Below are 230,686 nucleotides of genomic sequence, written 5' to 3'. Positions count from 1 at the left end.
AGGTGCTGAGCTCGAAGGCCATGCCGGCGTCGAACTTCTGCTTGGTGGCGGCCTCGACCGCGTCCACGCACTTCAGCGGCGCCGGGTAGTTCTTCGCCATGCCCTTGACCATGTTGCGGGCGAACTGGAAATAAGCGTCGCCCTGCGGGTGCTTGCATTTGAGGTTGCGCACCAGCGGCAAGGGCCGGGCATCGGCGATGGAGCGGGCAAAAATCAGCGCTTCCTCCAGCAGCGATTCGGCGGATGCCGCCAGCTTGTCGAACAGCTTCTGGCCCGGCAGCGAGGCCAGTAATTCGCTCTTCACCGGCTCACCGCTGACGATCATGTTCAGCGCGGCCTCCACACCCAGCACGCGCGGCAGGCGCTGCGTGCCACCGGCGCCGGGGATCAGGCCCAGTTTGACCTCTGGCAAGGCGACGTTGCAGCCCGGCGCGGCGATGCGGTAATGGCAGCCCAAAGCCGTCTCCAGCCCACCGCCCATGCACACCGAATGGATGGCCGCGACGACCGGCTTGGCCGAATTTTCGATGGCGAGAATCATGCTCAGCAGATTCGGCTCGCGCATGGCTTCAGGGGTGTCGAATTCCTTGATGTCGGCCCCGCCGGAAAACGCCTTGCCGGCGCCGGTCAGCACGATGGCCTTGACGGCTGTATCGGCATTTGCCTGCGCCAGACCGTCCGTCACGGCGCGGCGGGTAGCCAGACCCAGGCCGTTGACCGGTGGGTTGTTCAGAGTGATTACGGCAATGTCGCCGTGAACTTGGTATTGCGCCGTCATAGAGTCACCTCTGGGTTTAAATAGAACGATCGTTCGATTTTTTATTCTAGAGGTTGCAGAGGATGCGGAGTGTGATGGTTTGTCCCAGTCGGGACAAACCATCACACTCAATGACGCGACGCGTCCGTCGGCATGCTATTGGTCAATATCACAGTTGCGCATTTCCGGGGTCATGCGACGTTCGCCAGTGATGAACTCTTCAGTTGGCTAAACTTCATTAGGTTCTCTTGGTATTCACCGGCAGGGGATGGGATGATGGTCTATAGAAACGGCTTCGCTCTAAGGAAACCACCACACCGCTGATGAGTCATATGCGGCTTGTTGGAACATTTTTACGAGTTCGCTAGGTAACATATTCATAAAGCCACACGCCCACATGCTGGAGTCGGGCGCATGGCTCGAAAGCCAAGTCCCCCCCGGATAGTTCAGCACCACATCGCCAAGGCCATTTTCTTGAGTGTAAAAATCACCAAGTATCTGCAAGCCAACGAATCCATTTTTTTTACGTGCCTGCTCTGCAAAACGCCTACGGTTGTCGTGTTTCGACATCGCGAGGTGTGCAACATCTACAAACCCCTTTTCATACTTCAACGCCAACGGGCCCGAGCCCAGAATTTGAATTGCAGCAATTCGATACCCCTCTGATGGCAGTTGCTTGAGCGCCTTGGAAGTTACGTCGCTGATTGCCTCATCAAGCTTCCACTCATGAATTGACCGCACAACCACAAAGCCAGCGTTCGGCACTGGACAAAAGGCATATCCCCTCAGCGCGGGGTGTCCAGATCCATAGGAATTGAATTTATAGTCATCCTGCGTAATACCTTCTGGCAGCGCTGACACCTCAAGCTTCCAATATTTGCAGGAGCTGATTGAAACAAGATCTTCGCAATTCATGAATATGGCCGCCAAGTTCGGAATGGCATCCTTTGGGACCGGCAGGGAACCGACATACTCTACGGTCAACAATTTTTCGAAACGTCCTGTTCCAATGCTGGCTAGATATTTCGTAGCCAAATGAACAACATCTACAGTAGCCTTTGCAGGCAGTCCTTGCCGCGAACCCACGAAAACGCATTTGCATTCGACATACAGTTTTTGATATCTGGAGCGCACCAAAAGGTCCGGTGCAGATACTTCACCGGCCTCAAGAAATTCAACATCATTACCCCACCGCAAATACGTATGAGCTTGAGCAAGTTCAAGAAACAGAGCGGGAAGCCCCATCTCGGAATCGACGCCATCATTTAACCTACCTCGAAGAACACTCCGGGAATAAAGGTCGGACCCAAGGTATGCGCGGACAAAGTAGTGCAGAAAGAAAAATGCCTGCTGCGTTCCAAACTGAAAAATTGGACGTTCATCCTTGTTGACAACGGCATGAAGACCAAATACCAGACTGTCCCGAATCACGCTCAGCAGATCAACCGCCACCCTCGCTTTTATTTCCCCAGCCCTTGCAGCCAATCGAGCCGCAATGCGATCGATGTCATTCCCAACAATTTGGCGAAAATTCTCCAGACTAAGTTCACGATCAGCTGGCGTCATTACGACGTGCTGATATCTCAAGTCAGGCGCATGTGTATTCATCCGTTGTATTCTGCATTGTTGAGCTTAAATGCCCAACGATGTCATAGATCCATCTATAGCCTCCTCACGAAAATTTATTTCGTGTTTTTGGTCGGCAGTAGGCACCACCTGGATATCGGCCGTGATCCTCAAGGTCAAGCCGCCTAAAGACACCGAAAATCCTAATCAGGCAAATGGGATGGGAAAGTGAAACTGCCATGCAACCCGCGTGCATGGGTTCCCGGCAGGGGGATGGGATCAAACCGTCAATTTAAAGAATTGGCCTTGTCGGATAGCCAAACGGCAAGCAGCACGAGCAAAAAGACGCACAAACCTTGCAGTAAAACTCTTTGCGTTGACTTCACGTACTCTTCCTCCTGTTCCGGAGTGGTTGGGCGTACTTTTGGGCCGACGAGAAGGAGAACTTGCGCAGAAATTAGAGGTGTAACCAGCAAACTAATGGCTAGCCAGACTGGCCACCTTCGACCAAGTTGATGCGAACCGTACGCAATCATCAATGACCCGACTATCCAGAGCAGCAAATATGGAGGAACGGACACTGCGCAACTTTCAATCTGTGAGTACTAGATACGTTTCCGATTGTTACACGCCCCAGATGTAGGCACGCCGCATGCACCAGTGTCATCAACTTTCAGCTAAATAGAGGAAATCTGGCCCCGTAATGGTTCCGGTGTGGCTCAGAACCGGCTGAACATCCTGCTGGTCCGAACTACACTCGCGACCACCGTTCAGATGGTGACTGGCACGACGCTTGCGTCAACAGGTCACGCTCGGTGCAATCTAACTCAGGGAAGAATAATGAAAACTTTTGGTAGCGTGCTGGAAGCAAACAAGGGGATAGGTCCGGGATTTGATTTTGCCCGACTGTTTCTCGCTTTTGCGGTATTGGCTTGGCACAGCCTGCTCGTACTGCCCGGCGGCTACACAAGCGCAATATTCGACAGCCCCATGTGGCTTGCGAATTACGCCATCCTCCCGATGTTCTTTGGTTTAAGCGGGTTTCTTGTCGCCGGTAGCGCAGAGCGCCTCAGTCTAAAGAACTTTGCTCTAAATCGCGGCTTACGAATTTTTCCAGCCCTTATAGTAGAAATTCTTCTTTCGGCATTTGTTCTGGGCGTCATATTTACGACGCTTCCACTAAAAGAGTACTTTACGAACTGGCTCTTTTATAAATACTTCTTGAATATCGTTGGTAAAATTAATTATTTATTGCCTGGTGTTTTTGAGGCCAATCCGTACCCCGGTATTGTTAATGGCTCGTTGTGGACGGTTCCGTTCGAGATACTGTGCTATTTGGTTCTTGGCGCCTTGATGTACACCAAGCTTTTCAAGAATGCCTGGGTAGTGCTCGCCGTTGCAATCGTTTCCGTCTTTATCGGTATAACCATTGACCAGTTGCACGAATTGATTCCTAACTCTGTCGTCATGCAGAGCGTTTGGCGTGTTTACAACGGCTCCAGAAAGGGAGCCCTGTTGCTACCGTGCTTCCTGCTCGGCGTGCTTGCATTTAGATGCCGCAACCGCATTCCGTTTAACTGGCCAACTCTGCTCCTAAGCGCCGCCGCTATGTTGGCGCTCGCCTTCCTTGGTTCGGAAAAGATGTCTCCAATAATTCTTGCATTCTGCGCACCCATCATGGTTTACATCGTGTGTTACGTCGGCTTGCTTAAAATACCCAAGATACCTTACTACCATACCGGCGACTATTCATACGGCATTTATTTGTATGCATTCCCCATTCAGCAAGCTTTGGTGCTTTTATTTCCCGGCCTCACTTCGCTAGTTCTGCATCTTTTATTTAGTATCGTACTAGTGACAATATTTGCTAGTTTCTCATGGCACGTAATTGAGAAACCGATTCTCGGACTGCGGAAGAAGTTTTCGTTTACCGCTAAGCTCCATGGAGTGGGAGTCGACAAGGATGAATCAAAACTCAAACCGGCATCTAAAAGCGTCCGAGCTTGATAGGCTGCTGGAGCGGTCGCCAGACCGCCCTCACGCTTTGGCAGCGATTAATTAGTTTTTGGCTGTAGCAACTTTGGCGGTCCTGTGTATGTCCATCCTGATACAGGGGTGACTGTCGCTGTGCCGCCGACTGCAAAGCTACCCGACATGGTGAACGGAACATTCCCACCCCCATCCACCTAGCTTCCCAATCGTCAGTGGGCATCCCAGCGCTATTGACCGCTTCGATCATGACCTTAATAGTGTCGCCATCCACACACCCAGCGTCGGCAGGAGTGATCGGCGTATCGACCATCACAAAGATGCTCGAGCACCGCGGCGAGTGCGACCTCTACATCTTGACTGATTTCTCGCCCGGACATCACTGAGCCGGACTGATAGGCCTCGGAAACCTCACCAAATCAAGCGCGATCTATAGCCTCAAGAATCACTTCGCCATTCCAAATGGCAGCCTTGCACACGGAAGCGTGTCGCCTCAGCGCACCGAAATCCCCGTAGGCCCAGCCCCGTTGCTAGCCGCCGTACCCAGCAGAGTCAACGCACCGCTAGACCCCACGCTGTACGACGACACAGTAGCATCGCTGTAGTTCGTCACGTAGGCGAAGCTGCCGCTGGGCGCCATGGCGATACCGCGCGGGCTGCCGCCGGTGGCGATGGTCGCGGCGGGCAAGGCGGTGAGCTTGCCGCTGCTGATGCTGTACTGCGACACGGTGTTGTCGCCGCCATTCGTCACGTAGGCATAGCGGCCGCCGGGGCTGACGACCACGCTGCGCGGCATGGTGCCGGTGCCGACGCTGGCCGGCGACAAGGCCGTCAGCAGCCCGCCGGAGCCTATGCTGAACTGGGCCAGTTTGGCGCTGCCCGACAGGGTGACGTAGACGTAGTTGCTGGCCGGGTCGATGGCGATGCCGGTGGGCGTGCTGCCCAGCGACGACAGGCTGACGGTGGGCGTCGACAAGGCCGTCAAGGCGCCTGTACTGCCCACGCTGTACTGCGAAATGCTGTTGCCGCTGCTATTGCTTACGTAGACGTACAGGCCGTCCGGGCTGACGGCGACGCCATAGGGGTTCACGCCGGTGGCTACCGATGCAGTGGACATGGCGCTGAGCACGCCGGTGGAGGCCACGCTGAACTGCGACAGCGTGGCGCTGCCGAAGTTGGCCACGTACAGGTATTTGCCGTCGGGGCTGATGGCCATGCCGTAGCCCGCGCTTTCGGCGCTGGTCCAGCCCAGCATGGTCAGCGCGCCGGTGGTGTCGGACACCGTGTAGACGCCGATGGCGCTGTTGTCCTGGAAGTTCACAAACGCAAACTTGCCGTCATTGCTGGTGGTAATACTGGACGGCAGATAGGTGGTGCTGACCGCCGCTGTCGACTGCGCGGCCAGCGCGCCGGTGCTGCCTACGCTGAGCTGGCCGATATTGCCGCCCAGCCAGTTGCTGGTGTAGGCCGCATAGCTGCGGCAGTTGATAACCACGCTGGACACATCGCTGCCGCCACCGCCGCTGGCATTGCTGGCCACGCAGGTCTGCCCGTCGGGCTGGGTAGCCACGCTGACCGCGTAGCTGCCGGTGACCTTGCTGCTGAAACTGAAGCTGGTGGCGCCGGAAGCCACGGCCTGGGTCAGCGTGCCATTGGCCAGCACCAGCCCGCTGCTGCTCAGGCCGTTGACCGTGCCACCCAGGGTGTATTCGCTGTCGTCGCTATCGCTACCACCGCCGCAGGCGGCCAGCAGGGAGGCCAGGGCCAGGGTGATGAAGGTGTGGCAGATGCGCGGCCGTGTGATCAAGATGTTGCTCCGTGGAGTCGGGTAAAAACTTCACAATAGCAGCGGCAGATAAAGTTTTTTAGCGCAAATGCTTCGGCTTTGTAGCAAGTGCGCGGCGGGCTAGATCTCTAGCCATTCGCGGCGCACTGCGGCATTGGCGCGCAGCTGCTGCGGCGTGCCGTCGAACACCACGCTGCCGCGGCCCATCAGCAGCACGCGGTCAGAGATGTCCAGCGCAATCGCCAGTTTCTGCTCGACCAACAGCACCGCGATGCCCTGCTGTTGCAACTGCTGCAGGCAGGCCGCCACCTGGGTGACCACCTGGGGCGCCAGGCCTTCGGTGGGCTCGTCGATGATCAACAGTTGCGGATTTCCCATCAGCGCGCGCCCCAGGGCCAGCATTTGTTGCTCGCCGCCCGACAGCACGCCGCCCAAGGTGTGCTGGCGCGCCAGCAGCTGCGGGAACAGGGCGTAAACCTTGTCAAAGGTCCACTGGCCTGCGCCCTTCTGGCCGAGCAGCAGGTTTTGCTGCACCGTCAGTCGCGGAAAAATGTCGCGGCCCTCGGCCACATAGGCGATGCCTTGCTGGGCGATTTCAAACGGCTGCCGGCCCGTCAAATCCTGGCCGTGCCAGCGCACCGTGCCCTCGCTACGCACCAGGCCCACCAAGGCCTTGGCGGTGGTGGAGCGACCCGCGCCATTGCGCCCCAGCAAGGCCACGATCTCGCCGGGGTGGACCTCGAAGGACACGCCATGCAGCACATGGCTTGGGCCGTAGTAGGCGTGCAGCTGGGCGACTTGCAGCATCAGGCGCCCCCGCCCAGGTAGGCCGCTTGCACCTGCGGATTCGCGCGGATCGCGTCCGGTGTGCCGAAGGCGATCACCTCTCCCGCCACCAATACGGCTATTTTGTCTGCCAGCGCATATACCGCCTGCATGTCGTGCTCTACTATCAATAGCGTTTTACCTACCGTCACCTCGCGGATCAGCTGGACGAAGCGGCTGGTTTCCGAGGCTCCCATGCCGGCCGTAGGCTCGTCCAGCAGCACCACACCCGCACCGCCGGCGATGGCGATGCCCAGCTCCAGCGCGCGCTGCTCGGCGTAGCTGAGGTGGGTGGCCAGCACCTCGCGCTTATCCATCAATTGCACCTGCGCCAGGGTGCGCTCGGCCAGCGCGTTGGCATCCTGCAAGCCGCCCAGCAGGCGCCAGAAGCTGTAGCCATAGCCCAGGCTCCACAGCACGCTGCAGCGCAGGTTTTCGAACACGCTGAGCTGCGGGAAGATATGGCTCACCTGGAAGCTGCGCGACAGGCCTAGCCGGTTGATCTCAAACGGCTTCTTGCCCTGGATGGGCTGGCCGTTGAGCAGAATCTGGCCGCTGCTGGGCCGGGACCGGCCGCTGACCAGGTTGAACAGCGTGGACTTACCCGCGCCGTTTGGGCCGATGATGGCCACGCGCTCGCCCGCGGCCACGCTGAGATTGGCGCCGCGGATGATCTCACTCAGGCCAAAGCTTTTACGCAGCTGGCGGATTTCCAGGGCGGGGGGCAGGCTGCTCATTTGCGTCGTGCCCACGCAAACCCTGCGGCTCCCACTGCCACCAGCAGACCGGCCGCGGCCCAGCTGGGCCAGCCGGCCGCGTCCAATGTGGCGCCGAAGAAGCGCAGCTCCGAACCCAGCGAGGCCTGCAGCTGCAGCTGGTAGACCATCTCCACCATCGCCGCCAGCCCGGTGCAGGCCAGCGCCAACGCCGCATAACGCGGCAGATCGCGCAGCTGCGGCCGAGGCCCACGCAGCAGGCTGGCAACTCCGCCCGGCGCATACACCACCATGGCCACGAACACCAGGCCCAGGTACAGCAGCCAGGCCTTGGTGATGCCGCTCAGCAGCACAAAGGCCAGCACCATCAGCACCGCGCCAACCACAGGGCCGAAAAAGTAGCCCGAGCCTCCCAAAAAGGTGAACAGCAGATAGGCGCCCGAACGCTGGCTGCCCAGCACATCGGCCGTCACGCTCTCGAAATGCAGGGCCGCCAAGCCGCCCGAAATGCCGGCAAAAAAGCCGGCCACCACGATGGCCAGATAGCGGATACGCCGGGTGTCGTAGCCCACAAACTCGACGCGCTCGGGGTTGTCGCGCACCGCATTCAGCATGCGGCCCAGCGGCGTGCGGGTAAAGGCGTACATCAGGCCCGCGCAGACCCAGGTATAGGCGGCCACCAGGTAGTACACCTGCGCTTGCGGCCCGAAGCTGATGCCAAACGGCACGCTGCCGCTGACCCGGTTCCCAGCAATACCGGCTTCACCGCCAAATACCCCGGGGAACAACCAGGCCATGGCCCCGACCAGTTCGCCCAGACCCAGGGTGACCATGGCGAAGGTGGTTGCCGAGCGTTGTGCCGTGATGCCGCCCAGCAGCAGCGCCACCAAAGCCCCGGCCACACCGCCGGCGATGGGCACCAGGCTGACCGGCAGCAGCGCCGCATTCAGCGCATGGATGGCTGCAAACGCGCCCAGGCCCGAATACACCGCATGGCCAAAGCTCAGCATGCCGCCCTGCCCCAGCAGGATGTTGTAGCTCAGGCAGACGATGGCGGCGATGCCCATCTGGGTCAGCAGGCTGTGGCCCAGGCTGCTGGTGAACACCCAGGGCGCGGCCAGCAAGAGCAGCGCGAACAGGCCCCAGGTGCGCATGTTCGATTGGCGCATATCAGTCGGCACGCTGGCCCCACAGGCCTTGCGGGCGCAGCAGCAATACCAGCACCAGTAGCGCATACGGCAGCAGTGGCGCCAGCTGGCTGAGCTTGATGCGGCCCAGCGCGTCCATGCCGGTCCAGCCCAGCACCGGCAGATCGATGCCCACAGCGAGGGTCTGCAGCACGCCGATCAGCAGCGAGGCCCAGAAGGCCCCGGCCAACGAACCCATGCCGCCGACCACCACCACCACAAACACCACCGACCCGACAGTGGCCGCCATGCCGGGCTCGGTGACAAAGGCATTGCCGCCGACCACGCCGGCCAGCCCGGCCAACGCAGCGCCGCCGCCGAACACGCCCATGAACACCCGCGGTACGTTGTGGCCCAGGGCCTGCACCGCGTCCGGGTGGGTCAGCGCGGCCTGCACCACCAGGCCGATACGGGTGCGCTTCAGCAGCAGCCAGAGCCCGGCCAGCATGGCCAGCGCCACCAGCACCATGAAGCCGCGGTAGGTGGGAAACGGCGTGCCCCAGAGCGCGAACAAAGGGCCTTCCAGCCCGGGCGGAATCGGGTAGTCGACCGGACCGCGGCCCCAGACCAGCTGCACCAGCTCGACCAGCACGGTGTTCAGCCCGAAGGTGACCAGCATTTCCGGCACATGGCCGAAGGCATGGACCCGGCGCAAACAGTATTTTTCAAAGCCCGCGCCCAGCAGGCCGACCAGCAATGGCGCCAGCAGCAGCGCAGGCCAGAAGCCCAGCCACAGGGTCAGGCTGTAGGCGAAATAGGCGCCCAGCATGTAGAAGCTGGCGTGCGCCAGGTTCAGCACGCCCATCATGCTGAAAATCAGCGTCAGGCCGGCGCTGAGCATGAACAGCATCAGCCCGTAGCTGAGGCCGTTCAACAAGGAAAGGGTAAGGAACTCCATGCAGGCTGCACTGCCCGGTCAGCCTGCCGCAGCGGCCATCAGGTGCGGTGGATCAGCAGGGTTTCGTAGACGAAGTTCTGCAGGATCGCCTGTTCGCGCGTGCCCAGGTCGTGGAAGTTGATACCGTGCGAATACACGGTCTGGAAGGTGGCGCCGTCGGCCGTGCTGCCCGCCGACTGCTGGACACTGCGGATGGAGGCGGTGGTGGCAATCGTCACCTCCTGGTTCGAGGCCTGGTCGCGCAGCGAGAACTCGATGTCCACCGTGTCGCCCGCTGTGCCCAGCGGCCGGGCCGTGGACACCAGCGCACCGCTCAGGCTGATGTCGGACAACGTGGCCATCTTGAAGTTGGCCGGGTCTTGCGGGTTCTTGATCTTCACCGGCAGATTCGCCTTGACCCGCACCGCCTTGCGCAGCCCGACCTTCTGGATCGCTGCAGGGAAGGCCAGCACCATCATGGCGTGGGGCGACTTCAGCACCGATTCCACCTGGCTGCTGAAGGTATAGACCGACACGCCGGAGAACACCCGGATGATGACCGAATCGCCCTCGTGCAGCACGGCACCTTCCTGCGGAATCTTCAGCAGCAGGTATTCGCCGGACACAAAACCGATCAGGCTGGTGTAGTGCACGCTGGGGTTGGCGGCCTTGCTGGGCATGATCTGCAGCCGCACGCCGACCTGCAAGTTCATGTCTTCAAATTCGATGTTGGCTTTTTTGGTCATGGTGTTGAGGTTGTAGTCCAGAAGCTATCTGAAATCAAAGCGCAGATAGAACTAGTAGAACGACGAATGGGTGGGTGAAAAAGTGAAATGTACGGTGGGTCCGCTGACATCGTTGAACGGCATGCCCAGCGCGATCTCGCCGGTGGCGTGCAGCTGGCAGTCGTCGCGGCGCAGTGGCACATCGGTATCGCTGCCGGCAAACCGCACCCAGGTGCCAAAGCTGCTCAGGTCGGTCAGGAAGAACGCGCCATTGCGCCATTCGATGCGCGCATGCAGGCGCGACACCCGCGGGTCGTCGATAAAAAACTCGGCCTGGTCGCCACGCCCCAGGTGCACCGGCATCTCGGAGGACAAGAAGCTGCGGCTGGTGTTCAGGTAGATCAGATGGATCTTGCCCATCGCATGGGTGTCGGGCCGCTCCATCTCGGCCAGCGAGGCCTGCATGGTGACGAATTCGGTAACCGCGCCCTCCTGCCATTCCAGCTTGTACAGCGGAATCGGCTCGGATCGGCCACGCAGGCTCACCGGCCCCAGGCTCAGAAAGCGCAGGCCCAGCGTTTCATCCACCTCGTCGACCACCGATTCGGTGACCCAGATCTGGTTGCCGCCCGACAGGTCGCTGAGCCGCGAGGCCACGTTGACCGCGTCGCCGTAGCAGTCGCCATCGACCTCGACCACTTCGCCACGGGCAATGCCGGCCTTGACTTCCATGCGGATGCTGCTGGGCCACTTCAACAGACGCAGCTGGTGGCCGCGCTGGATGGCGATGACCGCATTGGTGGCGTTGCTGGCGTCGGCAAACACGGCCAGCACACCGTCGCCCAGCTTCTTGACCACCCGGCCATGGTGGGCCAGGCAGACGTCACTGATCCACTGCGTCAGGCGCGTCACGGCCCTGGTGGCTTTTTCGTTGCCCAGGGCTTCAAAGAACGCGGTGCTTCCGGTGAGATCGGCAAATACGACGGTAGCCTGGACGACCATGCTGGAGACTTTGTTAGTTGAAAGCCAAGTTTAGTGCATACAAAGTATCTTCTTTGCCGGCTGCGCCTCTGATTATCCGTGGTGGTGGTCATGGCCATGGTGCGCATGCCCCGCATGGGCCCCGTGCGACACATGGCCCCAGACCATCAGCGCGTCCCGCCCCTGCAGGGCCAGCTCCACCTTGGCACCCACCGGCAGCAGCACTTTGGTCGGCACATGGCCGAACGGCAGATTGGTCAGCACCGGCACCTTGAGCTGGCTGCGCAGCCAGGCGACCACGGTGGCTAGGCGGAAGTTGCCGTCGTGCGGTACCTTGGTGAACTCGGTGAACTGGCCCAGCACAATCGCCTGCTGCCGCCCCAGCACGCCCGCATACAGCAGCTGGGTCAGCATGCGCTCGATGCGGTAAGGATGCTCGCCCACGTCTTCCAGAAACAGGATGCCGCCGTTGATCTGCGGAAAATACGGCGTGCCCAGCTGCGACACCAGCACCGACAGATTGCCACCCCACAAGACCGCATCTTTCAAGTAAAAATCGGCTTCGTCGCTGGTATTACCTGCGGTAGCAGCTACGGAATCCATAGCAAACTGGGCATCGTCGCGGCCCAGCCGCCAGCCCGTGCCCTCGCCCTGGCCGCAGGCCAGGTCGTCAAAGCAAGCTTCCATGATGTCGTCGGGCTCGCCCTCCACACCAAAGTCGCCTGTGAGCGCGGGGCCGGCCCAGGTGATGGCGCCGGTCGTCGCCAGCAAGGCATTCTGCAGCGCTGTGAAGTCGCTGTAGCCGACAAACTGCAGACCGTTCTCTATGGACTTGGACACGGCGGCGTAGTCGATGCCGCCCAGGATGCGCGTCAGGCCGTAGCCGCCGCGGGTGGTCAGCGCGATGTCGGCGCCACTGGCGGCCGCGCGGTGGATGGCGGCCAAGCGGGTGGCGTCGTCACCGGCAAAGCGCATATGGCTTTTCAGCGCATCGGGGTCGATTTCCACCGTATGGCCCAGGGTCTTGAGCCGGGCCACACCGCGCTTGAAAGCAGCTTTGTCGCGCACCGCGCCGGAGGGAGAGTAGATATAAATATGTTTTGTCACGTTTTAAGTATCCCATCCCCGCGGGTTTCAAGAAAAATGGTAGCTTGCCGCGCAGCCTGGGCACTCGGCGGACCGTTAAAACGCCAGTCGGGCCCGGCCCAGGGCTGCGGCAGGCCGTAAAAGCCCGGCCGGGCGAATGCGCGCAAGGCGGCGCGGTGGCCGTTGTCGGGAAACGGTGTGGCATCGGCGGGCGCGCCATCGGCATCCAGTACCAGACGGGCGCGGCAGCGTCCGGCGGGCAGCCAGGCCGGGCCATCGCCCTGCACCACCAGCACCGGGTGCTGCAAGCCCAGCCGCTCGGTCCATTCGCGCAGGATCTGGCGGTGCCAGTCCAGGCTGTGGGCCGTTTCTTTTTTCGGTTTGTCGCTGCGGCCGAAGCCGACCAGGTCGGGCACCAGCACCCGGTGCCCGGCAGCTACCAGGGCGGCCAGCATCGCGTGGTACTGGGCGCTCCAGCCGGTGGGGCTGTGCACACAGACAAAGCTGGTGGCGGCGTCGCGCGGGCCTTCGTCCAGGTAGTGCAGACGCAGGCCGGCCAGCGACGGCAGGTCGCTGAGGTAGTGCGGTGCAAAGGACGACGTACTGGGGCTGGCGGCGAAGCGGGCATCGGGCGTGCGCAAGGCATCTTCGCGCAGCGGGTGGTGGGCCAGGCGCTGCGCGGCCCGGCGCTGTTGGAAGAAGTCCTGCAGCAAGCCCGCACAGGCCTCGGCCTGCACGCCGGCCAGCACCTGGGTCTGGTGGTTCAGTTGGGGCTGGGCAAATACGTTCAGCACCGAGCCGGCGGCGCCGGTTTTAGGGTCGGCGGCGCCAAACACCACGCGCTGCAGCCGCGCATGCAGCATGGCGCCGCTGCACATGGTGCAAGGCTCCAGCGTGACGAACAGCTCGCAGCCGTCCAGCCGGTAGTTGCCCAGGGCCTGGGCGGCGGCGCGCAAAGCCGTGATCTCGGCATGCGCGGTGGGGTCGTGGCCGTCGATGGGGGCGTTGCGGCCAGTGGCGATGACGACGCCGTCCTTGATGACCACCGCGCCCACCGGCACCTCGCCGGCGGCCGCGGCCAGGCGCGCCTGGTCCAGCGCAAGCTGCATGGCGTCAAAATCGGTGAGGGTTGGCAATTGCTATTACTTATGTAGCTGCTTGCGCAGGCAGTACCTGCACCACAGGCCTAAAAGGCTTAGGGTTTGTCATCGGGCATGGCGCGTGGCTGCTGCAGCGCGGCGTCCAGCGCCTGCTTGTATTGCTGCGGCACCGAGGCGGCTGGCACGGGTGCCGATGCCGACGGGACCGATATGGCCGGCGGAGCCAGCTGCTTTTTGGCCAGCAGGCTGACCACCAGCACCACCGCGAGCAAGCCCAGAACGCTGAAGATGGCGCGCATGCAAAAAACTCCCTTGGCCGGCCGGCTGAAAGCTGCTGATTTTACGGTGGGCGGGCGCTGTCGCTATGGATAGCTACAGACCGTGGGCGGGGCACATCGAATAATCCAAAGCCATATTCCCAAGGAGTCTCCCATGCGCGTTTTCCACCCCACCCTGCCCCGCCCCGCTGTCCTCTTCAGTGCCGCGCTACTGGGCCTGGCCGCCGGCCTGCCTGCAGCCGCCGCCGAGCTGGACGACAACAGCGTCTTCTACTGCCCGCCGTCCATCATGGCGGCAGTAGGCCAGCCCACCAAGGGCATCATGTGCGACGCCCAGCAGTGCTTCAACAGCCAGACGCCCGGGCTGACCAGCGCACAAAAGACATTTCTGCTGACCGCCCAAGGCCAGTGCCGCAATCTGTCGGCCCAGGAGATCATGGACTTCTGGCCCAAAGACCTGGTCAACGACACCCAGCACGCCACCAAGTAAGGCCTGAACTTCAGGCTACGGCTTCCAGCCGCCGCAGCGGCAGCCACAGCCTGAACCGGGTGCCACCCGGTACCGTGTCCCAGGCCACCTGGCCGCCGATCGCATGCGCGCGGCGCGCCATATTCGACAGGCCACGCCCCACCTCACCCGAGGGATGGGCGCGAAAGCCCTGGCCGTTGTCCTCCAGCAGCACATAGACGCCGCCATCGGCTTCGCCGGTAGCCACCCGCAGCTCGGTGGCGCCCGCATGCTGCAGGATGTTGGAAATGCCTTCTTGCAGGATGCGCAGCACATGCAGCGCGCTGCGCGGGTCCAGCCAGTCGAGCGCCGGCACGTCCGCCACCTCCCAGCGCAGGCGCAGGCCCGAGCCCTGCAGGCGCGGCGCCAGCCGGTAGCGCAAGGTGGCCAGCAGCAACAGCAAATCGGCCTCCACCGATTCCAGCGAATCCACGGTCAGCTTCAGGTCGTCTATGCATTCGCGCAGCACCAGCGCCATCTGCGCCTCGCTCAGGCCGCCGGATTCGGCCACCTTCAGCGCGCTCATCAGCTGCGAACCCATGCCGTCGTGGATGTCCTGCATCAGCCGGTGCCGCTCCTGGCTGAGCAGCTCGCGCTGCTGCACGCTGCGCAGCTGTTCGTAGCTCTCGGCCAGCTCGGCCTCGCGGGTGCGCAGGCGCTGGGCCAGCACCGCGTTCGACTGCTCGGCGGTGGCCAGCGCCCCCACGTAGCGGTTCAGGATGACGTAGAGGAACATGCCGATCCGCGCCATGGTGGAGAACGGCCAGGCGTAGATGTGCTCCGGGTCCACCAGATAGCTCTGCATCGCCCAGTCGTGCCAGGCCACCGGCGCATGCATCAGACCAATGCTGGCCGCCACCAGGCCTTCGCGCCCGCCATGGCGCCAGGCGGCCCAGGCCATCAGCAGGGTCGCCGGTATGCCGGCCAGATTGGTCACCAGGTACGGCAGGGGCGCGAGCGCAGCGATCCAGGCCGGGTTGGTGATCAGCGGCAAGGTCACCGCACTGGACAGCAGCAACAAACCCAGCAGCGCCCGCAGCAGCCAGCGCGGTGCGGTGGGCACCAGGGTGGTCATGAACGCATACCAGGTGACCAGCAAGGCGTTGCCAGAGTTGATGCTCATCCAGCCAAACCAGGCGCTGGACATGCCCAGCGGCTCCAGCCCCACCAGGTAGCGCTGGCTGCGCAGCACCCACAGCAGGGTAAACAGCGCAAACAGCAGGTAGGTACGCTCGCGGCGCAACAGCCATACCGCCAGCGCAAACCCGCCCAGGCCCAGAAAGGCCATGCCCATCACCTCGGCCACGCCGGTTTGCAACATGCGCCGCAACCGGTAGCGTGGCTGCAGGTCCGCCGCCTCGCCCACCCACAGGCTGGACACCGTGCCACCGGCATTCGCCAGGCTGTCGATGCGCAGGCGCAGCAGCTGCGGACGCGGGCCCATGCCGTTGCCGTCCAGCGGCACCCACAGCGGGTGGTTGAAGCCGTTCCACACCACATCGCCGACGGAGCGGTACAGCAGCTGGTCGTCGCCATATACCGCGATGCGCCCTATGGTCTGCCAGCGCGGCAGGTACAGTACCAGGCCGCCGCGGGTGGCCGGTAGGCCGTCCAGCCGCACCTGTAGCCAGGTCACGCGCGGCGGCGCGCCGGTCTGCAGCTCCAGGGATTGGGGCCAGGTGTACGGCAGCGCAACCGTCTGCCAATCGGTGGGCAAGGCGGTGTCGAGTTTGGGTGGCAGCGGCGCAAACGAGCCACCCGGGCCGCTGGTCAGCTGCGCGGCCTGCAGATGCAAGGTGGTCGGGGCCGAGCGGCCGATCTCCAGCCACAGGACCAGGCCGCCGGCGAGGCCGGCCAGCACGGCAAACAGCAGGCTAAGAAAGAAGTAGGCCTTGAACCCGGGCTTCATAAATGGCTTCCAGCTGCGAGCGCACCTTGAGCTTGGCGTAGATGCGGCGCACAAAGCTCAGCACCGTGTTGCGCGACACGCCCATCAGGCCGCCTATCTCCTCGTAGCTGAAGCCCTTGGTGATGTAGTCCAGCACCTGGCGCTCGCGCGGCGACAGGCGGGCCTGTTCTTCCTGCGGCGCGCTAGGCAGCGCGAGCAGCGGCACGGGCGCGGATTCGCCGGCCATGGCATGGCGAAAGCGCGTCAGCAGCTGGCGCGCGATCAAGGGGCTGATCGGGCTGCCGCCGGCATGCACATTGCGGATTTCTTCCACCATCAGCACCGGCGTGCTGTCTTTCAGCAGATAGCCGGTGGCGCCGGCCTCCAGGCTCTGGATCACATGGGCCTCGTCGCCAAACACGCTGCTGACCATCACCATGCAGCGCGGCCACTGGCGCTGGGCCGCGCGGATGATGTCCATGCCCGGCCCGTCGGGCAGGCCCAGGTCGACCAGCAGCACATCGGCAGCCGGCTGGGTCAGCATCTGGAAGGCCTGGCGGCAGTTGGCCGCCGAGCCCTGCAAGCGCATGTCCGGCGCGGCCTGGATGGCATCGGCCAGCGCGCGCGCAAAAAACACGTCGTCCTCCACCAGGGCGACCTGGATCTGCGGCAGGATGGAGGGTTTGAACATGGCGGCATTGTCGGCCAGCAAGCCGGTTTCTGTGCGCGTGTCGCTACGAATAGCTACAGACAATCCGCCGCCTACACTGCGGCTTTTGCATTGGAGAACTCCGCCTATGACCCCGATTTGCCGCTGCGCCTGGGCCGACAGCAGCCCCATGATGGCCGCCTACCACGACGAAGAATGGGGCGTGCCCGAGCGCGACAGCCGCGCGCTGTGGGAAAAGCTGATGCTCGACGGCTTCCAGGCCGGCCTGGCCTGGAGCATTATTTTGCGCAAGCGCGAAGCCTTCCGCGCGGCCTTCGCCCAGTTCGACCCCGAGGCCGTGGCCCGCTTTACCAGCGCCGACGTGGACCGGCTGGTGCTGGACCCTGGCATCGTGCGCTCCCGCGCCAAGATCGAGGCCACCATCGGCAACGCCCGCGCCTACCTGGCCATGCAGGCGGCGGGTGAAGATTTTTCCAGCTGGATCTGGGGCCTGGTGGGCGGCGCGCCCATTGTGCTGGGCAGCGGCCCGGTGCCGACCAAGACCGCGCTGTCCGAGCAGATCTCCAAGGCGCTCAAGCAACGCGGCTTCAAGTTTGTCGGCCCGGTGATCGTCTACGCCTGGATGCAGGCCGTAGGCTTGGTGGACGACCATGCGGCCAGCTGCTTCAAACGCGCAAAGGCCAGCGACTGAGTGGTTCGTGCACGCCCAGGCCGACATGGCTGTGCACCAGCACAAACTCCCGGGCCTGCCAACGGATCGGCTCCAGCATTTGCTGCGGCAAGTGCGCACTGCGGTATGCGAGTGTCATATGCGCAGGATGACCAACGAGTCTGCGAAATCCGGCATCGACCAATACCGCATGCAGCTGCCGCTGCAGTGCAGTGACGCGGGGCGCACCGTCGCTGGCGCGCAAGACCAGGGGGCAGCGCGGATTCTGGTCAAAAGTCAGTGCCTGGTCGAGCACCACCTCGAAAGGTGGCATGGCAAGCACCGCGCCCGCCGCCTTGGCGGCTTCGACCATCTCTGGAGGCAGTTCTAGGCATTGACCCAGGTACTGCAGGGTCACATGCAGCCGTGCAGTTTTCAAGGGCGTGCCGCGCAAGCCATGGGCGGCACGCAGCCCGTCGGCCCGCTCGGCGATGCGGGCAGCCGTGCCTGGGTCTGGGAACAGCGCGAAGAACAGCGCATGGGTTTGTTTCGGCCGGGCCAGGCCCGCGCTGGGCCGCCGCGCAGGCGATGCAGCCTCGAAACCTGGCAGGACAAGCTGTTCCGGCATGCGCCTATTTTCGGAGCAGCAGAACGGCCAGGCAAGTAAGCGGCAGTTGCGTGCCCCAGGCCAAGGAGCCTGTCACTATAGGTAGGGACAGACCCGGCCCAGCAAAAGCCCAAGAATGCACTGCCATTCCTGGGATGCCATGTTCACTTTCCAAACCCTCCAGACCCCGCCCCCCCGGCCTGAGGACCACGACCACTGGCGCCTGCGCGACGGCACCCAGCTGACCCTGCGGCCCATGCAGGCGCAAGACGGCCGGCTGCTTGACGACATGCTGGAGCGCCTGTCGCCCCATGCCCGGCGCAACCGCTTCCACGGCGGCGTCAACAGCCGCCCCGCCCTGCTGGACTGCCTGCAGGCGCCCGGCCAGATGGCCTTCATCGTCACCGCCGAGCGGCAGCAGCAGTTGCAGGTGGTCGCCGAGGCCCGTTACGCCGTCGACAGCCTGGGCGATAGCGCCGAATTCGCGCTGGTGGTGGACGAGCGCTGGCAGCGTCGCGGCCTGGGCGAACGCGCGATGCGGGCCCTGGCCAACACTGCGGCGCACACCGGCCTGCGGTGGCTGCACGGCGACGTGCTGGCCGACAACCGGGCTATGCTGGCGCTGATGCGGCGCTGCCGCTTCTGCTGCACACCCGATGCCGAAGACCCGCGCCTGGTGCATGCCGAATCCGCGTTACACGTAGCCCGCCATGCATAGCCCCGCGTACCATCCGCCCGCCCCGCATCTGGCCCTGGTGCTGGGCAGTGGCGGTGTGCGCAGTATTGCAGCCCTGGGCATGGCCGAGGTGCTGGCCCGCGAAGGCATCGCCCCGGACTTGGTAGTGGGCTGCAGCGCAGGCGCCATGTTCGGCGCGTTGATTGCCCAGCAAATACCGGCCGCCGAGGCGGTGCGCATCGCCACCACGCTGTGGACCGCCGAGCTGACCCAGACCCACCGCTGGCTGGCGATTCCGCAAATGGTCTGGCCAAGCTGGGGCCGGTTTGGTGCCGACTTTGCGCTACGCGATGACCGGCTGATCCGCGCCCGCCTGCACAAAGCCTTGGGCGAGCTGCGGCTGGAGCAGCTGCCGATTCCGCTGCGGGTCAGCGCCACCGACGCGGCTACCGGCGCAGCCGTGGTGCTGCGCCAGGGCCGGGTGTCCGATGCGCTGCGCGCCAGCATCGCCATGCCCTTCATGTTTGCGCCCCAGCATGTGGACGGCCAGCGGCTGGTGGACGGCTTTGTGTCCGACCCGCTGCCGGTCAGCGCTGCCGACGATGCCTATGCGGTGATCGCCCTGGGTTTCGAGGCCCTGATGCCACAGCGGGTCAACAAGCCTTCGCGCCTGCTGGCCCAGACCACCTCGGCCATGACCAACAACCTGATGCACGCCCGGCTGGCGGCCGCCGAGGCCGATGGCATGCGGCTGCTGCGCATCTTTCCGCGGCTGGAGCGCCGGGTTGGCCTGTTCGATACCGCCGCCATGCCCTACCTGGTGGAGCAAGGCCGGCTGGCCACCGAAGCGTTGCTGCCCAACATCATCGCGCTGCTGGAACGGCGGCCACAGCTGGTGGCGGCTTAGGCTTAGCCGCCCAGCGCAAACAAAAAAGCCTCCCCATGCATTAGGCACGGGGAGGCATTTTTTAGATATTAAATCAGCCCTTTACGCATACTGGACAAGCGCAAACAGCTATCAATTCAATAGTATCTACGCAACATCATTCCCACTCGATGGTGGCCGGTGGCTTGCTCGACACGTCGTAAGTCACGCGGTTGATGCCGCGCACTTCGTTGATGATGCGGCCAGACACCTTCTTCAGCAGCGCGTAGGGCAGCTCGGCCCAGTCGGCGGTCATGAAGTCGCTGGTCTGGACCGCGCGCAAGGCGACCACGTAGTCGTAGGTACGGCCGTCGCCCATCACGCCCACGCTCTTCACCGGCAGGAACACGGTAAAGGCCTGGCTGGTCAACTGGTACCAGGTCTTGCCCGTGGCTTCGTCCTTGAAGTTGTGCAGCTCTTCGATGAAGATTGCGTCGGCCCGGCGCAGCAGGTCGGCGTATTCCTTCTTGACTTCGCCCAGAATCCGCACACCCAGGCCGGGGCCGGGGAACGGGTGGCGGTACACCATGTTGTACGGCAGGCCCAGGGCCACGCCGAGTTCGCGCACTTCGTCCTTGAACAGCTCGCGCAATGGCTCCAGCAGCTTGAGACCCAGCTCGGCCGGCAGGCCACCAACGTTGTGGTGGCTCTTGATGGTGACGGCCTTCTTGCTCTTGGCGCCGCCGGACTCGATCACGTCGGGGTAAATCGTGCCCTGGGCCAGCCATTTCGCACCCTTGGCACCCTCGCCCTTGAGCTTGGCGGCCTCTTGCTTGAACACAGTGACGAACTCGCCGCCGATGATCTTGCGCTTGGCTTCGGGGTCGCTGACGCCGGCCAGTTTGCCCAGGAACAGATCGGAAGCATCGGCACGGATCACCTTGGCGTGCAGCTTGCCGACGAACATGTCCATCACCATATCGCCTTCGTTCAGGCGCAGCAGGCCGTGGTCGACGAACACGCAGGTCAGTTGGTCGCCGATGGCGCGGTGGATCAGTGCTGCAGCAACGGAAGAATCGACACCGCCGGACAGGCCCAGGATCACTTCTTCGTCACCCACCTGTTCGCGGATGTGCGCGACGGCTTCGCTGATGTAGTCGCCCATCACCCAGTCGGGCTTGGTGGCGCAAATGCCCAGCACAAAGCGGTTCAGCAGCGCCTGGCCTTGCACCGTGTGGGTGACTTCGGGGTGGAACTGAACGGCGTAGAACTTGCGCGCCTCGTCGGCCATGCCCGCGATAGGGCAGCCGTCGGTGCTGGCCATCAGCTTGAAGCCGGGAGGCAGCTCGGTGACCTTGTCGCCATGGCTCATCCATACGTTGAGCATGCCCTCGCCTTCCGGCGTGGTGAAGTCGGCAATGTCTTTCAGCAGAGCGGTATGACCGCGAGCGCGCACCGCCGCAAAGCCGAATTCGCGGGTATGGCCGGTTTCCACCTTGCCACCCAGCTGCTGCGCCATGGTCTGCATGCCGTAGCAAATGCCCAGCACCGGCAGGCCCAGATCGAACACCGCCTGGGGTGCACGGTCGGTCGTTTCTTCGGTTACGCTGGCATGGCTACCGGACAGGATGATGCCCTTCAGATTGCCGTCGGCCGCATAGGCGCGGACCCATTCGTCACTCACATCGCAGGGATGGACTTCGCAAAACACATGGGCTTCGCGCACGCGGCGGGCGATGAGTTGGGTAACCTGGGAGCCGAAATCGAGGATGAGGATTTTTTGATGGGTAGACATGGACGTGGGGGTCAAAATCAAAAACGGGCAGCGCCTGGCTGCCCGGATGGAGACTACTTACCGGCTGCGCTCACTCCGAGCGGTAGTTCGGGGCTTCTTTGGTGATCTGCACATCGTGGACATGGCTTTCTCGGATGCCGGCCGAGGTGATTTCTACAAACTCGGCCTTGTCCTTCATCTCGTCGATGGTGGCGCAACCACAGTAGCCCATGCTGGCACGGATACCGTCGGCCATCTGGAAAATGATCGAAACCATGGAACCCTTGTACGGCACCCGGCCCTCGATGCCTTCGGGCACCAGCTTGTCGGCGTTCGGATTGCCGGTGCTGACTTCCTGGAAGTAGCGGTCGGCACTGCCCTGCTGCATCGCGCCAATGCTGCCCATGCCGCGGTAACTCTTGTAGCTACGGCCCTGGAACAGCACGACTTCACCCGGTGCTTCCTCCGTACCAGCGAACATGCCTCCCATCATCACGGTGCTGGCACCGGCGGCGATGGCCTTGGCGATGTCACCGCTGTAGCGGATGCCGCCGTCGGCAATCAGGGGCACACCCGAGCCACGCAAGGCGGTAGCCACATTGTCGATGGCCATGATTTGCGGCACACCCACACCGGCCACGATGCGGGTGGTGCAGATGCTGCCAGGGCCGATGCCGACCTTGACCGCATCAGCGCCGGCTTCCGCCAGGGCCAAAGCTGCGGCACCGGTGGCGATATTGCCGCCGATGACGTCGATATTTGGGTAGTTTTGCTTGATCCAGCGCACGCGGTCGATCACGCCTTTGCTATGGCCATGGGCGGTATCCACCACGATGGCGTCCACACCGGCACGCACCAGGGCTTCGACACGTTCTTCAGTGCCCTCACCTACGCCAACTGCTGCACCTACGCGCAACTGGCCTTGTGCGTCACGGGCTGCATTCGGGAAACTGGTTTGCTTGGTGATGTCCTTGACGGTGATCAGGCCCTTGAGCTCGAATGCGTCGTTGATAACCAGCAGGCGTTCCAGCTTGGACTTGTTCAGCAGCGCCTTGGCCTCGGCCAAGGAAGCGCCTTCCTTGACGGTGACCAGCTTCTCGCGCGGCGTCATGATTTCGCTGACGAGCACGTCGTAGCGGGTTTCAAAGCGCAAATCGCGGCTGGTGACGATACCGACCACCTTGCCACCGTCGCAGACAGGGAATCCGGAAATGCCCAATTGGGCCGACATATCGATCACCTGGCGCACGGTGTGGGTCGGGGTGATGATCACCGGATCGCGCAGCACACCGGACTCGTAGCGCTTGACCTTCAGCACTTCAGCGGCTTGCTGCTTGGGCGTAAAGTTCTTGTGCACGATGCCCATGCCACCTTCTTGCGCCATGGCGATGGCCAGACGGGCTTCAGTCACAGTGTCCATGGCGGCGGACACGAGCGGAAGGTTCAGGGTGATATTGCGCGACAGACGGGTCGCAAGAGACGTGTCCTTGGGAAGGACTTGGGAGAACGCTGGCACCAACAACACATCGTCGAAAGTGAGCGCTTTTCCTAGCAGGCGCATATACAAAGCTCCAAAAAGCAGATTGTACTAGCCTGCGCTCACCCACTTCTTTACCAGGTTATGACAATCCCGGCCTCACTCCGCTTGGAAAAGTACGGCTGCCCCAGCTAAACTTGCGGAATGCAAATTCACAAAGCCCTCGTCGTCGCCTTTGGATGTGTCCTGTCGTTGGCCGCATCTGCGCAATGGCAGTGGCTGGACAACAGTGGCAACAAGGTCTTTAGCGACCGCGCGCCGCCCCCTGACATCCCCAGCAAGAACATCCTGCGCCAGCCCGGCGGATCGCCCAAAGCCAAACCGGTGGCGGCGGCCGAAGCCCCTGCATCTGCAGCCTCGGCGCCCAAAATCAGCGGTACCGACAAAGCTCTGGAAGAAAAAAAGAAACAGGCTGAAGACGCAGAAGCCGCTAAACGCAAAGCCGAAACCGACAAAATTGCGGCTATCAAGGCAGAAAACTGCCAGCGTGCCAAGCAATCCAAGGCCAACTACGACTCCGGCATGCGGATCGCCCGGGTCAATGAAAAAGGCGAGCGGGAAATTCTGGACGATGCCGCCCGGGCCGCCGAGACCAAGCGTCTGCAGGACGTGATGGCCTCCGACTGCCAATAACAAACGGCTAATAACCTGCCTTCGCCCCAGCGCGCTTCTTGGCAAACAAGCCGGTGCCCCGCGTACCCTGGCTGGCAAAGCGCTCCCGGCGAGCCACCTTGGGGTCTACGGTCAACGGGCGGTACAGCTCGACCCGGTCGTAGGCTTGCAGCAGCTGGCTTGGTACAGCCGACCTGCCCCATACGCCCAACGTATAGCCAGTCGCATCCAGGCCGGCAAACGGTTCCAAGCCCTGGCAGGCCGCCAAGGCATCGCCGACACAGGCACCCTGCGGTAGCTCAAACACCAGCTCACAGGCCTCGCGCGGTTCGGGAGACCAGACCACGGTGATCTGCAACAGCTTAGCCATACACCTGTTCGGCGCGCTTCACAAAGGCATCCACCAAGCTACCGGCAATCCGGTCGAACACCGGGCCGACCAAGGCCGACAGGGCGATGTTGTCGAAGCCATAGTGCAGCTGCAGATCGACCCGGCAGGCACGCTGGGTGCCGTCACCTACCGGGGTGAAGCTCCAGGTGCCGTCCAGGTTGGAAAACGGCCCCTTGATCAACTTCATCACCACCTGGCGCCCCTCTACATGGGTGTTCTGGGTGATGAACTTCTGGTGCAGGCCGCTGAAAGCGATGCCGACTTCGGCCGTCATGCCGCTGCCGTCTTCCGACAGCACAGCGGCATGGTCGCACCAGGGCAGAAACTGCGGATACTGCGCAACCTGGGTGACCAGCGCGAACATTTCTTCGGCGCTGTACCAGATGAGGACGGACTTATGGACGTTTTTCATAGAATGGAGGGCTGCGCGGGATTGTAGAACCAGCTTTGCGCTCCCCTCACCTCGTACCCCATGGCCAAAAAACCCGATACCAATACCCGCATTGCCGACAACAAAAAGGCCGCCTTCAATTACTTCTTCGAGGAGCGCATCGAGTGCGGCTTGGTACTGGAAGGCTGGGAGGTCAAGTCCCTGCGCGAAGGCAAGGTACAGCTGACCGACGGCTATGTGGTGGTGCGCAATGGCGAGCTGTTCATCATCGGTTGCCAGATCCACCCGCTGAATTCGGCCTCGACCCATATCAGCCCCGACAAGGTGCGCACCAAGAAGCTGCTGCTGCACAAGGAGCAGATCAAGAAACTGATCGTCAAGGTCGAGCAAAAAGGCTACACCCTGGTGCCGCTGAACCTGCACTGGAAGGCCGGCAAGATCAAATGCGAGATTGCTTTGGCCAAGGGCAAGGCCGAGCACGACAAGCGCGACACCATCAAGGACCGCGAAGGCAAGCGCGAGGTCGAGCGCGCCATGAAATCCCGCCAACGCTAGGCACGCTGGGCGCTGGCCAAGGCCGACAACCTTGGTAAAACTGCCCCTGGCTTCGGCTCATAATGTTCGTTAGCATATGTAACGCACCCTGCTATCGCAGGGCGCGGCGGATCCGCATTCCTTACTGCGACGAAAGGCCACTATGAAACTGCGCAACCAGATTCTTTCCCTGGGTTTGGTGGGTATCCTGATGGCCGGCCTGGTAGGCGGCATCGGCCTGCTGAACGCTAAGCGGCTGACAGGGGCGATCGGTGACTCCATCGGCATGGGCGTGGCGTTGCAGAGCAGCCAGGAGGCCGACATGATGCACGACGCGGTGCGCGGCGATGTACTGCTGGCCCTGCTGGGCGCCATCAGCAAAGACCAGAGCCAGGTCGACGAAGCCAAGAAAGGACTGACTGAGCACGCCAAGACCTTCAACGATGCGCTGCAGACTTTGCAAGGTTTGCCGATCTCGCCCGAAGTCAAGACGATCATCGAAAAAACGCTGCCCATGGTGAAGAGCTACACCGACTCGGCCGCGGTGGTCTTGGGTATGGCCGCCAACGATGCAGCGGCGGCCCAAGCCGCAGTGCCAAATTTCCAGAAAGCTTTCTCCGAGCTGGAAAAGCAGATGGCCGAGCAATCCGATGCCATCGAAAAAAGCGGCCATGACATGAACCAGGCGGCGCAAGACCATGCCACACAGGCCGTGGTGCAGATCGCCATATCCCTGGCCCTGGCCAGCGCGGTGCTGGTGGTGGCTGCTCTGTGGCTGGCCAAATACCTGGCCCGACCCATGGACTACGCGATGCAGATCGCCGACCAGCTGTCCCAGGGGGATTTATCGATGTCGGTGCAGCCCACGGGTAACGAAGAAACCGTGCGCCTGCTGAAGTCGATGGCCCACATGCAAACCAATTTTGCCGGCATCGTCCATACCGTCAAAAGCAATGCCGATAGCGTGGCCACCGCCAGCGCAGAAATTTCGCAGGGCAACCAGGACCTGAGCGCACGCACCGAAAGCCAGGCCAGCGCGCTAGAACAAACCGCCGCATCGATGGAGGAGCTGGGCTCCACCGTCAAACAGAATGCCGACAACGCGCGGCAGGCGAACCAGTTGGCCATGAGCGCCTCGGCGGTAGCGGTCCAGGGCGGCCAGGTCGTGGGCCAGGTGGTCGAAACCATGAAGGGCATACACGACAGCTCCACCAAGATCGCCGACATCATCAGTGTGATCGACGGCATCGCCTTCCAGACCAATATCCTGGCCTTGAATGCCGCCGTTGAAGCCGCCCGCGCCGGCGAACAAGGCCGCGGCTTTGCGGTGGTGGCCAGTGAGGTGCGCAGCCTGGCCGGCCGCAGTGCCGAAGCCGCCAAAGAGATCAAGAACCTCATCAGCGTCAGCGTGGAACGCGTGGCCCAGGGCTCGACCCAGGTGGACCAGGCCGGCAGCACCATGACCGAGGTGGTCGGCGCTATCCGCCGAGTGACCGACATCATGGGCGAGATCAGCGCCGCCAGCAGCGAGCAGGCCGCAGGTGTGGCCCAGGTCGGCGAAGCGGTCACGCAGATGGACCAGGCGACCCAGCAGAACGCGGCCCTGGTCGAGCAAATGGCTGCCGCCGCCAATAGCCTGAACAACCAGGCGAATGAACTGGTGCAAGGCGTGGCGGTCTTCAAGCTAGCCCACCGCGCCTGACCGCGCCACGGCCGCGCCGGCCAGAACCCGCATTGCAATTTTTACAACAACAGGAAGACAACATGCCCTCATCCATTGCCGACCTCTCGGTGGCCAAACGGCTTGGCCTGGGCTTTGCCCTGGTACTGGTGCTGTCCGTGATCACCATCATCTTTGGCATATCGCGCCTGAACGCGGTGGCCGAGGCCGCGCAGTACATGGTGGCCAGCCCCATCAAGACCGAGCGTATCGTGAGCGACTGGTACCGCAACATCCATACCGGTGTGCGCCGTACCGGCGCCATCGCCAAGAGCAACGACCCGGCCGTAGCGACCTACTTCGCAGAAGACCAGGCTGCATCGACCAAAAGCTCGTCCGAGTTTCAAAAGCAAGTAGAGCTGTTGATGGACACCGACCAAGAGAAAACCCTGTTCAAACAGATCTCGGAAGAACGCAAGAACTACATCACCGTGCGCGACGCCATCCTGGACCTGAAGAAGGAAGGCAAGGCCGACGAAGCCAGCCAGATGCTGGACCAGAAGTTCGCCCCGGCGTCCAAGACCTATATGTCCAAGATGGAAGAGCTGCTAAACACCCAGCGCAAGGACATCGACGACCAATCACGCACCATCCAGGACAGCTATGCCACCAGCCGCAACCTGATGATCGCCCTGGGCGTGGTCAGTGTGCTGCTGAGCATCGTGATCGCCTGGCTGCTGTCGGGCACCATCACCGGCCCCCTGGCACAAGCCAGCATGATCGCCCGCCAGGTAGCCTCGGGCGACCTGACGGCACGCATCGACAACCAGCGCAGCGATGAACTCGGGCAGCTGCTGACCAGCCTGAAAACCATGCAGGCCGGCCTGGTGCAGGTGGTGGCGAATGTGCGCTCGGGTTCCGAGAGCGTGGCCACCGCCAGTGCCCAGATAGCCGAAGGCAATAACGACCTCAGCGCCCGCACCGAAAGCCAGGCCAGCGCGCTGGAGCAAACTGCGGCCTCGATGGAAGAGCTCAGCTCCACCGTCAAACAAAACGCCGACAACGCCCGCCAGGCGAACCAGCTGGCCATGAGTGCATCCACCGTAGCCATCCGCGGCGGTGAAGTGGTAGGCCAGGTGGTCGAGACCATGAAGGGCATCAACGAATCCTCGCGCAAGATATCCGACATCATCCAGGTGATCGACGGTATCGCCTTCCAGACCAATATCCTGGCGCTGAATGCCGCCGTCGAAGCTGCCCGCGCCGGCGAGCAAGGCCGCGGCTTTGCGGTGGTCGCCTCTGAGGTGCGCAGCCTGGCCGGCCGCTCGGCCGAAGCCGCCAAGGAAATCAAAAACCTGATCGGCGCCAGCGTGGACCGCGTGGCCCAGGGCACGTCCCTGGTGGACCAGGCGGGCTCCACCATGACAGAGGTGGTGAATTCGATCCGCCGTGTCACCGACATCATGGGCGAGATCAGCGCCGCCAGCAACGAGCAGTCGTTAGGCGTGGCCCAGGTCGGCGAAGCCGTCACGCAGATGGACCAGGCGACCCAGCAGAACGCCGCCTTGGTGGAGGAAATGGCCGCGGCCGCCAGCAGCCTGCGCACCCAGGCGCAAGACCTGGTGCAGGTGGTGGCCGTCTTCAAGCTGGGCCAGCACGACGGCGGCCAGGGCTTGTCGCTGGGATTCAGCCGCTAAACAAAGACCAACCAGGGAACCTTTCGCCGTCCCCGCTATCATTCCTGCATGCGCCGCTTTTTCCTCATCCTCATGATCGCCCTGCTGCCCTTGCGCGGCTGGGTCGGTGATGCGATGGCCATGGAAATGCTGGTGCAGCACCCGATTGCTATGCAAAACATAGCTGCTAGCGCAGATAAATCAAGCGCCAGCGGCCTTTTCGATGCAGAAATGCAAGCCGAGTGCCCGGGCCATGCCGAGCCCGCAACGCCGGTAAGCGATACCGGTCCATCCCATTGCGGCAGCTGCCCGCTATGCCAGATCTGCCATACCGTGGCAGCGCCGGCCCCCTGGTCCATCCAGCCCAGCGGCTGGCTGAGCCATGCGCTGCCCGAAGTGGCGCACACCCGCTTCGCCAGCGCGCCCGCCGCGTTCGCGCTCAAGCCACCCATTTCCTGACCGTCCCAGCCTTAGTCCGTCTGTAATCCGCCCCAACAGGCCGGTTGCAGCGGGTCCGCTTGTGTCGTTCAGGAGATTTTTGTGAAAACCCCATTCTTTTTGGTCGGGGCACTGCTGTGCCTACCGGCCCTGGCCCAGCTGCCGGCCGCCGCCGACCCGGCGGCCGCCGTGCCTGCTGTGCAGTACCGCTCGGTGTTTGATACCACCGCCCGCGGCGTTGAAACCCAGTCGCTCGACTGGAAAAAGGCCAACGCCGATGTCGGCCAGTTCCGCCGCGGCCATGCCGATGTGCTGAAGTGGGAGCAAGCCCAGCCGCCCGCACCGCGCCCCGATGCGCAGAAACGGTAGGCCGCAGCATGTCCACCATTTCTTTCCCACGCAGTGCCGCGGCCCTGCTGGTACTGGCGCTCACCGGCTGCGCCACGCTCTCGCCCGATGGCGATCTGGCCGCGGTGCAGCAGCTGGCCCAGCCCCGCATTGGCACAGCCCAGCTGCGCCCCGACCCGCAGGCTGTGGCCGGGCTGCTGGCCCAACCGCTGGACGCCGAAGCCGCGGTGCGCATTGCACTGCTGAACAACCCTCAAATGCAGGAGTCCCTGGCCACGCTGGGCGTGAGCGATGCCGAGCGGGTGCAAATGGGCCGGCTGCCGAATCCGCACTTCGCCATCGGCCGCTTTACCGAAGGCAGCACACGGGAGATCGAGCGCACGCTCAGCTTCAATGTGCTGGGCTTGCTGGCCTTGCCCTGGCGCGCCGAATGGCAGGGCCAGCAGCATGAGCTAGCCAAGCTGCAGGCCGCCCAGGACGTGGTGCAACTAGCGGCCGACACCCGCAAGGCCTGGATCAGCGCAGTGGCGGCCCAACAAAGCGCGCTCTACCTGCGCGATGTAAAAGATGCTGCCGAGGCCGGTGCCGAACTGGCCCGGCGCATGGCCCGCGTCGGCAACTGGAGCCGGTTGGAGCAGGCGCGCGAGCAGGTATTCCTGGCCGACGCCACGGCCCAGCTGGCCCGGGCCCAGCAGACCGCCTTCAGCACCCGCGAAAAGCTGACCCGACTGATGGGCCTGTGGGGTACGCAAACCGGTTTCAGCCTGGCCGACCGCCTGCCCGACATCCCCAAGACGGTCACGGAAATGCATGACATCGAAGCGCGCGCCCTGCGCGATCGCTTGGATGTGCGCGCTGCCGTGGCGGCATCGGGCTACGTCGCCAAACAGCAAGGCTTCACCACGGTTGAAGGTTACTTCGACGGCTTGACCCTGGGCTATACCCGCAACACCACGTTCGACAACGCGGCGGGCAGCAAGGAAACCAAGCGCGGCTGGGAGCTGGAGCTGCCCTTGCCGCTGTTCGACTGGGGCGGCGCCCGCCATGCGCGTTCGCAGGCGCTGTATCTGCAGTCGGCGGCCCGGGTGCGCGGTGTGGCGGTGCAGGCAAGGTCCGAAGCGCGCGAAGCCTACTTCGGCTACCGCACGGCGTACGACCTGGCAGTGCACTACCGCGATGAGATCGTGCCGCTGCGCAAGTTCATCAACGACGAGCTGGTGCTGCGCTACAGCGGCATGCTGGCCAGCGTCTGGGAGCTGCTGGCCGATACGCGCCAACAAGTGCTCAGCGTGAACAGCGCCATCGAATCCCAGCGCGACTTCTGGCTGGCCGACACCGATCTGCAAACCGCGTTGACCGGCACCTCGCCCGGCGCCCTCGCCTCCTTGGCTTCCGGCGCTGCCGCAGAAGCCTCTTCCACACAAGGACATTGACATGGACCGCAGAACATTTTTCGGCAGCGCCGCCTTCTCGGCGGTGGCGGCCGCCAGCGTCAGCAAGGTGGCGCTGGCCGCCCTGCCCGAGCCGGTGATCGCCAGCACGCCCGCAACCGCCGCGCCGCTCATCCCACCGAATGGCCGCCCGTACAACCCGGTGCTCACCCTGAACGGCTGGACCTGCCCCTGGCGCATGAACGCCGGCGTCAAGGAATTCCACCTGGTAGCCGAACCGGTGGTGCGCGAAATCGCCCCGGGCATGCAGGCCACGCTCTGGGGCTACAACGGCCAGTCGCCCGGCCCCACCATCGAGGTGGTGGAAGGCGACAAGCTGCGCATCTTCGTCACCAACCGCCTGCCCGAGCACACCACCATCCACTGGCATGGCCAACGCCTGCCCAACGGCATGGACGGCGTGGGTGGGCTGACGCAAAAGCAGATCCCGGTGGGCAAGACCTTTGTCTACGAATTCGAAGCGCGGCGCCCCGGCACCTTCATGTACCACCCGCATGCCGATGAAATGGTGCAGATGGCCATGGGCATGATGGGCTTCTGGGTCACGCACCCCAAGGCCAAACACCCACTGATCGACACCGTGCAGCGCGACTTCTGCTTCTTGCTGAACGCCTACGACATCGATCCCGGCAGCACCACGCCTCGGCCCAACACCATGCTGGACCAGAACCTGTGGACCTGGAATAGCCGGGCCTTCCCCGGCATCGACACGCTGAACGTGCGCCAGGGCGACAAGGTGCGCATCCGCGTCGGCAATCTGACGATGACGAACCACCCCATCCATCTGCACGGCCACGAGTTCACGGTCACGGGTACCGACGGCGGCCCGGTGCCGCACGGCGCGCGCTGGCCCGAGGTCACCACCGACATCGCGGTAGGCCAGATGCGGCAGCTGGAGTTCCTGGCCGATGAGCCCGGCGACTGGGCCCTGCACTGCCACAAGAGCCACCACACCATGAACCCCATGGGCCACACCGTGCCCAACATGATTGGCGTGGACCACCGCGGCCTGGTGCAAAAGATCCAGAAGCTGGTGCCCGACTACATGCTGATGGGCGAACGCGGCATGGCCGACATGGGCGAGATGCAGATGCCCATTCCCGACCAGACCCTGCCGATGATGACGGGCACTGGCCCCTACGGCCCTATAGAGATGGGCGGCATGTTCACCACCCTCAAGGTGCGCAAGGAGCAAAAGCCCGGCGACTACAGCGACCCCGGCGCCTACCGGCAGCCGCCGGGCACGCAGGCATTTGAATGGACCGGCGCTTTGGCCGACCCCACCCGGCCCGCCGCCGCGGCGCCCGCCTCGGCACTGCAGGTACGCAAACCCAGCGGAGGCGCGCACACCGGCCATTGAAAATAACGCTATCAACTTAGTAGCTGCTCGCGCATATTGAATAAGCGCCAGAGCCCGATTTCATTCATAAATTCTTCTTAAAGGCAAACATGACAAACCGCAGACACGCACTCCAAACCCTGGCCTCCACCGCACTCCTGGCTGCAATCGGCCCGGCAGCAGCCGGCCCTGGCCACGACAAACCCCATGGCCCGGTGAAAAAGGAGCAAACCGACTGGGGCATTGCCGGCGACGCCAAAGCAGTCAAGCGCACGGTGCAGATCACCATGCTGGACGCCATGCGCTTCAGCCCCGACAGCATCGCCGTGCGCTTGGGCGAAACCATCCGCTTCAGCATGCAGAACGCCGGCACGCTGAGCCACGAGCTGGTGATCGGCACCAAGGCCAAGCTGGACGAGCACGCGGCCATGATGGCCAAGTTCCCCGGCATGGAGCACGACGAACCCTACATGGCGCATGTAGGCCCCAAGGCAGCGGGCGACATCGTCTGGACCTTCAACCGCGCCGGCAACTTCGGCTTTGCCTGCCTGATCCCCGGCCACTACCAGGCCGGCATGGTCGGCAACATCAGCGTCACCGCCTAATAACCCTCAAGGAAACAGCATGCAATTCACCCGCTCTTTGCTCCAAGCCCTGGCCATCGCCTCCATCAGCGCCGCGGCCCTGGCCCAGGCCACCCTGCCCTATACCGATGGCGAAGTCCGCAAGGTCGACCTGTCGGCCCAGAAAATCACACTCAAGCACGGCGAAATCAAGAACCTGGATATGCCGCCCATGAGCATGGTGTTCCAGGTCAAAGACCCGGCCTTGCTGGAGAAAGTCAAGACCGGCGACAAGGTGAAGTTCACCGCCGAGCAGATCGGCAGCGCGCTGGTAGTGACTGACATCCAGCCTGCGCCGTAATCAGCGGCTGTCCGCTGCCAGCGTGTCGATGATCGGGCAAGGCTGCTCCTTGCCCGTGTGTTCGCAGGCATCGATCAGATGCGCTAGCGCCTGCTGCATGCGCTGCAGGTCGGCCATGCGGCTGCGGATTTCGTCCAGCCGCTGGCCGGCGATCTGGCGTATCGACTGGCGGTCCAGCCCGTCTTCCAGCGACAGCAGCTCGGCCACCTCGTCCAGCGAAAAGCCCAGCTCCTGCGCGCGCTTGATGAAGCGGATGCGCTGGCCCAGCGCCACCGGGTAGTAGCGGTAGGCGCCCGAAGACGCTGGCACCGGCAGCAGATTGCGCTGCTGGTAGTAGCGTATGGTTTCCACCCCCACGCCGGCGGCCTTGGCCAGCTTGCCGATGGTCAGATGGGTGGTCGCGGCTGCATCCATAAAAAACCTTTGTAAAACCCCTTGACTCTGGGGTTGACTACGGAGTTTATGCTCGGCGCATGGAGTTTGCAAAGGAGCCCACCATGAAAGACCCGGTCTGCGGTATGACAGTGACTGCACAGTCTGCCCACACCCACACCCATGCGGGCCACAGCTATTACTTTTGCAGCGCAGGCTGCAAAACCAAGTTCGCGGCCGACCCGCAGAAATACCTGGCGCCTCCGGCGAGCAGCCAGCCACCGCCAGCGGCCGGCACGGTCTACACCTGCCCCATGCACCCCGAGGTGCGGCAAGACCACCCCGGCAGTTGCCCGCACTGCGGCATGGCGCTGGAGCCCGAAATGCCCAGCCTGGACGAGGCAGAGAACCCCGAGCTGACGGACTTTCGCCGGCGCTTCTGGTGGACCCTGCCGCTGAGTGCGGCGGTGATGCTGCTGGCCATGCTCGGGCATCGCCTGCAGTGGTTCGACATGCAAGTGCAAAGCTGGATCGAGCTGCTGCTGAGCCTGCCCGTGGTGCTGTGGGCGGGCTGGCCGTTCTTTGTGCGCGGCTGGCAGTCGCTGCGCACGCGCAGCCCGAATATGTGGACCCTGATCAGCCTGGGCACGGGCGCGGCCTTTGTCTACAGCCTGGTGGCCACGCTGGCGCCGCAGGTCTTCCCTGCCTCCTTCGTGTCCATGGGGCGGGTGGCGGTGTACTTCGAGGCGGCGGCGGTAATCATTTCGCTGACCCTGCTGGGCCAGCTGCTGGAGCTGAAAGCCCGCTCGCAGACCTCGGCGGCCATCAAATCCCTGCTCGGCCTGGCGCCCAAAACCGCCCGCCGCATCGCCGACGACGGCAGCGAAGCCGACATCCCCCTCAGCCATGTGCACATAGGCGACCGCCTGCGTGTGCGCCCCGGCGAAAAGCTGCCGGTAGACGGTTTGGTCCTGGACGGCAGCAGCGCGGTAGACGAATCCATGCTGACCGGTGAACCCATGCCCGTGACCAAGCGCAGCGGCGACAAGCTGATCGGCGCCACCCTGAACACCACCGGCGCGCTCACCATGCGGGCCGAGCGCGTGGGCTCCAGCACCATGCTTGCGCAGATCGTGCAGATGGTGGTGCAAGCCCAGCGCTCCAAAGCGCCCATGCAGCGCATGGCCGACGCGGTGGCGGGCTACTTTGTGCTGGGCGTGGTCTCGGTGGCCGTGCTGACCCTGCTGGCCTGGGGCATCTTTGGCCCCGCGCCCAGCTGGGTTTACGGCCTGATCAATGCGGTGGCCGTGCTCATCATTGCCTGCCCGTGCGCGCTGGGCCTGGCCACGCCCATGTCCATCATGGTGGCCACCGGGCGCGGGGCCAGCCATGGCGTGCTGTTCCGCGATGCCGCGGCGATAGAGAACTTCCGCCAGATCGACACCTTGATCGTCGACAAGACCGGCACGCTGACCGAAGGCAAGCCGGTGTTCGACCGCGCCATCCCTGTCAACGGCTTCCAGGCCGACGAGCTGCTGCGCCTGGCCGCCAGCCTGGACCAGGGCAGCGAGCACCCTTTGGCCGACGCCATCGTGCGCGCCGCCCGGGACCGCGGCCTGGTCTTGTCGGCGGTTGCAGACTTTGAATCCGCCAGCGGCATAGGTGTGCGCGGCCAGGTCGATGGCCGTGCCCTGGCCCTGGGCAATACCACGCTGATGCAGCAGGCCGGGGTGCAGGTCACCGAGCTGGCGGCGCAGGCCGAAGCCTTGCGCAGCGCAGGCGCGAGCGTCATCTACCTGGCGGTCGATGGCCAACTGGCCGGGCTGCTGGCCGTTGCCGACCCCATCAAACCCAGCAGCGCCGAAGCCCTGGCTGCGCTGACAGCGGCGGGCATCCGCATCGTGATGGCCAGCGGCGACGGCTTGGGCACGGCCCGGGCAGTGGCCAAACAGCTCAGCATCACCGAGGTGTATGGCGAAGTCAAGCCGGCCGACAAGCTGGCCCTGGTCAAGAAGCTGCAGCAACAGGGCCGCAAGGTGGCGATGGCCGGTGACGGCATCAACGATGCGCCGGCTCTGGCCCAGGCCGATGTGGGCATCGCCATGGGCACCGGCACCGATGTGGCGATGAACAGTGCGCAGGTCACCCTGGTCAAAGGCGATTTGCGCGGCATTGCCACGGCGCGGGCGCTGTCGCAGGCCACGATTGCCAATATGCGGCAGAACCTGGGCTTCGCCTTTGTCTACAACGCGCTGGGCGTGCCGCTGGCGGCCGGCGTGCTGTACCCATTCACCGGCTGGCTGCTGTCGCCCATGGTGGCGGCGCTGGCCATGAGCCTGAGCTCGGCCTCCGTCATCACCAATGCCTTGCGCCTGCGCCATGCAAAGCTGAAAACCGATACACACTAAACACTTGGAGTGAATACACCATGAGCACCTTTGAAATCACCGGCATGACCTGCGGCGGCTGCGTCAAGCGCGTGCAGGCCAAACTGGAAGCCGTCGCCCCCGGCGTGCAAGTCCAGTTGAAACCACCGCAGGCCACGGTGCCAGGCCCCACGGATGTCAAAACCCTGCAAGCCGAGCTGGCGGGCAGCCACTACGGCGTCATAGCGCCAGCCGTGGTCGAGCCACCACCTGCGCCACCCGCCATCGCCCCCAGCTGGTTCGCCACCTACCGCCCATTGCTGCTGATCCTGGCCTACATCCTGGGTGCCAGCCTGCTGGTGCAAGGCGCGCAGGTCCACGGCATGGAAACCATGCGCTACTTCATGGCCGGCTTCTTTCTGGTGTTCTCGTTCTTCAAGCTGCTGGATGTGCGGGCGTTTGCCGATGCCTATGCGGGCTACGACCTGCTGGCGCGGCGCTGGCGGCCCTGGGGCAGCCTCTACCCCTATGTCGAGCTGGCACTGGGCGTGGCCTATCTGGCCAACTTTGCGCCACTGTGGACCAATACCGTAACGCTGGTGGTGATGGGCTTTTCAGCCATCGGTGTGATCGGCGCGGTGCTGGGCAAACGCGCGATCCGCTGCGCCTGCCTGGGCACGGTGTTCCAGCTACCCATGTCCACCGTTACCATCATCGAAGACGTGGGCATGGTGCTGATGGCCGCGGCGGCGCTGTGGCTGTAGCCTAGTGGCTGTGCCCATGGTGGGCATCGGGAAAGTGCGGGTGGGTATGCACCAGCGGCAGGTGCTGGTGCAGATGCCGGTGCGATGTGCCAGCCGCCACCGGGAACGGATGGTCGTGGCGGTGGTGCTCGTCGGCGCCATGGGTGTGCATGTGGTCATGCTCCTGCGCCCCGTGCGCATGGGCATGCACATGGCGTTCGGCCAGGTGCAGCAGCACACCCAGCGCCATCAGCGCCCCGCCCAGCAGCAATTGCCAGGTCACGGGCTCGTCCAGCAGCCAGACCGACAGCAGCGCGCCGGCAAACGGTGCCACCGCAAAATACGCGCCGGTGCGGGCCGTGCCCAGGTGCCGCAACGCCAGCACAAACAGCACCAGGCTCACGCCATAGCTGGCAAAGCCCAGCAGCGCCGCCTGCGCCACCACGCTGGCCGGGGGCAATACTGCGCCACTGGCCCAGGCCAGCAGCAGACTCACGCTGCCCGCCGCCAGGCCCTTGGCCATGGCGATAAAGCCGGCATCGGCCAGGGAGACTTTGCGCGTGAGGTTGTTGTCTATGGCCCAGGCCAGGCAGGCGGCGACGATCAGCCCGGCACTCGCCAGGCTACCGCCCTGCAGGCCCGCGGGGCCGGGCCAGCCCAGCACCAAGGCGCCGACCACAATCGCCAGCATGCCCAGGGCGATGCGGCGGTCGAAGTTCTCCTTGAACACGCACCAGGCCAACAAGGCCGTCAACACGCCTTCGCTGTTCAGCAGCAAAGACGCACCTGAGGCGCTGAAGCCGCCCAGACCCCGCATCAGCAGCACCGGGCCGGCCACCCCACCGGCCAGTACCGCGCCTGCCAGCCACAGCCATTCCGGCCCCTGGGGCAGCACCGTGGACTGGCGCCGCAGCAGGCGCACGCAGGCCAGGCCCAGACCGGAGCCCAGGTACAGCAGGGCCGCCAGCATCAGCGGGCTGACACTGGCCAGCAGCAGCTTGGCCAGCGGCGTGGCCATGCCGAACAACAGCGCGGCGCTCAGCGCATACAGGGCGTGGACAGGCATCGAGTGGCTCCTTGGACGGATAGCCTATTTTAGGTAGGGGCCAGAGCTGCAGGCGCTTTGCTATTCAAATAATAGCTACTGGCGCTTATTTGATATGCGCCAACGGCCCATTTGGTATTAAAACTTCAGCAAGGATTGCACACGAAGGCACTGCCGCTATATAAAGAAGACCTGTCCCCGGCCCGCCGCACCCGGGGATAGCCCAGCGCCACGTGTCGCAGGAAAGGCCATGGGGCACAGGCCTTATAGTCGGCGTCCAATGCAACAAGTTGAAACACACTGAAGCCGCCACTGGCCCCCAGAGAGCCGCACCCCGATGAGTACCAGGTCCCCTCGCCGCATCCTGCGTGCCGTCCACATCCGGCTGATCGGCTGCGCCGTTTTTGTGGCCACGGCGGTGGCCGCAGCGCTGCTGATCTGGAACATGGAACAGCGGCGCGAACAAGGCGAACGCGCGCGGATCGATCGCATGGTGTCCGACCGCGCCTATGCTATCCAGGCGACGATGGAGCGGGCTCTGTCCAGCACCTACGCGCTATCGGCCATGGTGCACCAGGCCGGTGGCGAGTTCTCCAACTTTGAAGGCGTGGCCAGCGAGATGCTGCGCTCTTACCCCGGCGTGTCTATCCTGGGCCTGTCGCCCGGCGGCATCATCCGCCAGGTCGTGCCCCTGGCCGGCAACGAGCGCTCGATTGGCTTCAACCAACTAAAAGATCCGGTGCAGGGCAAGGAAGCCCGGCTGGCCATGCAGACCGGCAAGCTGACCCTGGCCGGACCTTTGAACCTGGTGCAAGGCGGCCTGGGGGTGGTGGGCCGGCTACCTGTGTATTTGTCCGACGTGCCGGGCGTGACCTCGCCCGAAAATGACCGACAGTTCTGGGGTTTTGTCTACGTGGTGATCAAGTTTCCCGGAGCCCTCGCGGGCAGCGGCCTGGAGCAACTCACGGACCAGGGCATTGCCTACCAGCTGTGGCGCACCGTGCCCGATACCCAGCAGCGGCAGACGATTGCCACCTCGGGCTCGGCGCCGTTGATCAGCCCGGTGAACCGCGATGTGCTGGTGCCCAATGGGCGCTGGACCTTCAGCGCCGCCCCCGTCCGGGGCTGGGGCGACCCCGCCGGGCTGGGCCTGAAAATCGCCCTGGGCCTGTTGTTCAGCGCCCTGCTGGCCTGGGCGGCCCAGTTGCTGCTGCAACTGAAGCGCCAGGAGCACGATCTGGAAGCCCAGGTCGCCGAGCGCACGCGCGAGATTTTCGCCACCCAGAACAAGCTGGAGGCCACGCTGGACGCGATTCCCGACCTGCTGTTCGAGCTGGGTCTCGACAGCACGGTATACGACTGTCGCCTGCCACCGTCGATGCAGGCAGACATCCAGCTGAAGGAGCTGCTGGGCAACAAGGCGACCGACATCCTGCCCGCCACCGCCGCCAACGTGGTCACCGCCGCACTCGAAGAAGCCCGGCAGACCGGGCACTCGGAGGGCGCGCAATTTGAATTGCCTTTTGCGCAAAAGCAGCAATGGTTTGAAATCTCGGTGGCGCGCAAGGACATCCCTGGGGATGCCGAGCCGCGCTTCATCATGCTGGCGCGCAACATCACCCAGCGCATGGAAGCCGAGCTCGATTTGCGGATTGCCGCCACCGCCTTCAATGCCCAGGACGGCATGGCCATCACCAATGCGCAGCGGCTGATCCTGCGCTGCAACCCTGCCTTCACCCAGATCACCGGCTACAGCCAGGCCGAGGCCGTGGGCCAGAGCCTGAATATGCTGAACTCGGGCCGCCATGCGCGCACCTTCTACCAGGCCATGTGGGACAGCGTGGAAGCCACCGGCACCTGGCGTGGCGAGGTCTGGAACCGGCGCAAGAACGGCGAGATCTACCCCGACGCGCGCACCACCACCGCGGTGCGCAATGCCCACGGCGAGGTCACACACTACGTCAACACCTTCAACGACATCACCCAGCGCAAAGCCGCCGAGGAAGAGATCAACCAGCTGGCCTTCTACGACCCGCTGACCCACCTGCCCAACCGCCGACTGCTGCTGGACCGGCTGCGCCACGCCCTGACCCAGCACGGGCGCAACGGCCATTTCGGTGCGCTGCAGTTCATCGACCTGGACAACTTCAAAGCACTGAACGACACCCTGGGCCACGACATGGGCGATCTGCTGCTGCAGCAGGTGGCCGCCCGCCTGACCGAATGCGTGCGCGCCGCCGACACCGTGGCCCGCCTGGGTGGCGACGAGTTCGTGGTCTTGCTGGCCCAGTTGGGCAGCAGCCGCGAGGCTGCCGCCGCCCATGCCGAGGCGGTGGGCGAAAAGGTGCGCGATGCCATCACCCGCCCCTACAACCTGGCCGCGCACCAACATGAGCTGTCGGCCAGCATCGGCATCACCCTGTACCAAGGCCCACAAGACAGCATTGACGACTTGCTGAAACAGGCCGATCTGGCAATGTACCAGGCCAAGTCCGCCGGCCGCAATACCCTGCGCTTCTACGACCCGCAGATGCAGGCCGTGGTGAACGCCCGCGTGGCGCTGGAGGGCGATATCCGCCGTGGCCTGGCGCAGCAGCAGTTCCAGCTGTACTACCAGGTGCAGGTCGACGGCCGTGGCCACACGGTCGGGGCCGAGGCCTTGCTGCGCTGGCCGCACCCCCAGCGCGGCATGGTGCCGCCGAATGAATTCATCCACCTGGCAGAAGATACCGGCTTGATCATCCCGCTAGGCCATTGGGTGCTGCAAACCGCCTGCACCCAGCTGCGCCTGTGGAGCCTGCAAACCCACACCCGGCACCTGACGCTGGCAGTGAACGTCAGCGCCCGCCAGTTCCGCCAGCCGGAGTTTGCCGAATCGGTGCTGCAGGTGCTGCAGGACACCGGAGCGCCCGCCCATTTGCTAAAGCTGGAACTGACCGAAAGCCTGCTGGTCAACGACGTGGAAGACACTATCGCCAAAATGCATGCGCTCAAGATGCACGGCGTGGGTTTCTCGCTGGACGACTTCGGCACCGGCTATTCGTCGCTGTCCTACCTGAAGCGGCTACCGCTAGAGCAACTGAAGATCGACCAGTCGTTTGTGCAGGATTTGCTGAGCGACCCGAACGATGCGGCAATTGCCCGCACGGTGATTGCCCTGGGCCACAGCCTGGGCCTGGCGGTCATCGCCGAAGGGGTGGAGACAGCCTTGCACCAGGAGTTTTTGGCACTGGCCGGCTGCGATGCCTACCAGGGCTACCTGTTTGGCCGCCCTATGCCGGTACAGGCCTTCGAAGACGGACTGCTGTCATCTCCACGGGCTGGCACCATGGGTGCGGCCACCAGTCTTTTCTGATATCTGCTTTCCATGCCCAAGACACTCAAGCTGATTCTGCTGTCGCTGCGCGACCTGATCGTTTCCGCCGGACCGGTGGTGTTCATCGTGATCGGCGCGCTGGCCGCCGCCTACTGGTACCTCGACCCGCAACCGCCAAAAACCGTCACCCTGGCCACCGGCCCCGCCGGCAGCGCCTATGCCGAGTTCGGCAAGCGCTACGCCAGTGCGCTCAAAACGAATGGCATCGAGGTGGTGCTCAAAGCCACGGACGGTGCGGCCGACAACCTGCAGATGTTGCGCAGCGGTGAGGCCGACATCGGCTTTGTGCGCGGCGGCAGCGCCGACCCGGTGGCCGACGAAGAAGCCGGTCTGATGTCGCTGGGCAGCCTTTTTTATGAACCACTGTGGCTGTTCTACCGCAGCGATGCGGCGCGCAAGATCGATCCCAACAGCGCCGCGCTGACGGCATTGCCGCAGCTCAGAAGCCTGCGCATCAACATCGACAAGCAAGGCAGCGGTGTGCCCGACATCGTGGAAAAGATGTTCAAGGCCAACCACATCGAGGCCCGTACGCTGCGGCTGTCCAACCTGGAGCCCGCGCCGGCAGTGGATGCACTACTGGCGGGCAAGGTCGACGTGGTCGTGCTGGCCTCGGCGCCACAGTCCCCGCTGGTGCAGCGCCTGCTGCGCGCCCGCGGCATCCAGCTGATGGACTTCGGCCAAAGCGATGCCTACGCCCGACGCTTTGCCTTTTTGTCGGCCGTAACCTTGCCGCGCGGCGTGGTCGATCTGGCCGCCGACATGCCACCGCATGACGTGGCGCTGCTGGCCGCGACTACCTCGCTGGTGGCCAGCGACCAGACCCATCCCGCCCTGCGCCAGTTGTTTGCCCAGAGTGCACAGACCCTGCACAGCGGCGCGGGCTGGTTCAACCGCGCACGCGACTTCCCCAACACCCGTACCAGCGAGCTACCCGTCAGCCCCGAAGGCGACCGTGCCATCAACGGTACGCCGCCATTTTGGCAACGCTACCTGCCGTTCTGGGCCAGCAACCTGATCGAACGCATGTGGCTGGTGCTCGGTGGCTTGGTGGTGTTGATGCTGCCCCTGAGCAAGATCGTGCCGCCGCTGTACCAGTTCCGGGTGCGTAGCCGGGTGTTCCGCTGGTATGCGCGCCTGCGCGAAATCGAAACCAAGGTCGACACCCGCGCTGGCGACCGCGACGCGCTGCTCGACGAACTCGATGAACTCGACCGCGTAACCCACGGCATCGCCGTGCCCTTGTCGTACACCGACGAGCTGTACGCCCTGCGGAACAACATCTACGCGGTGCGCAAACGCCTGCTGGCGAATTGGCCTAAAGAACCAGGGCCCGCAGCCGCAAGCTGAGCTACCTCCGACAACGTGCCAAGCCTCTTCTGCCGCTTGGCTAGATCAGAATATTGTCGGTATTGGTTTTCAGAATCGCATCGATGCTGTTGCGCATGGCCGTTTGGGCCACCGCGTCCAGGGCGTCGTCAACCACCGTCTGGGTCTGTACTACGCGCATGCTGCCATCCAGCAAACGTTTATCGCGCGAACGCTTCGTCATGGACTGGCAGCCACCGCTGGCGTCGGTAAACAAGAACATACTGCCATGTGGCGTGGCCCAGGTCAGCTGTGTTCTCACCCATTGGCCATTGAGCAAAAGTTCTGCCCAGGCGCCGATGGGCATGGCTTGTTCAGGCGGATGCGGGGTCTCTTGCGAAACCTGCGCTGCATCGACCTTTGCCGAAGCATTCGGCAGATCCTGCATGAAACCGGTAGCAGCCGCCTCCATGGGCGCCACCCAGGACTCGGCGACAGGCTCGCTGTCTGCAGCCTGCTGCGCAGGAGCGACCAGCAGCCTGGCTGCCAAAGGTTTCAAGGCTTGCTGGTGTAGGCCAAACAGGGATTCAAAAAAAGCCTCTGTCTGCTCCTGCGGGTACTGGATCAAGGCCAGCCCTTCACGCAGCTTGGTCAGCAGCTTGGGCACCAGGCGGGTCAGCTTGCCCACGTTCTTGCGCGTCAGCTCCGGCTGCGCACTCCACAGCAACGCATCCACGGTGGTCTGAACCTTTCCCGGGTCACTTGCACCGGATTTATCGGTCAGTTGCACATGGGCCGCAACCTGCGCCCAGGGCCCGCATAAAAACTCCGCCACAACCGGTACCGCCTTTTGTACCTCGGGGTGGGCCGCTAGCTCCTGGGCAATCTTCTGGGCCAGCAAATTGCGCTGTTCGGCCGTTTGCAAAGCCTCCATGGCGCGCTGCCGCTGCTGGACCTCTTCTTTGCTTGGCGTCTGCAGAACATCCAAGGCACGGTCAAAAGGAGCCGCGGCCGAGTCGATGTCCACACCGGGCTCGACCAAGGGCGCGACCGATTTATGCAAAGCCGTGTTGAAGCTGTTGAAGCCGGGAGCCGTCACACTTTGGTAGCCTTGGCTGAGCTGGGTGATTTTCTCCAGCAACAGTCGGGCCGGATGTTGCCGGTCGCTTAAAAAGCGGGGGTCCACCGCTGCCAGCCGCAGCAGCGTGGGCTCCAGGGTCCGTACTATCTGCTGCACAGGTCCCAGCAGGCGGTCATCGTTGACGATGTTGTCCACCATGAGACGGACAACTTCTTGTCCGATATCATGGCCGTGGCGAGAATGTTGCAAGGCCAACTGCGGCACGCCCAGCGGCTGCGTATCCCCCAGACTATCGCCAAAGCTATTGCGCAGCAGATCTTGCACCTGGGGCACAGAGGTTTCTTCGAAGTCTCCGGCCAGAAGCTGGTTGAGCTTGTCCAGCGTCAGCACCACCTGGCTTTGCAATGCTCCGCGCTTGCGCGGTGTAGGGGCACCCTGCACAGCGGCCTCCGGCAACGCCGCAGAGACGGGGGATTGCTCGCCGGGACTGCGCGCCACCGCAAAACCCACGGCCAGAACGCCGTCCGCACGCAGCTGCTGTATCAGAGATTTGTACAGCACAGAGAGCTCATGCCCCAACAACTCGGCCGAGTGTTGCAGCCAGTCCAGCCGGATGGCACTGGGCACGCCGCAGGCTGCAATGACGTCCTGCATGGCTTGGAGAAAAATCTCGGGCCGCAATGGATTGCATTCCGGCCGCACCGATGCCAGGCCGAGCGCTGCACAAATATAAGTACTGAGCTCCACCAAGGAGGCATCCACCGCCAGCACGATCACCTGCTGGGTACGCGCCAGCACGATGCTTTCCTGCACCTGGTCCAGCGCCATCAACTCCAACTGGTCGAAATGGACCTTGGCCGACACCAGCGTGCCCGCCGACGCCGTCTGGAAGGATTTCGCAAAAGCAGACAGCAACGCGCCAGGAAACTGCTCACACAGAACCTGCCGGTGCTGCCGCAAGAGTTTCACCGACGCATCGACATGCTCTCGCGCCTGCAGGTCACTCAGCTTCAATTGCTGGGCTTCCGAGAACGCCAGCAGCCGGTGCACCACCTTGCCCATGATGGGCTTACCGCTGGCCGCCGCCTGCGCAAGCGCATCCCGGTAAGGGACCGAATAGACCGCTTTGTCCGCGGCAGATACCTGCGCTTCAGTCGCCATTGCGGAGCAACAATCTGAGGTTGAGGATTACTTCAAGGCTTTGTAGCGCATCCGCTTGGGCTTGGCACCCTCTTCGCCCAGGCGTTTCTTCTTGTCGGCTTCGTACTCTTGGTAGTTGCCGTCGAAGAAGGTCCACTGGCTGTCGCCTTCGGCCGCCAGGATGTGGGTGGCGATACGGTCCAGGAACCAGCGGTCATGGGAGATCACCAGCATGGTGCCGGCGAATTCCAGCAGCGCGTCTTCCAACGCGCGCAGGGTTTCCACGTCCAGGTCGTTCGACGGTTCATCCAGCATCAGCACATTGCCGCCGGCGATCAGGGTCTTGGCCAGGTGCAAACGGCCGCGCTCACCACCGGACAACATGCCGACCTTCTTCTGCTGGTCTGCACCGTTGAAGTTGAAGCGGCCGCAGTAGGCGCGGCTGGCCATCTGGAACTTGCCGACGTTCAGGATGTCGAGTCCGCCGGACACGTCTTCCCAGACGGTTTTTTCGTTCGACAAATCATCACGATGCTGGTCGACGAACGCCATCTTCACGGTGGAGCCGATCACGACTTCACCCGAATCCGGCTTCTCCTTGCCTGCGATCAGCTTGAACAGCGTGGATTTACCGGCGCCGTTGGGGCCGATGATGCCGACGATGGCGCCCGCAGGGATGTTGAAGCTCAGGTTGTCGATCAGCACGCGGTCACCAAAGGACTTGGTGACGTTCTTGAACTCGATCACCTGGCTACCCAGGCGGTCGGCCACCGGGATGAAGATTTCGTTGGTTTCGTTGCGCTTCTGGTATTCGAAGTCGCTCAGTTCTTCGAAGCGGGCCAGACGGGCCTTGCTCTTGGCCTGGCGGGCCTTGGGGTTCTGGCGCGACCATTCCAATTCCTTCTTCAAGGCCTTGGCGCGGGCTTCTTCGCCCTTTTGCTCAGCTTCCAGGCGGGCGCCCTTTTGCGTCAGCCAGTCGGAGTAGTTGCCCTTGTACGGAATGCCGGAGCCACGGTCCAGCTCCAGAATCCATTCGGCGGCGTTGTCCAAAAAGTAGCGGTCATGGGTAATGGCCACCACGGTGCCGGAATAGCGCTGCAGGAACTGCTCCAGCCAGTCCACCGATTCGGCGTCCAAGTGGTTGGTCGGCTCATCGAGCAGCAGCATGTCGGGCTTGCTTAGGAGCAAACGGCACAGCGCCACGCGGCGCTTTTCACCACCGGACAGCACGCCGATGTTGGCGTCCCATGGCGGCAGGCGCAGCGCGTCGGCGGCGATTTCCAGCTGGTGCTCGGAGTCGGTGCCGGCCGTGGCGATGATGGCTTCCAGCTCGGCCTGTTCGGCGGCCAGCGCGTCAAAGTCGGCGTCTTCTTCGCCATAGGCGGTGTAAACCTCTTCCAGGCGCGCCTTGGCGGCAAACACCTTGCCCATGCCGGCTTCCACGCTTTCACGCACCGTCTGGGTCGGGTCCAGCTTGGGTTCCTGCGGCAGGTAGCCGATGTTCAGGCCAGCCATGGGAATGGCCTCGCCTTCGATTTCCTTGTCCAGGCCGGCCATGATCTTCAGCAAGGTGGACTTGCCGGAGCCGTTGGTACCCAGCACGCCGATCTTGGCGCCGGGGAAGAAACTGAGCGAAATGTCTTTGAGAATGTGGCGCTTGGGCGGCACGATCTTGCCGACGCGGTTCATGGTAAATACGTACTGGGCCATCTTTTTTGAGGGTGAAGTTGCTGACAAAAAATCTGCCGAAACTAGTCGGGCGAACGCCGATTATCCCAGCATGCGACAATCCACAGGTTGCGGCATTCCAATTGGCTGCAACGCCAGCACTTCGCTGGGGGCCAAAACCAAGATAAACCCTCTTGTTTTGCGTCCATTTTTAAAAATGTCTGCCTTTGATTGGTGCCCGTTTCACAACATGGGCGATAGGCCAGGCTTCCAAGCGCCCAGGACGGGCGCAACAAAATGAACTTTGAAGAACTGAATCTGGCCCCGGCCATTCTGAAGGCCGTGCAAGAGCAAGGCTATACCGAGCCCACACCCATCCAAGCACAGGCCATTCCGGTCGTCTTGGCTGGGCACGATCTGCTGGGCGGCGCGCAAACCGGCACCGGCAAAACCGCAGCGTTCACCCTGCCCCTGCTGCAGCGCCTGACCGAAAGCGCTCCCGCGCAAAACAAATTCGGCGGCAAGGGCATCCGCGCCCTGGTGCTGACCCCCACCCGTGAACTCGCAGCCCAAGTCGAGGAATCGGTACAAACCTATGGCAAATACCTGGAACTGACCTCCACCGTGGTGTTTGGCGGCGTGGGCATGAACCCGCAAATTACCAAGGTCAAAAAGGGCGTGGACATTCTGGTTGCCACCCCCGGCCGCCTGCTGGACCTGATGCAACAAGGCATGCTGGACCTGGGCCAGGTACAGATCCTGGTGCTGGACGAAGCCGACCGCATGCTCGACATGGGCTTCATCCACGACGTGAAGAAGGTGCTGGCCGCCGTGCCCAAGGATAAGCAAAGCCTGCTGTTCTCCGCCACCTTCAGCGATGAAATCCGCGACCTGGCAGCCACCCTGCTGAAGAACCCGCAAAGCGTGCAGGTCACGCCGCGCAACACCACCGTGCAGCGCATCACCCAGGTGATCCACCCGGTCGGTCGCGGCAAGAAAAAGGCCTTGCTGGCCCACATCATCCAGGAACACAACTGGAGCCAGGTGCTGGTGTTCACCCGCACCAAGTTCGGCGCCAACAACGTGGCCGAATTCCTGGAAAAGAATGGCATCACCGCCATGGCGTTGCACGGCAACAAGAGCCAGTCGGCCCGTACCCAGGCCCTGCAAGGCTTCAAGAGCGGCGATGTGCGCGCCCTGGTAGCCACCGACATCGCGGCCCGCGGCATCGACATCGATGACCTGCCGCACGTCGTCAACTACGAAATCCCGAACGTCTGCGAAGACTATGTGCACCGCATTGGCCGTACCGGCCGCGCGGGTGCCGAAGGCGCTGCCGTCAATCTGGTGTGCCTGGACGAAGAAGGCTTCATGCAGGACATCGAGCGCTTCACCAAGCAAGAGATTGCGGTGCAAGTCATTGAAGGCTTCATGCCCGAACCCGGCGAACGTGCCGAACCCATCGCCATGGGCCGGCAGACCATCTGGGGCGGTGCTGGCAAACCCCCAAGCCGCGACGTGATGCAAGCCGCAGCCAAGGCTGCACGTACCGAAATGCTGCAACGCGTGCGTGAGAACAAGGGCGCGAATGGAAATGGCGACGGCGCTGGCCGTGGCCACGGCGGCGGCAATGGCGGTGCCCGCAATGCACCCCGCAGCGGCCCCCGCCCACCCCAGGGTGACGGCATGGCGCCGCGTCCTCAAGGCGCACGTCCACCCCAGGGTGGCCGTGGCGGCCGTCCGGGCGGCGGCGGTGCCCGCACCGGTGGCGGCGGCTACGGTGGTGGGTATGGCGGAGGCCAGGGCGGCGGTCAAGGCGGTTATGGCGGCGTTCAGCCCGACCACACCCGCTCGGCTTCCATGGGCGGCCAGGCGCCTGCCCCCCGCGCAACCCAGGGCGGCCAGCCTGACCCGATGCGTACCAGCGTAGACAGCATGGTCGACCGCGGTCGCCGTGGTGGCTTCGGCGGCGGCAACCGCAACGGCGGTGGCGGCGGCTACGGTGGTGGCAATGGCGGCGGTTTCGGCGGCGGCCGTGGCAATGGTGGCGGCGGTGGCGGCTCCCGTGGCCCCGGCGGTTCACGCGGCTCTTTCGGCCGATAAGCTGCTCGAAATTTGTGGTGTTTTAGGCCTCTAGCGCATGCTGCACCAGCAGTAAGCGCTATCAAATAGAGAGTCTTTAGAACGCCATCCCAAAGGCGCATGTCATTCGGCATGCGCCTTTTTTATTTACTATAATTTTTATAGCTGCTTGCGCAACTAATATAAGCGCCAGAGCCATTTTTGATAGGAAAACCATGACAAGCGAAGTAATTGCCGCCCAATGGAATGCCCAGTGCGACGCGGTATTGACCATCATGCGCGCCGGCGGCGGCCAGGCCGGGCTGGCCCGCCCCGACCAGGTTGCAGGCAAGACCGGGCTGGAGATCCTGCAGGCCATGTTGTCCGGCGCCCTGCCCTACCCGCATATCGCCGACACCCTGGACTTTGCGCTGATCGAAGCCAGCTTCGGCAGCGCCACCTTCCAGAGCACGCCCCAGCTCAAGCACTACAACCCACTGGGTTCGGTACACGGCGGCTGGTATGCGACCCTGCTGGATTCGGCGCTGGGCTGTGCGGTGCAAAGCACCTTGCCCGTGGGCCGCAGCTACACCACGGCAGAACTCGGGGTGAACATCGTGCGCGCGGCTTCGCACCAGACCGGTCCGTTGCGCGCCATCGCCAACGTGCTGCACTCCGGCCGCCAGCTGGCCACGGCCGAGGCGCGCATTGTCGGCCCGGACGGCAAACTGTATGCCCATGCCACCACCACCTGCCTGGTGTTTGAAGTCCCGGCGCGCTAGCTTTCCCGCACAATCAGGTTCTCCGAACACCTCCAAAAACACCCACCATGCGACTCCTTCACACCATGCTGCGCGTCGGTAACCTGCAGCGCTCCATCGACTTCTACACCCAGGTACTGGGCATGCAATTGCTGCGCACCTCGGAAAACCCCGAGTACAAGTACACCCTGGCCTTTGTCGGCTACGGCAGCAACCCCGACCATGCCGAGCTGGAGCTGACCTACAACCACGGCGTCGACAGCTACGAACTGGGCACGGCCTACGGCCACATCGCCCTGGGCGTGCCCGATGCCTACGCGGCCTGCGAAAAGATCAAGGCTGCGGGCGGCCAGGTCACGCGCGAGGCCGGTCCGGTCAAAGGCGGCACGACCGTGATTGCATTCGTGACCGATCCCGACGGCTATAAGATCGAACTGATCCAACGCGCCGAGTTTGCGGCCGGTACCGGGCTCTGAAGCCTTAGCGCTCCTCCCTGCGGGGCCCGGATCGTGGGCCACGCTTGACACAGGCCGTCCGCCGGGCGGAACATGCCCCTCCACCAACTGCTGAGGGGACACCATGGCCAGCCCAAAACCCACACCCGCCGTCGCTGCCAAAGCGCTGTCCCTGCATATCGGCCTGAACGCCGTCAGCAGTGCGGCCTACTCGGGCTGGCCCGGGCCGCTGGCCGCCTGCGAGTTCGACGCCAACGACATGGCGGCACTGGCCAAGTCCAAGGGGATGAAGCCCACGGTCTTGCTGACCAAGCGTGGCACGCGCTCCAGGACCCTGGCGGCACTGCGGGCGGCGGCCAAGGCGCTACGGGCCGGGGATCTGTTCTTTCTGACCTACTCCGGCCACGGCGGCCAGGTCACCGACATCAATGGCGACGAGCCCGACGGCAAGGACGAAACCTGGTGCCTGTATGACGGCCAGTTGATCGACGACGAGCTGTACCTGGAGCTGGGCAAGTTCGCCGCCGGCGTGCGCATTCTGGTGCTGTCCGACAGCTGCCACAGCGGCTCGGTCACCAAAGCCCTGCCCAGCACCCCGCGCGAACGCGCCATGCCCGTACCGGTCGCCATGCGCGTCTACCGCGAGCACCAAGCTTTCTACGACAAGCTGCAAAAAGAGGTCGCCAAGGCCGTGGGCGCGCCACTGGTCGACCCCGATACCGCCCTGGCCCAGGTCGCGGCCAGCGGCCACTTGTCGGCCGTGGTGGCCAAGATCAAGGCCTCGGTGATCCTGATCTCGGGCTGCCAGGACAACCAGACCTCCATGGACGGCGACCACAATGGCGCATTTACCGAACAGGTGCTCAAGGCCTGGAACCTGGGCAAGTTTGTGGGCAACTACGGCCAGTTCCACGCCAAGGTGCGGGCCGGCCTGCCCAGTACCCAGTCACCCAATCTGTTCACGCTGGGACGCACCGGCAAGTTCCTCGCACAAACGCCGTTTTCGGTCTAAAAAAAAGCGCCTCGAAGGCGCTTTTTCAATCCGCAGACAGATTACGCGGGTTTCTTCTTGAGGGCCACGGTATCCAGGCACAGCTGGGTAATACGGCCCCAGTCGCCGGACTTCATCGCATCCGTAGGTACGATCCAGGAGCCACCGACGCAGACCACATTCGGCAGGGCGAGGAATTCGGGCGCGTTCTGCAAGGTCACACCGCCGGTGGGGCAGAACTTCACGTCAAAAAACGGACCGCTCCAGGCCTTCAGCATGGCCGGGCCACCGGCTTGCATGGCCGGGAAGAACTTGAGCTCGGTAAAGCCATCTTCCTGCGCCATCATCACCTCGCTGCCGGTAGCGACACCGGGCAGCAGCGGCAGCCCCAGATCGCGGCAGGCCTGGCCCACATTGCGGGTATAGCCGGGGCTGACGCCAAACAGCGCGCCGGCCTTGACCGATGCCTGGGCATCGGCAGCGCTGCGGATGGTGCCGGCGCCGATCACGGCTTCGGGCACTTCCTTGGCGATGCGCTCTATGCATTCCAGTGCCTGCGGCGTGCGCAGCGTCACTTCCAGCATGCGGATACCGCCAGCGACCAGCGCGCGCGCCAGCGGCACGGCATGGGCCACGTCGTTCAGGACGATGACCGGGATCACCGGCGCGTCTTGCATGACCTGCAAGGCCGTCCAGCGGCCTGTCGTGTTTTTCACATCCATGTGAGAGCTCCTTGTTCTGCAGTAAAGGCATTGCGGCGCATGCCTGAAAATAATTCACGGCCCATGCCGTGGGCGTTGGACAGACGCAATTCTTCGGGCATGGTGGCCAATGGGCGGGCGGCCCATTCGTCATCGGGCACCAGTGCGTGCAAGGTGCCGGCCACGGCATCCAGCCGCACCACGTCGCCATCGAGCAGCTTGGCCAGCGGGCCACCGGCCAAGGCCTCGGGCGACACGTGGATGGCGGCCGGTACTTTGCCGGAGGCGCCGCTCATGCGGCCGTCGGTCACCAGGGCCACGCGGTAGCCCTTGCCTTGCAACACGGCCAATGGCGGTGTCAGCTTGTGCAGTTCGGGCATGCCATTGGCTTGCGGCCCCTGCCAACGCACTACGCAAACCACGTCGCGGTTCAGTTCGCCGGCGTTGAAGGCCACATGCAAGGCTTCTTGCGAATCAAACAAACGGATCGGGGCTTCGATGATGTGGCGGTCGTCGGGCACGGCCGAGGCCTTGATCACGCTGCGGCCCAGGTTGCCTTGCAACAGCTTCAGCCCACCGGTAGGGCTGAACGGGTTGGAGGCCGGGCGCACGATGGTTTCGTCCTTGGACTCCAGCACCGTGTTCCAGTGCAGGGCTTCATTCACCAATGCCGGTTCGGCCGTGTATTCGCGCAGGCCACCCGGGCGCACGGTGAGCACGTCTTCGTGCATGAAACCAGCGTCCAGCAGTTCGCGGATGATGAAGCCCGGGCCGCCAGCGGCCTGGAACTGGTTTACATCGGCACTGCCGTTCGGGTAGACGTGCGACAGCGTGGGCACCACGTCCGACAAGGCACTGAAATCGTCCCAGTCGATCACGATCCCGGCCGAAGCGGCCACCGCCACCCAGTGGATCAAGTGGTTGGTAGAGCCGCCGGTGGCCAGCAAAGCGACCATGGCATTGACGATGCAGCGCTCATCCACCACATGGCCGATGGGCGCGTAGCGCTTGGCTTTGACATCGGCCAGCACCGTGCGCGCCGCTTCGCGGGTGAGTTCGTCGCGCAGCGTGCCGCCAGGGGCCACGAAGGCTGTGCCGGGCACGTGCAGGCCCATGGCTTCGAGCAGCATCTGGTTGCTGTTGGCCGTGCCGTAGAAGGTACAGGTGCCAGGTGCATGGTAGGCGGCCGACTCGGCCTGCAGCAGCTCGGATCGTCCCACCAGACCTTGGGCCGCCTGTTCGCGCACCTTGGATTTGGCGTTGTTCGACAGGCCCGAGGGCATGGGGCCTGCGGGCACGAACACCGTAGGCAAATGCCCAAAATGCAGCGCACCGATCAGCAGGCCGGGCACGATCTTGTCGCACACGCCCAGCATCAGCGCGGCATCGAACATGTCGTGGCTCAGGGCCACGGCCGTGGCCATGGCAATCACGTCGCGGCTGAACAGGCTGAGTTCCATACCCGCTGTTCCCTGGGTCACGCCGTCGCACATCGCAGGTACGCCGCCGGCCACCTGGGCGGTAGCGCCATGGCGGCGGGCTTCGGCCTTGATCAGGTCGGGGTAGGTTTGCATCGGCGTATGGGCCGACAGCATGTCGTTGTAGGCAGTGACGATGCCGATGTTCAACGCCTTCTCAGTCACGACCTTGAGCTTGTCGTTGACCGGCATGCCGGCGAAGGCGTGGGCAACGTTGGCGCAACCCATGCGCTCAGCCCCTGGCTTGCGCTGGGCAGCGGCATCCAGACGTTCCAGATAAGCACTGCGGGTAGGCCCGCTACGCGCACGAATGCGGTCTGTGACCGCCGCTACCGTGGGGTGGAGTTTCATAGTATTTTGGTAACTAAATTACAACCTCCATGGTACTCCCGAACCACGGGGGTGTGCAGGCTAGGAGTTACCAGTAGGGTACGAAAGGGGCTATCTGCCCGCCGAACCGCCCAGTTTGCGATACAGCGTGTTACGACTGACCCCCAGCTGGCGCGCCGCCTCGGACACATTGCCATTGCACTGCTGGAGCACACGTTCCATGGTGCGCACCGATTGCGCCCGCAACGGCCCGTCCAGCCCCGGGTCTGCCAGCACACTCGTCTGGCGCAGGTCCTGTGCCAGATCGTCGGGCAGATGTTGCCAGTCGATCATGGTTTCACCCTCGTCTAGCAAGGCGCAGGCGGTACGCAGCCCATTGGCCAGTTGGCGCAGGTTCCCCGGCCAGTTGAAATGCAGGAACGCGGTTACCAGCTCCGGCGCCAGCTGCAGTGCCTGGCCAGGCGCCAGTGTGCCCAGCAAACGCCCAATCAAGGCACTCTGGTCGCTGCGCTCGCGCAGTGGCGGCAGCAGCAAAGTCAAGCCGTTGATGCGATAGTACAAATCTTCGCGGAAGCGCCCTGCCTGCATTTCCTCGCGCAGCTGGCGGTGGGTGGCGCACACCAGGTTGAAATCCAGCGCCACGGCTTTGCCGCCACCCAAAGGCTGTACCTGCCGCTCTTGCAGCACGCGCAGCAAGCGCGCCTGGAAGGCCATGGGCATATCACCCACCTCGTCCAGCAGCAGTGTGCCGCCCTGGGCCTCGCGCAAGCGGCCTGGGGAGCCTTCGCGCCGGGCCCCGGTAAACGCGCCCGGGCTGTAGCCAAACAGCTCGGCTTCGATCAGCGTCTCTGGCAAGGCGGCGCAGTTCACCGCCACGAACGGCCCATCCCGGCGCGGCCCGGCGGCATGCACGGCGCGGGCAAAAACCTCTTTGCCCACGCCCGACTCCCCCTGCAGCAACAGCGCAATCGGCTTGCCCACCACCCGGCGGGCCTTGTCCAGCGCAGCCCGATACGTCGCATCACCGGTATCCAGCGCCGACAAGGCATCTGCGGGCGCCGGCTCGGCCACCTCCAGCGCACGCGGCAGCGGCGCCGGCCGGCTGCGGCCAAAATCCACCCGCAACCACACCTGCCCGCCGCGCGGCCCCAACAGCGGACGCACGGCCGCCGGCCCGGGCTGCTGCACCAGCGCATGCGCGAGCGGCCAGACGGCTTCCAGCTGCACCCGGCCGATGCTGTCCCGCCCCAGGCCCAGCCACTGCAGCGCCGCCGTGTTCGCGCCCAGCACCCAACCCTCGGGAGACACCGCCAGCTGGCATTCGGTAACCGTGCCAATGCCTTCCATCTGGCTGTGGAAGCGCAGACGCAGCTGGCCTGCATGCCGGGTTTCGAACAGCTTGTGTTCGATCATCCGGGCGGCCGACCGGGCCAGCCCCAGCGTATGCGGGTGGTAGCCGCGGTGGTCGCCGGAGATGTCAAGCGCGCCGAGCAGGCGGCCCGCAGGGTCGTGGATGGGCGCAGCCGCGCAGGTCAGAAAAGAATTGCGCTCCAGATAGTGTTCGCTGGCGTGGACCACCACCGGGGCCTGCTCGGCCATGGCCGTGCCGATGGCATTGGTGCCGCGGTACTGCTCATGCCAGGTGGCGCCGGGCCGCAGCGCCACGCGGCTGGCGCGGTCCAGAAACTCCGCGTCGCCCAGGGTATGCAGCAGCATGCCGCCGCTGTCGGCCAGGACCACCATGCAGTCGCTGTCACGGGTTTGCTCGAACACAAACTCCATTACCGGCCGCGCATGGGCGACCAGCTCGCGCTGCTGCTCCAGCGCCCGGGCCAGTTGCGCGGTGGAGGCGTGCGGAGCGCCGGGCGTGCGGCCGCTGGCTTGCAAGCCGAAGTCCAGGCTGCGGCTCCAGGAGCGGGCCAGGCGCTCGTCCAGCAGGCCGGCGGCTACATCGCCCTGGTCGAGCAATTGGCGGCGTGCCTGGCGCAGCGCCACGCTGGTGGTTCTGGCGGGAGGGGTTCCGGAATGCATGCTGTTGTCTCCTTGCCGCCACCGGTACATGCCGGGGCAGTCATCTGGCTCTGGACTGTAGTGCGCTGGTGCTGCACTGCCAAGCGGTTCAGCACAAGTGCCCCGCCATGTGTTCCATTCTGGGACAACTGTCCCACAGCTTGCTGACAACAGAACACCCGGAGACCTTCGAAACCCCGTCTTTCGACCAGAAAAGACGCTGTTCGGCTTCAGACCGCCTATGGCATGCAGCGTGCAGTAGATACAGCGCACCAACATGCCGTGCAAACCATACCTACAGGAGACTTTCATGCTTTATCCCAACCCCGGCAGCGCCAATGCCCCCGTGCAATTCAAGAGCCGCTATGACAACTTCATCGGTGGCCGCTGGGTGGCACCGGTCAAAGGCGAGTATTTCGATGTGATCACGCCGATCACCGGCAAGGTCTATACCCAGGCCGCCTGTTCGGGCACGGAAGACATTGAGCTGGCACTCGATGCCGCCCACGCTGCCGCCGACGGCTGGGGCGCCACCGCCGCCGCCGACCGCTCGAATGTGCTGTTGAAAATCGCCGATCGCCTGGAAAAGAACCTGGAGCTGCTGGCCTATGCCGAAACGGTGGACAACGGCAAGCCGATCCGAGAAACCCTGAACGCCGACATCCCGCTGGCGGTGGACCATTTCCGCTACTTTGCCGGCTGCCTGCGGGCCCAGGAAGGCGCGCTGAGCCAGTTGGACGAAACCACTGTGGCCTACCATTTCCATGAGCCGCTGGGCGTGGTGGGCCTGATCATTCCCTGGAACTTTCCAATCTTGATGGCGGCTTGGAAGCTGGCCCCGGCCATCGCCGCCGGCAACTGCGTGGTGCTGAAGCCCGCTGAATCCACCCCGATCAGCATTCTGTTGCTGACAGAACTGATCGCCGATCTGCTGCCACCCGGCGTGCTGAACATCGTCAACGGTTATGGCCGCGATGCGGGCAAGGCACTGGCCACCAGCAAGCGGATCGCCAAGATCGCCTTCACCGGCTCCACCGCCACCGGCCGCAGCATTGCCCAGGCGGCTGCCACCAATCTGATTCCCGCCACGCTGGAGCTGGGCGGCAAGTCGCCCAATATCTTCTTTGCCGATATTGCGGATGCCGATGACGCGTTCTTTGACAAGGCCATCGAAGGCCTGGTGCTGTTTGCCTTCAACCAGGGCGAGGTCTGCACCTGCCCGTCGCGCGCGCTGATCCACGAGTCGATTTATGACAAGTTCATGGCCCGGGTGCTGGCCCGCGTGCAACAGATCAAGCAAGGCAGTCCACTGGATACCGACTCCATGATGGGCGCGCAGTCCTCGCAGATCCAGCTGGACAAAATCATGTCCTACATGGACATCGGGGTGAACGAAGGCGCCGAGTTGCTGGCGGGTGGTCAACGCGCCAGCCTGCCGGGTGACCTGGCCGGCGGCTATTACGTGCAGCCCACGCTGTTCAAAGGCCATAACAAGATGCGCATCTTCCAGGAAGAAATCTTTGGCCCGGTGCTGGCGGTAACCACCTTCAAGGACGAAGCCGAAGCCCTGGCACTGGCCAACGACACGCCCTACGGCCTGGGCGCCGGTGTCTGGAGCCGCGACGGCAGCGTGGCCTACCGCATGGGCCGGGGCATCAAGGCCGGACGGGTCTGGACCAACTGCTACCACGCCTACCCGGCCCACGCGACCTTCGGCGGCTACAAGGAATCGGGCATCGGCCGCGAAACCCACAAGATGATGCTCGACCAGTACCAGCAGACCAAGAACCTGCTGGTCAGCTACAGCCCGAACAAGCTGGGCTTCTTCTGATCCCGCAAGGTCTGGCCGCGCCAGACCTTGGGTGGGATACACCCGGCGGCGCAATGCCGTCGGGTTCAGCGGCACAATCTAGGGCATGAGCCTTACCAATACCCAGCTTGCCGATCTGCGCAAAAGCTACGAGCGCGCCGAACTCAACGAGGACGCGTCCCACGCTGGCCCGTTGCAGCAGTTTGACCAATGGCTGAACGAAGCCATCGCCGCCCAGGTACCCGAGCCAAACGCCATGACTCTGGCCACGGTGGGCAGCGATTTGCGTCCGTCCACGCGCATCGTGCTGGTCAAGGGCTATGACGAACACGGCATTGTCTGGTACACCAACTATGAAAGCCGCAAGGGCCTGGAACTGGCGGGCAACCCGTTTGCAGCCCTGCAGTTCCACTGGGTCGAGCTGGAGCGCGTGGTGCGCATCGAAGGCCGGGTCAGCAAGGTCAGCGATGCGGAAAGCGACGCCTACTTCCATAGCCGCCCGCTGGATTCGCGCATCGGCGCCTGGGCCTCGCCGCAGTCGCAGGTGATTTCGGGCCGCTCCGTGCTGGTGGCCAATGCCGCCAAATACGGAGCCAAGTTCATGCTGAACCCGCCTCGGCCGCCACACTGGGGCGGCTACCGCCTGCAGCCCGACAACTGGCAGTTCTGGCAAGGACGCAAAAGCCGACTGCACGACCGGCTTCGCTATACATTAGATAGCGGATCGCGCTGGAACCGTGAGCGCCTAGCACCATAAACACTGATAAACAGTTGCATGTTGCCGCATAAGCCCGCCATGGAAAAGCCGGTGATCTGGCTTGCACCGGGAGAAGACTTTCCTCCGGTCAGCCAGGCCTGGGGTGCGTCGGCGCCGGCCCCCGGCTTGCTGGCTGCAGGCGGTGCACTGGACGTGGACAGCCTGCAGCGGGCCTACCGGAACGGCATTTTCCCGTGGTTCAGCAACGGCCAGCCGATACTTTGGTGGAGCACCGACCCGCGCATGGTGCTGCAGACGGCCCACTTCAAGCTGCACCGCTCGCTGCGTAAAGCCATAGCAAGGTTCCGAGACTCCTCGGGCTGCGAGATCCGTTTTGATTGCGCATTCGCCGAGGTTATTCGGGCGTGTTCCAGCAGCCCGCGCCCCGGCCAGTCGGGCACCTGGATCGTCGAAGACATGGTGCAGGCCTACCAGGCACTGCACCAGGCCGGCGCGGCGCACAGCGTGGAAGCCTGGATCGATGGCGAGCTGGTGGGCGGTCTGTACTGCGTCGCCCTGGGCCAGGCGGTGTTTGGCGAGTCCATGTTCACCCGCGTCCCTGATGCATCCAAGATCGCCTTGGCCGCCCTGGTCAGCTTCTGCCGAGTGCATGGCATTCCACTCATCGATTGCCAGCAGAATACCTCCCATCTGGCCTCGCTCGGAGCGCGTGAAATACCCCGAGCGGCCTTCTGTGCGCAGGTCGCCGTGAACGCCGCAAGGCCCGGTCCGGTCTGGCAGTTTGAGCCCGTATACTGGAATGCATTGACGGCATAACCACCCGACTCCGTGTGACACACCTCAACGATCTGCCCCTGCAAACGCTGCAGTTTTACGCCACAGCGCCCTACCCTTGCAGCTACCTGCCCGACCGGCAAGCACGGTCGCAGGTGGCCACGCCCAGCCATTTGATCCAGAGCGATACCTACTCGGAACTGGTGCGCACCGGCTTCCGGCGCAGCGGACTGTTTACCTACCGCCCCTATTGCGATGGCTGCCAGGCCTGTGTGCCGCTGCGGGTTTTGGCCAACAATTTCAAGCCCAGCCGCAGCCAGCAACGTGCGTTCAACCAGCACAGCGGCTTGCAGGCGCGGGTACTTAACCTTGGTTTTGTGCACGAGCACTACCAGCTGTACCTGCGCTACCAGAACGGCCGCCACGCCGGTGGCGGCATGGACCAGGACAGCATCGACCAGTACACCCAGTTCCTGCTGCAAAGCCGGGTCAATTCGCGCCTGGTGGAGTTCCGCGCACTGCAGGACGATGGCACGCCCGGCGCGCTGAAAATGGTGTCCATCCTGGACGTGCTGGACGATGGCCTGTCGGCGGTCTATACCTTTTACGAACCGGAAGAGCGCGCCAGCTACGGCACCTACAACGTGCTGTGGCAGATAGCGCAAGCGCGGCAGCTGAACCTGCCCTATGTGTACCTGGGCTACTGGATAGACCAAAGCCCGAAGATGCTCTATAAGGCCCGCTTCATGCCCCACGAGGTGCTGCGCAACGGGGTCTGGAGTATGGGCCAACCGTGAAAACACGGTAGCCAGAGCAACTGTGTCGCACGCATGATTTCACATCATGCAATGTTGGATTTCACAAGGTAAGATGCAGCACCTCTTTTCGAGAACTGCCCATGAAAGCGATTGACCCCAATATTCCCGTTACGCCTACCGTCCAGGTCATTGAACGCATGTTCGCCCTGATCGATGTACTGGCCTCGCGCGAAGAAGCCATGTCGCTCAAGGAAATCAGCGAGAAGACCGGCCTGCATCCCTCTACCACCCACCGCATCCTCAACGATCTGGCGACCGGCCGCTTTGTCGACAGGCCAGAACCAGGCAGCTACCGCCTGGGCATGCGTTTGCTGGAATTGGGCAACCTGGTCAAAGGCCGCCTGAGTGTGCGCGATGCGGCTCTGGCGCCTATGCGCGAGCTGCACCGGCTGACGCAGCAACCGGTCAACCTCAGCCTGCGCCAGGGCGATGAAATCGTGTATGTGGAAAGGGCCTTCAGCGAACGCTCGGGCATGCAGGTGGTGCGGGCGATTGGCGGACGCGCCCCGCTGCACCTGACCTCTGTAGGCAAGCTGTTTCTGTCGGTGGATGACCCGCAACGGGTGCGGGCTTATGCCATGCGCACCGGCTTGAGCGGCCAAACCAAGAACAGCCTGACCGACTTGGCGCTGCTTGAACGCGAATTGTCTAAAACCCGCCAATACGGTGTAGCGCGGGACAATGAGGAGCTGGAGTTGGGCGTGCGCTGTATGGCCGTAGGCATTTACGATGACCAAAGCCGGCTAATCGCCGGCCTGTCGATCTCTGCCCCGGCGGACCGGCTGGACGAGAACTGGCTACCGAAACTGCAGAACACCGCCACCGCGATATCGTCCGCTCTGGGCTACAAAGCGGCCAACCACCATTGAGTGCAAAAGTCGTGGCTTAGCCCGCGACCTTGGTGGCATTGGCCACGTGGGGGGTGGATTCCACCCAGCGACGTACGCGCTCCGCATCGCCGATCCGGCTCAGCTTGCCCGCCGAATCCAGGAACACCATGATCAGCTTGCGGCCAGCAATCTTGGCTTGCAACACCAGACATTGGCCGGCCTCATTGATGAAGCCGGTTTTCTGTATGCCGATATCCCAGTCGGGATTCTTGACCAGACGGTTGGTGTTGTTGAACTGCAGGGTGCGGCTGCCCACATCCACCTGGTAACCCGGCGAGGTGGTCAGTTCGCGCAGCGTAGGCTCGTTGTATGCAGCATTCACCAAGGTGGCCAGGTCATGGGCGCTGGACTGGTTATTGCTGGACAAGCCGGTAGGCTCGACATAGCGCGTGTCCTTCATGCCCAGAGCCTTGGCCTTGGCGTTCATCAAGGCAACAAAGGTATTCATGCCACCGGGGTAGGTGCGCCCCAGCGCATGGGCTGCGCGGTTTTCGCTCGACATCAGCGCCAAATGCAGGAGCTCGCCCCGGCTCAGCGATGTCCCGACAGTCAAGCGCGAGCGGCTGCGCTTTTCGGTATCCACGTCGTCCTGGGTGATGGTGATTTCTTCGTCCATCGGCAGATGGGCTTCGTTCACCACCACGCCCGTCATCAATTTGGTCAACGAGGCAATCGGCAAAACAGCCTGTTCATTCTTGCTGAACAGCACTTCACGGGTATCTTGGTCTATCACCAAGGCCACGCTGGATTTGAGGGCCAGCGCATCGGGCGCGCCATGCAATCCAGCCAATTCACCGAACGAAGGTATGGCCGGAATGATGGCTACGGGAGCGCGCACCCGCGATTTTGCAGAAACCGCAGTTTTGGAGGCCCGGGCAACGCGCACGGACTTCTCGCCGCTGCTGCGCTTGGCAACTTTGCTGGCTGCATTGGTTTTCTGAATTTCTACTTTCTTACGCTGCGCAGCGTGTGCTGGCATGGCGCACAGCGTCACGGTGCAGGTAAATATCGCAACAATTTGTAGCAGGCGGTTCAAGGCGGGGCTTTCAGTGGAGGGCATGCGTTCATCTCCGGTTCAGAAACGATTAAACCGGAGTGTATCGAAATCAAAAAGATGGCACAAGATCAAAGACTTAGATCGACTTTTTAAGGTGGCATTGAATGCGTAGTTTCACACACACTGGCCAGCCTATTTAAAGAGCTTGTTCAGCGCCGCAGCGTGAGCCTGAGCGCCTCCATTCAGGCACATGCAACAAATATTGCGCATAGTTTTTGCTTTTAGAACTTTGAAAATGCGTTAACGGACTCAAACCCCAGACCGTAGAATCCGTTAAACAATACAGGGAAATCCATGAGTTCAATCAATTTTATTGGTGGTGAAAAAGGCGGCGTAGGCAAATCGGTGACGGCACGCGTACTAGCGCAGTATTTTCTGGATACCGGCAAAGTCTTTACTGGCTTTGATACCGACCGTTCGCACAACTCCTTCACCCGGTTCTATCCCGACTTTGCTTCACCTGTCGTCGTCGACAGCTTTGAAGGGCTCGATGTGATTGCCGAAGCATTTGAAGTTAACCCCGAACAGAACGTTATCGTTGACCTGGCAGCACAAACTGCTGCTCCGTTGGCACGCTGGATCAAAGACTCCGACCTGTTCGAAGTGCTAGCGGACTTGAAGATCGCGGTGAACTTTTGGCACGTTATTGACGAAGGTAAAGATTCGGTAAACCTGCTGGCCGACCTGATGGAGAGCTTCGGCACGGCGCCCAACTACATTGTGGTACTGAATCTGGGCCGCGGCTCGGATTTCTCGCTGATGAGATCGTCGACGGCCATGCAGAACGCTTTGGCCTGCGGCGCCCGTGTGATTGAGCTGCCACAGCTGCAAGACGCCAGCATGCGCAAGATCGACCGGCAGAACGCCAGCTTTTGGAGCGCAGTGCACGAACGCAGTGAAACCGATGGCCTGGGCATGCTGGAACGCCAGCGCGTCAAGACCTGGCTGCGCAAAGCCTACTCCGCACTCGACACCTTGCCGCTGTAATCGATCCAGAAGCTATCCATAAAAAAAGGGGCAGTACCTTGCGGTACCGCCCCTTTTTTGCGTTGCGCCCCGGTTTTAGCCGGCCGTTGCCTCTTCCGACTCGGGCTTCGCGCGCCCTTCTTTCTTGGGCAGCGGCTGGATGTCCAACTCGACTTCGCCGGTTTCCACACCCTTCTCGTCGGTGGTGACCTTCATGTCCACCGTCAAACGGCCACCGTCGATCAAGCGTCCAAACAGCAACTCGTCGGCCAAGGCACGGCGGATCGTGTCCTGGATCAGGCGCTGCATTGGCCGCGCCCCCATCAAGGGGTCAAAGCCCTTCTTGCCAAGATACTTGCGCAAGTTGTCGGTGAATGTGACATCCACCTTCTTCTCGGCCAGCTGGGTTTCCAGTTGCAGCAAGAATTTGTCGACCACGCGCAGGATGATGGTTTCATCCAGAGCCTTGAAGCTGACTGTCGCATCCAGACGGTTGCGGAACTCCGGCGTGAACAGGCGTTTGATGTCCGCCATTTCGTCGCCCGACTGGCGTGGATTGGTGAAGCCAATCGTCGCCTTGTTCATGGTCTCAGCACCCGCATTCGTCGTCATGATGATGATGACGTTGCGGAAGTCGGCCTTGCGCCCGTTGTTATCGGTCAAGGTGCCGTGGTCCATCACCTGCAACAGCACGTTGAAGATGTCCGGATGGGCTTTTTCGATTTCATCCAGCAGCAGCACGCAGTGTGGCTTTTTGGTGACAGCCTCGGTCAGCAAGCCGCCCTGGTCAAAACCAACATAGCCCGGAGGCGCGCCAATCAAACGGCTCACCGCATGGCGCTCCATGTATTCCGACATGTCGAAGCGGATCAGCTCGATGCCCATGATGTAGGCCAGTTGCTTCGCAGCTTCGGTCTTGCCGACACCGGTAGGACCGCTGAACAGGAACGAGCCAATCGGCTTGTCGCCCTTGCCCAAGCCCGAACGGGCCATCTTCACTGCAGATGCCAGCACGTCCAGGGCCTTATCCTGGCCGAACACCACGTTCTTCAAATCGCGTTCCAGCGTCTTGAGTTTGCCGCGGTCATCGTTGGACACATTGGCGGGCGGAATGCGGGCGATCTTGGCCACGATTTCCTCCACCTCGGTTTTGGTGATGGTTTTCTTGCGCTTGCTGGGCGCCAGAATACGCTGGGCAGCGCCGGCCTCATCGATCACGTCGATCGCCTTGTCGGGCAGATGGCGGTCGTTGATGTACTTGGCGCTCAGCTCGGCGGCGGCCTGCAAGGCGGCTACCGCGTACTTCACGCCATGGTGCTCTTCGAAGCGCGACTTCAAACCCTTGAGGATTTCCACGGTTTCCTGCACGGTCGGCTCCACCACATCGACCTTCTGGAAGCGACGGGACAGCGCAGCATCTTTCTCGAAAATGCCGCGGTATTCGGTGAACGTGGTCGCACCAATGCACTTCAGCTGGCCGCTGGACAGCGCTGGCTTGAGCAGATTGGACGCATCCAGCGTACCGCCCGATGCCGCACCGGCACCGATCAATGTGTGGATTTCGTCAATGAACAAAACCGCATTGGGCTTGTCTTTCAGCGACTTGAGCACGCCCTTGAGGCGTTGCTCGAAATCACCACGGTACTTGGTACCCGCCAGCAATGCGCCCATGTCCAGCGAATAGACCACGGCTTCAGCCAGGATTTCAGGCACTTCTTTTTGCGTGATGCGCCAGGCCAGCCCCTCGGCAATCGCGGTCTTGCCCACGCCAGCCTCACCCACCAACAGCGGGTTGTTCTTGCGGCGGCGGCACAGAATCTGGATCGTGCGCTCGACTTCGTATTCGCGGCCAATCAGCGGATCAATCTTGCCTTCCTTCGCCATCTGGTTCAGGTTTTGGGTGAATTGCTCCAGGGGAGAAGATTTTTCATTCTTCTCGCTGCCGCCTTCTTCACCCTCGGACTGGCTCTCAGCAGCTTTGGCGGGCTCGGGCGGATCGCTCTTCTTGATGCCATGGGCGATAAAGTTCACCACATCCAGGCGTGTAACGCCCTGCTGGTGCAGGTAATACACGGCATGCGAGTCTTTTTCGCCAAAAATTGCTACCAGCACATTGGCACCAGTCACTTCTTTTTTGCCGCTGCCGGTGGACTGCACGTGCATGATGGCGCGCTGGATCACGCGCTGGAAGCCCAGCGTGGGCTGGGTATCCACATCGTCGGTACCCGCAACCTGTGGGGTGTTGTCTTTGATGAAATTACTCAACGACTTGCGCAAATCGTCGATGTTGGCCGAGCAGGCGCGCAAAACTTCAGCCGCGCTGGGGTTGTCCAGCAGGGCCAGCAGCAGGTGCTCGACGGTAATAAATTCGTGGCGTTGCTGGCGCGCTTCCACAAAAGCCATGTGCAAACTGACTTCCAATTCTTGGGCAATCATGTGAATTCCTTTTTTGCCTTGCTGTTAACGACACTCTGATGACGCACTCTACATGGGTTGCGCTTCTACTTATTCAAGCTATCAACCTACAGGTTCGCTTACGCATTGCAATGGATGTCCCGATTGCTTGGCGGCCTCCAGTACCTGATCGACCTTGGTCGCAGCCACATCTTTGGAATAAACGCCGCATACGGCTTTTCCGTCTAGATGAATTTTGAGCATGATTTGGGTGGCTGTTTCGCGGTCTTTACCAAAAAACTCCTGGATCACGACCACGACGAACTCCATAGGGGTGTAGTCGTCGTTGAGCATCAGCACCTGGTGCATCTGGGGCGGCTGGACTTTTTCGGTGCGCCGCTCGAGCACAACCGAACCGCCGTCATCAGGAACTGACGGCTGGGTCGGGGGCTGCGGTGGCTTTTTGGGTGTTTTGGTGGCCATGCGCCCATTTTATAGAGCAGTTTGTGGCCCTGCAGACTGCCATGGATTGCAAATGCAATTGCCGGCTCAAACCGGCAAAATGTCCGCCGCCCCGCGCACGAACAGGCCCGCGCCATGCACTTTGGCATCGTGCTTGGCCAGGGCGGCGGCATTGGCCACCTCCTCGGCATGGCCATACTGGCCCCGCTGGATCCGCACCGCGCCTATCGACAGCGTAGTGAACGGGAAAAACCGCTGCGCGCCCTGGCGGTCTTCGGCCTGGATACCCCCGGCCAGCCGTGCTGCGTCGTCGAACAGGGTCAGGGCCCGCTCGGAAAACTCCTGCACGATGGCTTCGCAGTGCTGGGCCCAGTCGCTGCTCTGGAACAGAAAGATGAAATCGTCGCCACCCACGTGGCCGACAAAATCCCGTTTGGCATCGCAGTGCGCCAGCGCCAGCTTGGCCACCAGGCGGATCATTTCATCGCCGCGCCAGTAGCCGTAATGGTCATTGAACGGCTTGAAATGGTTCAGGTCCGCATAACAGGCCACAAAGTCGGCACCGGCGTCCATCAAGCGCTCGATGTGCTGGCTGATGGGGATATTGCCGGGCAAAAAGGTTAGCGGATTCGCGTGGCGGGCCGCCTCCAGCCGCACCTCGGTCACCGATCGCACCAGCTGGTCGCCGGTACCCAGCCCGATATGGCGCCCGTTTTCCGTGACGATAAAGCCTTCGGTCAGGTAGCGCTGGTCTTGCGAGGTCAGTATGCCGACCAGCTCGTCGACGTTGTGGTCGCGCTCCACCAGCCGCGGTGCATGGTTGGCGTTGGCCAGACAGGGCTTGCGCCCGTGCACTTCGCGGTAATACTGGGTGGCGTAATGCGTCATGAACTCATGCCGGTTGACCAGAGCCAGCGGCCTCCCCTGGTCCACGATGGCAATCGCATGCAATTCCGGATGCTGCAAAAACAGCACCGACAGCTGGTCGTTAGTGGTGTGAATTCCGGCACAAGGCGCCTGCTGCACCGACAAACCACGCAACACCCCCGACCGGGACACCCGACCGGAAGCCGGAAAGATCGACACCAGGGTGTCGTTCAGCACCTCCAGCGCCAGCTCCTTGACCTTCACCCGCGGCAACAGCTCGGGCCGGCCCAGCAAATAACCCTGGCCGTAGGCCAGGTCCAGGTCGCGCAGCACCCGCAGGTCGTCCTTGGTTTCAATCCCTTCGGCCACCAGCTGGGTGCCAAAAATGGTGGCAATCTGTTTCAACGCCTGCAGGGTCTGCAAGTTGTCCGCGTGCTGGGAGATGTCCTTGGTGAAGTACTTGTCAATTTTGACGATCTCGGGCTTCACCTGCGACCACAGGCGCAAGCTGGAGCGCCCATCGCCAAAGTCGTCCAGCGCCAGCGACAGGCCAGCCGCCCGCACTTCGCGCACCACGTCGATCAACTGGTCCATATTGTTGACGCGCTCATGCTCGGTCAGCTCCAGCACCAGCATGCGCGGCAGTACCCGAAAGCTGCGCACCAGATGCACGAGCTTGGTACAGCCCTGGCGCTGCACCACGTCCACCAGCGCATCGGCGCTGATGTTCACAAACAAACGGCCCGGCTCCTGCAAACGGCCCCAGCCCTCCAGCGCCACGCCGATGCAGTACAGCTCGAACTCGAACAGCAGGCCTTCTACACGCGCCGCCTGGAACAAGGCATCGGCGCCAAACAGCGGCGTGCCTTCCACGCCACGGACCAAGGCCTCATGCGCATACACGCTGCCATTGCGCAGGTCCACGATAGGCTGGAACACCGAGTACAGCGCGTTCTTGCGCATCAGCTCGGCCAAGGGTCCGCGCCCCTGGCGCACGCTGGTGGGCAGGTAGTCGCGGGTCAGGCTGGGCATATCCACCGCAAAAGCATCCAAAGTATTACTCCATCGCAACGGGACAACCGTCCACAGTAAGTCACAGCCATGACAGCCGCATGAAAAGGAAGCCAACACCCGCTGACGGCTTCAAAAATTCCTTAAAACCATATAAACTATATAAATCGTTTAAAAAGGAATTTCCGCATGACCGCCGCCCCCAAAGCCACCAGCACACCCGTAGCCGCACCGGTTGCAACGCCCGCCGCACCCGTCGAAAAGACCGTGCCCGCCAAGGCCGCCGCACCCAAAGCTGCTCCTGTGCGCGCCAAAGTGGCCAAGAGCCCCAAAGCCCCTGCGGCAAAAGCCAAGGCTGTCGTGGCCAAACCCAAGCCAGTGACCGCAGCTGCCGCCGAGAAGCCCGTCAAGGCCAAGAAGCCCAAGCTGGTCCGCGACAGCTTCACCATTCCCAAAGCCGAATACACGGTGCTGGACGAACTGAAACTGCGTGCCATCGCCTTGGCCCAGCCCGCCAAGAAGAGCGAGTTGCTGCGCGCCGGTATCAAAGCCCTGGCCGCCATGTCGGATGCGGCGTTGCGGGTGGCCTTGCAAGCCGTGCCCACCATCAAGACCGGCCGCCCGGCAGCCGAAGCCGCCAGCCCTGCACCTGCCAAGCCCGCCGCCAAGAAAGCGGTGAAAAAAGTCGCGAAGAAGGCCTAAAGCAACTCCGGCGCCTGCACCGTGACCACCACGGTCTGGGCCAGGCCATCGCGGTCGCGCCGGCGCAGCCACCAGACCGCCCCCTTGCGCACCGACAGCTCCACGTCGCCCATGCCCAGCAACTGGGCAATCGTCTGGCCCAGTGTCGGCTGGTGCCCGACCACCAGTACGGCAGCCTTGCTGTCCGGCCACTGGGCGGCAGCCAGCAGTTGCTCGGGGCGGCAGCCGGGCGCCAGTTCAGGCCGCAGCTTGTAGCGGCGCCCCAGGGCGCGTACCGTTTGTTCGGTGCGGTGCGCGGGGCTGGCCAGTACCCGCGTGCTTTCGGGCAGATTCCGGTCCAGCCACTGGGCCATGCGGTGGGCTTGCTTGACGCCGCGTGGCGTCAGGCAGCGCACCATGTCATCCACCGTGTCATCCCCCTCCTCTGCTTCGGCGTGGCGCCACAAAATCAGGTCCATGGCATTCACCTGCGGCGTTGGGCATAGCGGCCCATCAAGGCGGCCTGCGCGCCATGGCCGTCGCTGCGGGTACGGGTGTAGCTGCCGTCGGCGCCCAGATCCCAGGCGTCGCGTTCGTCCAGCAGGTACGGCACCAGGCATTCGTCGATCACGCGCTGGCGCAGCTGCGGGTCGGTGACCGGCCAGGCCAGCTCAATGCGGCGCAGCATATTGCGGTTCATCCAGTCGGCGCTCGACAGATAAAGGTCTTCTTTATCGCCGTTACGGAAGTAGAAGATGCGCGAATGCTCGAGAAACCGGCCGACCACCGAGCGCACCCGGATGTTGTCGGTCCAGCCCGGCACCTGGCCGGGCAGCATGCAGGCGCCGCGCACCACCAGGTCGATACGCACGCCCTGCTGGCCTGCGCGCACCAGGGCCGCAATCAGCGCCTCGTCGGTCAGCGCATTCATCTTGGCGACGATGCGGGTCGGCGTGCCCTGGGCCGCTGCCTTGCCCAGCGCATCCATGGTGTCGGTCAGCTTGCGGTGCAGCTGGAACGGCGCCAGCCACAGGCGGCGCAGGCGCGGCAGCTTGCTCTGGCCGGCGATGTGCACAAACACCTGCTCCATGTCGCTGGTCAGCGCCGCGTCGGCGGTCAGTTGGCTGATGTCGGTGTACAGCCGGGCCGTGCGCGGGTTGTAGTTGCCGGTGGACAAATGGCCGTAGCGGCGCAGCTGCTTGCCTTCACGGCGTGTTACCAGCAGCATCTTGGCGTGGGTCTTCAGGCCCACCACGCCGTATACCACCTGGGCGCCGATCGACTCCAGCATCTCGGCCCAGTTGATATTGGCCTCTTCGTCGAAACGGGCTTTCAGCTCCACCACGACCGTGACCTCCTTGCCGCGGCGCACGGCTTCGCGCAGCAAGGCCATCAGCTCGGAATCCGGGCCGGTACGGTAAATGGTTTGCTTGATGGCCAGCACCGCCGGGTCGTGCACCGCCTCGCGCAAGAAGGCCAGCACCGCGTCAAAGCTCTCGAACGGCTGGTGGATCAGCACGTCGCCCTGCTTCAGGCGTTCAAAAAAGGACTGCCCGCGCGTCAGCTGCCGCGGCCAGCTGGCCTGGAACGGCGGGAACAGCAAGGCCGGCCGGTCCACCAGGTCGATCAGCTGGGTCAGCCGCGCCAGGTTCACCGGGCCGTGCACGCGGTACAGCGCCTGTTCGGGCAGGTCGAACTGGCGCAGCAGAAACTGCGACAAATGCTCGGAGCAATCGGCCGACACCTCCAGCCGCACCGCCTGGCCAAAGTGCCGCACCTCCAGCCCCTGGCGCAGCGCAGTGCGCAAGTTGCGCACATCGTCCTCGTCCACCGCCAGGTCGGAATGCCGGGTCACGCGGAACTGCGAGAACTGCCCAACCTCGCGGCCGACGAACATCTCATGCAGATGGGCGCGGATCACGCTCGACAATGACACGAACAGCATGCGCTCGCCCGACACCGCATCCGGCAAGCGGATCAGCCGCGGCAGCACGCGCGGCACCTTGACGATGGTGATCTCGTTCTCGCGGCCAAACGCGTCCTGCCCGCGCAGGCGCACGATGAAGTTCAGCGACTTGTTGGCCACCTGCGGAAACGGGTGCGCCGGGTCCAGCCCCACCGGCATCAGCAAGGGGCGGACTTCGCGGTCAAAGTAGGCCTTGACCCAGCGGCGCTGCACGGGGTTGCGCTCGCCATGCGGAATGATCTGGAAGCCCTGCTCGGCAAACGCTGGCTGCAGTTGGTCGTTGTACAGCGCGTACTGGCGCGCCACCAGCGCATGGGCGTCGGCCGCCAGCTTCTTGAACGAATCGACGGTGTAGACACCGCGGTAGTCGTTGCTATGGGCCGCCACCAGGTGCGGGGCGCCCCGCACTTCAAAAAATTCATCCAGGTTGGACGAGACGATGCACAGATAGCGCAGACGCTCCAGCAGAGGCACATCGGGCCGCAGGGCGCAGTCCAGCCCCCTCTCGTTGAAGGCCAGGATGCTGTGGTCGCGGTCCAGCAGGGCTCCAGGGCTGAACTCGGGTACGGAGGTATTTTTTTGAAGAGCGGACATCAGTAGGGTCAGGCAAACGGGCGCGGGATGGTAGCGGCCAGTGTCTTGAAATTTGATGTCAGAACGATGACAAAGCCGTGACCCATTCGCTCTAGCCATTTCATAAGCTTTTGAGGCCTCTGGCGCATATTCCACCAGCGCAAGAAGCTATTGATTCAATAGCATCTGTGTGACAGGCTAGTGAAAATCCCGGCTACTGGTGGCCAGCTCGCCCAGCAAATGGCTGACATCGCGCAAGTGCCTGGCCACCAGGTGCCGCACCTCGCCCACGCGTTGCCACTGGCCATAGACCGCCAGCAGCTTGGCCTGCAGCAGGGGCGCACGCTGGCTGTCGCGCAAGCTCTTCCAGACGATCACATTCACGCTGCCGGTCTCGTCCTCCAGGGTCACGAACACAATGCCCTTGGCCGTGCCCGGCTGCTGCCGCACGGTAACCAGGCCGCAGGCGCGCACCATGCGGCCGGTGGCGGCTTCCGGCAGATCCCGCAGCTCGGCAGCCGACAGCAGCCAGCGCTTGCGCAAATAGCCACGCAGCAAGGCCACGGGGTGGCGCCGCAAGCTCATGCCCAGGGCTGCATAGTCCCAGACGATTTCTTCGGCTTCGGGGGCTTGCTCCAAAGCCAGCGCCTGCTCATGCACCGGCGCATCGCGCAGCAGCGCGGGTGTGGCATGCAGGGCCGAGGCATCCCATACCTGCTGGCGCCTATGCCCGGACAGGCTGGCCAGCGCATCGGCCCGGGCCAGCGCGTTCAAGCTGCCGGCATCCAGCTGCGCGCGCAAGGCCAGGTCTTCGGTGCTGCTGAAGGGCTGGACGGCGCGGGCCTGTACCAGGCGCTCCATGTTCTTCTGGGAAACGCCCGACACCAGGCGCAGGCCCAGACGTACTGCCGGCTGCACCAGTCGGTCCGGCTGCAGTGGTCCACCGCTTTCCAGAGTGCAGTCCCAGTCGCTGTGCGTTACGTCGGCCGGCCGCACTTCCACCCCGTGGCGTTGCGCGTCCTGTACCAGCTGCGACGGGCCATAGAAGCCCATGGGCAGCGAATTCAGCATGGCCGCCAGAAAGCAGCCTGGCTCATGGCATTTCATGTATGCGCTGTCGTAGACCAGCAGCGCAAAGCTGGCGGCGTGGCTCTCGGGGAAGCCGTATTCGCCAAAGCCCTGCATCTGGCGGAAGATGGCTTCGGCGAACTCGGATTCGTAGCCACGCTCCGCCATGCCGTCCAGGATGCGCTGGTAAAACCTCTCGATGCCGCCCTTGCGCTTCCAGGCGGCCATGGCACGGCGCAACTCGTCGGCCTCGCCGGGGCTGAAGCCCGCGGCGATCATGGCGATCTGCATCACCTGTTCCTGAAAGATGGGCACGCCCATCGTCCGGTCCAGCGCCGGCCCCAAAGCGGGATTGGGGCTCTGCGCCGGCTCCAGCCCCTGGCGACGGCGCAGATACGGGTGCACCATGCCGCCCTGGATAGGCCCGGGCCGCACGATGGCCACCTGCACCACCAGGTCGTAATAGCAGCGCGGCCGCAGCCGGGGCAGCATGCTTTGCTGGGCCCGCGACTCGATCTGGAACACGCCTATGGTGTCGGCGGCGCAGCACATGTCGTAAGTCGCTTTATCGCCCTCCTTGATGTGCTGCCGGGTAAAGGCGTAGCCACGCCACTGGCTGATGAAGTTCAGGCTGCGGTGGATGGCGGTCAGCATGCCGAGCGCCAGCACGTCCACCTTCAGCAGGCCCAGCGCGTCGATATCGTCCTTGTCCCACTCGATGGTGGTGCGGTTTTCCATCGCCGCGTTGCGCACCGGCACGCTGGAAGTCAGCCGGTCGCCGGTCAGCACAAAGCCGCCGGTATGCTGGGACAGATGGCGCGGAAAACCGATCAGCGCGCGCGTCAACTCCAGCAGCAGGACGATGGTGCGCAGCGTGGGGTCCACGCCGATCTCGCGCAGGCGCTCGGGCATGGCCTCGGGGCCGTCCCACCACACATGGTTCTTGGCCAGGGCCTCCAGCATGTCCGGCGGCAGGCCCAGGGCCTTGCCCACGTCGCGGATGGCGCTGCGCGGCCGGTAGGTAACCACGGTAGCGGTCAGCGCGGCGCGGTGCCGGCCAAAACGCTCGTACAGGTACTGGATCACCTCCTCGCGCCGTTCATGCTCGAAGTCGACGTCGATATCCGGCGGCTCGTTGCGCTCGCGGCTGATGAAGCGCTCGAACAGGCCATGGCTTCGGACCGGGTCGACCTCGGTGACCCGCAGGCAGTAGCAGACCACCGAATTGGCCGCCGAGCCGCGGCCCTGGCACAGGATGTTGCGGCTGCGCGCAAAGCGCACGATGTCGTAGACGGTTAAAAAATACTTCTCGTAGCGCAGGTCGCTGATCAGCGCCAGCTCGTAATCCAGCCGCTGCAGCACATCGGCCGGCACGCCCTCGGGGTAGCGCTCGGCGGCGCCGGCCAGCGCGCTCAGGCGCAGAAAGCTGGCCGGGGTGTGGCCCTGCGGCACCACCTCCTGCGGGTACTCGTACTTCAGCTCGTCCAGATTAAAGGTGCACAGCGCGGCCACCAGCAGGCTTTCCTGCAGCAGCTCGGGTGGATACAGGCCAGCCAGGCGCACACGGGTGCGCAAATGGGCTTCGGCATTTGGCTGCAAGGCAAAGCCGCAGTCGGCGACCGGCCGGCCCAGGCGCACGGCGCTGATTACGTCGTGCAAGGGCTTGCGCGAGCGTGCATGCATATGCACGTTACCTGCAGCCAGCAGCCGCAGGCCACTGCGCTGGCCGGCCTGCTGCAGCGTGTGCAGCCAGCGGGCGTCGTCCAGGCGCTGCAGCAGGGTCACGGCGATCCAGCAGCGCTGCGGAAACAGGCGCTGCAGCCACTGGGCACGCGCGCCGATGGCATCCGCATCGGCCTGCCGGGGCGGCGACAGCAAGGCCAGGCAGTCGTTCAGCTGGCTGGCCTGGGCCTCCCAATGCGCGGGATCTTGCCGGTAGTCGGCATCGCGCGGGGCTCGGCACAGGGTGATCCATTCGCACAGCTGGCCGTAGCCGCGGCGGTTGCGGGCCAGCAGCACCAGGCGGCTGCCATCCTGCAGCCTGAACTCGGAACCGATCAGCAAGCGCAGCGGCTGGCCGCGTGCCGCCACATGCGCCCGCACCACGCCGGCTACCGAGCATTCATCGGTGATCGCCAGGGCGGTGTAGCCCAGCTCCAATGCGCGCTCCACCAGTTCCTCGGGATGCGAGGCCCCGCGCTGGAAGCTGAAGTTGCTCAGGCAATGCAGCTCGGCATAACCCGGTAATTCCCTATTAGCCATATCAGCCATACAGGCCATGCAAGAACCAGCCGCTGCTGCCCCGGGCCGGCGCCCGCTCGCGGTAGATCCACAGCAGGCCGGACTGCGCGCTGTGGGCGATGAAGTAGTCGCGCCGGGTCAGGTCTTCTGCGCCCTCCCACCAGCCGGCCTCGATGCGCTCGGGGCCGGCCAGCAGGTGCAGCGGCCCTTGGTATAGCGGGCGGTGGTTCTGCACTGCCAGAGGCTGCGGCTGGCGCAAGATCCACGGTGGATGCGAGGCCTGGGCCGGATCGGGCGTAATCGACTTGCCAGGCAGCGTGGTACTGGCGGGCGCCCAGGTCTGCATGCGCTGCGGCCGGTGGTCGGCTACCGCCTGGGCACGCAGCACCTGCTGCGGCCCGAGCCGGGCCGAAACCCGCTCGATAAACTGCTGCAAGGATTCGCCGCGCAGCCGGTCCTCGGGCAGCAGGCTCTGGCTGCTGGTCTGCAGGCGCTCCACGCCCAGCGCCTCCAGGGTGATGGCCACCACCGGCGCGGCCAGCGGGGTGTGGGCCAGATGCTCGGCCAGCAGCTTGGCCAGGTGCGCGGTATCGCGCGTGGCCTCGGCCGTACAGACCTCCATGCAGCCGGCCGCCGCCTCGCTGCGGGGCTGCATGTCGTGCTCCCAGTGCAGGCGCACGCCGATGACGCCGCTTTGCCGGGCCTGCAACCAGGCCTTGAGCTGCAGCAGCAGGCGCTGCACGCCAAACAGCATGCCCTGGGCCAGCTCTATGCGGCCGCTAAATTCCAGCCGCAGGCGGAACTGCTCGGGCAGTGCCACCCAGGGATAGAGTTCAGGCTTCAATCCATAGGCCCGGTCCAGCGCGTCCAACACCCCAGCGCCAAAGCGGCGCGACACACCGCTGCGCGGCAACGCCCGCACCTGGCCCATGCTGCGGCAGCCCAGACGCTGCAGGGTCGGCAGATGGGCGGCCAGCGCCGCCAGGCAGTGCATGGGCAGGCCGTCCAACCGGGCCTGCAAGGTGTGTGGACTGCAGCCCACCAAGGTATTGCTGCGCTGCTTCAGCAGGGCCAGTGCCGCCAAGGCCGTGGGTGCCAGCGCCAGGCTGCAGGCACACCATTGCGCCGTTTGCTGCTGCACCTGGCGCAGCAGTTGGCGCTGGCCGTGAAACAGGCGCACGCTGGCCTCCACCTCCAGCAGCACGGCCTGCTCCAGCCGGCAGACACGCGGGCTGAACTGCAGCACGGCCCAGGCCAGGGCCTGCAGCAGCGCCTCGGCTTCCGCGGCATCCTCAGGCAGTGCTTGGGGTGCGAGGGCGATCCACAGCATGGAGCGGGGTGCTGACAAGGGGCACCGGAGTACGCGCCGGTTTCACCAGGGCCGGCGGCAGCGCGGGCAGCAACAGCACCGGCCGGTCCAGGCTGGGGCCGCGGCGCTTCAGCACGCCGAGTTCCAGCCGGTGCCCGGGTGCGCTGCCCAGGCGGATGCGCAGCGGCGCGGGCGACGACTCGTACTGCTGCGCCAGCGGCCGGAAGGCAAACACCAACGGCGCCTGCTGCTGGTTGGCGCTTTGGGCCGCCATCTGCAGACGGCGCAATTGCTCGGACCGGGCCTGGCCTAGCCAGACCAGCAGCGCGCCCACATCGCGGCAACGCAGCGCCTGCTCGGCCGCCCACAGCTGGTCGGCCGGTGTATCGGCCTGTATGCACAGCACCGATGGCAGGGCCAGGCCCTGGCAGGCCAGCGCCGGCAGATTCGGCAGATGCGGGCTGGCTACCAGCACCACCGTTCCCGGCACGCTACGCAGCGCTGGCAGCAGCAAGCGCCATTCATGCACGCCGGCCTGGGTTTGCAGCAGCTCGGTCAGGCTGCCGCAAGGCCAGCCACCGCCGGGCAGCACCGCATCCAGCGCCGCATGGCCGCTGGCCACCGTTGCCCCTGCGCCCGCGCTCAGTTCGCTGGCGCGCCAGACGGAATCAAGAAAGGGAACAGCACGGGCAGGCATGGCGGTGGATAGCGGCAGAAAATACTGGACAAATAAACAGTTATCTGCATTCTAGGGCCAAGCCCCAAATATTCAAGCCCTGCGCGCAACACCCCTATCGGTCGGTAAGCGTGGATGCACAAAACGCCGCCAGCTCGTCCAGCACCGCCTGTACCGCACCATGGGCCGCCACTACGCCACCGTAAGGGTCGTCGGTTTTCGCCGCCACACTGGCATCGAACTCGCGCCAGGCCAGCACCCGGCGGGTGCCAGAATCCACCAAGGTGGCGCGCAGCGTGAAGCGGGTGCGGCTGGGCGAGGTGGAAAAGTCTTGCTGCAGGCGCAGGATTTCGGTATCCAGCCGCAAACTACCCGCCACCGCACTCGGTGCCAGCACCACCGCGCGGAAAGCGCCGCCCTGGCCCAACGCGGCCACGATCCGCGGCGCCAGCATGCGGGCCGGCGTATCCACCCACGCGTTGTGGGCAAAGTGCTCCAGGGTGTGCGGGCTGCGTACATAGACGATGTGGGCAGTATCGAAGCCCGGCGCCGCGCGCGGCAGGTCCACCAGCAAGGTTGGCGCCGACGCGGCAGCTTGCACGGGCGCAGCAGTCAACACCGTGCCCAGCGTGTAGACGCTGGGTTGCGCCACCGCCGCCGGGCGCAATGCCGTGCATCCGCCAGCCAACGCCAAGGCGACAAGGGCGCTGCACCAGCCCAGCTGGCGAATAAGGCGCATCAAGGCAAGGTATTTCATGGTGCTGTCGCTTGTGGAGGTTGTGGAGTGGATTCGCCCGGCCCGCTCGGCACCGGACTGCGCCCCCAGAGCAAGGAAGCGGGGTTGCGCTCGGTTTGCTCGCTCAGGCGCCGCAGCGAACCGGACAAGGCATTCATTTCAGCCAGCAAGCGCTGTACTTCAGGCAGGGTTTCGCCCCCCACGCGGGCCAGGTCGGCGGCAGCGGCATCGATCACTTGCGCAGCCCGTTGGCTGGTGAGGGCGGTTTCCAAGCCCATCTTCTGCACGGCATCGGCGGCCGGGCCGATACGCGCAATCGCGGGCCCGAGCTGTGCCGACGCCTGGGCGGTGTTCTGGAAGGTGCGCGCGGCGTTGACAAGGCCTTTGTCAATACTGTCTTTGCGGCCGGCAATGGTGCGGCTGATCACGGCCATGTCGGCCAGCACCTGGCTGATGGCAAGCCGGTTCTCGTTGCTCAGCACCGCATCCACATTGATCGATATGCGGTCGAGCTTTTCGGCAGCGGTGGTGAGCACGTTTTCCAGCCGGGCGCTGAGCGAGGGCTTGGTGCGGATTTCCGGGTATAGGCCTGGCGCTTTCGCGCGCAGCAGCGGCGCAGCCGGGGTGCCGCCGCCCAGCTCCACGTAGGCGATGCCGGTGAGTCCCTGGGTTTTCAGCACCGCAACCGTGTCTTCCTTGATCGGCGTGCCCTGCTCTATCGCAAAGGTCAGCTGCACGCGTTCCGGGTTGGCTGCGTCCAGGTGGATGTCGCGCACCCGGCCGACTTCCACACCGTTGTATTTGACGGGTGCGTTCAGGTTCAGGCCTGCCACCGATTCATTCTCAATCGCCAGGTACAGGTCGTATTGCTTGCGCACGGCGCCGCCAGAGGCCAGCCACAGCAGACCCGCCACCAGGGCAGCGCCTAGCAGCAGGACGAACGCACCTACGAGGGGGTAGTTCACTTTGGTTTCGATGGTGTGCTCCTGGTTGTGCCGCCTGCGGGCTGTTCTGCCTCTCCGGCTTCGGCCTGCGCTTGTGCCGCCCGGCTGCGCGGACCGTCAAAAAATGGCCGGATCAGCGGGTTGTCCAGCTGCGACAGCTCGGCCATCGAGCCTATGGCTTGCACCGTACCCTGGGCCAGCACGGCCACCCGGTCGGCCACCTGCCACAGCAGGTCGAGATCGTGGGTCACCATCACGATGGTCAGCCCAAACAGCCCGCGCAACTGCAGCACCAAGGCGTCCACGCCGGCCGCGCTGACCGGGTCCAGGCCAGCCGTCGGCTCGTCCAGAAACAGCAGTTCGGGGTCGAGGGCCAGGGCACGGGCCAGTGCCGCACGCTTGAGCATGCCGCCGCTGAGCTCGGCCGGGTACTGGGCCGCTACCTCGGGCGCCAGGCCAACCATCGCCAGCTTGGTTGCGGCGATTTCCGCAATCAGGGCCGGCGGCAGCTGGGTATGTTCGCGTAGCGGCAAGCCGATGTTTTCAGCCACCGTCAGGGCGCCGAACAAGCCGCCATGCTGGAACATCACGCCCCAGCGGCGGCACAGCGCCAGGGCATCGCCATCGCCGATGTTGCGCAAGTCCATGCCCAGCACCCGGACCGTACCGGCACTGGGGCGCTGCAGCAAAACCATTTCGCGCAACAAGGTCGACTTGCCCGAACCACTGCCGCCAATCAAGGCGAATATCTCGGCCTTGCGGATACCCAGGTTCACATCGGTATGCACGGCATGCGTGCCGAAACGGGTCGCAACATTGCGCATCTCGATCACCAGGCCATCTTCTGCGGGAGTGGTCGGCATATCAGAGGTCCAGCACGCTGAAGATGATGGAGAACAAGGCATCGGCCACGATCACCAGAAAGATGGACTGCACCACGCTGCGCGTGGTCTGGCGACCCACGCTCTCGGCGCCACCGCGGGTACGAAATCCCTGGAAACAACCCACCACCGCGATGATGGCGGCAAACACCGGGGCTTTGCCCACACCGACCATGTACGAGGTGGCGCTGACCGCTTTGACAAAGCGGTCCAGAAACTCGGCAAACCCCACATCCAGCTGCGCCCGCGCCATTACCATGCCGCCCAGCACGCTGAGCACATCGGCAAACACCGTCAGCAGCGGCAGCGCAACCACCAAGGCGATCAGCTTGGGCAGCACCAGCAGCTCCACCGGCGCGATGCCCAGGGTGCGCAAGGCATCGACTTCTTCGGTCACCACCATGGTGCCGATCTGCGCGGCATAGGCCGAACCGGATCGGCCGGCCACGATGATGGCTGCGATCAAGGGCGCAAACTCGCGCAGCATCGACAGGCCTACGATGTCCACGATAAAGATATTGGCGCCGTACTGCCGCAGCTGGTCGGCACTCTGGTAGGCCACCACAATGCCCAGCAAAAAAGCCAGCAGCCCGACGATGGGCAGGGCGTCAAACCCGGCAATACGGATGTTGACCAGCACCGAGCGCCAGCGAAACCGCCTGGGCTGCACAGCGCAGCGCGCCAGGGCCACCGCGGTTTCACCGATGAAGCCCAGCAGTGCAACAGCTTGCTCAGCGGCCTCCACCGTGCTGCGGCCCACACTTTCCAACACGCCGGGCTGGGGTGCCGGCGGCGGCAACGGCTTGCGGGCCTGGTCGGCCACTTGCTGCGCCACAAAGTCCAGCAAGCGGGAAAACGGCGCCCCCAGACCCTGCAGATCCACCGCGCCTCCCTGGCTGCGCAAGCGCAGCAGCAGCTTTTGCAGCACCCAGGCCCCGGCGGAATCCAGTGCCGCCACCTGCGCGGCATCGACCTGGAACGCATCCCCAGCAGCGGGCTGCAGCGCATCCAGTTGCTGCAACATACCGGCCTGGAGGCCGGCCGCAGTCCAGGTGCCCGACAGAACCAGGCTTTGCGGCGTCGGCTGCGCGATGGCGGCCGGTGGAAGCGTCTGGGTATGCATGGTCACGCGCCCGTTGACGCCACAGCAGGAGGCATGCAAGCCCGACGCAGTAGCTTGCGCAATTCGCTGTACCACAGCACCACGCTGGCCATGGCTGTGCACAACAGCCACTGCGGCAACGACAGCGGCACGGTGCCAAAAGCCAGGTTGAGAAACGGCAGGTGCACCACCGCCACCTGCAACAGGACAGACACCGCCACGGCCGCCCACAGCCAGCCGTTCACAAACAGCCGATGGAATGCACTGGTGTTTTCTGAACGTGCGTTGAAACAGTTGAACAAATGGGCCAGCACCAGCACGGTAAAGCCCGCCGTACGGGCCGTGTCCAGATCTTGCGTGCCCTCAAACAAGCCACCGGGCAAGGCCATGTCCATGGTCAGCAGGGCCACGGTGGCCACCACCAGGCCTATTTCGACCACACCTATCCACATGCGGGCGTCGATCACCCTGTCGGTCATGCGGCGCGGCGGACGGACCATCACGTCCTCGGTAGACGGATCGATGCCCATGGCCAGGGCCGGCCAGGAGTCGGTCACCAGGTTGAGCCAGAGTATCTGGGTGGCCAGCAGCGGCAGCACGACCGCATGGTCCGGGCTGGCCAAGCCGATCACACCAGCACCCACCACGCCGCCAAACACCATCAGCACCTCGCCCATATTGGACGACAGCAGGTAGCGCAAGAACTTGCGGATGTTGTCGAAGATGCCGCGCCCCTCGCGTACCGCTTGCACGATGGTGGCAAAGTTGTCGTCAGCCAACACCATCTTGGCCGCCGCCTTGGTGACTTCGGTGCCGGTCACGCCCATGGCAATCCCAATATCGGCCGACTTGAGAGCGGGCGCATCGTTCACGCCGTCGCCGGTCATGGCGACGATGTTGCCGTCGGCCTGCAGGGCATCCACGATGCGCAGCTTGTGCGCCGGGGCTACGCGGGCGTACACATGGGTGGTGCGCGCCGCCGCGATCAGCTGCGTGTCGTCCAGGGCGTCCAGATCGGCACCGGTCAGCGCCTGCGCCGGCGTGCCGGCTGACACGATGCCCAGGTCGGCGGCAATGCGAGCCGCCGTGCGCGGGTGGTCGCCGGTAATCATTACCACCCGGATGCCTGCCCGGTGCGCCTCGGCAATGGCCACAGCCGCTTCCTCGCGCGGCGGATCGATGATGCCTACGGTGCCCGCAAACACCAGGCCGTGCTCCAAGGCTTCCAGCGCCGGCCCGTTCTCGTCCGCTGCCAGCGGCCGATAGGCCACGGCCAGGGTGCGGAATGCCGCGTTGCTCAGCGTATCCACGTCCGCCAGGATCTTGGCGCTGAGCGCTGCATCGAGCGGAACCATCTCCAGGCCCACCCGCACATGGCTGCAGCGCTGCAGCAGCACATCCGGGGCACCCTTGCAGACCAGCACGCCCGCGCCGCCATGCTCATGGTCCAACGCCAGCACCGACATCATCTTGCGGTCCGAGGTAAACGGTATTTCACCGATGCGCTCAAACCGCCGCTCGCGGCGCTCGGTCGCGCCCAGCTTGCGCTCCGCCACCAGAAAGGCCGCCTCGGTGGGGTCGCCGTGGATGTTCCATGTGCCGCCTTCCTGGCGCAGCACCGCATTGCCCGACAGGCTGCCGCCGCACAGCACCAGCAACAGCTCATCGCGCTGCGGCCCTGCCGGCAGCTCGGCGTGCGCATGCTCGATGCGGCCTTCGGGGGCATAGCCCACGCCGCTCACATAGGCTGTGCCCGAGGCGGTGACCACCCGCTCTATGGTCATTTCGGCACGGGTCAGGGTGCCGGTCTTGTCGGTGCAGATGACCGAGGCACAGCCCAGCGTCTCCACCGAAGACAGGTTCTTCACAATCGCCCGGTGCCCGGCCATGCGCTGCACGCCCAAGGCCAGCACTACCGACAGGATGGCGGGCAGGCCTTCGGGCACGGCAGCCACCGCCAAGGCCACGCCCAAGAGCAGCACATGCACCACCGCGGCCGGGCTGTGCACCGGCGTCATCCACAGAATCGTGCCCACCACTACCACCGTGATGGCGATCACCGCCATGCCCAGCATGCGCCCAATACGGCCGACTTCCAGCTCCAGCGGCGTCGCGGCTTGTGGGGTGGCTTCCAGCATGGCGGCGACCTGGCCCATCTGGCTGTCCATGCCGGTTGCGGTGACCACGGCCTGGCCCGTGCCCTGGACCACCGAGGTACCTTTGAAGACCATGTTGACACGGTCGCCCAGTGCGACCGCGGCAGACAGCCTGGCCGTATCCCTTAGCACGGCTTCGCTTTCGCCGGTCAACGAGGCCTCTTGCACACGCAGGCTGGCCGCCTGCAGCAGCCGTGCATCGGCGCCTACGGCGTCGCCCTCGGCCAGCACCAGCACGTCGCCGCGCACCAGGTCGACGCTGGGCACCCGCACCCGCTGCCCACCCCGCATAACTGCCGACGTCGCCGCCGTCATGCGGCTCAGCGCGGCGACCGCATCCTGGGCCTTGGCCTCCTGCACATAGCCCAATGCACCATTGAGCAACACAATCGCCAGGATCACGATGGGATCTACCGGCCAGCCCCTTGCGCCCTCGACCGCCCAGGCCACCAGGGCGACCAAGGCAGCGGCCAGCAGCAGGTGGATCAGCGGGTCTCGAAAATGCGCCCCCACACGCCGCCACAACGGCACCGGTAGCGCCGCCTTGAGTTCGTTCGGGCCAGCTTGGGCCAGGCGCTGCGCAGCCTCGTGCTGCGTCAGGCCCTGCTCGGCATCGGCTGCGTACACGCGCAGTACTTCATCCACCGCCAGCAGGGACGGGTCCGCCGCCGCGGCAGCGGCCGAACTGTTGAGATTTGCCATTATTTGAGTTTCACAGCAAGACATGCGTGTGCATTTGAGCTAGCGCAGAACACATGCATTCCTTTTCAAATAGCGCATGTGCAGGCTAGCGGCCGGCACCGGTCAGCGTCTGTGCGCTAGCGTACGCAGGACTAGGCCTACACGCCCATCAGAAAATGCCGTGTGACAGCACGTCGCACTGTCTGGCAGCGCGCGCGCAAGCTGGGAACCATACTCAGTCCACCCTAAAAGCTATGGAGGCACACACCATGCCGCAACCTGCAGACATCTCCCCCAATACCTCAGCACGCCGTAGTTACATGTACTTTGCCGGTATCGCACTGTTTGCGGTAACGGCTGCCACCGCCCAGGTCAGCATCGATGCATCCGGCAACTACCAGGACGAAGTGCGCGCCTGCCGCAGCGGCCAGACCCCGCAAAGCCTGGCGACCTGCCTGGAAGAAGCCCGCAATGCCCGAGCCGATAAAAGCCGCCGCAGCCTGTCGGGCGACGAGCTGCTGGCCAACGCCATGGCGCGCTGCGACAAGCTACCGCCCGACGACAAAGCCGCCTGCCGCGCCCGCATGATGGGCCAGGGCAGCACCTCGGGCAGCGTGGCCGGTGGCGGCATCCTGCGCGAATATACCCAGGTGGAAGTGGTACCCGCCACGCCCTGAGCGACCCGAGTTTCGCTCCTATATCCATAGCTTCTAGCGCAGGTAGATACTGCGCCAGAAGCATTTTTGGCACGTCATTCAGGAGGTGCCAGGCAAGCGGTAGTCCTTCAGCTGCTCGCGCAGGCGCATCTTCTGCATCTTGCCGGTGGCGCCCAGCGGAATCGCGTCGACGAACACCACGTCGTCGGGGATCTGCCACTTGGCGGTTTTGCCCTCGTAGAACTGCAGCAGCTCGGCTGCCGTGAGTTCGGCGCCAGGCTTCTTCACCACCACCACGATGGGCCGCTCGTCCCACTTGGGGTGCTTGATGCCGATGCAGGCCGCCATGGCGACGGCTGGGTGGGCAACGGCGATGTTCTCGACCGCGATCGAGCTAATCCATTCGCCGCCCGACTTGATCACGTCCTTGCTGCGGTCGGTGATCTGCAAATAGCCGTCGGCGTCGATGGTGGCCACGTCGCCGGTGGGAAACCAGCCGTCCACCAGCGGACTGGGTGCCTGGCTTTTGTAATAGTCAGCCACGATCCACGGCCCCTTGACCAGCAGGTCGCCGGCGGCCACGCCGTCGTGCGGCAGTGGCTGGCCGTCGCCGTCAACAATCTGCATGTCCACACCGTAGACCGCCCGCCCCTGCTTCAGGCGGATCGCCATTTGCTCATCTTTAGATAGCAGAAGGTGCTTGTTCTTCAAGCTGCATAGGGTTCCCAGGGGCGAAATCTCGGTCATGCCCCAGGCGTGCAGCACTTCCACGCCATAGGTGTTTTGGAAGGCGTTGACCATGGCCGGCGGACAGGCCGAGCCGCCGATCACCGTGCGCTGCAGGCTGCTGAAGCGCAGGCCGCCCGGCTGCATATGGCCCAGCAGCATCTGCCAGACGGTGGGCACGCCGGCGGCGAAGGTCACCTTTTCAGACTCGATCAGCTCGTAGATCGATTTGCCGTCCATCGCCGGGCCGGGGAACACCAGCTTGCAGCCGGTCAGCGCCGCGCTGTACGGGATGCCCCAGGCGTTGACGTGGAACATGGGCACCACCGGCAGCACCGCATCCCGCGCGCTGATGTCCATGGCATCGGGCAAGGCGGCGGCGTAGGCGTGCAAGGTGGTGGACCGGTGGCTGTACAGCGCGGCTTTCGGGTCGCCGGTGGTACCGCTGGTGTAGCACATGCTGGAGGCGGTGTTTTCATCGAACACCGGCCAGTCGTAGCTACTGGAAGCCGCGCCTATCCAGGCTTCAAAACTCAGCAGGCCGGGGATGCCGGTGTCGGCCGGCAGCTTGTCGGCGTCGCAGAGCATGACCCAGTGCTGCACCGTCGGGCAGCGCGCATGCACTGCCTGGACCAGCGGCAGAAAGGTGGCGTCGAAGCACAGCACCCGGTCTTCGGCGTGCTGGGTGATCCAGGCGATCTGGTCCGGGTGCAGGCGCGGGTTGATGGTGTGCAGCACCCGGCCCGAGCCGCTGACGCCAAAGTACAGTTCCAGGTGCCGGTAACCGTTCCAGGCCAGGGTGGCGACGCGGTCGCTAAACGCCAGGCCCAGGCCGTCGAGCGCATTCGCTACCTGGCGGGCGCGGGCGGCGACTTGGCGATAGGTCGTGCGATGGATATCGCCCTCGACCCGCCGCGAAACGATTTCGGCATCGCCATGGTGGCGGTCGGCAAACGCGATCAGCGTCGAGATCAGCAGGGGTTGGTTTTGCATCAGGCCCAGCATCGGTTTACTCCTCTTTGAGATAGATTCCAGTATTGCCCAACGCTAATCCCCTTGGCCCCGGTGTTGACCCGCAGGGTGTCGCCAGCGCGTCCCGGCGCATCTGCGGGACAATCCGGGGATGAATATTGCCGTTGAGACTCCGCTAGACCTCGATCTGGGCCTGACCTGGCGCAACCGCTTCGCCGGCCTGGGTAGCACTTTTTATACAAACCTGCAGCCTACACCCCTGCCCGCCCCCTACTGGGTGGGCCACAGCGCGGCGATGGCACGCGAGCTGGGGCTGGACCCCGGCTGGCTCAGCTCCGATGCCGGCGCGCAGGCCTTTACCGGTAACGCCCCCATCCGCGGCGCGCAAACCCTGGCCAGCGTCTACAGCGGCCACCAGTTCGGCCAATGGGCCGGGCAACTGGGCGACGGCCGGGCGATCCTGCTGGGCGAGGTGCTGGGCGCCCACGGCCAGGGGCTGGAGCTGCAACTCAAGGGCGCGGGCCGCACGCCCTACTCGCGCATGGGCGACGGCCGGGCCGTGCTGCGCTCCAGCATCCGCGAATTCTTGTGCAGCGAGGCCATGCACGGCCTGGGCATTCCAACGTCGCAGGCGTTGTGCATCACCGGCTCCGACGCGCCGGTGCGCCGTGAAACCATGGAAACCGCCTCCGTGGTGACCCGGGTCGCGCCCAGTTTCATCCGCTTCGGCCATTTCGAGCACTTTGCGGCGCGGAATCAGCTGGAGCCGCTGCAGCAGCTGGCCGACTTTGTGATCGACCAGTACTACCCCGAGTGCCGGCACAGCCAGGCCTTTGGCGGCAACCCCTATGCGGCCCTGCTGCAGGCGGTGACCGCGCGCACCGCCGAGCTGATCGCCCAGTGGCAGGCGGTGGGCTTCTGCCACGGCGTGATGAATACCGACAATATGAGCATCCTGGGCCTGACCCTGGATTACGGGCCGTTCCAGTTTCTCGACGGCTACAACCCCGACCACATCTGCAACCACAGCGACGACCAGGGCCGCTATGCCTACGACCAGCAGCCCAACATCGGCCACTGGAATCTGTTCTGCCTGGGCCAGGCACTGCTGCCGCTGATAGGCGAACGCGACTACGCTCTGGCCGCGCTGGAAAGCTATAAAACCATCTACCCCGAAGCCATGGCCCGCGGCCTGCGCGCCAAGCTCGGCTTGCTGGACGCGCAGCCGGGCGACCAGGCGTTGGCCGAGGGCATCCTGCAGCTGCTGGCCCAGGAGCATGTGGACTTCACCATCTTCTGGCGCCGCCTCAGCCATTGGGTGGCCAAGACGCCCGGTAATGCGCCCGGTACGGCACCCAACGCGGTGCGTGACATGCTGGTAGACCGCGACGCGCTGGACGCCTGGTTGCTACAGTATCAAGAGCGGCTTGCGCAGGTAGATACTGCGCTGGCAGGCGATTTGATGCTTAAAACCAACCCTAAGTTCGTGCTGCGCAACCATTTGGGCGAACAGGCCATCCGGCTGGCGAACCAAAAGGACTTTTCCGGAGTCCACACCTTGTTGGCGCTGCTGGAGACCCCATTTGACGAACATCCGGGGTATGACACCTACGCCGACTTCCCGCCCGACTGGGCTTCTTCCATCGCTATCAGCTGTTCATCATGACCCACAAAATTGAAAAAACCGACGCCGAATGGAAGGCCGTACTGGCCGAAAAAGGCGCTGAGCCCGCGGCCTTCCAGGTGACCCGCCATGCTGCCACCGAGCGCCCGCACACCGGCAAGTACGACCAGCACTGGGTGCAGGGCGAATACCACTGCATCTGCTGCGGCGCCAAGCTGTTCGATTCGGCAGCCAAGTTCGACGCCGGCTGCGGCTGGCCCAGCTTCTCGCAAGAGGCCGAACCCGGCGCCATCGAAGAAATCACCGACACCAGCCACGGCATGCGCCGGGTCGAAACCGTCTGCTCCGAATGCGGCGCCCACCTGGGCCATGTGTTCGAAGACGGCCCCTCGCCCACCGGCCTGCGCTATTGCATGAACTCGGCCTCGCTCGATTTCAAGGCCAGTTAAGCTACCCGGTTCGCCTTTCCTCCAGCCACATGAAAACCCTGCTCGACTTTTTACCCATTCTGCTGTTCGTCGGCGCCTACAAACTCACCACCATCTACATCGCCACCGGCGTGCTGATGGGCGCCACCGTGGTGCAAATGGCCGTCACCTATGCCATCGACAAGCGCCTGACCACCATGCACAAGATCACCCTGGGCATGGTGCTGGGTTTTGGCGCGCTGACGCTGATCCTGCAGGACGAAACCTTCATCAAATGGAAGCCCACCGTGCTCTACATCGCCATGGCACTGGCCATGGGCATCGCCATGTGGCCGATGAAGAAGAACTACCTGAAACTGATGCTGGGCAGCCAGCTGGAGCTGCCCGATGCGGTGTGGATGCGCCTGAACGTCGCCTGGATGCTGTACTGCTTTTTCATGGCGGCAGTCAACGGCTATGTGGCGGCCTACTACACCACCGACCAGTGGATCAACTTCAAGATCTGGGGCTATGTGTTCCCGCTGGTCTTCATGGGCGGCCAGGGCTGGTACATCTCGCGCTACCTGGGCTCGGATGCGCCCGCCAGCGACGTGGCCGAATCGGACAAAACCGTATGAACGACCTGATCAGCCACAGCGCCACCCAGCTAGAGCAGCGGCTGCGCGAGAAACTGGCCCCGACCCAGCTCGAAGTGCTGGACGAAAGCGCGGCCCATGCCGGCCATTCGGGTGCCAACGGCAGCGGTTTCGGCACCCATTTCCGGGTGCGCATCGCTTCACCTTTGTTTACAGGTAAGTCCCGCGTGGCCCGTCACCGCCTTGTGTATGATGCTCTGCAGGATTTCATCGACCAGGGCGTACACGCCATTGCGATTGAAGCGCTTTAAGCCATCCTTTTACCTTGTCCATCAGAGTCGATCCTGAATCGGCGACTCCCAACCCCCTCCTAGGAAACGTATGAAGAAAACACTGTTATCCACCATGGTCGCCGCTGCTTTGCTGGGCGGCATGGCCATGTCGGCCAGCGCCCAGAACGTCGCCATCGTGAACGGCAAGGCAGTCCCGAAATCCCGCGTGGATACGCTGGCCCAGCAGGTCGCCCAGTCGGGCCGCCAGATCACGCCAGAACTCGAAGGCCAGATCAAGGAAGAAGTCATTGCGCGTGAAGTCTTCATGCAGGAAGCCCAAAAGCGCGGCCTGGACGCCACCGACAGCTACAAGACCCAGCTGGACCTGGCCCGCCAGACCCTGCTGATCCGCGAACTGTTCGCCGACTACCAGAAGACCCACCCCGTGACCGACGCCGACATGCAAGCCGAGTACGACAAGTTCGTCGCGGCCAACGGCGGCAAGGAATACAAGGCCAGCCACATCCTGGTGGAAAAAGAATCCGAAGCCAAGGCCATCATTGCCCAGCTGAAGAAAGGTGGCAACTTCGCCGCCATCGCCAAGAAGTCCAGCAAAGACCCAGGCTCCGGCGCCAAGGGCGGCGATCTGGACTGGGCCAACCCCAGCAGCTACGTGAAGGAATTCACCGAAGCCCTGATCCTGCTGAAAAAAGGCCAGACCACCGACACCCCGGTGAAGAGCCAGTTCGGTTACCACATCATCCGCCTGGACGACGAGCGCCAAGCCCAGTTGCCCAAGTTCGAAGAAGTGAAGCCACAAATTGGTCAGCAATTGCAACAGCAAAAGCTGGCAGCATTCCAGCAAGAGCTGCGCGCTGCAGCGAAAGTGGAATAAGCCTTAGCGCTTGCCCACAAAAAAGCGGCCTAGGCCGCTTTTTTTACGTCTTGAACCAGGTGAATCCGGTGATGGCGGCGATCAGCAGCGGCTGGTGCAGCATGTAGTACGGCAGGCTCCAGCGGCCCAGCCAGGCCAGCGGCCGCGGCGCCGCGCCTTGCAGCCAAACCGGCCGGTGGCGCAGCAGCCAGAAGCCGGCGGCCATGCCCCACCACAGCACGCCCAGCCAGGGGAAGATGGGCACATAGTCTTCGGTGATGGGCTTCTGGGTGATCCAGCCCAGCCAGTTCACCGTCTTTTGGTTAAAGAATACGGCTGTAGTGCTGATATCGATTGCGTAAGCAGCTATGAATTTGGAAGCAATCGCCAGCGCCCCCAGCGGCCACAGCCAGAGGCCCCAGCCGGCCGTCAGCCGCGCTACAACCAGCATCACGGCGATGCCGTGCAGCACGCCGAAGTAGATCCAGCTGTGCGGAAACATGAGGGCCGAACCGGCCGAGACCAGCAGTGCACAGCCCGCCACCTGGCCCCAGCGCCGCCAGAAGCGCGGCCAGCGGACTGCCTGCTGCGCCGCCACCGCCTGGCCCAGCCCCGCGCAAAATAGAAACAGACTGACGATGGCGGTGCGCTGCCCGGTCCAGAACGGATCAGCGTAAAAGTTCTGCTGCCAGAGCCCCGCATGGACCAGATCAAAGCCGAAGTGGAAGGCCGTCATCCATACGATGGCCAGCCCACGCAGGGCATCGATCCGGTCGAAACGCTGCATCAACCTTGGGCTGCGACGCGATCAGCTTTGCTCTGCAGCTTGTTCAACGCACTCAGGTAGGCCTTGGCCGAAGCGACCACGATGTCCGGGTCCGAACCCGTGCCGTTCACCACCCGGCCGCTGTTCTGCAGCCGCACAGTCACTTCGCCCTGGCTTTCGGTCGAGCCGCTGATGGCGTTGACCGAGTACAGCACCATCTCGGCGCCGCTTTGCACATGGGTTTCGATGGCCTTCAGGGACGCATCCACCGGGCCGTTGCCGTCGGACTCGCCCTTGACTTCCTTGCCGTTGGCGGTGAACACCACCGTCGCTTGCGGGCGTTCGCCGGTTTCGCTGTGCTGCGACAGCGAGACAAAGGTGTATTGCTCGCTCGCGTGGTCAATGCTCTCGTCGCTGACCAGGGCCAGAATGTCTTCGTCGAAGATTTCGCTCTTGCGGTCGGCCAGCTCCTTGAAGCGGGCAAAGGCGGCGTTGATGTCGGCCTCGCTGTCCATGGTCACGCCCAGGTCCTGCAGGCGCTGCTTGAAGGCATTGCGGCCGCTCAGCTTGCCCAGCACGATCTTGTTGTGGCTCCAGCCCACGTCTTCGGCACGCATGATTTCGTAGGTGTCGCGGGCCTTGAGTACGCCGTCCTGGTGGATGCCGGAGGCATGGGCAAACGCGTTCGCGCCGACCACCGCCTTGTTCGGCTGCACTACAAAGCCGGTGGTCTGGCTGACCATGCGGCTGGTGGCCAGGATGTGCTTGGCATCGATGCCCAGCTCCAGGCCGAAGTAATCGCGCCGGGTCTTCACCGCCATGACGATTTCTTCCAGCGAGCAATTGCCAGCGCGCTCGCCCAGGCCGTTGATGGTGCATTCCACCTGGCGTGCACCACCCAGCTTAACGCCGGCCAGCGAATTCGCCACCGCCATGCCCAGGTCGTTATGGCAGTGCACCGACCAGATGGCTTTGTCGCTGTTTGGAATGCGTTCGCGCAAGGTCTTGATGAAGTTGCCGTACAGCTCGGGGATGGCGTAGCCCACGGTATCGGGCACGTTGATGGTGGTCGCGCCCTCGGCGATCACGGCCTCCAGCACGCGGCACAAGAAGTCCATGTCGCTGCGGTAGCCGTCTTCGGGGCTGAACTCCACATCGGCGACCAGGTTGCGCGCAAAGCGCACAGCCTGCTTGGCCTGCTCGAACACCTGGTCGGGCGTCATGCGCAGCTTTTTTTCCATGTGCAGCGGCGAGGTGGCGATAAAGGTGTGGATGCGGGCGCTGGCCGCATCCTTCAAGGCTTCGGCGGCGCGTGCAATATCGCGGTCGTTGGCGCGCGACAGGCCGCAGACGGTCGAGTCCTTGATGGCCCGGGCAATCGCCTGCACGGCCTCGAAGTCACCGATGGAGCTGGCGGGGAAGCCGGCTTCGATCACATCCACTTTGAGGCGTTCCAGCTGGCGCGCGATGCGCAGCTTTTCGTCGCGCGTCATGCTTGCTCCGGGCGACTGCTCGCCGTCACGCAAGGTGGTGTCAAAAATGATGAGTTTGTCGGCCATGGAGAGCTCCTGTGGGTTCTAGTTTTAGACGGATGCCGGTTCTTCGGCAAGCCCTGTATTTTCGCGCTTAATCGCATGGCTTTGGGCGCGCTGCAAGCCCGAGAGAATCGCCTTCAGCGAAGCCGACACGATATTCGCGTCCATGCCCACGCCAAACACGGTGTGCTGCTCGTCAATCCGCAGCTCCAGATAGGCCACGGCCTGGGCATTCGCGCCCGCGCCCAAGGCGTGCTCGTGGTAGTCGAGTACCCGCACCTGGGTGGCGCCGGTGGCATTCAGGTGGTTCACGAAGGCATCGATCGGCCCCACGCCCTGCCCCGCTACGGGGATGGCGGGTGTGGCGATGCTGGCCGTGCCGTATTCGCGCTGGAACAGCTCCCACAAATCCTGTGCGGTGAGTTCCTTGTTGGCGCCGTCCATCACGGCCTGCACGATCTGGCTGAACTCGATCTGCAAGCGGCGCGGCAACTCCAGGCCGTACTCGGTTTCCAGCAAGTACGCCATGCCGCCCTTGCCCGACTGGCTGTTGACGCGAATCACCGCCTCGTAGCTGCGGCCCAGGTCTTTTGGGTCAATCGGCAAGTAGGGAATCGCCCAGACCGCATCTTCGGTGTGCAGCGCAAAAGCCTTCTTGATCGCATCCTGGTGGGTGCCGGAAAAGGATGTGTAGACCAGCTCGCCCACATAGGGGTGGCGCGGATGCACCGGCAGCTGGTTGCAGTGCTCGACCATGCGGCGGATCTCGTCGATCTGCGAGAAGTCCAACTGGGGCGACACCCCCTGGGTGTAGAGGTTCAGCGCGATGTTCACGATGTCGACATTGCCGGTGCGCTCGCCATTGCCGAACAAGCAGCCTTCGACACGCTGGGCACCGGCCATCATGGCCAGTTCGGCCGCCGCCACGCCGGTGCCGCGGTCGTTGTGCGGGTGCACCGACAAGACGATGCTGTCGCGCCGCGCCAGATGGCGGTCCATCCACTCGATCATGTCGGCAAACACATTGGGCGTGGAATGCTCCACCGTGGTGGGCAAGTTGATGATGCAGGGCTGGGCCGGCGTCGGCTGCCAGACTGCGGTGACGGCGTCGATCACGCGCTTGGAAAAGGCCAACTCGGTGCCCGAGAAATGCTCGGGCGAATACTGGAAGGTCCATTGCGTGGCCGGCTGCTGGCGGGCCAAGTCCTGGATCTGGCGGGCGTGGCTGGTGGCCAATTCGACGATCTGGTCTTCGTCCATGCCCAGCACCACGCGGCGCATCAAGGGCGAGGTCGCGTTGTACATGTGGACGATGGCGCGCTTGGCGCCGACCAGGGCTTCCATGGTGCGGCGGATCAAGGGTTCCTTGGCGGGAGTCATGACCTGGATGGTCACATCGTCAGGCACCATGTTGTCGTCGATCAGGCGGCGCACAAAGTCGAATTCGATCTGCGACGCGGCCGGAAAGCCGACCTCGATTTCCTTGAAACCAATCTGCAGCAAATGCCCAAACATGCGCAGCTTACGCGCCATGTCCATCGGCTCGATCAGCGCCTGGTTGCCGTCGCGCAGATCGGTGCTGAGCCAGACCGGGGCCTGGGTCAGCTGGGCGTTGGGCCAGGCGCGGTCGCGCAAAGCGATGGGTGGGAAGGCTGGGTATTTGCTGGCAGGTTGCTTCAACATGGTGACTTCTCTCAAGTTTCTAAAACCAGCAACCCAATGAAAAACGGCCCGTTGCTGGTGCATACGGGCCGTTGTGACTGGAATTGCGCGTGCGCTACCGTCTCCGCCCGGAGGGGATCAGTAGTAGGGCTAGCGAAATCTTGTTCATAGCGGTGGATTCTAGCGCGTTTTATTTGTGCAGGCCGCGTTCGTCGGGTTCGTCCTTGGAGGTGCTGATGACACTGGTCTGCACGCCCTTGAACTTGCGCCAGGCGTACACGCCGTAGCCGCTGAAGCCGTAGATCACAAACGCGCCGAACAGCACGATGGGCGGATGGATGTTGATGATGGCAATGCCCAGGGCGATCAACACGATAACCGCAAACGGCACACTCTTCTTCATCTGCACATCCTTGAAGCTGTAGAACGGCGCATTGGTCACCATGCTCAGGCCCGAGTACAGCGCCAGCGCGAACATCAGCCAGGCCACGTGCGCACCCGCGATCTCCTGGTCGTTCATCAGCCAGATGAAGCCAGCCATCAAGGCAGCGGCAGCCGGCGATGGCAAGCCCTGGAAATAGCGCTTGTCCACCACCCCGGTATTCACATTGAAACGGGCCAGCCGCAAAGCCGCGCAGGCGCAGTAAACAAAAGCTGCGATCCAGCCCCAGCGACCCAGGTCCTTCAGCGACCAGATGTAGGCGATCAAGGCCGGCGCCGCGCCGAACGACACCATGTCGGACAGCGAATCCATTTGCTCGCCAAACGCGCTCTGGGTATTGGTCATGCGGGCCACGCGGCCGTCCAGGCTGTCCAGCACCATGGCGCAGAACACGCCGACGGCAGCCTGGTCGAAGCGGCCGTTCACCGCCATCACGATGGCATAGAAGCCGCCAAACAAGGCCGCCAGCGTGAACAGATTCGGCAGGATGTAGATGCCCTTGCGGCGCTTGCGCACCAGGACTTCGGGGTTGGATATGAGGCTGGAGTCTTTGCCGTTATGCATGGCGGGTCGCCTGTCAAAAAAGAAAGCACGCGGCACGGTTTGCTGCACCGTGCGCGTTAAAAAAGAAGAGGCTTTGTGGGCCGGTGCATCCGTGCTTCACACGTGCAGGATTGCAAAAAATGCATCGCATCCGGTCGAGTGTAAGCCAGTACACCGGCCTTGTCGGCACTGGCGCCGATGTGCTGCGGTGTACTCAGCGGCGGGGCAAGGCCGGCACGGAGGCCCGGGCCAAAGCTGCAGCGGGCTTGGCTTGCACCGGTGGTGCGGCCACCGGCTGGGCATTTTCTTGCCAGGCGCGGCCATCGGTGGTTTCGCGGCTCAGGCGGAAGGCGTGCACCATCTGGGTCAGCTTGCCGGCCTGGTCCTGCAGGCTGTCGGCGGCGGCTGCGCCCTCTTCCACCAAGGCAGCATTTTGCTGGGTCACGTTTTCCAGCTGCTCCATCGAATGGCTGACCGAGCCGATGCGCTGGCTTTGCTCTTCGGTGGCCGAGGTGATCTCGGCCATGATGTCCGACACCCGCTTGACCGACTGCACCAGCTCCTGGATGGTCTGGCCCGCATGGCTGGCCAGGTCGTTGCCCACCTGCACCCGCTCCACGCTGCTGCCGATCAAGGCCTTGATCTCACGGGCCGCGGTGGCCGCGCGCACCGCCAGGCTACGCACCTCGCTGGCCACCACGGCAAAGCCGCGGCCCTGCTCGCCGGCGCGGGCAGCTTCAACAGCGGCATTCAGCGCCAGGATATTGGTCTGGAAGGCGATGCCGTCGATCACGCTGATGATGTCGGCGATCTTCTTCGAGCTGGTGCTGATCTCGTCCATGGTCTTGACCACCTGCAGCACCACTTCGCCGCCGCGGGTGGCGACTTCGGATGCGCTGGCCGCCAGCTGATTCGCCTGGCGGGCCGAGCCCGCGCTGTGGCTGACCGTGCCGGTCAGGTCTGACAAAGCCGTAGCCGCGCCCTGCAGATTGCTGGCCGCTTGCTCGGTGCGCTGGCTCAGGTCCAGATTGCCCGAGGCCACCTCGGCACTGGCGACCTGGATCGATTCCGCGGTCTGGCCGATGTCGCCGACCATGGCGCGCAGCCGGTCCTGCATGGCGGCAATGGCTTCCAGCAGGCGGCCGGTTTCGTCATGGATGCGCACCTCGACCTGCGAGGTCAGGTCACCGCGGGCAATCCGCTCGGCCACCACCACGGCGCGGCCAATCGGCTGGGTGATGCTGCCGGTGATGCGCCAGGCGATCAGGCCGCCCAGGGCCAGCGACAGCAAGACCAGCAGGCCGCCGGTCAGCCGGGCACGGCTCTGGGTTTGCTCGGCCGAGACCGTGGTGTCGTTGTTCAAGCTGTTCTGCAGCTCGATCAGCTCGGCCAGCTTGGCGCGCCAGATGGTTTCGCTGGGGTCGACCCGGCTCATCAGGCCGGTGGTGGCGGCCACGCTGTCGCCGTCTACCGAGGCCTTGATGGCTTCCATCAGATCAGGCCGGGTCTTGCGGCCGATATCGGCAATGTCTTTCAGCAGCTTTTGCTCGGCGGGCGTGGTGTCTGCCGCCTTGAACAGCTCGGTCAGCGCGGCTTCGCGCTTGTCGTACTGCTCCAGGGTCTGCTGGACCTGCTTGACCAGCTCGGCCGAATGCTTGGTGTCGATCTCGGTCAGCATGGCGGCCGAGCGGCTCTGGATGCCCAGGGTGCTGACGCTTTCCAGCATGCTGTTGACCAGCCGTGTCTTGGTGGCGTTGGTGCCGGTGATCTGGCGCATTTGCCCGTTCACCATGCCGGCAGAGATCTGGCCGACGGCGGCCACGGCAATCACCAGTACCAGCATGCAGCCGAAACCCAGTCCAAGGCGGCTGGAGATGGACAAAGACTTGAGTCGAGAAGGAGAAGGCATGTGTTTTGTCCGGTAGAGGCAGTAAGAGCTAAGAGATCAAATAAGCGTAGTTTGTAGCAAAACGTAAGCAATAAGGGTGCCGCGTGCAAGCCGGCGAATGTAACCACAAAGCCCCGGGCCGGCCAATGCCGATACAAGCCTCTGGCATGCAAGACGGGCATCGGCCCATGCGCCGCCGGGTGGCTTGCCTGCAGCCGTTGTAGAACTACGGCCGCTGACCCCAGGTCAGCCACCATAGCGCGGATGGCTGTTGTTTTTTGGTGGCGTGCGGGGTAAAGCATGGGTACAAACCCTCCGTCAAATGCGAATAACTCGTATTACGAAGCTAAACTGCCTGCTCTTGCAAGCCAATGCCCTGCCGGGCGTGCAGCCAGCCAACCTCTTTGCCCCGCCGCCTCCACGCGCCGCCGGGCCGTTGCTGGGTTTGCCTATCGGCCTCCCCCTGTCTCGGCGACTGCGGTGCGGGGCACATCCACACCAAATTGGCCTCTGGCGCTTATTCCATATGCGCGAGCAGCTACTTTATCCATAGCAAACGCCGAACTTTAATTGCAAGGAAACACCATGGCACAAAGCCGCAACTTCCAACCCGCGCCGGTCGCATCCGCGGTGCTGCTCACCCTGGCCAGCATCGCTGCCCACGGCCAATCCAGCAACGACAGCGCGGGCACCCTGGCCGCCGTACAGGTCAGCGCCAGCGCCGACGCTTCGGCCGAAGGCCTGAGCAAGCCCTACGCCGGCGGCCAGGTGGCGCGTGGCGGCCGGGCCGGCATCCTGGGCACCAAGGACAATATGGATACGCCGTTTTCCATCACCAGCTACACCAACGCGTTGATCCAGGACCGCCAGGCCCAAAGCGTGGGCGAGGTGCTGCAGAACGACCCGACGGTGCGCATGGCACGGGGTTTCGGCAACTTCCAGGAGTCCTATTTCATCCGCGGCTTTTTGCTGAGCTCGGACGACGTGGCCTACAACGGCATGTACAGCCTGCTGCCGCGCCAGTACATCGCCACCGAGCTGTTCGAGCGCGTCGAAGTGCTGCGCGGCGCATCGACCTTCCTGAACGGCGCGAATCCGGGCGGCGGCGGCATTGGGGGCTCGATCAACCTGGTGCCCAAGCGCGCGCCCAACGAAGACCTGAACCGCATCACCGTGGGCACGGGCAGCGGCGGCGCCAACACAGTGTCGGCCGACATCGCGCACCGCTTCGGCCCGGACAATGCCACCGGCATCCGTGTCAACGCCGCCACCCGCAGCGGCGGCACTGCCGTCGACAAGGAGGACAGCAAGCTCGGCCTGCTGTCCGCCGCAGTGGACTGGCGCAGCCGCGATGTGCGCCTGTCGGGCGACATCGGCTGGCAGGAAAACAAGCTCAAAGAAACCCGCACCAACGTCGACATCAGCGCCCTGACCAGCGTGCCAGCAGCGCCCGACAACGCCACCAACTGGGCCCAGCCCGGCGCGTACTCCAACGAGCGCGACCTGTTCGGCACGCTGCGCGGCGAATTCGACATCAACGACCACCTGACCGCCTGGGCCGCCCTGGGCGCGCGCCGCAGCAGCGAGGCCAATTCCCTGGCCAACCTGGTGCTGAGCGACGCCAGCACCGGCGCCGGCAGCACCTACCGCTTCGACAACACCCGCAAAGACAGCGTGCTGACTTCAGAGGCCGGCCTGCGTGGCAAGTTCCAGACCGGCTCCGTCGGCCATGAATGGGTGGTCTCGGCCGCCAGCTTCCGGCTGGAGAAGAAGAACGCCTACGCCATGGACTTCGGCAACCAACAAAGCACCAACCTGTACAACCCGGTGGCGACCCCGCTGCCGGCCATCAGCGCGTCCGCCTTCACCGGCAACACCCTGGCCTCGCCGGCGCTGACCGGGCGCACCGGCATGACCAGCCTGGCGCTGGGCGACACCTTGTCGCTGCTTGGCGGCAGCACCCTGCTGACCCTGGGCGCCCGGCACCAGACGCTGGACATCGACAACTACGACTACGGCACCGGCGCACTGTCGAGCAACTACAACAAGAGCCGCCTCAGCCCCATGGCCGGCGTGGTCTACAAGCTCAACAAACAGTACTCGCTCTACGCCAACTATGTGGAAGGCCTGACCCAGGGCAGCACCGCGCCCAGCACCGCCGTGAACAAGGGCGACACCTTGTCGCCCTATGTTTCCAAGCAAAAGGAAGTCGGCCTGAAGTGGGATTCGGGCCGCTTTGGCGGCACCCTGGCCCTGTTCGACACGACACGGCCGCGCGACTTTCTCAACACCAGCACCAATGTCTTCAGCGCCAGCGGAAAAGACCGCCACCAAGGCGTGGAGTTGACCCTGCAAGGCGTAGCCACCCGCGGCCTGCGCCTGCTGGGCGGCCTGACCCTGCTCAGCGCCGAACAAAAGTCCACCGGCTCGGCCAGCACCGACGGCAAACAGGTCATCGGTGTGCCCAAGCGCCAGGCTAACCTGGGTGCCGAGTGGGATGTGCCTGGCGTGCCCGGCCTGGCACTCGATGGCCGCGTGGTCTACACCGGCGCCAGCTACGCCGACGCGGTCAACACGCTGAAGGTCTCGGGCTGGACCCGCCTGGACGCCGGCGCCCGCTACCTGACCGAGGTGCAAGGCAAGCTCGTCACCCTGCGCCTGCGGGTCGACAACCTGGCCAACAAGAGCTACTGGGCGTCGGTCGGCGGCTACTCGGGCTACGGCTACCTGGTGGCCGGCGCACCGCGCAGCGTCAATCTGAGTGCCAGCTTCGACTTCTAAGTAAAAATGGCTGCCAGCACTGGTAGATATTGCGCTAGCAGCTATCTTTTTTGAACTAAAGGCATGCAGGCCGATGAAACCTAACGCTGGCTCGTCTCCAGCACCTTGGCCGCATCGCTGAACTGCAGGTTGTCGATATGGTCGCTCAGCAGTTCATACGACTCCTTGCTCAGGAATTGCCGAAGCTGCGGCGACAGCACCTGGAACCGGCCCATCGCCGACAAGCTCTGCTGCTGCAGCAGCGCCACCAGATCGACCACGGACTGCGCTTCCAGCGCAGCGTCGCCCGGCAATGCGAGCGCTTCGCTGCGCTGCTGGACGGCCATCAGCGCAGGTTCGGCACAGGTACGCAGGTTCCGCAACAGAACGCCAATGCTTTGTGCCAGCTGCGCGGCCCGCGCGCCCTCGCCGGCAACGCAGGCGGCCTCGGCCTCGCCCGCAAGCCTATGGATCTCCTGGGCGCCCAGCATGCCAGCGGCACCCCGGAGCTTGTGCATGCGGCCAGCATGCAGCGCCAGCCCTCCCGGCGCCAGCGCTTCCACCGCCTCCGCGGGAATCGCCACGTCGACAAACTCGCGCAGCAGGCGTTTCAGCATGGACCGGAACAGGTCGAAATCGCCGCTCAGGCGCTCTCGCGCATCGCTGGCGTTGATTCCCTCGATCTCCATCCAGGAGGGCACGGCCGGCGACGGCATTTCACGGGCCATCTCGGTCTGCCGCGGCAACGGGCCGCCCACGGGCTTCACATGGCGCAAGATGCTACCCACCAGGGCCTTCGCATCGAACGGCTTGGTGATGTAGTCATCCATTCCGGCTGCGGCCGCCCGCTGGCGCTCGCTGCTCAGCGCGCCAGCGGTCAAAGCGATGATGGGCAAGTCGGCCAGGCTGAGCTCCAGGCGGATGCGCCGCGTCGCATCGTGGCCGTCAAGCACCGGCATCTGCACATCCATCAGCACCACGTCGATGGCGAACGGCTTGGCCTCCAGCAGCTCAAAAGCCTCCTGCCCATTGCTCGCCAGCCGAACCTGCGCACCCTCCAGTTCGAGAATGCGCTTGGTCACATCCAGGTTGATGTCGCTGTCGTCGACCACCAGGATGCGTAAGCCCGACAAAGCGGGTTCGCCAGGCACGACCGGAGAGGCCTCCAGGCGCACCAGCGCTTCCCTGGAGAGCAACGCAAAGTCCAGCGAGACCCTGAACTCGCTGCCGACACCCGGTGTGCTGTCCAGCGCCACCTCACCGCCCATCAGCTTGACCAGGCGCTTGACGATGGACAAGCCCAGCCCGGTACCGCCAAAACGCCGGGTGATGGAGGCATCGGCCTGGGCAAACGGTGCGAACAGCCGCTCCCGCACATCGGGCGCAATGCCGATACCGGTGTCCTGCACCGAGAAGCCCAGCGTCACGCGCTGCGGCGTGGCCGCGAGCTGGTATACATGCAGCGTGACGCCACCGTGGGCTGTGAACTTGATCGCATTCGACAGCAGGTTGGTCAGGATCTGGTTGAGGCGCGTGGCGTCGCCCTCCAGCGCCCCGGGCAAGTCGTCTGGCGCATCGATCCTGAAAGTAATGCCCTTGGCATCGGCTTGCACCGCCATCACGTCGCGCAGTTCCTGCAGCAGGCTGCCCAGGCTGAAGGCGGTGTTTTCCACAATCAGCTCACCCGCTTCAATTTTGGACAGATCGAGTACGTTGTTGAGCACCAGCAGCAGCGACTTGCTGGCCAGTTTGACCTTGGCGACGAAGGCCACCTGCTCAGCATCCAGCACCGTCTGCCCCAACAGGTAGGCCAGGCCGATCACCGCGTTCATCGGTGTCCGGATCTCGTGGCTCATATTGGCGAGGAATTCGCTTTTTGCGCGGTTCGCCTGCTCGGCCTTGTGCGTGGCTTCGCGCAGCGATTCCTCGTACTGCTTGCGCTCGGTGATGTCGCGCGCGGCGGCGAACACGCCTTGCAGACTGCGGTCGCGGTCGTGGAAAGTGCTGGCGTTGTAAGACACCACGGTCAGCTTGCCGTCCCTGGCGCGGGCCGTGAGTTCGTAATTGGTGAGCTTGCCTTCGTTGAGCACGCGCTTGATGCCAGCCTCGGCCAGGTACGGGTCGGTGAAGTAGTTCTTGAACGGCGCGCCGATCAGCTCATCGCGCGTGCAGCCGGTCAGCGCCTCGGTCTGCTTGTTGACATCGGTGATGATGCCGCGCGGATCGGTGGCCATCAGGGCGTCGATGTTGGATTCGATCAGCGAGCGCGTGTAGAAATGCTGGTCGCGCAGCCGCTGGTCCAGCTTCTGCCGCTCTTCTTCGACCTGCTGGCGCGCGGTGTTGTCGGTACCGATCAGCAGGTAGCCGATGATGGCGTCCTGCGCATCGCGCAGCGCGGTCACCGACACCACCGCCCCGAAGCGGCTGCCGTCCTTGCGGATGTAGGTCAGTTCGTAGATGTCCTCGATGCCGCGCGAGGCCTTGAACACCAGCGCTTCGAAGCCCGGTGCGATGGTGGTCTCCAGCTCCACGCTCAGCTCCCGCGCACGTGCAATCACTTCCTGCGGATCGGAAATATCGGCCGGCGTGATCTTGTTCACCACGTCAGCCGCCGCGTAGCCCAGCATGCGTTCGGCACCCACGTTGAAAATCTGGATCACACCGTTCGCATCGGTGGCGATGCTGGAGAAATTGGCGCTATTGAAGATGGCGCTCTGCAGGGCCCCGGCCTTGAGCAAGGCCTCCTCTGCCTGCTGGCGCGCGGTGTTGTCGGTGCCGATCAGCAGGTAGCCGATGATGGCGTTCTGCGCATCGCGCAGCGCCGTGACCGACACCACGGCCGGGAAACGGCTGCCGTCCTTGCGGATATAGGTCAGCTCGTAAATATCCTCGATGCCGCGCGAAGCCTTGAACACCAGGGCTTCGAAACCCGGTGTGATCGGAGTTTCAAGCTCGACGCTCAGCGCCTTGGCGCGCACGATCAACTCCTGCGGATCGGAAATGTCGGCCGGCGTGATCTTGTTCGTCACGTCGGTAGCCGCGTAGCCGAGCATGCGTTCAGCACCTACATTGAAAATCTGGATCACGCCATTCGCATCGGTGGCGATGCTGGAGAAGTTGGCGCTGTTGAAGATGGCGCTCTGCAAAGCCCCCGCCTTGAGCAATGACTCCTCGGCCTGCTTGCGCGCCGTGATGTCGGTGCGGACCGAGATATACCTTTTCGTGTGCCCATCCTCGCCCATGAAAGGCGCAATGATGCTGTCCACCCAGTACAGCGCACCCTCCTTGGTGCGGTTGCATATCTCGCCGCGCCAGGGTTGACCGGAGGCGATACTGCCCCACATCTCGGTCCAGAACGCAGGGGTCTGCACGCCGGAGTTGACGACGTGGTGGGTCTGGCCCAGCAATTCGTCCCGGTTGTAGCCGGATATCTTGCAAAAGCCGTCGTTGGCGTCGACGATGCGGCCCGCCCGGTCGGTCACCGACACGATGGAGTGCAAATGGAGTGTGCGCAGCAGAGCATAGTTCTCGCGCAAGGCCTCTTCTGCCTGCCAGCGCGCGGTGTTATCGGTGCCGATCAGCAGATAGCCGATGATGGCGTCCTGCGCGTCGCGCAGCGCGGTCACCGACACCACGGCCGGGAAGCGGCTGCCGTCCTTGCGGATATAGGTCAGTTCGTAGATGTCTTCAATGCCGCGCGAGGCCTTGAACACCAGGGCCTCAAAGCCCGGCGCAATAGCGGTTCCGAGCTCGATGCTCAGCGCAGTGGCGCGGGCGATAACTTCCTGCGGATCAGAAATGTCGGCCGGCGTGATCTTGTTGACCACGTCGGCCGCCGCGTAGCCCAGCATGCGCTCGGCGCCGACATTGAAAATCTGGATCACGCCCTTGGCATCGGTGGCGATGCTGGAGAAGTTGGCACTGTTGAAGATCGCACTTTGCAAGGCTCCGGTCTTCAGCAAGGCTTCCTGGCGGCGTTCCTCGGTGACATGCTCCCTGGTGCTGGCATCGCGTTCCATAGGTACGGGGGGGCGGATTTTCTTCGGCATGGCCAACCTTTGTTAAACAACGCATCCAGCTGCTGCAAGCAACAGAAAAAGAAAAACAGAAGAACCGGACTGCCGCCCCACCCGCTTAGGTGTTCGTCCCATTCAGGCTGCTAGGGCGCGACTTGCGCGGTGGCGGTGCAATGCTGCGGGCTTGCAGTACCGAGTCCACGTCCGCAATATCCAGCAACTTGGCCTGGGCCCGGCCCGCATGCTTGGCGCAGTACAGGGCTTTGTCGGCGGCCTGCACCAGGTCCGCCGGTGAACTCTGTGCGCCCATGCCGTTCAAGAAGCGGGAGTCGCTCGAAGGCGGCTCCCAACACACGCTGTCAGCGTCGTAACAGGAAATGCCGATGCTCACGCTGACATGCCATGCCGTCGGCGATGCTTGGTGCGTGATGCCAAGCGCCTTGACTGCGTCCAGAATATCCTCGGCCACGTGCTCCGCGCCGCCACGCGGCGTCTGCGGCAGCAGAATGACAAACTCCTCGCCGCCATAACGCGCGACCAAATCTGCGGGGCGCGGACAGGCCGCTTGCAGGGCTTTGGCCACGGATCGCAGACAGGCATCGCCCGCCGGATGGCCATAGCGGTCGTTGAACAGCTTGAAGTGGTCGACATCGATCATCAACAAGGCCAGCGGGTCGCCAGAGCGCCGGGTGCGGCGCCACTCCAGCTTCAGCGATTCGTCAAAGCGCCGCCGGTTGGCAATGCCGGTCAGAACATCGATGGAGGCGACCTGGCGCAGCTCGTCGGCCAGGTGCTTGGCACGCAACTGGGTCTTGATGCGGGCCAGGACCAGTGGCGCGCTGACAGGCTTGGCGATAAAGTCCGCCGCGCCGAGCTCGAACCCCGAAACTTCGAACTCGGGTCCACTGTGGCTGGTGATGAAAATCACCGGCACGTCGGCGAGCAGAGGATCGGCCTTGAAGGCCTCGCACACCTCGAACCCGCTCATGCCGGGCATCTCCGCATCCAGCAGCAACAGATCGGGTACCAGCTCGCGCGCCAGCCGCAACGCATCTTCGCCGCTGGTAGCGAAACGCAAATTGCCCACGTCCGAGAGCATGCGCGCCAGCAGCTGGATCGTGGCAGGGTCGTCGTCCACCAGCAGGAGGTTGTCACTCATGCGCCGGCCGCCGCAGGGAGCGCGCCTGGCAGTGCGATGGTGAAGCAGCTGCCCTCCCCGGGTTGACTTTCGACACGCAGGCTGCCCTGCATCGCCTCCACCAGCTGGCGCGTAATCACCAGCCCCAGGCCGGCGCCCAGCGCCACGTCGTCTTCTCGTCCCAGGCGGTTGAACGGCTCGAACAGGTGTTGGCACTGCAAGGCATCCATACCCATGCCGTTGTCGCTGACAGCGATGACCAGCTGCTGCGCATCCGCCTTCAGCGTTATGCGGGCCCAGCCACCGGAATGGTTGTACTTGATGGCGTTGGTCAGCAGGTTCACCAGGCACTGGTGCAGCCGGCCGGTATCGGCACACACCCAGCTGGACGGCGGCACGGGCAGTAACGACAGCGCCACGCCCGCCTGCTCCGCCTGCGCCGAGACGGCTGCCAGGGCGTCGGCCGCACAGCGGGCCGCATCCACCGGCCGCAAATGGATCAGCAGCTTGCCGGCTTCGAAGCGGCCGATATCCATCACATCGCGCATCAGACCTTGCAACCGCCGGCCACAGGCGAGCACGTGCTCCAAGCGCTTGGCCTGGGCGGGCGCCAACGGGTATTCGGTGTCCGCACCGATGATGTGGGCGAAGCCCAGCAAGCCGTTCAACGGATTCCCCATTTCGTGGGCGATGTAGGACATCATCAAACTCTTGGTGCGGCTCGCCGTTTCTGCCTCGATGCGTGAGCGCGACTCCGCTTCAAGCCGCTCGCGGTCGCTGTTGTCGCGCAGCATCACGGTGGTCAGGCGGTTCGCTCCCTTGCCAACACTCGATACGGACAGCTCGACCGGCAAGCGGACTCCGTCGGCCCGCGCAATCGTGGTGCAGGTCGGCTCGCTGCGCCCCATGTCTTCCATCGGCAGCGCGTCGCCCAGCAAGGCCTGCACAGCCGAACCGATGACCTGCTCGTGCCCGACGCCGAACATGCGGCAAGCCGCAGCATTGATCAGCACCAGTTTGCCTGCGGCGTTGTAGGTCACGATGGCGTCCGATGCCGCACCGACGATGTCGGCAACACGCGCGTCCCCCACCTGCCGCCAGTGGTCGCGCACCGCCTGCAGCTCGGCGTCGGTGCGCTGCTTCAGGTCGAGCAGGTTGCGCACGCGGGCTTGCAGCACGGCCGGGGTATAGGGCTTGGCAATGAAGTCGGCCGCGCCGAGATCAAGGGCCCGCATCTCGTAGCGCAGATCGGAGAAACGGGTAACGAAGACGATAGGCACATGCTTGAAAGCCGCCTCCGACTTCAGGGACCGGCACACGTCAAATCCGTCGACTCCGGGCATATGCGCATCCAGCAGGATGAGGTCCGGCAGCAGCTGCCGGGCAAGCAGCAAGGCTTCTTCGCCGGTCTTGGCGAAATGGAGATTGCCCACCGCGGCAAGCGTATGGCGCAGGATGTGGATCGACGCAATATCGTCGTCGACGATCAAAAGCCGCGGCGTCTGCCCGCCCAGCGGCTGCAACGGTGTCTCCAAGAAGAGGGAGTCACGCTTCAAATCTTCAATAAGCCGCGCCGCCCGCAACTGGGCGCTCACGCGGGCCGTCAGCTGCGACGCGACCAGCGGCTTGGTGACAAAATCGGCTGCGCCCTTCTGCCAGGCTGCCACTCGCAAGGGTGTTGACTCGTCATGGCTGGTCACGAATATGACCGGGATGTGAGCCAGGGCCGGGTTGGCCTTCAGGTCTGCGCACACTTCAAATCCTGTCATGCTGGGCATGTCGACATCCAGCAGGATCAGGTCCGGCGGCGCCTCGGCTGCAAGCCGAAGGGCTATTTCGCCCGATGTGGCGAATCTTTGGTCCGGATATTGCGCCAGCATCCGGCTCATGACCTGGATCGCAGACGGGTCATCATCGACCAGGAGCAGTTGAATCTCACGCGGTGACATCGAGAATCCTTTCAGGATCGTGTTATCCGCAAACCCAGGATTCAACGGCGCGATTGTACGAACTTGGGCGCGCAGCGGTAGATTAATACCCGCCCTCCAATAAGGGGCTGCAGCTTCTACGCGATGGCGCTCACCAGGTGCAGCAAATTAAGCTGCACCAGCCCCAAAGAGCCAAAAAAACTGGCTTCAATGCATGCCTGTATTGCACGGATAGCTACTTTTTATATAGCAAATCATCTTTCACGCCAGCCACCGCGGCGATGGCGTCTGTCGGTGTTCCGCCGCTTCCCTAGGCCCGCCCAGCGGCGCATACTGTTGACCCCCTTAACCCCCTTAGGAGCAGCGTATGAGCACCGTTCTCCAGACCACCACCCCCTCCCCCATGGATTCCTACGGAACCCTGATCTATGCCATCGGCGTACTGCTGGAACGCGGCATAGGGCGGCTGGAAAAACGCGGCAAGACGAAGACCGAGCTACTGCTGGAGAACAGCCGCCAGGTGGTGTCGCGCCTGCAATCCGAGTCGGCCCGCACCGCCATCGCCAATGCGTTTGCCGAACTGGACCCGACCTCGGCGGATGCCTTGTGCGCGGAGCTGCACTATGTGACCTCAAACATCTCCACTGGCGAATACGATTCGCCCACCGAAGAGGAAGATGCCGACGCCGCATCGGACGCCAAAACCGGCAAGGACAGCCTGGAAAGCTTTCTGGGGCTGAAGATGCCCAAATGGCTGACGCAGCTGCTGAAGGTGCTCAACGAGCTGCTGTCCATCGTCTTCAAAGCCTGAGGGCTGGGCCTCAACTGGCCAGGGCCTGCGCAAAGTCCGCCAGCAGATCGGCGCTCTCTTCCAGGCCTACCGACAAACGGATCAGTCCGTCGGCAATGCCCATCTTGGCGCGCACCTCGGCGCCGGCTTCCCAGAAGATGGTCGGCGCCACCGGGATGATCAGCGTGCGGGTATCGGCCAGGCCGGTGGCCTTGACCGGGATCTGCAGACGGTTGATGAAGGCCAGGCAGGCATCGACATCGGCCAGCTCAAACGACAGCAGCCACGAGCCGGCGCTGAAGAATTGCTTGGCAAATGCATGCTGCGGGTGGGATTCGAGCATCGGGTAATGCACCTTCACCACCTTGGGATGCGCTTCCAAGAAGCGCGCCAGCTCCAATGCGGTGGCGCTGCTGTAGGCGACGCGCAAAGCGGCGGTCTCGGCCCCCACGGAGATGTTGTGCGCATGTTCGCTCATCAGCGAGGCGCCCATGTCGCGCAAGCCCTTCTTGCGGATCTGCTGCAGGCCCCACTGGCGCGCATCGCCCTTGCGGTAGGCTTCAAAGATGTTCGGGTAGCCATTCCAGTCGAACAGGCCAGTGTCGGTCACCGCGCCGCCCATCGCAGTGCCGTGGCCGCCGATGGTCTTGGTCAGCGAATTCACCACCAGGCTGGCGTCCACCGCTTTGGGCTTGAACAGCACCGGCGAGGTGATGGTGTTATCCACCACGTAGACCAGGCCCTGCGTCTTGCACAGCGCGCCAATGGCTGCCATGTCGGGGATCTGGGTGCCGGGGTTGGCAATGGTTTCCACAAACACCATGCGGGTGTTGGGCTGCACCGCCGCGGCCACGTTGGCCACGTCGGTGGCGTCCACCGTCGTCACCTCGATACCCAGGCCGCGCAGTGTGCCGAAGATGCTGTTGGTATTGCCAAACACGAACTGGCTGGCCACCAGGTGGTCGCCAGCGCGCAGCAGGGTCAAAAAGATGGCGGTGATCGCGCCCATGCCGGTGGCAAAGCAGATGCTGCCCAGGCCGTCTTCCATCTTCGTCACCTTGGTTTCCAGCGCCGCCGTGGTCGGCGTGCCCTGGCGCGCGTAGTTGAAGCCGCCTTTCAGCGTGCCCTGGAACACACCGATCAGGTCTTCGACCTTGTCGAAGCCGTATTGCACCGAAGTGTGTATGGGTTTGTGCACCGCGCCATGCTCGGTGCCAAAGGCCTTGTCGCCGTGCACGATGGTGGTGGTGAAGCCTTGCGTAGCCATGCTGAATTCCTCTGATTACTTTGGCCTCAATTAAAACATCTGGCGCTGCGGGTTTTGGCCGTTCCATCGTTTTAAACATATCCATTACGGTATGTATGCCATGCGCTAATCAATCAATCGGTTATCCCTCCGGTGATAGCATCATGGGTCTTTCCGCCGGCCGCCCCCGCTGCGCGCCTTTCTTCGCTTTCTACCGTCTTCACCGAGGTTTCCCCCATGCTGCAATCCACCGAAGCCCGTACCGGCACCGCCATTGGCGCGCCCTGGCCCGAATCCACCCTGGCCGAAATCAACCAGACGGTGGCCGCTGCCGCTGCAGTGGCCGACAGCTTTGGCGCCACCTCGGCCGCCCAGCGCGCCAGCCTGCTGCGCGCCTTGTCCGCCGCACTGGAAGCCGACCGCGCCAACCTGGTGGCCGTGGCCGACCGCGAAACCGGCCTGGGCCTGCCGCGCCTGAACGGCGAACTCGACCGCACCACCTTCCAGCTGCGCGGCTTTGCCGATGTGCTGGAAGCCGGCACCATCCACGCCAGCATCGACGATGCCGCCGTCGCCGGTGCCCCGCCCGTGGGCCGGCCACGCCTGACCCGGGTCCGCGTGCCCGTGGGCCCGGTGGCCATGTTCTCGGCCAGCAACTTCCCGTTTGCGTTCTCGGTGCTGGGCGGCGATACCGCAGCGGCGCTGGCCGCCGGCTGCCCAGTGGTGGTCAAGGGCCATCCCGCGCATCCCGAGCTATCGCGCCATACCGCGGCCATAGGTCAACGCGTGGTGGCCGAGCAAGGTTTGCCGGCCGGCGTGTTCGGCTTTGTGCAAGGCGGCTCGATTGAAGTCGGCGTGCAGCTGGTGCAGGCCCCGGCGATTGCGGCCGTGGCGTTTACCGGATCCTTCAAGGGCGGCACCGCGCTGGCCAAGATCGCCGGCGAACGCCCGCGCCCGATTCCGTTCTACGGCGAACTCGGTTCGGTGAACCCGCTGGTGGTGCTGCCCTCGGCGGCGGCCAACAACGGTGCCGAGCTGGCCGCCACCCTGGCCGGCTCGATCTGCCTGGGCGCAGGCCAGTTCTGCACCAGCCCCGGCATCATCCTGGTGCAGAAGGACGCAGCCTCTGACGCGTTTGTCAGCAGCTTCGCCGCCGCGCTGCAGGGCTTGCAGCCGCACGCCATGCTGTCTGCGCCCATCCGCTCCACCTTCGACAAGGGCGTAGCCCGCTGGCGCGCCGCCGAGGCGCTGACCAAGCTGGTGGCCGATGATTCCACTGGCGCCGCCGCACCGCGCCCCTTCCTGGCCGAAGTGCAGGCCGCCAACTTCATTGCCGACCACGGTTTGCACGAAGAAGTCTTCGGCTCGGCCGCGCTGGTCGTGCGCGTGGGCTCGGTCGATGAAACCATCGCCGTGCTGCGCGCCATCGGCGGCTCGCTGACCGTCACCCTGTGGGGCGCCGAAACCGAAGACGAGGCCACCCGCAGCCTGGTGCGCGCCGCCACCCAGGTGGCTGGCCGCGTGCTGTTTGCCGGCGTGCCGACCGGCGTGGCTGTGACCACAGCCCAGCACCACGGCGGCCCGTACCCCGCGTCGACCCAACCCTTCACCACCTCGGTGGGCTATGCGGCGGTAGACCGCTTCCTGCGCCCCGTGGCCTTGCAGGACGCACCGGCCTGGCTGATTGCGCGCAACGGCATCCCCGGCTGATTTGCTATGTAAAGCATAGCTTCCTGCGCAGGTAGTACCTGCGCCAGGCGGCTAAAAAGCTTGTAATTCTGAGCGCCATACGGCGCCATCGGATGTGTAACCGCAGCCGTTGGCCCCGGATACACATCGTGCTGCACCGGCAACTCTGCGTGTAATATCTTCGGGCTGAGCCGACCCAGCCCTGTGCGCACCGCGCAGCCGGACGGGCCTTGCCGCAGGGGAACGTCATGGCAGACATCTTCCTGAGCTACAACGAGAAAGACCGCGAGCGGGTCCGCAGCCTGGCACACACCCTGGAAACTGCGGGCTGGTCGGTCTGGTGGGACCGCCGTGTGCCGGCCGGCGTCACCTGGCGCAGCCTGCTGGAGCAGGAGCTGCAAGACATGCGCTGCATGCTGGTGCTCTGGTCAAACAACTCCATCCACAGCGAATGGGTCTGCGAAGAGGCCACCGAAGGCCGCCTGCTGGGCCGGCTGATCCCGGTGTTCATTGACCGGGTACGCCCGCCCGCCGGCTTCCGCGAGGTGCAGGCAGCGGATCTGGTGGGCTGGGACGGCAGCCCGGAGTTCCCCGGCCTGCAGCAGCTACTGCAGGACATTGCCCACAAGCTGGGCCCGCCCGCCGTGGTGGCAGCGCCAGCTCCACCACCGGTACACCCGCCGCCGCCCGTGCCGGTGCCCGTCACTCTCCAGGCCTGGCTCTGGGGTGGCGCCGCCTCGCTGTTGATGCTGGCCGTCGTTGGCTATTTCGGTGCGACCGCGCTGGCACGCCGGCAGACGGTGGCCGAACGCCCGGCGGTCACCGCGCCGGTCACGGTCACGGCGGCGCCCACCGCAGCCGTCACACCAGCGCCCAGCGCATCGGCAACGCCCACCCTGCTACCGCCGGCCACCCCGGTGGCCATCGTGACCCCGCCGATCCGCAGCAACCCGCCGGTGGTGAAAAAGCCCAACCCCGCCAACCCACGCTGCACTGCGCTGCTGGAGCGGCAGGCGCTGGGCGAGGCCTTGTCCAGCCAGTCGCAGTTGTTCCTGCAACAGGAGTGCCAGAAATGAAATTCGCATCCCCCACCACCAGCATGCTGCTGGCCGCGCTGCTGCTCAGCGCCTGCCAGGCGGGCCGCATCGCCCTGCCCTCGCTGCCGTCGGCTCCGGCCGCATCCGCGCCGACCGCAGCGGCCCCCGCAGTTCCCGCGCCGGCGGCGCCACCACCGCCCATCCTGCCCTACGACGAAGCCGTACAGACCGCGGCCACCACGCTGCTGAAGAACGCCCAGCTGCCCGCCGCCGGCACGCGCCACCCGGTGGTGATCGACCCGCTGGTGGACGGCCTGACCGGCGCGCAGTCGAACACCACGCGCTCCATGGGGCAAAAGCTGGCGACGCTGATCCGCGAGCAGTATCCGCAGCTGGAGCTGCTGCCGTTTTCCGCCGCCAATGTGGCGCGCAGCCCGCTGGTGCTGATAGGCACCTTCACCGGCGTGAACGCCGCGCGGCAGAGCGCCGGCGTGCGCGAGGCCTACCGCATCTGCTTTGCACTGGCCGACCTGAAGACCGGCAAGCTGGTGAGCAAGGGCCTGGCGTTTTCCAAGCCCGAGGGAGTCGACCCGACGCCGCTGGCCAGCTTCCGCGATGCACCGGCCTGGACCGAAGACCCGGCCACCCTCGGCTATATCCGCACCTGCCAGGGCACGCGCGCTGGCGACCCAATCAACGCCTTGTACACCGAGCGCATCCTGGCCGCCGCCCAGGTCGCCGAGGCCATGGACGCCTACGACGCCGGCCGTTACCAGGAGGCGCTGGACCTGTACAGCAGCGCCCAGCGCAGCCCGGCCGGCGACCAGTTCCGGGTCTACAACGGCATCTACTTGAGCAACTGGAAACTGGGCCGGCGCGACCGGGCCGAGGCCGCGTTCGCCAAGATCGTCGACTTCGGGCTGGAGCAAAAGCGCCTGGCGGTGAAGTTCCTGTTCCGCCCCGGCTCCACCGCCTTTGGCAGCGAAACCCGGCTGACCGAGGCCTACCCGCTGTGGCTCAAATCCATCGCCACCCGCGCCGCCAGCGGCGCGGCTTGCCTGGAGATCACCGGCCACACCAGCGCCACCGGGCCCGAGCCGCTGAACGAAAGGCTGTCGCTGCTGCGCGCCGAATATGTGAAGACCCGGCTCGAAGCCAGCAGCCCGGCGCTGGGCAAACGTAGCATTGCCAACGGCATGGGCTCGCGCCAAACCATGGTCGGCAATGGCCGTGACGATGCGTCGGACGCGCTGGACCGGCGCGTCGAATTCAAGGTCATAGGCTGCTGACCATGGACGAGCTCCCACTGCTGCGGCAAACCAAGGCGGCCTACGGTGCCGAATACGAAAAGCATTTCTTTGAACAGTACAAGCTGTACGTGGAGATGGCCGACAGGGTCAGCGCCCGGCGCATACTGGCAAACTCATTTTTCGTGGGCGTGCACACCGCATTGATCACCGCCTTCACCGTGCTGCTGAAGGAAAAAGTGCTACAGCCCAGCCTGGTCGGGCTGGCGCCGTTTCTGGCGGTGATGCTGCTGTGTTTTATCTGGTGGCGCGTGGTGTATTCCTACCGCCAGCTGAACTCGGCCAAGTTCAAGGTGGTGCATGCGCTGGAGCAGATGCTGCCGGTCGCCCCCTACGACGCCGAATGGACTGCCATGGGCCGCGGCACCAACGCCAGGCTCTACCTGCCGCTGACCCATGTGGAGAACTGGGTGCCGGTGTGCTTTGGCCTGCTGTACCTGCTGCTGGCGATAACGCTGTACAGGGTTTGACCGAGAGTTAGGGGTTCCGATCAACGAAGTGGGCGCTGATCTCGTTGCCAATTGCCTCTGCGAATTTGAACACGAAACTCTCAGGGTTGTACGGCATTTCGGTCGCAGTAGACTGCCCTGTAGCCTCGAGATCAGCCATAACGCTCTTCCGTTCGTCTTCTGGGAGGATGCCGATGTGCGCCATGTCGCCGAGGCCCGACTGAAACTGCATTGCCGTTCTCGCAGCATTGTCCAATTCAACCTGCGAAGGCAAGTCCGTTCCCAACCAGTTCAAAACCGAAAATACAGGATCAACGCTTCTGCTGAGATCGATAAAGCCAACCAAGACAAGCATTGCCTTGTACCCATTCGGTAGCTTCAATAAGAACACCGAACCAACTGGGGCGGTTGTCCGTATCTTCTTCGGTTTTGGTTTCAATACCTTAATTGGTTTCGGTGCTGGCTGGTCAGATAGCAACCTCGTCTCCAGCGAACGGAGCGCTTTTCTTCTTGCTGGGACTTCGCCAGGTGCATCACGTTCCCAAACAAATACATCCCCGCCCTGTCGGGTCAGCTCAAGCGCTCTCGCTTTGACATCTTTGTGAAGGCGACCAAACTTCCAGGCCGTATCAGCCAGTGCAAAGTAGACGAGGCACGCGACCTCACGATCGTCCAGTAGATCGGCGTAGCCGCGCAATATGCGTTCATAGGCCTCAGTGTCAGATAGGCCATGTTTCAGATTTTCGACATAAGCGTCGCGCACTTCGCATGTCGTGTCGTCTGAATACAGAGTTGCGCCCCAAGCCCCCATGAGAACCCCTAATGATTAACGTTATCTGCCGCGCTGCAATGCTCGTAGAAACCCAAACACCTCCCGCGGCCGATAAACCATGTTGCACTGAACTGCCTGCTGAGGCAGTCGCGATAGAGGTTTGAAAGTTCCCCCCATTTATTGGATCGGATTATGAAGTGGCTTGGGTGGTTTTTAAACACCGTGGTGGCCTGTGATGGCCAACCACCGCGTCAGCGGTTTAGTTCAACAAAGACTAATCACTTGACGCTGGTCGCGTCCACCATGCGGTAGTACAGGCCATATGGGTCGTCGTTCAGCACCGCGAACGTACCCTCCACCACCACCGGCTCCATACTGTATTTGACCGGGGTCTTGGTCTTGACCTCGACCATGCTCTCGGGTCCGCCGGGCAGGCAGAACGAGCAGGTCAGCGGCACCGAGCTGATCAGGAAATGCTTTTGCCGCTCGCCTGGCTCCAGCGGCATCATGAAGCCCTGGACCCGCTGGGTCTTCTGGTGCAAGGCCAGCTGGGCCAGGCCGAAGTGCGGCAGGATGCGGTTCTTCTCGGCCCGGGTCTTCACCGCCGTCAGCACCGACCAGGGCACCACGTCGGCGCGCTCGGCCAGTGGCGCAAACGGGCTGTTCGGGCTGTGGTAGCCCGCGCCGGTGCCGGCCGGCAGGTCAATGGAACCCAGCGGCTGCGTCTGCGCCAGCGCCGAGCCCAGGGTCAACGCGCCCAGTAGGGTGATTGCAAAACGGTGCATGCGGCCATCCTCTTCAGTGTTCGTGCTTCATTCCGCAGTATTTTCCAATAGCCAGACCCTTGCAAGCGGCTTGCAGTTCCTTGACGCATAAATCTTCACCTTTACCTGCCTCGCGGCACTTGGCGGCGTTCTCATGGGCGGCGGCGATCGCACGGTGGCGGGCCACGTCTTCCTTGGTGTCCTTGTCGCTTTCGGCGGCAAAGGCGCTGGCGGCCAGCAGGCTGGACAGGATCAGGGTGGCGAGGGTTTTGGTCATGCATAGCTCCAGTAAAAAGTTAACGGTTATTCAATAGCGTGGTCACGTCCAGCCGATACGCGCCCATAGCCGGCAGCGCGGCGGCCAGCGCGGCCACCACGGCGCCCAGCAGCGGTACCCACCATTCGGACGGCAACCAGATCCAGCCGGTCAGCGGCAGCGAGCCCTCGGCCTGCAGCCAGCTGCCGACCAGTTCGGCCAGCCCATGGCCGGCGAGCAGGCCCAGGGCCGTGGCCATGGCGGCCAGCAGCAGGGCTTCGCACAGCACCAGGCCGGCGATCTTGGCCGGTGGCGCGCCCAGCATGCGCAGCATGGCCAGGTCGGCGCGGCGCTCGCGCACAGCGTTCCACAGGGCGATGAAGACGCTCAGGCCGGCGGTCAGCAGCAGCACTGCGCCAAAGCCGCGCAGCACCTCGGTGCCCACGCCCACCATGCGCAGCAAGCGGGTGATTTCCACCGCCGGCGCCGCGGCCTGCATCTCGGTGGTGGTGTTGATGAAGCGCGGAAAGCTCACCGCCGCCAGCGGACTTTTGTAGGTGATCAGCGCCAGGGTGATCTCGCGCTCTTCTTCCATGATCTTCTGGTCTTCGTCGTCCAGGGCCGTGGCCTTTTCGTGCACCTTCCACACCGATTCGGTGGCGGTCAGCACCAGCCGGTCCAGTACGCAGCCGCAGGGGGCCAGCACACCGGTCACGGTATAGGGGAAGTCGCCATGGATATGCCCGCCGCCGCCCAAGCCGTGCGAGCCGTAGAACTTGGCGCCGACGCTGAGGCCGGTGTTCTGCGCCACCTGGGCGCCAACCACGGTTTGCATCGCCTGGGTCCAGAGCGCACCCTGGGCCAGCTTGGCGTCGTAATGCTCGGCGTAGGCGGTGGTGGTGCCGACGATGCGGAAGCCGCGGAAGGTATCGCCAAGGCTGATGGGGATCAGCTTGGCGATGCGCGGGTCTTTTTCCATCTCTTTTACCGCCGCCAGCGGGATGTTGCCGGGCGGCACATCGATGTGGAACACACCGGCCAGTATCAGCTGCATAGGGCTGCCCTTGGCGCCGACCACGGCGTCGATGCCGGCCAGGTCGCGTTCAAACGCCCGGTCCATCTGGGTGCTGACCAGCCAGACGAAGGTGATGCTGGCCAGGCCCAGCGCCAGCAGCAGCAGGTTCAAAGCCGCAGTCAGCGGCCGCGACCACAGGTAGCGGAAGGCGATAGCTACGATATTCATAGCGCCTCCTGCAGATTGAATATGCGCTGGCTGCCGATTTGGCATGTGGTTGCCCTGGGCAAGGCCGCCGCCACCCGGGCGTCATGGGTGGCGATCACCAGGGTGGCCTGGCAGCGTTCGGCGCTGGCTTGCAGCAACTGCAATGCGGCCTGGGCCGCGGCATCGTCCAGGCTGGCCGTGGGCTCGTCGGCCAGGATCACCTTGGGCTGCAGCAGCACGGCGCGGGCCAGGGCCACGCGCTGGGCCTGGCCGCCGGACAGCTGGCGCGGCTTGCGGCCGGCCAGCGCTACCAGGTCCAAAGCCTCCAGCGTGCGCTGCACCGCGTTCGGGTCGTCGGGCACACCGGCCGCCCATTGGGCCATGGCCAGGTTGCCGGCCACGGTCAGCGCTTCGCTCAAATGGAGTTTTTGGGGTAAGAAGCCGATAGCGCCCGCCCGCCATGCGTCGGCAGCTACTTTTTTAAGAGCAGTGAGGTCTTGCCCGGCGACCTCGATCTGGCCGCGGCTGGGCCGCAGCAGGCCGGCAGCCAGCGCCAGCCAGGTGGATTTGCCCGCGCCCGACGGGCCTTTGAGCAGCAGCACGCCGCCCTGGGCCACATCGATGTCGGGGAAGCTGATGGCAGGTGCTTGCGCGTAGCCATAGGCCAGGCCGGTAGTGCGGATCACGCGGGCACACCTTGCGGTGGCGTGGTACCGGTGGCGCAGTCGGCGCAGACGCCGCGCACCGCGAAGTCCATGCTCATGCCCTGGTAGCCCAGGGCCTTCAGCGCCTGCATGGCCGACTCGGCGGCGCGCTCCAGGTCCACGCCGTTGGCCCGCAGCGCGCCGGCCAGCGGGCTATCGCGGTGGCAGCTTTGGCATTCGAAATGCGGGATGGCGTGCACGCTGGTCGGCATGGCCTGGTAGCGGCGCACGCGGCTGGCGTCGACCCGGCACAGCAGCAGGCCCACCTGGGTCAGGCGGTCGATCAGGCGGTACAGGGTGACGCGGTCCAGCGTGACGCCGGGGGCTTCGGCGTCGTCGCCGACCAGGGCCAGTTGCAGCTGGGCGTGGGTGTAGCTGGTGTCCGGGTGGGCCAGTAGCCAGCCCAGAACCAGGCGTGCGGCGGTGGTGCGGCGCAGGCCGTGGGCCGACAGCAGGGCGTCGATCGGGTCGGTCTCGGTGAGGGGCAGGATGGAAGCCATGGCGTGGTGGTTTTGTGTAAATTTCAATGGCGGCACCAATAACGCAACTAAGTTGCATTACATTAACCGCAATCAGGTTGCATTATTACCGCAACCCTGTGGCATTTATTCGTCCATTTTGTAAAGTCCCATGTCCGCGCCCTCCCCCCGAAACCTCTTGCAACGCAGCGTGCTGGCCTGGCCGGCCTGGCTGCGGGTACTGGCCGTTGTGCCGGCCGTCGCCCTGCTCTGGCTGGGCGTGGCCTGGGCCAACCAGGGCATCGCACCATGGTGAGGCTGGACAACCTGACCGTCAGCTACCGTCAGCACCCGGCGCTGCACCATGTCAGCGGGCAGTTCGAGCCGGGCTCGCTGACCGCCGTGGTCGGCCCGAATGGTTCGGGCAAAAGCACGCTGCTGAAAGCCGCCATGGGCTTGCTACCCCCTAGCGGCGGCCAGGTGCGGGTGGCCGTGCCGCGGGATCGCATCGCCTACCTGCCGCAACTGGCCGAGATCGACCGTGGCTTCCCCATCCAGGTGCGCGACTGCGTACTGCTGGGTTGCTGGCCGCGGCGCGGCGCCTGGGGCGGCGTGGACGCAGCCCAACTGGCGCAGGCCGATGCGGCCTTGCTGGCCGTGGGGCTGGACGGCTTTGCCGACCGGCCGTTGGGTTCGCTGTCCAGCGGCCAGCTGCAGCGCGTGCTGTTTGCCCGCATGCTGGTGCAGGACGCGCAGCTGATCCTGCTGGACGAGCCCTTCACCGCCATGGACAGCAAGACCACCGCCGCCCTGCTGGCCCTGGTGCGCCAGTGGCATGCCGAGGGCCGCACCGTGGTCGCCGTGCTGCACGACGACGCCCAGGTGCGCCAGCACTTCCCGCAGACCCTGCTGCTGGCGCGCGAAAAAGTCGCCTGGGGGCCGACGCCGCAGGTGATGGCCGAACCCTTCTTGCGCCAGGCCCGCGCCATGGCCGAGGCCTGGGACGAGACGGCCGAAGTCTGCGCCATTGATAGCTTGAGAGCCGCCGCATGATGCACGCGCTATGGGAGCTGGGCGTGGCCCCGTTCGCCGAATTCGCCTTCATGCGCCGGGCCCTGGTGGCGACCCTGGCCTTGTCGCTCAGCGCCGCGCCGCTGGGTGTGTTTCTGACCTTGCGGCGCATGAGCCTGCTCGGCGACGCGCTGAGCCACGCCATCCTGCCCGGCGTGGCCATAGGCTTCATGCTCTGCGGCCTGTCGCTGACGGCCATGGCCCTGGGCGGCGTGCTGGCCGGCATGCTGGTAGCGGCGCTGGCCGGCTGGGTCAGCCGCACCACGGCCCTGAAAGAAGACGCCAGCCTGGCCGCGATCTACCTGGTGGCGCTGGCCCTGGGCGTCACCCTGGTGTCGGGCCACGGCACCCAGCTGGACCTGCTGCACATCCTGTTCGGCAGCGCGCTGGGCGTGGACAACGCCGGCCTGCAGTTGGTCGCCTGGGTCGCCAGCATCAGCGTGCTGGCGCTGGCCGCCGGCTACCGCGGCCTGGTATTGGAGAGCTTTGACCCGGTGTTTTTGGCCGCCACCGGGCATCGGGGTTGGCTGTGGCAGCAAGGCTTTTTGATGCTGGTGGTCGTCAACCTGGTCGCCGGCTTCCAGACCTTGGGCACGCTGATGGCCGTGGGCCTGATGATGCTGCCCGCCGTGTCCGCCCGGCTCTGGCACGACACCTTGCCGGCCCAACTGCTGAACGCCAGCGCCCAGGCCATGCTGGCCGGCACCGCCGGGCTGCTGCTGTCCTACCACCTGGATACGCCCTCCGGCCCAACCATCATCGGCTGCGCCGGTGCCTTGTACGGCCTGTCTTTGCTGTTCGCCCCCGGCGGCTGGCTGCCCCGCGCGCTGGCGCGCAGCCACCGCATTGCCTGATTTCTTCCACTCTCCAACCGAGCTTCCTATGAAAAACCTGGTCCAAAAACTCCTCGCCCCGCTGGCCGCCGCCGTGCTGTGCACTGCCGGCTTTGCCGCCGACAAGATCCCGGTGACCGCCAGCTTCAGCATCCTGGGCGACCTGGTGCGCGTGGTCGGCGGCGAGCGCGTGGCCGTGACCAGCCTGGTCGGCCCGGACGAAGACGCCCATGTGTTCGAGCCCAAGCCCTCGGACGCCAAGACCATCCTGGCCTCCAAGCTGCTGGTCACCAATGGCCTGGGTTTCGAGCCCTGGGCGCAAAAGCTGGCCAAATCCGCCGGCTACAAGGGCGCGAGCGTGGTCGCCAGCAAGGGCGTCAAGGGCCGTACCCTGACCGATGAAAAAGGCCGGCCCGAAGCCGACCCGCATGCCTGGCAAGACCCGACCAATGTGGTGCTGTATGTGCGCAACATCGCCGCAGCCCTGGGCCAGATCGACCCGGCCGGCGCCAGCGCCTACCAGGCCAACAGCGAAGCCTATGTGCAGGAACTGCAGACCCTGGATACCTGGGCCAAGGAGCAGTTCGCCGCCATCCCCGCGCCCAAGCGCAAGGTGATCACCTCGCACGACGCGTTTGGCTACTTTGCTGCGCACTACCAGCTGCAGTTCCTCGCGCCCCAGGGCGTGTCCACCGAGGCCGAGCCCAGCGCCAAGGAAGTGGCCAAGCTGATCCGCCAGATCCAGCGCGAAAAGATCAAGGCCGTGTTCATGGAAAACATGAGCAACCCCAAGCTGCTGGCCCAGCTGAGCAAGGACGCCGGCGTGACCCTGGGCGCCAGCCTGTATGCCGATGCCCTGTCCGGCCCCGGCCAGCCCGGCAGCAGCTATTTGCTGATGGCGCGGCACAACGTGACCCAGCTGGCGCTGGGCATGCAGAACAACTGACGCTATCCAATCCATAGCTGCTGGCGCAGGTACTACCTGCGCTGGCGGCCTGAAAAGCTTGTAAACCAGAACTCCACCATGCTGCACACCCGCCTTCCCGTCACCGTCTTGTCCGGCTTTCTGGGCGCCGGCAAAACCACCTTGCTCAACCACATCCTGGCAAACCGTGAAGGCCTGCGGGTGGCGGTGATCGTCAACGACATGAGCGAGGTCAACATCGACGCCTCGCTGGTCGACAAGAGCGCGGCCAACGCCGGCGCCGCCCTGTCGCGCACCGATGAAAAAATGGTCGAAATGAGCAATGGCTGCATCTGCTGCACCTTGCGCGAAGACCTGCTGCTGGAAGTCCGCAAGCTGGCCGCCGAGCGCCGCTTCGACTACCTGCTGATCGAGTCCACCGGCATCGGCGAGCCGCTGCCTGTGGCCTCGACCTTTGACTTCGAGGACGAGCACGGCGCCTCGCTGAACCAGGTGGCGCGCATCGACACCATGGTCACCGTGGTGGATGCGCTCAACCTGCTGCAAGACTTTACGAGCCGTGACCTGCTGGCCCAGCGCGGCGCGGTGGCTGGCGACGGAGACGACCGCAGCCTGGCCGCCCTGCTGACCGAGCAGATCGAATTCGCCGACGTGGTGGTGGTCAACAAGATCGACCTGGTGGACCTGAAACGCCGTGCCGAGGTGGCCGCCGTCATCCACGCGCTAAACCCGGGCGCCGAGATCGTCTACGCCGACCACGGCCGCATTCCGCTGGCCACCATCCTGGGCACCGGCAAGTTCAACCTGGAGCGCGCCAGCGCCATGCCCGGCTGGGCCCGCGCGCTCGAAGGCCAGCACACACCGGAAACCGATACCTATGGCATCCACAGCTTTGTGCTGCGCAGCACCGAGCCCTTGCACCCGCAGCGCTTTGCCGACTTCATGCAGCAGCCGCTGCCCGGCCTGCTGCGCGCCAAGGGCTATGTGTGGCTGGCCAGCCGGCCCAGTTGGGCGGTGAGCTACTCGCGCGCCGGCAATGTAGCCACGCACGAGCCGGTAGGCCAGTGGTGGGCGGCCGTGCCACGGGCCCGCTGGCCGGCGCCTGGCACGGCCGAGCGCCAGGCACTCGACAGCCACTGGACCGAACCCTTCGGCGACCGCATCAACGAAGTCGTCTTCATCGGCCAGCACATGGACCGCAGCGCCATCGAAACGGCCTGGAAGCGCGCCCACCTGACCTTCACCGAAAGCCGCAAGGGCCAGGCCGCCTGGGCCCAGCTGGCAGATCCGTTTCCGTCCTGGGAGCGCAGTGCCGAGGAACAGACCGCATGAACAGCCCCATGCTCTCCCGCCGCCAGACACTGGCGCTGGCCCTGTCCACCCCCGCGCTGCCCAGTTGGGCCGCTGCCGAGAAAGACACGCTGAACATCGCCGCCCCCTGGGAGATCAACAGCCTCGAGCCCTCGCGCGCCGGCTATGTGTTCAGCCGCCTGCAGGTCACCGAAACCCTGGTCGAGGTGGATACCGATGGCGCGTTGGCGCCGGGCCTGGCTGCCGCCTGGGAGGTGTCGGCCAACCAGCGGCTGTGGCGCTTCACGCTGCGCACCGGCGCGCGCTTCCACGATGGCAGCCCGGTCAATGCCACCCATGTGGCCCTGGTGCTGCAGCGGGCGCACAAAGCGCCCGGCGTACTGGGCGCCACGCCGCTGCAAAAGATCAGCGCCGACGGCAACGCCGTGCTGCTGGAGCTGGCGCGCCCGTTCACCGCCTTGCCGGCTTTTTTGGCCCATACCAGCACGCAAATCCTGGCCCCTGGAGCCTATGCGGCCGATGGTTCGGTGCAGGCCGTGATCGGCTCGGGCCCGTACAAGATCAGCCGGCTGGAAGCTCCGCAAAAAGTCCAGCTGGAGCGCTTCGACGGCTGGCAGGGCCTGCGGCCCGCGATTGCCCGGGTCAGCTACCTGGCGGTGGGCCGCGGCGAAACCCGCAATCTGCTGGCCACCAGCGGCCAGGCCGACCTGGTATTCACCCACGACCCGGCCAACTTTGTCCGGCTGCAGGCCAACAAGGCGCTGCAGTTCCATACCCTGCCGATCCCGCGCACCCTGTATATCAAGGTGAACGCCGGCCACCCGTTCCTGAAAGACGTGCAGGTACGCCGCGCGCTCAGCCTGGCGATCGACCGGGCCGGCATCGCCAGCGCCGTGCTGCGCGAACCACGCGCCGCCGCGACCCAGCTGTTCCCGCCCGGCCTGGGCGAATGGCATGTGTCCGGACTGCAGCCGCTGGTGCGCGATCTGCCGCAGGCCCGCGCCTTGTTGCAAGCAGCGGGCTGGACGCCCGGGCCGGACGGCATGCTGCAACGCCAGGGCCAAGCCTTCAAACTGACCCTGCGCACCTTTCCCGACCGGCCCGAGCTGCCGGTGGTAGCCACCGCGCTGCAGGCGCAGCTGAAAACCATAGGCATCGACGTGGCGGTGACGGTGGGCAACTCCAGCGAAATCCCGGCCGGCCACCAGGACGGCTCGCTGGAGCTGGCCCTGCTGGCGCGCAACTACGGCCTGGTGCCCGACCCTCTGGGCACGCTGCTGCAGGACTTTGGCCAGAACGGAGGCGATTGGGGCGCCATGGGCTGGAACAGCGCCCTGGTACGCGAGTCGCTGCAGACCCTGAGCAGCACGGCCGATGGCGCCCGCCGCTCCGCCCAGCGCGGCGCCATCGCTACCGTGCTGCAGGCCGAGCTGCCGGTGATCCCCATCGCCTGGTACCAGCACACCGCCACCAGCAGCAAGCGCCTGGGCCGGGTGGTGATCGACCCGCTGGAGCGCTCTTATCGCATTGACCAAATGGTGTGGGCATGAAGGCCCTGCTCCTGCGCATGCTGGGCGTGGCCTTGCTGGTCGGCCTGCTGTCGTTTGCGCTGCTGCAGTCGCTGCCCGGTGACGCGGCCTACCGCATCGCCGCCGGCCGCTATGGCTACGACATGGTGAACAGCGCCGCCGCCGAGGCCGTGCGCCACGAGCTGGGGCTGGACCGCCCCCTGTGGCAGCAGCTGCTGGCCTGGCTGGCCGATGTAGTGCAGGGCAATTTCGGCGTCTCGCTGGTGTCGGGCGAACCGGTGTTGGCCGCGCTGTCGCACCAGTGGGGCCATACCGTGGCGCTGTCGCTGCTGGCCTGGGGCCTGGCACTGCTGCTGGGCGTGGGCCTGGGCGGCGCGGTGGCCTTGCTGCAGCGGCCAGCATTGGACCGGCTGGTCGGCAACCTGGCGCTGGGCCTGCGCGCGGTGCCGGCCTTTGTGCTGGCCCTGCTGCTGGCCACGCTGTTCGCCGTCCAATGGGACTGGCTGCCGGTGGCCGGCCATGGCGACGCCAGCTACTACGTGCTGCCCGCGCTGACCCTGGCCCTGGCGCTGGCCCCCGGCCTGGCCCAGACCACCCGGCACAGCCTGGCCCAGGTGCTGGCCAGCCCCTATGTGCAGTTCGCCCGCACCAAGGGCCTGCCCGCGCGCTGGGTCACGCTGCGCCATGTGCTGCGCAACGCCGCCGTGCCGGTGGCCGCCTATGCAGGCACCCAGCTGGTGCTGCTGGTCGAGGGCATGGTGGTGGTGGAAACCTTTTTTGCCTGGCCCGGCATCGGCCACGCGCTGGTGCACGCCATCGTGGCACGCGACGTGCCCATGGTGCAGGGCACGGCCCTGGCCATGGGCCTGCTGTTCGTCGTGCTGAACACGGCAGTCGACGCGCTTTGCCACTGGCTGGACCCGAGGAGCGCGCGATGAGCCGCAAGCTGTCCTGGCTGCTGCTGGCGCTGGTGGCGGCCCTGGCCTGGATCGCCCCGGCGTTGCTGCCCGACCCGGCCGCGCAAGACCTGTCGGCCAGCCTGCAGGCGCCCAGCGCCAGCTACTGGCTGGGTACCGACGCGCTGGGCCGCAATGTGGCGGCGCGGCTGGCGGCGGCCACGCAGATCTCGCTGTCGCTGGCCCTGCTGTCGGCGCTGCTGGCCGCCAGCCTGGGCGCGGGCCTGGGCCTGCTGGCCGCCTGGCGCCACGGCTGGACCGAGCGCCTGCTGTTGGCTCTGGCCGATGCGGTGCTGGCCCTGCCCGGCCTGCTCTGGGTGCTGCTGCTGTCGGCGCTGGCGCCGGGCCGCACCTGGCCGCTGTACCTGGGCCTGGTGCTGACCGCCTGGGTCGAATTCTTCCGCACCACCCGGGCTTCGGCGGCGACGCTGCTGGGCGGGCCGCAGGTGCAGTCCAGCCAGCTGCTGGGCTTTGGCCGTATCTACATCGTGCAGCAGCATGTGTGGCCGGCACTGCGCGGCACGCTGCTGGCGCTGACCGCGCTGGCCGTGTGCAACGCCGTGCTGGCGGTATCGGCGCTGGGCTTTGTCGGCATCGGCCTGCGCCCGCCGGCGGCCGAGCTGGGCCTGCTGATGACCGAGGCCCTGCCGTATTACGCCGACGCGCCATGGATGCTGGCGCCACCGGTGCTCCTGCTGCTGGCCACCGTGCTGGCGCTGCAAACCCTGGGGAAAAAGCATGGCCTGGGCGCTTGAAATCCACAACCTGGCGGTCAGCGCCGGGGCCGAGCCGGTGGTGCGCGGCGTCAGCCTGCAGCTGCGCGAAGCCGAATGCCTGACGGTGCTGGGCGAGTCCGGCTCGGGCAAATCCATCATGGCGCAGGCGGTGATGGGCACGCTGCCGCCAGGCTTGCGCATGAGCGGCGAGATCGCTGTATGGGGCCGGCGCAGCCCGCAGCCGCGCTGGGGCCACCAGGTCGCCATGCTGCCGCAAGAGCCCTGGCTGGCACTGAGCCCGGCGATGCGGCTGCAGCCCCAGGTGGCCGAGGTGGCGCACTTTGTGCGCGGCCAGGCCTGGCCAGCCGCAGACGCCGAAGCCGGCGAGGCGCTGCAGCAACTGCAGCTGGAGCCGGCGCGGCGCAAATACCCGCACCAGATCTCCGGCGGCATGGCGCAACGGGTAGCGTTTGCCGCCACCCGCGCGGCCGGCGCCCAGCTGCTGATCGCCGACGAGCCGACCAAAGGCCTGGACGCCGCACTGCGCGGGCAGATTGGCCAGCTGCTGCTCAGCCATCTACAACCCGGCCAGGCGCTGCTGACCATCACCCACGACGTGGCCCTGGCCCGCCAGCTAGGCGGCAACGTGGCGGTGATGCTGGACGGCCAGGTGGTCGAGCAAGGCCCGGCCAGCCAGGTGCTGCAGCGGCCGCGCCACGCCTACACCCAGGCCCTGGTGCAGGCCGACGCCGCGCACTGGCCGCGCCTGGCCCGGCCGCTGCGCAGCGGCGCCGCGCCGGTGGTCCAGGCCCAGGGCCTGGCCAAGTCCTTTGGCCGGGAGCCGGTGTTCGCGAATGTCGACCTGGCGCTGGCCGAGGGCGAGATCGTCGCCATCACCGGCCCCAGCGGCTGCGGCAAGACCACGCTCGGCCATATGCTGCTGGGCCTGGTGGCGCCCGACCGGGGAACGGTGCGCCGCACGCGGCAGCGCCCGCATGCGTTCCAGAAGCTCTACCAGGACCCGCCCGCCGCCTTTGCACCCCAGCGCAGCATCGGCGACAGCCTGGACGACCTGATCAAGCTGCACCAACTCAGCAGCGCCGAGTCCCAAAGCCTGATGCAGGAGCTGAAGCTGGACGCCAACCTGCTGGCGCGCCTGCCCAGCGAGGTATCGGGCGGCGAGCTGCAGCGTTTTGCGCTGCTGCGCATCCTGCTGCTGAAACCCGACTTTCTGTTTGCCGACGAACCAACATCCCGGCTCGACCCCATCACCCAGCAGCGCACCATGCAGCTGCTGTGCGCCAGCACCGCCGCCCACCAGTGGGCCATGTTGCTGGTCACGCACGATGCAGCGCTGGCCGACAAGGCCGCGCACCGCCGGGCCGCGGTGGCGTTTGGCTAGCGACCGAACACCAGCAGCAAGTTGTTGGCCGGCATAGGGTTGCGTTCGCGCAACTGCAGCCCGGCCCGCTGCGCCTGCTGTACCACCTCGTCGAGCTGGCGTATGCCCCAGGCCGGGTTCTGCGCGCGCAGGCTGGCGTCGAAGTTCAGGTTGCCCAGGGCCGTGGGCACATCGCGCTCCAGGTAGGGGCCATAGGTAATCAGCAAACCCTGCGGCGCCAGATGCCGGGCCGCGCCGTCCATCAGCGCGGCGCAGGTGGCCCAGGGCGAGATGTGCAGCATATTGGCGCAGAAGATGGCGTCGAATGTGCGAAGCAACGGCCAGGGGCTGGCCAGTACATCCAGGACCAGCGGCGGCAGCACATTCGCCACCCCAGCCTGCGCACACCAGTGGGCGATGGAGGCAAAACCCGCATCCTGCGCATCGCTGGGCTGCCAGGTCCAACCCGGCAGACCCTGGGCGAAACCGGCCGCATGCTGGCCGGTGCCGCTGGCGATCTCCAGCGCCGTGCCCGCGGGCGGCAGCACGCGCTGCAAAACTTCAAGAATGGGCGGTAGATTGCGCTCGGCGGCGGGGCTGTGTTGGGGAGTGAACATGGGTTTTATCGGGGCATCCAGGCTGAACAGCTCCAGCATTGCTCGAAGCCGCCTTCAATCAATTCGCCACAGCCGCACTGCCAGCGGTGCTGCGGCACGTTCTGCAGGTCGTACAGCAGCTTGCGGGCTGCGGCTTCCTGGGTAGCGTGGTGTATCCATACTTCGGGCAGGCACTGGTCAGGCGGCAACTCACCGGCCACGCCCACCAGGTACTGGCGCTGCACGCTGCTCGCAATGCCTTCGACCTCCAGGGCATCGGCCCACAGCGTGGCCATCGCGAGGTTCGGGGCTTGGGTCAGGCGCAGCATGGTTGTCTGACTATGGTTTTAATAGCTACTGGCGCAGGCTCTACCTGCGCTGCAAGCCTAAAACACGCTTAGTTCTTGACCAGGTTGGCAAAGGTCTTGCGGAACTTCTCCACCTTGGGCGCGGCGACCATCAGGCAATAGCCCTGGTTCGGGTGGTTCTCAAAGTAGTCCTGGTGGTAGGCCTCGGCGGGCCAGTAGTTGGCCAGCGGCAGCACTTCGGTGATCACCGGTTTGCGGTAGGTCTTGCTCTCGGCGATCTCGGCCAGCACCGCCTGCACCACCGACAGCTGCTCGGGCGTGCTGGTGTAGATACCGCTGCGGTACTGGGTGCCGACATCGTGGCCTTGCTGGTTCAGCGTGGTCGGGTCGTGGATCACGAAGAAAATCTCCAGAATCTCGCGCAGGCTGATTTCGCTGGGGTCGAACTCCAGCCGCACCACTTCGTTGTGGCCGGTGTCGCCGCTGCAGACCTGCTCGTAGCTGGGGTTGGCGGTGGTGCCGTTGCAGTAGCCGCTTTCTACATCGGTGATGCCCGCCACCTGCACAAACACCGCCTCGGTGCACCAGAAACACCCTCCTCCCAGGGTAATGACTTCATGGGGAGCGGGGCTGGAGGACGGCGTGGGGGACGTGTTTTGCATAGCCTGCTTTGTACACCTTTTTATGCAATAGGGACTTGTACACTTGCGCGGCACGCAAACCTGCATCGAATAGGCGGCTGCCACAATACAGGCAATATGGCCATCAGCGCATATACAGCCTACACCAGCAGCTACAAATAGAGGAGCATATGTACCCCGGTGAACTCAAACCTGTACTCACCGCCCTGGTGATGCCGCCGGCCGCGCCGCTGTTGCTGCTCGGCCTGGGCCTGCTGTGGCGCAAACGGGCACTCGGTGGCCTGCTGTGCCTGCTGGGCCTGGCCAGCCTGTGGCTGCTGAGCTGCAATGCGGTGGCCGTATGGCTGGCCCAAACCCTGCTGCCCCAGACCAGTGCCCTGCCCCCGGCCACAGCGGCCGCAGCGCTGCATGCGCGCCAGGTGCAGGCGGTGGTGGTGCTGGGCGGCGGGGTTCGGCCCACGTCACCCGAATACGCGACGCCCCAGCCCACGGCCGACACCGCAGGCCGCCTGCGCTACGGCGTGTGGCTAGCCCGGCAGGCCAAACTGCCGCTGGCCTTTGCCGGCGGCGTGGGTTGGGCGAACAGCGGCACCGCCGCCCCGTCCGAAGGCGCGATGGCCCGGGCTCTGGTGACCCAAGACTACGGCCTGGCGCTGCACTGGGTCGACGACCGCTCGCGCGATACCGCCGAGAACGCCGCCTATATGCAAGCCCTGCTGGCCCCCGAAGGCGTGCAGCGCATCGCCCTGGTGACCCACGCCTGGCATATGCCGCGCGCGCAGCAGGCGTTTGAGCGGGCCGGTTTTACCGTCACCCCTGCGCCGACCGGCTTCACCTTGCCGCAGCAGCGCAAGCTGCTGGAATGGCTGCCCACGGGCTATGGACTGCTGGCATCCCGTGAAGTGCTGCGCGAATGGCTGGGCCTGCGGATGGTCGGGCACTGACTTTGATTGACGCCTGCCGCACCCACGGGCTATATTAATAACCCGTCAGTCAGTAACACCATGCCCACCGCCTCATCTTCCCCATCAGCAGACACTCCGGCCAAGCGCATGCGCCGCAAGGAGTCCCGCCCCAGCGAACTGCTGGCGGCGGCGCTGGACCTGTTCGTGGAAAAAGGCTTTGCCGCCACCCGCGTCGAAGAAGTGGCGCAGCGCGCCGGCGTGTCCAAGGGCACCCTATTCCTGTACTTCCCCAGCAAGGACGAGCTGTTCAAGGCCGTGGTGCGGCAAACCCTGGCCGGCCGCTTCCATGAATGGAGCGACGAAGTCGACAGCTTTACCGGCAGCAGCGCCGAGCTGCTGCACTACGGCATGCACAGCTGGTGGGAGCGCGTAGGCAATACCCAGGCCTCGGGCATGACCAAGCTGATGCTCAGCGAAGCGCAAAACTTCCCCGAAATGGCGGCCTTCTACCAGGCCGAAGTGGTGCAGCCCTACCACAGCCTGGTACAGCGCATCCTGCAGCGCGGGGTCGACCGTGGGGAATTCGCCGCCGTCGACTTGGAGCTGGCCACCTACGCCGTGACTGCGCCGCTGATCTTTCTGGCTATGTGGAAGCATTCGGTGGGCACCCACCCGTGTACCGCGTCGGTGCTAGACCCACTGCGCTACCTGGATGCGCAAGTGCAGATTCTTCTCAACGGCTTGCGCGTACGGCCTGCACCGGCATGATGTTGCGCAGGTAAATGCTGGGCAAATCCGCCAGACATGCAAAATTCCCCCCCTAAAATCGAACGTTACCCTGCCTCCGACCTCAAAGACCCACCATGACCACTTCCGCCCAGCTTGAACAAACCCGTTTCAACATGATCGAACAGCAAATCCGCCCCTGGGATGTGCTGGAGCCCGCGGTGCTGGCGCTGCTGTCGGTCGTCAAGCGCGAACAATTTGTGCCCGCCGAATACCAGGCCTTCACCTTTGTCGACATGGAAACCCCGCTGCCCTTCGGCCAGTCCATGCTGTCGCCCAAGGTCGAAGCCCGCACCCTGCAGGACCTGAAGATCCAGAAGCATGAAAAAGTGCTGGAGATCGGTACCGGCTCGGGCTACATGGCCGCGCTGCTGGGCTACTGCGCGCACAGCGTGCTGTCGCTGGAAATCCTGCCCGAACTGGCCAGCCTGGCACGCAACAACCTGCGCGCGGCCGGCGTACACAACGTCGAAGTCCGGCATGCCGATGGCGCCCTGGGTGCGGCCGCCGACGGCCCGTTTGATGTAATCGTGCTCAGCGGCTCGGTGGCCTCGGTGCCCGAGAAGATCAAGGCCCAGCTCAAGGTGGGTGGCCGTTTGTTTGCCGTGGTCGGCCAGCAGCCGATGATGTGCGCCAATTTCATCACCCGCGCCAGCGAGGCCGCCTACACCACCACCCAGCCCTGGGACACGGTGGCGCCGCGCCTGGTCAATTTCCCGGAACCGTCCAAGTTTTCGTTCTAAGCCATGATCGCCCAAATCACCCCGACCGACCTGCCCCAGTGGCTGCAAGGCCAGACCGACCCCGTGGTACTGGATGTGCGCGAACCCGCCGAGTGGCAGGCCGCCAGCGTGCAGGCCGATGGCTTCACCCTGGTGCAACTGTCCATGAACGAGATCCCCGGCCGGCTGGCCGAGCTGGACCCGCAGCGCCCTATCGCCTGCCTGTGCCACCACGGCGCGCGCAGCCAGCGGGTCGCCCAGTTCCTGCTGCAAAACGGCTTTGAGAACGTGGTGAACATTGCCGGCGGCATCGACGCCTGGTCGCTGCAGCGCGACCCCGGCGTGCCGCGCTACTGATCCCACCTTACACCCCGTGACCGCGGCGTGTGCCCGCCGGACCGACAGACACCCGACAGAAATTCAAGGATGACCATGCAACGTTTCCCGCTCGCATCTCTCGCTCTGGCCGTGGCTGCCGCCTGTGCGGGCACGGCCCATGCGCAAAGCCTGCTGGAGCTGTACGACGCGGCGCGTGCCACGGATGCGACCTACCAGTCGGCCAAGGCCCAGTACGACGCCAACCTGGCCAAGGCCGCCCAGGCCAAGGCCGGCATCCTGCCCAGCGTAGGCCTGTCGGCCGGGCTGAACCGCAATATGCTGGACGGCAGCAACCCGACCATCGACAAGGACTACACCACCCAGACCGCCACCCTCAGCGGCTCGCAGCCGCTGTACCGGCCGGCCAACCGCATCGCCTACGAGCAGGGCAAGAAGAGCGTGGATGTCGCCACCGCCCAGCTGCAGGTCGCCGAACAAGACCTGGTGGTGCGCGTGGCCCAGGCCTATTTCGACGTGCTGGCCGCCACCGACACCCTGACCTTTGTGCGGGCCCAGAAGACTGCCGTCAATGAGCAACTGTCCTCGGCCAAGCGCAACTTCGAAGTCGGCACCTCCACCATCACCGATACCCGCGAAGCCCAGGCGCGCTTCGACCTGGTGCGGGCCCAGGAAATCGCCGCCGAAAACGATGTGCTGGTCAAACGCCTGGCGCTCGACACCCTGGTCAGCAAGGTAAACGCCCAGCCCGCGCCGCTGGCGCAACCGGTACTGCTGCCCAGCCTGCAGCCGGCCGACATCTCCAGCTGGGAACGCCAGGCCGATGCCAGCCCGAATGTGCAGCAGGCCCAGATCGCGCTGGAAGTAGCGCGCCTGGAAACCCAGAAAGCCAAGGCCGGCAACCTGCCGACCCTGGACCTGACCGCCGGCTACAACGTGAATCGCTACCCGAACGGCACCTCCAGCCTGCCGAACGGCTCGCGCAACAACAGCACCGTGGTCGGGCTGAGCCTGAACATCCCCATATTTGCCGGCTTCTCGGTGCAGAACCGCATCCGCGAAACCCTGTCGCTGGAAGACAAGGCCCAGGCCGACCTGGACGCCGCGCGCCGCAGCGTGGCCCAGGCCACCCGCACCGCCTTCTACGGCGTGCTGTCGGGGCTCGGCCAGGTGCAGGCGCTGGAAGCCGCCGAGACCTCGAGCCAGATCGCGCTGGACGCCAACAAGCTGGGCTACCAGGTGGGCGTGCGCATCAATATCGACGTGCTGAATTCGCAAAGCCAGCTGTTCCAGACCAAGCGCGACCTGGCCAAGGCCCGCTACGACGTGCTGGTCGGCGGCCTCAAGCTGCGCCAGGCCAGCGGCAGCCTGAAGCCCGAAGACCTGCAGTCGGTCAACACCTTGCTGCAACCGCAGTAAACGCGATTTAGGCCGCCAGCAGGGCCTGCACGGCGGCCGCGGTCTTCTGGGCCGCACCGCGGTGGGCGCCGGCAAACTCCGGCCCAGCGGCGGCGGCGGAAGCGAGTACGTGCGGTGCGTTCAGCCAGGCCAGGGCCTGGGCCACGGCTTCGGGCATGCCGGCCACCCGGCAGGCGGCGCCCGCAGCTTCGGCCAGATCGGCCGCCTCGGCAAAATTGAAGGTCGACGGCCCCATCACCATCGCGCAGCCGCAGGCCGCGGCTTCGATCAGGTTCTGCCCGCCCAGGGGCTCAAAGCTGCCCCCCAGCAAGGCCAGATCCGCCAGGCCGTAGTACAGCGCCATCTCGCCCAGCGAATCGCCGAGCCAGACATCAGCCTGATCTGGTGCATCCACCCAGTTGCTGCGCCGCGACAGGCTGAAGCCCTGGGCCTGCACCAGCTCAGCCACCGCATCGAAGCGCTGCGGATGGCGTGGCACGATTAGCCACTGCACATCCATTGCTCCTATTTCCATAGCTGCTGGCGCAGGTGTTTGCTGCGCTACAGCCCTAAAAGACTGTAAATAGCTGAGCAGCATCAGCTCTTCGCCCTCGCGGGCGCTGGCCAGCAGCACCACCGGGCGGCCCGCACCATGCCGCCAGGCCCGGCCGGTGACCAGCTGGGCCGGATTCGGCGAGGCGTCGAACTTCAGATTGCCCAGCACCTGCGGCGGCCGGGTGCCGGCTTGCAACAGGCGCTGCGCATCGGCCTCGGTTTGCGCCCATACCGCGCTGAGCGCGCCATAGGCCGGCCAGGACAGGGCCGACAGGCGCTGTGCCTGGCGCAAAGATTTGGGGCTGAGCCGCGCATTCGCCAGCGCCACCGGAATGCCGGCCGCCTGGCAAGCCGCCAGCAGATTCGGCCAGATTTCGGTTTCCATCAGGATGCCGATGCGCGGCTGGAAATGCCGCACAAAGCGCTGCACCGCACCCGGCGTGTCCCAAGGCTGCCAGACCTGCACATCGCCGGCGCGCAGCAGCGACTGGCCCTCGGCCCTACCGGTGGCCGTGCCGTGGGTCAGCAGCAGGCGCATGTCGGGCATGGCGCGGCGCAAGGCCGCCAGCAGGATCGCCGCGGCCCGGGTTTCGCCCAGCGATACCGCATGGATCCACACCCAGCCATGGCTGGGCGGCTGGGTGTAATGGCCGAAGCGCTCGGGCACCGCCACGCCGTAGCCGGGCTCGGCCAACGCGCGCCTACGCAGCTTGCGGCGCAGCAGCGGGCTGGCCAGCCATAGGCACAGGGAATACAGACCGCGGATCAACGCATCGAGTCCCGCAGTGACGCCAGGGCCGAGGCCTGCATCCAGGCATTCCAGACCGCATCCACACTGGGTGTAGGCTCGCCAAACACGCTGAACTGGTGGTCGTTGTCCCGCGGTCCGGTGCGCCAGACGGTATCGAAGTTGTACAGCCGCACCAGCGGCAGGTCCAGGGCGGTGGCGATATTGCACAGGCCGCTGTCCACGCCGACCGCGCCCAGGCATTCGCCGAGCGCATCGGTCAGCGCACTCATGCCCATGCGCGGCCAGACCACAGACTGCTCGAGCCGGCTGGCAATGCTTTCGCTGCGCCACTGCTCCTCGTCGCTGCCATGCGGAAAGGCCACCGTATAGCCCAGGGCGTTCAGGCGATGGCCCAGCTCCAGCCAGGACTCGTCCGGCCAATGTTTGTCGGCGCGCGAACTGCCGTGCAGCAGGGCGACGATGGATGCCGGCGCCACGCTGCCCGAATCAAAAAACGTGTTCGCTATATTTTTAACAGCTCTAAGCTCTTTACCTACATGCGGTACAAGGCCAAAAGATAATTTTTCTGGCAGCGCATACACCAAGGCCCGGGCGCACATGACGCGCGAGCGGTCTATCGCATGGATGCGCGGCTCGACCGGAATCGCCACGTCGGCCTCCCAGCGGGTCGGGGCCTCGAAGCTGCGGCCTTCGGTCTGGTTGGCCAGGGCGTAGCGCAGGCCTTGGGGGCTGAGCCGCGCCATCTTGGCCACCAGCGCCGATTTGCTCAGGCCTTGCAGGTCCAGCACCGCGTCATAGCATTCGTATTGCAGGTCCGAGGAAAAAGCCCGCCAGGCGGTGCGCGTATCGGCGGTGAACACGGTTTCGCGCCAACGGCGCAGATCGCATTCGATCACGCGGTGCACACCAGCGCAGCGCCGCACCAGCGGGGCGAAGTCGGGCTCGACCACCCAATCCACCTGGGTACCCGGCAGCTCGGACAACATGTCCTGTACCGCCGGCATGGCGTAGACCACGTCGCCGAGCGAAGAAAGTTTGACGATCAAGACGTTCATGCAGAAGCCGGCAACAAGGCTTTTTGGTGGAAATCAGCCCACACAGCTTGCCACGCCTGCAGCACAGTGTCTACATCCGGCGCCTGCTCACCGCCGACCGCCACCTGGTAGCTACAGCCCACCGGCCCGGCGCGCCAGATGCGCGGCTGGCTGAAAATCTGCACATGCGGCAGGTTCAAGGCCACGGCGAGATGGCTGAGGCCGGAGTCCACGCCGATGACGCCCACACAGCCCGCCATGCGCGCCGCCAACGCAGCCAGGCCCATGCGGGGCAGCACCTGGGCCTGCGGGCCGATGGCCTCGCACAGCTGCTGGGCAAATACGGCCTCAGCCGGATTCGCCTGCGGCACACTGACCGGCAAGCCCTGGGCCACCAGCGCCTGGCCGACCTGTATCCAGTGCTGCAGCGGCCATTCGTTTTCTACCCGGGTGGTGCCGTGCACCAGCATCACGCTGCCATCGGGCTCCACCGGCGTGACCTGCAATTCGTCGTAGCCGATGCCGTCGTCGCGCGGCGCATAACCCAGCGCCAGCGCAGCCAGGCGGCGGTAGCGTTGCATGGAGTGGATGCGTGGCGGCATGGGCTGGGGCCGCTGCACCAGCCAGCGCACCGGCCACTCGTAAGCGGCGTCCTCGCTGCGGTTGCCGTAGGAGCTACGCCAGCCCCCCGGGGCAAGCCGCGCCTGGCGGGCAATCAGCACGGACTTGATCAGGCCCTGGAAGTCCAGCACCACGTCATAGGCTTCGGCCTGCAAGGTCTGCAGGAACACGGCTTTTTCGGCCCGCACCGCGGCCGTCAGCGGGGTTTTGCGCCAGCGCCGCTGGGCCACCGGAATCACCCGTGCCAGGCCCGGCACATGGGCTTTGAGCAGCGGCGCAAAAGCCTCTTCCACCACCCAGTCGAACGTGGCCTGCGGCAAAGCCTGGCGCATGTCGTGCAAGGCCGGCAGGGTCTGGATGACATCGCCCAGCGACGATATTTTGACAATCAAGATCCGCATGCCCTGCCCGTCTGCGTGCTGGCGTGTCAATGCGCGCTGGCCGCCAAAGTGGCGTCTGGCTTGGCACGGCGCAGCAAGGCCAGCATGTCGTGCTGGATGCGCTCCAGGGCCTCGGGCGTATGGCCTTCAAAGCGCAGCACCAGCACCGGCGTGGTATTGCTGGCGCGCAGCAAGCCAAAGCCATCCGGCCAGTCGACACGCAACCCGTCGATGGTGTTGACCACGGCGGGCGCGGCAAAGTCGGCCAGGGCCAGGGCTTTTGCCACCACCGCAGGCGGCTCGCCTTCGGCACAGGCCACATTCAGCTCGGGGGTCGAAAAGCTCGTAGGCAAAGCGTGCAACACGGCGTTTGCATCGGGCGACTGGCTGAGTATCTCCAGCAGGCGGCAGCCCGCATAGGTGCCGTCGTCAAAGCCGAACCAGCGCTCCTTGAAGAAGATATGGCCGCTCATCTCGCCCCCCAGCGGGGCTTGGCCGCCAGCGGCTTCGATTTCCTTCATCTTGGCCTTGATCAGCGAATGGCCGGTCTTGAACATCAAAGGTTGGCCACCGGCCGCAGCAATGGCAGGCGCCAGGCGCTGCGAGCATTTCACGTCAAACAGAATCGTGCCGCCCGGTACGCGGCGCAGCACGTCTTCGGCGAACAGCTGCATTTGGCGGTCGGGGTAGATATTGGAGCCATCCTGGGTGACGATGCCCAGGCGGTCGCCGTCGCCGTCAAAGGCCAGGCCTAACTCCGCACCGCTGGTCTTCAACGCGGCCATCAGGTCGTGCAGGTTCTCGGGCTTGCTCGGGTCGGGATGGTGGTTCGGGAAATTGCCGTCGACCTCACTGAACAGCTCGATCACCTCGCAGCCAATCGCGCGCAGGATGTCCGGGGCCGAGGCGCCAGCGATGCCGTTGCCCGAGTCAACGACGATCTTCATCGGACGGGCCAATTGAATGTCGGACACGATGCGGGCCGTGTAGGCTGGCAGCACGTCGACCTTGCGCACCGTGCCACCGGTTCTGGCGACCCAGGACTCGGCTTCCATCATCCGGCGAATCGCCTGGATTTCATCCCCATGGATGGCGCGGCCGCCCATGACCATCTTGAAACCGTTGTAATCCTTGGGGTTGTGGCTGCCGGTCACCTGGATGCCGCTGCGGCACAGGGTATGCGCCGCGAAGTACAGCAAGGGGGTGGTGACGGTACCGACATCGATCACCTCAATCCCCACCGCCACCAGGCCGCGGATCAAGGCCGCCACCAGGCTGGGGCCGCTCAGTCGGCCATCGCGGCCGACGGCGACCGTGGTTTCCCCCTCCGCCAGGGCTATGCTGCCAAAAGACTTGCCTATGCCTTCCGCCACCGCTTCGGTAACGGTAGCCGGCACGACGCCGCGGATGTCATAGGCCTTGAAGATCGAGCTTGCAACGTGCATAGGAATATGTGCCGGTTGTGTGAATGGAACGCCCAGCGCCACGGGACCTGGGCCAGCGGCTGGCATTGTAGTTTTGCCACAGCCCGCTTACCGGACCATCAACCGGGATATTTTGGGGTCTTATTAAAGACCACCTGCCCTCTATGAAGCGACAGCAGAACCGCACAAGCTTTCGTACAAATCCAAATACTGCGTGGCCGCTGCCGCCCAGGAGAAATTTTGCGCCATGCCGCGTTGCTGCAGCTGCGCCCAGACTGCCGGTTGGGCATAGGCATGGACAGTGCGGTGCACCGCCAAAGCCAGGGCTTCACGGGTCGCAGGGCCGAACATGAAGCCGGTTGCGCTGTCGGCCTGCACAGCCGCGTCGTCGGCATCCACCACGGTGTCGATCAGCCCACCGACCCGGCGCACCACCGGCACGGTGCCGTAGCGCAAGGCATACAGCTGGGTCAAACCGCAGGGCTCGAAGCGGGACGGCACCAGCATGGCATCGGCACCGGCAATCATCTGGTGGGCAAAAGCCTCGTCGTAGCCCAGCCGCACCGCCACCACCCCGGGGTGCACGGCCATGGCCTGGGTAAAAGCTTTTTCCAGCTCGGCATCGCCACTGCCCTGCACCGCCAGCTGGGCGCCGGCAGCCAGCATCTCGGGGATCGCGGCCAGCACCAGGTCCAGGCCTTTTTGCTGCGTCAAGCGGCTGACCACGGTAAACAAAGGCAGCGTGGCGTCGACGCGCAAGCCCAGGGCTTTCTGCAAAGCGGCTTTCGATGCAGCCTTGCCGGCCATGGCCTTGGCCGAGTACGGGCTGGCGATGTCCTTGTCGGTGCCGGGGTTCCACACCGCATCGTCCACGCCATTCAGGATACCGGACACATCGGCGCCGCGCGAACGCACCACGCCGTCCAGCCCGCAGCCGAATTCCGCGGTGGCAATCTCTGCCGCATAGCTGGGGCTGACCGTAGTGACACGCTGGGCGTTGGTCAAGCCGGCCTTCATGAACGAAAAACGGCCGTGGTATTCCAGCCGGGTCGGGTCCATGAAGCGCACCGGCAAGCCCAGCAGATGGAAGTCCTTGGCATCGAACAAGCCCTGGTAAGCCAGGTTGTGCACGGTGTAGACGGTAGCCACCTTGGCGCCCGGATTGGCCGCCACATAGGCGCAGGCCATGCCTGCGTGCCAGTCATGGGTGTGCAGCACATCGGGCGTCCAGGCCGGGTCCAGCCCACCCGCAGCCACCTGGGCGGCTACCCAGCCCAGCAATGCAAAGCGCTGGGCGTTGTCCGGCCACTCCGTGCCGTCCGGCCCCAGGTAGGGGTTGCCGGCACGCTGGTAGTAGTAAGGTGCATCGACCACATAGGCCGTGACACCGCTGGCAGCGATGGTGCCGCAGAGCAGGCGCACCCGCGCCACGCCAAATGCTGCGCCGATTTCATACACCACCGTAGGCGTCTTCAGGCCGGCCAGAATCGCCGGGAAACCTGGCAGCAGCAGGCGCACATCGGCACCCGCCGCGACCAAGGCCTGGGGCAGCGCGCCCAGCACATCCGCCAAGCCACCTGTTTTGACCAGAGGAAAAACCTCGGCACCGACCTGCAGTACTTTCATCCGGCAGCCAACTTCTTCAACATGGGGGTGGTGACCAGGGTGATGCCGTTTTCGCTGCGGTGGAAACGCTCGGCATCGGCCGCTGCATCTTCGCCAATCACCATGCCATCGGGGATCACGCAGCCGCGGTCGATCACCGCCCGGTTGATGCGCGCACCGCGGCCGACCTGTACATCGGGCAACAGCACCGACCAGTTCACCTGCGAATGCGAATGCACCCGCACGCTGGAGAACAGCACCGAACGGTGCACGCTGCCCGACACGATGCAGCCGCCCGACACCATGGATTCGATCGCCATGCCGCGCCTGTCGTCCTGGTTGTGCACAAACTTGGCGGGCGGCAACTGGGCCTGGTAGGTCCAGATCGGCCATTGCGTGTCGTACAGATTCAGCTTGGGTTCGGTCGCGGTGAGGTCGATGTTCGCGTCCCAGTAGGCGTCAATCGTTCCCACGTCGCGCCAATAAGGCTCTTCGCCCTCCACATTGGGAACGCAGCTCAGGGCAAAAGGATGGGCTACCGCGTTGCCGTTGCGCACCGCGCGCGGAATGATGTCCTTGCCAAAGTCGTGGCTGGACGCCGGGTCGGCCATATCGCGCTCCAGCTCGGCATACAGAAATGCCGCGTTGAAGATGTAGATGCCCATGCTGGCCAGCGACATATCGGGGTTGCCCGGCATGGCCGGCGGATCGGCAGGCTTTTCCAGGAAGTCGGTGATCAGGCTGTTGTCGTCTACCGCCATGACTCCGAAGGCGGACGCCTCCTTGCGCGGCACGGCGATGCAGCCCACGGTGCATTCGCGCCCTTTAGCCACGTGGTCGGCCAGCATCAGGGCGTAGTTCATTTTGTAAATATGGTCGCCGGCCAGGACCACGATGTAGTCGGCGCCGTAGCTCTCCAGAATGTCCTGGTTCTGGTAGACCGCGTCGGCCGTGCCGCGGTACCAGTTTTCATTGTCGTTGCGCTGCTGGGCCGGCAGCAGGTCGACAAACTCGTTCATCTCGTTCTTCAAGAATGCCCAGCCGCGCTGTAAATGCCGCAACAAGCTGTGCGACTTGTACTGGGTGATCACGCCGATGCGCCGAATGCCGGAATTCAGGCAGTTGGACAGCGCGAAATCAACAATCCGAAACTTACCGCCGAAATACACCGCCGGCTTGGCGCGTCGGTCTGTGAGATTCATCAAGCGGCTGCCGCGGCCACCGGCCAGCACCAGGGCAATGGCCCGTTTTGGCAGGTCCAGTCCATGGGCCAAGTTAATCTGCTGCATTTTTGTCTCCAGAGAATAGGTAATTGTTGACCAACTTTCGACTAACGCCAGCATCTTAATCCGAGGATCCAAAAAACGGCCACCAACCCGGCCCTGCGTGCGAAAATTCTCTAAACATGCTTATTTTCCGACCTCAAAGCGCTTAGACTCCGCAAAAAGCTCGCCGTTCGCGGTTTCAGGCTTGTGCCCACATTTACCAAAGGAAGCTCCTGTGCCCCTGCGTCTTACCCCTTCTTCTGCCAATATTTCCACCAACATCCAGGCTGCAATCACGCAGCATTTACTCAACACCGTAGGCGTCAACCCCGCCGATGCAACCCCCAATGATTTGATGCTGGCCGTGTCCCATGTGGCGCGCCAGCAACTTTCGCAGCGTTGGGTAGAGACCCAGACCCGTGAAGCCGCCGCCAAAGCCCGCCGGGTGGTTTACCTGTCCATGGAATTCCTGATGGGCCGCACCCTGTCGAATGCACTGGGCGCCCTGGAATTGCGCGGCGCCGCTGCCGAAGGCCTGACCCAGTTCGCCCAAACCCTGGAAAACGTGGCCGACCGCGAGCCCGATGCCGCGCTGGGCAATGGAGGCCTAGGGCGCCTGGCCGCCTGCTTTCTGGATTCCATGGCCACGGTAGGCCTACCCTCGTTCGGCTACGGCATCCGCTACGAATACGGCATGTTTGCACAGGACATACAGAACGGTGCGCAGATGGAATACCCCGACCCGTGGCTGGAAAACGGTACGCCCTGGGAATTTCCGCGCGCCGACATCAGCTACCCTGTGCATTTTGGCGGCTGGGTCGAGCATGTGAATGGCAGCCCGATCTGGCGCCACGCCGGCGAAGTGGCCGCCAAGGCCTATGACATGGTGGTGCCGGGCCACGGCACCGAAAAGGTCAGCACCTTGCGCCTGTGGAAAGCCGTGGCCCCGGCCCACATCGACCTGAACGCCTTCAACACCGGTGACTACGCGCGTGCCGCCAGCCTGAAGAACGAATACGAAAACATCTCCTGGGTGCTCTACCCCAACGACAGCACACCCGCGGGGCGCGAACTGCGTCTGAAGCAGGAATACTTCTTTGTGTCCGCATCGGTGCAAGACCTGGTGGCCCGCCACCTGCGCGAACACCCCTCGCTGGACAATCTGGCCGAGCATGTGGCCATCCACCTCAACGACACCCATCCGGCCATCGGTGTGGCCGAGCTGATGCGCGTGCTGTGCGACGAACACGCCATGCCCTGGGACAAGGCCTGGAAGATTTGCGGCAACACCTTCTCGTACACCAACCACACCTTGATGCCCGAGGCGCTGGAAACCTGGCCCGTGGGCCTGATGCAGCATGTGCTGCCGCGCCACCTGGAAATCATTTTCCGCATCAACAAGGAGTTTCTGGACCTGGCAGCCACCCACCGTCCTGGCGACAACGCTTTTCTGGCCCGCCTGTCCTTGATCGACGAGCAAGGCGAGCGCCGCGTGCGCATGGCCCATCTGTCCATCGTGGGCAGCCACAAGGTGAATGGCGTGTCGGCCCTGCACTCCGAGCTGCTGGTGCAAACCATTTTTTCGGACTTCGCCAGCATCTGGCCGGACCGCTTCACCAACATGACCAACGGTGTGACGCCGCGCCGCTGGCTGGCGCAGGCCAACCCCGGCCTGTCCGGCCTGCTGGACAGCACACTGGGCAGCGGCTGGCGCCTGGACCTGGACCAGCTGCAAAAACTCAAGGCCAAGAAAGACGATGCAGCCTTCCAAAAATCCTTCATGGCGGTCAAACGCGCGAACAAGGTACGCCTGGCCGAGGCCATTGCACGCAGCACCGGTATCCAGGTCAGCCCCGATAGCCTGTTCGACGTGCAGGTCAAGCGCATCCATGAATACAAGCGCCAGCTACTGAATGTTCTGCATGTGGTGACCCGCTACCAGGCGATTCTGGCCAACCCCCACGCCGACTGGGTGCCGCGCACCGTGATCTTTGCGGGCAAGGCCGCGTCGTCCTACGTCACCGCCAAGTCCATCATCCGGCTGATCCACGATGTGGGCACGGTGGTCAACAACGACCCGCGCATCGGCGACAAGCTCAAGCTGGTGTTCATGCCCAACTACGGCGTGTCGGTGGCCGAAACCATCATGCCCGGCGCCGATCTGTCCGAGCAGATTTCCACCGCCGGTACCGAAGCCTCGGGCACCGGCAATATGAAGCTGGCCCTGAACGGTGCGCTGACCATCGGTACCGATGACGGCGCGAACATCGAAATCCGCCAGAACGTGGGCGACGACAACATCTTCATCTTTGGCCTGAAGACCCCAGAAGTCCAGGCCTTGAAGCAAAGCGGCTACCAGCCCATGCGCTACTACGAGAACACGCCCGCGCTCAAGGCAGTGTTGGACGCCATCGCCGGTGGCCAGTTCTCGCCGGATGAGCCCGGCCGCTACCGCGCCCTGGTCGACACCCTGCTATGGGGCGGCGACCACTACCTGCTGCTGGCCGACTACGCATCCTATGTGGCCACCCAAGCGCAGGTAGACGACTTGTACCGCCAGCCGGCCGCCTGGTGCGCCAAGGCCATCACCAATGTGGCGGGCATGGGGGTGTTTTCGTCGGACCGCACCATCCGCGAATACGCGCAACAGATCTGGCATATGGCCCCGGACGCGCTATAAAGCAAACGCGGTGACAGACAACACCGCATAGCGCCGTCCATTCCTGATTAAACCCACTCCAAGATCGGTTCCTATGCTGCACGCCCACGATGTTGAAATGATTTGTGGCGCACGCCACGGCGACCCCTTTGCGGTGCTGGGCCCCCATGCGGCAGCCGCCGGCCGCACCTCGGTGCGCTGCTTTCTGCCAGGGGCGCGTAGCGTGGCCGTGGCGTCGGCCAAGGGCGTGCTGCTGGGGCCGCTGGTGCAGCAAGACGAAACCGGTTTTTTTGAAGGCGAGGTCGCACTGCTGCCCGGCACCGCCTACCGCCTGCAGGTGGAATGGAGCGATGGCCATAGCGCCAGCATCGAAGACCCGTACCGGTTCCCGCTGGTATTGGCCGAGATGGATGTCTGGCTGCTGGGCGAAGGCACGCATCTGCGCCCTTACGAGGTGCTGGGTGCACGACCCAGCGTGATGGACGGCGTGGCCGGCACCCGTTTTGCCGTGTGGGCGCCGAACGCCAGCCGGGTCAGCGTGGTCGGCGACTTCAACTTCTGGGACGGCCGCTGCCACCCCATGCGCTGCCGACGCGAGTGCGGCGTGTGGGAGCTGTTCCTGCCCGGCGTGCAAGCCGGTGCCAAATACAAATTCGAGATCCGCAGCCAAAGCGGCGAGGTGCTGCCGGCCCGCGCCGACCCCTATGCCTTGCAGGCTGAACTGCGCCCGGCCACCGCCAGCGTGGTGGCCCAGCTGCAACCCTTCGTGCCGCCTTCGGCCGATCGCAAGCATGCCAACGCCCTGGACGCACCGATCAGCATCTACGAAGTCCATCTGGGCTCGTGGCGGCGCAAAGAGGGTAACCAGTGGCTGGACTGGGACGAACTCGGCGACAGCCTGGTGGCGTATGCCGTCGAGATGGGCTTTACCCACCTGGAGCTACTGCCCATCAGCGAACACCCGTTCGACGGCTCCTGGGGCTACCAGCCAGTCGGCATGTACGCGCCTACCGCCCGCTTCGGTGACCCGGCGGGTTTCGCCCGCTTCGTAGCCCACTGCCATGCCAAAGGCGTGGGCCTGATACTGGACTGGGTGCCCGCCCACTTCCCCACCGACGCGCATGGCCTGGGCAACTTCGACGGCACGCACTTGTACGAATACGCCGACCCGCGCGAAGGCTTCCACAACGACTGGAACACCCTGATCTACAACCTGGGGCGCACCGAGGTCAGCAACTTTCTGGTCGGCAACAGCCTGTACTGGCTGGAGCGCTTTGGCGTCGATGGCCTGCGTGTCGACGCCGTGGCTTCCATGCTGTACCGCGACTACAGCCGCAAGGCCGGCGAATGGATTCCCAATGTGCATGGCGGGCGCGAGAACCTGGAAACCATCGCCTTCCTCAAGCGCATGAACGAGGTCGTCGGCACCGAGCGCTCGCAGGCCATCACCCTGGCCGAGGAGTCCACCGCCTTCCCCTCGGTCTCGCGACCCACCTACGCGGGTGGCCTGGGCTTCCACTACAAATGGAATATGGGCTGGATGCACGACACCCTGGCCTATATGGAGCGCGACCCGATCTACCGCAAGCACCACCAGGGCGAGATCAGCTTCAGCCTGGTCTATGCGTTCACCGAAAACTTCGTGCTTCCGATTTCGCACGACGAAGTGGTGCACGGCAAGGGCTCACTACTGAACAAGATGCCGGGCGATCGCTGGCAGCAGTTTGCCAACCTGCGCGCCTTCCTGGGCTACATGTATGCGCATCCGGGCAAGAAGCTGCTGTTCATGGGCTGCGAATTTGCCCAGGACCGCGAATGGAACCACGACCAAAGCCTGGATTGGCATCTGCTGGAGCACGCGCCGCATGCCGGCATACAGTGCCTGGTGCGCGACCTGAACACCCTGTACAAAGCCACGCCAGCGCTGTACCAGCTGGACTTTGTGCCGGCCGGATTCGAGTGGCTGGAGCACAACGATACCGAACACTCGGTGCTCAGCTTTGTGCGCCGCGGCCTGGATAAACGCTCCTTTATAGTGGCGGTATGCAACTTCACCCCGAACGTCTGGAACGGCTACCGGCTCGGTGTACCCCAGCCTGGCACCTACCACGAACGGCTGAACACCGACTCGGCCCACTACGGCGGCAGCAATGTGGGCACGCCACTTGCAACAGCCACGGCAGACGACACCGCCTGGCACGGCCAGGCCCATTCGGTCGTCCTTAACCTACCGCCACTGGCCACCGTCTTCCTCGAATGGAAAGCCTGAAAACGCCATCCCACCCCAAGCTCCCCACAGAGCGCTCCGCCCTGCCGGCCGTACCCACCGTACAGCCTGGCCAACCTTGGCCCTTGGGCAGCAGCTTTGACGGCAAAGGCGTGAACTTCGCCGTGTTTTCAGCCCATGCGCAGGCCATGGAGGTCTGCGTGTTCGACCCCAGCGGCCAGCATGAAATCACCCGCTTCCGCCTGCCGGCCCACACCAGCGACGTATGGCACGGCTACCTGCCCGGCGCCCAGCCCGGCCTGGTCTACGGCCTGCGTGCGCACGGCGCCTGGCGGCCCGACCGGGGGCACCGTTTTGATGCATCCAAGTTACTGCTCGACCCGTACGCGCGCGATATCGTGGGCCAATTCAGCTGGCGCGACGAGCACTTTGCCGGCGACCGGCTGCATCCGCGCCACATGGACACCCGCGACAACGCCGCGCTGGCGCTGAAAGCCCGCGTCGTTTTTGATCATTTCGACTGGCGTGGCGACCAGCCGCCGCAAGTGCCGCTGGCCGACTCGGTGATCTACGAGTGCCATGTCAAAGGCTTCTCCAAGCTCAATGAAAACGTGCCGCCCGCGCTGCGCGGCAGCTATGCGGGGCTGGCGCATCCGGCGTCGGTGGCCCATCTGCGGCGCCTGGGCATTACCGCGGTCAGCCTGCTGCCGGTGCATTACGCACTCAGCGAAGAGCGGCTGGTCGGCATGGGCCTGGGCAACTACTGGGGCTACAACACCCTGGGCTTCTTCAGCGTCGACCCGCGCATGGCCAGCGGCGCCGATGGCCTGTCGCCGCGCGACGAATTCCGTACCATGGTCAAGAACCTGCACGCTGCCGGGCTGGAGGTGCTGCTGGACGTGGTCTACAACCACACGGCCGAATCCGGCGAAGACGGCCCGACCATCAGCTTCCGCGGCCTGGACAACGCCAGCTACTACCGCCTGCCGCCCGACGCGCCCGCCTACTACGACAACTACTCCGGCTGCGGCAACACACTGGACATCCGCCAGCCGCGCGTGCTGCAGATGGTGATGGACAGCCTGCGCTACTGGGTCGGCGAGATGCACGTCGACGGCTTCCGTTTCGACCTGGCGCCGGTGCTGGGCCGCACCGACCACGGCTTTGACCGCAACAGCGCGTTCTTCACCGCCGTGGCGCAAGACCCGGTGCTTTCGCGCGTGAAGATGATTGCCGAACCCTGGGACCTGGGCCCGGGTGGCTACCAGACCGGCGGCTTCCCGCGCGGCTGGCTTGAATGGAACGACCATTTCCGCGACAGCATGCGCGGCTTCTGGGTACAGACCGCCGCCGCCCCCGACGCGGTGCAGCTGGAAAACACCCGTGCCGACCTGGCCCTGCGCCTGTGCGGCTCGTCCGACATCTACCAGCCACGCCAGCGCGCGCCGGCCGAATCGGTCAACTATGTGGTGTCGCACGACGGCTTCACCCTGCGCGACCTGGTCAGCTACAACCAGCGCCACAACGAAGCCAACGGTGAAGAGAACCGCGACGGCCACGGCCACAGCCTGAACTTCAACTGCGGCGCCGAAGGCGCGAGCGAAGACCCGGTCGTCAACGCCTTGCGCGGGCGCCTGCAACGCGCCCTGCTTGCTACCACTTTGCTAGCACAAGGCACACCACTGGTCTGCGCTGGAGACGAATTAGGCCATACCCAGGGCGGCAACAACAACCCCTATTGCCAGGACAACCCAACCACCTGGATCGACTGGGCGGCCGCCGATGAAGACCTGATCGCCTTCACCACCCGCGTCATCGCGCTGCGCCGCCAGGCCCTGCCCTTCGCCAACCACTGGTACAGCGGCGTGGCCGACGCCCTGGGCCTGCACGACCTGGCCTGGCTGCGCGGCAGCGGCGTGCCACTGGAAGGCAACTCCTGGCACGACCCGCAGTACCGCGCCCTCGGCTGCCTGATCGGCAAGCCGGGACGGGCCAAGGCGCCGCTACTGTTGCTGGTCAACGCCGGCAGTACCGAAGACGCGTTCCTGCTGCCCGCCGGCGTCTGGCAATGCGTGCTGGACAGCAGCCACCCGCGCGGGCTGAGCAGCTGGCAGGGCCAGGGCGAGGTGGTGTTTCCGCTGCCCGCCCACAGCCTGGTGCTGCTGGCCGCGGCCGGGGCCGGACTGCAGCTATAAAGCTATAACCGGGCGCCTTGCAGTTCACGCCCCTTGAGGCGCGTCAAGATGCCCAGCGGGCTCTGGTCCGGCCGGTACTGGTGCTGCGGCGGCATAAAGAAAGTCTGCTCCAGCATGAACTGGCCGCTGTCCACGGCGTGCAAGGTCTGGTCGGAGAAACACACCCAGGTGCTGCCCGGCGCAAACGCGGCCACGGTGCGCGGCGCCTCGCGCTGGTAACGGAGGTCGCGCTTCATGTGGTCGTGCAGCTGCAGCATCATGTGGTCGTACTCGCTGCGCAGGGATTTGGTAATGCGCAGACTGCGCAGCAAACGCGCCTCCCAAGGGCGGAAAGCCGGAATCAAGGGCAGGAACTGCTGGGCCATCGCCTCGAACGACTCGCCAACCCGCCACATGCGCGGCTGCTGCGGATTCAGGTTGCTGAACACCCGCAGAATCCGCTCGCCCCGGTTCGGCCGCGACGGAAACGCATCCACATGCAGGCGCCGGTCGTCGGCGCGCCAGGACTGGACGCGCGATGCGACTTCGGTGGGCCGGTAGCTGGTGGGTTCGATGCGCAGATGCGCGCTGTAGCGGGGAAACATCTCGTTCACCAGCTGCAGCGCCTGGTGGCGGTAGCGCCGCATCATGGCGTTCAGCAGCTCCAGCTCTTCCGGCGTGCCGGTAGCGCCTTTGACCACACCGCGGGCCGGCTGGCTGATGTTGCGGGCTTTCGGGTCGCGCAGATCGGCGCGCAGCAATCGCTGCTCTTGCGCCGACATTTCGAACGCCATACCCGGGAAATACAGCACGCCGCCCTGCTCCAGCGCCTGTATCACGTCATCATTACTTTCGCGTCCGGCCCATTCGGCGCCAGACAACTCCACGATAGGTTGGTACATGCTTGGATTCTCCCAGAGTCTTGCGGCGTATTCCGGAGTATTGCGGCCATTGTGTGAAGCACAGGCAAAGCACCCGCCCGGCAGGCCACAGGTCCGAAAACGGCTAGTTGCCTGCCGGGGCTGGCTTACCATTCAAAGCATGACCCCCGAAACCCTGCGCAACGACGACGCCTGCTACCTGGCCATGCAGGCCCGCGACGCGCGCTTTGACGGCTGTTTTTTCACCGGCGTGACCTCCACCGGCATCTACTGCCGGCCGGTCTGCAGCGTGAAAACGCCGAAGCGCGAAAACTGCCGCTTCTTCGGCCATGCGGCCCAGGCCGAGAGTGCCGGCTTTCGCCCCTGCCTGCGCTGCCGGCCCGAGCTGGCACCGCACTCGCTGGTCTGGTCGTTCCAGGACGCAACCAGCATCCTGGCCCACCAGGCCGCACGGCTGCTCGACGAGCCCGCCGCCTGGTCCACCGAGTCGGCCAGCGCGCAAGCCCTGGCCACGCGCCTGGGCATCAGCGACCGGCATCTGCGGCGGATTTTCGAGGCCCAGTTCGGCGTGTCGCCGCTGCAATACCTGCAGACCCGGCGCCTGCTGACGGCCAAGCAGCTGCTGGCCGACACCCAGCTGCCCATCGCCCAGATCGCGCTGGTCAGCGGCTTTGCCAGCGTGCGCCGCTTCAACGCAGTGTTTGCCGCACATTACGGGCTGAACCCGTCCCAGCTGCGGCGCAGCAAGCCGGCAACCACCAGCTTGGGTGGCACGGCCATCCGCCTCGGCTACCGCCCGCCGTACGACGTGCCGGCCATGCTGGCCTTTCTGCAGAAGCGCCAGATCAACGCTATCGAATCCGTAGCTGGTAGCGTCGGTACTACCTGCGTCGCACGCACTTTTTGCCTGGAATCTGCAGGTGCGGTGCACCGCGGCTGGCTGACGGCCGAGTTCGTACCCGAGCGCCACCATGTGCTGCTGCACGTCAGCGACTCGCTGCACGGCTTGCTGCCCCTGGTGATCCACCGCGTGCGCGCCCTGCTTGACCTGGACGCCGACCCCAAAGCCATCAACCGCGTGCTGCACGGCCGCTTTCCCGACGGCGATGGCCTGCGCGTGCCAGGGGCACTGGACGGCTTCGAGCTGTCGGTGCGCGCCGTGCTGGGCCAGCAGATCACCGTGGCCGCGGCCCGCACGCTGGCGCAGCGCCTGGTGGATGGCTTTGGCGAGACTATAGACACGCCTATCCCGGAACTCAGCCGACTGTTCCCCACGCCGGCGGTGCTGGCACAGCTGCCGGGCGACGCGCTCGGCCAGTTGGGCATCGTGCGGCAGCGCCAGGCCGCCATCCTGGCCCTGGCCCGCGCGGTCGCCGACGGCCAGCTGCAGCTGCACGGCGGTGCCCAGGTGCATGCCACGGTGGAGGCGCTGAAAACCCTACCCGGCATAGGCGACTGGACCGCGCAGTACATTGCCATGCGGGCGCTGCGCTGGCCCGATGCCTTTCCGGCCGGCGACGTGGCGCTGCACAAGGCACTGGGCGTGCAGGACGAGAAATACCCGGGCCGCGCCGCCGAAGCTGCCTCCCAGGCCTGGAAGCCCTGGCGCAGCTACGCCGTGCTGCGCGCCTGGGCCGAGCTGCCCCTTCCGCTCGTTCCGCCCGCTCCGATTACTATCAAAAATATAGCTGCCATCGCTTAAACTATCTGCGCAAACCCCTTATTTCTTATGCAATTCCCTGACACCGCGGTACAGACCCGCTTCGACACCCCGCTCGGCCCCATGCTGGCCGCCGCGACCGACGTGGGCCTGTGCGGCCTGTGGTTCGACGCCCAGAAGCACCTGCCCGACATCGCACATTGGCCCACCCAGCCGGAGCACCCGGTGCTGCGCCAGACCCAGGACGCAATGCAGGCCTATTTCGGCGGCGACGTGTCCGACTTCCAGGTGCCGCTGGACCTGCGCGGCGGCACTGCCTTCCAGCAAGCCGTGTGGCAGGCGCTGCTGCGGATTCCCACTGGCGCCACCACCACCTATGGCGCGCTCAGCCACAGCCTGGGCCGGCCCAGCGCGGTGCGGGCGGTGGCCGGCGCGGTCGGGCGCAACCCTGTCAGCGTGATCGTGCCCTGCCACCGGGTGCTGGGCTCGGACGGCTCACTCACCGGCTACGCGGGCGGGCTACCGCGCAAGACTGCGCTGCTGCAGCGCGAGGCCACGCGCCAGGCGGTGCTGCTGTGAGCGCCGTGCCCGCCACAGCCAAAGCCAAACCCTGGCTGCTGGACTTCGCCGCGCTGGCGGCGATCTGGGGCGCCTCCTTTCTGTTCATGCGCATTACGGTGTTGGAATTTGGCGCCGTGCCCACCGCCGCCGTGCGCGTGCTGGTGGCGGCGCTGTCCTTGCTGCCGCTGATCTGGCTGCGCGGCCTGCTGCCCGATCTGCGCCGGCACTGGAAGCCGGTGCTGCTGATCGGCATGCTGAATTCGGGTATTCCGTTCGCGTTGTTTTCGTTTGCGCTGCTGTCCATCACCACCGGCTTGTCGGCCATCCTGAACGCCACCGTGCCGCTGTTTGGCGCGTTGATCGCCTGGGCCTGGCTGAACGACCGGCCGAATGCCTCGCGCAGCCTGGGCCTGGTGATCGGCTTCGTCGGCGTGGCCCTGCTGGCCTGGGACAAGGCCAGCTTCAAGCCCGACGCCAACGGCATTGCGCCCGGCTGGGCGGTACTGGCCTGCCTGCTGGCATCGATTTGCTATGGCATCAGCGGCAGCTACACCAAGCGCTTTCTGATGCAGGTGCCGCCCATGGTCACTGCCACCGGCAGCCAGATCGGCGCGACTCTGGGGCTGGCATTGCCGGCCCTCTGGCTCTGGCCCGCGCACTGGCCTAGCGGCCACGCCTGGCTGGCGGTGCTGGTGCTGGGCGTGGTCTGCACCGGGCTGGCCTACATCCTGTTCTTCCGGCTGATCAGCAATGTAGGCCCGGCCAAGACGCTGACCGTGACCTTTGTGGTGCCGGTGTTTGCCCTGTTCTACGGCGCGGTGTTCCTGGGCGAAACACTGACGCCCTGGATGCTGGGCTGCGGCCTGGTGGTGGTCTTTGGCACCGCCTTGGCCACCGGCTTGCTGCGCCTGCCGACCCGTAAAGCGAGCTCCTAGCAACAACCCGTATTCCCCGGCGCTGCACCCACCGTACAATCCGCTCCGCCGCGCCTTCAAAGCGCTTTGGAGAAACCAAGATGCACGCCGTACCCCCCGAAAAAATGCGCCTGAAGCTGCAGCAACTCTGGCAGCAGCTCTACCCCGACCAGCCGGTTGACCAGCTGGAGCCCTTCTTCACCGAGCTACAAGCCGCCGCCCAGGCCGCCAGCCCGCCGCCGCCCGCCACCTGGTTCAAGGAGGTGGTGGTGTACTCGCTCTACGTCGACCTGTTCAACCAGGACTTCCAAGGCCTGACTACCCGCCTGGGTTATCTGCAGGATCTGGGCGTGACCTGCCTGTGGCTGCTGCCGATACTCGATTCGCCCATGCGCGACGCGGGATTTGACATCAGTGACTACACCAAGATCCGCAGCGAGCTGGTGGGTGGCAGCGATGCCGCGGCCCAGGCCACGTTTGGCGAGTTCTTGGCCGAGGCGCACCGCCGTGGCATCCGGGTGATCTTCGACGTGGCGATGAACCACTGTTCGGACCAGCACCACTGGTTCCAGGAGGCCCGCAAGGGGCCGGACAATCCCTACCGCGACTACTTCATCTGGAGCGACACGACAGAGCGCTACAAGGAAGCGCGCATCATCTTCAAGGGCATGATGCCGAGCAACTGGCACCCGTTGCCGGAAGATCCTGGCACCTATTTCTTCCACCGCTTCTTCGACTCGCAGCCGGACCTGAACTACCGCAACCCCGAGGTGCTGCTGGCCATGTGCCGGGTGCTGCTGTTCTGGGTGGCGCAGGGCGTGGACGGCTTCCGCGCCGACGCGATTCCCTATCTGTGGAAGGAAGAAGGCACGATCTGCGAGAACCTGCCGGGCACGCACACCATCGTCAAGTTCTTCCGCGCGGTGCTGGATGCCGTGCGCCCCGGCACCATCCTGCTAGCCGAGGCCTGCCAGCCGCCGGCCGAGGTGGTCACCTATTTCGGCGACAGCGACGAATGCCAGGCGGCCTACCATTTCCCGGTGATGCCGCGCATCTACCTGGCGCTGGCCCAGGGCTCGGCAAAGCCGATTTTCGAAACCCTGTCGACCGCCTTCACGCCGGAGATTCCGGCCGACTGCGGCTGGTTCTCGTTCCTGCGCTGCCATGACGAGCTAACCCTGGAGATGGTCACGCCGGCCGAGCGCAAAGCCATCCACGCTGCCTACTGCCTGCAGCCCGAGTGGGACTTCCGCCAGGGCGAAGGCATTGCCTCGCGCCTGGTGGATCTGTTCCGCCACGACCCGGCGGCGCTGCAACTGGCCTTCAGCATCAGCTTCACCCTGCTGGGTACGCCAGTGGTGTTCTACGGCGACGAGTTCGCCAAGCCCAACGACGAACAGTTCCAGCGCGAGCAGGAAGCCCTGACCGGCTACCAGGACGCGCGCTACCGGGTGCGTGGCGCGGTCGATTGGCCGGCCGTCGATGCCGCACTGGCCGACCCGGCCAGCCTGCCGGCCCGTACCCATGCGGGCGTGCGCGCCATGCTGGCGGTGCGCCGCGCGCATCCAGCCCTGTCCGGGGGCAGCTTCCAGCCGCTGGCTGGCCTAGACGACCGCGTCCTCGCCTATGTGCGCGGCACGGCCGCACAGCGTGTGCTGGTGGTGCAGAACCTGTCGGCGGATACGGTGAACGTCGCTGTGCCGGGTGGAAGCAACTGGCGCTTGATCTACGGCACGCACGACCTGGCCCAAGGAGTGCTTACCCTGCCACCCAAAGGCTTCAGCTGGTTCGCCGCCTGATCTTTCTTCCACATTCTGGGGACCAACCATGGCTTCCGATCTTTTGAACCAACGCAGCGCGGGCGTCCTGCTGCACCCCACCTCCCTGCCCGGCCCGCATGGCTGCGGCGACTTCGGGCCGAACGCGTATTACTTTGTCGACTGGTTGCATACCGCCGGCCAGTCGCTGTGGCAAACCCTGCCGCTGGGGCCTATCGGCCCGGGCGACTCGCCCTATATGGGCAGCTCGGCCTTTGCCGGCAATCCGCTGCTGGTGGCCTTCGAGCCGCTGGTCGAGCGCGGCTGGATCGCTAAAGACGCACTGATCGCCCGGTTCAGCGACGAGAAAATCGACTTCAGCCAGGTCGTGCCCTGGCGCTTGCACAAGCTGCGCGAGGCTTTTGCGGGTTTCCAGCAGCATGCCACTGCGGCCGACCAGCAGGCCTTCCAGGCCTGGCTGCTAACCGAGAAAAGCTGGGTGGCCGACTACACCCTGTTCATGGCGCTGGACCAGGCGCACAGCCCGGCGCTCTGGCCCGAATGGCCCACAGCCCTGGCGCAGCGCGAACCGGCGGCTTTGGCTGCGGCGCGCGCCGAGCATGCCGCGGAGATCGGCTTCTGGGGCTTTGTGCAATGGCAGTTTGATGTGCAGTGGAAGCAGCTCAAGGCCTACGCCAACCAGAAGAACGTGCACATGGTCGGCGACCTGCCGATCTTCATTGCCCACCACTCCAGCGACTGCTGGTCCCGCCCCGATCTGTACGAACTGGACGCCAGCGGCAACCCGAACGTGATCGCCGGCGTGCCGCCCGACTTCTTCTCCGAGACCGGCCAGCGCTGGGGCAACCCGCTGTACAACTGGGCAGCCATGAAGGCCGACGGCTACAGCTGGTGGATAGAGCGCGTGAAGCGCCAGCTGAGCCTGGCCGACGTGGTGCGCATCGACCACTTCCGCGGCTTTGTTGGCTACTGGGAAATCCCGGCCAGCGAACCCACCGCCGTCAAGGGCCGCTGGATGCCCGGGCCGGACTACGACCTGTTCGCCGCCATCGAGGCCGCCTTGGGCAAATTGCCCATCATTGCCGAAGACCTGGGCGTGATCACCGACGAAGTGGTGGCGCTGCGCACCCGGGCCGGCTTCCCCGGCATGCGGATTCTGCAGTTCGCATTCTCTGACGACGCCAGCAACAACTTCCTGCCGCACAACTACGAGCGCGACACCGTGGTCTATAGCGGCACGCACGACAACGACACCATCCAGGGCTGGTGGGCCGACTGCACCGAGCGCGAGCGCGCCTATGCGGGCGAGTACCTGCACACCGATGGCAGCGACGTGCACTGGGCGATGATCCGTGCCTGCGCGCAGTCGGTGGCCAACCATGCGATCTGCCAGTTCCAGGACGTGCTGGGCCTGGACGGCAGCCACCGCATGAACACCCCGGGCACGGTGGGCTGCTGGACCTGGCGTTTCAAGTGGGATTGGGTCAACGCTGCGGCCGCAGAAACCCTGGTCCGCATCACCGCCGCGGCCCGCCGCACCGGCTTTGAGCGCCTGCCCTTGCCCGCCTATCCGGAAGGCAAGAACAAGCCGTAGCGAAGAGCCGGCGATCTGGGGCACAATGTGTGAATCACTCTGCTTTTTATAGCAGCCCGCGCAAGCAGAATAAGCGCAAACTGCCTATTTTGCTTAAAGCCTCTACCCCAGGACGCTATGACCACTGCCGAAGTTTTCTCCCTGGCCGCCACGCTCATCTGCCTGCTGTGCCTGGCACTGGCCGCGATGGCAGCCTATGTCGCACGCCGCGCGGCCGGCGCCGCCCGCGATGCCCAGACGGCCACAGCGCTGCTGCTGCGGCAGCAGGAAGTGCATGAAGCGGTGGCCGCCGCCAGCGCCGTGCAGCGCGAAGCCGAACACGCGCAGCGCCTGGCGGCCGAGCTGAGCCGGGCTTACGGCTTGCTGGGCTTGTTTGCCGATTCGTTTGGCGACATCGACATGCAGCAGTCGCAGCAGATGGCCGACACCAAGGCCGACCTGGCCGGCGAGATTGCCAACCAGGCGCAGGAATTTGTCAGCTCCAGCCACCACCAGCTGGACGAAGCCCCGCCACAGGAAATCGACCGCGCGGTGCACGGCTTTCACAAGGCGCTGGCCGAGGTACGGGCCATGCGTGAAGACGTGGAACGCGAACAGGCCGCAGTCGAACGCCAGCGCACCAGCCTGCGCTGAGCAGATCGTTAGACCAGGCTTTTACGCTGCCACCAGCCGAGCAGCTCGTTCGCCACCAGGGCGCCCAGCACCAGCGAGCCGCCCAGCAGCACCGACTGGGCCGGTGCCTCGCCCGCGCCCAGCCACACCAGAACGATGCCGAACAGCACTTCCAGCAGTTGCAGCAAGGACACCTCGGGCGCCTTCAGCACCCGTGCGCACCACACCGATAGCACGCAGGGAATCGCCAGCTGCACCGCGCCCAGCATGGCCAGCAGGCCGACGTCGTGCGGCGTGGCCTGGAACGGCAAGGCCAGCGGCAAGGTCAGCGCCGTCGACAAGATGGCGCCGACCAGCACCGAAGGCACCAGGTCCACATCCTGGCCCTTGGCGTGGCTGCGCTGCACCACCGTCCAGTTGACCGCACCGGCAATCGGCACGCACAGCGCGACCAGGGTGCCGACCCACTGGCCGGAGTCGCCGGCCAGGCTCAGCTGGGTGCCGTACATGGTGGCAATACCCACGCCAGCCACCGCAATCGCCACCCAGGTCCGCAGCGGCAGCCGGTGGCCGATGAAGATGCGAGCCAGCAAGGCGGTGAACAAGGGGCCCAAGGCCATGGTCACCAGTACATTGGCCACCGGGCTCATGCTCAGCGCCACCATGAAGGCGGTGAACATCACCGACCAGCAGATGCCCGACAGCCACAGCGCCGTGCCGCCCTGGCGGATCTTGGTGAACACCACGCGGCCCTGCAGCAGCGGCAGTATCACCAGCAGCGACAACACGGTGAAAGCGCTGCGCCAGAAGGTGATTTCAAAGCTGTGCGCCGACTCCAGGTGCCGGGTGGTAACGCCGGCGATGGACCACATCAGCGTGACCAGGACCATCATGAACACAGCGTGGGAATGGGATAGCTTCATATTTACATTGTCAATCAGGCAGGCAAAGAAAAACCCCGGCACGCCGCAAAGCGTCCGGGGTTTCAGCGGCCAGTCATCCACCTAATGGTGGACGCGGCTACCGATCAACGGCCAGCGCGCTTGCGTTCGCTTTCGGTCAGGTAGCGCTTGCGCAGACGGATCGACTTGGGCGTGATTTCCACCAGCTCGTCGTCCTCGATGAACTCGACGCCGTATTCCAGCGTGCAGTCGATCGGCGGCGTGATCTTGATCGCGTCTTCCTTGCCGGACACGCGGAAGTTGGTCAGCTGCTTGGTACGCGTGGCGTTGACCACCAGGTCGTTGTCGCGGCTGTGGATGCCGACGATCATGCCTTCGTACACCGGATCGTTGGCGCGCACGAACATGCGGCCGCGGTCGTCCAGCTTGCCCAGCGCGTAGGTGAAGATTTCACCGGCGTCCATGGAGATCAGCACGCCATTCTTGCGGCCACCGATGTCGCCTTTGTGCGGCTCGTAGGTGTCGAAGATGTTGGAGATCAGGCCGGAACCGCGGGTCAAGTTCAGGAATTCGTTGGTGAAACCGATCAGGCCACGGGCCGGGATGCGGTATTCGAGACGGACTCGGCCACGGCCGTCCGGCTCCATGTTCACCAGCTCGCCCTTGCGCTCACCCAGGGCTTGCATCACGCCACCTTGGTGGGCGTCTTCGATGTCGGCGGTCACCAGTTCGATGGGTTCGTACTTCTCGCCGTTGACTTCCTTCATCACCACGCGGGGCTTGGACACGGCCAGCTCATAGCCTTCGCGGCGCATGTTTTCCAGCAGGATGGTCAAGTGCAGTTCGCCGCGGCCCATGACTTCGAAGATACCTTCTTCGTCAGTTTCCTTGACGCGCAGAGCCACGTTGTGTTGCAGTTCTTTTTGCAGGCGGTCCCAGATCTGGCGGCTGGTCACGTACTTGCCTTCGCGGCCAGCCAGCGGGCTGGTGTTGACGCAGAAGTTCATGGTCAGGGTGGGCTCATCCACCTTCAGCATGGGCAGCGGTGCAGGGTTGACCGGATCGGTGATGGTCACGCCGATGCCGATGTCGCCAATACCGTTGATCAGCACGATCTCGCCGGGGCCGGCTTCAGCAGCCTGCACGCGCTCCAGACCTTGGAAGGTCAGGACCTGGTTGATACGGCCTTTGACGGGCTTGCCGTCCGGACCTTCCATGACCACCACGTCCATCATGGGCTTGATCGTGCCTTGGCTGATGCGGCCCACGCCGATACGGCCGACGAAAGACGAGAAGTCGAGTGCCGAAATCTGCAGCTGCAGCGGCGCTTCGGGGTCGCCCTTTTGCGCTGGCACATGCTTGAGCACGGTGTTGAACAGGGCCGACATGTCGGGGCCCCACTGTTCGCCCTGCGCACCTTCTTCCAGCGACGACCAGCCGTTGATGCCAGAGGCATACACCACGGGGAAGTCCAGCTGTTCGTCGGTGGCGCCCAGCTTGTCGAACAGGTCGAAAGCCGCGTTGACCACGAAGTCGGGACGCGCACCGGGCTTGTCCACCTTGTTCACCACCAGAATCGGCTTCAGACCCAGGGCCAAGGCCTTCTTGGTCACGAAACGGGTTTGCGGCATAGGGCCTTCTTGCGCATCGATCAGCAGCACCACGCCGTCAACCATGGACAGCGCACGTTCCACTTCACCGCCGAAGTCCGCGTGACCGGGGGTGTCGACGATGTTGATGTGCGTGCCTTCCCAGGTCACGGCGCAGTTCTTGGCCAGAATCGTGATGCCACGTTCTTTTTCGATGGCGTTGTTGTCCATCACGGTGTCGACCACTTTTTCGTGTTCGGCAAAGGTACCGGACTGGCGCAGCAGCTGGTCGACCATGGTGGTCTTGCCATGATCGACGTGGGCGATGATGGCGATATTACGGATTTGTTTAATGCTCATATTTCTCTACTCCTAAATCGGTTGGCTCTCTGCTTTTTGCGCCTGGGCCAAAATCTGGCCAATATCCAGCGGGCTTAGCAGTCGCCCTGGTATCAATTCACCGCTCTTCACCTGGGCTGTGCCCAGCAAAGCCGGTGGGTTTTCGCTGTAGACCGCCACATGGGCAGCGTCCGGCCAGTCACCCCGGCGGCGCACACCGCTCAGGAAGCGCCCTGCATTCTCCGTATCCAGCGTGACACGCCGGTGTTGCGGCAGCAGCGCATCCACCGGCAGCAGGCACGCCAGCCGCTCGTCTTCGGTCATGGCCTCGAGCGCCGCCAAGGTGACACATTGGCCAATCACGAAGTCGCCGGTGGCAATCCGGCGCAAGCCCGTCAGATGCGCACCGCAACCCAGGGCCTCGCCTATGTCTTCGCCCAGCGTGCGGATATAGGTTCCTTTGCTGCATTTAGCTATTATTTTTATAGCTTCATGCGCAGATTCCACCTCGGCCAAAGCCACTTCCAGCTGAAAAATCTCCACATCCCGTGCAGGCCGCTCAATCTCTATGCCTTCACGTGCGTACTCATACAAAGCCTTGCCATCGCGCTTCAAGGCGCTGTACATCGGCGGCACCTGTTGAATCGGGCCGGTAAAGCGGCGCACCACCGTATCGATCTGCGACTGCGTCACCGCCACCGGCCGGGTCTCGATCACATCGCCTTCGGCATCGCCGGTACTGGTCTTGACGCCCAACCGGGCCACGGCCAGATAGGTTTTGTCGGCATCCAGGTGCAGCTGGCTGAACTTGGTGGCAGCCCCAAAACACAGGGGCAGCACACCGGTGGCCAGCGGGTCCAGCGTGCCGGTATGGCCCGCCTTCTCGCCGCGCAGCAGCCATTTCACTTTTTGCAGCGCGTCGTTACTCGACAGGCCCAGAGGCTTGTCCAGCAGCAGCACCCCGTGCACGGGGCGTCTGGCAACCCGTACACGTGGCGTTGCGGTCATGGTGCTCAGTCTTCCTTGGCCCGGGATGCCACCGCCCGCGCAATCAGCGCGTTCATGTCGGAGGCTTTCTCGGTGGTCCGGTCAAAGTGAAAGTGCAAAGTCGGCACGGTATGGATGTGCAAGCGCTTGAACAAACCGGCGCGCAGAAAGCCTGCGGCCTGGTTCAAGCCCTCGGTGCATTCGTCCGGGTTGCCCGTCAGCACGCTGAAGAACACCTTGGCGTGCGCATAGTCGGGCGTGACCTCGACCGCCTGGATGGTGACCATGCCCACCCGCGGGTCTTTCAACTCGCGGGCGATCAGCTCGGTCAGATCCCGCTGGATCTGGTCGGCGACTTTGAGGCTGCGATTCGGCGCAGCGGCTTTGCGTTTGACCATTACAGGGTACGGGCGATTTCTTTGATCTCAAAGAATTCCAACTGGTCGCCGACGGCGATGTCGTTGTAGTTCTTGAGCTTGATACCGCACTCGAAGCCTTCGCGCACTTCGCGTACATCGTCCTTGACGCGCTTGAGCGAATCAATTTCACCGGTGTAGATGACGATGTTTTCGCGCAGCAGACGGAAGCGGGCACTGCGGTTGACGGAACCGTTGGTGACCATACAGCCTGCAACCGTACCAATCTTGGAGGCCACGAACACGGTGCGGATCTCGGCCATACCGATGACTTCTTCGCGTTGCTCGGGAGCCAGCATACCGGCCATCGCTGCCTTCAACTCATCGACGGCGTCGTAAATGATGTTGTAGTACTTCAGGTCGACAGCATTGTTCTCGGCCAGCTTGCGCGCGCCGGCATCGGCACGCACATTGAAACCGATCACGATGGCCTTGGAGGCGATCGCCAGATTGACGTCGGACTCGCTGATCCCGCCCACAGCGGCGTAGACCATTTGCACCTTGACTTCGTCGGTCGACAGCTTGAGCAGCGACTGGGCCAAAGCTTCTTGCGAACCCTGCACATCGGCCTTGACGATGATCGGCAGCATCTTGACCTCGCCCGCCGTGATGTCGGTGAACATGGTTTCCAGCTTGGCGGCCTGCAGCTTGGCCAGCTTGGTGTTACGGAACTTGCCGGCACGGTAGGTGGCGATTTCACGGGCCCGACGTTCGTCGAGCAAGACCATGAATTCATCACCAGCTTGCGGTACTTCGGTCAGACCCTGGATTTCCACCGGGATCGACGGACCTGCGGACTTGGACGGCTTGCCGTTCTCGTCCAGCATGGCACGCACGCGGCCGTAGGTAGAACCCGCCAGCACGATGTCGCCGGTCTTCAGCGTACCCGACTGCACCAGCACGGTGGCCACCGGGCCCTTGCCCTTGTCCAGACGGGCTTCGATCACCAGGCCCTTGGCCATGGCATCGACCGGTGCCTTCAGTTCCAGCACTTCGGCCTGCAACAGCACTTGTTCCAGCAGTTCGTCGATACCCTGGCCGGTTTTGGCCGACACGGAGACGAAAGGCGAGCTACCACCGAAGTCTTCGGGGATCACGTCTTCGATCACCAGCTCGTTCTTCACGCGCTCGGGGTTCGAATCGGGTTTATCGATCTTGTTGATCGCCACCACGATGGGCACACCAGCGGCTTTTGCGTGCTTGATGGCTTCTTTGGTTTGCGGCATCACGCCGTCGTCGGCAGCTACCACCAGAATGACGATGTCGGTCGCTTGCGCACCACGGGCACGCATGGCGGTAAACGCTTCGTGGCCCGGGGTATCCAGGAAGGACACCACGCCACGCGCAGTTTCCACATGGTAGGCACCGATGTGCTGGGTAATGCCGCCGGCTTCGCCGGAGGCCACCTTGGCGCGGCGGATGTAATCCAGCAGCGAGGTCTTGCCGTGGTCGACGTGGCCCATGACGGTCACGACCGGTGCACGCGGCAAGGATTCGGACTCTTGCTGTTGCACTTCTTCAGCGGTAAATGCTTCTGGATCGTCCAGCGCAGCAACCACGGCCTTGTGGCCCATTTCCTCGACCACGATCATGGCCGTGTCCTGGTCCAAAGGCTGGTTGATGGAAACCATCTGGCCCAGCTTCATCAGGTGCTTGATCACCTCGGAGGCCTTGACTGCCATCTTGTGGGCCAGTTCGGCCACGGTGATGGTTTCAGGCACGTGCACTTCAATCGTGCGCGCTTCCACCGGTGCTTGCGACATATTGTCGTCACGCTGGTCGCGGTCATTGCTGCCACGGCGGCCACGCGGACCACCACGCCAGTTGCCACGGCCCACGCCGCCACTGGAGTCGCCACGCGTAGGCAGCGGCTTCTTCTTGGCCGGATCGGCCCAGCTGCTGGACAGCTTGGCGGATTTGACTTCCTTGCCCGTGCCGGTACCCGGCGTAGCCGGTGCATTGGCGGCAGGTTTGGCTGGCGCAGTGCCCGCTGCAGGCTTGTGCAGCGTGCCCTTCATGCCGGCCTTGGCCGCATCGGCCACGGCGGGCTTGGCGGCAGGCTTGGGTTCTTCCGGCTTCTTGGCGACCAGCACCTTCTTGGGCGTGGACATCATCAAGCGGATGGCGGCAGCCTCGGCTTCGGCCTTGCGGCGGCGGTCACCCAGGTCCACCACACGGGCAGCTTCTTCGTCGGCACGGGCCTTGGACTCGGCAGCGACTTTGGCGCGGGCATCGGCATCGGCTTGCGCCTTGGCTTGTACAGCAGCGGCCTCGGCCTGGACCTTGGCCAGCGCAGCGGCGTCGGCCGCAGCGTTGATGTTTTGCCCCACAGCAGATAACGGTGGCGCAGGTACGGCGGCCTTTTGTTGTTCGGCCTGGGCGCGTTCAGCAGCCTCGCTCGCAGCAGCAGCTTTTTCAGCAGCTACACGGTCGCGGGCTTCCTGCTCTTCGCGCTGGCGGCGCTTCTCGATCAGTTCTTCTTCCTGGCGGCGCATCAGCTCAACCTGGCGGCGGGCTTCTTCTTCACGGCGGGCCAATTCGGCTTCTTCCGCAGCATTGCTGACCGGCACTTCGACTTCCTGCTCGGGCACAGCAACGGCTTCGGCGGGTACATCCAGCTCGTCTTCACGCTTGATGAAAGTACGCTTCTTGCGCACTTCCACCTGGATGGTGCGGGCACGGCCGGTGGAGTCGGCTTGCTTGATCTCGCTGGTGGATTTCTTCACCAGGGTGATCTTCTTGCGCTCCAGGGTGGCTGTGCCATGGCTGGCCTGCAGATAGCCCAGCAAACGCTGCTTGTCGGACTCGCTCAGAACGTCAGACACGGCAGCTTTGGCAACACCGGCACCCCGGAGTTGTTCCAGCAGGGTGTCAGGGGATTTTTTGAGTTCAGCAGCAAACTCGGCGACGGTAGTAGTGGACATGTATTGTGTGACCTTTCATGACCATTACTCTTGAGAAGCGGCGTCATTGGTAAACCAATGTGCGCGCGCTTTCATGATCAAGGTCGTGGCCTCGTCCTCAGACTGGCCGGTAATTTCGGAGAGCTCATCACCGGCCAAGTCGGCCAGATCGTCGCGTGTGTGGATGCCGCCGGCTTGGAGCTTGGCGATCAATTCAGGGGTCAGACCTTCGAGGTCGTTCAGGTCTTGCGAGACCGGCTCGGCCGCTTCAGCGTCTTCTTCCAGGGCAATTTCCATGGTCAACAGCACGTCTTTGGCACGCGAACGCAGCTCGTGGACGGTTTCCTCGTCGAAGCTTTCGATTTCCAACATTTCCTGCAGCGGCACGTAGGCGATTTCTTCCAGGCTGGTGAAGCCTTCGTGGATCAGGATGTCGGCCATTTCTTCGTCGACATCGAGCTTTTCCATGAACAGCTTGCGGCTGGAATCGGTCTCGGTGGCCTGCTTCTGGGCCGACTCGGCGGCGTCCATGATGTTGATCTTCCAGCCGGTCAATTCGGCGGCCAGGCGCACGTTTTGTCCGCCGCGGCCGATCGCGATCGCCAGGTTTTCTTCGTCCACCACCACATCCATCGCGTGGCGCTCTTCGTCCACCACGATCGAGCTGACGTTGGCCGGAGCCAGGGCGCCAATCACGAACTGGGCGGGGTCTTCGCTCCACAGCACGATGTCGACGCGTTCACCGGCGAGTTCGTTGGTCACGCCGTTGACACGGGTACCACGCACGCCGACGCAGGTGCCGATAGGATCGACGCGCTTGTCGTGCGACAACACAGCGATCTTGGCGCGCGAACCGGGGTCACGGGCGCAGGATTTGATCTCCAGCAGGCCTTGCTCGATTTCCGGCACTTCCTGGCGGAACAGCTCGACCATGTAGGCAGGCGAGCTGCGCGACAGGATGATGGGGGCACCGCGCAGGGTCAGGTCCACGTCCATAATCATGGCGCGGACGCGGTCACCGGTGCGCAGATTTTCCTTGGGGATCATCTCGTTGCGGCGCAGGCGGCCTTCGACACGGCCGCTCTCGACGATGATGTCGCCCTTGTCCATGCGCTTGACGGTACCGACAAAAATCTTGTCGCCACGGCTCATGAAGTCGTTGAGCAGCATTTCGCGTTCAGCGTCGCGGATCTTTTGCAGAATGACCTGCTTGGCGGCCATCGCGCCAATCCGGCCAATCGGCAGGGACTCGATCGGTTTCTCGATGTAGTCGCCTTCTTCGATGTCAGGAATGTCGTCGCGCACGTCCGACACCAGCTCTTCTGCCTCGGGGTTTTGCAAACCGGCAGAGTCTGGCACCACCAGCCAACGGCGGAAGGTTTCGTAGTTGCCGCTATCGCGGTCCAAGGCGACGCGGATATCCACTTCGCCCTGGTACAGCTTTTTGGTGGCTTGCGCCAAAGCCGACTCCACGGCGCCAAATACGACATCCCGCTCCACGTTCTTCTCACGTGAAATGGCATCCACCAACATCAACATTTCGCGATTCATGTCACGAATCTCCTGAACACTTAAACCAAAAAAATCAAACCCGCCGGACTGTGCTTACGCAGCCATCACGCCGGACCATCACTCTTGCGCAACACCCGTGTCTTTTGCGTTGCGACCATTGAAACTAACGATAGGGGCCAGCCGGGCATCGCGGATCTCATCCAAGGTGAAACCCATGGCCTGCAAGGGTGCTGGAACGCGCTTCTTGCTGACGCGCACACCGGGCTTGGCCTCGGGCTCGTCACTCCAGACGATTTGCCAGCTGGGCGCCGCGTCACCGACAGCAGCAACCGCCTCCAGCGTGCCGCGAAATTTCTTCCGGTTGGCGTTGACCTTGCCCTCTGCGGCAACGCCAATAGCCACCTTGAGGTTTACGTCGATGACGTAGCCCACAAAACGCTCAAAATCATTCTTGTTGCGCAACGGGCGATCGATGCCCGGCGACGACACTTCCAGCCGCTTGTATTCCACGCCATCCACTTCCAGGGCAAACTGCAGCTGGCGGGTGACTTTTTCGCAGTCTTCGACGTTGATGAATTGCTCAGGTGTGCCAGCGACCCAAGGGTGGTCGATCGTGATGCGCAGCAAACCACCGGCAGAGCGGTCGATCTCTACGAGGTCATAACCAAATCCGGTTACGGTTTGTTCAACGATTTCTTGTAACGCCACGTGTGATATGAGAGTGTGCAATTGCCCTAAAAGCCTGAAAAACCAGCCTCTTTTAGAGCGTGTTAAAAACAATCGACCAAAAAAAACGGGCGGTAATTACCCGCCCGTTTGGTCGTGAGCTCTTATTCTAGCCCAGAAATGGGCTTATTGCACTGATTTGTAAGGGCTTTTACGGTGATGGCTTGACGATTTAGCCCGAAGCAGGACACAAAACGCCCCTATCCCGAAAGCACCGCAGTGTTGCGGCAAAGACGCGGCGCGTTTCAGGCGCTGGCCGAGACCAAAGTGCGGGTGTAGGCATGCTGGGGCGCATCCAGCACCGCATGCACCGGGCCGGATTCCACGATGTCGCCGTTTTGCACCACCAGCACCTGGTGGGCCATGGCGCGCACCACCTCCATGTCGTGGGTGATCAGCAGATAGGCCAGGCCGCGCTCGCGCTGCAGGCGCTGCAATAGCTGCAAAACCTGTTTCTGTATGGTTACGTCCAGCGCACTGGTCGGTTCGTCCAGCACCAGCAACTGTGGCTGCACGATCAGCGCCCGGGCAATCGCCAGCCGCTGGCGCTGGCCACCCGAAAACGCGTGGGGATAGCGCTGCAGCAAGCCGGGAAACTGCTGTTCCGACATGCCGACGTCCAGCAGCGCCTGGATCACCTGGCGCTGGCGTTCGGCCGCGCCATGCTGGGGTGCATGCACCAGCAGGCCTTCGCCGACGATTTCTTCCACCGTCATACGCGGCGACAACGAGGAAAACGGGTCCTGGAACACCACCTGCACCGCCGCACGCAGGGATTTGTTGCGCGCACTGTCCCGGCTCCAGGTCTGGCCGCCCAGCTGCACCACGCCGCTATAGGCTTGCAGGCCCAGCACCGCCAGGGCCAACGTCGACTTGCCCGAACCCGATTCGCCCACCACGCCCAGGGTCTGGCCGGGGGGAATCGAAAAACTGGCGTCCTGCAGGGCCACAAACTCGCTTTTCTGGAACCAGCCCTTGATGCCCGGCTGCGCCGTCGGGTAAGCCACGCGCAGGCCCTGGGCCTGCAGCAAGGGCGCATCGGTATGCTCGGCCACCACATCGCGCACCGGCTTGCTGTCGATCAGCTTGCGGGTGTAGGCGTGCTGCGGATCGCCGAATACCGTGGCCACCGCGCCGGTTTCCACGATGCAGCCGTTTTCCATCACCGCCACGCGGTCGGCAAAGCGGCGCACCAGGTGCAGGTCGTGCGTGATCAGCAAAACCGCCATGCCGTGCTGGCGCTGCAGATCGGACAGCAGAGCCAGAATCTGGCTGCGCACCGTCACGTCCAGTGCGGTGGTCGGCTCGTCGGCCAGCAGCAACTTGGGCTTGCAGGCCAGGGCCATGGCGATCATGGCGCGCTGGCGCTGGCCGCCGCTCAGTTGGTGCGGATAGCTGTTGGCGCGGCGGGCCGGCTCGGCGATCCCGGTACTTGCTATTATTTCAATAGCTGCTTGCGCAGACTGTTGCTGCGTCAACCCCTGTTTTAGCTCAAAAACCTCGGCGATCTGGCGGCCGACGGTGAACAGCGGGTTCAGCGCCGTCATCGGCTCCTGAAAGATCATCGCAATGTCCTGGCCGCGGATGCCGCGCAGTTGATGCTCGGTCAACGCCAGCAGATCCTGCCCGCCGAACAGGGCCCGACCGGTCGTCTGCGCGTCGGCCACCAGACGCAGCAGGCTGAGCGCCGAGATGGTCTTGCCCGAGCCCGACTCCCCCACCAGCGCAAACTTTTCGCCCGGCTGGATCTGGAAGCTGATGCCGTCCACCACCGGCTTGCCACCGAAGCCAACCGTCAAATTCTGTACGTCGAGCAAACTCATGCCTGCACCTTCCGTGGATCCAGCGCATCGCGCAGCGCGTCGCCCATGAAGGTCAGCAATAGCAGCGTGGTCACCAGCACCACAAAGGTACTCAGCGATATCCACCACGCGTCGATGTTGTTCTTGCCCTGGTTCAGCAATTCACCGAGCGACGGCGTACCGGGCGGCACACCCAAGCCCAGAAAGTCCAACGAGGTCAAGGTAAGAATGGATGCACTCATCTGGAAAGGCAAGAAGCTCACCACCGGCGTAAGGCTATTCGGCAGTATGTGGCGCCAGATAATTTGCGTATTTCCCACACCCAATGCGCGAGCACCTCTGACGTAGTCCATCTGCCGATTGCGCAAAAACTCGGCACGGGTGTAATCGCTTAAGCCCATCCAGCCGAACAGGCTCAGCAGCAGCAGGAGCAGTCCGATACTTGGCGTAAATATGGCGCTGAAAATGATGAGCATGTAGAGCGCGGGCATGGAGCTCCAGATTTCGATGAAACGCTGAAAAACCAGATCCGTAGTCCCCCCAAAATACCCCTGTATCGCTCCGGTAAAGATACCGATGACAACGCCCACCGCCGTCAATACAAACGCAAACAACACACTGACCCGAAAGCCGTACACCAGCTGCGCCAGCAGATCGCGGCCGCGGTCGTCGGTGCCCAGCAGGTTGTCGCGCGATGGGCCGGACGGATTCGGGTACTTGGCAAAGTAGTTCAGCGTCTTCGGGCCGTAGGGGTTCGGCGGATAGATCGCCCAGTTGCCGTCCTTGGCCAGCTGCGCCCGGATGAACGGGTCCAGGTAGTCGGTCGCGGTTTCGAAGTCTCCGCCAAAGGTCTTTTCCGAATAGTCCTTGACCAGCGGGAAATAGGTTTGGCCGTTGTAGCGCAGCACCAGCGGGCGGTCGTTGCTCAGGACCTCGGCCAGCAGGCTCAACACCACCAGCACGCAGAAAATCACCAGGCTCCAGTAACCGAGGCGGTTGCGTTTGAAGCGCTGCCAGGCACGCTTGCCCGGGCTGGGGGAAATAGAAACAGAGGTGTTAGTCAAAGCGTACTCGGGGGTCTACCCACACGTAGCAGAGATCGGAAATCAGCTTGGTGACCAAGCCAATCAAGGTAAACAGATACAGCGTGCCCAGCACCACCGGGTAGTCGCGGCGGATCACGCTCTCGTAGCTCAGCAGGCCCAGGCCGTCGAGTGAAAACAGGGTTTCGATCAGCAGCGAGCCGGTGAAGAACGCGCCGATGAAAGCCGCCGGAAAGCCGGTGACGATGGGGATCAGCGCATTGCGAAACACATGCTTCCACAGCACCTGCCGCTCCGACAGGCCTTTGGCGCGGGCCGTCAGCACATACTGCTTGCGGATTTCTTCCAGGAAGGCGTTCTTGGTCAGGATGGCGGTGACGGCGAAGCTGCCCAGCACCATGGCGGTGATGGGCAAGGCGATGTGCCAGAGGTAGTCGACGATCTTCGCGCCCCAGCCCAGCTCGTCAAAATTGCTGGACACCAGGCCGCGCAGCGGAAACCACTGCAGCTGCCCACCAAACACCACCAGCAGCACCACACCCAGCACAAAGCCGGGAATCGCATAGCCCACCAGTACCAGCAAGGTGGTGACCAGGTCGAAGGTGGAGCCGGCCCGCACCGCCTTGGCGACGCCCAGCGGCACGGCGATCAGGTAGCTGAGAAAAAAGGTCCACAGGCCCAGGCTGATGGACACCGGCAGCTTCTCGCGCACCAGCTGCGACACCGCCTTGTTCTGGAAAAAGCTCTTGCCCAGGTCGAAGCGTGCAAACTGCCCCAGCATCTGGAAGAAGCGCTCGTGCGCAGGCTTGTCGAAGCCGTACAGCGCCTTGATCTGCTCGACCCGCTTGGGGTCTACGCCCTGCGCACCGCGGTAGCTGAAACCACCGCCCTCCGCCCCACTGCCACCCGCGCCGGCCTTGGCCTCGGCCATATATTGCTCGACCGGCCCACCGGGCACAAACTGCACCACCACAAAGGTAATCAGCAGCACCCCCAGCAAGGTGGGCACCATCAGCAGCAGGCGTTTGAGGATATAGGCCAGCATGGTTTATTTGCCCGTATGGGCGGGCTGCGCCCACCAGGTGTGGATAGCCCAGCCTTCGCCGGGGGAATACGGTGGCACCTGGGCCGGCCGCGCCAGGCGCCAGGCGTTGTAGGCCATGCGGTGGGTGCTGGCCGTCCACTGCGGAATCAGGATGTGGCTGTGGCTGATGACGCGCTCCAGCGCGCGGCAGGCGGGCAGCAGCTCGTCCTTGGTCTTGGCGGCCGTCATGCGCGCGATCAGGGCGTCCACCGCTGGATTCTTCAGGCCGGTGTAGTTGCCCGAGTCCTCCACGTCCGCAGCCTTGCTGCCAAACATGTCGGCAAACTCCTGGCCTGGGCTGTTGGTGCCTGGGTAGTTGATGGACATGATCTCGAACTCAAACTTGCTCAGCCGCTGCTGGTACAGCGCAAAGTCCACCGGCCGGTAGTTGAGCTGTATGCCCAGCTTCTCCAGATTGCGCGCCCAGGGGCTGACCACGCGGGCACCGCTCTCGTTGCTGTCCAGGTATTCGATCACCATGGGCTCGCCCTTGGCATTGCGCAGCGCGCCGTCGCGCACCGTCCAGCCGGCCTGCTGCAGCAAGGCCTGGGCGCGGCGCAGATTGGCGCGCAGCGAAGAATCGCCGTCGGTGCGCGGCGGCAGCGCCATGGGGCCGAAGGCGGTGGCCGGAATGTTCTTGCGCAGCGGCTCCATCAGGGCCAGCTCCTGCGGGCTGGGCAGACCGGTGGCCTGGCAGTCGGTGTTGCCGAACAAGCCCACCACGCGCTGGTAGGCGCCGTAGAACATCTGCCGGTTCATCCACTCGTAGTCCATCGCCAGGCCCAGCGCCTCGCGCACCCGCACATCCTGGAATTTGTCGCGGCGCAGGTTGATCACGTAGCTCTGGAAGCCCGATGGCAGGCGGTGCTGGAACTCGCCCTTGACCAGCTCGCCGGTGTCGAAGCGCTTGCCGGTCACGCGGCGCGCCCAGTCGCCGGCCGAGAAGAAGCGCATCAGATCGAACTCGCCGGCCTTCAGCGCCTCGAGACGGGCCGTGCTGTCCTTGTAGATCTTGACGGTGATGCGGTCGAAGTTCTCGGTGCCGCGCTTCACGTTCAGGTCGCGCGCCCAGTAGTTCGGGTCGCGCACATAGGTGATGTCCTTGCCGAAGTTGACCGGGCCGATGCGGTAGGGGCCGCTGCCGATGGGGATATCCATCACCACCTCGTCAAAACGCTTGGCCTTGCCATTCTCCATGCCCCATTTATGGCTGAACACTGGCAGGCCACCCACCGTCAGCGGCAGTTCGCGGTTGGGTTTCTTGAAGCGGTAGCGCACGGTGCGGGCGTCCAGCACATCGATGCCGGCCACGTCCTCCAGCACCGTCTTGTAGGCCGGCGAGGTGTAGGGCCCCATCAAGGTATCGAAGACGAATTTCAGGTCAGAGGCCAGCACCGGATCGCCGTTGTGGAACCGGGCCTCGCGGCGCAGCACGAAGGTGGCGCTCAGGCCATCGGCGGCCACCGCCACGTCCTCGGCCAGCAGGCCGTAGCCTGCGCCGTTCTCGTCCATCGACCCGGCCAGCAGCGAGTCGAACAGCATGTCGCCCAGGTAGGCCGGTGCGCTGCCCTTGATGGTGAAGGGGTTGTATTTATCGAAGGTGGAAGTGCGCAGATTGCTGACCAGGCGCAGCTCGCCGCCCTTGGGCGCATCGGGGTTGACGTAGTCGAAATGTGTAAAGCCTGGCGCGTACTTCAGCTCGCCCCACAAGGCGTAGCCGGGCGCAGCCACAACCGATGCAGCGCACAACATCCCCCCCAGAGCCAGTAAAAATCGCATGCGACAATTCTGCAATACTTTTCTGGAGATAAAGAATGGGCTTTCTTGCTGGCAAAAAACTACTCATCACCGGTGTACTGAGCAACCGCTCCATCGCCTACGGCATTGCCAAGGCCTGCCGCGCACAAGGCGCCGAGCTGGCTTTCAGCTACGTGGGCGAGCGCTTCAAAGACCGCATCACCGAGTTTGCTGCCGACTTTGATTCGAAGCTGATCTTCGATTGCGACGTGTCCGACGACGCGCAGATCGACAAACTGTTTGCCGACCTGGGCCAGACCTGGCCGCAGTTCGACGGCTTTGTGCACAGCATCGGCTTTGCGCCGCGCGAAGCCATCACCGGCGACTTCCTCGAAGGCCTGAGCCGCGAGAGCTTCCGGGTGGCGCACGACATCAGCGCCTACAGCTTCCCGGCCATGGCCAAGGCTGCCCTGCCCTACCTGAGCAACAAGTCGGCGCTGCTGACCCTGACCTACCTGGGCGCGCTGCGCGTCTTGCCCAACTACAACACCATGGGCCTGGCCAAGGCATCCCTGGAAGCCAGCGTGCGCTACCTGGCCGAGTCGGTGGGCCCCAAGGGTATCCGCGTCAACGGCATCAGCGCCGGCCCGATCAAGACCCTGGCCGCCAGCGGCATCAAGGACTTCGGCAAGATGCTCAAGGCCACGGCCGAATGCCCGATCCGCCGCAATGTGACCATCGAAGACGTGGGCAATGTGGCCGCGTTCCTGCTGAGCGACCTGGCAGCGGGCGTCAGTGCCGAGATCACCTATGTGGACGGCGGCTTCAGCCAAGTGGTCGGCGGTATCGGCGAAGCCACGTAAACCTCACCGCCTCAAGAAAAAAGGGGCGCTGGCGCATATTGCACCAGCGCCCCTAGCTATATTAACTATAGCAATCTAAACCATCAGTAGCCGAGTGCCAGGCCGGTATTGCGGCGCGGATCGTTGGCGCCGTAGAAGCGGTTCTTGCCACGCGGCTTGCCTTCCAGGCTGGGCGCACCCACCAGGATCGCCGCCAGGTGGTTCGCCGGCTGCGGTGCCGCCAGGTTGTGGCCCATGCCTTCGAGGATCTTGCGGGTATCCGGGCTGATGCCGAAGGTATCCACCTGGGTCACATCGGGCAGCCACTGCTGGTGGAAGCGCGGCGCGTCCACGGCTTCCTGCACATTCATGCCGTAGTCGATGACGTTCAGGATGGTGTGGGTGACGGCCGTGATGATGCGGCTGCCGCCCGGTGTGCCGACCACCATCACCGGTTTGCCGTCCTTGGTCACGATGGTGGGGCTCATGGAGCTCAGTGGCCGCTTGCCGGGTTCGATCTTGTTGGCTTCGCCCTGCACCAGGCCGTACAGGTTGGGCACGCCGATCTTGGCGGTGAAGTCGTCCATCTCGTTGTTCAGCAGCACGCCGGTCTTGGCCGCCGTGACCTTGGCGCCAAACCAGTCGTTCAGCGTGTAGGTGACGGACACCGCATTGCCGAACTTGTCGACGATGGAGTAGTGGGTGGTGTTGCTGCCTTCGTGCGGTGCCACGCCAGGCTTCAGGTCCTTGGAGACACCGGCCTTGGCGGGGTCGATGGCGGCGCGGATCTTGGCGGCGTAGCCCTTGTCCAGCAGGCGGTCCAGCGGGTTCTTCACGAAGTCCGGGTCGCCCAGATAGCTGTTGCGGTCCAGGTAGGCGTGGCGCATGGCTTCGATCTGGTAGTGCACGGCCTGGGCCGAACGGAAGCCGAGTTCTTTCAGCGGGTAGCCTTCGACGATGTTCAGGATCTCGCAGATCACCACGCCGCCCGAGCTGGGGGGCGGTGCCGAGACGATGTGGTAGCCGCGGTAGTCGCATTCCACCGGGGCCATCTCGCGCACGTTGTACTGGTCGAGGTCAGCCTGGCTGATGATGCCCTTGCCGGCCTGGCTGGCGGCGACGATGTTGGCGCCGACCGTGCCTTTGTAGAAGCCGTCCGTGCCCTTCTGGCTGACCAGGCGCAGGGTCTTGGCCAGGTCTTTTTGCACCAGCTTCTGGCCGGTCTGGAAGGGTTCGCCCTTGTTCAGGAAAATGGCGGCCGAGGGCGCATCCTTCTTGAAGTCGGCAGTGGCGGTTTGCAGCATGTCGACATCGCCTTCGGTCAGCACGAAGCCACGTTCGGCCAGGGTGATGGCAGGGGCCAGCAGTTTGGCGCGCGACATGGTGCCGTACTTGGTGCGCGCGGTCTCCATACCGGCCACCGAGCCAGGGATGCCGACGGCCAGGTAGCCGTTGGTGCTGGCGCCCTTGACGACGTTGCCGTCTGCGTCCAGGTACATATTGGCGGTGGCGGCCAGCGGGGCTTTCTCGCGGAAATCCAGGAAGGTCTTGCGGCCATCGGCCAGCTGCACGGTCATGAAACCGCCGCCGCCCAGGTTGCCGGCAGCCGGGTAGACCACGGCCAGCGCGTAGCCCACGGCCACAGCGGCATCGACGGCGTTGCCGCCCTTCTTCAGCACGTCCACGCCGACCTGGGTGGCCAGGTGCTGGGCGGTGACGACCATGCCGTTCTCGGCGGCGACGGGAGCCATGGAGGCCGCGTGGACTGCACAACTCAGCGTGACTGCGCTAGCGACCAGCGCCAGGCGAAAGGAAAAAATCTGCATGCGAATAAGTCTCCAGGCTGAGGTTGAAATAAGACGGCCGCCAGCAAAAGCACAGCTGCGCCCGCAGCACTGTAACAAGGCAGGCCAATGAAAGCCCATGCTTTTTGTTACGTAAAGTATGCTGCTTTGTGGGGATAAAACGCCGGCCCGGCCATTCCTTGCGCACCGGGCCCGGCGTTACATTGCGGCATGCACACACCGCCCTCTGCCCCCCTGCTGCGCCGAACCCTGTTGCTGATCGCCGCCGCCAGTGCAGCGCCCCGCTGGGTCTGGGCCGAAGCGCCGCCGCTGATGCTGCCCAAGGTCTACAAGCCCGGCGTGGCGCTGCACGGCTATTGGGTCAGCGAGAAATACGACGGCGTGCGCGGCTACTGGGACGGCAAGCAGCTGTGGACACGCGGCGGCCAAGCCATCACCCCGCCCGCCTGGTTTACCGCGGGCTGGCCGGCGGTGGCGATGGACGGCGAGCTGTGGGCCGGTCGTGGCGCCTTCGCCAGCGCGGTGTCGACCGTGCGGCAGCAGGCAGCGGCCGACGCTGCCTGGCGGCAGATGCAGTTCATGGTGTTCGACCTGCCTGCGCATGGGGCCATTTTTGACCTGCGGCTCGCTGCCTTGCAGGAATTGCCTTTACCGCCCTGGGTGCAGCCGGTGAAGCAATCGCGCATCGCCAGCCCGGCGGCGTTGCAAGCCCTGCTGCACAAAACCGTGCAAGGCGGTGGCGAAGGCCTGGTACTGCACCGAGGAGAGTCTTTATACGTGGGCCAGCGCAGCGACGACCTGCTGAAGTTCAAGCCCTTTGACGACGCCGAGGCCCGGGTGGTCGGCCACATCGCAGGCCAGGGCAAATACAAGGGGCTGCTAGGCGCCTTGCTGGTAGAAACGCCGGAGGGCCTGCGCTTCAAGCTGGGCACCGGCTTGAGCGATGCCCAGCGCCGCGACCCACCGCCCGTCGGCAGCTGGGTGACTTACCGCTTCCGCGATACCAACCCCAGCGGCATACCGCGCTTCGCGAGCTTTTTACGGCTGCGCGAAGAGGTTTAGGAGCCTGAGCCGAGGCCGCATTACTTGGGCAGCAAGACCTTGTCGACCACGTGGATCACGCCGTTCGACTGGTAGACATCGGCAATGGTCACATTGGCAGTGCCGCCCTTTTCATCGGTGACCATCACCTTGCCGCCGCTGGCTTTGGCCGTCAGCGTGCCGCCGCTGACCGTCTTCAAGGTGGCCATGCCCTTGCCGTCCATGATCATCTTGCCCAAGGAAGCTGCATCCACCTTGCCGGCCACCACGTGGTAGGTCAGGATGGTGGTCAGCGTGCCCTTGTTCTCGGGCTTGAGCAAGGTGTCCACCGTGCCGGCCGGCAGTGCGGCAAAGGCAGCGTTGGTGGGCGCGAACACGGTGAACGGGCCTGGGCCTTTGAGCGTATCGACCAGGCCGGCGGCCTTGACGGCTGCCACCAGGGTGGTGTGGTCCTTGGAGTTGACGGCGTTGTCGATGATGTCCTTGGAGGCCAGCATCGGCGCGCCGCCGACCATGACGTCGGCCGCCAGGGCGGAGAAAGAGACCGCTGCCATCACGGCGGCCAGGCTGAAAGATGCCAATGTACGGGTGGTTTGGATCGAGACCATGGAGAGCTCCTAGTGGTTGGATAACAAGCCGAAATGTTGCGGCTGGTACCAATACGGAGCAGTACGGGGCTTTGGATTCAAAACCCGCGCAAATCACCCAAAATTTATAAAAAAAGAGCCACTGACGCAGTTAACACCTGCGCGAGCAGCTCTTAATTTAATAGCAAACCAAGGGTGAGGGATTAGGCCTTCACGCAGTCGGCGAAGTAGTGGTGCTTGCCGTCGGCGTCCACCTCTTCCACCAGGCCGTGGATGTCGGTTTCGAAGCCCGGGCACTGGGTGTTGAATTCGCGCGAGAACTTCAGGTAGTCGACGATCTTCTTGTTGAAAACTTCGCCCGGGATCAGCAGCGGAATGCCCGGCGGGTAGGGCGTGACCAGGCCCACGGTGACGCGGCCTTCGAGGTTGTCGATCTCCACGCGCTCGGTCTTGCGCAGCGCGATGTGGGCGTAGGCGTCGCTGGGCTTCATGGCCGGGGTCAGGTCGCTCAGGTACATGTCGGTGGTCAGGCGCGCGATGTCGTACTTGGCGTACAGCGCGTGCAGGTGCTGGCACAGGTCGGCCAGGCCCATCTTTTCGTAGCGCGGGTACTTCTGGCAGAACTCGGGCAGGATGCGCCACATCGGCATGTTCTTGTCGTAGTCGTCCTTGAACTGCTGCAGCGCGGTCAGCATGCTGTTCCAGCGGCCCTTGGTGATGCCGATGGTGAACATGATGAAGAAGCTGTACAGGCCGGTCTTCTCCACCACCACGCCGTGCTCGGCCAGGAACTTGGTGACGATGCTGGCCGGAATGCCGGTCTTGGCGAACTTGCCGTTCAGGTCCATGCCGGGTGTCACGATGGTCGACTTGATCGGGTCCAGCATGTTGAAGCCGGTGGCCATCTTGCCAAAGCCGTGCCAGTTGGCCTTGGCATTGGTCTTGGATTCGCCCTTGATGATCCAGTCGGTGGCGCGGCCTATGCCCTCTTCCACCAGCTTGTCCGGTCCCCAGACCTTGAACCACCAGTCGTCGCCGTACTCTTCGTCCACCTTGCGCATGGCTCGGCGGAAGTCGAGTGCCTCGGCAATGCTTTCCTCGACCAGCGCCGTGCCGCCGGGCGGCTCCATCATGGCTGCAGCCACGTCGCAGCTGGCGATGATGCTGTACTGAGGGCTGGTGCTGGTGTGCATCAGATAGGCTTCGTTGAACAAATGGCGGTCCAGCTTGACGTTCTGCGAATCCTGGATCAGCACATGGCTTGCCTGGCTGATACCGGCCAGCAGCTTGTGGATGGACTGGGTCGCGTACACCACGGCGTGCTTGGGGCGGATGCGCTTCTTGCCCATCGAATGGTAGCTGCCGTAGAACGGGTGGAAGGCCGCGTGCGGCAGCCAGGCTTCGTCGAAGTGCAGGTTTTCCACATAGCCATCGAGCATACTCTTGATGGTTTCGGTGTTGTAGAGCACGCCGTCGTAGGTGGATTGCGTGAGGGTCAGGATGCGCGGCTTGACCGTGTCGGCGTCCACATGCTGCAGCAGCGGATTGGCGCGGATCTTGGCCTTGATGGCGGCGGGCTCGAACTCGCTCTTGGGGATAGGCCCGATGATGCCGAAGTGGTTGCGCGTGGGCTTCAGGAACACCGGAATCGCGCCGGTCATGATGATGGCGTGCAGGTTCGACTTGTGGCAGTTACGGTCGACCACCACCACGTCGCCCGGCGCCACCGTGTGGTGCCAGACCATCTTGTTGCTGGTGCTGGTGCCGTTGGTCACAAAGAAGCAGTGGTCGGCATTGAAGATGCGCGCGGCGTTGCGCTCGCTGTCGCCAATCGCGCCGTTGTGGTCCAGTAGCTGGCCCAGCTCTTCCACCGCATTGCAGACGTCGGCCCGCAGCATGTTTTCACCAAAAAACTGGTGGAACATCTGGCCCACTGGGCTCTTCAGAAAAGCTACGCCCCCCGAATGTCCGGGGCAGTGCCAGGAATACGAGCCGTCTTCCGCGTAGTCGAGCAAGGCCTTGAAGAACGGCGGTTGCACGCCTTCGAGGTAGCTCTTGGCCTCGCGGATGATGTGGCGCGCCACAAACTCGGGCGTGTCCTCGAACATGTGGATGAAACCATGCAGTTCGCGCAGGATGTCGTTGGGCATGTGGCGCGAGGTTTTGGTCTCGCCATATACATACAGAGGCACATCCAGGTTCTTGCGCCGTACTTCGGCAATGAAATGGCGCAGGTTCAATACGGCCGGGTCCAGGTCCGGGCCGGGCGAGAACTCTTCGTCGTCGATCGACAAGATAAAGGCGCTGGCGCGGCTTTGCTGCTGGGCGAACTGGCTCAAGTCGCCATAGCTGGTAACGCCCAACACCTCAAACCCCTCCGTCTCAATCGCCTGGGCCAAGGCACGGATGCCCAGGCCCGAGGTGTTCTCAGAGCGAAAATCTTCATCAATGATGACGATAGGGAAACGAAACTTCATGCCGGCCTCCAGCCATAACGGGATAGAACAATGTTCAAAACAGGCGCGAAGTGTAAGGACTTACGGTGAAGCTTCTTCGGCACCCGGTCGCTTTTGTCTCAAAATGTGGCGATAGCAATACAACAGGAGCTGCGATGGCGGAATCAACTTTATGGTGGCTACTGGCCGGAGGGGCGATCGTGGTCGAGCTGGTCACCGGCACGTTCTACCTGTTGATGCTGGCGCTGGGCTTCGCCGCAGCCGCCCTCGCCGCCCATTTCGGCGCCAGCATGGTCGTGCAAACCGTGCTGGCCAGCGTGGTGGGCGGCGGTGCGGTGATTGCCTGGTACCGTATCCGTGGCAAATATCCAAAAAACCTGCCGGCGGGCGCAAACCCGGATGTCAATCTGGATATCGGCGAGACCGTGATGGTCGACAGCTGGAATGCCGACGGAACCGCCCAGGTCCACTACCGCGGCGCCAACTGGACGGTGGTGCACCGCCCCGGCAATCCGCCGGTCAGCGGCCCGCACCGGGTGGCCGAAGTGATCGGCAACCGTCTACTACTCGACAAACTGTGAAACACTGAGCCATCTTCACCGGAGCCTTTATGGAAATTGCCATCGTCTTACTCGTTATCGCCATCATCTTCATCAGCCGCACCCTCAAGGTCGTGCCGCAGCAGCACGCCTGGGTCATAGAGCGACTGGGCAAATACCATGGCACGCTGACGCCGGGGCTGAATTTTCTGGTGCCCTTTGTCGACCGCGTGGCCTATAAGCATGTGCTGAAAGAGATCCCACTGGACATCCCCAGCCAGGTCTGCATCACCCGAGACAACACCCAGTTGCAGGTGGACGGCATTCTGTACTTCCAGGTGACGGACGCCATGCGCGCCAGCTACGGATCGTCAAACTACATCATGGCCATCTCCCAGCTGGCGCAAACCTCATTGCGCAGCGTGATCGGCAAGCTGGAGCTGGACAAAACCTTTGAGGAGCGCGACATCATCAACGCCCAAGTCGTTGCCGCCATCGACGAGGCCGCACTGAACTGGGGCGTCAAAGTGCTGCGCTACGAAATCAAGGACCTGACCCCGCCCAAGGAAATCCTGCACGCCATGCAAGCCCAGATCACCGCCGAGCGCGAAAAGCGCGCGCTGATCGCCGCCTCCGAAGGCCGTCGCCAGGAGCAGATCAATATCGCCACAGGCGAGCGCGAAGCCTTTATCGCCCGTTCCGAAGGTGAAAAGCAGGCGGTCATCAACAAGGCACAGGGCGAAGCCGCATCCATCACCGCAGTCGCCACCGCCACAGCAGATGCCATCGAACGCGTGGCCTCCGCGATCCGACAGCCTGGCGGCGAGCTGGCCGTGCAGCTCAAGGTGGCAGAAAAAGCCGTCGAAGCCTACAGCCGTGTCGCCGCTGACGCCAAAACCACCTTGATCGTGCCCAGCAATATGACCGAAGTGTCGGCCTTGATAGGCTCGGCCATGAAGATGGTCAACGCAACCAAACCGCAATAGGAGCCTTATGGAAGACCCAGCCATGGAACACAACGTACTCGGCTCCGAGCTGGTGCCCTGCTCCTACGACCCGCTGACGGGCTACTTTCGGGATGGCTGTTGTACCACCGACGAAACCGATAGCGGTTCACATGTCATCTGCACCAAGGTGACGGCCGAATTTTTGGCCTTCTCGCTAGCGCGCGGCAACGACCTGACCACACCCCGCCCCCAATGGCGTTTTGCCGGACTCAAGCCCGGCGACCGCTGGTGCCTGTGCGCCAATCGCTGGAAAGAAGCCCATGAAGCCGGCGTTGCCCCACCGGTAGTGCTGGAATCCACCCACATCCGGGCGCTGGAGTTCGTCTTGCTGGAAGATCTGGAGAAACATGCTGTGCCGCGCCGAAATGAGGCTTATTGACTGCTATACTTGTGGGCTTAGGAACGGTGGATGAGCGGTTTAAGTCGCACGCCTGGAAAGCGTGTGAGGGTTAATAGCCCTCCGCGGGTTCGAATCCCGCCTGTTCCGCCAGTTTAGGCCCGCCGTATTGCACGGCGGGCCTTTTACTTTGTGCGTCAACAGCATGTTGTGCAACGCAGTCCGTCCGTCAAGCGTGAAATAGTTCCGATTTAAGCCACCGAATGTACGGTTAGTCCGAATGGACTATCGACTAGGGTTAACACTGCCTTTACGATCCAGCCAAAGCCGGTTTGTATGCAATGAAGTGCATTCACCAACAGCTCCCACACACTACCGAGGAAGTAAAAAATGCGTAATTTGATGATGGCCGTTGCTGCAGCAGCCGTAATGGCAATCAGCGTACCAGCTCTGGCCGCCACAACAAATGTGGGTGTCTTGACTGCTTTGGGATCGACAGGATACGACACGCCTGTCACCTACTCCGCCGGTAGCTTCAGCGACTCTTTTACGTTCAGCACGACCGGTGGAACCAATATTTTCTCGGTTCTAGCCGTCAAAAACTCGCTCACCACGGCCAGCTTACTCGACCCCTTCACGGCGGTGTTGACCAGCTTGGGCGGCTTGACCACATATCTGACCTATTCCACCGCCATCAACTCAGCCACCAATTCCTTTAGCCAGTCGCTTTACTACACGGGCAATATTGCAGCGGACACATACACGCTGACCCTGTCCGGTGGCGCCACTAATGCGAGCTCATTCAGCCTGCTGATGTCCGCCTCCAGCCTGTCGCCGGACGTCACAACCCCAGTGCCTGAACCTGAAACATATGCCATGATGCTGGCTGGTCTCGGCCTCATTGGCGCTGTCGTACGTCGCCGCAACAAGGCCAAGCAAGACGCGTAAACATCTGCGGACAAGTATTCAAAAAAGGATTGCTCTGCAATCCTTTTTTTTGCCTGAATTAAGTGAGATTTATCACAAAGACCATGCTGCAGCGCAGCATTCAGCTCCATAGAATTCACGCCAAGATCAGCTCAAGCTGCATCTTTTACGTTTCATAACGATATCCAATTGCCGGAGTTCCACCCATGGTGTTTCTGCGATCTTTGTCCTTTGATGAACTCCAGCATTTCCATCGCGTTATCAGCAGCTCAGTGGATGTGCGCAACCACGCAGATATGCGAGTATGGCTGCAAGGCGATATGCAGCGCTATCTACCGCACGACATATTGATAGTAGCTTGGGGTCAATTCGCCAAAGGCCAGGTGCAACACGACGTCATTTCGCCAGTCACCGGTATCGATACCCCAGGCATCCCATCTAGATCCATCACCGCCTTGCTACAGCACTGGTTCGCACGATGGATCGAATGTGGAGGAAAACCCTTCATGCACCATCCGGACGAATATAGCTTTCCAGTTGACGACTCCGGCTTTGCACTAAGAGAGATGCAATTTGTCATGGTGCATGGCATCCGTGACGCAAGAGGAAGCCAGGACTGCCTGTACGTAATTTTCAGCAGATGTGCACCGCTCAGCCAGATTGAGCGTAGTGCAATGTCCATGCTACTGCCGTACATAGACACCGCTTTGCGCCAGATCTCCCCCCAACCCCAGCAGACACATACAACTCAACCTGAAAGCCAGACGCCAACCGGTAAATTGTTGAAAAAGAACCATGACTTAAGCGAACGCGAAGCTGAAATCCTAAGCTGGGTCAAAGCAGGAAAGACCAATTCTGAAATAGGTAGCATTCTGGAAATCAGCGCATTTACAGTCAAAAACCATATGCAACGCGTCTACAAGAAGCTAAATGTAAGTAATCGTGCACAAGCCGTTGGCAAGCTTAAAGCGCTGCCGGAGCATGCATAATGGCGCGCAATAAGGTCAAACCCGGTGTTGCGACCGGCTGAGCGAAATCTCAGCTGAGACCTAAGACGCTATCGCAAAGAAAGGCAATATCGGCGGTGCTGTTGATTAACCAAACCTACGGGTTGCTGGCATCTACATTGCTTTATCTTTCAACGACCCATCAGGTGGTCATAAATCAGCTAACCCTCAACGCATGCATGTAAAACGCCCGTACGCTCTGATCCCCGCCCTGCTGCTCTTGACAAGCATGCGGCCCGCCTGGGCGCAGACGGAAGACACATTTAAGCTGAATGCGGGATATGCGCTGCAAACCGACAACAATCTCTTTCGCTTACCCGCCAGCACGCTGGCGCTAGGCGGTAACGCCAGTGCAACGGAACGCATCAGTCAATCGTCGGTAGGACTAAGCTTCAACAAGCCTTACAGCCTGCAGCGCTTTGAGGTCGACCTCAACCTCATTGACTCCAGATACCAGCAAAACAGCTACCTCAGTTTTATGGCTCACAACGCTAGTGCCGCATGGCGGTGGAGCCTTACCCCCAAGCTGCACGGTAATCTAACCAGTACTCGCAAAGAAACGTTAAACAGCTTTGCAGACAATCAGACTCAAAACGTACGCAACCAGCGCACAGACACCGCCACTCGGTTAGACACCATCTATGAGCTGGGTGCGGCATGGCGCGTAATAGGTGGTGTTACCGCGGCAGCTCAAAACAATGTGCTTCCGCTGGCCGCAGAAGGCAGTACATCGACCACATCAGGGGATGTTGGCCTACGCTATGTATGGTCTTCAGGCACCGCGCTCTCTTATGCATTCAAGAGAATCAACGGTAAGTACACAAACCGAACCTTGCAACCCTCGACGCTCCTTGACAATCGTTTCAGTCAGCAAGACAACGAATTGAGGCTGCATTGGCCATTGAGCGGCCAGACCGTAGTTGACATCAACGCTGCCTACATCAGTAGAACCCACCCGAACTTTAATCAGCGCGACTACAGCGGCATCAATGCAGGAGCTAGCCTCAAATGGGATATTTCTGGTAAATCTGCGTTAACGGCCAGCTGGGTCCACGAATTGGCCAGCTACCAAACAAGCAGTACAAACTTCACCCGTACAGACCGGCTGTCTCTTAGTCCTGTATGGCAGATCACTCCCAAGACCGCTATACGCCTGCGCTACGAGATAGCCTTACGTGACTACCTGGACTCCCCCGGCAGCACTCCAGCAAGCCAGCGCAGCGACACGACCCACGATGCAAGCTTGAGCCTAGAGTGGCAGCCCTACCAAAACCTCGGGCTCACAACCTCATTACAAAAAGCCCGACGTACATCAAATCAGCCTGGCTTTGACTACGACAGCAATATGGCGACGATTGCAGCCAAATATAGCTTCTAGTTTTTGAGTATGACGCGAACCTTCACCCTAGCCCACACCTCCTTTTTTGCAGTGACACTTGCACTAGGTCTCGCTGCGTGTGGGAGTAAAGACAATCAAGGCGTAAGCACCCAGGTAGTAGCAAAAGTTGGCTCTGAAGAAATCTCGGTACATCAGATTAACCAGGTACTTCGTCATGCTGGCACGGCCAATGCTTCGGTCTCTGCAATGGGGCACGAAGTCCTAGAGAAGCTTATTGACCAACAACTGGCAATAAACGAAGCCACCGAAAGCAAGCTCAATCGCTCTCCGCAGGTTGTCGCTGAAATTGAAGCTGCCCGGCGCGAGGTGCTGGCCAAGGCCTACATGCAACAGATTACGAGCAGCCTAACCAAACCCACACCTGAGGAGATTAAAAGCTACTACGTAAAACATCCCGAATTGTTTGCGGAGCGACGCATCTTCAATCTACAGGAGATCATTGTGCCTACGATGCCAAACTTAGCCCAACAGCTACGCAGCTTGGCGGCAGGAGGCAAAACCACAGAGGAAGTATCGGCTTGGCTCAAAGGCAAAGACATCGCATTTAGCAGTGGCAGTGCAAGTCGTACCGCAGAACAAATTCCATTAGAAATGCTGGCCACTATTCACCCGCTCAAAGACGGGCAAAGCGCCGTGCTGGAAGCCACCCAGGCCATCACATTTTTGCGCATTAATTCGTCACAACAAGCGCCTATAACCGAGGCGGAAGCACTGCCTAGTATTGAAAAATTCTTGAGCAACCAACGCACTGGCGAAGCCATGACGGCAAAACTCAAAGAACTACGGGCTAACACCAAAATCACCTATATGGGCGAATTTGCCAAAGCTGAATCGGCTTCACGCACGCCATCTACAGACAACTCAAACAACATCGAGAAAGGTGTCGCCGGACTCAAATGACAACCATGTACTTCAATGCCCCCATCGGCACACGGAAACAACTTATGACGCTGCGCCTGCTTCGCCCTATCCACTTGCTGCTAGCCGCCTTTGTCTTGTTTTGCAGCCTAGCTGCCCAAGCACAAACGCAACCCGATTACCCGCTGGCCGCCGGTGACTCCATTCGCATACAGGTGTTTCAAAATCCAGACCTCACCATGGAGACACGTGTTTCTGAAGGTGGCGCGATCACATTCCCGCTGATCGGAACGGTCCCGGTGGGTGGGTTACCCATCGCGGGAGCGGAAAAGAAAATTGCCGATGCACTGGAAAGCGGCGGCTTCCTTGTCAAACCTCAGGTCAGCATCGTACTAGTCCAGATTCGCGGTAATCAAATTGCCGTCCTGGGCCAAGTAGCTCGCCCAGGGCGTTTTCCTTTAGAGTCCGCGAACACAAGGCTGAGCGATATGCTAGCCAATGCAGGTGGCGCCACCCCAGATGGAGACGACATTGCCATCGTTGCGGGCATGCGCGACGGCAAACCCTTCCGTAAAGAGATCGACATCCCCTCCATCTTTTTGAGCGAAAACCTGCAAGACAACCTACTGCTGCAGGGTGGTGACACCATCTATGTCCGCCGCGCCCCAGTGTTCTTTATTTATGGCGAAGCACAACGCCCAGGTTCATACCGCATTGAACGCAACATGACCGTTATGCAAGCCCTAGCCCAAGGTGGTGGACCAAGCGCACGAGGCACTGAAAAGCGTTTACGCCTGCACCGCAAATTACCCAATGGCCAAGTTCAGCAGATGGAACCAGCCCTGACCGACCCTGTGCTTCCCAATGACGTCATCTACGTCAAAGAAAGCATTTTCTAATTATGACAATCCAACAGTTTCTTCTGATATTGCGCGCCCGTTATAAAGTAGGCCTAACGACCTTACTCATAGCAGTTGCCGCTACTCTTGCAATTAGCCTTTACTTGCCAAAGCAATACACGGCCAGCGCAGCGATGGTAGTTGACGCCAAGTCCCCGGACTTGGTTAGTGGGCTCATCGTGCAAGGTGTGATTGCGCCAGGTTTTATGGCGACACAGGTGGACATCATTAACAGCGACCGCGTGGCAGCCGCTGTTGTCAAACTCTTAAAAATGGACACGATCCCGGCGATGCAGGATCAGTGGCGAGAAGCAACCCAAGGGCAAGGCGACATTATTGACTGGCTCGCAACCCGACTTCAGCGCAACCTTGATGTTCGCCCTTCACGCGAAAGCAATGTAATTAATATTAGCTACACCGGGACCAATCCCGATTTTGCTGCGGCTGTTGCGAATGCCTTTGCCAAGGCCTATATCGACGTAAATCTGGATTTGCGTGTAGCACCTGCGCGGCAGTACGCGACATTTTTTGAAGACCAAACCAAAGCAGCCCGCGAGAAACTTGAGAAAGCGCAGCAGGTTTTATCGGACTACCAGCAAAAAAATGGGATCACCTCTGCAGACGAACGACTGGACTTTGAAACAGCCAAATTGAATGAGACTAGTAGCCTGCTGACCAGCGTGCAAGGCCAAACTACCGATAGCCAAAGTAAGCGTCGCAATGGTAAAGCAGACACCGTTGCAGAGGTCATGCAAAGTCCATTAATCAATGGATTGAAAGCAGATATTGCGCGACTGGAAGCCAAGCTTAATGAGAGCAAAGGTAATCTGGGTGCCAATCACCCGCAGACTCAACGTTCGGAATCTGAACTCGCAACCCTGAAGGCTCAACTAGACTCAGAAACTCGAAAAATTACCAGCTCCATAGAAACGAGCTACCAAGTTGGCAAGCAACGCGAGGCAGAACTGCAAGGTTCACTCGCAACCCAGAAAGCGCGGGTTTTGGTATTGAACAAGCAGCGCGATGAACTCAACGTATTGCGCCGCGACATTGAGTCCGCACAGCGCGCTTTTGAGTTGGTAAGCCAGCGTGCATCTCAAACCAATATTGAAAGCCAAACGACCCAAACCAATATTGCAGTGCTCAACTCTGCATCTGCGCCCACCAGCTCGTCTAAACCCAAAGTGCTCTTGAACGTCTTGGTTGCAGTGTTCTTAGGTACCTTCCTGGGTATTGGCTTATCACTGGTTTTGGAACTTGCCAATCGCCGAGTGCGGTCTACCGAAGATTTGATTGAAGCGCTGGATCTGCCTGTATTGGGCTCAATAAGCTCCGCGTCTGGCATTTTGAAACTATCGAATAACAGCAGCGGAGCTAGCCGATGAACGCCCCCGTACCAAGAACCACTGGCGCCTCCCGTTCAATTGGTGACATTCTTGTTGCCTCAGGTCGCTTGACTATTGAGGATGCTGCACGTGTGGTGGAGCGTCAGCAAAAAGACAACGTCCAATTTGGAGAGGCTGCAATCGCTCTTAAAGTCCTCACAAAAGACGACATTGATTTCGCCCTGTCGAAACAGTTTGACTACTCGTACTTGCGTGACGGCGACTTCAGCCTAAGCCCCGAGCTCATAGCTGCCTACAAACCATTCAGCCGGGTTGGTGAAAACCTGCGCGCCGTACGCAGCCAACTGATGCTACGCTGGTTTAGCACCGATACTTCGCGAAAAGTTCTAGCGGTAGTTAGTGCTGGGCGAGCCGAAGGCAAAAGCTTTCTGGCCGGAAACCTCGCGGTCGTGTTTGCCCAGCAAGGGCAACGCACATTGCTGATAGACGGCGACCTGCGCGCCCAACCCGGGCAAGGCCAGCATGGGCTGTTCAAGCTGGGCAAAAATGCCGGCTTGTCTGGCGTGTTGGCCGGCCGTGCCGGCCTGGAAGCCGCGCAACTCATACCAGGCCTACCCGGACTAGCCATCTTGTCGGCGGGCGCGGTTCCACCGAACCCCCAAGAACTACTGGGCCGTGCAACCTTTGGCGACTTGCTAAACATTGCAAGCCACAAATTTGACGTTGTCATCATTGACACGCCGCCAAGCACTGAATTCGCCGATGCTGAAATTATTGCTTCGCGCGCCGGCGCAGCACTCTTAGTAGCGCGTAAAAACCAAAGCCGTCTACCCCAAACGGTCCAGTTGGCACGCCGCCTACAAGACAGCGGGGTGGCACTGGTCGGCTCGGTGCTGAATGACACATAGAGGTTCTTCTGAACTGGCCCATGCACGCACAGCCGCAGTGTGGATTTGGGCTCCAATCGTGCTGGGGCTAATCGCACTGTATGGCCCCAGCCTAGTGGGCTTGTTTCAGGGTATCTGGAGCAATGACCAACAAATGCACGGCCCCATCGTGCTGAGCATTTCCGTATGGCTGATGTATCACAACTGGTCAGCAATGGAAACAGCAGCCCATGGCCACCCCAGCAGCGCATGGGGCTGGCCCGTTTTTGCGGTTGGCTTGGTACTGTATGCGGTGGGCAGATCCCAAGGCATTTTGCTTTTTGAGATCGGCTCCATCATTTGGCTGCTAGCTGCCCTGCTGTTGCTACAGCGCGGCACTGCAGCACTCAAATCTCAGTGGTTTGGCCTCTTCTTCATGCTATTCATGGTGCCACTTCCATCCCCAGTGGTGGACACCGTCACTATGCCCATGAAAATGGCCGTCTCCTATGCCGCTGAAAATGTGCTGTTTTGGGCGGGCTACCCCATTGGCCGCAACGGCGTAACGCTGCAAATAGGCCAATACAGACTGCTGGTAGCCGACGCCTGCGCCGGCCTACACACGCTACTCACTTTGGAAGCGTTAGGCCTCCTGTACTTGCGTTTAGTGCAACGCGACTCGCTCTTTCGCAACGTCGGCCTAGCTCTTCTCATTGTGCCCATTTCGTTTACGGCCAATGTCATCCGCGTCATAAGCCTCAGCTTAATCACATACCACCTTGGCGACAAAGCAGGCCAAGGCTTCTTGCACAGCTTTGCTGGGCTCGTACTATTTTTAAGTGCATTACTGCTCATCATTGCAATCGACTCTTTACTGCACGTGGCTGAGCGATTGCGCGGCAAACGTCTTGGCGCTATGGGTGTCGCAGCATGATGCGCCCCGGCCCTGCTGCCAGCATTTTTTTGCTCTCACTGATGCTGGCTACTGCAGGCATTGCGTGGGCATTGACCCCCACCATCTTCTTGGCAGACCAACTTGCCCCACTCCAGCTGCGATCTGCCGTGCCCGCAGCCTTTGGCGATTGGCGTGAACTGCCATTTGAAGCATCGCAAATTGTCGACCCATCCAGCGAGCAGCTCATCAACGCCATCTATACCGAGACACTTACTCGTACATATATAAATAGCAAAGGCTACCGCGTCATGCTGTCTATTGCTTATGGGCGCGACCAACGAGACAGCCTGCAACTTCACCAGCCCGAGGCGTGCTACCCCGCACAAGGGTTCAAGCTACTTAACAAACAAGCCAGCGAACTTCATTTAGCAGGCCGCACGATCACAGGCACACGCTTAGACACCCAGCTTGGCAACCGCCGTGAGCCCGTAACCTACTGGACCATGGTCGGAGACAAAGTATTCAAGGATGGCCTCCACAAAAAGCTGGTTGAAATGCAATATGGCACCAAGGGGTACATCCCTGACGGCATGCTTGTGCGTGTGTCATCCATCGATGAGAACATTACCCACGCTTACCTGCTACAAGAACAATTTTCTGCAGACATGGTGCAATCCCTTCCCAACCTACTAGCCCCTCGCTTTGCCGGCTTGCAAAAGCTCTAGAACACATGTCACACCACCTTTGGCAATCCCATTGGCGCACGCTTATATCCAAAATCAGCTTGCTCCAAACCACAGAAGAGCTACAACACCAAATCAACGTACTTAGCAGTACGGATCACGCCCATGTACTGGCATTCGTTAATGCCCACGCGATGAACAGCGTGGCTGAATCCGTGCCATTTTTTAACGCGCTGACTACCGCCGATACCCTGTACCGCGATGGTATCGGCATGGCCTTGATGTACAAAATGCTGTCCACCCCCGCGGGACTAAACCTCAATGGCACCGACCTCATCCCACGCCTGATCATCCAATTCAACGGGCGCCCTATCGCGCTGTACGGTACCCAAGAGCCCTACATTGGCAAGGCGGCACACGCCATTACCGCCACGCTGGCTCCCCAAAGTCACCTCAGCCTGGCTAACGGCTTTTTGCAAGCAACAGACTACGTTGCATTAGCGCTTGAACAGCGCCCCGCGCTCATCATTTTGGGTATGGGCATGCCAAAGCAAGAGCAAGTAGCAGCACAACTGCGCCAACAACTTGGTTTTGCATGCTTGATCGTGTGCGGTGGCGCCATCATCGACTTCTTGGGCGGCAAAGTCGCTCGCGCTCCGCAATGGATGCGCCAATGCGGCCTTGAATGGATCTACCGCCTAGCCCTAGAACCCAAGCGGCTCTTCAAACGCTACGTTCAGGGCAATCCTGTGTTCATCGGGCGATCGATTAGCTACAAGTTACAGAATCAAGAATGACTCAGCGTTTAAACGACACAACTAGGCTCAACTCCTTGGATGGACTGCGTGGATTCGCGGTACTTTTAGTTTTTTTTGTTCATTTTGCACAGTTTTCATTAGAAGGTGGAAGCAATTTTTCCGCCTTAGAGAGGAGCACATATTCATTTATGTACTCATATGGACCAACGGGCGTAGATCTTTTTTTTGCATTAAGTGGCTATCTGATATACGACGCACTCATTCGACAAAACTTCAAAATAAATGACTACATCAAACGTAGAGTATTTAGAATTTATCCAGTCTTCTTATTTATTCTCGGAATATACGCCTCCGCAACACTTCTGGGTTTTCATCGAGAAAAAGCAATCAACCTAGGCGTTGATATTTGGCAAATTGGACTCTATTTATTCTTAAATCTTCTTTTAATTCCATTGCTACCAACTGTTTTTTCAGTCCGGCCATTGGTAACTGCCACGTGGTCTTTAGCGTACGAAATGCTGTTTTACATACTTGGTCCACTCCTGGCACGCCCCACTGGATTTTACAAGCTATCACCTCAAAAAAGAATATCAATTATAATATTTATTTCAATATCAACACACTTAATATTAATTTATTACAACGGATTTTCTCGCCCACTAATGTTTTTTTCTGGAATTATTGTAAATGAGTTAGCACGACAAATGAAAATTCGCTGCCCCAGTGGAGTAGGAATTTTTGCCCTTCTTCTTTCCCCACTAATAGTCACAATTTATCCGCCAACAGATCGATTTCCAGCTATTGAGATATTTTTTCTGTATGGTTTATTATTATTCGAAACTGTCACACCAGGAACATTAGCAAATAATTTATTCTCAAACTCTCTGTTGTGCAAAACAGGAGTAATTAGCTACTCATTCTATCTTTGTCACACATTACTTTTACGAATTTATTTAAAATACACTCCTTTTATTGGAGAGTTTTTCGGCATCTTGAATTTAACTCTTGCATTATTTTTTGTTTTTCTTATTTCTTGGCTGATGTATCAAGCTATTGAAAAACCTTTTATAACATACACACACAACCTTAAAAAACGCGATGTGAGTTATATTTAATTTGCATCAAATAATAAGAGAAAATATATTCAGTATGAAATGGCATGCACTTAAAGCAGATACGTATCGTCAGTATGGTGAGTTTAGCTGGGGGCAAGTATTAAAAGGCACAGTTACTCGTCGAACATTTCGAATTATTGTCACATTGCGTTTATGTCAAGCAGTGGCTAACGCCAAGAGTCCAATTCGATTTTTATTGATCCCCTTGAAAATTATGCATCGCATAGCCTCGCATTTGGCGGCGGTGGATTTTCCATGGAATACAAAAGTTGGAGCCGGACTGGCCATAACACATGGATGGGGGCTGGTTATAAATTCTGAAGCAAAAATAGGCAATAACGTAACTCTATTTCATGGAGTTACTCTTGGTCGTCGAGACCGTATTGCTTTAGATGGTACTCGCCACATTGAGTATCCAGAGATTGAAGACGAGGTGTGGATTGGTCCACATGCAATTATCGTTGGTGGTGTAACTATTGGTCGAGGTAGCAGGATTGCGGGCGGCGCATTTGTTACAAACAACATCCCACCTTACTCAATTGTATCCGGCAATCCTTCATCTATTATTAAAATTAATTGCACACCGGATGTCGCCAACCCTGCACCATTATGATGCACGATGCAAAATAGAAAATATTATGCAATATACTCTTTAACCATATACCCGCATACCCGTCCGCTTAAACCTAATTTTTGACAATGGCTTTTCAATCCATTGATAAACAAAAAAACCAAATATCGCACAAATAGCAATCGCTAACACCATATAAGTTAAGCCCAAAGAATTTTCGGCTATCACAATACCGATTCGATTCAGCAACGTGCGAAGACCAGCTAATATAAAAATATGCGATAAGTAGATAGAAAAAGATGCATCGCCCAAACGAGCCAACCAAGTCAATTTATCGGGAAAAAGTGTTGGCATACAGCAGAAACCAAGCACAACCAGAGTAGCAGGTATACCGGCTCCAATTGCGCGATGGCCCACATCTAAATCCTGAGTAACTATCCACAACCCAACTCCCAATAGGACAAAAAATATCCCCACCAAAGCATTTTTCTTTAATCTACCTTTTACATAAAAATAACCCAATATCGCGCCCGCAAGAAAAATCAAAATAATAGCATCCGCATAAAACCCCAACACCCCTTGCCAATTAAAAAACAAACCCGCTACGACAAGGGATAAAAGTACAAAAGACAACAAGAAAATTCGATACAACCCTTTTACAAAAAGAGTAATTGAGAAGATCGCATAAAATGCCATTTCGTAATTTAATGTCCAACCCGGAATAAGAAGCGGCCAGTATTTATCTGGAAATGCCGGAGAAAGCATGGGCACAAATGCCAAACTTGCAAATATATGTGAGCTGCTTAAAACCGTGCTCTTTAAAATTAATGGCACTACAGATGCCACCAAAACTATAAGCAAGGTGGCCAACCAATACAACGGTGCAATACGCTCCAGTCTTCGCACCATGAATGCCAGTGGGCTTATACTTTTATTATGAGTGGTATACACCATAATAAATCCACTAATAACGAAAAATAAATCAACACCATTCGCACCAACACCGGACGGAAATTGCCCCCGAACCCACGGAAACTGCTCGCGCGCGTGTACCCAGACCACCATTAATGCAGCAATTGCTCGTAAATATTGAATATTTACGAGCTCTTTGTTTTCAATTTTAATAGTCATATGGTTTTTTTAGTCAAATACCATTTAGCACTATTCGTTAGACTTTTTGCATAAGGCATCCAATGAACACCCAAATCCTGCGTCGCAGCGACACTATCTAAAGTTATCTGTTGCGACCAAAGACCTAACAAAGAAGGTGGGATTCCTATCGGTAAATTTTTATAATTTATCTTAAATTTACCCAATAAACGCTCAGCCACTTTTAAAGGCACCCCAACAATATAAGCATCCATTTTCATGCGTCGCAAACTGTGGTACTTTATTGGAGTTGCAGATATTGCAAGAGCAAAATCTTCGAAATATGTGTTCCACCGTGGACTGTCCGGGCACGACAAATTGAAAACTGGCACTCCAGCAGTAGGCGATTCATATTTCAGAGACCGAACGGCCGCTTGAGCCACATCCACAACATCGACCAAATTTGCTGGTCCGTCTGCCCAAGCGCCCAAATTACCTATGCGCTTGCTTTGTAACCACTTACCTACTCTATAAACCCATAAGTGACTCTCAGGGCCCACCACACATCCTGGCCTTAAAATTACGGCTTTACCCCTCGCCTTACCGTACTGCTGAAACTGCGCTTCAGCATCAATTTTTGCATGGCCATACCAGCCAATATCGTCTTGAAGCGAGCGGCCTTCATTGATAACCCCAGTTGCTCGTCCGTATACAGACATAGTACTCATATGGACAATTTTGGGATGTCCAGCCGCATTGGCGGCGTTTACCAAGCTCTTGGCACCCTGGGCAATAGATGCACCGTCACCCGCTACGCAGTTCACCACAGCGTCAACGTCTTTTAGTGCTGCGGTCAATGCATGGCTATCACGGGTATCCAAAACAATAGCAGGGACTCCGTTACGCGCAGCAGGTGATCGAGAAGCCACCATAGGCGCTGCCCAAGTAGTTTGCTGTAACTGGCGTACTACTTCACGGCCTACGAAGCCCGATCCACCAAGCACAAGCACCTTCATACCGCAACTCCGTATTCTTGACGTGCCTGACAATCCTTGGCCTGAATATGGCTGGCCAAACGCAACGCCATTGCCACAATCATTAGCGTGGGATTAGCCTGGCTCGATGTAGGAAACACTGCACTGCTAGCAATATGCAAGTTTGGCAGGCCGTGAACCGCGCAGTTCTTATCGACCACGCTGGTCTTGGGATCAGCTCCCATACGCGCTGTGCCAACATGATGCCCTCCATAAGCCCCGAATCTGAGTAAATCTTTTTCCAAAGATTTCTCATCAAAATCAAATGTCGCAACTCCACTACGGGCAAACTCTTCAGAGAAGGTTCTCAACGTTTTGCGCACGGTATCGATATCCTCTTTGCTATAGCGCCAATCAACTTTGATCTGCGGCATACCTAATGCATCTTTGGACGGCAATAAACTCACCCTGCTATCAGGCCTCGGAATCTGCTCAGCATGTACCTCCAAACTGAAACGATTACTCTTGTTGCGCAAAATAACAGACGGGAATTTGCGTACCGCTAATGTTCGCTTTGCAACCCAGTGCGTCAAGAAAGCCAACGTATCAATAGGCCCGCTTATTACATTCCATAAGTGCCGCATATACCGGCCGACGCTGTCACCCTCGCCGTCTTTCAGGCGCTTACCATACTCATAGCTGATGAAGTTCCGGGCCAGAAACAAACCCGATAACACGCCACTGCGATGTGCGGGATCGGTAATCTTAGGAAAGTGCAAGCGCGCCACCATGTTGCCCACGCCCAGTTGACGCTGTGTGTCTTCGGTGAGCTGAAGCCGGCGTCTGCAGTAAACACCATCGGGAGAAATCTCATAGCCATGGCGCACATTGTCGACACCGCCCTTTACAACCAAAGAGCCTACATTTCCCGCTATGTGGCACATGTAATACCTGCCCACCACATCATTAGCATTTCCTACGCCCTGCGGGTGCACATCGTTTGAGGCGAGCAGCAAACGAGCCGTCTCTAGCCCGCCAATTGCCAGCACAACATCTTTTGCCCTGACCTTAAACTGCTTACCCGCAAGGGTTGCAACGTCCAGATGGTCAACCGCGTTGCCCTCCGAATTTAAGCGTATGCCCGTGCAATTTGCTTCCAATAAAACGCGTACATCTGAAGCCGCTTGCAACCGCCCCTGATAACGTGCCGCCATATTGGTAGGACAAGAAAACCGCTCTAGCCCATTGGTGCGCACCCGTTCACTATTAAACCCGCGCACCATAGGAGCGGCCAATGGGTTGAATGCCGTATCCGCGTCATATTCATACCGCCCCGCTTCCAGATAATTGTTTGCCTTCGGAAAAAATGGCGCTATGTCGGAGTACCCAATCGGCCACCCACTGAAAGGCACGTAGCTACGCGGCTCCAAATCGATGGGATCAAAAGGCATACACCGCCCCCCCCATATGGCAGTGGAGCCACCAAACCGACGGTGACGGTACTTGTCAGTAGGGCTGTGCATTTTTTCATCGGCGACTTCACCCGCATAAAGCGCCTGTGTGGCGGGGTCTTCTTGGGAAGTACCGGCCTCCAACAGCAGCACCTGAAACCCCTTGCCCGATAGCTCTAGTGCTATGCTGATACCCGCAGCACCTGCACCCACAATGCATATGTCAACCACGAGATCAACTTTGGAGGAAATATTGTTTGCCGAATCAATCATGGATAGGTATTCAACTATTGCAGCAACGAAACTGTGCGGGAAGCAACCCCAAAGCAACGCTGATGCACCAACGCAATGCTGTCGGCAAACATATCGAGCGAATACTTCCGCTCGTATAACGCTCGTCCTCCCTGTTCCAATTTTTTACGCAAAGCGGGATTACCCAATATAGAGTCAATAGCATTCGCTAGTCCGTTGATATCACCCGGTTGTACGAATATAGCATCACGCCCGTCTTGCAATTCATTAGGAATCTCACCAACTGGCGTACATATTACAGCCGCAGAATTAGCCAGTGCTTCCAAAATCACCAGAGGTAAACCTTCATCATACGAAGGCAAGACCAACACATCAGCATTCGCCATTAACGTTGCTGCTTTCTTTTGATCTGCCCAACCAACAAAGCTAATAACCTTATCAACCCCTTGCTCTTTAGCCTTTGCCGTGTAACCCTCAATATCGCCCTTACCCGCAAAAATAGCCTCAAAGTTATCGAGCTTAGCAACTTGCGACTTGGATATAGCTGAAATCAGATCGGATACTCCTTTGCGTTCGCTCAAATTACCTAAAAACAGCAATTGAAGCTTTGCACCAGGCGCTAGAGCATCGCGTCGATCCACCGATGGCTGCGGCACACCATTAATAACGATTGAAACACGGTCTGAAGGTACCCGCAGTTCGTCTTGTACGAACGCACGGGCAGCGGCGCCCAATACAACCACTTCATTAGCCAACGAAAAACTCCAACGTACTAAAAATTTCAGCAACATTGGCAAGTTCCGGTAGAAGTGGTGCAACTGCGCAGCATGCAAATGTAAAACCACTGGTAATCCAAGAGTCCTCGCAAAAACGACTACTACAGCCTTACGAAAAAGACTGAGACGCTCCGCCATATTTACATGCACCCCAGCCAATCGGCCGCCTAAACGCCCTTGAATCAGCTTGACAAGCGCTATTAACAAGTAAGCCATGGAGGCCAATGCACTACCGCCACCACGGGTATCTAAAGGTCGCATTTCCGCCAAATCAGGTCGTAGTTTACTTTCAGGATGTTGACACTGAGTTAAATAATCAGCGACTTTAAACATCCCCCCTCCATTTGGAGTCCAAGGACAGGCTATATAAATGTAGCGAAAATTACTTCGCCACATATTTTTAACAATTAAATTATCGGGAAATTTCATTTCAGAAAGCAACAATTTACTCCACCTAACCAAAGGTAATTCAATGAATTTATAAGCAACCACGCCCAAAACAACAGCGGCTATAGTTGAGAACACAGAAGCACATCCAATACTAGAAAATCCAATTTTAATCATTAAAATAGCGACCACAGGCAACACAAAACCATGCGACAAGTATATTGAATATGATGCATCCCCAAGAATTGAAATCGATTCAAATATTTTATTTTTGAAAATCCAATCTAAAAACACCATACCAAAAACCAATAACCCGGCACCTAATCCGCCTGAAATTAGTCTCTCCATATCAACCGGCCAATTGGCAAAAAATAGAAGAACCAATCCCGCCACTACCGCACTTACAGCAAAGATCGGATGCACTCGCTTCCCGGACAAGTAGAAAATTGCTATGCCCATGCCAAAAACAAACTCAAACAAAATCGTTCGGGCATAAAATGCAAGCACATCATTCTCAGGGAAAATATTATTTAACACAAAAATAAATAAAAATACACAAAAAATAAAAGCAATTCTTTTAACCCCAAAGAATATAGCTATCGCAAAAATAAAATAAAAAAACATCTCAAAATTTAAGGTCCAACCAACTGGCAATATTGGCTCCAACAATCCCCAAGGACTTTTCCAAGGAACGAATCCAAATGACATGAGAACATGCATTGGGTCAAAAACGCTTCGCAAAGCCAATGCAGGGAATATAAAAACAGCAGCTATTTTCAAGAGACTGTAAAACCAATATAAAGGTACAACCCTTATAAATCTTCTGCGAAAAAACTCAACGGCATCCCGACAACGAATCACTCGGGCGGAGCTAACGGGTGGAGCAGCCAAAACCATAACAAAGCCGCTAATTACAAAAAAAATATCTACGCCATATCCACCCAAGCCCCAATGTATATCCACACCCGTGAATCGCAGTGAAATTGCCTGCGTTGCATGCATCACAACAACGAGTAATGCTGCGAAAAATCTCAAAATCTGCAAACTATTTAATTTCATTACTCAACAGACAATAATATACAAAAACCACCACACAAAATACAAAATTCTCCCCATTAAAAGCTTTAATTAATTAAGATTAAATATGAATTATTTACACATATCCAAGATTTTTTTTGAACAATCATCGCTTTTTATCCAGCGTTGCATCGCCAAGAAAGCTTGATTAGCAATCTTCTCGCGTGCAACAGCATCTAGCAAATAATGCTGCACCTTCTCATCAAAATCACTCAAGTCCCATTTCAATGGGACATACGTTTCATATGGCACAAATATATCTGGCAACACTCGCAAATGAGACATATCAGGTTTCAACAACAGTGCTCCTGTTGCAAAAGCCTCATAATCACGCCAACATATTTCCCCATAACCAAATGGACTAAAGCATATTTTACTGCGCTGCATTTCGACAAAAAACTTCCGTCGTTTTACTCTCCCCTCGGACGCAATAGTGATGCTTTTATTTGCAATATTTTCAACTGCATCCTTCGCCTCTTGTCGCATCGCTTTGTACCAAGGCACACCATTGACGGCAATGCGGGCATGAACATCAATATCCCTCCCATCAATTTTTGGAGGGTTCGACATAAATAAATCCACCATTTGAGGAGATAATCCGAAATTATTTCCCAATTGGATTTTTTTCTCAAAATTTATCGGAGGAACAAAAACCTGCTCCGCCTCTGGCAAATTATGTCGGATTGCATAAAAATTGCTTAGATTCGTATCCCCTAAAGTTGGAACGCTATATTGCGAGAAATCAACATACGTTTGCTTCTTAATGTAAATATCAATATACGGATCAACATAAACAGAAGGCCTAATATGCAAAGGAGCATACCAATCCATAAAGGCTATCTTGGCATTTGGATAAGTATTTGACAATCTCTTAAGCGCCTGTACAACCAACTCTGACGACATTTCAAACGCCGGTTGAAAAAAAATGCGCTTAATATTAGGAAATTTGTCTGTTCCATGCAAAATATCTGCATTTGGAAGCACCAAATTATCTACAAAAATTTGAACAAATTTTATTCCATGTTTTTTCTCAAGGATGTGTCGATAAAAATGAAAGGCATACAACTGCGTCTCAGGCAACTCATGCCTGAAAGTTACTAGCAACACATTGGCATCTTTAGGTGTATTTTTTAATGACTTAATAGTCTTTAGCCAGCTACGCAGGCGATATGCAATTTTTCGCCGCAGAAAATTAAAATGAACAGACATAATTCGAATTTAATGATTATTAGGGGATAATATTTTCACACTTGCAATGCGGATAGTTGTATCTTTGGGTACTGAAAGTAAGCCACGAACCAACCCCGCCGCATTAAAACACCATGAGACAACAGAGAATATCGCCTTGGAAACACTACGTTTGCGCCAAGCCATAACGCTGAAAGGCAAAAGCGCCAATAGCCCCAGTAAAAGGAGTGCTGTTATTTCCTTAATAGCCACACCAAAAATTAACAGTAAAGCAAACCACCAAACTAGCACAGATACATAGATTCTCAATTCACGCACCCCTTGTAAGGCAATACGCAAGTGTGGCTGCCCCCAAGCGGCTCTCAGTAGCTCCCCAAGTCCACAAATATATTGACTTCTCCACCGACGAATTAGCAGGTCATAAGGAGGGGCATCGTGCCCATGATGCTTTACGGCATCCATGTTAACTCGCCATAGCGCCCATCCTTTTGCACGTAGTCGCACTGCAAGATCAAACTCTTCATAACTATGCAAATTACGATTAGAAAAATATTTTGTTTCTTGAACGGCAGATCGCCTATAGAGGCCTCCCATATCAAGTCTGTCGACCTCACCTGCTTGCATGTGTGCAAGACCACGCTCGACACGCGATAGATACTCAAGGCTTGTAGTATTCATTTCTACTACACGCCCACCAACTCCCGCCACTTGCGGATTTTCGTCCATAAAGGCTAGTGCTGCAGGTAAAAAACCCGGCAACATTTCCATGTCTCCATCCAATATGTAAACAAAATCGCCAATGGAGTGTTGATAGCCCAATTGTGGGCCGACACCACAACACCGCTCTTGCGGGTTAGCTAATTGGAAAATTTTTATTGGAAATTTGGATGCCAATTCAATAGTTCGATCACTAGAGCATGAGTCCGCCAGAATTACCTCTCCACCTACTTCATCTACAGCAGCCAAGGCTGTTTGAATAGCAGAAACAATGCGCTTCTCTTCGTTTAGTGCCTTAATAATAACGCTCACTCTGCAGCGTTTAACAGTCGAGTCAATGTTAGTCATATTTATTTACGGATAATAATTCGTGCAGGAACGCCAACTGCGATTGCACCTGCTGGTACATCTTTTATAACAACGGCGTTTGCACCAATTTCAACATCATCCCCAATGTGCACACCACCGAGCACCTTGGCACCCGCTCCTATATTGACTCTATTTCCGATATTTGGAGCTTCCAATGGACGATCTAAATTACGATTTCCAATAGTCACGCCTTGGCGAATGATGCAGTCATCACCGATTACAGCATTACCATGAATCACAATAGCTCCTGAATGCTCAATGATTAATCGTTTTCCTATCTTTGCAGAAACACCAATTGTTACTCCACACACTATTTCCGCCAATTTGGAGAGCAAAACATGGATGGCACCCAAAGGAAAACGAATTATCTTGCTATTAAAACGATAACGAAGATGCCCGAATCGGTATACCTGTAACCCCCAAAATCCGAGTGAAAGAACCCCCTCTCGGGCTACGCGTAAGTCTTCAAAAAAAGGCATATGTAATACTTTGTCCGCAAGATTATTTGGCTTCAGTGCGAAAATTTCGCCAATGATCCCATCGTCTAATAATGAAAGATGGCATTACCAGTGCCATAAAAACTGTCAAGCACCAGCGCGGAGTTGCCCAAGCCTGCCGTGCCTCCCATAGCCGCCGAACCCCTTCAAATCTACTACCTGAAATCAGAGCCTCCCTAGCAAGCGTTATTTTTTGGTGAACGACTAATTTAAGAGCGCTTCTACGTTGGATGTGTGGCATTTCGCCAGATAGCGCGCGCCGCTGCATGCGCAGCAAAAATGGGGCCAGAACACGCACCGCATGCTGGCTTGTGAGACTACCTGCAATGTCCGTTCGATACGCAACCAAAGCAACGGGGGTATGAGCGATAGTTGTACGTTCACCAATCCGGAACCAAAGATCTAAATCCTCACCCTGGTTTTCGCCCACAGGAAAACATGGTTGCATATTTGCAAGGAGTGAACGTCGTACGGCCACAGAAGATGTGAAAAATGGTATTCCAAGCGCCCAACGCATTGGAAGATCTTCAATTAATTCAATCGTTGCATTTTCGTTAATTTCTGGCCAAGGCAACGGCGACCAAACAGAAGCATCAGGCACCCGTCTTAATGCCGTTGAAACCATGTCAGCAGTCGAATACGAATTAATCGCCCTCTCAAGAATTCTCAAATGATTTGGATGCCACCAATCATCTGCATCCAAAAAGGCAATCCATTCTCCTTTGGCTTCTGAAATACCAAGGTTGCGTGCAGCAGAAACTCCTGCATTCTTTTGCTGAATAAGTCGGATGCGTCCGTCATTGCGAGCTATGAATTCAACAACTTTTGAACCATCATCCGTAGAGCCATCATCAACCACCAAAATTTCAAAGTCAGTAAAGGTTTGTGCAAGCACAGACTGCAATGTCAAGCCAACGCAAGCCTGCTTGTTATATAAAGGTATGAGAACGCTAAATTTCATGATTTTTATCAACCGACGGCTGCCAGTGCGCTATCGTGTGGAGTAGTTATCGTCCGATCTTTCTTGTTAATACGAAAAGCACCCACCAAAACAATCAATAACAAAAGGTGTACCGCAAATTCCAAGCCATAGCTATAAAGGGCGAATGGCACTTCACTAACACCACGTAAGACAATCACCAATAACAGGGCAACACTTAGGCCTCCAGTTACTTTTGCGGTACGTAAACACAGCACTAACAAAATCAAAACATATATAACGAGTGCCGTTGCCCCAACGAGGCCCGCCCGGCTCAAATCATCTACAAACTGATTGTGCGCGTGGGTAGCATTCAGTAAACCAATGCTTTGTCGAAACTCCAGCGAGAAAAGCGTAGGTCCATATCCAAATATGGGGCTATTTCGCCACTCCGACAAAGCGATCGCCCATATTTCTTCTCGACCATTTAGTGTCAGGAGCTTGGCCCCATCATCAGTATCGAAAAATCTAATAATTTTGCTACCCAGCTCTCCAAAAACCATGGTGTACGCAACTAAAAGAACACCTGCCATAGCAGCTAATACCAATATAATTCCAATAGCTGGACGTTCTGAATCAAATAGCTTTTTTCGCACTATTGCTCCCTGCCTCAAAAGCAACATTACCATAGCGCTAACGGCAAATGATACCCATGCGGTTTTTGACTGAGCCACGAATAGCACGCCAAGACATAGCACCCAAGCAAGCTTATTAAGTAAACTATGCTTAAAAGGTTTGTCCCACAAACAAAACATGGCCACTTGCGCAATAAATCCGAGTTGCAAGGCATGGGGGGCCAACCCTGCCATCCGTGGCACTCCGGGAAGGTAGCCTTGCGCGTACCCGGTTTCTAGAACCAAGCCAGTATTAATGGGAATAGCTAACACGCCCGCCGCAATAAACAACAGCAACGCATTACGTGCAACCTGGACCGCAAGTATGCTTTCAGTCTTGGTAGCCAACAAACCAGCACAAGCAAAAAGCAAAGGATATAGATATTCGTGGCTTACTCTAGGATAGCGCCCCAATAGTGCTGGCGACGCAACTACCCCCATCCAGTACATAACAAAGATGGGAAGCAATACTGTCATCTTGGCAGTAGCCTTCGCATTAAACACAGCCGTAGCCACGCGCTCAGCTGCTGCTAACAGTAGCAGCACAGAAACAACGCGCGTCTCCCAAGTGGCCCATGCTGCAATCTTGGGCCCATCAGTCGTGACCGAAAGCCAATTTGCCACTGACAAATCCCGACCACTTGCAATAGTTTGGGCCGCGACTGTAAGAAAAATACCGTAAAAACAATAGTGAAACCAACCAACCTCACGCTGGCGCGTAATCTGGGTTACTCCCACCACAGCCAAATATGCCACAAAGGGTATTGCCACCGCGCCCAAGCCTGCAGCGCCGTAAAACAAAATTTCAAACATGCGACTTCTCCGTCGCATCTGTAGCCACCGCCAAGTAGCGCCTGAGTTGAGGGACGAAGCGAACAACCATAGCGGATGCATGCTCCCCCAGCAATGCGGGGCGCCACCAGAGACCTACGAACGCCAGTAACAAGGCCAGCAAGCTACTGCACAGCAAATTTACCAAAGGCATACCAAAGCGAGCCACGCTAACGTGGGCAGCCTCCACGCCCAACAGCACGAGTAGGCTCAAAAACATTCCTCGGGCTATATGTGGCAACAAATTGCTAAATCGCAGTTCTAATGCTTTAAACGCGGAAATACACACCGCGAACATGCGCAGAAACAAAATGACGGAAGCAACTGCAGCAGCCCACTGCACACCCCATTGCATGCACCATATCAAGGCAGCAACCCCGAGCAGCAACACAGGCAACTGCAACATCGCTTCATGGTGCTTGCGCCCGGTGTTCCAAAGCACAGGGGTCGTCAAACCCCATGCTACATAAGCAGGCATACCCAAAAACAAAATAGCCAACACCTTGGCCGTGTCCGCCCACTGGGTTCCATACAAGAACTGAATCAAGTCGGCTGAAATGGTGGCCAAAAACACAAACATCGGTAGCGCCAAGACCCATACCGTTGCGACCATTTGCAGGTATGCGCGTCCCAGACGCTGCGGGTCTGCTTGCATGCGCGAAGCAGCAGACATGAAAGCCGGCTGCAGTGCGCCTAACAACAATGTGTTGGGCATGATTGCCAAGTTGTAGCCTGCGGTATAGAGACCAACCGCGTGCACATTAAGCATACGGCCAATAATTACGCGGTCTGCATTGTTGAGACACCAATTCACGATATTGGTCGCAAAGACCTGGCCACTCGTCCCCATTGCTTTACCGCTACCGCTGAAATGAAACAGAGGGCGAACCGGATGCGGGCGCAACACATACATTGCGACAAACGCTGTGCCGACTTGCACAAGCCATGCTGCCACCAAAGCGTTCACCCCCATTCCCGCCAGGGCCATAGGAATCCCCACGAGTACATAGCCGCAGGCGTAGCTCCCCACCTGGACCATCCCCACCGCCTTGAAATTGAGATCACGTTGCAGCAGGTTGCTTGCCGGGGACGTAGCCGCACTTAGCAAGCACGCCAGAGAAAGCCACTGGATGACTGGCAGCACCCGGGGTTCCTTAAAGTACATAGATAGAGTAGGCGCAAGCAAAAACAGCACCACCATGGCGGTAGCGCCAGCCACGACCTGCCAAGTGAATGCAAAACGGATGTCTTCATCCGTGAGGTCTTGCTTGTGCAGCAGGTTCCAACCAAAGCCAAAGTTCGCCAGAAAGTTGGAAAGCGTCAAAACCACCATCCCGATACCGAAAATACCGTAGTTTTCGGGGCCCAAAATACGGGCCAAAACCACCTGGGCACCCAGCTGCAGCACAAAGCGCGCTACTGTGGAAACAGCACTCCATTTGACGGCACGTACACCTACTTTGGCCAGCCCACTCACAGGACTCCGCCCCGCCAGACGGGGGTAGCGCCATTGAATGCCACAACCAATGCATGAAAAGATGTCATAAAAGGATTAGATGGGTTGGCTGACGAGAGCACACCCACCACTGTTTTGATCTGTGAATTTTGATACTTGTTGCGGTGCAGCATAATCTGATGATACAACGAACACCATGCACATCAGATTTCATACTCAGACCGATATAAGCACGTGCAATTTGCAGACAATTTAGTGAAAAACCGATGAACATTCATAAATTCTTAGCACTGTTTCTTATTTTTACATTTGGATTCGCAGGCGCGCAGATAAGCGCAGCAAATAACGGACCACTTACCGGAAAACAAAGCTGCCACGCCGTTAGCACGGAGACATGTGAAATAGCGAATGCGCTGGGCCGCGGCATCAACATGGGAAACATGTTAGAAGCCCCACGCGAAGGAGACTGGGGCATCCGCCTGGACCCGGCTTTCATACCCATTGCCACAGAGAAATTCAAAACGCTGCGGATACCAGTGCGCTGGACTAACCATGCAGCCGCTACTGTCGATGCCACCATAGACGAGTTTTTTGCAAAACGGGTAGACAAAGCTATTGACCAAGCCCTGGGCGCCGACGCTTATGTCATAGTGAACCAGCACCACTACAGCCAATTGTTTGGCGACAAGTTGCAACCAAATGAATTTGCGGTAGACCCCAGCGTAATAGAGCAGCGATTTATAAACATATGGCAGCAGCTGGCCAATCGATACAAAGACCGCTCTCCTAGACTGGTGTTTGAATTGCTCAACGAGCCCCACGGCACGCTAACTGCCGAGGCATGGAACATGCTTGCATCCAAAGCATTGGCTGTGATTCGCCAAGTAGATAGAAAGCGCACCGTGATGATCGGGCCGACATACTGGAACCACCCAAAGGATTTAGAAAAACTGAAACTGCCAGACGATAAAAATATTATCGTTGCCATACATACCTACGACCCCTTCAATTTCACGCACCAAGGGATATCCTACATGCCGCAATTTCCCAAAGGCGCTCGATGCTGCGATGAAAAGCAAATTAGAATGATGGAAGCTAGCATTGAAACTGCAGTAAAGTGGAGCAAAACAAACGGCTACCCTTTACATCTAGGTGAATTCGGAAGCCATCAAGCGGCAGCAATGGAATCACGCGAAGATTACACAAGAATCATGCGCAATATTTCAGAAAAAAATGGAATTGGATGGACTTACTGGGAGTTTGGCTGGCTATTTGGAGTATACGACCCTTCAAAATCAGCATGGATAGAGCCGATTAGAAGAGCTTTGCTAGATTGAATAAAATGCAGCGAAGCAATCAAGTTGATGTCCTCAAAGGAATCGGTATTGCATTAGTGGTTCTCGGACACAATTGGGTTACCTTGCAAGAAAAAGGCGCAATATTTCGATTAATATATTCTTTTCACATGCCTTTATTTTTCGTAATATCTGGGATTTTCATAAAAGAAAAAGAAAACTTACGTTTTTTTATATTAAACAAAGCAAGCGCCATTTTAAAACCATACTTTTTTATAAGTTTTTCCATAGGCCTTGTGTACCTATTTAGTTCAAATCCTTTAACAATACAAGGTTGGCTTGGAATACTTTATGCTGAAGGGCAAAGTCTCACTCTAGACTGGATGTGGTTTCTTCCATCACTATTCATCTCAAGTGTTACTGCTTTTCTATTAATTAAAAAATTAATATTAAAATCTAATACACAAATTTTATGGCCGGCATGGTGCTTCTTTTCGCTCATCATTGGCCTTCAAGTAAATCAATATATTTCAACAATGGCAATCGGCGAGATAAGCTTACGGGAAGGTCACGTATCCATATTACTCGGCTGGCCTTTTAGTATTGATCTGCTGCCCATCACCACTTGCTGCATTCTTTCAGGATATTTTCTTTCACAAAAAATAATCAACCATCAAAATTCCCTGGGCAAAATATCTATTGCATTATTTTTGTTTTTGACAATTTATTGGCTCACCAGCCCCTCGCTTGACTTAAATGAACGAATAATTAAAAACCCTACAGCAGCCACAATGCAAGCAATATGTGGAATCTACTTGATGGTATGTACAGCCACCATGCTCGTTAAAATTAAATTTTTAAGAGTTATTTTTTTACACCTCGGCGAAGCAAGTATTTTCATCTACATTTTTCACTTCCCCATCCAAGCAACAATTACATTTAAAATTCTAAAAATTTACCCAAACCATCCATTTCTAGGTTTTATCTTTGGATTTTTAATAGGAGTTATTTTCCCAATATTAATATATAAAGTAGTTAAAAAATCGAGATTTTTTTCAGCTTTTTTACTACCTACAAAATTTCAAAGACTACCCTGTCCATGCACATGATTCGAGATCAAAGAATAGATTTTTTAAGGTTCATTGGCTTGTCAATGATTATATTGGCACATGTAGGAACACCTTCCTATTTATTTCAACTCAGAAATTTCGATGTTCCATTGATGGTACTGGTTTCCGGTATGTCTTTTTCCTTGTCATTTAAAACTGAAAGTAATAACAAAGAAAACTACTCAGCATACTTTTGGAAGCGATTTAAACGCCTAGTTTTACCGGTTTGGATATTTCTTACATTTTTATTTTTAACAATGTACTGCACAGGATACCCAACCAAACTACCCGACATTCAAACCATAGAATCCAGCTATTTATTAATTTATGGAATTGGCTATGTTTGGATAATTCGAGTATTTTTACTAGTTGCATTGATAGCACCTTTCTTAATGAAAGCAAACCTTAAATTTAAACGCCAATGGGTTTTCTATGCATTTTTAGCACTCACGTATATTGCATATGAAATTATTTATCGTATAGCCACCCCATACTTATCAACGATAGAAGGACAATTTTTTGAAAACACCTTCCTTTATTTAATTCCATTCGGAGTGATTTTTGCCTTTGGCTTAAAAATTCAATCATTACCAAAAAAAACAATAATAAAATTATCGGTTATATTTTTGTTAATTTTTTCCACTCTTGCAACATTTAATTATTTTTCACAAGGAAAAGCAATTCAAACACAGCAATTCAAATATCCTCCGACACTATATTACCTCTCTTACGCAATTGGTATCTCCCTGGTTTTATGGTTAACGTCTGGATATTTTTTAAATTGGATTGAAAAGCTTGGCGCTTCTGACATCATGTCTTTCATTGCTAAAAATAGCATTTGGATTTATTTATGGCACATACCATTCATAGAAATAATACAACTTCCTTTTTATATAAAATATATTTTTGTTTATGGAATCGCTCTATTGCTTGCATTCATTCAGATTTTCATCGTCACAAAATTGGTGGCACCAAAAATTCAAAAAATTCAATTGCGTAAAAACTTCATCCAAGTCCTGACGGGCTAAACATTTTTTTCGATTTTAAGAAGGGATATTTGTGAAAATTACAGTGATCGGAACCGGTTATGTTGGCCTCGTATCAGGCACTTGCCTAGCAGAAGTCGGCAACGACGTGCTATGCCTGGACCTAGACCCAGCCAAAATCAAAATTCTGGAAGACGGTGGCATCCCCATCTTTGAACCTGGCCTGCAAGAAATGGTGCGCCGCAACGTAGCCGCCGGGCGCTTGCACTTCACCACCGATGTGGAAAAAGCCGCGCACTTTGGCACGGTGCAGTTCATTGCAGTGGGTACGCCGCCAGATGAAGATGGTTCGGCCGACATGAAGTACGTCACCGCCGCTGCACGCAACATCGGTAAGTACATGACCGACTACAAGGTCATCGTCGATAAAAGCACGGTGCCGGTGGGCACGGCAGATGCAGTGAAGGCGGCGGTGGCCGAAGAGCTGAAGAAGCGCGGCGTGGACACGCCTTTCAGCGTGGTGTCCAACCCCGAGTTTTTGAAGGAAGGCGCTGCCATCGACGACTTCATGAAGCCCGACCGGATTGTGGTGGGCTGCGACGACGAACAGGCGGCGCTGAACATGCGTGCCCTGTACGCCCCCTTCCAGCGCAACCACGACCGCCTGATCGTGATGGACGTGCGCAGCGCCGAGCTGACCAAGTACGCGGCCAATGCCATGCTGGCAACCCGCATCAGCTTCATGAACGAACTGGCCAATCTGGCCGAGAAGCTGGGCGCCGATATTGAACAGGTACGCAAGGGTATTGGCAGCGACCCCCGTATTGGCTACGACTTCTTGTACGCTGGCGCGGGCTACGGTGGATCGTGCTTCCCCAAGGACGTGAAGGCGCTGATCAAGACCGCGGCCACAGACGCAGGCATCGACATGAAGGTACTGAATGCCGTAGAGGCCGCCAACGATGCGCAAAAACACGTGCTGGGTGCCAAGGTGAAGGCACGCTTTGGTGGCGACCTGGCTGGCAAGCACTTCGCGTTGTGGGGCTTGGCGTTCAAGGCCAATACCGATGACATGCGCGAAGCCACCAGCCGCGAGGTCATCAAAGACCTGCTAGATGCGGGTGCCACCGTTACGGCTTATGACCCGGTTGCAATTGCAGAGGCCAAGCACTGCTTCCCCAATGAGCCCCGCATTACCTATGCCGACAGCCAAAGCGCTGCACTGGATAACGCCGATGCCTTGGTGATCGTGACCGAATGGAAGGAGTTCCGCAGCCCCGACTTCAACTCGCTCAAAGCCAAGCTGAAGCACCCCTTGATTTTTGATGGCCGCAATATGTACGACCCCAAACTGGTTCGCGCGATGGGCATCGAATACCTGGCAATCGGGCGCTGAACGGCATGTTCTCCTACTGCATTTGGGGGAGAACATTCATCAAAATCGAGGGTTTGACCCTGTACGCTAAGGCATGATTGCCTAGCAAAACCGGTAACGTTTATAAATTGAAGGAATAGATCAATGGCTAAGGGAATGATTTTGGCAGCCGGCCAAGGGACGCGCGTTCGCCCCCTGACCAAGAACATGCCTAAACCAATGGTGCCCATCTTGGGCAAGCCGGTGATGGAGTACCTAATCGAGCATTTGGCCAACTACGGCATCAAAGAGATCATGGTGAATGTGGCCTACAACCACTACAAGATTGAACAGTACTTCGGCGATGGTCACCGCTGGGGTGTGCAAATTGGTTACGCCTACGAAGGTGTGCGCGAACATGGCGACGTGATCCCCAAGCCGTTTGGTTCGGCCGGTGGCATGCGGCGCATCCAGGACTTCAGCGGTTTCTTTGACGAGCCTACCCTGGTGCTGTGCGGCGATGCACTGATCGACCTGGACATTGGCGCGGCGCTGCACGAGCACAAGGCCAAGGGTGCGATTGCCAGCGTGGTGACGCTGGATGTGCCGCGTTCGGAAGTCTCCAACTACGGCATCGTGGTGGCCAATGCCGAAGGGCAAATCCAGTCCTTCCAGGAGAAGCCCTCGCCCGAAGAGGCGCAATCCACGCTAGCCAGCACGGGTATCTACATCTTCGAGCCCGAGGTGATAGAGATGATCCCGGCCGGCAAGATTTACGACATTGGCTCCGAACTGTTTCCGCAGCTGGTGGCCGAAAAGCTGCCGTTCTATGCGCAGAAACGCTTCTTCAACTGGATCGACATTGGCCGCGTAAGCGACTACTGGGCGGTGCTGCAGCGCGTACTGCGCGGCGAAGTGGCGCAGATGAATATTCCGGGCCGCGAAGTCAAGCCAGGCATCTGGGTCGGGCTCAACACCTCGGTGGCCTGGGACCAGTGCAACATCCAGGGGCCGGTGTACATCGGCTCCAGCGTCAAGATTGAACCCGGTGCGACCATCATCGGCCCCTGCTGGATTGGCCACGGCAGCCATATTCGCTCAGGCGCCAAGGTGACGCGCAGCATCTTGTTTGAATACACCCGCATTGCGGCCGACATGCATTTCAACGAGATGATCGTGTCGCCCAACTACTGCGTGGACCGCGCCGGCGAAACCCTGTACCGCGGCGATGAAACCGCCCAGCTGCGTTGGGGCGACGCACGCGCATAACCTGGCTCACCCCCTAGGCTGCGTCCCCCCTTGCAGCGGGCGATACCTGTGGACTGGCAAAGCCAGATCCACGGTATCTCTCTGGAAGGGGTGTTTCTCTGCACGATATATGCTTTTTAGACCTCTAGCGCTTATAAAGCTTGCGGCAGCAGCTATCCAATATGTAGCGCCTTGGCATGCCATTCAGACATAAAAAAAGCCACCTCGCGGTGGCTTTTTTGTGGGTGCTGGAACCGATTAGTTCAGCGCGGTCTTCTTGCCGTCTTTGTAGACAGACAGGGTGATCGCTGGGTTCTTCAGTTCGCCATTGGCTTCGAAGCCGATGGTGGTGGTCACGCCCTTGTAGTTGGTCTTGATGATCTCTGGGGTGTAAACCTTGGGATCGGTGGAGTTGGCACGCTTCATGGCGTCAACCAACACCATGGTGGCGTCGTAGGTGTAAGGGCTGTAGATCTGGAACTGGCCAGGGAACTTGGCGTCGTAACGCTTCTTCCAGGCTTCGCCGCCAGGCATCTTGGCCAGGGATGCGCCGCCTTCGGCACACACCACGTTGTCCAGGGTCTTGGCGCCAGCAGCCAGCTTGGCCACTTCGTTGGTGCACAGGCCGTCACCACCGAAGTACTTGACGTTGGTCATGCCCAGTTGTTCCATCTGGCGCAGCATGGGGCCAGCTTGGGGGTCCATACCGCCGAAGAAAATGGCGTCAGGTGCTTTGGACTTGATGGAGGTCAGGATGGCCATGAAGTCGGTGGCTTTGTCGGTGGTGAACTGTTCGTCAACAACCGCCATGCCCTTGGCCAAGGCCGTCTTCTTGAACACTTCAGCCACGCCTTGGCCGTAAGCGGTACGGTCGTCGATGATGGCGACTTTCTTCAGCTTCAGCGCGTCGATGGCGTAGAAGGCCAGTCCGGCACCCAAGGAGTTGTCGTTGGCGATGATGCGGTAGGTGGTCTTGTAGCCGGGCTTGGTCAGGTTGGGGTTGGTTGCCGCGCCGGTGATGTGGGGGATACCGCAGTCGTTATAGACCTTGGATGCGGGGATGGTGGTGCCGGAGTTCAAATGGCCCACAACGCCGTTGACCTTGGCATCGCACAGTTTTTGTGCAGCAGCCGTGCCTTGCTTTGGATCCGCTGCGTCGTCTTCTGCCACCAGTTCGAACTTGATCTTTTTGCCACCGATGACGATGTTCTGGGTATTCAAGTCCTCAACGGCCATGCGGGCGCCATTTTCGTTGTCTTTACCGTAGTGGGCTTGGCCACCAGACATGGGGGCGACGTGGCCGATCTTGACGACCTGCACGTCCTGGGCTGCAGCCATGCCAGCAACAGCTGCAACGGCGGCAGCGACAGTCAGTTTCAACTTCATTTGCATAAAAACTCCGATAGTGGACAAACTAGAGAACAAATAACTCTGTGAATCAAATAACTTCACGAGCGGCACGATAGCGCAATTTTTGGGCCTGAAACATAGGGAAGATGCCGAGGCTTGAACTGATGCAGCATTAATTCAACTTATGCAGGCTTTTTGGCTAAGGTGTCTGGCGTGTCGCCAGCTCATCGGCCACCGCATCGGACACCGATTGGCGCACCACGAACTCAATTTCCTCGCGCAAGCGCGGCACCATGGATTGCGTCTGCTGCAGCACCATGGCGGCCACCGCCTCGCGCAAACGCCGCTCCAGCGACAGGTCCACGCGCTGCATCACGCGGTGGATGATTTGGTCTTCCAGGGCCTCCTGGGCCAGGGCGAGCGGAGCCGTCGCCGAGGTGACAGGCACCACATTGGACTGCACCACTTCGGTGAGTGTGGGCACATAGCGCGGCGGCTGGCGGGGCGGATTCGACATCAGCTGGGCTCCTTCAATTCAAGATCCTTGCGCTGCACCGCGTAGCCCCGGCTGGCGTAATGCTTCCAGCGCTGGCGGGCCAGCGCGCGGTCGTCTTCGTCCAGCGTCACCACCTCGATCAGCCGCTCGAAACGCTCAAAGCCTGCTGGCACCGCATCGCCCAGTTGCAACAGAACCTGCTGGTGCGGCGCTTCCAGCACCGACTCCAGCAACAGCACGGGCGAAGCAGCCAGCACCGTAGCATCGTCGGTGGCCAGGCTGTGGGCTACAAAGTCGGCGGCCGAGAAGGACCACAGCGCGGCATCCAGCTGCTGCAACATATCGGCCGACCCGGTGACCACCACCCGAGCGCCCTGCCGGCTGGCTTTGCGCAGCAAGCGGCAGGCGTAGCTGATCTTGTCCAGCGCATTGAAATGGAAGGCAACTTCGGTCATGCAGCGCAGTCGGGCTTACTTGGCCACGGTCTTGCGCGGCGCTGCCGGCTTGCGCTTTGCTACCGTTTTAGTAGCTGCCTGCGCAGGTACTAAGGGCGCTGCAGCCTGTGCAAGCACATAGTCGAGCAACAGGCCGACGGGCCGGCCGGTTGCGCCCTTAGCCGCCCCGCTCTTCCAGGCCGTGCCGGCAATGTCCAGATGCGCCCAAGGCATTTTGGCGGTGAAACGCTGCAAGAACTTGGCAGCGGTGATGGCACCACCCGCACGGCCCGCCACGTTGGCCATGTCGGCAAAGTTGGACTTCAGGCCTTCGCCATACTCGTCGTCCAGCGGCAGGCGCCAGCAGGGGTCGAGAGCCGATTCGCCCGCGGCCTGCAGGGCTGCAGCCAACGCGTCGTCCGCGGAGAACATCCCGCTGCGCACGCCGCCCAGCGCAACCACGCAGGCACCGGTCAGGGTGGCGATGTCGATGATGGCGCGCGGCTTGAAGCGCTCGGCGTAGGTCAGAGCATCGCACAGCACCAGCCGGCCTTCGGCATCGGTGTTGAGGTTTTCAATCGTCTGGCCGCTCATGCTGGTGACCACATCGCCCGGCTTCACCGCGCCGCCATCGGGCATGTTTTCGCAGGCCGGGATCAGGCCGACCACATTGATGGCGGGCTTCAGGTCGGCCAGCGCACGGAACACGCCGAGCACGCTGGCGGCGCCGCACATGTCGAACTTCATCTCGTCCATTTCGGCCGAGGGCTTGATGGAGATGCCCCCGGTGTCAAAGGTAATGCCCTTGCCGACCAGCACGGTGGGCGCCATGGTTTTGGCGGCACCGTTGTAGCGCAGCACGATGAAGCGCAGCGGCTCCTTGGAGCCCTGCGCTACCGACATGAACGAGCCCATGCCCAGCTGCGCAACTTCCTTCGGGCCCAGCACTTCGCAGGCCAGCTTGGGGAAACGCGCGAGTGCTTTGGCTGCGGTGCCCAGCATGGTGGGCGTGGCGTGGTTGGCCGGGCGGTTCGCCCATTCCTTGGCCAGCTCCACACCGGCGACCGTGGCGGTCCCCAGGGCCAGCTCCGCCTTGGCGGCGGCTGCATCGGGCGCGCACAGCCAGACCTGGGCCAGCTTGCGGCCTTCTGGCTTGGATTTGGTGGTGGTGTAGACATAGGTGCCTTCGGCGACCGTCTGGACCACGGTGCGCACGGCTTTTTGCGCAGCGGCACCGGCAAAACTGATCAGCAATTTATGCACAGTCGGGGCTTTGACGACGGCGACTGCGGCGGCCACCGCCTGGCGTACCTGGCGCGCCGAACCGTCGCCGGCACCCACCAGCACCAGCCGCGTGGCCGCGGCGGCGGTAGCGCGGTACATTTGCAGCAGCTTGCCGGGCTTGGTTTCCAGGTCACCGCTTTTGCGGGCCTGGACAATCAGCTGAGACAATGCATCTTTGCCCGGCGTAAAAGCCTCGGACACCAACACAATCAAGGCATCACACTTCTCAGTGGCACAGCCCGCCAGGTCCAGAGACTTCAGTTCAAAGTTCATAATTCAATTCTTGTAAGACTTGCACCGCTATCGCATGCAGAGCCAAAGGCCCTGCATGCGGGCGCTGCGCAAGTCGTGTTTAAGTTCGGCCCACTGCTGCGGCCTTGTGTGTGTAAGCAACAATGTTATTCCATTCTTCTATTCGCAAAGAGCTGGCGCGCGGCTTCGGCGCCACGCTGGTGGCGCTGATCACCATCGTGATGACCATGATGCTGATCCGCACCCTGGGCCAGGCCGCCAAAGGCTCGGTCAATCCGTCCGAGGTAATGATGGTGCTGGGCTATACCGTCCTCGGCTACTTGCCCACCATCCTGACCCTCAGCCTGTTTGTCGCCACGGTGAGCACCTTGTCGCGCATGTACAGCGACAGCGAAATGGTGATCTGGTTCGCCAGCGGCTACGGGCTGACGGGCCTGCTGCGGCCGCTGCTGCGCTTTGCCTGGCCGATTCTGCTGGCGGTAGCGGCGTTTGCGTTGGTGGTATGGCCCTGGGCCAACCAGCAGATCCAGGGCATGAAAGACCGCTACGAACAGCGTGGCGATCTGGAGCGCATTGCGCCCGGCCAGTTCCAGGAGTCGGCCAACGGCAACCGGGTGTTTTTTATCGACAAGGATTCGCCGGACAAGCGCAGCGGCAACAACGTGTTCATCTCCTCGGTCGACCATGGCCGCGAGACCGTGACATCGGCCCGCAGCGCCAAGATCGACGATGTGGGCAACCAGCGCTTTTTGATTTTGAACAACGGCCAGCGGCTGGAGTCCACCATCGGCCAGCCCGACCTGAAGATCAGCCAGTTCCAAGAGTACGGCACCCGCGTCAGCTCCAACGTACTGGACAGCACCGACACCACGCCCTCGCGGGCCCGGTCCAGCCTGGATCTGGTGCGCGACCCCAGCCCCATCAACCAGGGCGAGCTGGCCTGGCGCCTGAGCCTGGCGCTGGCGGCACTCAACTTTGTGGTGATTGCGCTGGCGGTGTCGGGCGGTAACCCGCGCTCGGGGCGCAGCGGCAACATCCTGTTTGCGCTGTTCGCCTTCGTGGTCTATTTCAACCTGCTGAACCTGGGGCAAAGCTGGATCGCCAATGGCTCCGTGCCGTTTGGCGGTTTCCTGCTGGGCCTGCACGGCGGGGTGTTCCTGCTGGCCATGGGCTGGCTGTTGGCGCGCCACAACCACTGGTCCTGGCGCAACCTGCTGCCCAAGCCCACCGCGCAGGACACCCAAGCATGAGAACCATACGCCAACTGCTGTACAAAGAAATCCTGGCCGCCGTCGCGTTTGTCACGCTAGGCTTTCTGGCGCTGTTTTTCTTCTTCGACTTTGTGGACGAGCTACGCTGGGTCGGCAAGACCGGCGAAAACGGCTACCAGCTGACGCATGCGCTGATGGTGGTCGGGCTGATGGTGCCCAGCCATCTGTACGAGCTGCTGCCCATCACCGTGCTGATTGGCACCATCTTCGTGATGGCCCGGCTGGCGCAAAGCTCGGAGTTCACCATTCTGCGCACCAGCGGCCTCGGCCCTTGGCGGGCGCTGCACACCTTGCTCACGCTGGGCGCGGTGTTTGTGGTGGCCACCTTCAGCATCGGCGACTACCTGGCGCCACTGACCGACCGCACAGCCCAGCTGATCAAGGCCCGCTACCAGGGCAATATCACCATCGGGCAAACCGGTGCCTGGCTGAAGGAAAAGCAAAACAACCGCTCGTTTGCCGCCAACGTCAGCGCCCTCACCTCCGATGGCCGCATGCAGGGCATACGGATTTTTGAGTTTGACAACAACGGCCTGCTGGTGTCGCTGATGCACGCCGAGAAGGCCGAATTTGCCAGCGGCGGCGCCTGGGCCATGACCACGGTGGAGCGCAGCGACTTCCACACCCAGGCGGCCGACAGCGCCAGCGTCGAGCGCTCCAAGCTGCCCAGCTTCCGTTGGCCGACCGAGATCACCGCCGAGATGGTGTCCACCGCCCTGCTCAAACCCGACCGCATGGGTACGCTGGACCTGTTCCAGTACATACGCCACCTGAACACCAACGGCCAGTCGGCCCAGCGCTACGAGATCGAGTTCTGGCGCAAGGTGTTCTATCCCTTGAGCTGCCTGGTGATGGTGGTGCTGGCCCTGCCGTTCGCCTACCTGCACTTTCGCGCTGGCGGCATCACCACCTATGTGTTTGGCGGCGTCATGGCCGGCATCAGCTTCTTCCTGCTGAACAACGTGTTCGGCTACATCGGCAACCTGCAGAACTGGCAGCCCTGGCTGACGGCGGCGGCGCCGGGGATGATCTATTCCATGCTCTCGCTGGCGGCCTTTGGCTGGCTGGTACTACGACGGTAATTCACCCTGATGCAACAACGCGGAATCATCTTGTTTGCCCACGGCTCGCGCGACCCGCTATGGCGCCTGCCGATGGAGGCCGTAGCCGCCCAGGTGGCGGCCACCGACCCGCAGGTGCAGGTGCTGTGCGCCTACCTGGAGCTGACCCAGCCCGACCTCCCCAGCGCGGCCCGGCAACTGGTGGAGCAAGGGGCGCAGCAGCTCACCGTCGTGCCGCTGTTCCTGGGCGTAGGCAAGCATGTACGCGAGGATCTGCCGCAGCTGATGGACGGGCTGCGCCAAGCCCACCCGGGCGTTGAAATCGTGCTGCAGCCGTCCGTGGGCGAAAACCCAGAACTCGTGGCTTTGCTGGCCCGCATCGCACTGGCCGAGGTTTAATAGACATTTAAGGCATAATGAATTTCACAATACGCTGAAATTCGATATGAACCTACACCAGTTCCGCTTTGTCCAGGAAGCCGCCCGGCGCAACCTGAACCTCACCGAAGCCGCCAAGGCGCTGCACACCTCGCAACCCGGCGTGTCCAAGGCCATCATCGAGCTGGAAGAAGAACTGGGCGTAGAAATCTTCGCCCGCCACGGCAAGCGGCTGAAGCGCATCACCGAGCCCGGCCAGCACGTGCTGCGCAGCATCGAAGTCATCATGCGCGAAGTCGGCAACCTCAAGCGCATAGGCGAACAGTTCAGCGCGCAAGACAGCGGCACCCTGTCGATCGCCACCACCCATACCCAGGCGCGCTACGTTCTGCCAGTGCCGGTAGCCAAGCTGCGCGAGGCCTATCCCAAGGTCAACGTCAGCCTGCACCAGGGCGCACCCGACCAGGTGGCCCGCATGCTGATCGACGAAGTGGCCGAGATCGGCATCGCCACCGAATCGCTGTCCAATTACACCGAACTGGTCACCCTGCCCTGTTACGAGTGGCAGCACGTAATCGTCTTCCCGGCCAACCATCCGCTCGCAAAGAAAGAGCGCCTCACGCTGGAGGATATTGCGCAGGAGCCGATCATCACCTACCACCCGTCGTTCACCGGCCGGACCAAGATCGACCAGGCTTTTGCCTCGCGCAAGCTGGTGCCGCGCATCGCGCTGGAAGCCATCGACTCGGACGTGATCAAGACCTATGTGCGCCTGGGCCTGGGCATTGGCATCGTGGCCGAAATGGCGGTGCGCGACGACGTGAATTCCGACCTGGTGGTGCGACCCGGTGGCATTCTGTTCGGCGTCAACGTCGCCCGCGTGGCCTTCAAGCGCAGCGCCTATCTGCGCAATTTCGTCTTCAAGTTTGCCGAGCTGCTAAGCGACCGGCTGGATAGGAATTTGGTGGCTCAGGCCATGTCTGGACACGTCAACGATTACGAGCTTTGATATGCATCCACGTACCCCCCACATCGAGACCAAGCTGCCCGCTGTCGGCACCACCATCTTCACCGTGATGTCGGCGCTGGCCGTCGAGCACAACGCGGTGAATCTGGGCCAGGGCTTTCCAGACTTCAACTGCGACCCGGCGCTGGTGCAGGCCGTCACTGACGCCATGCAGCAAGGCCTGAACCAATACCCGCCCATGCCCGGCATTCCGGCGCTGCGCGAAGCGGTCGCTACAAAAATAAAAGCACTTCACGCCCGTGAATACAGCGCCAACACCGAAATAACCATTACGGCAGGCGCCACCCAAGGCATCATCACCGCCATCCTGGCCGTGGTGCGCCCGGGCGACGAGGTCATCGTGCTGGAACCCTGCTACGACAGCTATGTGCCGAATATCGAACTGGCCGGCGGCACCGTGGTGCGCGTGCCGCTGACGCCGCACACCTTCCGCCCCGACTTCGACAAGATCGCCGCGGCCATCACGCCAAAAACCCGCGCCATCCTGATCAACTCGCCGCACAACCCCAGCGCCACCATCTGGTCGCGCGAGGACATGCTGCAGCTGCAGGAGCTGCTGGCGCCCACCGAGGTACTGCTGATCAGCGACGAGGTCTACGAGCACATGGTGTTCGACGGCCGCCAGCATGAGAGCGCGGCCCGCTACCCCGGCCTGGCCGCGCGCGCCTTTATCGTCAGCAGCTTTGGCAAGACCTTCCACGTGACCGGCTGGAAAGTCGGCACCGTGGTCGCGCCCGCGCCGCTGATGGCCGAGTTCCGCAAGGTGCACCAGTTCAATGTGTTCACCGTCAACACCCCCGTGCAGCACGGCCTGGCCAAGTACCTGGCCGACCCAACGCCGTACCTGGAGTTGCCGGCGTTCTACCAGCGCAAGCGCGACCTGTTTAGAGAAGGTTTGAAGCAGACCAAGTTCAAGCTGCTGCCCAGCGAGGGCAGCTACTTCCAGTGCGTGGATATTTCGGAAGTGAGCGAGCTGAGCGAGTCCGACTTCTGCCAGTGGCTGACCAAGGAAATCGGCGTGGCAGCGATTCCGCTGTCGGCCTTCTATGGCAACGGCTTCGACCAGCGCGTGGTGCGCTTCTGCTTCGCCAAGAAGGACGAAACCCTGCAGGCCGCGCTAGCCCGCCTGGCCAAGCTATAACTACAAATAAGATAGCTACCAGCGCAGGTAGTACCTGCGCCAGCGGCCTATTTGGCTTCTAGATAATCAAACACCACCTCACCCATTCCCAGGGTCAGGTCGGCGATGAAGTGTGAGGCTGAAATCACCTCCAGCACCGGTAGTTTGGCCACGTCCACCGTCACATGCTGGAACAGCTCCAACGCGGCCGGGCCGGTCCAGGCGCCTTTGACCTGCACGTCCTCGAGACGGTAGCGCACCAACTCCAGGATGCGCGGCGTGCCGTCCACGTGGGGAATGATCTTCAGCAGGTAGCTGGGCTCGACCAGGGCCTTGTGCACTGCAGCGCTGTCGGCCACCTTGTGCTTGTAGCCCATGGTGCCGACCGCGCAACGCAGGCTGCCGCAGTCCAGCGTGCCGACGATCACCTCGCCCTCGTGGCTGATCTTGGGGCAGGCCAGCTTCTTGGGGAAGCCCCAGAGCTCACGGCCGCCGGCGATGGGCGCATCGTCGTCCAGGTACATGGAATGCACATAGCCGCCGGGCTGGCCCTCGTAGGTGACCGGAATCACCTGACCCGACTCGGTGTAGTCGCCAAAGCCGGTGGAGTCCGGCATGCGGATGAACTCGTACTTGACGATGTTGTCGGCCACCAGCAGCGGCTCCGGCACCACGGCGCGCAAGGCATCCGGGTCGGTGCGGTAGCTGATGACGATGTATTCGCGGTTGTAGAAGCGGTACGGTGGGCGTGGAAACGAGGGGTTGGTCAACGGCATGGCGAATGCCGTTGCACGCACTTTGGCGATATCCATGGCGGGCCCGGGTTTACTGTGCCGTCCAGCCGCCATCGTTGGCCCAGGCCACGCCGCGCACGTTGTCGGCCGCAGGCGAGCAGAAGAAAACGGCCAGGCCACCCAGTTGCTCGGGGGTGGTGAACTGCAGCGAAGGCTCTTTCTCACCCAGCAGTTCCTTGGTGGCCTGCGCCACGCTGATGCCTTCTTTGGCCGAGCGGTCATCGATCTGCTTTTGCACCAGCGGGGTCAGCACCCAGCCTGGGCAGATGGCGTTGACGGTGATGCCGGTGGTGGCGGTTTCCAGCGCCACTACCTTGGTCATGCCCACAATGCCGTGCTTGGCCGCCACATAGGCCACTTTCTGGGCCGAGCCGACCAGGCCGTGGGCCGAGGCGACGCTGATCACGCGGCCCCAGTTCTTGGCGCGCATTCCGGGGATCACCAGGCGCGTGGCGTGGAAGGCGGCGCTGAGGTTGATGGCAATGATGGAGTCCCACTTCTCGATGGGGAACTCTTCGATAGGCGCCACGTACTGGATGCCTGCGTTATTCACCAGAATATCCACCCCGCCGAACTCGGTGTTCGCGTAGTCGATCATGGTGGCGATCTCGGCGGGCTTGCTCATGTCCGCACCGCTGTAACCGACTTTGACCCCTAGCGCCTCGACCTCGGCCTTGGGGCCGGCATGGTCGCCAAAACCATTCAGGATGATGTTCGCGCCCTGCTTGGCCAGCTCCAGCGCAATGCCCAAACCAATGCCGCTGGTAGAGCCGGTGACGAGTGCAGTTTTTCCGTTCAGCATAAGAGAAGTCCTGTAGTTGAGAGAAAGGGAGGTGAAGAAACTATAGTCTTTTGCCATCCGCCGGGCTGTAGGCGCCCGCCGCCTTTGCAATACTTCGCATGCAGCGTGTCAGGCGCGGTTATCCCAGCTGGCGCCAACCCAGCACGCCAGCCCGGCTGGAATAGCGCACCTGGGCGTCCAGCGCCTCCACCTGCACGCGGGCTGCACGGCCGCGGTACACCTGGGCTGCCAGCCAGTCGCATTCGGCCTGCAGTGCGGCTTCGTCGGCCAGCCGGGTATGCCATACCTTGTTGGCCGCATCCCAGCGGTAGCCACGGTCCTTCAGCAAGTCCTTGGCATCGAACGGGGCACCGATGGCCTGCAGCCGGTAGCGCGTGCCCCGGGCGGCTTCCAGCAGAGCGGCCAGGCCGGTCATGCCGGACTCGGGCAGCGGCGCCTGCAGCACGGCCAGCAAGGCGTGGCAGTCCATCTCGGCGCGGTGGGCGTCGTAGAACCAGCCCAGCTCCAAGGCCAGGGCCGACAACTTGGCCGACTCACGGCCTTGCTGCTTCCAGTCGATATCGGCAAACGAACAAGCCCAGGCCTTGGCGGCAAATGCAGGCAAACGGGCTTCGACAAACGGGCGGTCGAAACCGGCGTTGTGCGCCACCACCAGGTCCACGCCCTCCAGCAGCTCGGCGATGCGCGCCAGGTCCAGCTGCTGACCTTGCACCATGCTGTCGTCGATGCCGGTGATCTTGCGGGCGATCTCGGGAATCGGTTGGCCCGGGTCTTCCAACCCGTCGTAGACCTGCACCTCGCCGCAGGCCAGGCCGGTGGCGGTATCCACGTCGACGCGCAACAAGGCCAGTTCGATGATCTTGTCGCGGCTGTGCTCCAGGCCGGTGGTTTCGGTGTCCAGCACCAGCAGGCGCACCACGCCTTGTGCGGGCACAGCGCCGAACTGCAGCTGCGGTACCAGGCGGCGCAATACGCGGTAGTCGGGGTGGGCTTCGAGCTGCTGGGCCAGGGATTCGAACGCGGGCACTGGCGCAACGACAGGCGCTGGTGCTGGCTCTGGCAAGCGCTCCACCACCGGCGGCTTAGGCGGCGCAGGCAGCGGGCTCAGCTTGGCCGCAGTCTTGCGCGGCACTTTGGCCGGCAGCGCGGGCAGTTCCGGCAGGTCGTCAAATCCCAATCCCAGTTGCTGCATCATGCGCGCGCCACTCCAGCCGTGCGCGGCTTCAAATCTGTGTTCATGCCATCTCCCAATGAAGCGTCGATTGTCGGTGCAGATCGGCGCTTCTTCGGGAAATATGGCGCCTAGCTACGGCCCGCCAGCACGATGGCTTCGCGCGACAGGCCATCGATGCGGCCGGTGATGCCGGTCAGCACATTGGCCACCACCGCGAACTCCCGGCCGAACTGGCCGGCGCGGGCGGCGATCACCAAGGCGTTGAAGCTCACCACCTTGGCCTCGCGGGCCACGCTCTGGATGTCGCTGACGATGCCGGTCAGCTCGCGCATCATGCTGTCGGACTTGGTCTTGCTGATTTCGTCGAACACCGTGGTGGCCTTGTTCAAGGCCTCCAGCACCTGGTCGGTGTGCTCGACCAGTTCGGCCACGGCCGCCGCCTGGCGGTTGTCGCGCTGGGCGATGTATTCGAGTGCGGAGTGCACCATCTTGGTGAACAGCTGGATGGTCGCGCCCACGCCCTGCTCGCCGTGGTACACCGCGTCCACTTTGCGGGCACTGGGTGCGTCCATGGTCTTGGACACCTGCAACAGGGTTTGCTGGCTTTCGGCAAACAAGGCCAGTGAGCGTTGGGCGGCCTGCAGCTTGTCTTTGTCGCCCTGCGAGGCGAGCATGGTTTGCAAAATCATGCGCTGCGACAGCATGCGCTGGCGGGCTGCAAGGTTGACGGTGGAAATGCCTGCAGAAGCGGACGGCGTGCCGGTCACAGACCGGGAACTGGGGTAGGAGCTTGGTTGCATAGGGCCTTCCTTGATTTCGCTAAAGGGAAATTCCCTCGAGGTCAATGCAGCAAACCCTGTGCCATGCAGGCCTATCCGGCCCCACTTTCAGAACTCTTCGGTATCCACCTCGGACTGCGACTGGGCGTTGTAGCGCGCAGCGGTGATGGCACGCGGCTGCATCAGCGCATCCAGCCGGGCCAAGATCTCGGCCGGCAGCACCACGTCGGCGGCTTCCAGGTCTTCGTCCAGATGGCTGCGGCTGGTGGTGCCGGGGATGGGGATCACATGCTCACCCTGGTGCAGCAGCCAGGCCAGGGCCACCTGGGCCATGCTGCAGCCGGCATCGCGGGCGATGGCGCCCAGGCCATCCAGCAGGCGCAGGTTGGCGGCATAGCTTTCGGGGCTGAAGCGCGGCATGCCGCGGCGGATGTCCTTGGGGTCGAGCGTGGCCACATCGCGCAGCGTGCCGGTCAGGTAGCCGCGTGCCACCGGGCTGAAGGCAACAAAGGCCGTACCCAGCTCCTTGCAGGCCTGCAGCACGGCGATTTCAGGATTGCGGGTCCACAGCGAGTACTCAGTTTGCAGCGCGGTGATGGGATGCACTGCATGGGCTTTGCGCAGCGTGCTGGCCGACACCTCGGACAGGCCGATGGTCTGGATCTTGCCCTGGCGCACCAGGTCGGACAGCGCACCTACGCTGTCTTCAATGGGCACCGACTTGTCCCAGCGGTGCAGGTAGTACAGGTCGATGACGTCGGTGCGCAAGCGCTGCAAGGCCTCGTCGCAGGTGCGTTTGAGGGTGGCCGGGCGGCCGTCGATCACGCGCTTGCCGTCCACGCCGGTCATGCCGCATTTGCTGGCCAGGGTGAACTTGCGCCGGTGCTTGGACAGCACCTTGCCGACCAGCTCTTCGTTGGCGCCAAAGCCGTACAGCGCGGCGGTGTCGAACAGGGTCACGCCCCGGTCCAGCGCCCGCAGCAGCACGGACTCGCCCTGCTCTGCCGTGACCGGCGCGCCATAGGCGTGGCTGAGGTTCATGCAGCCCAGGCCGATGGCCGAAACGCTGAAGGGGCCGAGTTGTCGATTTTTCATAGTAAAAAGTCCTCCTGGCGCATATTAGACCAGCGCAAGCAGCTATCTATTTAATAGTAAATCAGGCCTCGGCGATTTCGGGCGTCAACACAGGCCCCTTGCCGCTGAAGCGCTCCAGCGCCAGATAGATCACCGGCGTAATGAACAGCGTGATCGCCTGCGAGAACACCAGCCCGCCGACCACCGCCAAGCCCAGCGGCTGGCGCAGCTCGGCGCCGGCACCAATGCCCAGGGCGATGGGCAGCGCGCCCATCAAGGCCGCCAGCGTGGTCATCATGATGGGCCGGAAGCGCAGTATGCAGGCCTCGCGGATCGCCTGCGGCGGCGTCATGCCTTGGTGGCGCTGCGCCTCCAGCGCAAAGTCGATCATCATGATGGCGTTCTTCTTGACGATACCGATCAGCAGCACGATACCGATGGTGGCAATCAGGGTCAGGTCCTGGCCAAACAGCATCAACGTGGCCAGGGCGCCGACCGCTGCCGACGGCAGGCCGGCCAGGATGGTGATGGGGTGGATGTAGCTCTCGTACAGCACGCCCAGCAGCACATAGATCACCAGCAAGGCCGCAATCACCAGAATTGCCTGGCTGCCCTGCGAGCTCTGGAACACCGCCGCATCGCCGCCGTAGCTGGTGATGATGGACTCGGGCAGGCCAATGGCCTGGCGCGCCTCTTCGATCTTGGCGGTAGCGTCGCCCAGTGCCGCGCCGGGCGCCAGGTTGAACGACACCGTCACCGCCTGCAACTGGCCCACGTGGTTGATCGAGGTGGCACCCACCGTGCGCTCCACCGTGGTGAAGCTCGACAAAGGCACCAGCGCGCCAGTGCTCGAACGTACATAGATGCCGCCCAGCGCGCGCTCGTCCTGCTTGGCCTCGGGCGCGACTTCCATGATCACCTGGTAGCTGTCGGTGGGCAGGTAAATGGTCGAGACCTGGCGCTCACCGAAGGCGCTGAACAGCGCAGTGCGGATCGAGTCCACCGACACGCCCAGGGTGTTGGCGGCGTTGCGGTCGATCTTCAGCTGGGCCTGCAGGCCGCGTAGCTGCGAGTCGCTGGTGACGTCGCGGAACAGCGGGTTGGTACGCAACTGCTCCTGCAACTTGCCGGCCCAGGTATTGAGCTCGTCGGCCTTGATGCTTTGCAGGATGTACTGGTACTGCGCCTTGCTCTGGCGGCCGCCCAGCTGCAGGTTCTGCACCGGCCGCATGAACAGATTGATACCGGCCACGGTACGCACCTTGCGGCGCAGGCCTTCCATCACATCCTTCATCTTCTGCCGCTGGTTGGCGGCCTTGAGGGTGATGAACATGCGGCCGGTGTTCTGCGCGCCGCTGCCGCCATTGAAGGAGCTGACCACCGCCACGTTCGGGTCGGAACGGATCAGCGCGGCCGCGGCCTCTTGCAGCCGCACCATTTCGGGGAACGAGGTGTCTTCCGAGGCTTCGGTAGTCACCTGGATCTGGCCTATGTCTTCTTCCGGGAAAAAGCCCTTGGGGATCACCATCACCAGCCAGACCGTGGCCGCAAAGGTGGCGACTGCCACCACCAGCACCACGTTGCGGTGCCGCAGCGACAGATCGAGCATGCGGGTATAGCCGGCCAGCAAGGCGTTGAAGCCGGTCTCGAAGGAATGCACCAGCTTGCCCGGTGGCTTCTTGTGGCCTTCATCGCTGAGGAAGCGGCTGGCCATCATGGGCACCAGGGTCAGCGACACAAAGGCCGAGACCACGATGGACAAGCCCACCACCACCGCAAACTCGTGGAACAGCAAGCCGATCACGCCGGGCATGAAGAAGATGGGGATGAACACTGCGATCAGCGAAGTAGACATGGACACGATCGTGAAGCCCACCGCGCGCGAGCCGCGCAGCGCCGCCTGGAACGGCGGTTCGCCGTGTTCGACGCGGCGGATGATTTCCTCCAGCACCACGATGGCGTCGTCCACCACCAGGCCCACGGCCAGGGTCAGGCCCAGCAGCGAGATATTGTCCAGGCTGTAGTTCAGGCCCCAGAGCAGCGCCACCGCGCCAACCAGCGACACCGGCAGCGACAGTGCCGGAATCACCGTGGCCACAAAGCGGCGCAGAAACAAAAAGATCACCAGCACCACCAGCACCACGGTGCCCAGCAGGGTCAGCGACACGTCGTGCAAGGCCTCGCGCACTGACAGCGAACGGTCGTTGGTGGGCGTCATGCGCACCGATTGCGGCATCTGCGCCTGCAGGGCCGGCAAGGCCGCGCGGATCGAGTCCACCACCCGCACGGTGTTGGCGCCGGGCTGGCGCTGGATGGCCAGGGTGATGGAGTTTTCACCGTTGAAGGTGGCAAAGCTTTTCAGCGTTTCCAGGCTGTCTTCCACGCTGGCCACGTCGCGCAGGCGCACCGGGTTGCCGCCCTTGCTACTGACGATCAGGTCGGCAAAGTCGGCGGCGTTGCGCAGTTGCCGGTTGGCTTGCAGCACCAGGGTCTGGCGCGGGCCGTCGAGCGTGCCGACCGGGGTATTGACGTTGGCCGACTTGAGCGCGCTGCTCAGCTCGTCCAGCCCGATATTGCGCACCGCCAGCTCCTGTGGCTTGACCCGCACCCGCACCGCGTAGCGCTTGGCGCCAAAGATGTTCACCTGGGCCACGCCGTCGATGGTGGAGAAAGTGGGCGAAATCAGATGCTCGGCAAAGTCCTGCAGGTCGGCCGGTGCCAGCGAGGGCGAGGTCATGGCCACCAGCAGCACCGGCGCATCGGCCGGGTTCACCTTGCGGTACGAAGGCGGGTTGGTCATGTCCTGCGGCAAGGAGCGCTGGGCGCGCAGCAGGGCGGCCTGCACGTCGACCGCGGCGGCGTCGATGTCGCGGCCTTCGACGAATTCCAGGGTCAGCGAGGTGCTGCCCAGGGTGCTGGTGGAGCTGATGGTCTTCAGGCCGGGCACGGTCTGGAACTGCTTCTCCAGGATCAGCGCGACCGAGCTGGCCATGGTTTCCGGGTTCGCGCCGGGCAAGGAGGCCGACACATTGATCACCGGCGTGTCGTAGCTGGGCAGTGCCGCCACCGGGATGCTGCGGTAGCCGATCACGCCGGCCAGCACGATGGCCAGGTTCAGCAGCACCGTCATCACCGGACGGCGGATGAAGATTTCAGAGAAGTTCATGGTGCCACCGGCTTGGATGCACCGCCACGGGCCGGGCTGGACGCGGCGTCATGCGGTTCTTTGGCGTCCTTGCCGTCCTTACCTTCTTTCTTGCGCTCCACTACCCGGCTGCCGGGGCGCACGTTCTGTTTGCCGTCCAGGATGATGGCTTCGCCGGCCTTCACGCCGGAGACCGCCGCGTCATTGCCCTGGGCGTAAAGCAGCTTGATCGGCCGGGGGCTGGCCTTGCCGTCTTCCACCGCATACACGATGGTGCCGCGCGCGCCCTGGATGATGGCCGCCTGCGGCACGATGATCGCGTCCTTGATGGTGCTGACGGTTTGCGACACCTCGACAAACGCGCCCGGCCAGAGCTTGCCGTCCGGGTTGGCGAACACCGCCTTGGCTTTGACCGAGCCCGAGCTGGCATCCACCAGGTTGTCGACAAACTGCAGGCGGCCGTTGAAGCTGCCGCCGCCATCGGCCAGCTGGGCCGTCACCGCCGCGCCGCCGCCCTTGAGGGCGCCAAGCGCGTCGGTCAGGTTGCGCTGCGGCAGGCTGAAGCCCACGGCAATCGGGTCGAGCTGGGTGATGGTCACCAGGGTGGTGGTATTGGCCTGCACCGCGCTGCCCGCCGATACCGGCACCAGGCCCGCACGCCCGGCGTTGGGTGCGGTGATGCGTGCATACGACAGCGGCACCCGGGCCGCGTCGATGGCGGCCTGGTCGGCCGTCACGGTAGCGGCAGCGGCGTCCACGCCGGCCTGGGCCGTATCTACCGCGCCCTGGGAAATGAAATTCTGCGCCAGCAGCTGGCGATTGCGTTCCAGCTGGCGCTTGGCGTCGGCCAGGGTGGCCGTGTCCTTGGCCAGCTGGGCGCGGGCCTTGGCCACGTTGGCCTCGTCGGTACGCGCATCCAGCGTGAACATCAGCTGCCCGGCTTTGACGAACTGCCCTTCCTCGATATGCACCTTGGCCACCACGCTGGTGACCTGGGCCTTCACGTCCACGCTGGTCAGCGGTGTCACCGTGCCGGTGGCCTTGAGCACCACCGCCAGGTCGCGCTGCTGGGCCGGCACGGTGCTGACCGTGACCGGCGGCGAGGCCGCAGAAGCCGGCGCTGCCGGGCCACTGGCCGCACCCACCGGTGTCGCCGTTGCCACATCGGACTTGCCGGAGCAGCCCCACAGTCCAAGAGCGATCACGCCGCAGGCAAGATTCAGAAATAAAGGGTTGGTTTTCATCGTTGTGGTGTGTCGGATCGAAAAATGCGCCCCAATAGGGCCAAACCTGCTTGCAGGGACTGCAGCTCCTGCGATGTACATACGGCCAAAGCCGTTTCCAGATCGGCCTGGGCGCGCTGCTGGATCTGCGCCAGCTGGGCCTGGCCCGCCGCCGTCGCCTGCAGCTGCGAACGGCGCCGGTCGAAAGCCCCGGCCTGCGCCTGCACCAGCCCCGCCTTCACCAACCGGTCGGCCATGGCCGATGCTGTCGGCATGGTCACGCCCAGGAAGGCCGCGATCTCGCCAATCGAACAATCCGGCCGCTGCGCCACAAAGTTCAGGCAACGAAACTGCGGTACCGACAAATGGTCGTGCGCGCCGCGCCGCATGGCCTGGCGAATCGCATCCATGGCCGCCGGTACGACGTCCATCACCAGGGCAGCATGCTGTTGGAGCGGCGTGGTGGCGGTCATGGGCGTGAATCGGAAGGTCCAGATCGGTAACGGGTGGGGAGTGCGCAGGCAGGAATGCCCGCGCGCCAAGGCTTGCTTGGGCCAAAGCTTAGCCCAGCTAAGTGAAATCATAGGGCCAGGCAGGCACCGATTCTGGGTACGGAGGCTGCCACACAGTCGACAGGAGGTAAAGATATGCAAAAAGCCAACAAGTTCCAGCTGCCACGGCCCCTCAACAACGGTGCAGCAGCGGTGCGACGCTGGTCGGCAGTGCAGCGAGTCCTACATCCGAACAGGGTCAATCTCTACAGACACACCCCCCGCCGCGCGCAGTAATACAAGGAGACATCGATAACAACAAGGAGTCGACATGCAAAACTTTGAACTCACAAGCCACATGCTCACCATGGGTGGCGCGTTCTACCCCACGGGTTATGTATTTGCCATGTTCCCCAGCCTGGAGGATGCACAGCAGGTGGTGAAACGACTGCCGACCGAAAAGCACGACAAACCCACCATGCTGCTGCCAGCCGAGGCCGTGCTGGGCCAGCTGGTCCACACCCTGGGCGCCGCCGACACGCCCCTGCCCTCGGTAGGCACCGAAGGCGCCACCGTGCGCCAGTACGCCGAGCTGGCCAGCCAGGGGCATTGCGCGCTGATGGTCCACGCACCCAACGCCAAGGACACCGAGGCGGTGATGGAGGTGGTGCGTTCGGTGCCCTTCTCTTGCGCCCGCAAGTACCGCACGCTGGTGATTGAAGACCTGAGCTGATGGTTGCAGCAGTAGCCCCAGCGGCCGCAGGAATTTAAGCCAAACAGGCCGCTGGTGCTTTTCTAGCATGCGCATAATGCTGCATTATTTGTAGCAACTTACCGACCATGCTGACTGTCCACCACCTGAACAATTCCCGCTCCCAACGCGTACTCTGGCTGCTGGAAGAGCTGGAACTACCCTACGAGATCGTGCGCTACCAGCGCGATGCGCAGACCCTGCTGGCGCCGCCCAGCCTGCGCGCCATCCACCCGCTGGGCAAGTCACCGGTCGTCACCGATGGCGATCTGCTGCTGGCCGAATCCGGCGCGATTGTGGAGACCGTGATCGAGCACTACGGCAACGGCCGCCTGGCCCCGGCCCTGGGCACCCCCGAGCGGCTGCGCTTTCGCTACTGGCTGCATTACGCCGAAGGCTCGGCCATGCCGCCGCTGCTGCTGAAGCTGGTGTTCGACAAGATCGACAACACAGCCATGCCCTTCTTCGCCAAGCCCATCGCCAAGGCGATCTCCGGCAAGGTCAAGCAGAGCTTCATCCTGCCGCAACTCAAAACCCACCTGGACTTCATGGAAGCCGAGCTGGGCAAAAGCCTGTGGTTCGCCGGCGATGCATTCAGCGGCGCCGACATCCAGATGAGCTTTCCCCTGGAAGCCGCAGCCACCCGTGGCGGGCTGAACGCCAGCCGGCCCAAGCTGATGGCCTACCTGGCCCGCATACACGAACGGCCCGCCTACCAGCGGGCGCTGGCCAAGGGCGGGCCGTTCACACTGGGCTGACGCCCAGTTAAGCAGTTCAATCAGGCAGCGTTCAGTTGCTGCTCGAGTCCGTGCAGCACGCGGTAGCACGGCAACACCTTGGCGACGCTGCTGTTGGGCTCACGGCCTTCGCGGATGGCGGCGAAGAACTCACGGTCTTGCAGCTCGATGCCGTTCATCGACACCGCCACCTGGCTTACGTCGATCTTCTCGTCCTTGCCGTTGTACAGGTCGTCGTAGCGCGCCAGATAGGTCGCGGTATCGCCGATGTAGCGGAAGTAGGTGCCCAGCGGGCCGTCGTTGTTGAAGCTCAGGCTCAGGGTGCAGATCGCACCATTCGCCGCCTTCAGCTGGATCGACATGTCCATCGCAATCCCCAGCACCGGGTGTATCGGGCCCTGGATGGCATTGGCCTGCACGATGGGACTGCCGGCCTGGTAGGCAAACAGGTCCACCGTGTGGGCTGCGTGGTGCCATAGCAGGTGGTCGGTCCAGCTGCGGGCCTGGCCCAGCGCATTGCTATTGGTGCGGCGGAAGAAATAGGTCTGCACATCCATTTGCTGGATGTTGAATGCGCCGGACTTGATCTGGTTGTGCACGTACTGGTGGCTGGGGTTGAAGCGGCGGGTATGGCCGACCATGGCCACCAGGCCGGACGTCGCGGCCACAGCCGCCACCTCTTCGGCACCGGCCAGCGTATCGGCGAGAGGAATCTCTACCTGCACGTGCTTGCCGGCGCGCAGGCATTGCAGGGTCTGGGCTGCGTGGATCTGCGTGGGGGTGCACAGAATCACCGCGTCCACTTCGGGCAGGGCCAGGCTTTCGGCCAGGTCGTCGGTGACGTGCTTGATGCCGTACTTGGCTGCGACTTCACGGGTTTTTTCCATGTCGCGGCCTATGACCGACACGGCTTCCACGCCGTCGATCAGGGCGATCGCGTCCAGGTGCTTGGTGCCGAAGGCGCCTGCGCCCGCCAGGGCGACTTTGATGGTTTTAGCCATTTAGTTGTTCTCCAGAATCAGATGGCCGACGGCCGTGTTGGATGCGGGTACATGGTAGAAGCGGTGCTTGAGCGTGGGCGCCGGGCCACCGGCCACATCCGACATGGCGCCGCGTGCGATCAGCCACATCACCAGCTCGATGCCTTCAGAGCCGGCTTCGCGCACGTAGTCGATATGCGGCTGGTCGGCTTGGGCCGCGGGGTCGGCGATCAGGCGGTCCAGGAACTGGTTGTCGAAGTCCTTGTTGATCAGGCCGGCGCGCGCGCCCTGCAGCTGGTGGCTCATGCCGCCGGTACCCCAGATCTGCACCTTCAGCGGCTGGTCGAACGACTCGATGGCCTTGCGGATGGCCTTGCCGAGCTCGAAGCAGCGGCGGCCCGATGGCACAGGGTACTGCACCACGTTGACGGCAAACGGAATCACCGGGCAAGGCCAGGCTTCGGGTTGGCCACACATCAGGCTCAAGGGCACGGTCAGGCCGTGGTCCACGTCCATCTTGTTGACGATGGTCAGGTCAAAGTCCTGCTGGATCACCGACTGGGCAATGTGCGCGGCCAGCTCGGGGTGGCCGATCACCTTGGGCACGGGGCGCGGACCCCAGCCTTCGTCGGCCGGCTGGTATTCGGCGGCGGTGCCGATGGCGAAGGTCGGGATCATGTCCAGGCTGAACGCGGTCGCGTGGTCGTTGAAGACCAGGAAGATCACGTCGGGCTTGTTGTCCTTCATCCATTGCTTGGACGGCTCATAGCCGGCAAACAGCGGCTGCCAGTACGGCTCCTGGGTCTTGCCCAGGTCGATGGCCGCGCCGATGGCGGGGACATGGGAGGTGTAAACGCTGGCGGTAATCTTGGCCATATCAGTGTGTCGCTTTCTTGCCTGCGGAGCCCTGGGGTTGGCGGTGGGCCTGCGCGTCGCCGTCTTCACCGACCACACGGTTACCTTCGGCCGAACGGCCGCCGGAGACCATCATGTTGCGGTATTCCTCTTCGGTCATGCCGGTCATGCTGCCGGCCATCTGCTGGAAGCTCAGGCCGTGGGTGGCGCCGATCTTGGCCAGGAAGTAGATGTTGCCGCCCAGCGAAATGCAGCGGTTCAGGTCCATGTCCAGCACGGCCTGCTTCTGCGCTTCGCTCATCGGCCAGGTGTCCAGGTAGGCACGCTGGTCGGCCTTGAACTTTTCGCGGTTCTCGGCCTTCATCAGCGACATGCAGAACTGGTTCAGGTGGTAGCCCATGCGGCTTTGTTCAGCATCAAAGATGGTGGTGCCGGGCACGTCCAAATACGGTTTGTCCAAGGACATTTCAGCTCCAGTACAAACGGGTTGGGTTATCGACCAGCAGCTTGCGCTGCAACTCGGCAGTCGGCGCGATCTGCGGGATGTAGTCGACCAGCAGGCCGTCGTCGGGCATGTGGTCCTTCAGATTCGGGTGCGGCCAGTCGGTGCCCCAGAGCACGCGGTCGGGGAAGGTTTCCACCAGGTGCTTGGCGAACGGCACCACGTCCTGGTAAGCATGCTGTTCGCCGTTCAGGGCTTTCGGGCCACTGACACTAAGGCGCTCGGGGCAGCTGACCTTGCTCCAAATATTGCTGTGCTCGCGCATCATCTTCAGGAACAGACCGAACTCGGGGCCGGTCACCGGCTTGCTCACATCGGGGCGGCCCATATGGTCAACCACCACGGTAGTCGGCAGTGCGGTGAAGAAGTCGTACAGCTCGGGCAGGTCGACGGCTTCGAAGTAGATCACCACATGCCAGCCCAGCGGGGCAATGCGGTTGGCGATCTCCAGCAGCACTTCGCGCGGAGTGAAGTCGGCCAGGCGCTTGACGAAGTTGAAACGCGTGCCGCGCACGCCGGCGGCATGCATCTCTTGCAGCTCGGCATCGGTGACATTGCGGTTCACCGTGGCCACACCCTTGGCCTTGCCGTTCGAGGCCTTCAGCGCATCGACCAGGGCCCGGTTGTCGCTGCCATGGCAGGTGGCCTGCACGATGACGTTCTTGTCAAAGCCCAGGTGGTCGCGCAGGGCGAACAGCTGTTCTTTGGACGCATCGCAAGGCGTGTACTTGCGCTCCGGCGCATACGGAAACTTGTCGCCGGGGCCAAACACGTGACAATGGGCATCCACTGCCCCAGCGGGCAGCTGGAAGCGGGGTTTGCTGGGGCCGGTGTACCAGTCCAGCCAGCCAGGGGTTTTAGTGAATTCCATACGATTCTTTCTATTTGCTTAGGCGATGGATTTAGTCCAGCGAGACGTTGGCTTTTTTGATGATCTCGGCGTAACGCTTGGTCTCTGTCTGGATGTACTGGGCCAGCTGTTCGCGGGTCTGCACAAAGGGCTCGTAGCCAAAGGACAGGAACTTCTCTTTCACGTCCGGCTCGGCCAGGGCTTTTTCGATGTCGCGCTTGATCTTGTCGGCCACGGCCGGTGGCAAGCCCTTGGGCGCAGCAATCGCATTCCAGCCGCTGACTTCGAAGTTGGCGGGGCCGCCGGCTTCGGTGACTGTGGGCACATCGGGATAGCCAGCCAGGCGCTTGGGTGCGGCCACAGCCAGGAAGCGCAGCTTGTTGGCGCGCAGCAGCGGGCCGGCGGTGGCGCTGGTGCCGAGGGCGTAGGCCAGCTCGTTGGTCGCCACGGCGGTGTAGAGCTGGGTGGTTTCCTTGTAGATCACGTGCTCCATCTTGGTACCGGCCACGGTGTCGAACAGCTCGGAGCCCAGGTGCACCGGGTTGCCCACCGACCAGGAGCCGTAGTTCAGCTTGCCCGGATGGGCCTTGGCGTCGGCCACCAAGTCGCCAATCTTCTTGTACGGGCTGTCGTTGCCCACGGTGAAGAAGAAATAGGTCTTGAACAGCGGCAGCAATGTGTCGAAATCCTTGTCCACGTCGTAAGGCAGCTTCTTGAACAGGCTCTGGTAGGCGGTCAGGTGCACGAAGTCCAGCTGGATCAGGTCATGCCCGTCCTTGGCGCCGCGCTTGAAGGCGTCGATGGCGATGAAGCCGTTGCCACCGGGGCGGTTTTCCACCACCACCGGCTGGCCCCAGGCGCGGGACAGTTTATCGGCCACCAGGCGGGCCACGCCATCGGGGCCGCCGCCTACCGGGAACGGCGTGATGATGCGCACCGGCTTGGTGGGAAAGCTCTGAGCGCTGGCCAGGCCGGGCAGCAACGCCGCCAGAGCAGCGAGGCCGAGAGTCAGGCCGAGGCGGCGGGTAATAGATGTCATGCGAAGGTCTCCGATTGGTTATCAATAAACTGCTAACGCTATTAATTAAATAGCTGCCTGCGCTTACTTCATAAGCGCCACAGGCCTTTTTCTTTTAAATTCAGTCGATGTACTTCAAGCCGGCTTTTTCCAGCGGCTCGCGCATCTTGTACATGTCCAGGCCCAGCACGCCGGCGGCCAGCTTGGCGCGCTTTTCGCCTTCGAAGCTTTCGCGGTGCTCGGCGGCATCGGCCACCTGGGCGGCAATCGCGGCGGGCACGACGACCACGCCGTCCACATCGGCGATCACCACGTCACCCGGATTCACCACGGCGCCGGCGCAGACGATTTGCACATTGACCGAGCCCAGCGTGGCCTTGATCGTGCCCTTGGCGTTGATGGCCTTGCTGAACACCGGGAAGCCCATTTTTTCCAGGTCGGCCACGTCGCGCACGCCGCCATCGATGATCAGGCCCTTGGCGCCACGCGCCTGGAAGCTGGTCGCCAGCAGGTCGCCGAAGAAGCCGTCTTCGTTGTCGGTAGTGCAGGCGGCTACCGCCACGTCGCCGGGCTGCAGCTGCTCGGCCGCCACGTGCATCATCCAGTTGTCGCCGGGCTGCAGCAGCACGGTGACGGCCGTGCCGCAGATCTTGGCGCCGCTGTAGATCGGGCGCATATAGGGCTTCATCAGACCGACGCGGCCCATGGCTTCGTGGATGGTGGCCACGCCGAGCTTGGACAGGCGCTCTACCGCAGCCTTGTCGGCGCGCACGATGTTGCGCTTGACGATGCCGAGGTTGTTCATGGGGACGCTCATAAAAATCTCCTGATTGGGTGTTATTGGTTTTTGGCTTTGAGGGCGGCGTCCAGGCGCGGGAACACGCGGCGCGCATTGCCTTCGTAAATCTGGAAGCGGTCGTCATCGCTGAGGATCTTGCTGGCTTCGATGTAACGCTTGGTGTCGTCGTAGTAGTTGCCGGTCTGCGGGTCGATGCCGCGCACCGCGCCTATCATTTCGCTGGCAAACAGCACGTTCTTCACCGGGATCACGGTGTTCAGCAGGTCGATGCCCGGCTGGTGGTAGACGCAGGTGTCGAAGAAGATGTTGTTCAGCAGATGCTCTTC

202 protein-coding genes, 1 tRNA gene and 1 pseudogene (2 of these 204 cut by a window edge) are annotated in these 230,686 nt (G+C 62.0%); 95 read left to right on the top strand and 109 right to left on the bottom strand.

Annotated elements, in window-relative coordinates; translation table 11 throughout:
• Together J2X19_RS08685 and J2X19_RS08680 are read right to left on the bottom strand one after the other, a co-directional pair.
• Positions 1-778, bottom strand: the beginning of a protein-coding gene (locus J2X19_RS08685; protein ID WP_310372460.1) for a 3-hydroxyacyl-CoA dehydrogenase NAD-binding domain-containing protein. The gene continues 1,322 nt to the left of window position 1, outside the view; only the first 778 of its 2,100 coding nucleotides appear in the window; it begins with the start codon at positions 776-778; its stop codon lies beyond the left edge, outside the window.
• Between the two features lie 279 nt (positions 779-1,057).
• Positions 1,058-2,323, bottom strand: a complete 1,266-nt coding sequence (locus J2X19_RS08680; protein ID WP_310372458.1) for a hypothetical protein — start codon at positions 2,321-2,323, stop codon at positions 1,058-1,060.
• A gap of 840 nt (positions 2,324-3,163) precedes the next feature.
• On the opposite strand from J2X19_RS08680, the gene J2X19_RS08675 reads away from it, so the two are divergent.
• Positions 3,164-4,330: an acyltransferase family protein gene (locus tag J2X19_RS08675; protein ID WP_310372456.1), complete on the top strand. Its 1,167-nt coding sequence runs from the start codon at positions 3,164-3,166 to the stop codon at positions 4,328-4,330.
• Between the two features lie 475 nt (positions 4,331-4,805).
• Here J2X19_RS08675 and J2X19_RS08670 read toward each other — a convergent pair whose 3' ends face one another.
• The 10 genes from J2X19_RS08670 to J2X19_RS08625 form a co-directional block, all read right to left on the bottom strand.
• On the bottom strand, positions 4,806-6,119 hold the full coding sequence (locus J2X19_RS08670; protein WP_310372453.1) for a lactonase family protein: 1,314 nt from the start codon (positions 6,117-6,119) through the stop codon (positions 4,806-4,808).
• A 99-nt stretch (positions 6,120-6,218) separates the two neighbouring features.
• Positions 6,219-6,905, bottom strand: a complete 687-nt coding sequence (locus J2X19_RS08665) for an ABC transporter ATP-binding protein (protein ID WP_310372452.1) — start codon at positions 6,903-6,905, stop codon at positions 6,219-6,221.
• Positions 6,905-7,660: an ABC transporter ATP-binding protein gene (locus J2X19_RS08660; RefSeq protein ID WP_310372451.1), complete on the bottom strand. Its 756-nt coding sequence runs from the start codon at positions 7,658-7,660 to the stop codon at positions 6,905-6,907. Before J2X19_RS08660 ends, J2X19_RS08665 begins: the two co-directional genes overlap by 1 nt.
• Positions 7,657-8,808 carry a branched-chain amino acid ABC transporter permease gene (locus J2X19_RS08655; RefSeq protein WP_310372449.1) on the bottom strand — a complete coding sequence of 384 codons (1,152 nt, stop codon included), beginning with the start codon at positions 8,806-8,808 and terminating at the stop codon, positions 7,657-7,659. Before J2X19_RS08655 ends, J2X19_RS08660 begins: the two co-directional genes overlap by 4 nt.
• A gap of 1 nt (position 8,809) precedes the next feature.
• Complete coding sequence (locus tag J2X19_RS08650; protein ID WP_310372447.1) at positions 8,810-9,724, bottom strand: branched-chain amino acid ABC transporter permease; 915 nt, start codon at positions 9,722-9,724, stop codon at positions 8,810-8,812.
• Positions 9,725-9,762: 38 nt separating this feature from the next.
• Positions 9,763-10,449, bottom strand: a complete 687-nt coding sequence (locus J2X19_RS08645) for a flagellar brake protein (protein WP_310372445.1) — start codon at positions 10,447-10,449, stop codon at positions 9,763-9,765.
• Positions 10,450-10,500: 51 nt separating this feature from the next.
• On the bottom strand, positions 10,501-11,430 hold the full coding sequence (locus tag J2X19_RS08640) for an adenylate/guanylate cyclase domain-containing protein (RefSeq protein WP_116607905.1): 930 nt from the start codon (positions 11,428-11,430) through the stop codon (positions 10,501-10,503).
• 72 nt (positions 11,431-11,502) lie between these two features.
• Positions 11,503-12,516: an LD-carboxypeptidase gene (locus tag J2X19_RS08635; RefSeq protein WP_310372442.1), complete on the bottom strand. Its 1,014-nt coding sequence runs from the start codon at positions 12,514-12,516 to the stop codon at positions 11,503-11,505.
• Entirely contained in the window at positions 12,513-13,604 is a 1,092-nt protein-coding gene (tadA, locus tag J2X19_RS08630) for a tRNA adenosine(34) deaminase TadA (protein WP_310372663.1), read from the bottom strand. Before tadA ends, J2X19_RS08635 begins: the two co-directional genes overlap by 4 nt.
• A gap of 86 nt (positions 13,605-13,690) precedes the next feature.
• Complete coding sequence (locus J2X19_RS08625; protein WP_116607908.1) at positions 13,691-13,894, bottom strand: hypothetical protein; 204 nt, start codon at positions 13,892-13,894, stop codon at positions 13,691-13,693.
• Positions 13,895-14,027: 133 nt separating this feature from the next.
• Between J2X19_RS08625 and J2X19_RS08620 the strand changes: the two genes are divergently transcribed.
• Positions 14,028-14,363 (top strand): hypothetical protein, encoded by a 336-nt coding sequence (locus J2X19_RS08620; protein ID WP_310372440.1) that lies wholly within the window; start codon positions 14,028-14,030, stop codon positions 14,361-14,363.
• 10 nt (positions 14,364-14,373) lie between these two features.
• Here the strand turns inward: J2X19_RS08620 and J2X19_RS08615 are convergent, their stop codons facing one another.
• The gene (locus J2X19_RS08615; RefSeq protein WP_310372438.1) at positions 14,374-16,290 is read right to left on the bottom strand and encodes a sensor histidine kinase; all 1,917 of its coding nucleotides are present in this window, start codon (positions 16,288-16,290) and stop codon (positions 14,374-14,376) included.
• Positions 16,256-16,960: a response regulator gene (locus J2X19_RS08610; RefSeq protein WP_310372436.1), complete on the bottom strand. Its 705-nt coding sequence runs from the start codon at positions 16,958-16,960 to the stop codon at positions 16,256-16,258. Before J2X19_RS08610 ends, J2X19_RS08615 begins: the two co-directional genes overlap by 35 nt.
• A 106-nt stretch (positions 16,961-17,066) precedes the next feature.
• On the opposite strand from J2X19_RS08610, the gene J2X19_RS08605 reads away from it, so the two are divergent.
• Positions 17,067-17,630: a DNA-3-methyladenine glycosylase I gene (locus J2X19_RS08605; protein WP_310372434.1), complete on the top strand. Its 564-nt coding sequence runs from the start codon at positions 17,067-17,069 to the stop codon at positions 17,628-17,630.
• Here J2X19_RS08605 and J2X19_RS08600 read toward each other — a convergent pair.
• Positions 17,605-18,216 carry a 2'-5' RNA ligase family protein gene (locus tag J2X19_RS08600; RefSeq protein ID WP_310372432.1) on the bottom strand — a complete coding sequence of 204 codons (612 nt, stop codon included), beginning with the start codon at positions 18,214-18,216 and terminating at the stop codon, positions 17,605-17,607. The two genes, J2X19_RS08605 and J2X19_RS08600, sit on opposite strands and share 26 nt — an antisense overlap.
• A gap of 139 nt (positions 18,217-18,355) precedes the next feature.
• On the opposite strand from J2X19_RS08600, the gene J2X19_RS08595 reads away from it, so the two are divergent.
• On the top strand, positions 18,356-18,913 hold the full coding sequence (locus J2X19_RS08595) for a GNAT family N-acetyltransferase (protein WP_310372431.1): 558 nt from the start codon (positions 18,356-18,358) through the stop codon (positions 18,911-18,913).
• Positions 18,906-19,778: a patatin-like phospholipase family protein gene (locus J2X19_RS08590; protein ID WP_310372429.1), complete on the top strand. Its 873-nt coding sequence runs from the start codon at positions 18,906-18,908 to the stop codon at positions 19,776-19,778. The genes J2X19_RS08595 and J2X19_RS08590 overlap by 8 nt, the downstream gene beginning before the upstream one ends.
• A 136-nt stretch (positions 19,779-19,914) precedes the next feature.
• Here J2X19_RS08590 and guaA read toward each other — a convergent pair whose 3' ends face one another.
• Together guaA and guaB are read right to left on the bottom strand one after the other, a co-directional pair.
• A complete protein-coding gene (gene guaA / locus J2X19_RS08585) occupies positions 19,915-21,531 on the bottom strand; it encodes a glutamine-hydrolyzing GMP synthase (protein ID WP_310372427.1) in 1,617 nt (538 codons plus the stop codon).
• A 70-nt stretch (positions 21,532-21,601) separates the two neighbouring features.
• The gene (guaB, locus tag J2X19_RS08580; protein WP_310372425.1) at positions 21,602-23,071 is read right to left on the bottom strand and encodes an IMP dehydrogenase; all 1,470 of its coding nucleotides are present in this window, start codon (positions 23,069-23,071) and stop codon (positions 21,602-21,604) included.
• Between the two features lie 120 nt (positions 23,072-23,191).
• On the opposite strand from guaB, the gene J2X19_RS08575 reads away from it, so the two are divergent.
• Positions 23,192-23,680, top strand: a complete 489-nt coding sequence (locus J2X19_RS08575; RefSeq protein ID WP_310372422.1) for a DUF4124 domain-containing protein — start codon at positions 23,192-23,194, stop codon at positions 23,678-23,680.
• A 7-nt stretch (positions 23,681-23,687) separates the two neighbouring features.
• On the opposite strand, the gene J2X19_RS08570 is transcribed toward J2X19_RS08575, so the two are convergent.
• Positions 23,688-24,029: an RnfH family protein gene (locus J2X19_RS08570; protein ID WP_310372420.1), complete on the bottom strand. Its 342-nt coding sequence runs from the start codon at positions 24,027-24,029 to the stop codon at positions 23,688-23,690.
• Complete coding sequence (locus tag J2X19_RS08565; protein WP_116607929.1) at positions 24,022-24,462, bottom strand: type II toxin-antitoxin system RatA family toxin; 441 nt, start codon at positions 24,460-24,462, stop codon at positions 24,022-24,024. The genes J2X19_RS08570 and J2X19_RS08565 overlap by 8 nt, the downstream gene beginning before the upstream one ends.
• Before the next feature lie 60 nt (positions 24,463-24,522).
• Between J2X19_RS08565 and smpB the strand changes: the two genes are divergently transcribed.
• The 9 genes from smpB to J2X19_RS08520 all read left to right on the top strand — a co-directional run bounded on the left by smpB (position 24,523) and on the right by J2X19_RS08520 (position 32,811).
• The gene (smpB, locus tag J2X19_RS08560; RefSeq protein WP_116607930.1) at positions 24,523-24,996 is read left to right on the top strand and encodes an SsrA-binding protein SmpB; all 474 of its coding nucleotides are present in this window, start codon (positions 24,523-24,525) and stop codon (positions 24,994-24,996) included.
• A 142-nt stretch (positions 24,997-25,138) separates the two neighbouring features.
• Positions 25,139-26,677 (top strand): methyl-accepting chemotaxis protein, encoded by a 1,539-nt coding sequence (locus tag J2X19_RS08555; RefSeq protein WP_310372415.1) that lies wholly within the window; start codon positions 25,139-25,141, stop codon positions 26,675-26,677.
• A 62-nt stretch (positions 26,678-26,739) separates the two neighbouring features.
• Entirely contained in the window at positions 26,740-28,332 is a 1,593-nt protein-coding gene (locus J2X19_RS08550) for a methyl-accepting chemotaxis protein (protein WP_310372413.1), read from the top strand.
• Between the two features lie 48 nt (positions 28,333-28,380).
• On the top strand, positions 28,381-28,770 hold the full coding sequence (locus J2X19_RS08545) for a hypothetical protein (RefSeq protein ID WP_310372411.1): 390 nt from the start codon (positions 28,381-28,383) through the stop codon (positions 28,768-28,770).
• An 81-nt stretch (positions 28,771-28,851) separates the two neighbouring features.
• Entirely contained in the window at positions 28,852-29,118 is a 267-nt protein-coding gene (locus tag J2X19_RS08540; protein WP_310372409.1) for a hypothetical protein, read from the top strand.
• Positions 29,119-29,126: 8 nt separating this feature from the next.
• Positions 29,127-30,530, top strand: a complete 1,404-nt coding sequence (locus J2X19_RS08535) for a TolC family protein (RefSeq protein ID WP_310372406.1) — start codon at positions 29,127-29,129, stop codon at positions 30,528-30,530.
• 1 nt (position 30,531) lies between these two features.
• Positions 30,532-31,908 carry a multicopper oxidase family protein gene (locus tag J2X19_RS08530; RefSeq protein ID WP_310372404.1) on the top strand — a complete coding sequence of 459 codons (1,377 nt, stop codon included), beginning with the start codon at positions 30,532-30,534 and terminating at the stop codon, positions 31,906-31,908.
• An 89-nt stretch (positions 31,909-31,997) separates the two neighbouring features.
• The gene (locus tag J2X19_RS08525; RefSeq protein ID WP_310372402.1) at positions 31,998-32,492 is read left to right on the top strand and encodes a cupredoxin domain-containing protein; all 495 of its coding nucleotides are present in this window, start codon (positions 31,998-32,000) and stop codon (positions 32,490-32,492) included.
• Between the two features lie 19 nt (positions 32,493-32,511).
• Positions 32,512-32,811 (top strand): copper-binding protein, encoded by a 300-nt coding sequence (locus J2X19_RS08520; RefSeq protein ID WP_310372400.1) that lies wholly within the window; start codon positions 32,512-32,514, stop codon positions 32,809-32,811.
• On the opposite strand, the gene J2X19_RS08515 is transcribed toward J2X19_RS08520, so the two are convergent.
• The gene (locus tag J2X19_RS08515) at positions 32,812-33,225 is read right to left on the bottom strand and encodes a MerR family transcriptional regulator (protein WP_116607938.1); all 414 of its coding nucleotides are present in this window, start codon (positions 33,223-33,225) and stop codon (positions 32,812-32,814) included.
• 83 nt (positions 33,226-33,308) lie between these two features.
• Between J2X19_RS08515 and J2X19_RS08510 the strand changes: the two genes are divergently transcribed.
• Both J2X19_RS08510 and J2X19_RS08505 read left to right on the top strand, forming a co-directional pair.
• Positions 33,309-35,591 carry a heavy metal translocating P-type ATPase gene (locus J2X19_RS08510; protein WP_405048611.1) on the top strand — a complete coding sequence of 761 codons (2,283 nt, stop codon included), beginning with the start codon at positions 33,309-33,311 and terminating at the stop codon, positions 35,589-35,591.
• Between the two features lie 20 nt (positions 35,592-35,611).
• Positions 35,612-36,313 carry a heavy-metal-associated domain-containing protein gene (locus J2X19_RS08505; protein ID WP_310372395.1) on the top strand — a complete coding sequence of 234 codons (702 nt, stop codon included), beginning with the start codon at positions 35,612-35,614 and terminating at the stop codon, positions 36,311-36,313.
• A gap of 1 nt (position 36,314) precedes the next feature.
• On the opposite strand, the gene J2X19_RS08500 is transcribed toward J2X19_RS08505, so the two are convergent.
• On the bottom strand, positions 36,315-37,358 hold the full coding sequence (locus tag J2X19_RS08500; RefSeq protein WP_310372393.1) for a DMT family transporter: 1,044 nt from the start codon (positions 37,356-37,358) through the stop codon (positions 36,315-36,317).
• A 316-nt stretch (positions 37,359-37,674) separates the two neighbouring features.
• Between J2X19_RS08500 and J2X19_RS08495 the strand changes: the two genes are divergently transcribed.
• Both J2X19_RS08495 and J2X19_RS08490 read left to right on the top strand, forming a co-directional pair.
• A complete protein-coding gene (locus tag J2X19_RS08495) occupies positions 37,675-40,692 on the top strand; it encodes a bifunctional diguanylate cyclase/phosphodiesterase (protein ID WP_310372391.1) in 3,018 nt (1,005 codons plus the stop codon).
• 12 nt (positions 40,693-40,704) lie between these two features.
• A complete protein-coding gene (locus tag J2X19_RS08490) occupies positions 40,705-42,063 on the top strand; it encodes a TAXI family TRAP transporter solute-binding subunit (protein ID WP_116607943.1) in 1,359 nt (452 codons plus the stop codon).
• 40 nt (positions 42,064-42,103) lie between these two features.
• On the opposite strand, the gene J2X19_RS08485 is transcribed toward J2X19_RS08490, so the two are convergent.
• On the bottom strand, positions 42,104-44,263 hold the full coding sequence (locus tag J2X19_RS08485) for a DUF1631 family protein (protein ID WP_310372389.1): 2,160 nt from the start codon (positions 44,261-44,263) through the stop codon (positions 42,104-42,106).
• Positions 44,264-44,290: 27 nt separating this feature from the next.
• On the bottom strand, positions 44,291-45,952 hold the full coding sequence (gene ettA / locus J2X19_RS08480) for an energy-dependent translational throttle protein EttA (protein ID WP_116607945.1): 1,662 nt from the start codon (positions 45,950-45,952) through the stop codon (positions 44,291-44,293).
• A 255-nt stretch (positions 45,953-46,207) separates the two neighbouring features.
• Between ettA and J2X19_RS08475 the strand changes: the two genes are divergently transcribed.
• The 4 genes from J2X19_RS08475 to J2X19_RS08460 all read left to right on the top strand — a co-directional run bounded on the left by J2X19_RS08475 (position 46,208) and on the right by J2X19_RS08460 (position 50,199).
• Positions 46,208-48,013, top strand: coding sequence for a DEAD/DEAH box helicase (locus tag J2X19_RS08475; RefSeq protein ID WP_310372387.1), 1,806 nt, complete (start codon positions 46,208-46,210; stop codon positions 48,011-48,013).
• A gap of 194 nt (positions 48,014-48,207) precedes the next feature.
• Positions 48,208-48,753, top strand: coding sequence for a PaaI family thioesterase (locus tag J2X19_RS08470; protein ID WP_310372385.1), 546 nt, complete (start codon positions 48,208-48,210; stop codon positions 48,751-48,753).
• A gap of 47 nt (positions 48,754-48,800) precedes the next feature.
• On the top strand, positions 48,801-49,208 hold the full coding sequence (gloA, locus tag J2X19_RS08465; RefSeq protein ID WP_116607948.1) for a lactoylglutathione lyase: 408 nt from the start codon (positions 48,801-48,803) through the stop codon (positions 49,206-49,208).
• Between the two features lie 103 nt (positions 49,209-49,311).
• Positions 49,312-50,199, top strand: a complete 888-nt coding sequence (locus J2X19_RS08460) for a caspase family protein (RefSeq protein WP_310372383.1) — start codon at positions 49,312-49,314, stop codon at positions 50,197-50,199.
• A 41-nt stretch (positions 50,200-50,240) separates the two neighbouring features.
• On the opposite strand, the gene J2X19_RS08455 is transcribed toward J2X19_RS08460, so the two are convergent.
• The 3 genes from J2X19_RS08455 to J2X19_RS08445 form a co-directional block, all read right to left on the bottom strand.
• Positions 50,241-50,900: a bifunctional 4-hydroxy-2-oxoglutarate aldolase/2-dehydro-3-deoxy-phosphogluconate aldolase gene (locus J2X19_RS08455; protein ID WP_092754172.1), complete on the bottom strand. Its 660-nt coding sequence runs from the start codon at positions 50,898-50,900 to the stop codon at positions 50,241-50,243.
• Positions 50,891-52,708, bottom strand: a complete 1,818-nt coding sequence (edd, locus tag J2X19_RS08450) for a phosphogluconate dehydratase (RefSeq protein ID WP_310372380.1) — start codon at positions 52,706-52,708, stop codon at positions 50,891-50,893. The genes J2X19_RS08455 and edd overlap by 10 nt, the downstream gene beginning before the upstream one ends.
• 90 nt (positions 52,709-52,798) lie before the next feature.
• Positions 52,799-54,718 carry a sigma-54-dependent Fis family transcriptional regulator gene (locus J2X19_RS08445; RefSeq protein WP_310372378.1) on the bottom strand — a complete coding sequence of 640 codons (1,920 nt, stop codon included), beginning with the start codon at positions 54,716-54,718 and terminating at the stop codon, positions 52,799-52,801.
• 289 nt (positions 54,719-55,007) lie between these two features.
• Here J2X19_RS08445 and exaC point away from each other — a divergent pair, with 289 nt between their 5' ends.
• From exaC to J2X19_RS08420, 5 genes are all read left to right on the top strand, one after another.
• Complete coding sequence (gene exaC, locus J2X19_RS08440; RefSeq protein WP_310372376.1) at positions 55,008-56,528, top strand: acetaldehyde dehydrogenase ExaC; 1,521 nt, start codon at positions 55,008-55,010, stop codon at positions 56,526-56,528.
• An 85-nt stretch (positions 56,529-56,613) separates the two neighbouring features.
• Entirely contained in the window at positions 56,614-57,264 is a 651-nt protein-coding gene (gene pdxH / locus J2X19_RS08435) for a pyridoxamine 5'-phosphate oxidase (RefSeq protein ID WP_310372374.1), read from the top strand.
• Between the two features lie 18 nt (positions 57,265-57,282).
• Positions 57,283-58,041: a leucyl/phenylalanyl-tRNA--protein transferase gene (gene aat / locus J2X19_RS08430; RefSeq protein ID WP_405048610.1), complete on the top strand. Its 759-nt coding sequence runs from the start codon at positions 57,283-57,285 to the stop codon at positions 58,039-58,041.
• 14 nt (positions 58,042-58,055) lie between these two features.
• On the top strand, positions 58,056-58,796 hold the full coding sequence (locus J2X19_RS08425; protein ID WP_310372372.1) for an arginyltransferase: 741 nt from the start codon (positions 58,056-58,058) through the stop codon (positions 58,794-58,796).
• 101 nt (positions 58,797-58,897) lie between these two features.
• Positions 58,898-59,686 carry an IclR family transcriptional regulator gene (locus J2X19_RS08420; protein WP_116607955.1) on the top strand — a complete coding sequence of 263 codons (789 nt, stop codon included), beginning with the start codon at positions 58,898-58,900 and terminating at the stop codon, positions 59,684-59,686.
• A gap of 16 nt (positions 59,687-59,702) precedes the next feature.
• On the opposite strand, the gene J2X19_RS08415 is transcribed toward J2X19_RS08420, so the two are convergent.
• Positions 59,703-60,767 (bottom strand): serine hydrolase, encoded by a 1,065-nt coding sequence (locus J2X19_RS08415; RefSeq protein WP_405048608.1) that lies wholly within the window; start codon positions 60,765-60,767, stop codon positions 59,703-59,705.
• 291 nt (positions 60,768-61,058) lie between these two features.
• Here J2X19_RS08415 and J2X19_RS08410 point away from each other — a divergent pair, with 291 nt between their 5' ends.
• Positions 61,059-61,751 (top strand): nucleotide-binding protein, encoded by a 693-nt coding sequence (locus tag J2X19_RS08410; RefSeq protein ID WP_310372369.1) that lies wholly within the window; start codon positions 61,059-61,061, stop codon positions 61,749-61,751.
• Between the two features lie 75 nt (positions 61,752-61,826).
• On the opposite strand, the gene clpA is transcribed toward J2X19_RS08410, so the two are convergent.
• The 3 genes from clpA to J2X19_RS08395 form a co-directional block, all read right to left on the bottom strand.
• Positions 61,827-64,166, bottom strand: a complete 2,340-nt coding sequence (clpA, locus tag J2X19_RS08405) for an ATP-dependent Clp protease ATP-binding subunit ClpA (protein ID WP_116607958.1) — start codon at positions 64,164-64,166, stop codon at positions 61,827-61,829.
• Positions 64,167-64,247: 81 nt separating this feature from the next.
• Positions 64,248-64,607, bottom strand: a complete 360-nt coding sequence (clpS, locus tag J2X19_RS08400; RefSeq protein WP_092754141.1) for an ATP-dependent Clp protease adapter ClpS — start codon at positions 64,605-64,607, stop codon at positions 64,248-64,250.
• Between the two features lie 66 nt (positions 64,608-64,673).
• Complete coding sequence (locus J2X19_RS08395) at positions 64,674-66,485, bottom strand: phosphodiesterase (protein ID WP_310372657.1); 1,812 nt, start codon at positions 66,483-66,485, stop codon at positions 64,674-64,676.
• A 168-nt stretch (positions 66,486-66,653) separates the two neighbouring features.
• Between J2X19_RS08395 and J2X19_RS08390 the strand changes: the two genes are divergently transcribed.
• Complete coding sequence (locus tag J2X19_RS08390) at positions 66,654-67,166, top strand: hypothetical protein (RefSeq protein ID WP_310372367.1); 513 nt, start codon at positions 66,654-66,656, stop codon at positions 67,164-67,166.
• Here J2X19_RS08390 and J2X19_RS08385 read toward each other — a convergent pair.
• The 10 genes from J2X19_RS08385 to J2X19_RS08340 form a co-directional block, all read right to left on the bottom strand.
• Positions 67,163-67,624: a SixA phosphatase family protein gene (locus J2X19_RS08385; protein WP_310372365.1), complete on the bottom strand. Its 462-nt coding sequence runs from the start codon at positions 67,622-67,624 to the stop codon at positions 67,163-67,165. The two genes, J2X19_RS08390 and J2X19_RS08385, sit on opposite strands and share 4 nt — an antisense overlap.
• A gap of 5 nt (positions 67,625-67,629) precedes the next feature.
• Positions 67,630-69,705 (bottom strand): polyphosphate kinase 1, encoded by a 2,076-nt coding sequence (ppk1, locus tag J2X19_RS08380; RefSeq protein WP_310372362.1) that lies wholly within the window; start codon positions 69,703-69,705, stop codon positions 67,630-67,632.
• Between the two features lie 177 nt (positions 69,706-69,882).
• Positions 69,883-73,014 carry an error-prone DNA polymerase gene (locus tag J2X19_RS08375; protein ID WP_310372360.1) on the bottom strand — a complete coding sequence of 1,044 codons (3,132 nt, stop codon included), beginning with the start codon at positions 73,012-73,014 and terminating at the stop codon, positions 69,883-69,885.
• 1 nt (position 73,015) lies between these two features.
• Positions 73,016-74,323: a Y-family DNA polymerase gene (locus tag J2X19_RS08370; protein WP_310372358.1), complete on the bottom strand. Its 1,308-nt coding sequence runs from the start codon at positions 74,321-74,323 to the stop codon at positions 73,016-73,018.
• Complete coding sequence (imuA, locus tag J2X19_RS08365; protein WP_310372355.1) at positions 74,286-74,999, bottom strand: translesion DNA synthesis-associated protein ImuA; 714 nt, start codon at positions 74,997-74,999, stop codon at positions 74,286-74,288. The genes J2X19_RS08370 and imuA overlap by 38 nt, the downstream gene beginning before the upstream one ends.
• A 94-nt stretch (positions 75,000-75,093) precedes the next feature.
• Positions 75,094-75,735 carry an ABC-type transport auxiliary lipoprotein family protein gene (locus tag J2X19_RS08360; RefSeq protein WP_310372353.1) on the bottom strand — a complete coding sequence of 214 codons (642 nt, stop codon included), beginning with the start codon at positions 75,733-75,735 and terminating at the stop codon, positions 75,094-75,096.
• A complete protein-coding gene (locus J2X19_RS08355; RefSeq protein ID WP_310372351.1) occupies positions 75,732-76,679 on the bottom strand; it encodes an MlaD family protein in 948 nt (315 codons plus the stop codon). Before J2X19_RS08355 ends, J2X19_RS08360 begins: the two co-directional genes overlap by 4 nt.
• A complete protein-coding gene (locus J2X19_RS08350; RefSeq protein WP_310372349.1) occupies positions 76,676-77,521 on the bottom strand; it encodes an ABC transporter ATP-binding protein in 846 nt (281 codons plus the stop codon). Before J2X19_RS08350 ends, J2X19_RS08355 begins: the two co-directional genes overlap by 4 nt.
• 1 nt (position 77,522) lies before the next feature.
• The gene (locus J2X19_RS08345; protein ID WP_310372347.1) at positions 77,523-78,662 is read right to left on the bottom strand and encodes an ABC transporter permease; all 1,140 of its coding nucleotides are present in this window, start codon (positions 78,660-78,662) and stop codon (positions 77,523-77,525) included.
• A gap of 2 nt (positions 78,663-78,664) precedes the next feature.
• Positions 78,665-81,499, bottom strand: a complete 2,835-nt coding sequence (locus J2X19_RS08340; protein WP_310372345.1) for a cation-translocating P-type ATPase — start codon at positions 81,497-81,499, stop codon at positions 78,665-78,667.
• Between the two features lie 248 nt (positions 81,500-81,747).
• Here J2X19_RS08340 and J2X19_RS08335 point away from each other — a divergent pair, with 248 nt between their 5' ends.
• Positions 81,748-82,155 carry a hypothetical protein gene (locus tag J2X19_RS08335; RefSeq protein WP_125473994.1) on the top strand — a complete coding sequence of 136 codons (408 nt, stop codon included), beginning with the start codon at positions 81,748-81,750 and terminating at the stop codon, positions 82,153-82,155.
• Between the two features lie 78 nt (positions 82,156-82,233).
• On the opposite strand, the gene J2X19_RS08330 is transcribed toward J2X19_RS08335, so the two are convergent.
• The gene (locus J2X19_RS08330) at positions 82,234-83,865 is read right to left on the bottom strand and encodes a 3-(methylthio)propionyl-CoA ligase (RefSeq protein ID WP_310372341.1); all 1,632 of its coding nucleotides are present in this window, start codon (positions 83,863-83,865) and stop codon (positions 82,234-82,236) included.
• 118 nt (positions 83,866-83,983) lie between these two features.
• Here J2X19_RS08330 and J2X19_RS08325 point away from each other — a divergent pair, with 118 nt between their 5' ends.
• The 5 genes from J2X19_RS08325 to J2X19_RS08305 all read left to right on the top strand — a co-directional run bounded on the left by J2X19_RS08325 (position 83,984) and on the right by J2X19_RS08305 (position 87,626).
• Complete coding sequence (locus J2X19_RS08325) at positions 83,984-85,498, top strand: protein adenylyltransferase SelO (RefSeq protein ID WP_310372338.1); 1,515 nt, start codon at positions 83,984-83,986, stop codon at positions 85,496-85,498.
• Positions 85,495-85,905 carry a peptide-methionine (R)-S-oxide reductase MsrB gene (gene msrB, locus J2X19_RS08320; RefSeq protein WP_116607969.1) on the top strand — a complete coding sequence of 137 codons (411 nt, stop codon included), beginning with the start codon at positions 85,495-85,497 and terminating at the stop codon, positions 85,903-85,905. Before J2X19_RS08325 ends, msrB begins: the two co-directional genes overlap by 4 nt.
• 29 nt (positions 85,906-85,934) lie before the next feature.
• Positions 85,935-86,501, top strand: a complete 567-nt coding sequence (locus J2X19_RS08315; RefSeq protein WP_116607970.1) for a septation protein A — start codon at positions 85,935-85,937, stop codon at positions 86,499-86,501.
• Positions 86,498-86,770 carry a BolA family protein gene (locus J2X19_RS08310; RefSeq protein WP_116607971.1) on the top strand — a complete coding sequence of 91 codons (273 nt, stop codon included), beginning with the start codon at positions 86,498-86,500 and terminating at the stop codon, positions 86,768-86,770. The genes J2X19_RS08315 and J2X19_RS08310 overlap by 4 nt, the downstream gene beginning before the upstream one ends.
• A 70-nt stretch (positions 86,771-86,840) precedes the next feature.
• Positions 86,841-87,626 carry a peptidylprolyl isomerase gene (locus tag J2X19_RS08305; RefSeq protein WP_116607972.1) on the top strand — a complete coding sequence of 262 codons (786 nt, stop codon included), beginning with the start codon at positions 86,841-86,843 and terminating at the stop codon, positions 87,624-87,626.
• Positions 87,627-87,669: 43 nt separating this feature from the next.
• Here J2X19_RS08305 and J2X19_RS08300 read toward each other — a convergent pair whose 3' ends face one another.
• The 5 genes from J2X19_RS08300 to J2X19_RS08280 form a co-directional block, all read right to left on the bottom strand.
• Positions 87,670-88,392 (bottom strand): heparan-alpha-glucosaminide N-acetyltransferase, encoded by a 723-nt coding sequence (locus J2X19_RS08300; protein ID WP_310372332.1) that lies wholly within the window; start codon positions 88,390-88,392, stop codon positions 87,670-87,672.
• A complete protein-coding gene (locus J2X19_RS08295; RefSeq protein WP_310372330.1) occupies positions 88,392-89,930 on the bottom strand; it encodes a 2-isopropylmalate synthase in 1,539 nt (512 codons plus the stop codon). The genes J2X19_RS08300 and J2X19_RS08295 overlap by 1 nt, the downstream gene beginning before the upstream one ends.
• Before the next feature lie 24 nt (positions 89,931-89,954).
• Entirely contained in the window at positions 89,955-91,589 is a 1,635-nt protein-coding gene (locus J2X19_RS08290; RefSeq protein ID WP_310372328.1) for a 2-isopropylmalate synthase, read from the bottom strand.
• Positions 91,590-91,758: 169 nt separating this feature from the next.
• Positions 91,759-92,574, bottom strand: a complete 816-nt coding sequence (pssA, locus tag J2X19_RS08285; protein WP_310372326.1) for a CDP-diacylglycerol--serine O-phosphatidyltransferase — start codon at positions 92,572-92,574, stop codon at positions 91,759-91,761.
• A gap of 193 nt (positions 92,575-92,767) precedes the next feature.
• Positions 92,768-94,462 (bottom strand): methyl-accepting chemotaxis protein, encoded by a 1,695-nt coding sequence (locus J2X19_RS08280; RefSeq protein WP_116607977.1) that lies wholly within the window; start codon positions 94,460-94,462, stop codon positions 92,768-92,770.
• A 564-nt stretch (positions 94,463-95,026) separates the two neighbouring features.
• On the opposite strand from J2X19_RS08280, the gene J2X19_RS08275 reads away from it, so the two are divergent.
• Complete coding sequence (locus J2X19_RS08275; protein WP_310372323.1) at positions 95,027-97,222, top strand: TonB-dependent receptor; 2,196 nt, start codon at positions 95,027-95,029, stop codon at positions 97,220-97,222.
• An 80-nt stretch (positions 97,223-97,302) separates the two neighbouring features.
• Here the strand turns inward: J2X19_RS08275 and J2X19_RS08270 are convergent, their stop codons facing one another.
• From J2X19_RS08270 to J2X19_RS08260, 3 genes are all read right to left on the bottom strand, one after another.
• Positions 97,303-101,250, bottom strand: coding sequence for a PAS domain-containing hybrid sensor histidine kinase/response regulator (locus J2X19_RS08270; RefSeq protein ID WP_310372321.1), 3,948 nt, complete (start codon positions 101,248-101,250; stop codon positions 97,303-97,305).
• 85 nt (positions 101,251-101,335) lie between these two features.
• Positions 101,336-102,376 (bottom strand): diguanylate cyclase domain-containing protein, encoded by a 1,041-nt coding sequence (locus J2X19_RS08265; protein WP_310372318.1) that lies wholly within the window; start codon positions 102,374-102,376, stop codon positions 101,336-101,338.
• On the bottom strand, positions 102,373-104,304 hold the full coding sequence (locus J2X19_RS08260; protein WP_310372316.1) for an ATP-binding response regulator: 1,932 nt from the start codon (positions 104,302-104,304) through the stop codon (positions 102,373-102,375). Before J2X19_RS08260 ends, J2X19_RS08265 begins: the two co-directional genes overlap by 4 nt.
• Positions 104,305-104,650: 346 nt before the next feature.
• Between J2X19_RS08260 and J2X19_RS08255 the strand changes: the two genes are divergently transcribed.
• Entirely contained in the window at positions 104,651-105,094 is a 444-nt protein-coding gene (locus J2X19_RS08255; RefSeq protein ID WP_116607982.1) for a hypothetical protein, read from the top strand.
• A gap of 10 nt (positions 105,095-105,104) precedes the next feature.
• On the opposite strand, the gene J2X19_RS08250 is transcribed toward J2X19_RS08255, so the two are convergent.
• On the bottom strand, positions 105,105-106,340 hold the full coding sequence (locus tag J2X19_RS08250) for a cystathionine gamma-synthase family protein (protein WP_310372313.1): 1,236 nt from the start codon (positions 106,338-106,340) through the stop codon (positions 105,105-105,107).
• Between the two features lie 216 nt (positions 106,341-106,556).
• On the opposite strand from J2X19_RS08250, the gene J2X19_RS08245 reads away from it, so the two are divergent.
• The 4 genes from J2X19_RS08245 (at position 106,557) to J2X19_RS08230 (ending at position 110,822) form a co-directional block, all read left to right on the top strand.
• Positions 106,557-108,029: an aldehyde dehydrogenase (NADP(+)) gene (locus J2X19_RS08245; RefSeq protein WP_310372312.1), complete on the top strand. Its 1,473-nt coding sequence runs from the start codon at positions 106,557-106,559 to the stop codon at positions 108,027-108,029.
• Positions 108,030-108,256: 227 nt separating this feature from the next.
• Complete coding sequence (locus tag J2X19_RS08240; protein ID WP_310372311.1) at positions 108,257-109,084, top strand: toll/interleukin-1 receptor domain-containing protein; 828 nt, start codon at positions 108,257-108,259, stop codon at positions 109,082-109,084.
• The gene (locus tag J2X19_RS08235; RefSeq protein WP_310372309.1) at positions 109,081-110,334 is read left to right on the top strand and encodes an OmpA family protein; all 1,254 of its coding nucleotides are present in this window, start codon (positions 109,081-109,083) and stop codon (positions 110,332-110,334) included. Before J2X19_RS08240 ends, J2X19_RS08235 begins: the two co-directional genes overlap by 4 nt.
• A 2-nt stretch (positions 110,335-110,336) precedes the next feature.
• On the top strand, positions 110,337-110,822 hold the full coding sequence (locus tag J2X19_RS08230; RefSeq protein ID WP_310372307.1) for a RipA family octameric membrane protein: 486 nt from the start codon (positions 110,337-110,339) through the stop codon (positions 110,820-110,822).
• Positions 110,823-110,829: 7 nt separating this feature from the next.
• On the opposite strand, the gene J2X19_RS08225 is transcribed toward J2X19_RS08230, so the two are convergent.
• The 6 genes from J2X19_RS08225 to J2X19_RS08200 form a co-directional block, all read right to left on the bottom strand.
• Complete coding sequence (locus tag J2X19_RS08225) at positions 110,830-111,564, bottom strand: hypothetical protein (protein WP_310372305.1); 735 nt, start codon at positions 111,562-111,564, stop codon at positions 110,830-110,832.
• Between the two features lie 287 nt (positions 111,565-111,851).
• Positions 111,852-112,358, bottom strand: a complete 507-nt coding sequence (locus tag J2X19_RS08220; protein ID WP_310372303.1) for a DUF3299 domain-containing protein — start codon at positions 112,356-112,358, stop codon at positions 111,852-111,854.
• A gap of 13 nt (positions 112,359-112,371) precedes the next feature.
• On the bottom strand, positions 112,372-112,614 hold the full coding sequence (locus tag J2X19_RS08215) for a hypothetical protein (RefSeq protein ID WP_116607989.1): 243 nt from the start codon (positions 112,612-112,614) through the stop codon (positions 112,372-112,374).
• Positions 112,615-112,633: 19 nt separating this feature from the next.
• Entirely contained in the window at positions 112,634-113,836 is a 1,203-nt protein-coding gene (locus J2X19_RS08210) for an FtsX-like permease family protein (protein WP_310372301.1), read from the bottom strand.
• Positions 113,833-114,501, bottom strand: coding sequence for an ABC transporter ATP-binding protein (locus J2X19_RS08205; RefSeq protein ID WP_310372299.1), 669 nt, complete (start codon positions 114,499-114,501; stop codon positions 113,833-113,835). The genes J2X19_RS08210 and J2X19_RS08205 overlap by 4 nt, the downstream gene beginning before the upstream one ends.
• Positions 114,498-115,019 (bottom strand): Fur family transcriptional regulator, encoded by a 522-nt coding sequence (locus J2X19_RS08200; protein ID WP_310372297.1) that lies wholly within the window; start codon positions 115,017-115,019, stop codon positions 114,498-114,500. The genes J2X19_RS08205 and J2X19_RS08200 overlap by 4 nt, the downstream gene beginning before the upstream one ends.
• 130 nt (positions 115,020-115,149) lie before the next feature.
• Here J2X19_RS08200 and J2X19_RS08195 point away from each other — a divergent pair, with 130 nt between their 5' ends.
• The 9 genes from J2X19_RS08195 to J2X19_RS08155 all read left to right on the top strand — a co-directional run bounded on the left by J2X19_RS08195 (position 115,150) and on the right by J2X19_RS08155 (position 123,720).
• Positions 115,150-115,293, top strand: a complete 144-nt coding sequence (locus J2X19_RS08195) for a hypothetical protein (RefSeq protein WP_310372295.1) — start codon at positions 115,150-115,152, stop codon at positions 115,291-115,293.
• A complete protein-coding gene (gene aztA, locus J2X19_RS08190) occupies positions 115,287-116,030 on the top strand; it encodes a zinc ABC transporter ATP-binding protein AztA (protein WP_310372293.1) in 744 nt (247 codons plus the stop codon). The genes J2X19_RS08195 and aztA overlap by 7 nt, the downstream gene beginning before the upstream one ends.
• Positions 116,027-116,902, top strand: coding sequence for a metal ABC transporter permease (locus J2X19_RS08185; protein ID WP_310372291.1), 876 nt, complete (start codon positions 116,027-116,029; stop codon positions 116,900-116,902). The genes aztA and J2X19_RS08185 overlap by 4 nt, the downstream gene beginning before the upstream one ends.
• 28 nt (positions 116,903-116,930) lie before the next feature.
• Positions 116,931-117,827, top strand: coding sequence for a metal ABC transporter substrate-binding protein (locus J2X19_RS08180; protein WP_310372289.1), 897 nt, complete (start codon positions 116,931-116,933; stop codon positions 117,825-117,827).
• A 78-nt stretch (positions 117,828-117,905) separates the two neighbouring features.
• Positions 117,906-119,138, top strand: a complete 1,233-nt coding sequence (locus J2X19_RS08175; RefSeq protein ID WP_310372288.1) for a GTP-binding protein — start codon at positions 117,906-117,908, stop codon at positions 119,136-119,138.
• Positions 119,135-120,667, top strand: coding sequence for an ABC transporter substrate-binding protein (locus tag J2X19_RS08170; RefSeq protein WP_310372287.1), 1,533 nt, complete (start codon positions 119,135-119,137; stop codon positions 120,665-120,667). The genes J2X19_RS08175 and J2X19_RS08170 overlap by 4 nt, the downstream gene beginning before the upstream one ends.
• Entirely contained in the window at positions 120,664-121,584 is a 921-nt protein-coding gene (locus J2X19_RS08165) for an ABC transporter permease (RefSeq protein ID WP_310372286.1), read from the top strand. The genes J2X19_RS08170 and J2X19_RS08165 overlap by 4 nt, the downstream gene beginning before the upstream one ends.
• The gene (locus J2X19_RS08160; RefSeq protein WP_310372284.1) at positions 121,581-122,357 is read left to right on the top strand and encodes an ABC transporter permease subunit; all 777 of its coding nucleotides are present in this window, start codon (positions 121,581-121,583) and stop codon (positions 122,355-122,357) included. The genes J2X19_RS08165 and J2X19_RS08160 overlap by 4 nt, the downstream gene beginning before the upstream one ends.
• Positions 122,341-123,720 (top strand): ABC transporter ATP-binding protein, encoded by a 1,380-nt coding sequence (locus J2X19_RS08155; RefSeq protein WP_310372282.1) that lies wholly within the window; start codon positions 122,341-122,343, stop codon positions 123,718-123,720. Before J2X19_RS08160 ends, J2X19_RS08155 begins: the two co-directional genes overlap by 17 nt.
• On the opposite strand, the gene J2X19_RS08150 is transcribed toward J2X19_RS08155, so the two are convergent.
• The 3 genes from J2X19_RS08150 to msrA all read right to left on the bottom strand — a co-directional run bounded on the left by J2X19_RS08150 (position 123,717) and on the right by msrA (position 125,265).
• Positions 123,717-124,316, bottom strand: a complete 600-nt coding sequence (locus tag J2X19_RS08150) for a DUF938 domain-containing protein (RefSeq protein WP_310372281.1) — start codon at positions 124,314-124,316, stop codon at positions 123,717-123,719. The two genes, J2X19_RS08155 and J2X19_RS08150, sit on opposite strands and share 4 nt — an antisense overlap.
• Before the next feature lie 5 nt (positions 124,317-124,321).
• Positions 124,322-124,624: a putative signal transducing protein gene (locus tag J2X19_RS08145; RefSeq protein ID WP_310372279.1), complete on the bottom strand. Its 303-nt coding sequence runs from the start codon at positions 124,622-124,624 to the stop codon at positions 124,322-124,324.
• Between the two features lie 68 nt (positions 124,625-124,692).
• A complete protein-coding gene (gene msrA, locus J2X19_RS08140; RefSeq protein ID WP_310372277.1) occupies positions 124,693-125,265 on the bottom strand; it encodes a peptide-methionine (S)-S-oxide reductase MsrA in 573 nt (190 codons plus the stop codon).
• A 149-nt stretch (positions 125,266-125,414) separates the two neighbouring features.
• On the opposite strand from msrA, the gene J2X19_RS08135 reads away from it, so the two are divergent.
• The 5 genes from J2X19_RS08135 (at position 125,415) to J2X19_RS08115 (ending at position 129,412) form a co-directional block, all read left to right on the top strand.
• The gene (locus J2X19_RS08135; RefSeq protein WP_310372275.1) at positions 125,415-126,188 is read left to right on the top strand and encodes a YdcF family protein; all 774 of its coding nucleotides are present in this window, start codon (positions 125,415-125,417) and stop codon (positions 126,186-126,188) included.
• 60 nt (positions 126,189-126,248) lie between these two features.
• A complete protein-coding gene (locus tag J2X19_RS08130) occupies positions 126,249-126,917 on the top strand; it encodes a TetR/AcrR family transcriptional regulator (RefSeq protein ID WP_310372273.1) in 669 nt (222 codons plus the stop codon).
• 95 nt (positions 126,918-127,012) lie between these two features.
• Positions 127,013-127,678 carry a protein-L-isoaspartate O-methyltransferase family protein gene (locus tag J2X19_RS08125; RefSeq protein WP_116608005.1) on the top strand — a complete coding sequence of 222 codons (666 nt, stop codon included), beginning with the start codon at positions 127,013-127,015 and terminating at the stop codon, positions 127,676-127,678.
• A gap of 3 nt (positions 127,679-127,681) precedes the next feature.
• Positions 127,682-128,014 (top strand): rhodanese-like domain-containing protein, encoded by a 333-nt coding sequence (locus J2X19_RS08120; protein WP_116608006.1) that lies wholly within the window; start codon positions 127,682-127,684, stop codon positions 128,012-128,014.
• A 75-nt stretch (positions 128,015-128,089) separates the two neighbouring features.
• Positions 128,090-129,412 (top strand): TolC family outer membrane protein, encoded by a 1,323-nt coding sequence (locus J2X19_RS08115; protein ID WP_405048607.1) that lies wholly within the window; start codon positions 128,090-128,092, stop codon positions 129,410-129,412.
• A gap of 7 nt (positions 129,413-129,419) precedes the next feature.
• Here J2X19_RS08115 and J2X19_RS08110 read toward each other — a convergent pair whose 3' ends face one another.
• From J2X19_RS08110 to glgC, 6 genes are all read right to left on the bottom strand, one after another.
• Positions 129,420-130,715, bottom strand: a complete 1,296-nt coding sequence (locus J2X19_RS08110) for a 3-deoxy-D-manno-octulosonic acid transferase (RefSeq protein WP_310372267.1) — start codon at positions 130,713-130,715, stop codon at positions 129,420-129,422.
• Positions 130,712-131,752, bottom strand: coding sequence for a lipopolysaccharide heptosyltransferase I (gene waaC / locus J2X19_RS08105; RefSeq protein ID WP_310372265.1), 1,041 nt, complete (start codon positions 131,750-131,752; stop codon positions 130,712-130,714). Before waaC (J2X19_RS08105) ends, J2X19_RS08110 begins: the two co-directional genes overlap by 4 nt.
• Positions 131,749-132,753: a lipopolysaccharide heptosyltransferase I gene (gene waaC, locus J2X19_RS08100; protein WP_310372263.1), complete on the bottom strand. Its 1,005-nt coding sequence runs from the start codon at positions 132,751-132,753 to the stop codon at positions 131,749-131,751. The genes waaC (J2X19_RS08105) and waaC (J2X19_RS08100) overlap by 4 nt, the downstream gene beginning before the upstream one ends.
• Before the next feature lie 26 nt (positions 132,754-132,779).
• Positions 132,780-134,177, bottom strand: coding sequence for a phosphomannomutase/phosphoglucomutase (locus J2X19_RS08095; RefSeq protein ID WP_310372261.1), 1,398 nt, complete (start codon positions 134,175-134,177; stop codon positions 132,780-132,782).
• A gap of 141 nt (positions 134,178-134,318) precedes the next feature.
• Entirely contained in the window at positions 134,319-135,782 is a 1,464-nt protein-coding gene (gene glgA, locus J2X19_RS08090; RefSeq protein ID WP_310372259.1) for a glycogen synthase GlgA, read from the bottom strand.
• Positions 135,779-137,050: a glucose-1-phosphate adenylyltransferase gene (gene glgC, locus J2X19_RS08085; protein ID WP_310372257.1), complete on the bottom strand. Its 1,272-nt coding sequence runs from the start codon at positions 137,048-137,050 to the stop codon at positions 135,779-135,781. The genes glgA and glgC overlap by 4 nt, the downstream gene beginning before the upstream one ends.
• A gap of 211 nt (positions 137,051-137,261) precedes the next feature.
• Here glgC and J2X19_RS08080 point away from each other — a divergent pair, with 211 nt between their 5' ends.
• From J2X19_RS08080 to glgX, 3 genes are all read left to right on the top strand, one after another.
• Entirely contained in the window at positions 137,262-139,706 is a 2,445-nt protein-coding gene (locus J2X19_RS08080; RefSeq protein ID WP_310372255.1) for a glycogen/starch/alpha-glucan phosphorylase, read from the top strand.
• Between the two features lie 73 nt (positions 139,707-139,779).
• Positions 139,780-141,954: a 1,4-alpha-glucan branching protein GlgB gene (gene glgB, locus J2X19_RS08075; RefSeq protein ID WP_310372254.1), complete on the top strand. Its 2,175-nt coding sequence runs from the start codon at positions 139,780-139,782 to the stop codon at positions 141,952-141,954.
• Complete coding sequence (gene glgX, locus J2X19_RS08070) at positions 141,942-144,107, top strand: glycogen debranching protein GlgX (RefSeq protein ID WP_310372252.1); 2,166 nt, start codon at positions 141,942-141,944, stop codon at positions 144,105-144,107. Before glgB ends, glgX begins: the two co-directional genes overlap by 13 nt.
• Positions 144,108-144,109: 2 nt before the next feature.
• Here glgX and J2X19_RS08065 read toward each other — a convergent pair whose 3' ends face one another.
• Positions 144,110-144,988 (bottom strand): Kdo hydroxylase KdoO, encoded by an 879-nt coding sequence (locus tag J2X19_RS08065; RefSeq protein ID WP_310372250.1) that lies wholly within the window; start codon positions 144,986-144,988, stop codon positions 144,110-144,112.
• 139 nt (positions 144,989-145,127) lie between these two features.
• Between J2X19_RS08065 and J2X19_RS08060 the strand changes: the two genes are divergently transcribed.
• From J2X19_RS08060 to J2X19_RS08035, 6 genes are all read left to right on the top strand, one after another.
• Positions 145,128-146,669, top strand: coding sequence for a DNA-3-methyladenine glycosylase 2 family protein (locus J2X19_RS08060; protein ID WP_310372248.1), 1,542 nt, complete (start codon positions 145,128-145,130; stop codon positions 146,667-146,669).
• 27 nt (positions 146,670-146,696) lie between these two features.
• Positions 146,697-147,206, top strand: a complete 510-nt coding sequence (locus J2X19_RS08055) for a methylated-DNA--[protein]-cysteine S-methyltransferase (RefSeq protein WP_310372246.1) — start codon at positions 146,697-146,699, stop codon at positions 147,204-147,206.
• Positions 147,203-148,123 carry a DMT family transporter gene (locus J2X19_RS08050; RefSeq protein ID WP_310372244.1) on the top strand — a complete coding sequence of 307 codons (921 nt, stop codon included), beginning with the start codon at positions 147,203-147,205 and terminating at the stop codon, positions 148,121-148,123. Before J2X19_RS08055 ends, J2X19_RS08050 begins: the two co-directional genes overlap by 4 nt.
• An 80-nt stretch (positions 148,124-148,203) precedes the next feature.
• The gene (locus tag J2X19_RS08045) at positions 148,204-149,901 is read left to right on the top strand and encodes an alpha-amylase family glycosyl hydrolase (protein ID WP_310372242.1); all 1,698 of its coding nucleotides are present in this window, start codon (positions 148,204-148,206) and stop codon (positions 149,899-149,901) included.
• A 28-nt stretch (positions 149,902-149,929) separates the two neighbouring features.
• A complete protein-coding gene (malQ, locus tag J2X19_RS08040; RefSeq protein ID WP_310372239.1) occupies positions 149,930-151,474 on the top strand; it encodes a 4-alpha-glucanotransferase in 1,545 nt (514 codons plus the stop codon).
• Positions 151,475-151,591: 117 nt separating this feature from the next.
• Entirely contained in the window at positions 151,592-152,107 is a 516-nt protein-coding gene (locus J2X19_RS08035) for a hypothetical protein (protein ID WP_116608022.1), read from the top strand.
• Positions 152,108-152,115: 8 nt separating this feature from the next.
• Here J2X19_RS08035 and J2X19_RS08030 read toward each other — a convergent pair whose 3' ends face one another.
• The 11 genes from J2X19_RS08030 to J2X19_RS07980 form a co-directional block, all read right to left on the bottom strand.
• A complete protein-coding gene (locus tag J2X19_RS08030) occupies positions 152,116-153,009 on the bottom strand; it encodes a DMT family transporter (RefSeq protein ID WP_116608023.1) in 894 nt (297 codons plus the stop codon).
• A gap of 104 nt (positions 153,010-153,113) precedes the next feature.
• The gene (typA, locus tag J2X19_RS08025; protein ID WP_116608024.1) at positions 153,114-154,937 is read right to left on the bottom strand and encodes a translational GTPase TypA; all 1,824 of its coding nucleotides are present in this window, start codon (positions 154,935-154,937) and stop codon (positions 153,114-153,116) included.
• Between the two features lie 12 nt (positions 154,938-154,949).
• Positions 154,950-155,924 carry a tRNA pseudouridine(55) synthase TruB gene (gene truB, locus J2X19_RS08020; RefSeq protein ID WP_310372232.1) on the bottom strand — a complete coding sequence of 325 codons (975 nt, stop codon included), beginning with the start codon at positions 155,922-155,924 and terminating at the stop codon, positions 154,950-154,952.
• A 5-nt stretch (positions 155,925-155,929) separates the two neighbouring features.
• Entirely contained in the window at positions 155,930-156,301 is a 372-nt protein-coding gene (gene rbfA, locus J2X19_RS08015; RefSeq protein WP_092760825.1) for a 30S ribosome-binding factor RbfA, read from the bottom strand.
• Entirely contained in the window at positions 156,301-159,243 is a 2,943-nt protein-coding gene (infB, locus tag J2X19_RS08010) for a translation initiation factor IF-2 (RefSeq protein WP_310372230.1), read from the bottom strand. Before infB ends, rbfA begins: the two co-directional genes overlap by 1 nt.
• Before the next feature lie 24 nt (positions 159,244-159,267).
• Positions 159,268-160,773 carry a transcription termination factor NusA gene (gene nusA / locus J2X19_RS08005; RefSeq protein ID WP_310372228.1) on the bottom strand — a complete coding sequence of 502 codons (1,506 nt, stop codon included), beginning with the start codon at positions 160,771-160,773 and terminating at the stop codon, positions 159,268-159,270.
• A 78-nt stretch (positions 160,774-160,851) separates the two neighbouring features.
• Entirely contained in the window at positions 160,852-161,442 is a 591-nt protein-coding gene (gene rimP / locus J2X19_RS08000; RefSeq protein WP_310372225.1) for a ribosome maturation factor RimP, read from the bottom strand.
• Between the two features lie 263 nt (positions 161,443-161,705).
• Positions 161,706-163,283 (bottom strand): ABC transporter ATP-binding protein, encoded by a 1,578-nt coding sequence (locus J2X19_RS07995; protein WP_310372223.1) that lies wholly within the window; start codon positions 163,281-163,283, stop codon positions 161,706-161,708.
• Positions 163,280-164,326, bottom strand: coding sequence for an ABC transporter permease (locus tag J2X19_RS07990; RefSeq protein WP_116608029.1), 1,047 nt, complete (start codon positions 164,324-164,326; stop codon positions 163,280-163,282). Before J2X19_RS07990 ends, J2X19_RS07995 begins: the two co-directional genes overlap by 4 nt.
• Entirely contained in the window at positions 164,319-165,350 is a 1,032-nt protein-coding gene (locus tag J2X19_RS07985) for a microcin C ABC transporter permease YejB (RefSeq protein WP_116608030.1), read from the bottom strand. Before J2X19_RS07985 ends, J2X19_RS07990 begins: the two co-directional genes overlap by 8 nt.
• Positions 165,351-165,353: 3 nt before the next feature.
• The gene (locus J2X19_RS07980) at positions 165,354-167,168 is read right to left on the bottom strand and encodes an extracellular solute-binding protein (RefSeq protein WP_310372221.1); all 1,815 of its coding nucleotides are present in this window, start codon (positions 167,166-167,168) and stop codon (positions 165,354-165,356) included.
• Positions 167,169-167,203: 35 nt separating this feature from the next.
• Between J2X19_RS07980 and fabI the strand changes: the two genes are divergently transcribed.
• Positions 167,204-167,989, top strand: a complete 786-nt coding sequence (fabI, locus tag J2X19_RS07975; RefSeq protein ID WP_310372219.1) for an enoyl-ACP reductase FabI — start codon at positions 167,204-167,206, stop codon at positions 167,987-167,989.
• An 83-nt stretch (positions 167,990-168,072) separates the two neighbouring features.
• Here fabI and ggt read toward each other — a convergent pair whose 3' ends face one another.
• Complete coding sequence (gene ggt, locus J2X19_RS07970) at positions 168,073-169,794, bottom strand: gamma-glutamyltransferase (protein ID WP_116608033.1); 1,722 nt, start codon at positions 169,792-169,794, stop codon at positions 168,073-168,075.
• A 189-nt stretch (positions 169,795-169,983) separates the two neighbouring features.
• Between ggt and J2X19_RS07965 the strand changes: the two genes are divergently transcribed.
• The gene (locus J2X19_RS07965) at positions 169,984-170,835 is read left to right on the top strand and encodes a DNA ligase (protein WP_310372218.1); all 852 of its coding nucleotides are present in this window, start codon (positions 169,984-169,986) and stop codon (positions 170,833-170,835) included.
• Between the two features lie 20 nt (positions 170,836-170,855).
• On the opposite strand, the gene J2X19_RS07960 is transcribed toward J2X19_RS07965, so the two are convergent.
• Both J2X19_RS07960 and J2X19_RS07955 read right to left on the bottom strand, forming a co-directional pair.
• Positions 170,856-171,422, bottom strand: a complete 567-nt coding sequence (locus J2X19_RS07960; RefSeq protein ID WP_116608035.1) for a fasciclin domain-containing protein — start codon at positions 171,420-171,422, stop codon at positions 170,856-170,858.
• Positions 171,423-171,604: 182 nt separating this feature from the next.
• Entirely contained in the window at positions 171,605-173,878 is a 2,274-nt protein-coding gene (locus J2X19_RS07955; protein WP_116608036.1) for an arginine/lysine/ornithine decarboxylase, read from the bottom strand.
• A 134-nt stretch (positions 173,879-174,012) separates the two neighbouring features.
• Here J2X19_RS07955 and J2X19_RS07950 point away from each other — a divergent pair, with 134 nt between their 5' ends.
• The 16 genes and pseudogenes from J2X19_RS07950 to J2X19_RS07875 all read left to right on the top strand — a co-directional run bounded on the left by J2X19_RS07950 (position 174,013) and on the right by J2X19_RS07875 (position 187,106).
• Complete coding sequence (locus J2X19_RS07950; RefSeq protein ID WP_310372215.1) at positions 174,013-174,438, top strand: NfeD family protein; 426 nt, start codon at positions 174,013-174,015, stop codon at positions 174,436-174,438.
• A gap of 29 nt (positions 174,439-174,467) precedes the next feature.
• On the top strand, positions 174,468-175,382 hold the full coding sequence (locus J2X19_RS07945) for an SPFH domain-containing protein (protein WP_092760853.1): 915 nt from the start codon (positions 174,468-174,470) through the stop codon (positions 175,380-175,382).
• Between the two features lie 22 nt (positions 175,383-175,404).
• Positions 175,405-175,782, top strand: a complete 378-nt coding sequence (locus J2X19_RS07940; RefSeq protein ID WP_092761314.1) for a DUF2237 family protein — start codon at positions 175,405-175,407, stop codon at positions 175,780-175,782.
• 20 nt (positions 175,783-175,802) lie between these two features.
• Positions 175,803-175,893 (top strand) — tRNA-Ser (locus tag J2X19_RS07935).
• Positions 175,894-176,163: 270 nt separating this feature from the next.
• Positions 176,164-176,688 (top strand): annotated as a pseudogene (locus J2X19_RS07930) (FxDxF family PEP-CTERM protein); the annotation flags it as partial.
• Positions 176,689-176,873: 185 nt separating this feature from the next.
• Positions 176,874-177,656 carry an XrtB/PEP-CTERM-associated transcriptional regulator EpsA gene (epsA, locus tag J2X19_RS07925; RefSeq protein WP_310372207.1) on the top strand — a complete coding sequence of 261 codons (783 nt, stop codon included), beginning with the start codon at positions 176,874-176,876 and terminating at the stop codon, positions 177,654-177,656.
• Between the two features lie 193 nt (positions 177,657-177,849).
• Positions 177,850-179,052, top strand: a complete 1,203-nt coding sequence (gene epsL, locus J2X19_RS07920; protein WP_310372205.1) for an XrtB/PEP-CTERM-associated polysaccharide biosynthesis outer membrane protein EpsL — start codon at positions 177,850-177,852, stop codon at positions 179,050-179,052.
• Between the two features lie 9 nt (positions 179,053-179,061).
• A complete protein-coding gene (locus tag J2X19_RS07915) occupies positions 179,062-179,973 on the top strand; it encodes an EpsD family peptidyl-prolyl cis-trans isomerase (protein WP_310372203.1) in 912 nt (303 codons plus the stop codon).
• Between the two features lie 5 nt (positions 179,974-179,978).
• Positions 179,979-180,830, top strand: coding sequence for a polysaccharide export protein EpsE (gene epsE / locus J2X19_RS07910; protein WP_310372201.1), 852 nt, complete (start codon positions 179,979-179,981; stop codon positions 180,828-180,830).
• 2 nt (positions 180,831-180,832) lie between these two features.
• Entirely contained in the window at positions 180,833-182,215 is a 1,383-nt protein-coding gene (epsF, locus tag J2X19_RS07905) for a chain length determinant protein EpsF (protein ID WP_310372199.1), read from the top strand.
• Positions 182,212-183,084, top strand: a complete 873-nt coding sequence (gene epsG / locus J2X19_RS07900; protein ID WP_310372198.1) for a chain length determinant protein tyrosine kinase EpsG — start codon at positions 182,212-182,214, stop codon at positions 183,082-183,084. Before epsF ends, epsG begins: the two co-directional genes overlap by 4 nt.
• A complete protein-coding gene (gene xrtB / locus J2X19_RS07895; protein ID WP_310372196.1) occupies positions 183,074-183,976 on the top strand; it encodes an exosortase B in 903 nt (300 codons plus the stop codon). Before epsG ends, xrtB begins: the two co-directional genes overlap by 11 nt.
• Entirely contained in the window at positions 183,973-184,662 is a 690-nt protein-coding gene (gene epsI / locus J2X19_RS07890) for an exosortase-associated protein EpsI, B-type (RefSeq protein WP_310372194.1), read from the top strand. Before xrtB ends, epsI begins: the two co-directional genes overlap by 4 nt.
• Before the next feature lie 5 nt (positions 184,663-184,667).
• Complete coding sequence (locus J2X19_RS07885; protein ID WP_310372193.1) at positions 184,668-185,417, top strand: WecB/TagA/CpsF family glycosyltransferase; 750 nt, start codon at positions 184,668-184,670, stop codon at positions 185,415-185,417.
• Positions 185,414-186,493, top strand: a complete 1,080-nt coding sequence (locus J2X19_RS07880; RefSeq protein ID WP_310372190.1) for an acyltransferase family protein — start codon at positions 185,414-185,416, stop codon at positions 186,491-186,493. Before J2X19_RS07885 ends, J2X19_RS07880 begins: the two co-directional genes overlap by 4 nt.
• A 34-nt stretch (positions 186,494-186,527) precedes the next feature.
• On the top strand, positions 186,528-187,106 hold the full coding sequence (locus tag J2X19_RS07875) for a serine O-acetyltransferase (protein WP_310372188.1): 579 nt from the start codon (positions 186,528-186,530) through the stop codon (positions 187,104-187,106).
• Positions 187,107-187,145: 39 nt separating this feature from the next.
• On the opposite strand, the gene J2X19_RS07870 is transcribed toward J2X19_RS07875, so the two are convergent.
• From J2X19_RS07870 to J2X19_RS07825, 10 genes are all read right to left on the bottom strand, one after another.
• Positions 187,146-188,195 carry an acyltransferase family protein gene (locus J2X19_RS07870; RefSeq protein ID WP_310372186.1) on the bottom strand — a complete coding sequence of 350 codons (1,050 nt, stop codon included), beginning with the start codon at positions 188,193-188,195 and terminating at the stop codon, positions 187,146-187,148.
• Positions 188,192-189,169, bottom strand: a complete 978-nt coding sequence (locus J2X19_RS07865; protein WP_310372184.1) for an NAD-dependent epimerase/dehydratase family protein — start codon at positions 189,167-189,169, stop codon at positions 188,192-188,194. The genes J2X19_RS07870 and J2X19_RS07865 overlap by 4 nt, the downstream gene beginning before the upstream one ends.
• Positions 189,166-190,851: an FAD-dependent oxidoreductase gene (locus J2X19_RS07860; RefSeq protein ID WP_310372182.1), complete on the bottom strand. Its 1,686-nt coding sequence runs from the start codon at positions 190,849-190,851 to the stop codon at positions 189,166-189,168. Before J2X19_RS07860 ends, J2X19_RS07865 begins: the two co-directional genes overlap by 4 nt.
• A 14-nt stretch (positions 190,852-190,865) precedes the next feature.
• Entirely contained in the window at positions 190,866-193,052 is a 2,187-nt protein-coding gene (locus J2X19_RS07855) for a glycosyltransferase (protein ID WP_310372179.1), read from the bottom strand.
• 90 nt (positions 193,053-193,142) lie between these two features.
• Positions 193,143-194,279, bottom strand: a complete 1,137-nt coding sequence (locus J2X19_RS07850; RefSeq protein WP_310372177.1) for a glycosyltransferase — start codon at positions 194,277-194,279, stop codon at positions 193,143-193,145.
• A 9-nt stretch (positions 194,280-194,288) separates the two neighbouring features.
• The gene (locus J2X19_RS07845) at positions 194,289-195,323 is read right to left on the bottom strand and encodes a glycosyltransferase family 2 protein (protein WP_310372175.1); all 1,035 of its coding nucleotides are present in this window, start codon (positions 195,321-195,323) and stop codon (positions 194,289-194,291) included.
• A gap of 2 nt (positions 195,324-195,325) precedes the next feature.
• A complete protein-coding gene (locus J2X19_RS07840; protein WP_310372172.1) occupies positions 195,326-195,823 on the bottom strand; it encodes a serine O-acetyltransferase in 498 nt (165 codons plus the stop codon).
• Between the two features lie 22 nt (positions 195,824-195,845).
• Positions 195,846-196,802 carry a glycosyltransferase family 2 protein gene (locus J2X19_RS07835; protein ID WP_310372170.1) on the bottom strand — a complete coding sequence of 319 codons (957 nt, stop codon included), beginning with the start codon at positions 196,800-196,802 and terminating at the stop codon, positions 195,846-195,848.
• Positions 196,803-196,810: 8 nt separating this feature from the next.
• Entirely contained in the window at positions 196,811-198,247 is a 1,437-nt protein-coding gene (locus tag J2X19_RS07830) for an O-antigen ligase family protein (protein ID WP_310372168.1), read from the bottom strand.
• Entirely contained in the window at positions 198,240-199,742 is a 1,503-nt protein-coding gene (locus J2X19_RS07825; protein ID WP_310372166.1) for a lipopolysaccharide biosynthesis protein, read from the bottom strand. The genes J2X19_RS07830 and J2X19_RS07825 overlap by 8 nt, the downstream gene beginning before the upstream one ends.
• Positions 199,743-199,987: 245 nt before the next feature.
• Between J2X19_RS07825 and J2X19_RS07820 the strand changes: the two genes are divergently transcribed.
• From J2X19_RS07820 to J2X19_RS07800, 5 genes are all read left to right on the top strand, one after another.
• Positions 199,988-201,058: a glycoside hydrolase family 5 protein gene (locus J2X19_RS07820; protein ID WP_310372164.1), complete on the top strand. Its 1,071-nt coding sequence runs from the start codon at positions 199,988-199,990 to the stop codon at positions 201,056-201,058.
• A gap of 5 nt (positions 201,059-201,063) precedes the next feature.
• Positions 201,064-202,125, top strand: a complete 1,062-nt coding sequence (locus J2X19_RS07815) for an acyltransferase family protein (RefSeq protein WP_310372162.1) — start codon at positions 201,064-201,066, stop codon at positions 202,123-202,125.
• On the top strand, positions 202,116-203,153 hold the full coding sequence (locus J2X19_RS07810) for an acyltransferase family protein (RefSeq protein ID WP_310372159.1): 1,038 nt from the start codon (positions 202,116-202,118) through the stop codon (positions 203,151-203,153). The genes J2X19_RS07815 and J2X19_RS07810 overlap by 10 nt, the downstream gene beginning before the upstream one ends.
• A gap of 31 nt (positions 203,154-203,184) precedes the next feature.
• On the top strand, positions 203,185-204,507 hold the full coding sequence (locus J2X19_RS07805) for a UDP-glucose dehydrogenase family protein (protein WP_310372157.1): 1,323 nt from the start codon (positions 203,185-203,187) through the stop codon (positions 204,505-204,507).
• A gap of 135 nt (positions 204,508-204,642) precedes the next feature.
• A complete protein-coding gene (locus tag J2X19_RS07800) occupies positions 204,643-205,734 on the top strand; it encodes a nucleotidyltransferase family protein (RefSeq protein ID WP_310372156.1) in 1,092 nt (363 codons plus the stop codon).
• Positions 205,735-205,971: 237 nt separating this feature from the next.
• On the opposite strand, the gene J2X19_RS07795 is transcribed toward J2X19_RS07800, so the two are convergent.
• From J2X19_RS07795 to J2X19_RS07780, 4 genes are all read right to left on the bottom strand, one after another.
• Positions 205,972-207,105, bottom strand: coding sequence for a branched-chain amino acid ABC transporter substrate-binding protein (locus tag J2X19_RS07795; RefSeq protein ID WP_310372154.1), 1,134 nt, complete (start codon positions 207,103-207,105; stop codon positions 205,972-205,974).
• A 157-nt stretch (positions 207,106-207,262) separates the two neighbouring features.
• Positions 207,263-207,580 carry a hypothetical protein gene (locus J2X19_RS07790; protein WP_310372152.1) on the bottom strand — a complete coding sequence of 106 codons (318 nt, stop codon included), beginning with the start codon at positions 207,578-207,580 and terminating at the stop codon, positions 207,263-207,265.
• The gene (locus J2X19_RS07785; protein ID WP_310372150.1) at positions 207,580-208,014 is read right to left on the bottom strand and encodes a DNA polymerase III subunit chi; all 435 of its coding nucleotides are present in this window, start codon (positions 208,012-208,014) and stop codon (positions 207,580-207,582) included. Before J2X19_RS07785 ends, J2X19_RS07790 begins: the two co-directional genes overlap by 1 nt.
• Before the next feature lie 15 nt (positions 208,015-208,029).
• The gene (locus tag J2X19_RS07780; RefSeq protein WP_310372148.1) at positions 208,030-209,550 is read right to left on the bottom strand and encodes a leucyl aminopeptidase; all 1,521 of its coding nucleotides are present in this window, start codon (positions 209,548-209,550) and stop codon (positions 208,030-208,032) included.
• A 122-nt stretch (positions 209,551-209,672) separates the two neighbouring features.
• Between J2X19_RS07780 and lptF the strand changes: the two genes are divergently transcribed.
• From lptF to J2X19_RS07755, 5 genes are read left to right on the top strand one after another with little or no spacing between them, the layout of a single operon-like run.
• On the top strand, positions 209,673-210,779 hold the full coding sequence (lptF, locus tag J2X19_RS07775) for an LPS export ABC transporter permease LptF (RefSeq protein ID WP_310372146.1): 1,107 nt from the start codon (positions 209,673-209,675) through the stop codon (positions 210,777-210,779).
• Positions 210,776-211,882, top strand: a complete 1,107-nt coding sequence (gene lptG / locus J2X19_RS07770; RefSeq protein WP_116608064.1) for an LPS export ABC transporter permease LptG — start codon at positions 210,776-210,778, stop codon at positions 211,880-211,882. The genes lptF and lptG overlap by 4 nt, the downstream gene beginning before the upstream one ends.
• Positions 211,883-211,891: 9 nt before the next feature.
• Complete coding sequence (locus tag J2X19_RS07765; RefSeq protein WP_310372144.1) at positions 211,892-212,260, top strand: sirohydrochlorin chelatase; 369 nt, start codon at positions 211,892-211,894, stop codon at positions 212,258-212,260.
• A 46-nt stretch (positions 212,261-212,306) separates the two neighbouring features.
• The gene (locus tag J2X19_RS07760; protein ID WP_116608066.1) at positions 212,307-213,248 is read left to right on the top strand and encodes a CysB family HTH-type transcriptional regulator; all 942 of its coding nucleotides are present in this window, start codon (positions 212,307-212,309) and stop codon (positions 213,246-213,248) included.
• Between the two features lies 1 nt (position 213,249).
• Positions 213,250-214,407 carry a pyridoxal phosphate-dependent aminotransferase gene (locus J2X19_RS07755; protein ID WP_310372140.1) on the top strand — a complete coding sequence of 386 codons (1,158 nt, stop codon included), beginning with the start codon at positions 213,250-213,252 and terminating at the stop codon, positions 214,405-214,407.
• A gap of 47 nt (positions 214,408-214,454) precedes the next feature.
• Here J2X19_RS07755 and J2X19_RS07750 read toward each other — a convergent pair whose 3' ends face one another.
• The 8 genes from J2X19_RS07750 to J2X19_RS07715 all read right to left on the bottom strand — a co-directional run bounded on the left by J2X19_RS07750 (position 214,455) and on the right by J2X19_RS07715 (position 223,850).
• Positions 214,455-215,198, bottom strand: a complete 744-nt coding sequence (locus J2X19_RS07750; RefSeq protein WP_310372138.1) for an acetoacetate decarboxylase — start codon at positions 215,196-215,198, stop codon at positions 214,455-214,457.
• A gap of 13 nt (positions 215,199-215,211) precedes the next feature.
• On the bottom strand, positions 215,212-215,982 hold the full coding sequence (locus tag J2X19_RS07745; RefSeq protein WP_116608069.1) for a 3-hydroxybutyrate dehydrogenase: 771 nt from the start codon (positions 215,980-215,982) through the stop codon (positions 215,212-215,214).
• Between the two features lie 118 nt (positions 215,983-216,100).
• Positions 216,101-217,177, bottom strand: coding sequence for a 3'-5' exonuclease (locus J2X19_RS07740; RefSeq protein ID WP_310372135.1), 1,077 nt, complete (start codon positions 217,175-217,177; stop codon positions 216,101-216,103).
• 107 nt (positions 217,178-217,284) lie between these two features.
• A complete protein-coding gene (locus J2X19_RS07735) occupies positions 217,285-217,956 on the bottom strand; it encodes a methyl-accepting chemotaxis protein (protein ID WP_310372133.1) in 672 nt (223 codons plus the stop codon).
• Between the two features lie 87 nt (positions 217,957-218,043).
• Complete coding sequence (locus J2X19_RS07730) at positions 218,044-219,030, bottom strand: aldo/keto reductase (RefSeq protein ID WP_310372131.1); 987 nt, start codon at positions 219,028-219,030, stop codon at positions 218,044-218,046.
• Positions 219,031-219,091: 61 nt separating this feature from the next.
• A complete protein-coding gene (locus J2X19_RS07725; RefSeq protein WP_116608072.1) occupies positions 219,092-222,175 on the bottom strand; it encodes an efflux RND transporter permease subunit in 3,084 nt (1,027 codons plus the stop codon).
• Positions 222,172-223,398, bottom strand: a complete 1,227-nt coding sequence (locus tag J2X19_RS07720; protein ID WP_310372128.1) for an efflux RND transporter periplasmic adaptor subunit — start codon at positions 223,396-223,398, stop codon at positions 222,172-222,174. Before J2X19_RS07720 ends, J2X19_RS07725 begins: the two co-directional genes overlap by 4 nt.
• The gene (locus tag J2X19_RS07715; protein WP_310372126.1) at positions 223,395-223,850 is read right to left on the bottom strand and encodes a MarR family winged helix-turn-helix transcriptional regulator; all 456 of its coding nucleotides are present in this window, start codon (positions 223,848-223,850) and stop codon (positions 223,395-223,397) included. Before J2X19_RS07715 ends, J2X19_RS07720 begins: the two co-directional genes overlap by 4 nt.
• A gap of 349 nt (positions 223,851-224,199) precedes the next feature.
• Here J2X19_RS07715 and J2X19_RS07710 point away from each other — a divergent pair, with 349 nt between their 5' ends.
• Entirely contained in the window at positions 224,200-224,601 is a 402-nt protein-coding gene (locus tag J2X19_RS07710) for an RNA-binding protein (RefSeq protein WP_116608075.1), read from the top strand.
• Between the two features lie 107 nt (positions 224,602-224,708).
• Positions 224,709-225,377, top strand: coding sequence for a glutathione S-transferase (locus J2X19_RS07705; protein ID WP_310372123.1), 669 nt, complete (start codon positions 224,709-224,711; stop codon positions 225,375-225,377).
• A gap of 20 nt (positions 225,378-225,397) precedes the next feature.
• Here the strand turns inward: J2X19_RS07705 and J2X19_RS07700 are convergent, their stop codons facing one another.
• The 7 genes from J2X19_RS07700 to J2X19_RS07670 form a co-directional block, all read right to left on the bottom strand.
• Positions 225,398-226,357, bottom strand: coding sequence for a Gfo/Idh/MocA family oxidoreductase (locus J2X19_RS07700; RefSeq protein ID WP_310372121.1), 960 nt, complete (start codon positions 226,355-226,357; stop codon positions 225,398-225,400).
• On the bottom strand, positions 226,358-227,212 hold the full coding sequence (locus J2X19_RS07695; protein WP_116608078.1) for a class III extradiol dioxygenase subunit beta: 855 nt from the start codon (positions 227,210-227,212) through the stop codon (positions 226,358-226,360).
• A gap of 1 nt (position 227,213) precedes the next feature.
• The gene (gene ligA, locus J2X19_RS07690) at positions 227,214-227,657 is read right to left on the bottom strand and encodes a protocatechuate 4,5-dioxygenase subunit alpha (protein ID WP_310372118.1); all 444 of its coding nucleotides are present in this window, start codon (positions 227,655-227,657) and stop codon (positions 227,214-227,216) included.
• Between the two features lies 1 nt (position 227,658).
• Positions 227,659-228,564, bottom strand: a complete 906-nt coding sequence (locus J2X19_RS07685; protein ID WP_310372116.1) for an amidohydrolase family protein — start codon at positions 228,562-228,564, stop codon at positions 227,659-227,661.
• A gap of 31 nt (positions 228,565-228,595) precedes the next feature.
• Entirely contained in the window at positions 228,596-229,582 is a 987-nt protein-coding gene (locus tag J2X19_RS07680) for a Bug family tripartite tricarboxylate transporter substrate binding protein (protein WP_092760932.1), read from the bottom strand.
• Positions 229,583-229,682: 100 nt separating this feature from the next.
• Positions 229,683-230,378: a 4-carboxy-4-hydroxy-2-oxoadipate aldolase/oxaloacetate decarboxylase gene (gene ligK / locus J2X19_RS07675; RefSeq protein WP_310372112.1), complete on the bottom strand. Its 696-nt coding sequence runs from the start codon at positions 230,376-230,378 to the stop codon at positions 229,683-229,685.
• Positions 230,379-230,398: 20 nt separating this feature from the next.
• Positions 230,399-230,686 carry the end of an amidohydrolase family protein gene (locus J2X19_RS07670; RefSeq protein ID WP_116608186.1) on the bottom strand. It continues 741 nt past the right edge of the window, so only the last 288 of its 1,029 coding nucleotides appear in the window; its start codon lies off the right edge, out of view; its stop codon occupies positions 230,399-230,401.

This window comes from Rhodoferax ferrireducens (assembly GCF_031458075.1).
GTDB classification, from domain to species: Bacteria; Pseudomonadota; Gammaproteobacteria; order Burkholderiales; family Burkholderiaceae_C; genus Rhodoferax_B; species Rhodoferax_B ferrireducens_A.
This window is presented reverse-complemented; position numbering and strand designations above follow the sequence as displayed.

Bases quoted from the DNA above. Each gene is read 5' to 3' on its own strand.
- J2X19_RS08680 (WP_310372458.1), bottom strand. From the start codon at position 2,323: ATGACGCCAGCTGATCGTGAACTTAGTCTGGAGAATTTTCGCCAAATT.
- J2X19_RS08675 (WP_310372456.1), top strand. From the start codon at position 3,164: ATGAAAACTTTTGGTAGCGTGCTGGAAGCAAACAAGGGGATAGGTCCG.
- J2X19_RS08665 (WP_310372452.1), bottom strand. From the start codon at position 6,905: ATGCTGCAAGTCGCCCAGCTGCACGCCTACTACGGCCCAAGCCATGTG.
- J2X19_RS08660 (WP_310372451.1), bottom strand. From the start codon at position 7,660: ATGAGCAGCCTGCCCCCCGCCCTGGAAATCCGCCAGCTGCGTAAAAGC.
- J2X19_RS08655 (WP_310372449.1), bottom strand. From the start codon at position 8,808: ATGCGCCAATCGAACATGCGCACCTGGGGCCTGTTCGCGCTGCTCTTG.
- J2X19_RS08650 (WP_310372447.1), bottom strand. From the start codon at position 9,724: ATGGAGTTCCTTACCCTTTCCTTGTTGAACGGCCTCAGCTACGGGCTG.
- J2X19_RS08645 (WP_310372445.1), bottom strand. From the start codon at position 10,449: ATGACCAAAAAAGCCAACATCGAATTTGAAGACATGAACTTGCAGGTC.
- J2X19_RS08640 (WP_116607905.1), bottom strand. From the start codon at position 11,430: ATGGTCGTCCAGGCTACCGTCGTATTTGCCGATCTCACCGGAAGCACC.
- tadA (WP_310372663.1), bottom strand. From the start codon at position 13,604: ATGCAGCTTGCGCTGGACCAGGCGCGCCTGGCCGCGGCCGCCGGCGAG.
- J2X19_RS08625 (WP_116607908.1), bottom strand. From the start codon at position 13,894: ATGCGCGCCATCTTCAGCGTTCTGGGCTTGCTCGCGGTGGTGCTGGTG.
- J2X19_RS08620 (WP_310372440.1), top strand. From the start codon at position 14,028: ATGCGCGTTTTCCACCCCACCCTGCCCCGCCCCGCTGTCCTCTTCAGT.
- J2X19_RS08615 (WP_310372438.1), bottom strand. From the start codon at position 16,290: ATGAAGCCCGGGTTCAAGGCCTACTTCTTTCTTAGCCTGCTGTTTGCC.
- J2X19_RS08610 (WP_310372436.1), bottom strand. From the start codon at position 16,960: ATGTTCAAACCCTCCATCCTGCCGCAGATCCAGGTCGCCCTGGTGGAG.
- J2X19_RS08605 (WP_310372434.1), top strand. From the start codon at position 17,067: ATGACCCCGATTTGCCGCTGCGCCTGGGCCGACAGCAGCCCCATGATG.
- J2X19_RS08600 (WP_310372432.1), bottom strand. From the start codon at position 18,216: ATGCCGGAACAGCTTGTCCTGCCAGGTTTCGAGGCTGCATCGCCTGCG.
- J2X19_RS08595 (WP_310372431.1), top strand. From the start codon at position 18,356: ATGTTCACTTTCCAAACCCTCCAGACCCCGCCCCCCCGGCCTGAGGAC.
- J2X19_RS08590 (WP_310372429.1), top strand. From the start codon at position 18,906: ATGCATAGCCCCGCGTACCATCCGCCCGCCCCGCATCTGGCCCTGGTG.
- guaA (WP_310372427.1), bottom strand. From the start codon at position 21,531: ATGTCTACCCATCAAAAAATCCTCATCCTCGATTTCGGCTCCCAGGTT.
- guaB (WP_310372425.1), bottom strand. From the start codon at position 23,071: ATGCGCCTGCTAGGAAAAGCGCTCACTTTCGACGATGTGTTGTTGGTG.
- J2X19_RS08575 (WP_310372422.1), top strand. From the start codon at position 23,192: ATGCAAATTCACAAAGCCCTCGTCGTCGCCTTTGGATGTGTCCTGTCG.
- J2X19_RS08570 (WP_310372420.1), bottom strand. From the start codon at position 24,029: ATGGCTAAGCTGTTGCAGATCACCGTGGTCTGGTCTCCCGAACCGCGC.
- J2X19_RS08565 (WP_116607929.1), bottom strand. From the start codon at position 24,462: ATGAAAAACGTCCATAAGTCCGTCCTCATCTGGTACAGCGCCGAAGAA.
- smpB (WP_116607930.1), top strand. From the start codon at position 24,523: ATGGCCAAAAAACCCGATACCAATACCCGCATTGCCGACAACAAAAAG.
- J2X19_RS08555 (WP_310372415.1), top strand. From the start codon at position 25,139: ATGAAACTGCGCAACCAGATTCTTTCCCTGGGTTTGGTGGGTATCCTG.
- J2X19_RS08550 (WP_310372413.1), top strand. From the start codon at position 26,740: ATGCCCTCATCCATTGCCGACCTCTCGGTGGCCAAACGGCTTGGCCTG.
- J2X19_RS08545 (WP_310372411.1), top strand. From the start codon at position 28,381: ATGCGCCGCTTTTTCCTCATCCTCATGATCGCCCTGCTGCCCTTGCGC.
- J2X19_RS08535 (WP_310372406.1), top strand. From the start codon at position 29,127: ATGTCCACCATTTCTTTCCCACGCAGTGCCGCGGCCCTGCTGGTACTG.
- J2X19_RS08530 (WP_310372404.1), top strand. From the start codon at position 30,532: ATGGACCGCAGAACATTTTTCGGCAGCGCCGCCTTCTCGGCGGTGGCG.
- J2X19_RS08525 (WP_310372402.1), top strand. From the start codon at position 31,998: ATGACAAACCGCAGACACGCACTCCAAACCCTGGCCTCCACCGCACTC.
- J2X19_RS08520 (WP_310372400.1), top strand. From the start codon at position 32,512: ATGCAATTCACCCGCTCTTTGCTCCAAGCCCTGGCCATCGCCTCCATC.
- J2X19_RS08515 (WP_116607938.1), bottom strand. From the start codon at position 33,225: ATGGATGCAGCCGCGACCACCCATCTGACCATCGGCAAGCTGGCCAAG.
- J2X19_RS08510 (WP_405048611.1), top strand. From the start codon at position 33,309: ATGAAAGACCCGGTCTGCGGTATGACAGTGACTGCACAGTCTGCCCAC.
- J2X19_RS08505 (WP_310372395.1), top strand. From the start codon at position 35,612: ATGAGCACCTTTGAAATCACCGGCATGACCTGCGGCGGCTGCGTCAAG.
- J2X19_RS08500 (WP_310372393.1), bottom strand. From the start codon at position 37,358: ATGCCTGTCCACGCCCTGTATGCGCTGAGCGCCGCGCTGTTGTTCGGC.
- J2X19_RS08495 (WP_310372391.1), top strand. From the start codon at position 37,675: ATGAGTACCAGGTCCCCTCGCCGCATCCTGCGTGCCGTCCACATCCGG.
- J2X19_RS08490 (WP_116607943.1), top strand. From the start codon at position 40,705: ATGCCCAAGACACTCAAGCTGATTCTGCTGTCGCTGCGCGACCTGATC.
- J2X19_RS08485 (WP_310372389.1), bottom strand. From the start codon at position 44,263: ATGGCGACTGAAGCGCAGGTATCTGCCGCGGACAAAGCGGTCTATTCG.
- ettA (WP_116607945.1), bottom strand. From the start codon at position 45,952: ATGGCCCAGTACGTATTTACCATGAACCGCGTCGGCAAGATCGTGCCG.
- J2X19_RS08475 (WP_310372387.1), top strand. From the start codon at position 46,208: ATGAACTTTGAAGAACTGAATCTGGCCCCGGCCATTCTGAAGGCCGTG.
- J2X19_RS08470 (WP_310372385.1), top strand. From the start codon at position 48,208: ATGACAAGCGAAGTAATTGCCGCCCAATGGAATGCCCAGTGCGACGCG.
- gloA (WP_116607948.1), top strand. From the start codon at position 48,801: ATGCGACTCCTTCACACCATGCTGCGCGTCGGTAACCTGCAGCGCTCC.
- J2X19_RS08460 (WP_310372383.1), top strand. From the start codon at position 49,312: ATGGCCAGCCCAAAACCCACACCCGCCGTCGCTGCCAAAGCGCTGTCC.
- J2X19_RS08455 (WP_092754172.1), bottom strand. From the start codon at position 50,900: ATGGATGTGAAAAACACGACAGGCCGCTGGACGGCCTTGCAGGTCATG.
- edd (WP_310372380.1), bottom strand. From the start codon at position 52,708: ATGAAACTCCACCCCACGGTAGCGGCGGTCACAGACCGCATTCGTGCG.
- J2X19_RS08445 (WP_310372378.1), bottom strand. From the start codon at position 54,718: ATGCATTCCGGAACCCCTCCCGCCAGAACCACCAGCGTGGCGCTGCGC.
- exaC (WP_310372376.1), top strand. From the start codon at position 55,008: ATGCTTTATCCCAACCCCGGCAGCGCCAATGCCCCCGTGCAATTCAAG.
- pdxH (WP_310372374.1), top strand. From the start codon at position 56,614: ATGAGCCTTACCAATACCCAGCTTGCCGATCTGCGCAAAAGCTACGAG.
- aat (WP_405048610.1), top strand. From the start codon at position 57,283: ATGTTGCCGCATAAGCCCGCCATGGAAAAGCCGGTGATCTGGCTTGCA.
- J2X19_RS08420 (WP_116607955.1), top strand. From the start codon at position 58,898: ATGAAAGCGATTGACCCCAATATTCCCGTTACGCCTACCGTCCAGGTC.
- J2X19_RS08415 (WP_405048608.1), bottom strand. From the start codon at position 60,767: ATGCCCTCCACTGAAAGCCCCGCCTTGAACCGCCTGCTACAAATTGTT.
- J2X19_RS08410 (WP_310372369.1), top strand. From the start codon at position 61,059: ATGAGTTCAATCAATTTTATTGGTGGTGAAAAAGGCGGCGTAGGCAAA.
- clpA (WP_116607958.1), bottom strand. From the start codon at position 64,166: ATGATTGCCCAAGAATTGGAAGTCAGTTTGCACATGGCTTTTGTGGAA.
- clpS (WP_092754141.1), bottom strand. From the start codon at position 64,607: ATGGCCACCAAAACACCCAAAAAGCCACCGCAGCCCCCGACCCAGCCG.
- J2X19_RS08395 (WP_310372657.1), bottom strand. From the start codon at position 66,485: ATGCCCAGCCTGACCCGCGACTACCTGCCCACCAGCGTGCGCCAGGGG.
- J2X19_RS08390 (WP_310372367.1), top strand. From the start codon at position 66,654: ATGACCGCCGCCCCCAAAGCCACCAGCACACCCGTAGCCGCACCGGTT.
- J2X19_RS08385 (WP_310372365.1), bottom strand. From the start codon at position 67,624: ATGGACCTGATTTTGTGGCGCCACGCCGAAGCAGAGGAGGGGGATGAC.
- ppk1 (WP_310372362.1), bottom strand. From the start codon at position 69,705: ATGTCCGCTCTTCAAAAAAATACCTCCGTACCCGAGTTCAGCCCTGGA.
- J2X19_RS08375 (WP_310372360.1), bottom strand. From the start codon at position 73,014: ATGGCTAATAGGGAATTACCGGGTTATGCCGAGCTGCATTGCCTGAGC.
- J2X19_RS08370 (WP_310372358.1), bottom strand. From the start codon at position 74,323: ATGCTGTGGATCGCCCTCGCACCCCAAGCACTGCCTGAGGATGCCGCG.
- imuA (WP_310372355.1), bottom strand. From the start codon at position 74,999: ATGCCTGCCCGTGCTGTTCCCTTTCTTGATTCCGTCTGGCGCGCCAGC.
- J2X19_RS08360 (WP_310372353.1), bottom strand. From the start codon at position 75,735: ATGAAATACCTTGCCTTGATGCGCCTTATTCGCCAGCTGGGCTGGTGC.
- J2X19_RS08350 (WP_310372349.1), bottom strand. From the start codon at position 77,521: ATGCCGACCACTCCCGCAGAAGATGGCCTGGTGATCGAGATGCGCAAT.
- J2X19_RS08345 (WP_310372347.1), bottom strand. From the start codon at position 78,662: ATGCATACCCAGACGCTTCCACCGGCCGCCATCGCGCAGCCGACGCCG.
- J2X19_RS08340 (WP_310372345.1), bottom strand. From the start codon at position 81,499: ATGGCAAATCTCAACAGTTCGGCCGCTGCCGCGGCGGCGGACCCGTCC.
- J2X19_RS08335 (WP_125473994.1), top strand. From the start codon at position 81,748: ATGCCGCAACCTGCAGACATCTCCCCCAATACCTCAGCACGCCGTAGT.
- J2X19_RS08330 (WP_310372341.1), bottom strand. From the start codon at position 83,865: ATGCTGGGCCTGATGCAAAACCAACCCCTGCTGATCTCGACGCTGATC.
- J2X19_RS08325 (WP_310372338.1), top strand. From the start codon at position 83,984: ATGAATATTGCCGTTGAGACTCCGCTAGACCTCGATCTGGGCCTGACC.
- msrB (WP_116607969.1), top strand. From the start codon at position 85,495: ATGACCCACAAAATTGAAAAAACCGACGCCGAATGGAAGGCCGTACTG.
- J2X19_RS08315 (WP_116607970.1), top strand. From the start codon at position 85,935: ATGAAAACCCTGCTCGACTTTTTACCCATTCTGCTGTTCGTCGGCGCC.
- J2X19_RS08310 (WP_116607971.1), top strand. From the start codon at position 86,498: ATGAACGACCTGATCAGCCACAGCGCCACCCAGCTAGAGCAGCGGCTG.
- J2X19_RS08305 (WP_116607972.1), top strand. From the start codon at position 86,841: ATGAAGAAAACACTGTTATCCACCATGGTCGCCGCTGCTTTGCTGGGC.
- J2X19_RS08300 (WP_310372332.1), bottom strand. From the start codon at position 88,392: ATGCAGCGTTTCGACCGGATCGATGCCCTGCGTGGGCTGGCCATCGTA.
- J2X19_RS08295 (WP_310372330.1), bottom strand. From the start codon at position 89,930: ATGGCCGACAAACTCATCATTTTTGACACCACCTTGCGTGACGGCGAG.
- J2X19_RS08290 (WP_310372328.1), bottom strand. From the start codon at position 91,589: ATGTTGAAGCAACCTGCCAGCAAATACCCAGCCTTCCCACCCATCGCT.
- pssA (WP_310372326.1), bottom strand. From the start codon at position 92,574: ATGCATAACGGCAAAGACTCCAGCCTCATATCCAACCCCGAAGTCCTG.
- J2X19_RS08280 (WP_116607977.1), bottom strand. From the start codon at position 94,462: ATGCCTTCTCCTTCTCGACTCAAGTCTTTGTCCATCTCCAGCCGCCTT.
- J2X19_RS08275 (WP_310372323.1), top strand. From the start codon at position 95,027: ATGGCACAAAGCCGCAACTTCCAACCCGCGCCGGTCGCATCCGCGGTG.
- J2X19_RS08270 (WP_310372321.1), bottom strand. From the start codon at position 101,250: ATGCCGAAGAAAATCCGCCCCCCCGTACCTATGGAACGCGATGCCAGC.
- J2X19_RS08265 (WP_310372318.1), bottom strand. From the start codon at position 102,376: ATGAGTGACAACCTCCTGCTGGTGGACGACGACCCTGCCACGATCCAG.
- J2X19_RS08260 (WP_310372316.1), bottom strand. From the start codon at position 104,304: ATGTCACCGCGTGAGATTCAACTGCTCCTGGTCGATGATGACCCGTCT.
- J2X19_RS08255 (WP_116607982.1), top strand. From the start codon at position 104,651: ATGAGCACCGTTCTCCAGACCACCACCCCCTCCCCCATGGATTCCTAC.
- J2X19_RS08250 (WP_310372313.1), bottom strand. From the start codon at position 106,340: ATGGCTACGCAAGGCTTCACCACCACCATCGTGCACGGCGACAAGGCC.
- J2X19_RS08245 (WP_310372312.1), top strand. From the start codon at position 106,557: ATGCTGCAATCCACCGAAGCCCGTACCGGCACCGCCATTGGCGCGCCC.
- J2X19_RS08240 (WP_310372311.1), top strand. From the start codon at position 108,257: ATGGCAGACATCTTCCTGAGCTACAACGAGAAAGACCGCGAGCGGGTC.
- J2X19_RS08235 (WP_310372309.1), top strand. From the start codon at position 109,081: ATGAAATTCGCATCCCCCACCACCAGCATGCTGCTGGCCGCGCTGCTG.
- J2X19_RS08230 (WP_310372307.1), top strand. From the start codon at position 110,337: ATGGACGAGCTCCCACTGCTGCGGCAAACCAAGGCGGCCTACGGTGCC.
- J2X19_RS08220 (WP_310372303.1), bottom strand. From the start codon at position 112,358: ATGCACCGTTTTGCAATCACCCTACTGGGCGCGTTGACCCTGGGCTCG.
- J2X19_RS08215 (WP_116607989.1), bottom strand. From the start codon at position 112,614: ATGACCAAAACCCTCGCCACCCTGATCCTGTCCAGCCTGCTGGCCGCC.
- J2X19_RS08210 (WP_310372301.1), bottom strand. From the start codon at position 113,836: ATGAATATCGTAGCTATCGCCTTCCGCTACCTGTGGTCGCGGCCGCTG.
- J2X19_RS08200 (WP_310372297.1), bottom strand. From the start codon at position 115,019: ATGGCTTCCATCCTGCCCCTCACCGAGACCGACCCGATCGACGCCCTG.
- J2X19_RS08195 (WP_310372295.1), top strand. From the start codon at position 115,150: ATGTCCGCGCCCTCCCCCCGAAACCTCTTGCAACGCAGCGTGCTGGCC.
- aztA (WP_310372293.1), top strand. From the start codon at position 115,287: ATGGTGAGGCTGGACAACCTGACCGTCAGCTACCGTCAGCACCCGGCG.
- J2X19_RS08185 (WP_310372291.1), top strand. From the start codon at position 116,027: ATGATGCACGCGCTATGGGAGCTGGGCGTGGCCCCGTTCGCCGAATTC.
- J2X19_RS08180 (WP_310372289.1), top strand. From the start codon at position 116,931: ATGAAAAACCTGGTCCAAAAACTCCTCGCCCCGCTGGCCGCCGCCGTG.
- J2X19_RS08175 (WP_310372288.1), top strand. From the start codon at position 117,906: ATGCTGCACACCCGCCTTCCCGTCACCGTCTTGTCCGGCTTTCTGGGC.
- J2X19_RS08170 (WP_310372287.1), top strand. From the start codon at position 119,135: ATGAACAGCCCCATGCTCTCCCGCCGCCAGACACTGGCGCTGGCCCTG.
- J2X19_RS08165 (WP_310372286.1), top strand. From the start codon at position 120,664: ATGAAGGCCCTGCTCCTGCGCATGCTGGGCGTGGCCTTGCTGGTCGGC.
- J2X19_RS08160 (WP_310372284.1), top strand. From the start codon at position 121,581: ATGAGCCGCAAGCTGTCCTGGCTGCTGCTGGCGCTGGTGGCGGCCCTG.
- J2X19_RS08155 (WP_310372282.1), top strand. From the start codon at position 122,341: ATGGCCTGGGCGCTTGAAATCCACAACCTGGCGGTCAGCGCCGGGGCC.
- J2X19_RS08150 (WP_310372281.1), bottom strand. From the start codon at position 124,316: ATGTTCACTCCCCAACACAGCCCCGCCGCCGAGCGCAATCTACCGCCC.
- J2X19_RS08145 (WP_310372279.1), bottom strand. From the start codon at position 124,624: ATGCTGCGCCTGACCCAAGCCCCGAACCTCGCGATGGCCACGCTGTGG.
- msrA (WP_310372277.1), bottom strand. From the start codon at position 125,265: ATGCAAAACACGTCCCCCACGCCGTCCTCCAGCCCCGCTCCCCATGAA.
- J2X19_RS08135 (WP_310372275.1), top strand. From the start codon at position 125,415: ATGTACCCCGGTGAACTCAAACCTGTACTCACCGCCCTGGTGATGCCG.
- J2X19_RS08130 (WP_310372273.1), top strand. From the start codon at position 126,249: ATGCCCACCGCCTCATCTTCCCCATCAGCAGACACTCCGGCCAAGCGC.
- J2X19_RS08125 (WP_116608005.1), top strand. From the start codon at position 127,013: ATGACCACTTCCGCCCAGCTTGAACAAACCCGTTTCAACATGATCGAA.
- J2X19_RS08120 (WP_116608006.1), top strand. From the start codon at position 127,682: ATGATCGCCCAAATCACCCCGACCGACCTGCCCCAGTGGCTGCAAGGC.
- J2X19_RS08115 (WP_405048607.1), top strand. From the start codon at position 128,090: ATGCAACGTTTCCCGCTCGCATCTCTCGCTCTGGCCGTGGCTGCCGCC.
- waaC (WP_310372265.1), bottom strand. From the start codon at position 131,752: ATGAACGTCTTGATCGTCAAACTTTCTTCGCTCGGCGACGTGGTCTAC.
- waaC (WP_310372263.1), bottom strand. From the start codon at position 132,753: ATGCGGATCTTGATTGTCAAAATATCGTCGCTGGGCGATGTCATCCAG.
- J2X19_RS08095 (WP_310372261.1), bottom strand. From the start codon at position 134,177: ATGCACGTTGCAAGCTCGATCTTCAAGGCCTATGACATCCGCGGCGTC.
- glgA (WP_310372259.1), bottom strand. From the start codon at position 135,782: ATGAAAGTACTGCAGGTCGGTGCCGAGGTTTTTCCTCTGGTCAAAACA.
- glgC (WP_310372257.1), bottom strand. From the start codon at position 137,050: ATGCAGCAGATTAACTTGGCCCATGGACTGGACCTGCCAAAACGGGCC.
- glgB (WP_310372254.1), top strand. From the start codon at position 139,780: ATGCTGCACGCCCACGATGTTGAAATGATTTGTGGCGCACGCCACGGC.
- glgX (WP_310372252.1), top strand. From the start codon at position 141,942: ATGGAAAGCCTGAAAACGCCATCCCACCCCAAGCTCCCCACAGAGCGC.
- J2X19_RS08065 (WP_310372250.1), bottom strand. From the start codon at position 144,988: ATGTACCAACCTATCGTGGAGTTGTCTGGCGCCGAATGGGCCGGACGC.
- J2X19_RS08060 (WP_310372248.1), top strand. From the start codon at position 145,128: ATGACCCCCGAAACCCTGCGCAACGACGACGCCTGCTACCTGGCCATG.
- J2X19_RS08055 (WP_310372246.1), top strand. From the start codon at position 146,697: ATGCAATTCCCTGACACCGCGGTACAGACCCGCTTCGACACCCCGCTC.
- J2X19_RS08045 (WP_310372242.1), top strand. From the start codon at position 148,204: ATGCACGCCGTACCCCCCGAAAAAATGCGCCTGAAGCTGCAGCAACTC.
- malQ (WP_310372239.1), top strand. From the start codon at position 149,930: ATGGCTTCCGATCTTTTGAACCAACGCAGCGCGGGCGTCCTGCTGCAC.
- J2X19_RS08035 (WP_116608022.1), top strand. From the start codon at position 151,592: ATGACCACTGCCGAAGTTTTCTCCCTGGCCGCCACGCTCATCTGCCTG.
- J2X19_RS08030 (WP_116608023.1), bottom strand. From the start codon at position 153,009: ATGAAGCTATCCCATTCCCACGCTGTGTTCATGATGGTCCTGGTCACG.
- typA (WP_116608024.1), bottom strand. From the start codon at position 154,937: ATGAGCATTAAACAAATCCGTAATATCGCCATCATCGCCCACGTCGAT.
- truB (WP_310372232.1), bottom strand. From the start codon at position 155,924: ATGACCGCAACGCCACGTGTACGGGTTGCCAGACGCCCCGTGCACGGG.
- rbfA (WP_092760825.1), bottom strand. From the start codon at position 156,301: ATGGTCAAACGCAAAGCCGCTGCGCCGAATCGCAGCCTCAAAGTCGCC.
- infB (WP_310372230.1), bottom strand. From the start codon at position 159,243: ATGTCCACTACTACCGTCGCCGAGTTTGCTGCTGAACTCAAAAAATCC.
- nusA (WP_310372228.1), bottom strand. From the start codon at position 160,773: ATGAATCGCGAAATGTTGATGTTGGTGGATGCCATTTCACGTGAGAAG.
- J2X19_RS07995 (WP_310372223.1), bottom strand. From the start codon at position 163,283: ATGAGTTTGCTCGACGTACAGAATTTGACGGTTGGCTTCGGTGGCAAG.
- J2X19_RS07985 (WP_116608030.1), bottom strand. From the start codon at position 165,350: ATGCTGGCCTATATCCTCAAACGCCTGCTGCTGATGGTGCCCACCTTG.
- J2X19_RS07980 (WP_310372221.1), bottom strand. From the start codon at position 167,168: ATGCGATTTTTACTGGCTCTGGGGGGGATGTTGTGCGCTGCATCGGTT.
- fabI (WP_310372219.1), top strand. From the start codon at position 167,204: ATGGGCTTTCTTGCTGGCAAAAAACTACTCATCACCGGTGTACTGAGC.
- ggt (WP_116608033.1), bottom strand. From the start codon at position 169,794: ATGCAGATTTTTTCCTTTCGCCTGGCGCTGGTCGCTAGCGCAGTCACG.
- J2X19_RS07965 (WP_310372218.1), top strand. From the start codon at position 169,984: ATGCACACACCGCCCTCTGCCCCCCTGCTGCGCCGAACCCTGTTGCTG.
- J2X19_RS07960 (WP_116608035.1), bottom strand. From the start codon at position 171,422: ATGGTCTCGATCCAAACCACCCGTACATTGGCATCTTTCAGCCTGGCC.
- J2X19_RS07955 (WP_116608036.1), bottom strand. From the start codon at position 173,878: ATGAAGTTTCGTTTCCCTATCGTCATCATTGATGAAGATTTTCGCTCT.
- J2X19_RS07950 (WP_310372215.1), top strand. From the start codon at position 174,013: ATGGCGGAATCAACTTTATGGTGGCTACTGGCCGGAGGGGCGATCGTG.
- J2X19_RS07945 (WP_092760853.1), top strand. From the start codon at position 174,468: ATGGAAATTGCCATCGTCTTACTCGTTATCGCCATCATCTTCATCAGC.
- J2X19_RS07940 (WP_092761314.1), top strand. From the start codon at position 175,405: ATGGAACACAACGTACTCGGCTCCGAGCTGGTGCCCTGCTCCTACGAC.
- epsA (WP_310372207.1), top strand. From the start codon at position 176,874: ATGGTGTTTCTGCGATCTTTGTCCTTTGATGAACTCCAGCATTTCCAT.
- epsL (WP_310372205.1), top strand. From the start codon at position 177,850: ATGCATGTAAAACGCCCGTACGCTCTGATCCCCGCCCTGCTGCTCTTG.
- J2X19_RS07915 (WP_310372203.1), top strand. From the start codon at position 179,062: ATGACGCGAACCTTCACCCTAGCCCACACCTCCTTTTTTGCAGTGACA.
- epsE (WP_310372201.1), top strand. From the start codon at position 179,979: ATGTACTTCAATGCCCCCATCGGCACACGGAAACAACTTATGACGCTG.
- epsF (WP_310372199.1), top strand. From the start codon at position 180,833: ATGACAATCCAACAGTTTCTTCTGATATTGCGCGCCCGTTATAAAGTA.
- epsG (WP_310372198.1), top strand. From the start codon at position 182,212: ATGAACGCCCCCGTACCAAGAACCACTGGCGCCTCCCGTTCAATTGGT.
- xrtB (WP_310372196.1), top strand. From the start codon at position 183,074: ATGACACATAGAGGTTCTTCTGAACTGGCCCATGCACGCACAGCCGCA.
- epsI (WP_310372194.1), top strand. From the start codon at position 183,973: ATGATGCGCCCCGGCCCTGCTGCCAGCATTTTTTTGCTCTCACTGATG.
- J2X19_RS07885 (WP_310372193.1), top strand. From the start codon at position 184,668: ATGTCACACCACCTTTGGCAATCCCATTGGCGCACGCTTATATCCAAA.
- J2X19_RS07880 (WP_310372190.1), top strand. From the start codon at position 185,414: ATGACTCAGCGTTTAAACGACACAACTAGGCTCAACTCCTTGGATGGA.
- J2X19_RS07875 (WP_310372188.1), top strand. From the start codon at position 186,528: ATGAAATGGCATGCACTTAAAGCAGATACGTATCGTCAGTATGGTGAG.
- J2X19_RS07870 (WP_310372186.1), bottom strand. From the start codon at position 188,195: ATGACTATTAAAATTGAAAACAAAGAGCTCGTAAATATTCAATATTTA.
- J2X19_RS07865 (WP_310372184.1), bottom strand. From the start codon at position 189,169: ATGAAGGTGCTTGTGCTTGGTGGATCGGGCTTCGTAGGCCGTGAAGTA.
- J2X19_RS07860 (WP_310372182.1), bottom strand. From the start codon at position 190,851: ATGATTGATTCGGCAAACAATATTTCCTCCAAAGTTGATCTCGTGGTT.
- J2X19_RS07855 (WP_310372179.1), bottom strand. From the start codon at position 193,052: ATGAAATTAAATAGTTTGCAGATTTTGAGATTTTTCGCAGCATTACTC.
- J2X19_RS07850 (WP_310372177.1), bottom strand. From the start codon at position 194,279: ATGTCTGTTCATTTTAATTTTCTGCGGCGAAAAATTGCATATCGCCTG.
- J2X19_RS07845 (WP_310372175.1), bottom strand. From the start codon at position 195,323: ATGACTAACATTGACTCGACTGTTAAACGCTGCAGAGTGAGCGTTATT.
- J2X19_RS07840 (WP_310372172.1), bottom strand. From the start codon at position 195,823: ATGCCTTTTTTTGAAGACTTACGCGTAGCCCGAGAGGGGGTTCTTTCA.
- J2X19_RS07835 (WP_310372170.1), bottom strand. From the start codon at position 196,802: ATGAAATTTAGCGTTCTCATACCTTTATATAACAAGCAGGCTTGCGTT.
- J2X19_RS07830 (WP_310372168.1), bottom strand. From the start codon at position 198,247: ATGTTTGAAATTTTGTTTTACGGCGCTGCAGGCTTGGGCGCGGTGGCA.
- J2X19_RS07820 (WP_310372164.1), top strand. From the start codon at position 199,988: ATGAACATTCATAAATTCTTAGCACTGTTTCTTATTTTTACATTTGGA.
- J2X19_RS07815 (WP_310372162.1), top strand. From the start codon at position 201,064: ATGCAGCGAAGCAATCAAGTTGATGTCCTCAAAGGAATCGGTATTGCA.
- J2X19_RS07810 (WP_310372159.1), top strand. From the start codon at position 202,116: ATGCACATGATTCGAGATCAAAGAATAGATTTTTTAAGGTTCATTGGC.
- J2X19_RS07800 (WP_310372156.1), top strand. From the start codon at position 204,643: ATGATTTTGGCAGCCGGCCAAGGGACGCGCGTTCGCCCCCTGACCAAG.
- J2X19_RS07795 (WP_310372154.1), bottom strand. From the start codon at position 207,105: ATGCAAATGAAGTTGAAACTGACTGTCGCTGCCGCCGTTGCAGCTGTT.
- J2X19_RS07790 (WP_310372152.1), bottom strand. From the start codon at position 207,580: ATGTCGAATCCGCCCCGCCAGCCGCCGCGCTATGTGCCCACACTCACC.
- J2X19_RS07785 (WP_310372150.1), bottom strand. From the start codon at position 208,014: ATGACCGAAGTTGCCTTCCATTTCAATGCGCTGGACAAGATCAGCTAC.
- J2X19_RS07780 (WP_310372148.1), bottom strand. From the start codon at position 209,550: ATGAACTTTGAACTGAAGTCTCTGGACCTGGCGGGCTGTGCCACTGAG.
- lptF (WP_310372146.1), top strand. From the start codon at position 209,673: ATGTTATTCCATTCTTCTATTCGCAAAGAGCTGGCGCGCGGCTTCGGC.
- lptG (WP_116608064.1), top strand. From the start codon at position 210,776: ATGAGAACCATACGCCAACTGCTGTACAAAGAAATCCTGGCCGCCGTC.
- J2X19_RS07765 (WP_310372144.1), top strand. From the start codon at position 211,892: ATGCAACAACGCGGAATCATCTTGTTTGCCCACGGCTCGCGCGACCCG.
- J2X19_RS07760 (WP_116608066.1), top strand. From the start codon at position 212,307: ATGAACCTACACCAGTTCCGCTTTGTCCAGGAAGCCGCCCGGCGCAAC.
- J2X19_RS07755 (WP_310372140.1), top strand. From the start codon at position 213,250: ATGCATCCACGTACCCCCCACATCGAGACCAAGCTGCCCGCTGTCGGC.
- J2X19_RS07750 (WP_310372138.1), bottom strand. From the start codon at position 215,198: ATGGATATCGCCAAAGTGCGTGCAACGGCATTCGCCATGCCGTTGACC.
- J2X19_RS07745 (WP_116608069.1), bottom strand. From the start codon at position 215,982: ATGCTGAACGGAAAAACTGCACTCGTCACCGGCTCTACCAGCGGCATT.
- J2X19_RS07740 (WP_310372135.1), bottom strand. From the start codon at position 217,177: ATGATGCAGCAACTGGGATTGGGATTTGACGACCTGCCGGAACTGCCC.
- J2X19_RS07735 (WP_310372133.1), bottom strand. From the start codon at position 217,956: ATGCAACCAAGCTCCTACCCCAGTTCCCGGTCTGTGACCGGCACGCCG.
- J2X19_RS07730 (WP_310372131.1), bottom strand. From the start codon at position 219,030: ATGAAAAATCGACAACTCGGCCCCTTCAGCGTTTCGGCCATCGGCCTG.
- J2X19_RS07725 (WP_116608072.1), bottom strand. From the start codon at position 222,175: ATGAACTTCTCTGAAATCTTCATCCGCCGTCCGGTGATGACGGTGCTG.
- J2X19_RS07720 (WP_310372128.1), bottom strand. From the start codon at position 223,398: ATGAAAACCAACCCTTTATTTCTGAATCTTGCCTGCGGCGTGATCGCT.
- J2X19_RS07715 (WP_310372126.1), bottom strand. From the start codon at position 223,850: ATGACCGCCACCACGCCGCTCCAACAGCATGCTGCCCTGGTGATGGAC.
- J2X19_RS07710 (WP_116608075.1), top strand. From the start codon at position 224,200: ATGCAAAACTTTGAACTCACAAGCCACATGCTCACCATGGGTGGCGCG.
- J2X19_RS07705 (WP_310372123.1), top strand. From the start codon at position 224,709: ATGCTGACTGTCCACCACCTGAACAATTCCCGCTCCCAACGCGTACTC.
- J2X19_RS07700 (WP_310372121.1), bottom strand. From the start codon at position 226,357: ATGGCTAAAACCATCAAAGTCGCCCTGGCGGGCGCAGGCGCCTTCGGC.
- J2X19_RS07695 (WP_116608078.1), bottom strand. From the start codon at position 227,212: ATGGCCAAGATTACCGCCAGCGTTTACACCTCCCATGTCCCCGCCATC.
- ligA (WP_310372118.1), bottom strand. From the start codon at position 227,657: ATGTCCTTGGACAAACCGTATTTGGACGTGCCCGGCACCACCATCTTT.
- J2X19_RS07685 (WP_310372116.1), bottom strand. From the start codon at position 228,564: ATGGAATTCACTAAAACCCCTGGCTGGCTGGACTGGTACACCGGCCCC.
- J2X19_RS07680 (WP_092760932.1), bottom strand. From the start codon at position 229,582: ATGACATCTATTACCCGCCGCCTCGGCCTGACTCTCGGCCTCGCTGCT.
- ligK (WP_310372112.1), bottom strand. From the start codon at position 230,378: ATGAGCGTCCCCATGAACAACCTCGGCATCGTCAAGCGCAACATCGTG.